Below are 221794 nucleotides of genomic sequence, written 5' to 3'. Positions count from 1 at the left end.
CTGGGTTCGTCGGTCTCCCACCGCTCGTACAGGGTGCCTTCGACCTCGTCGACCTGCGCCTCGGCGCCGAGGATGACCACGAGGTCCGCCTGCTGCTGGTCTTCGACGGTGATCTGGCGGGGCACTTTCTGACTGATGTCGACCCCGACCTCTGCCACGACCTCGGCAGACAGGGCATTGACGGAGGATCCGGGCTTCGACCCGGCAGAGGCGGTGGTCACGGAGTCTCCTGCGACCTTGTCCATCAGACCGGCGGCCATCTGGGACTTCCCCCCGTTCTTCACACACACGAACAGGACAGAGGGCTTATCAGCCTTGAAACTCACAGGAATACTCACTTCTGGTCGGTAAGGAGGAAAGCAGGGGCCAAGCAGGATTCGGGAGGCTGGGGTGTTACTCGGGTTCGGTGAGGACGCCGGCGAGGGCGTCCAGAGCGCCGGGCACGATCGAGAAATACGCCCACACGCCGCGCTTCTCGCGGTGCAGGATCCCGGCGTCGACGAGGATCTTCAGATGATGCGACACCGTCGGCTGCCCAAGGTCCAGCGGCTCGGTGAGATCACACACGCACGCCTCGTTCTCTGCGCTGGAGTAAATCAGGGAGACCAGACGCAACCGATTCGGATCGGCGATCGCCTTGAACTGCCTGGACAATGCTTCAGCCCGCTCCACGCTCATCGCGGGCGCCCCGGACGGTACGCAGCACGGGCCCGCATCAACCATCTCGATGGTCGCGAAGTCCTTGGTCGAAGCAATGGTTCGGGGCTCGGAAATCGCCGTCATGCCAGCCAGCATACCCGTACATCGACAACCGTCGATATGGCGCAGGCCAGGATCATGGGCATGTCGGGCGGGGGCCGGTGATCGACAGTACGGGCGATGGCGCATCACGTGGCATCGAGGCGCAAAAAGGACGAGCAGTCCGGCGAGGAGCAAAGTGTGCACTACGGTGGAATAGGTAAGTAGGCTGATGATCGGCCGGGGCTCTTATCGATGTGATCGGGCCACTGCCTCGGATTCAGCATGTGGGACTCGGTAGTGGGGACGGTCGGGCTCGGAGGTCCAATGAACGGCCAGATACAGATCAGGCTGACGACGCTCGCCCTGGCGAGATCGCATTGCACGGTGAGTGAGCTGTGGGTGAAGTACTACGCCCTGGGCGGCAGCGTCTCCCAGTTCGAGGTCCAGGCCTACCTCGGCGGACTGCTCGTCCTGCATGGAAGTGAGCGGAACATTCTCGCCGATGCCATGAACGAGCTCCTCGAACACACGCCGGTGGACATCCGTGTTCCCCGCAGCGAGGAGGACGAACCTGCCGAAACATCCGAGGACTTCAAGCGGTCCCTGGGTGCCCTGGGTGCGTTCCTGTTCACGGCGGAGGAAGCCGAGCAGGAACGCCTCGACGCCGTCACCCGGACGAACCTGTTGGACTCACCAGGGGAGGCACGCTTCGACCGGTACACGCAGCAGGTCAGGGATTATTTCCAGGTCAGCTCCTCCATCGTGGCCCTGATCGATGATCACAGGATGTTCCTGAAGTCTGTCCTCGGACCCATCGAGCAGAACCTGCCGAGGGAGATCACGTTCTGCAATGCGACCATCCGTAATGCGGGACCGCTGATCGTCCCGGACGCGCTCGAGGACGGCCGATTCAGCGCGAATCCCCTGGTGGTCGGGGAGCCGTTCATCCGCTTCTACGCCGGCTACCCGCTGCGCGGTCCGGGCGGATGGACCGTCGGGACCCTGTGCGTCATCGATCAGCACCCCCGTAGCTTCTCGGCGCAGGACGGGCGGTTCCTGCGCAGGATCGCCCGCCTCGTCGAAGACGAGATCAACGCCTGACCACCACGCAGCACGGATCTCACATCTTCCATACCCCTGCCGCCTTGCCTCTGGGCCCTTCCGTGGCAGGTGTGTCGGGCATCTGTCGAGCGGCCCGCCGGGAGGTGCAGGCCAGGATCAGGACTCGAAGTGCGTGGTGACGGGTTCGTGCTGTCCGAGCGAGGCGAGGATGTCGACGGACAGGTCGCGGAGCTTCACGTTCCGGTTCGAGGAAGCGCGGCGCAGGATCGCGGTCGCTTCTTTCTGTCCGCACCGGTTCTGAGCCATGATCGCCCCGATCGCCATGTCGATACTGGTCCGGGACTCCATGGCCACCCGCATGTTCGCTGCCGCGTCCGTGAGCTTCGCGACCCGCACCGCCAGACGCAGGGACTGGGACACATCCCGGGCGAAACCCTCGGCGACACGAATGCCCTTGTCATCGAAGGTTCCGGGTTCCGTGGAGTAGAAGTCCAGGCCGGCGCTCGCACCCTCATCCAGACGTATCGGTATCCCGAGTGCTGATCGCAGCCCGTGCGCTGCGATCGCTTCGCGGTACTCCGGGAACCGAGTCTCGGTGAGAAAATCCGGAATGTGGACCGTCACGCCCTCACGGGCTGCACGCAGACACGGTCCGTCGTCGAATCCGTACTGCACCTCATCAACCTGCTGGGCCCTGGCACTGCTGCTGGCCACGGTGGTCATGGATCGGGGCTGCAAAAGCGTGATCCCGCAGAAAATGTCCCCGTAGCGCCCTGTGAAAGCCTCCGCAGCGACACTGACGAGCCCGGTCAGGAACTCCTGGACGTCATCGCTCTCGAGCACCATGTTCTGCAGCTGAGCGGTGATGGTGTCCCGCTCGGCCTCACGGGCCAGTTCGTTCTCGTCCGGCATCAATTCCTCATCCACGTATCGGTCGGTAGAAAAGGCTCGCTGCTGAACCAGTGGCCACCTCAAGCGCTCATCGAATGCTACGGCAATCGCACCGAAGCCCATCTCCACGATGCCTCAAGCGCCCTCAGCGACGGCCGCAGAACCCGCCGTCCGCGTCCTTGTCATTGCCGGCTGCGCGACAGTGCGCCCTGGTATGTCGACCCTGGCCGTCTCCGCGACGAACGCCAGACGTGCCGCGCCGATCATGACAGCTGAGGTGAAGCCGTGAGGGAGGGTGCGTGCAAGGGGAGGCCTTCAGGAGTGCTGTGGAGTGCTTCAGTCAGTAGCTGCGGCAGCAACTGGACGCCCTGATGACGGATGAACAAGGGGGCCATGAGCCACACGCAGATGCAGGCGCCCAACCCACGGCGGCCTCGACCCGCCGCTCGAGCTCGTCGATGAGCATCTGGTACCGGTCATGTGCTCCATACGGCGGGTGATCAGCGTCCATCAGTGCGTACGCCTGGTTCAGCAGGATCCGCAACCGTCGTGTGGACAGCGCTGCGATGTCGGCTGGAGTCAGTTGCTCATCGGTGGGAGCGTCGTCGCGATCCTGCTCGGCTGCAACCCACGCAGTCAGCTGGTCCGTATCAACGGCCCCGGACTGTCCAGGGCGCGCGGATCCCCTGGAGGTTCTGGTGTTCGTGAGAAGGGTGAACTTCGATGCCGAGGTGGTGGTTCCTGATGCGGGAGTGTTCAGAAAGTCGGTCATGGCCGTCTCCGGGTGCGATGCACATCCGTGGCCCGTGTCTGGACCTATGTGTGTTGTGAACACTAGACCTGATTCTCGTGGAAGCCACCAGCAGAAGCTGAACATCCGGTGACAGATCCCGATCACAGCTGAACAGAAGAAGTCGAACCTCCAAGGAGGTGTGGCGGATGGGCGACCTCCCAGTGGCGGATCGCTCACCCGCATGATGCGGAGACGCCGCCAACGGGCCGCCCTACCGCAGCGGGCGGAACGTCGCCCGGATGTCGTCGACGAGGAGCTCCGGCTGCTCGAGCAGCGCGAAGTGGCCGCCGTCCGAAACCTCGCTGAAGTGCACCAGGTTCGTGTAGCGTCGTTCGGCCCAGCGGCGTGAACGGCGGGCGTACTCGCCGGGCATGATGCTGAGCCCCACGGGAAGCGTGAGCGGCTCCTCGATCGTTCCCGGGTTGGCCCAGCCGTTCCTGCCCGCCTCCCAGTACATGCGGGCCGCCGACGCCGCCGTGTTGGGCAGCCAGTACAGCATGATGTCGTCGATCATCTCGTCGAGGGTGAAGATCGCCTCGGCATCCCCGTGCCGGTCGTGCGAACCTCCGACGTCCTGGAACATCGCGTAGATCCACGCCGCGAGACCGACCGGCGAGTCCGAGAGCGGGTAGCCGATCGTCTGGGGCCGGGTGGACATCTGCTGCGAGTAGGCGGAGAGCGTCTGCCAGTAGTACCAGCCCTCCCGCAGCATCACCTGCTCCTCGTCGGAGGCCGAATGCATCTCCTCGTCGGAGGGCATGAAGAGGGCCATGTTGAGGTGGATGCCGGCGAGCCCGATGTCCTGCGACTGCTGCAGTGCCGCGAGTTCGGCGGTGACGGAGGCGCCGAGGTCACCGCCCTGGGCGAACCAGCGCGTGTACCCGAGACGTTCCATGAGCGCGGCCCAGGCCCCGGCCGTTTGCTGCGTGTCCCAGCCGGTCCCGGTGGGCTTCCCGGAGAACCCGAATCCCGGCAGGCTCGGGATGACGACGTCGAACGCGTCCGAGGCATTGCCGCCATGCGCTTCCGGGTCGGTCAGCGGCCCGACGACGTGCCGGAACTCCAGGACCGATCCTGGCCAGCCATGCGTGAGCAGCAACGCAGGAGCCCCGGGCACCGAGGACCGGACATGCACGAAGTGGATGTCGAGCCCGTCGATCGTGGTGGTGAACTGGCCCCACGCGTTGAGCAGCGCCTCGGTGCGGCGCCAGTCGTACGCGGAGGCCCAGCGGTGGGCCAGCGCCTGGAGCTTCTCCAGCCGCGGTCCCTGGGATGTGTCCGCCACGGTCTCGCGGTCCGGCCATCGGGTGGACCGGATACGCCGGTGGAGGTCATCGAGATCGGCGTCCGGGACGTACAGGTTGAAGGGGCGGACGTCCGTCGGATCGCTGGAATGTTCCACGGACGGGAGGTCCGATACGGAGGAGTGTGCGTGGGGCATGGCGACCTTCGGGCAGGGGGCGGACGAGCCGACCGGTGGATGTTCGATCATCTTACCCACAGATCGTCTATAAGTGAGATCATCTTTCCTTGCTACTATTGCCTCATGCCCGCTGCTCCTGTCCCCGACCCTCTCGATCCCTCAGGCGTCGACTGGGAGGCCGGAGGCATCCGGACGGAACTCGGCTGGTCCCTCCAGGCGATGTCGCAGGGTTTCTCGCGCATCGCGACGGGCGCCGTCGCCGACGTGCCCGGCGGCCCGCGCGGCTACCAGGTCCTCGTGGCGATCACCACAGAGGATCCGACCTCGCAGCTCGTCCTGGCACAGCGGCTCGGTATCGACAAGACCGCGATGACCTACGTCGTCGATGCCCTCGAACGCGAGTCCCTCGTCGAACGCCGACCGGATCCGCAGGACCGCCGGATCCGCCAGGTCCTGCCCACCGCCCACGGCCGTGCCCTCCTCGCCTCGGCCCGGGCAGCCCTCCGCGAGGTCGAGGGCGTACTCCTGCGCGGACTCACCGCGGACGAGCAGTCGCAGCTCCGCCGGCTCATGGCACGCGTCGCGCTCGACGCCGGTGACGCCGAATCGTGCATCGGGTCGCCGGCGGGAGCCGAGCAGCCGGTGGTCGCGCCTGACTCCCCACCCCCTCGACGTCGGACCGACGTCCGTGACAGCGCCCCCACAGAGAAGAGCACCCCGTCATGACCACCCTCCTCGTCGCCGGCGCCACCGGTGACCTCGGTCGCCGGATCGTCCGCGAACTGCTCGCCGCGCATCCCGAAGCCCTCGTGCGCGTCCTCACCCGTCCGGGCAGCGGGACCGCCCAGGCCCTGTTCGGGGAGCAGGACCGCGTGGAGGTCCGGGAGGCCGCCTACACGGATCACGCGGGCCTCGTCGCCGCCCTCTCCGGTACCGACGTCGTCGTGTCCGCTGTCAGCGGCGCGCGGACGGTGGTCCTCGATGCCCAGCGGGCGCTGCTCGCCGCGGCCGTCGAGGCGGGCGTGGCACGGTTCGTCCCCTCCGACTACTCGGCGGACTACCGCCGCGTCAGCCCGGGCAGCAACCGCAACTTCGAGCTGCGCAGGGACTTCGCCGCGTACCTCGATGCGGCTCCGATCCGCGCCACGTCCGTCCTGAACGGCGCCTTCGCGGACATGCTGACCGGGCAGGCTCCGATGATCCTCTTCGCCCGTCGCAGGGTGCTCTACTGGTCCTCGCCGGACCAGGTGCTGGACTTCACCAGCAAGGACGACGTCGCCCGGACCGTCGCGCACGTCGCGCTGGACGACGCCGCGCCCCGTGTCGTCGAGGTGGCGGGGGACCGCGTCACGGCACGGGACATCGCGCGGATCATGACAGGACTCACCGGTACCCCGTTCACCACGCAGTGGGCCGGTACCACGGGGATCCTGTCCGGCATGGCCAGGATCGGCCGTCGCGTGTCGAGGGACGAGGAGGCGACCTTCCCGGCATGGCAGGGCATGCAGTACTTCGCCAGCATGTTTAGCGGTGAGGCCGAGCTGCGGCACGTGGACAACGATCGCTACGGACCGCAGGCCTGGACGGGCGTCCGCGACGTCCTCGAGGCGCACGTCGAGGGCACCGGCACCAGAGGCTGACCGCGGCGCCGGCGAACGGGGTAGGGCCGCCCGTGTTCGTACAGGTGCCGGGAAGCGTGGAGTGCGGGCAGTTCCTCAGGGGCGCCTGGTGGGAGCGATCACCCGGATCACCGCCGAGTCGTCCTCTGCGGCGAGGCCCTGCGCCTGTCCCAGCAGGTAGAGCTGCTCCGCGGCCGAGGCGACCGGAGAAGCGAGGCCCGCGGCACGGGTGGCCTTGCCGACGATACCCATGTCCTTGACGAAGATGTCGAGGCGGCTGAGTACCTCCGCTCCCTCCTCCGAGTAGGCCTCCAGCATCCGCGGTCCGCGGTTCGAGAGCATGAAGGATCCGGCCGCCCCGGCCTGGAGGGCGGCGAGGGTCTTGGCGGGGTCCAGGCCCAGGGCGTCGGCGAGGGCCATCGCTTCGGCCGCGGCCGCGATGTGCACGCCGCACAGCAGCTGGTTGACGGTCTTGAGCGCCTGCCCGTCCCCGGGGTTGTCCCCGACCACGGTCAGGGTGGACGCCAGGAGGTCCAGGACCGGACGGGCTTTCTCGAGGGCAACGGGTTCGGCCCCCACCACGATCAGGAGGTCCCCCTCGCCGGCGCGCTTCGGCCCCCCGGAGAGGGGTGCGTCGACCAGGGCGACGCCGTGGTCCGCGAGGCGTGCGACGGTGGCCGGGATCGCGTCGGTCCCGACGGTGCTGGTGAGGACGACGACGGCGCCCTCCCTCAGCACGGGAGCCACCCCCTGGTCGCCGAACAGGACATCGTCGAGCTGTTCGCCGTTGCGGACCGCGAGGAGCAGCGCGTCCGTGCCCGTCGCCGCCTCCTGTGCCGAGGCGAAGGTGCGGATCCCGGCCTCGCGTGCCAGCACGAGCCTCGGCTCCGCGATATCGAAGCCGTGGACCGTGAGGCCCGTGGCGAGGCGGATGGCCATCGGCAGGCCCATGGCGCCGAGGCCGAGGACTGTGACGGAGTAGCTGTCGTTCATGGGGATCGCCGTCCAATGCTGGGTAGGAGCTGCGGGGAGGTGTCAGAAGGTGGAGCTGAGTTTCCTCGTGACGTCGGCGAGGGAGGAATCGTCCCCCACGTTGCCGGCGAAGACGACGAACGGGATGCCCTTCGCGGGCCCGTCCACCGGCTCCCACAGGCTCACGATGCCCGGGAGCATCGGGCCCCGGACCATGGCGTGCCTGATCTGCAGGCCGTGCGCGGCGACGTCCGAGGAGGTGATCCCTCCCTTGGCGATCACGAAGCGGGGCGGGAACAGTCCGAGGGTGCGGTTCACGACGGTGACGACGGCGGCCGAGACCGTCCGGGCAATCCGGAGGCTGGCGGCGGCGTCACTGGTCCGTACCAGCAGTCTGCTCGTGTGGAGGATGACGTCACCGTGCGCGAGCCGGTCGACGACGTCCTCGATGATCCCGTCGAGGTGGGAGGCCGCGCGCTCGTCGAGGAGCTGCTCGACGTCGATCTCGATGGTGTGCGCGTGCTGGTGCTGCTCGGTGAGGATGCCGAGTTGCCGGGTGGTGACCCCCACATGCGAGCCGACCACGATCAGCCCGCCGGCGGTCGATGGCTCGTTGCCGGCATAGGCCTCGGAGCCGGTGAGTTCGGCGCGGATCTCCTGGCCGATCCGCGCCCGCATGAAGGGCGGCCCGACACGGTACAGGAGCTTCTTCCCGCGGCGTTCGGCTTCCTCCAGACCGAGCGCGAGGGCACGGAGGTCGTTCTCGGTCACGACGTCGGCGACGATCGGTGTCGCTCCGGTCGCATCGGCGACGGCATCCGCGATGGCACGGGCCGACGCGGGAGCGCCGCCACCCGTGCTGCCCGCGCGGATGATGCCGAGGTCCAGGACGATCACGGACGCCGCCGGGACACGTCCGCCGGTCTTCTCCTCGACGTACTGCGCAAGGGAGGCGTTCCGGTAGCCGAAGGTGGCGTCACGGGCGAACTCCGTGTCGGACACGGGGACGAGCTGGTCCTCGCCGAGTTCCGGCGCACGAACGTAGTGCACGCCGCCGATCGTGATCCGTCCGGCGTCCGGGAAAGCCGGGACGATCACGACGCCGTCGGTGGACTCGCCCGTGGCGTCGAGGACGGTCGCGGCGATCGTGTCGGGTTCGAGGGGGAAGTGTCCGCGGAGCGTGGAGTCGCCGCGGCTCACGAAGCCGAGTCGCAGGGCGGAGGCTTCCGCCGCCGCTGCGGCGAGGGCGTTCCGGACGATCTCCTCGTTCCGGGCCGCCGCCTCCGGTGCGTCGAGGCTGCGGGTGTTCGTGAGCACGTACACGGCCGGCTTCCCCTGATGGAAGGCCCAGGAGAAGTCCTCGGTCTCCCACCGGGTCAGGACGGGGAGGTCCGCGACGGACTGCGTCCCGGTCGGGTCGTCGTCGAGGACGACGAAGATCCGCGGCGGGCGCCCGGCGGACCGGACGGCTGCCGCCACCTCTCCCGCGGAGATGGGCGCGCCCGGCGGGTAGTCGGACAGCAGGTGCGTTTCAGTGGGCATGCAGCGCTCCGTGATGCGGTGGGTGGACGCCTGGGCGCCTGGACGCCTGGACGCCTGGACGGCGGTCGGGGGGACGTGCCGGTGGCGGTGCGGAGGATCGTCGTACCGCCACCGGTGATCGCCCCGTCAGTGGCCGGGTGCTGCCGCCGTCTTCTCCTCGGCTGCCAGCAGGGCATCCGAGCGGGACCGCATGTTGCGGGTCAGGATGAACATCACCGCGGCCAGGAAGGCGAAGACGCCTACCGAGATGGTGCCGTAGAGCCCCGTCTCGGTCGTGAAGCGTTCATCGATCGCGGTGCGCATGATCGGGGCCACGAACCCACCGAGGTTGCCCAGCGAGTTGATCAGCCCGATGCCCGCTGCCGCTGCCGTTCCGGTGAGGAACGCCGTCGGATAGGACCAGGTGATGGGGCCGCAGGCCAGGAAGCTGGAGACCGAGACCACGAGGAAGGCGATCGCCAGGACGGGCATCCCGTTCTCGCCGGCGAAGGCGGCACCGATGGTGGCCAGGCCGGTCGAGGTGTAGAACATGGTGCCCCACGTGCGGCGACGCCGGATGGTGTTGGCGTTCTTGCCCACGATGTAGCAGACGAACAGGCCGACGAACCAGGGGATGGCCGAGATGAGGCCGATCTGCCAGAACTCGGCGTCCGGGCTGATGATGCGCCGGACCTGCTGCGGGAGGTAGAACGTGGTGCCGTAGACCGCGACCTGGAGGCAGAAGTAGATGACGGTGAAGTACCAGACCTTCCAGTTGCCCATGGCCCGCATGATGCCGGAGGGCCCGTCCGTACTGCGGACCTCGTCCTCCGCTTCCATGACCCTGAGCAGTGCGCGCTTCTCGTCCTTGTCCAGCCACTTCGCCTTCTGCGGACTGTCGATCAGGAAGAAGATGGCGGCGATGCCGGCGATGACGGCCATCATGCCCTCGGTGAAGAACATGACCTGCCAGCCGCGCCACGGGGTGTAGGTGTCCCCGAAGGAGATCAGCGCCCCCGAGATGGGATTGCCGAGCATCTGCGAGAAGGGCTGGGCAAGGTAGAACAGTGCGAACATCTGGACGCGGACCTTGTTGGGGAACCACTCCGAGAGGAACATGATGACGCCCGGGAAGAGCCCGGCCTCGGTCACGCCGAGCAGGAATCGCAGGATGATGAACATGGTGTCGCCGGACGTGAAGGCGAAGGCCGCGGCGACGATGCCCCAGGTCACCGCGATCCGGGCCAGCCACCAGCGTGCCCCGAACTTCTTGAGCAGCAGGTTGGACGGGATCTCGAAGATCGCGTAGCCGATGAAGAAGATGCCGGCACCGAGGGCGAACGCTCCGGCGCTGATGCCGCGGTCCATCTCGAGGGCATCCTCGGCGTAGCCCACGTTCGTGCGGTCCAGGAACGCGACGAAGTACAGGATGATGAGCATCGGCATCAGGTGCCGTGCAGCTTTCTTGACGGCGGAGGCAAGCGCGGGGCTGTCCAGGTCGTCTTTGACCGCGTCCGTAGCGGACATGGGACTCTCCTTAGTGCGGTTGTTGTGGTGGTGGTGTGCGGCTCAGCCCACGAGTGACGGGAAGATGAGCCAGGCCCCGATACCGACGAGGATGATGCCGACGGCGAGGAACAGGATGCGGGATTTCGACCAGTCGCCCATGTCAGTGCATGTAGAGTCCGCCGTCGACGTTCAGGGTCTGGCCCGTCACGAATCCGGCGTCCTCGCTGATGAGGTAGGCGATGGCTGCTGCGATGTCCCGGGGGGTGCCGATGCGCGGAAGAACGCCGTCGGCCGCCATGGCGGCCTTCCGTTCCTCCGTGAGCGTGCCACCCATGATGTCCGTGTCGATGGGACCGGGCGAGATGGCGTTGACGGTGATGCCCGCCCCGCCCAGTTCACGTGCCACGGAGCGCGTGAAACCGATGACGCCGGCCTTCGCCGCGGAGTAGACGGTCTTGGAGAACGTCCCGCCACCGCGCTGCGCGGACACCGAGGACAGGTTGACCACGCGCCCGACGCCGTGCCCGACCATGGACTCGACGGCTCGCCGGGTGGCGTAGTGGACGCCGTTCATGTTGATGCCCATGACGCGGTTCCACTCCTCGGGAGTGACTTCGAGGTACGGCACGGGGCTGGAGACGCCGGCGAGGTTCACCAGTGCGACGACCTGCGGGAGGGCGGCCTCGAGGCTGTCGAAGGCTGCCCGCACCTCGGATTCGTCCGCCACATTCGCTCCGGCACCGGCGGCCGTGACGCCGTGCTCCTCGGCGATCTCGCGGGCGACCGCCGTGGCCGCCCCGTCGTCGAGGTCGATGATGCCGATGTTCCAGCCGAGGCCGGCGAGGTGGTGCGCGGACGCGCGACCGATACCGCGCGGTGAGGCGGCGCCGGTGAGGATGACCGACCTGGAGTCGGGAAAAGCTGATGCCACGGGAGGATCTCCTTGCGATCAGTGGATGGGTGCAGGACCGAGTTCGTCCATGAGTTTCTTGATGGCCACGTACGCCCTGTTGCGGTAGGCGATCAGCTCGGGGGTGCGTTCGGCCGGGACGTCGAGGTAGCCCGCGCCGGTCTTGGTGCCGAACTTGCCGGCGTCGACGAGTTCCTTCAGGGAATCCGGTGTCGCGAAGCGCTCGGGCCAGCGCGTCTGGAGCGACGCGTAGCAGAACGAGTACACGTCGAGTCCGGCCATGTCCGCGATGGCGAAGGGGCCGAAGACGGGGAGCCGGAAGCCGAAGGTCGTGCGGACGATCGTGTCGATGTCATCCGGGGTCGCGATGCCCTCCTCGACGATCTGCGTGGCCTCGTGGAACAGCGCGTATTGGAGCCTGTTCAGCACGAAGCCGGTGGCATCCTTCACCCGCGCCGTCTCCTTGCCGGTGGAGGCGACGATCTCCTCGACCACGGGGATGACGGCGTCGTCCGTGTCCGGGTGCGGGATGAGTTCGACGCCGGGGATGAAGGGTGCGGGGTTCGAGAAGTGGACGCCCAGGAACCGCTCCGGATGCTCCACCGCCTCCGCGAGGGCCGCGATCAGGATGGTGGAGGTGTTCGAGCCGATGATGGCATCGGGTCGGGCCGCCGCGGAGATCCGCCGGAGTGTCTCGTGCTTGATCTCGATGCGCTCCGGCACGGCCTCCTCGATGAATTCGGCGTCGGACACCGCGTCCTCGATCGAGTCGGCGGCCGAGACGTTCGCCTCGATGCGTTCGCGGGCATCCACGGGGAAGAGGCCGTCGGCGGCGAACTGCTCCGCCTCGGTCAACAGGCGCTTGAGGTTGGATTCCGCGATCTCGGCGCTCACGTCCGCGATGCGGACGGTGTGCCCGGCCAGGGCGAGGACCTGGGCGATGCCGCCGCCCATGTAGCCCGATCCGACGACGGCGATTCTCTTCGGTGTCATGCGTCCTTCTTCCCAGGCAGGAGTGAGCGGATGTAGGTCTGGTTGGTGGCGCAGTTGCCGAGGCTGTCCCCGCCGTAGTGTTCACACAGGAAGATGCCGTCGAAGCCGAGCTCGATGGCGTCGCGGATCACCTGGCGGTAGTTGATCAGCCCGGCCTCCATCGAGCTGGGGACGCTCGTCGCCCATGAGCCGTCGGCTGCCTCGTCCCGCGTGTAGTTCTTCACGTGCCAGTAGTTGGCATAGGGGAGGAGCTTCGCGTGGAGTTCGCGCCAGTCCTCCACGGGGCGGTGCAGGCGGATGAGGTTGGCGATGTCGGGATTGATCCCCACGTTGTCGAGGCCGATCTCCTCGACGAGCCGCACGGCGCTGTCACCGGTGCCGAGGTACGTGTCCTCGTACAGCTCCAGGGACATCTTCAGTCCGACGTCGGCCGCATGCCGGCCGAGTTCCCGCAGCCGGGTGACCGCCGCCTGCCATACCTCCGGATCATCCGGGTCCTTCGGCCCCTGCGCCGTCCAGAACCACAGCGCGCGCCGCTGCGCCTCGCTGAAGGGCTGGTGGAGTCCGGTGGAGAAGACCTCCATGCCCCACTCGGCCGCCGCGTCGATCGTCCGGTGGGCGTAGGCGAGATTGCGCTCCTCGTGGCCCGGCATGATCACGCTCTGCCGCTGCAGGTGGACCGACGGGATCCGGACGCCGTGCGAGGCGGCGATGGACAGGAACTCGTCGCGCCGGGACGGTTCGAGGTCGGCCGGCCGGACGTGGCTGTCGGCGAGCTCGGCCAGCGAGAATCCGACGTGCTCCACCTGGCTGAACATGTCGTCCCAGGCCTCGGGGGCGGCGTCGTGGAGTGCGACTCCCTCCTTGCTCACCGTGGGAATGCCGTGCAGGCAGGTGGCGATCGGCCAGTCCTGCGCCGAGAAGGCGGGGTGCAGAGACATCTTCTTGCTCCATTGCAATCGGGGATACCGGGGAAGAGGAAAGATCCTATAGGAAATATAGACGCAGGTTCCCGGCTCTGCAAGGCTTTTCGGAACAGGCGCTTCAGCTCGGGGGCGAGTCGCTCAGGGAGCGGGCACGGACGCCCTCGATGTGGGCCCGCAGGGCCCGGACGGGTGCTTCGGCGTCTTCAGAAGCGAAGGCGTCCAGGATTGCGGCGTGCTCCGCGGCCGCTTCGGAGACATCGCTCGTCCCCCTGATGACGGCCTGCCGCATCCGGTGGGTCAGCGCTCCCAGGTTGGCGTACATGTCCTGGACGTAGCGGTTGCCCGCGGCGTCGAGGACGACCAGGTGGAAGGCGTTGTCGGCGTCGAAATAGTCGTGGATGGTCCGGATCGGGACGTCACCCCTCAGCATCGCGGCGGTGACCCGCTCACCCATCTCGTGGTGGTGCTCGTGTGCCTGGCGCAGGGCGGGCAGGAAGGAGGCAGCACGTGGTGCTGCGAGCCGGGCGGCCTCGACCTCGAGCATGATCCGCGCCTCGAACAGCTCGTCGAGCTGCTCGGGGCCGAGGGGAGGAGCGACGCGGTACCCCTTGAGCGCCTCCCGGGTCACGAGTCCGGTGCGTTCGAGCTGGACCATGGCCTCCCGGACGGGCGTCGGCGAGACCTTGAGCTGCTTGGCGACGGTGTCGATCGACAGTCTCGCCCCTGGTTCCATCTCGCTCGACAGGAGGATGTCCAGGATCCGGTCGTACACGCGGTCCCGCAGGCCGCGCCGGTCGATGTCCGGAGCCGGTTGGTCAGAGTGCGCTGCTGTCATCACCGACCCCAATCTCCCATGCCTCGTCCAGGATATCCGCGAACGCGGCCGGATCATGGGCGAATCGGCCGAGGAACATGCCGTCGACATCGGGAGCGATGCGCCCCAGCAGCCCGGGGCCGGCACTGCCGCCGTAGATCACCCGTGGCTCCTGCACCAGTCCGTCGTCGCGCAGGTGTGCACGGAGGGCGCCGGTGACGGCCCGTATGTGGGTGTCGGGTGCCGGATCGGCCTTGCCGATCGCCCAGACGGGCTCGTAGGCCACGATCACCTGCCCGCCGGTCCCGTCGCGGCGCGCGGCCGCGAGGCACGCCTCGAGCTGTTGCACGCATGCCCGGATCGCCGAGGAGTGCTCGCCCTGTTCCTCCTCGCCGATGCAGAGGACCGGCACGAGGCCATGGCGGAGGCTCGCCAGGACCTTCCGGGCAGCGGTGGAGTCCGTCTCGCCGAACATCGACCGCCGCTCCGCGTGGTTGATCTCCACCAGCCGGACGCCGATCTCCGCCAGTTCGGCCGCCGACACCTCGCCTGTGTAGGCGCCGGCATCCTCCCAGTGCACGTCCTGCGCTCCCACGAGCAGCCCCCCGGGCACGGCGAGGTCCCGCACGGCGGGGATGGACGGGAACGTCGGGATGACGAAGGGCTCCACCACGCCCTGCTGGACCGCCGGATGGGTCGAGGCGATCTCGGCCACCTGGCGCGTCCACTCGAGCTGGCGCCGATGGCCGAAGTACATCTTGAGGCTCGAGCCGATGGTGAACCTCGGCATGGGTGCGCTACACGCCCTCGTAGGCGCAGATGTCGTCCACCTTCGCCTGGGACGCACTCGAGGTGTCGAACGTGTAGGTCAGCCATTCCCGGACGAGCCGGCGGGCGAGTTCGCTGCCGATGACGCGCTGGCCCATGCAGAGCACCTGGCAGTCGTTGGACAGGACGGACCGCTCCACGGACAGGGGATCGTGGGCCGTGGCGGCGCGGATGCCCTGCACCTTGTTCGCGGCGATGGCGACGCCGAGGCCGGTTCCGCAGATGAGCAGCGCCCGGTCCGCCTCGCCCCGCGCGACGCGCTCGGCGGCCTCGATCGCGATCTTCGGATAGGACGTGTGCCCGTCCTCGCCCACGCCGACGTCGACCACCGACTCGACGAGGTCGTTCTGTTCGAGATCCCGCTTGAGGATCTCCTTGTACTGGTATCCCGCGTCGTCGCAGCCGACGATCAGCCTGAGTGCCATGTTTCCTCCTAGTGGTCGTCCGGGCGGGCGCCCGGTGCGTTACGGATGACGTCCGAGACGGTGGTGCAGATCAGCGCGAAGGACACCGCGCCGGGGTCCGGCGTCCCGACGGACTTCTCGCCGTGGGACCGCGCGCGCCCCAGGGTGGCGCGCATCGACGCCGTGGCCTCCGCCGCTGCCGTGGCCGCGGCGGCTGCTCCCGCCCACGCCTCGGCGAGCCCGGATCCGTCGCCCACCCGTGTCGAGAGTTCATCGGAGAAGGGGACGACGGCGTCGACCATGGTCTTGTCGCCGACCTTCGCCTTTCCGAAGGCCATCACGGCGTCCCTGGCCGCGGAGATCCCGCGTGCGAGGTCCTTCGGGGTGGGGCGCGCGTCGTCGCCGACCACGGTTCCGAGCGCCTTGAGCATCGTCGCCCAGATGGCGCCCGAGGTGCCACCGGCGCGGTCGCTCCAGGCGTTGGCCGCGTGACGCAGGGCCGTCTCGGCGCCGGCACCCTGCTCGACGGCGGCTCGAGCCGCGTCCCGGCCGGCATGGGCGCCGCGCTGCATGCCGATCCCGTGGTCGCCGTCGCCCGCCACCTGGTCGAGGCGGCCGAGTTCGTCGGCGTGCTCGTCCACCGTGCGTGCGAGCGCCTCGAGGGCCGTGACGATGGTCGCCGCGCAGGCGCGGGACTCGGCCGTGGAGCTTCCGATGACCTCCTCGGCGTCGTCCTTCACCACCGCGTCGAAGCGCTGCTGGTCGCCCACCTGTCCGCGCCGGAAGCCGGGGGTGTCCGCCGGCGCCGTCCAGAGACGTTCGAGCTCCTCGTCGAGCCACAGCAGGGTGAGGGAGCAGCCGGCCATGTCGAAGCTGGTGCACAGCTCGCCGACCTCGGGATCGACGATGCTGATACCCCGCTCAGCGAGGAGTGCGTGCACGGTGCGGTAGACGACGAAGAGTTCCTCGTACTTGACGCTCCCGAGGCCGTTCAGCAGGGGCACGACGCGCGCGCCCGCCAGGTCGACGCCGTCCGGCACCTCCTCGAGGAGACTGCTGACGAACAGTTCGGCGAGGCCCGCCGCCGTCGGGATGTCGACCTCGTCGATGCCGGGCTCCCCGTGGATGCCCAGACCGACGGCCATGCGTCCTGCAGGGACTTCGAAGAGCGGCGCATCGGCGCCGGGGAGGGTGCAGCCGCCGAAGGCGACGCCGAGGGAGCGCGTCCTGTCATTGGCGCGCCGTGCGACACGCTCGACGCCGTCGAGGTCGTAGCCCTCCTCGCAGGCTGCACCCGCGACCTTGAACACCGTGAGGTCGCCGGCGATCCCGCGGCGCTTGTGTTCCTCGCCCCGGGGCGCGCTGATGATGTCGTCGGTCACGGTCACCGTCCGGACGTCCATCCCCGCCTCGCGCAGTTCGGCCTGTGCCTCGTCGAAGTGCAGGACGTCGCCCGCGTAGTTCCCGTAGGACAGGAGGACCCCGCGCCCCTGGTCGGCCGTCCGGGCGACGGTGCGTACCTGGTGGGCCGACGGTGAGGCGAAGAGGTTGCCCATCACCGCCCCGTGCGCCAGGCCCGGGCCCACGAGGCCGCCGAAGGCGGGGTAGTGTCCGCTGCCTCCCCCGATGACGAGGGAGACCGTCGGTTCCGCCGGTCGTCCGACACGCACCACGCCCCCCGGGATCTGCTGGACCCAGCGCGAGGCGGCGGCGGCGAAGCCGTCCATCATCTCGTCGACGAAGTTCTCCGGTTCGTTGAACAGACGCGTCATTGCGATCCCTTCTGAGTTTCGTAGATTCTATAGGATAACCGGAGAATCGGCACCCGTTCCAGACCGCTTCCGTGGCCGGTGCGGCGGCGGTCGGCGAGGCGTCAGGGCCGGAGCGGTGCCGTCGAGGATCGCACGATCAGGTGTGTGGCCAGTTCCATGCGGGTGGCATCGGGCGCCTCCCCGCCCATCTCCCGGAGGAGCGCACGTACCGCGGCGCGGCCCATGTCCCGTAGCGGCTGCGCGACGGTGGTGAGCTGCGGTGAGGACTGCTCGCTGATGTAGGTCCCGTCGAAGCCGACCACGCTCAGTTCGTCGGGGACCGTCATGCCCAGCGAGTGCGCCTCGGCCAGAACTCCCAGCGCGATACTGTCGGAGGCCGCGAAGATGGCGGAGGGCGGGTTGTCCAGGGCGAGGAACCGGGCCAGGGCCTGGCGCCCCGTCTCCGGATCGAAGGCGCCCGCCAGGACGTACTCCTCCGAGATCGGGATACCCCGCTCGAGGAGGGCGGCCACGTACCCGTGCTCGCGGTCCTGGCTGCATTCCGCGCTCGAGTGCCCGCCGATGAACCCGATGCGCGTGTGTCCAAGGCCGAGCAGGTGTTCCGTGGCAGCTTTCCCCCCGGACCAGTTGGTGGCGCCAACGCTCGCCACGCCGGGCCCGGGTGGATTGATGGGGTCGATCACCACCACGGCGATGCCGCGCTTCCTCACGTCCTTGATCTCACGCGGAGACCAGCGCGAGGTGACGAGGAGGAGGCCGCGGCGGCCCGACGCCTGCATCTTCTCGGCCCGCTCGCCGGCCGTGAGGTGCGTGAGCCCCGTCTTCGAGAGGACGATCTCCGCTCCCTGCGCCTCCGCGCACTCGAGGATCCCGTCCATCACCTCCGCGTAGTACGCCGTCGTCACGCTGTCCACGGCGACGTCGATCAGGGTGGAGGCCGGGGGTGCGAGGGCGAGCCGCTGCCCGGGTGGCTGGTACTCGGACGACCGCAGTGCCGCCAGCACGCGCTTCCGGGTGGCCGGAGCGACGTCCTCCCGCCCGTTGATCACCTTGGACACCGTCGGAGTCGAGACTCCGGCGAGGGCGGCGACGGACGCCAGGGTGGCCCTGGTGCGAACTCCACTTTCCGACAAAGTTTCGAAATCCTTCCCGGAGCACACTCGACCCCCTCCTGCACGAGTCTGACGGGTTCCGTCTCGCAGGGCAAGATCCCTAGCAGAAGAGGGAAGAAGCAGGGGTATTGACCGCCCGCTGTGATGCAGGTAACTTTCCCCTTGTTAGTTTGTTGTTATCGAAAACATTTCGAAATCTCTTCCGCAGCGTGGCGGTCAGCGACCGCATACCCGCGGAGTTGACCTGCCCATCTCAGCCGGCCCCCTGCCTCGAGCTGAGTCGACTACGGAAGAACTGATGAAAATGCGAACAACCACCTCCCTCATCTCGGCAGCCTCCGCCATCACCCTCGCCCTCGGCCTGGCCGCCTGCGGATCCAGCGGACCCGCCGACCCCGCCGCCGATTCCGATTCCCCCACCATGTGGGCGCTGACCGGCAGCAGCGAGAACATCTTCCGCTCCTCCGTCGAGGACTGGAACAAGGCCAACGCGGACGACAAGATCAACCAGGAATTCTTCGCGAACGACGCCTACAAGACCAAGGTGCGCACCGCGGTGGGCGCGGGCGAGGGACCCACCTTCATCTACGGGTGGGGCGGTGGCGTACTGAAGTCCTATGTCGATGCCGGCCATGTCGGCGACCTGGACCAGTTCCTCGCCGACAACCCCGAGGTGAAGGAGCGCTACATCCCCTCCGTCCTCGAGAACGGCGTGATCGACGGCAAGACCTATGCCCTCCCGAACAACAACATGCAGCCGGTCGTCCTCTACTACAACAAGCAGGTCTTCGAGGACATGGGCGTCGAGCCCCCCGAGACCTGGGACGACCTGATGGCGCTGGTACCGGAGTTCAACGACGCGGGGATCGCGCCCTTCGCCCTGGCGGGCCAGTCGAAGTGGCCGAACCTGATGTGGCTGTCCTACCTCGTCGACCGCATCGGCGGACCCGAGGTCTTCCAGGCGATCCTGGACGGGGAGGAGGACGCCTGGTCCGATCCCGCGGTGATCGAGGCCCTCACGAAGATCCAGGAGCTGGTCGACGCGGGCGGGTTCATCAACGGCTTCTCCTCGATCGCGGCCGACGCGGGAGCCGACAGCGCCCTCCTGTACACCGATAAGGCGGCGATGATGCTCCACGGCGGGTGGGTCTACCAGAACCTGAAGAACGACGCCCCGGAGTTCGTCGAGTCGGGAGAGGTCGGATTCGTGCCGTTCCCCGAGGTCGAGGGCGGTGCGGGCGACCCCGCGAACGTGGTCGGCAACCCCGCGAACATGTGGTCCGTCTCCTCCACGGCCTCCGAGCAGCAGAAGGAATCCGCACTGAACTACCTCAAGGACGGACTGTTCAGCGAGGAGTACACGCAGGCCATGATCGACTCGGGCGCGGTTCCCGCCGTCAACGGCATCGAGGACCAGCTCGCAGCCTCCGAGGACAAGGACTTCGTGGAGTTCGTCTACGGACTGGCGCAGGACGCACCGAGCTTCCAGCTCTCCTGGGACCAGGCGCTGAGCCCCGCCCAGGGCGACGCCATGCTCGCGAACCTCGACCAGATCTTCATCGGCGAGATCACCCCCGAGGAGTTCGCCGAGAACATGAACGCCACCCTGGGCAAATGAGCACGCTGCTGAAGCCCAAGCCCGCCATGAGAGTGCGGGGCGCCCGGGCGGAAGGCCCCTCGGCGTGGATGGTCGTCCCGGCGCTGGCCTTCTTCCTGGTCTTCGCCGTCCTGCCCCTGCTCGGCGTGGTGTTCCTCAGCTTCACCAACTGGAACGGGCTGGGCGCGATCACCTGGGCCGGACTGGAGAGCTGGCGAACCGCACTCACCGACTCGGTGACCCTGAACGCGCTGATCGTCACGCTGAAGATCATGGTCTACTCGCTCCTGGTGCAGGTCCCGATCAGCCTCCTCCTGGGCGTGTTCACGGCGGGCAACCAGCGCTACCGGGCGGTGCTGGCCGTCCTGTACTTCGTCCCGCTGCTGCTCTCGTCGGCTGCGGTGGCGATCGCGTTCAAGGCCCTGCTGGACCCCAACTTCGGCATGGGTCCGGGCCTGGGCCTGCCGATCCTCGCCCAAAACTGGCTCGGCAGTGCCGACCTGGTGCTGTTCGTGGTCATCTTCGTCATCGCCTGGCAGTTCGTCCCCTTCCACACTCTCATCTACCAGGGTGGCGTCCGCCAGATCCCGGCGTCCTTCTACGAGGCGGCCCAGATCGACGGGGCCGGCCGGATCCAGCAGTTCTTCCACATCACCCTGCCCCAGCTGAAGTACACGATCATCACCTCGTCCACCCTCATGGTCCTGGGATCCCTGGCGTACTTCGACCTGATCTTCGTCCTCACGGCAGGCGGGCCGGGGTACGCGACCCGTCTCCTCCCGCTGCACATGTACCTCACCGGCTTCCGGGCCAACGACATGGGAGCAGCGAGTGCCCTCGGCGTGATCCTCGTGGTGATCGGGCTGGGTCTCGCCCTCGTATTGCAGCGGCTCGGCGGCAACAGCCGCAGTGCAAGCCAATTGGAAGGAGCGTAGCCATGGCACTGGCAACCGAGACGGCGCAGGGCGCCGATGAGCAGGCGGGCGAGCGCTCCCAGCGGAAGCGGGTGGGCAGGAGCAGTCCGAACGTCCTCGGGGGGCTCGGCGGCTGGGTGTGGCTCGCCCTGATCATCCTGCCCGTCTACTACGTGATCATCACGAGCCTGAAGAACCAGGCGGGCTTCTTCGGCTCGAACCCGCTGGCGCCACCCACGGACCCGACCCTGGCGAACTACCGGACGGTCCTCGAGGCGGACTTCGTCCGGTACTTCGTGAACAGCGTCATCGTGACGCTGGGAAGTGTCATCCCGGCCGTGATCGTCTCGTTCATGGCGGCGTACGCGGTGGTGCGGGGAAGCGGGCGCATCATCACGTCCGCCCATACGCTGTTCCTGATGGGCCTCGCCATCCCGCTGCAGGCGACCATCATCCCCATCTACTTCATGATCACCAAGGCGCACCTCTATGACACACTGCTGGCGCTGATCCTGCCGTCGATCGCCTTCGCCATCCCCATCTCCGTGCTGATCCTGTCGAACTTCCTCCGGGACGTCCCACGGGAACTCTTCGAATCCATGAGGCTGGACGGCTGCTCGGAATTCACCATGATGTGGCGCCTCGCCCTGCCGCTGGTCCGCCCGGCGGTGGTCACGATCGCCATCTACAACGCACTGCACGTCTGGAACGGGTTCCTCTTCCCGCTGATCCTCACGCAGAGTCCCGACAAACGGGTCCTGCCGCTCTCGCTCTGGGCGTTCCAGGACGAGTTCAGCGTGAACATACCGGCGGTCCTCGCCGCCGTCGTGCTCTCCACCCTCCCGCTGGTGGTCCTCTACGTGCTGGCCCGCCGCCAGCTCGTCAGCGGACTGACCGCCGGGTTCAACAAATAGACCGAAAGGAATCGCCAGCCTGATGACTTCTCCACAGCAATCGGCCCTGCGGGTCGGGATGGTCGGCTACGCCTTCATGGGAGCGATGCACTCCCATGCCTGGCGCACCGCCCCGCGCTTCTTCGACCTCCCGCTCCAGCCCGAACTCGCCGTCCTCGCCGGCCGCGACCCGGCCGCCGTGAAGGCGGCGGCCGGCAGGTTCGGCTGGCGGGAGACCGAGACCGACTGGCGAGCCCTGGTGGAGCGTGACGATGTCGACCTCATCGACATCTGCACCCCCGGGGACACCCACGCCGAGATCGCCATCGCAGCACTCGAAGCGGGCAAGCACGTGCTCTGCGAGAAGCCGCTCGCGAACTCGGTGAAGGAAGCCGAACGTATGGCGGCGGCGGCCCGGCCCGCCGAGGCGAAGGGGGTCTTCGCGATGTGCGGGTTCTCCTACCGCCGCACGCCCGCCCTGACCCTGGCCCGGCGGCTCGTCGACCAGGGGAGGCTCGGGACGATCCGGCACGTCCGGGCGCAGTACCTCCAGGACTGGCTGACGGACGAGACCGCACCGATGACCTGGCGCCTGGACAAGAGCAGGTCGGGGTCGGGTTCCCTCGGGGACATCGGAGCGCACAGCATCGATGCCGCGCAGTACGTGACCGGGTTGCCCATCACGGGAGTCTCCGGCCTCCTCACCACCTTCGTCCACGAACGTCCCCTCGGCGGGACCCTGGTGGGTCTCGGCGGCCAGGGTTCCAGCGACGGGGCGACCGGCACGGTGACGGTGGACGACGCCGCGATCTTCAGTGCACGCTTCGAGTCAGGAGCGATCGGCGTCTTCGAAGCCACCCGCTTCGCGACCGGCAGGAAGAACAACATGCGCCTGGAGGTCAACGGGAGCCTCGGCTCGCTCGCCTTCGACTTCGAGAACATGAACTCGCTGGAGTTCTACGACGCGACGCAGCCTCCCGAGACCGCGGGGTTCAGCACGATCAACGTCACCGATTCCGTGCACCCCTACACGGGTAACTGGTGGCCGGCCGGGCACGGCCTCGGCTACGAGCACGGCTTCACGCACCAGGTCGTGGATCTCGTGGAGGCCATCGCCGACGGCACCACACCGTCGCCGTCCTTCGACGAGGCACTGCGCGTCCAGAAGGTCCTGCACGCCATCGAGAAGTCCGCCGCGAGCGACTCGGGGTGGCAGCATGTCTGAGGCCTTCGCGGCCGGAGCTGCCACCCCGCGCCCGGTGACCCTGTTCACCGGCCAATGGGCCGACCTGCCGTTCGAGGACGTGGCGAGGATGGCCGGCGAGTGGGGCTTCGACGGCCTCGAGATCGCCTGCTGGGGAGACCACCTGGACCCGGTGCGGGCCGCGCAGGACGACGACTACGTCCAGGACCGCCTCCGGATCCTCGAGGAGAACAACCTCGCCGTCCACGCGATCGCCATCCACCTGACCGGGCAGGCCGTCGGCGACGACCCGATCGACGAGCGCCACCAGGACATCCTCACCCCCGAGGTCTGGGGGGACGGCGATCCCGAGGGAGTCCGCCGGCGGGCCGCCGAGGTCGTCAAGGACAGCGCCCGGGCCGCAGCCCGGCTCGGGGCGTCGGTGGTCACCGGGTTCACCGGATCCTCCATCTGGAAGTACGTCGCGATGTTCCCTCCCGCCTCCGAACGGATGATCGAGCGTGGCTACGAGGACTTCGCGGCTCGCTGGAACCCGATCATGGACGTGTTCGACGCCGAGGGGATCCGCTTCGCGCTCGAGGTGCATCCGTCCGAGATCGCCTACGACTACTGGACGACCCGGCGCACGCTGGAGGTCATGAGGAACCGGCCCGGCTTCGGGCTCAACTTCGACCCCTCGCACTTCGTCTGGCAGGACCTCGACCCCGTGATGTTCCTGCAGGACTTCGCGCCGCACATCTTCCACGTCCACGTGAAGGAATCCGTCCGGCAGCTGAACGGACGCAACGGACGCCTCGGCTCACACCTGCCGTGGGGGGACCCGCGGCGGGGCTGGGACTTCGTCACCGCCGGGCACGGGGACGTGCCCTGGAAACCGATCTTCCGCATGCTCAACGCGATCGGCTACCAGGGACCCACCAGTATCGAATGGGAGGACGCCGGAATGGATCGCCTCATCGGCGCGCCGGAGGCCCTCGCCCTCGTGCGGCAGCTGGCCACCATAGCCCCCTCGGGGGCCTCGTTCGATGCAGCCTTCTCCGCCCGCGGGCGCGACAGCCGATCCACGACCACGAAAGAGGCATCATGACCAGCAAGGAAGCACTCGTCGTCCGCGGCGGCTGGGACGGGCACCAGCCCGTCGAAGCCACGGACCGCTTTCTCCCGTTCCTCCGCGAGCACGGCTACACCGTCCGCATCGAGGAGTCACCGAAGATCTACGCCGATGCCGACTACATGTCGACCGTCAGCCTGATCCTGCAGTGCAACACGATGAACACCATCGAGAAGGACGAGTTCGCCGGGCTCCGGGCGGCCGTCGAGGCCGGGACCGGACTCGCGGGCTGGCACGGCGGGATCGCGGACTCGTACCGCAACGAATCCGACTACCTCCACCTCATCGGCGGTCAGTTCGCCTGCCATCCCGGCAAGCACCCGGACGAGAGGACCGGCGAGCAGTCCGACAACTACGTGCCGTACCGGGTGACCATGCTCCCGGCCGCCGCGGATCATCCGATCACCCGCGGCATCGGGGACTTCGACCTCGTGACCGAGCAGTACTGGGTGCTGGCGGACGACTACATCGACGTGCTTGCGACGACGACCCAGGCCGTCCGCGCATGGGACCCCTGGAACCGTCCCGTCACGTCCCCCGCCATCTGGACCCGCCAGTGGGGCGAGGGCCGTATCTTCGTCGCCACCCCCGGACACCGCGTGGAGATCCTCGACGATCCCAACGTCCGGACCATCATCGAAAGGGGTTTGCTGTGGGCGAGCCGTTGAACGTCGGAATCATCGGCTGCGGAGCGATCGTGGCCCAGTACCTGAAGACCCTGCCGTCGCTGGGATCGGTGAACCTGAAGGCCGTGGCGGACCTGGACCCGGGCCGGGCGCAGGCCGTGGCGGACTCGCAGGAGGGAGTGCGGGCCCTGACCGTGGACGAGCTCCTGGCCGACCCCGGGATCGACACCGTCCTGAACCTCACGATCCCTGCCGCCCACGCGGAGGTGGCGGCTCGGGCGATCGCGGCCGGCAAGAACGTCTACGGCGAGAAACCGCTGGCGGCGAACACGACCGAGGCCCGGGAGGTGCTCGCCCTCGCGGAGGCCGCGGGGGTCCGGGTGGGGTGCGCTCCCGACACGGTGCTCGGGACGGGCATCCAGACCGCTCGCCATGCGATCGACGACGGCCTGATCGGCCGGCCCATCTCGGCCACCGCGACCATGGTCACGCCCGGCCATGAACGCTGGCACCCCAACCCGGACTTCTACTACGTGCCCGGTGGCGGGCCGCTGCTGGACATGGGCCCGTACTACGTCACGGCGCTGGTCACCCTGCTGGGGCCGGTCACGTCCGTCATCGGAGCGGCCAGCCACACGCGGGAACAACGGACCATCGGCGGCGGACCACGGGCGGGCCAGACGGTGCCGGTGACCATCGACACGCACGTCACCGGTGTGCTCGTGCACGAGTCGGGCGCCCTCTCCACCCTGGTCATGAGTTTCGACGCCGTGCAGACGCGATCCTCCAACATCGAGATCCACGGCGAACGGGCCAGCATGACGGTCCCCGACCCCAACTACTTCGACGGGGAGGTGTCCGTCTGCGCCCTGGAGAACAGGGGCAACGACAGGGAGATCGGGTGGGAGGTCCTCCCCGCCAGTGCAGGCTATATCGGAGCCGGCCGCGGGTACGGCCTCGCGGACATGGCCCTCACCACGCCGGGTGAGCAGCACCGGGCCAACGGGGAACTGGCCTACCACGTCCTCGACGTCATGGAATCCCTCCTGCAGTCGGCTGCGGACGGGATCGCCGTCCCCGTCCGCAGCACCGTGGAACGGCCCAGGGAGGTCCCCCTGACATCACTGTCCGATCTGGCATCGGCCACATCCCGCTGACGGACCGACGGCGGAAAAGACCGGAGCGGTGCCGACACCCGGTCGGCAGGAGCCGATCGGGTGCCGGCACCGCTCCGGCGGGATCACCGCCCGAAGCTGCGCAGCCTCAGTGAATTGGCGACCACGAGGACGGAACTCGCCGCCATCGCCGCCCCCGCGAGCATCGGGTTGAGCAGGCCCAGTGCAGCGACGGGGATGCCCACGGCGTTGTAGAAGAAGGCCCAGAACAGGTTGCCCTTGATGGTGCCCAGCGTCCGGCGCGAGAGCTCGATCGCCTGGGCCACCTGCTCCAGACTGTTGCCCATCACGGTGAGGTCCGCCGCCTCGATGGCGACGTCGGTACCCGATCCCATCGCGATGCCGAGGTCCGCCTGGGCGAGCGCTGCGGCATCGTTGACGCCGTCGCCGGCCATGGCCACGGTCGCCCCTGCCGCCTGCAGTTCGCGCACGGCGTCGACCTTGCCCGCCGGAGTCACCCCGGCGCGGACGTCCGCGGCGTCGATCCCCACCGCGGCAGCCACCTGCAGGGCCACGGCGCGGTTGTCGCCCGTGAGCAGGACGGGCCGCAGCCCGAGCCGGCGCAGGTGTCCGATCGCGGCCGCGGAACCCTCCTTGACGGTGTCGGACAGGGTGATGATGCCTGCGACGTCGCCGTCGACGGCCACCCACACCGCCGTCGCTCCCGCGTCCTCGGCGGTGCCGAAGGCCGCGGTCTGCTCACCGGTGGGGCGGATCCCGTTCTCCTCCAGCCAGGCTGCCCGGCCGGCCGTGACGGTCACGCCGTCGACCTCGCCGCGCACGCCGCCGCCGGGAGCGCTGGAGAAGCCCGTCGTCTCCGGGAGCCTGCTCCGCGCGGCGGCGTGCCGGGCGATCGCCTGGGCGATGGGGTGCTCGCTCGCGGCCTCGACGGCGCCCGCGAGGCGCAGCAGGCCGGGGGCGTCCATGTCGGACAGCACGACGACGTCGTCCACGGCCATGGCGCCCGTGGTGACCGTGCCGGTCTTGTCCAGCACGATCGTGTCCACGGTCCGGGTGTCCTCGAGGACCTGGGGTCCGCGGATGAGGATCCCGAGCTGCGCGCCGCGGCCCGTGCCGGTGAGCAGAGCTGTGGGCGTCGCGAGGCCCAGGGCGCAGGGGCAGGCGATCACCAGGACCGTGACGGCCGCGGTGAAGGCCGCGTCGAGGTCGCCCGTGAGGACGAGCCAGAGCACGAAGGTGAGGATCGCGAGGACGAGCACCACGGGGACGAAGACGGCGCTGATGCGGTCCGCGAGCCGGGCGATCCGGGCCTTCCCGCTCTGCGCCTGGCTGACGAGGCGGCCCATGTGCGAGAGCACGGTGTCGGAACCGACGCGCGTCGCGCGGACCACGAGCCTGCCCGAGGTGTTGATCGTGGCGCCCGTGACGGCGTCGCCCGCGGTGACCTCGACCGGGATGCTCTCTCCCGTGAGCAGTGCGGTGTCGACGGCGCCGGCGCCCTCGGTGACCACGCCATCGGTGGCGATCTTCTCGCCCGGACGGACCACGAACTCGTCGCCCGGGATCAGCGTGTCGGCGGGCAGGGTGACCTCGATGCGCTCGCCGTCGACGGTGCGGAGCACATGCGCTTCCTTGGCGCCAAGGCTCAGGAGCGACTTCAGGGCGTTCCCGGCCCGCTGCTTGACCGACGCCTCGAGGAAGCGGCCGAGCAGCAGGAACGTCACGACGACGGCGGCCACCTCGAAGTAGAGGGCATGCGCGTCCATGCCGGCCATGCCGGGGTGCTGCGTCAGGGTGGGATCGGCGGCGAGCTGCCAGGCCGAGAAGAGGAAGGCCGCAGTGACGCCGATGGACACGAGGGTGTCCATGGTGGAGGACAGGTGCCGTGCGTTGACGGCGGCGGCCCGGTGGAACGGCCACGCGGACCAGGTGACCACGGGGACGGACAACGCGAAGACCACCCACCCCCAGTTCGCGAACTGGAGTGCGGGCACCATGGAGATCAACAGGACCGGCACGGACAGGAGTGCGGCGAGCACCAGCCGGGCCCCGAGCAGGGACGGCGTGTGCTCGTGGTCGTGCGCGTCCCCGCCCGGTCGGTCGGGATGCACCACGTGGGCTCCGTATCCGGTGGCTGTGACGGTGTCGATCAGGTCCTGGTCGCTGATGGAGGCGGGGACCCTGACCACGGCGCTCTCCAGTGGCAGGTTGACGCTCGCCTCGACGCCGTCGAGCCTGCCGAGCTTCCGCTCGACACGGCCCACGCAGGACGCGCACGTCATGCCCTGGATGGACAGTTCGACGACGCGTTGCTCCTGGTCGGCACCCTGCGCCGGGATCTGCTGCGTGGCCATGTCAGGACCCGGCGGGCACCACGGTGTAACCGGCTTCGGCGACGGCTTCGTCGATCGAGGCGGCATCCAGTGGCGCGGAGGACGAGATGGTGGCGGTCGACGTCCCGCCGTTGACGAGGTCGACGTCGACGGTCTCGACGCCGGGGAGCCCGGACAGCTCGCTCTCGACGGCACTGACGCAGTGGCCGCAGGTCATGCCGGTGATGTTGATCGTGGTGGTGGTCATGGTGTTCTCCTCGGATCGGGGTGGATGGTGGCGGATCAGCGCAGGAGCCGGCCGATCGCGGCCGTCGCTTCCTGGACCTTCTCCTGGACGGCGTCGTCGTTGCCGGAGACCTGGGACTCCTGGGCTGCCCCGACGACGCAGTGTGAGATGTGTTCTTCGAGCAGTCCCATGGAGACCGCGTGGAGTGCCTTGTTGACGGCTGCGACCTGGGTCAGGATGTCGATGCAGTACTTGTCCTCGTCGACCATCCGCGCGATGCCGCGCACCTGGCCCTCGATACGGCGGAGCCGTTTGAGGTAGGCGTCCTTGTCGGCGGTGTAGCCGTGCGGTGCCGAGGTCCCGTCCGTTGTGGTCTCGGTGGTCATCGATTCGCTCCTCGCATGTCGTCTACGATACCCTCAGGGGGTATAAGCCGCCACTTCGACCGGATATTCCCGTGTCAAGGAAACGCCCAGCCGGACACCGTAGGGTGGCTGACCGGCACACCTCCGAATCCAAGGACGTCCATGACCCTCTCGCTGTCCGGCTGGCAGAAACGAGTGCTCCTGATCCTCGCCGCGATCGCGGTACTCGCCCTCTTCGCGCTGGCCTTCACCGCAGGACGCATCTCGGCAGGGCCCTCGTATCCGGGCACGGACAGCGCGGATGCGGGATTCGCCCGGGACATGCAGGTGCATCACAACCAGGCCGTCGAAATGTCGATGATCGTGCGTGACAGCGCCACCGACGAGACGCTCCGCGCGATCGCCTACGACATCGCACTCACCCAGCAGCAGCAGGCGGGGCAGATGTACGCCTGGCTCGAGGAGTGGGGGCTGGGCATGAGCAGCCCGCAACCCCGCATGGAGTGGATGGCCGCGGGATCCGGTGACCACGGCGGCATGGACATGGGCTCGGGGGACGGCGCGTCCATGCTCACCGCCGACGGCCTCATGCCCGGGATGGCGACCGAGGCCCAGCTCGAGGAACTGCGCGCCGCCGACGGCGAGGACGCCGAGAGGCTCTACCTCACGCTGATGATCAACCATCACACGGCCGGCGTCGAGATGGCCGAGGCGGGTGCCGAACTCGCGGAGACGAGCCAGGTCCGGTCACTGGCCACCAAGATCCAGTCCGGCCAGCAGGCCGAGATCACGCTCATGCAGGGCATGCTCGACGCCCTCTAGGCCGCCCGTCCGGGCCGCGACCCGCTGGGTCGGGTTCGAGGACTGGCGCGACCCGCCGGTACATTTGTTTCCGGCGCAATCCGATCCGCGGTGTACGCCGCAGCCACTCCAGCACCGAAGGACACCTCGTTGAACAAGAAACGTTCCCAGGAGAACCAGGACCGCCAGGCGCGCCTGGCCGCCATCCAGGCCCAGCAGCGGGCCGGTGAACGCAAGCGCAACGCCCTGATCTTCGGTGGTATCGGAGCCGTGATCCTCGCGGTCATCATCGCCGTGACCCTCGTCATCGTGAACCAGGTGCAGGTGAACCGGGACCGTGAGGCTGCCGCCTCGCAGCCCATCGAGGGGATCCAGGAATATCCCGACGTGACGTTCAACCACGTCGACGGCCCGGTCGAGTACGAGCAGTCGCCCCCCGTCGGCGGGGACCACAGCCCCGTCTGGACCAACTGCGGCGTCTACACGGAGCCCGTGCCCAATGAGAACTCCGTGCACTCCATGGAGCACGGAGCCGTCTGGATCACCTACGACCCGGAGATCGGGCAGGAGGAGATCGACAAGCTGACCGAACTCGTGGGGACGCGTTCCTACGTGCTGCTCAGCCCCTACCCGGACCTCGGCACCCCGGTCGCCGCCAGTGCCTGGGGCCTGCAGCTCGAGGTCGACTCCGCGGACGATGCGCGTCTGGCCACCTTCCTCGACAAGTACATCCAGGGCGAGCAGACGCGCGAGCCCGGCGCTGCCTGCTCCGGCGGGATCACCCCGGCCGGTCGCGCCTCCTAGTTCCTCCGATCCGCGTCCGACGGCGGCGCGGCGGGCCGGAAGCGGCTCGTCGCGCCGCCGTCGTCGGTCCTGGGTCCGCCCGGTCCGACTCCGCCCCACCCTGATCCCGGCCCGCCTGACGACCGGATGCGGAAGGTCGACGATTGTTTCCCGTGGGCCTGCCATGCGGGTAGCGTGGCGGACGATGGGCCGTGTACCGGCGGCCCGATGTGAGCAGAAGGTGGATCCCGGTGGCTGACGACCAGATACTCGGCGAAGTGTCCCTGCCGGGGATGCTGCAGGACATGGTGCTGGAGAGTTCCGACGTGAACGAGTTCCTCGACGGGCTGGCGAAGCTCGCTGCGGATGCGCTGTCCTCGGAGGGCAGCGAGGTGTTCTGCGGGGTCACCCTCCTCCGGCCGCGCGCCAAGGGAAACGTGGCGAGCAGCAGCGAGCAGGCGCGGTTGATGGACGAGGTCCAGTACCAGTTCGACGACGGCCCGTGCATCCGGGCCGCACGCGAGGGCCAGGTCTACGTGGTGCCGGACTTCCGCAGCGAGTCCCGCTTCGGGGAGTACACGAGGGCCATCGCCGACCATGGTGTCCGCTCGGCGATCGGCGTGCCGATCCCGCTCGACGGACTCGCCGCAGCCGGCCTGGACCTGTACTCGACCCGGGAGAACGCCTTCGACAAGGCCGCCATCGCCGCCGCCGTCGACCTCGCCCGGGAGGCCTCGAAATCCCTCCGCATGGCTGTCCGCGTCGCGCACCTCTCCGACACCGGTGACCAGCTCCGGGCCGCGATGAGTTCGCGCACCACGATCGACGTCGCGGCGGGCATCATCATGGGGCAGAACCGGTGCAGCCACGACACCGCGATGACCATCCTCAAGGCTGCGTCCAGCGGTCGGAACAAGAAACTCGCCGACGTCGCAGCAGCGGTGGTCACCTCGATCGGGCAGGAACTCCCAGAGACACACTTCGACTCGTGAACGGCAGGATCCCGCCGGCCACCGGCAGTGTCGCAACGCCCGCCGTCGTCGTCGATCTCGACGTCCTGGAACGGAACATCGCCGCCATGGCGACCTCCGCGCGGGAGCGGGGGATCGCGCTGCGCCCGCACGCCAAGACCCACAAGATCGCCGAGATCGCGCACCTGCAGGTCGCCGCGGGTGCCGTCGGCCTGACCGTCGCGACCATCGGCGAGGCCGAGGCCTTCGTCGCCCGCGGCATCGAGGACGTCTTCATCGCCTACCCCCTGTGGGTCGACGAGCGGGACGCCGGGCGCCTGCTCGCGCTGGCCGACCGCGCCCGCGTCCAGGTCGGCGTCGACTCGGCGGAGGGCGCCCTGCAGCTGGCCCGCAGCCTCGGGCCCGGTGCCGCCCGCATCGGCGTCCGCATCGAGCTGGACAGCGGACACCACCGCAGCGGAGTCCTGCCGGGGGAGGCCGTCGGGGTCGCCAGGGCCGCCGCATCCGCCGGACTGGAGGTCCGCGGCGTCTTCACCTTCCCGGGCCACAGCTACGGCCCCGGAGCAGCGGGTCCCGCGGTCGCCGACGAGCAGGCCGCCCTGTCCGCCGCCGCGGCGGCCCTTCTCGACGCAGGCTTCAGCGATCCCGCCGTCAGCGGCGGGTCCACGCCGTCGGCGCCCCTGTCCTCGGGCGACACCCTGACGGAACTGCGCCCCGGTGTGTACGTCTTCGGGGACGCGCAGCAGTGGGAGCTCGGCAACTGCCGGCCGACGGACATCGCGCTGAGCATCGAGAGTACGGTGGTGAGCCACCGGCGGGGCGCGGACGGAGGACCGGACCGCTTCATCCTGGATGCCGGCAGCAAGGTACTGGGCAGCGACCGCGCCGCCTGGGCCACCGGGCACGGCAGGCTGCTCGACCACCACGACGCGCGCATCGTGGCGTTGTCCGAGCACCACGCCACCGTCGAGTGGCCCACCGGCCGGGAGCTTCCACCGCTGGGCTCGCGGCTGCGGGTGGTCCCGAACCATGTCTGCATGACGATCAACCTCGTGGACGAGGTGCAGGTGGTGCGCGACGGCGCCGCACAGGGACGCTGGGCGGTCACGGCGCGGGGACGGAACAGCTAGGCGCTGCCCGGGCCCACTGTCCTTCCGGCCGGATCTCCGCCCGGCGCTTCGTGGAGCAGACGACGATCACGTACCACCTCGCCGGGCTGCTGCAGAAGACCGGCTCGCGCGACCGGCTGCACGCCGTGCTCCCGGGTATCCGGAACGGGTTGCTCTCCATGGGGTCGCGCTGACGGCAGGCCGGTCCATAATGGAGACATCGAAGGGCCACACCGTGGGGGAGTGCTGATGATTCCGGGAAGACGACGGCGGGCCGGCGCGGTGACCGCGGTGCTGGTGCTTCTGGTGACGGGGTGCGGTGGTAGCCGGCCGGCCGATGTCCCCGAACGCCCGGTCCAGGGCAACGTGCTGGACGCCGCCGAGATCCTCACGCCGGGCGAGGAGAAGGACCTCGACGCCCTCATCGATCGCCGGAACAGCACCACCGGTGCCGCGCGGGTCGCCGTCCTGACGGTCGACGGCGCCGGAGGGTCCATCGAGGACTACGCGCGCGCGGTGGCCACCGCCTGGCAGGTGGGCGACGAGGGCGCCGACAACGGCGTGCTCCTGGTCGCGGACACGGGTGAGCGGGAACTGCGCATCGAGACGGCCGACGGCGTGCGGGAGGCCTTCTCGGACGACGACGCCGAGGACGTCGTCGAGGACGTCCTCGAACCGGCCTTCGCCGATGAGGACTACGCCCGGGGGCTCACGGAGGCCGTGGACCAGGTGTACCTGTACGCGGAGGGTTCGGAACCGGAGGAGGAGCCCTTCGACTGGGTGCTGTTCGCCTGGGTGGGCGGGGGCATCGCCCTCCTGCTGTCAGCGGTCATCGGGTGGATCGTCGCGGACTCCCGCCGCCGTCGTCGACGCGCCGACGAGGAACTCCGGGCCGCCGAGGAATCGGACCCCGATCTCCGGCTCACCGAGGAGCAGCGCGACGCCTACCGGAAGTACCGGTACAGCACCCGTGGCAGTGACGCCGTGAGCAACCCGGCCCTCTGGCTGCCCCTCTACGTGGCGAACCCCGCGCTCTACTCCTGCGGCACCGCCGGCCACTCGTCGGGTTCCTCGATGAACGGCGGCGGCGGTTTCAGCGGCGGCGGAGCGTCCGGGAGCTACTGACCGACGCTCTACTGGTCGACGGCGGCACCGATGGGCTCGAGGACGACGTCGGGGAAGTCCTTCCTGAAGTGCCCCACCTTCCACTTGTCACCGAAGACGGCCACGATCTCGCCGTCGGACCGGAACATGATCTCACCGCCGCGGAAGGTCTGCGGCACGCCCTGGCTCTCGGGCGCCACGCGCATCGCGAGCGTGTAGGACAGGTGGTCCAGCGACGTCGGCGCATTGAACTCGGTGCCGAGCCGCTCGGCGGCGACCTCGAACTGCAGGGCACCGACGGCGGCCAGGACGGGCGCCTGATCGCCTCGGAGGTCCGAGCGCAGCACCTGCACCACACCCTCGTGCTCGAGCTGCTCGATGCCGCGGCGGAACTGCTTGTAGCGTCCCGGATCCTTGGCCCGGGCGACGGCGAAAAGTTCGGGGGAGAAGCGGGGGATGTCGGGGAACTGCACGGGCTGCTCGGCGAAGAGGCTGTCGCCCACGCGGAGGCTCGTGGCATTCACGAGGCCCACGACGTCGCCCGGCCACGCGGTGTCCACCACCTCGCGGCTGCGGCCGAGGACGCGGTGCGCGTACTTCGTGGCGAAGGGCTTGCCGGTCCGCTGGTTGGTGATGACCATGCCGCGCTCGAACGTGCCGGAACAGATGCGCAGGTAGGCGATGTGGTCGCGGTGCGCGCTGTCCTGGCCGGCCTGCACCTTGAAGACGAAACCGGACATGGGCGCGTCGATGGGCCGGGGCTCGTCCTCCTTGGAGGGACGCGGCGAGGGCGAGGGTGCTACATCCACGAGGATGTCGAGGAGCTGGGAGACGCCGAAGTTCTTGGCGGCCGCCGCGAACAGGACGGGCGTCTGCCGCGCGGCTTCGAACTCCTCGCGGTCGAAGGAGCCGTTCGAGGACTCGACCAGGCCGGACTCCTCGCGCGCGTCGACCCACGGACCCGCATCACGCGGGTCGAGGGTGTCGATGTCGACGTCGGTCTCCTCGGCAGCCTGGGCGCCCGCCTCGACGGCCTCGAGGGCGATGGCCCGCTGTGCCCGGAGGTCCAGCAGCCCCTGGAAATCGCCGGCGATCCCGGCCGGCCAGGTCAGCGGGACAGGCGTCATGCCGGTGCGCTCGCCGACGTCGTCGATCAGCCCGAGCGCGTCCAGGCCCGGCCGGTCCCACTTGTTGATGACGGTGATGATCGGGATGTTGCGGGCCTTGCAGACGGCCAGCAGCTTCACGGTCTGCGGCTCGAAGCCCTTCGCGGCGTCGATCAGCATCACGGCGGAGTCGACGGCGGCGAGCACGCGGTAGGTGTCCTCGGAGAAGTCGGCGTGGCCGGGGGTGTCCACGACGTTCAGGATGGTGTCGCGGTAGGTCAGCTGCAGCGCGGCCGAGCTGATCGAGATGCCGCGCTCCTGCTCGATGCCCATCCAGTCGGACACGGTCGCGTGGCGGCTCGACTTGCCGTGCGTGACACCGGCGTCCTGGATGGCCCGGGCGAGGAGTGCGAGGGCCTCCGTGAGGGTCGACTTGCCGGCGTCGGGGTGGGAGATGACGGCGAAGGTGCGACGGCGTCCGGCCTCGCGGCGGACGGCGTCGGCGTCGAGGACGGGGGATTCGGTTAACAGGGCCACATCCTTATTGTCCCCGATCCTGGTGAGCAGCCGGCCGGGGAGGCCGCGTGTTCGCTGTGCGCGTGGACGCCGGGGACTACCCTAGGAGGCAGATCATCGCGCGCTGCTACTGGGAGGACGTTCGCGACATGACCGATCAGGCATCCCTGCAGAAGGCTGACCGAGGCTCCGGGCACGCCGACCTGCTCTCGCGGTACGGGCTGGGCGTGGCCCTGGGCGAGGTGGCGCCCGCCGGTTCCCTGCCGCAGCCGGCCGCTGCCTCGAACGCCCCGGCCGCCCTGCAGAATCTCGTGGCGCTCGCCGTCCAGCTCTGCAACGCCCGGTACGGGGCCATCAACGTGATCACCGAGGACGAGTTCCACCAGATCGCCGCGCTGGGACTCGAGCCGCTCATGTGCGCGCGGGACGACTCGCTGTGCGGGCAGGTGCTCAAGTACGGTTCCACCGTCGTGGTGGAGGACTGCAGCGAGGACGTACGGTTCCGGGCGAACCCCTTCGTGGACGGTCGCTTCGGGGCCGTCCGGTTCTACGCCACCACGCCTCTCCTGACGACGGACGGCGTACCCCTCGGCACCCTCTGCATCTTCGACGAGGAGCCGGGCAACCTCACCGGACAGCAGGCGGCGGGACTCGAGACCCTGGCCGCCCAGGTGGTCGACGTCCTCGACCTCCAGCTGCGGACACGCCAGCTCGACGCGACGATCTCCGAGCTGCAGCGCAGCAACGAACTGCTCGGCGAATTCGCGGGCCGGATCAGTCACGACCTGCGTGGACCCCTGACCAACGTCGTCGGACTCGCGGAGCTCGCCGAGGACGAGCCCGACCTGCAGGAGGGCCCTGCGGGCACGTACTTCAAGCGGATCGGTGCGAGCGCCCTCCGCATGTCCTCCATGGTGGAGAACCTCCTCGGCTATTCGCGGGTCGGCGGGGCCGCGCATCCGGAGACCGTCTCCCTCGCGGCCGTGGTCCAGGCCGCCGTCGACGACCTGGGGCACCACGTGGACGGCGTGCGCATCCACACCGAGGACTTCTCGGCCAGCGCCGATCGGGAGCAGCTGCGCGTCCTCATCCAGAATCTGGTGGCCAACGCCGTCGCCTACGCGCGTCCCGGCATCCCACCGGAGGTACGCATCAGCGGTACCGCCACGCCCGGATCCTGGCGCCTGGAGGTGGCCGACAACGGGAAGGGCATCCCGCAGAAGGACTACGACCGCGTCCTCGAGCCGCTGGTGCGCCTCGACCGTGACGGGGATCCGTCCGGCACCGGGATCGGCCTCGCGACCTGCAGGCGGATAGCGCAGGCCCACGGCGGACGCCTCGCCTTCGCCCGGACCCCCGGCGGCGGCCTCACCGTACAGGTGGAGTTCGGCCCCGGTCCCGTCGGATAGGACCCCGCCGGGCTTCAAGCGGAAAGCCGACCCGCCAAAGTACTGGACCCACGCCCCGCAGGAGCCTATTTTCGACGTAAGGGACGTCGTCCGCGTCCCGTAGGTGGTAGGGCATGCTGGTCTTCAAGGTGGATGTCGAGGCAGCTGAGGACGGGTTCACGGTGACCTGCCCTGATGTCCCGGCGCTCCACCACCGCATCGCGTCGCTCTGGGAGGCCTGCGGCGTACGTCCCGTCCTCGCCGAACTGAACGGTGTCCCGGACGACCTCGTGTGGCTGCAGATCAGGGCACGGGCAGGAGCGGTGACCGTCGTCTCGGACGTGCATCCACTCCACTGGGTCGCGTTCCACTCGGTCGCCCGGCCGGCGCACCCGTCCTTCGACCGCGGGAGCATCGTGTTCGACCACGCCCTGACCGCCCTGCGGCACGAGGCCGATCAGGCCGAGCGGGAGTGCCGTGAGCATGCCAGGGTCAAGGTCATCGTCTCCTTCCTCGACGGCACCAAGGTCCAGGTCCCCCGGACCGGGGGCTACCCCCTGGCCGACGTCATCGACGGCACGCGGGCGACGGGCGACCTCAGCGGCTGGCTCAGGGAGCGACTGACCGGACAGGTGTCCCCCGTCTCGGACTGGCATGCCCCCGTCATCGGGTTGCAGGTCGGCGTCTTCGCGCCCGAGGCCGCGGACGCCCGCCGCTATCGGTGAAGCTTCTCCGGGTATCTCCGGCTTGTGCACCCTCGACCACGTCCTCTAGAGTTGCCGCAATAATGAACGCCATTCATTTTGTGGCGCAGGTCATTCGTCCGCACCCCGAAAGGAAGATCCCGTGGGCTCCTCCCCCTCCTCGACCGTCCCCCAGGAAGCCGGGACCCTTCCAGCGCCGGGTGCCACGATGCCCGCCGAATGGGAGCCCCACGCCCGGACGTGGATGGCGTTCCCGCCCGCCAACGACACCTTCGGGGAGCAGGGGAGCGCGAGCCTGGACCGGGCACGCAGGGCCTGGGTCCGCGTGGCGCAGACCATCGCCCGGTACGAGCCGGTCACCGTCCTTGCCGATCCGGCAGACCTGGACCGGGCGCGCGGCATGCTGGGAGAGGACATCACCGTCGAGGCGGTGCCCCTCGACGATGCGTGGCTGCGCGACTCCGGCCCCACCTTCGTCCGGGAGCCGGGCGGAGGAGTGGCGGCGGTCGACTGGGTGTTCAACGGGTGGGGAGCGCAGCACTGGGCCGCCTGGACCGAGGATGCGAAGGTCGCGGCGGCCGTCGCACGGCTCGCCGGGGTGGGCGCGACGACGAGTGACCTCGTCAACGAGGGCGGAGGATTCCACGTCGACGGGCGAGGCACCGTCCTGCTGACCGACACCGTCCAGCTCGACCCGGGCCGGAATCCGAGCGCGACCAAGGAGTCGGTGGAAGCCGAGTTCCACGCCCGCCTGGGCACCCGGCACGCCGTCTGGCTGCCCTGCGGGCTGACGCGGGACTACGACGAGTTCGGCACGCGGGGCCACGTGGACATCGTCGCCGCGTTCACGGCCGCCGGGACGCTGCTCCTCCACCGGCAGGACGACCCGCAGCACCCGGACCATGAGGTGACGCGCAGGCTGCGATCCGTCCTCGCCGCAGCCGTCGACGCCGACGGCGCCCCCCTGCGGATCGTCGACGTGCCCGCACCCACCGCGATCCGGGACGACGGGGAGTTCGTCGACTGGTCCTACATCAACCACTACGTCGCGAACGGCGTCGTCGTCCTCTGCGCCTTCGATGATCCCCGGGACGAGGTGGCGGCAGGCATCCTCGCCGAGGCCTACCCCGGGCGGACGATCGAACTGGTGGACGCCCGCGACATCTTCGCCTTCGGCGGCGGCATCCACTGCATCACGCAGCAGCAGCCGCGAGCACGAGGGGGCGAGCAGTGATGCCGATCGATGTCGTCGAAGCCACCATCCGGGACCTGCGCGAGGCCCTGGCCGCCGGCCGGACGACCAGCGAGGAGCTCGTCACCGAGTACCTGCGCCGGATCGAGGCCTACGACCGGGGCGGGATACGCCTCAATGCGCTCGTCGTCCTGAATCCGCACGCCCTCGAGGAGGCCCGGGCCTCGGACGAGCGGCGGGCACGCGGAACGGTGCGGGGGCCGCTGGACGGTGTCCCGTACACCGCGAAGGACAGCTACAAGGTGAAGGGCCTGACCGTCGCCGCCGGCTCTCCCGCCTTCGGCGACCTGGTCGCGCAGCAGGACGCCTTCACCATCGGCCGGTTGCGCGACGCCGGAGCCGTCCTCGTCGGCCTCACGAACATGCCGCCCATGGCCAACGGCGGCATGCAGCGCGGTCTCTACGGGCGGGCGGAGAGCCCCTACAGCGCCGGCTACCTCACTGCCGCGTTCGCCTCGGGGTCGTCCAACGGCTCCGGAACGGCGACCGCCGCGAGCTTCGCGGCCTTCGGGCTGGCGGAGGAGACCTGGTCCTCCGGACGGTCACCGGCCTCGAACAACGGCCTCTGCGCCTACACACCCTCCCGCGGCGTGATCTCCGTCCGGGGGAACTGGCCGCTCGTGCCGACCATGGACGTCGTCGTGCCGCACTCCCGCACCATGGCCGACCTCCTGGAGATCCTGGACGTCGTCGTCGCCGACGACGACGATGCACGCGGGGACTTCTGGCGCACCCAGCCGTGGATCGACATCCCCGCCGCGTCGGCCCTCCGGCCCGACTCGTACGTCTCCCTCGCTCCGCGCGACGCCGACGAGGCACGCGGGCACCTCGCCGGGAAGCGTTTCGGCGTGCCGCGCATGTACATCAACGGGGACCCCGAAGCCGGTACCGGCCCGTCCGCCGACATCGGAGGGCCCACGGGCCGGGCCATCCGCACCCGGGCCTCCGTCCTCGACCTGTGGGCGGCCGCCCGGGCGGACCTGGAGCGGGCCGGGGCGGACGTGGTCGAGGTGGACTTCCCCGTCGTCTCCAACTACGAGGGCGACCGTCCCGGTGCTCCCACGATCACGACTCGGGGGCTGGTGAGTTCCGAGTTCCTGCAGAGCGAGATCCTCGACCTGTCCGCGTGGGCCTGGCACGACTTCCTGCAGGCGAACGGCGACCCGGCCCTGGACTCCCTCGCCGACGTCGACGGTGCAACGATCTTCCCGCCGGACGGCGGGGCACTTCCGGACCGGTACAGCGGTTTCGACGACGACATCGCGGCATATCCCGAGTTCATCCGGCGGCACGGTGCGGTGAAGCTCGTGGACATCCCGCACCTCGAGGAGGGTCTCCGGGGCCTCGAGGAGACACGCCGCGTGGACCTCGACGAGTGGATGGCCGGTCTCGGGCTGGACGCCGTCGTCTTCCCGGCGGCAGCGGACGTCGGACCATCCGACAGCGATACGCATCCGGCATCGGCGGACATCGCCTGGCGGAACGGCGTCTGGGTGTCGAACGGCAACCTCGTGCCCCGGCACCTCGGCATACCGACGGTCACCGTGCCGATGGGGGTGGCGCAGGACCTCGGGATGCCCGTGGGGCTGACCTTCGCCGGCCCCGCCTACAGCGACACGGAACTGCTGCGCCTCGCGGCCGCCTTCGAGGCCACGGGGTCGCGACGCTCGGCCCCGCCGCGGACCCCGCCGCTGTAGGGGCGGGGTGGCTCGCGGCGGCGCCGGAAGCACCAGCGCCGCCGCCGTCGTCCTACGGGCGGGGCTCGACCGCCGCGGCCCTGGCCTCGCCGCGCAGGCTCCACGCCGCGAGGACCGATGCCCCGACCATGAGCAGGGCAGCGATCCCGGAGGTCACCGTGACGCCGCTGTCGAAAGCGGAGAAGGCCGAGTCCCGGAGCAGGGACGCGCTAGTGGGGCCGAGCTGCGTCGCCACCTCGACGGCGCCGCCGAGGGTCTCGGTGGACGTGTTCGCCTGCGCCGAGCTGAGGCCCGCAGGGAGCCGCAGGTTCTGCTGGTAGGACGCGAGCAGGATGCTGCCGAGCACGGCCGTGCCGAGGACCGAGCCCACCTCGTAGGCGGTCTCCGAGACGGCGGACGCCGCACCCGCCTTCGCGGCGGGCACCGAGGACAGGATGAGGTCGTTCGAGACCGTCTCCGACGCGCCCACGCCGATGCCGAGGATGACGAAGGCGATCATCAGGAACCCTGCCGATCCGCCCTCACCCAGCAGGGCGATCATCGCGTAGGCGGCCGCCGAGAAGAGCAGTGCCACCGGGACGACGGCGTGCGGGGGCAGCCTGCGGGCGAGCGGCACGACGGCGAGGCCGGCGATGATCGTCACCACGAGGCCCGGCAGCAGGACGAGCCCGGCATCGAGGGGGCTGTACCCGAGGACCAGCTGCAGGTGCTGCGAGACGAAGAACAGGAAGCCGACGAGCGAGAAGATCGCGAGCAGGTTGACCAGGACGGCCCCGGTGAAGGCGCGGACCCTGAACAGGCGGACGTCGAGCATGGGATCGCGACCCCGCAGCTGGCGCACCACGAACGCCGTGCCGGCAGCGAGGCCGATGAACGCCGCCGTCACCGAGACGAGCAGCGGTCCGCCCTTCGCGAGGTTCTTGATGGCGTAGACGACCGGCAGCATGGTCGCGATGGACAGGACGATGCCGGCGTAGTCCACGCGGCCCGGGGTGGCGTCCCTGGATTCGGGCACCACGGCCGGGGTCAGCGCGAGCATGAGCACGAGCACGGGCACGGCGAGGAGGAACACGGAGCCCCACCAGAAGTGCTCGAGCAGGGCGCCGCCGAGCAGCGGGCCGAGGGCCGCGCCGGCCGAGAAGCCGGCGGCCCAGACGGCGATGGCGACGCGCCGCTGGTTGCGATCCGCGAAGATGTTGCGGATCAGCGAGAGCGTCGAGGGCATGAGCATGGCACCGAAGACGCCGAGGCCCACGCGTGCCGCGACGAGGAATCCGGCGGTCGGTGCGAAGGCGGCCACGACGGAGAACAGGGCGAAGCCGGCCGCTCCGATCATGAGCAGGCGGCGCCGGCCGAAGCGGTCGCCGAAGCTGCCCATCGCCACGAGCAGTCCCGCCAGGACGAGGGGGTAGCTGTCGACGATCCAGAGGAGCGTCGTGCCGCTCGTCGCGAAGTGGCGGGAGATCTCGGGCAGCGCGAAGCTCAGCACGGTGTTGTCGACCGAGACCAGCAGCACCGGCAGCATCAGCACGGCAAGGGCGAACCATTCGCGGCGGCCGGCAAGGGATACGGGGGAGGAAGGAACGGCACGCGGGTTCACCTCGGACACACGTGCGGAGGGGGAGGGTGTTGTCATCCCTCTAAGCTATACCGTCCAGCCGGTACAGTTCAACAAAAGTGACCGGTATCATCGTGGGGTGTCAACTTCCCGCGAGCGCATCCTCGACAGCTTCGAGAACGCGCTGATCCGTGACGGCGAACGAGCCGCCACCATGGAGGCGGTCGCCGCCGCCGCCGACGTCTCCAAGGGCGGCCTCCTGTACCACTTCCCCTCCAAGGAAGCCTTGGTGGAGGGCCTTGCCGACCGGCTCCGCGGCCTCGCCGACCGGGACCGGGAGTCCATGGCCTCGGCCCCGGACGGAGCGGCACGCTACTACGTCAGGACCTCCGTCTTCGAGGACAGCGCCCTGGACCGCGCCCTCGTCTCGATGGCCCGCCTCGCGCAGCAGGGCCATCCGACGGCGAAGGCCTCGCTCGCCGAGATCCAGGAGCGATGGCTGGACGCCCTCGAGGCGCAGCTCGGTGACCGCACGACGGCGCGCGCCGTCAAACTGCTCGGCGACGGGCTCTACTACGATGCCGCATTCTTCGCCTCGGCGGGCTCCGGGCGGACGAGTCCCGAGGAGATCGCCGAACTGCTCGACGTCGTCGACCTGATCGTCTCGGGACGCGGAGCCGGCGCCTCCCAGGAGTAGGCATGATGCCGGGTGGTCCCGGACGCCTTACTAGAGTGGGCCGCACAGCCACATCCGACAGAACCACCGACCAGAGGGACGATCACGTGATCAAGGGTTTCAGGGACTTCATCCTGCGCGGGAACGTCATCGAACTGGCGATCGCGGTGGTGATCGGCAGTGCCTTCACCGCGCTCGTCGGCGCGTTCACGGCGAACATCATCCAGCCGGTCATCGCGTCCGCGGGCGGGGTCGACGTCGGCCTCGGCTTCCGGATCCGCCCGGGGAACGACGCCACCTTCGTCGACATCGGAGCCGTCATCACGGCCGCGGTCACCTTCCTCATCACCGCAGCCGTGGTCTACTTCCTCTTCGTGATGCCGATGAACCGGGCGACCGCCCGCCTGCGCGCGCTCGCAGCACCCGAGGAACCCGCGGAGGAGCCCCTGCCCGTCGACACGGCGCTGCTCACAGAGATGCGCGACCTCCTCAAGGAGTTGGCCGCCCGGGACGTCCGGCACTGACGGCGCAGGTAGACGGCGACGCAGCGCGGCGACGGACCTGTGCGCCGTTGCCGGCGCCGCCCGGGGCTGATGCGACCGGGCGTGCCGGAAGTGAGGCTTCCCGGGACTTCGCGGCAGGACTGGTCCCTAGCGCCGGGTGTCCGCGAGGTCCGACGTCGACGGTCCTTCGAGCAGCTTCCCGTCGGCCGTGAAGCGGGACCCGTGCAGTGGGCAGTCCCAGGACCGTTCCGCGTCGTTCCAGTTGAGGATCCCGCGCAGGTGCGGGCACACGGCCGAGACGCGGTGCTGCACGCCGTCGACCGTGCAGATGCCGATGGGGCGCGCGCCCTCCCGGACGACGCGGCCCTCGCCCTCGCCAGGAGCCGTCTCCCCGGTCTTAGCGAGACCGGACAGCCAGCCCGTCACCATGTCCATGCCGACCACGGCATTCGCCTGCACGGTCTGGAGCGCGTCGGACGGGCTGACCTTCGTCCGGTACAGGGTCTCGGCCCAGGGCATGTTGCCGCCCAGGATCTCGCCGGACAGGGCCATGGATGCCGCGACGGCGTTGGTCATGCCCCACTTGTTGTAGCCCGTCGCCGCGTAGATGTGCCCGCCGCCGGCGGGCACCTTGCCGACGTACGGGACGGCGGCGGCAGGGGTGTAGTCCTGGGCGGACCAGGCGTAGGCGGGCCGTGCCGTCGGGAAGTACTCCTGAGCCCAGCGCGTGAGGTCGTCCACCTTGGCCTGCGTGTTCGAGCTGTGGCCCACCTTGTGGCCGTTGCCGCCGACGATCAGGTACTTCGTGCCGTCCACGGTGGCGGTCCGCAGGGAGCGGGTGGGCGAATCGGCGCTGAGGAACATGTCCTCCGGGACGTCGTCGTCCACTGTCAGCGCCACGCAGTAGGAACGCATCGGCTGCAGGACGGCGAAGTAGCCGCCGCGGTCGAGGATGGGGATGCCGGTGGCGAGGACCACGTTCGACGCCGTCACGGCGCCCGCGCTGGTCTTCAGTTCGACACCATCGGCGCCCGTCTTCGCGACTCCTTCGACACGGACGCCCTCGATCAGCGCACCACCGTGCCGCCGGAACTCCGACGCCAGCCCCGCCAGGACCTCCAGTGGGTGGAACTGCGCCTGGTCCTTCAGCCGCAGCGTCCTCCGCACGGGGAAGGGGAGGGTGGCCGCGGTGCCCAGCTCGGTAGCGAGCCCTGACTCGGTGCACGCCTCGTGCTCGGAGGCCAGCTTCCGTGCTCCGGTATCGGTGGTCGCGTAGTTCACGGCGTCCCGCGTCTCGTAGTCGATGCCGTGATCATCGCAGAACCGCAGCAGCCAGCTCTGGCCCTCACGGTTCCCGACGACATAGGCGCGTGCCAGCTCGGCGTCGTGGTGCTTCAGGATCGTCGACAGACTGGTGCCCTGCAGGAGCGAGAGCTTCGCCGTGGTGTTCCCCGTGGTCACTGCCCCTGCCGTCCTGGACTCGAGGATCGCCACCCGGTGACCCGCACGCGCCAGGAGGAGCGCCGTCGTCATGCCCGTCAATCCGGCTCCCACCACCACCGAGTCGAAGGAGGCGCCGTCCGGCAGGGTGTCGGAGGGGATGTGCGGCGCGGTGTCGAGCCAGAGTGATCTCATGGTGGTCCCTTCGAATCGATGTCCCCCACGCAACCACTAAGCATACTTACAGTCAAGCATCGCAAGGCCTGTCGGCGGCGCGCGCTAGGGTTGCGCCCGTCGACCGTCTCCTCCCAGGAAGGCACTCTCCGTGCACGTCCGGCTCGTCCTGCCCCACCAGCTGTTCGAGGAGCACCTCGAGGCGTCCCCGGACACGCATTTCGTGTTCCTCGAGGACGACCTCCTCTTCCGCAGCCTCCGGTTCCACCAGCAGAAACTCGTCCTGCACCGTGCTGCCATGACGCTCCTCGCCCGCCGGGTCGAGGGCGCGGGCTATGCGGTGCACTACGTGGAGACGTCCGCGGACGCCACCAGTCAGGAGCGGCTGTACGCGCTGCTCCTCGAATGCGGTGCCACGGTGGTGAGCTACTACGACGTCGTCGACGACTGGCTCGAGGGGCGGCTCAGCCGCACGCTGGCCGATGCCGGCGTCGAGGGGCGCGTGCTCGGGACTCCGCAGTTCCTCACCCCGCGGGACACGATCGCCGGCTATTTCTCCTCCGCGAACTGGCGCATGCAGACCTTCTACGAATGGCAGCGCAAGCGGCTGGGCATCCTCGTGGAGCGCGACGGCTCGCCGACGGGCGGGAAGTGGAGCTTCGACGCCGAGAACCGCAAGAAGCTCCCCAGGAGGATCATCGTGCCGGACCTCCCGCAGTTCGAACGGCTGCCGGAGGTGGAGGACGCCGTCGCCTGGGTGCGGACCGCCTTCCCGGACAATCCCGGCAACGCCGAGTCCTTCAACTGGCCCGTCACCCACCGGCAGGCGTTCGACGCCCTCGAAGCCTTCCTCACGGAGCGCTTCGAGCTCTTCGGACCGTACGAGGACGCGATCGCCGAGGGCCGGACGTACCTCTTCCACTCGGCCCTGAGCTCGAGCATGAACACCGGCCTGCTCAGCCCTGCCGAGGTGGTGGAGCTCGCCCTCGACTTCGCGGAACGGCACGGGACGCCCATCGCCAGCGTCGAGGGCTTTCTCCGCCAGATCATCGGGTGGCGCGAATACATCCGGGCGTCGTACGTCCTGCGCGGCCGCGAGATGCGGACCGGCAACACCCTGCGGCTCACCGCGGACCTCGGCGAGGGCTGGTGGACCGGGGACACGGGACTGGCACCGGTGGACTCCGTCATCACGCGCATCCTCGAGACGGCCTACGCACACCACATCGAGCGCCTCATGGTGCTCGGCAACGCGGCCCTGCTGATGCGCGCCAGGCCGGACGCCGTCTACGAGTGGTTCATGGAGATGTTCATCGACGCCTACGACTGGGTGATGGTGCCCAACGTCTACGCCATGAGCCAGTACGCGGCCGGCAGCATGATCACCACCAAGCCCTACGTGAGCGGCAGCAACTACATCAGGAAGATGAGCGACTTCAGGGACGGCCCCTGGCGGTTCAGCTGGGACGCGCTGTACTGGGAGTTCATCAGGGACTACCGGGACCTGTTCGCCCGCAACCCGCGGTCGAACATGGTCGTGGCACTCCTCGACCGCATGGACAGCGAGCGGCAGAGGGACCTGCGGCACGAGGCTGCCCGCTGGATCCCCGGCAAGGGGTCGACGGCGGTGGACGAGGACCGCCCCGCCCGCACGGCGGAGCGCACGCGGACGCAGGCGCGCGCTCCGCTGGAGGAACGCCGGACACCGGAGGAGCACCCGACGCCGGTAGTTCCGGCGGCGGCGCCGACGCTCCCCGGCCTATAGTCGGAACCATGGAACAACGAACCCTTGGAAGAACCGGCCGTCCCGTCTCCGTCGTCGGCCTCGGCACCTGGCAGCTCGGCGCCGACTGGGGCGAGGTGGAGGACAAGGACGCCGTGGCCGTCCTCGATGCGGCCGTCGAAGCCGGCGTCACCTTCTTCGACACCGCCGACGTGTACGGCGACGGGCGGAGCGAGACGACGATCGGCTCCTACCTCGCCGACAACCCGGACCTCGACATCCTCGTGGGCACCAAGATGGGCCGCCGCGTCGACCAGACCCCCGAGAACTACTCCCTGTCCAATTTCCGCCAGTGGATCGACCGCTCGCGCACCAACCTCGGCGTCGACGCCCTCGATCTGGTGCAGCTGCACTGCCCGCCCACCGCCGTGTACAGCTCCGACGAGGTCTACGACGCCCTCGACACCCTCGTCGACGACGGCGTCATCAGGAACTACGGCGTCAGCGTCGAGCGCACCGACGAGGCGCTCGCGGCGATCGCACGCGGCACCACCGCCAGCGTGCAGATCATCCTGAACGCCTTCCGCCTCAAGCCGCTCGACGAGGTGCTGCCCGCGGCGAAGTCCGCCGGCGTCGGCATCATCGCACGCGTGCCCCTGGCCTCGGGCCTGCTGTCCGGGAAGTACACGAAGGACACCGCGTTCGCCGAGAACGACCACCGGAACTACAACCGCAACGGCGCCGCCTTCGACGTCGGCGAGACCTTCTCCGGCGTCGACTACGAGACCGGGCTGCAGGCCGCCCGTGAATTCGCGGAGCTCGTCCCCGAGGGCGTCACGACCGCCCAGGCCGCACTGGCATGGATCATCGCGCAGGACGGCGTCAGCACGGTCATCCCTGGAGCCCGCACCCCGGACCAGGCCAGGGCGAATGCGGCGGCCGCCGGCCACGCGGACCTCGGTCGGGAGATCGGCGTCGCCGTCGCCGCCATCTACGACCGCCACTTCCGGGCCACCGTGCACCCGAAGTGGTGACCGCCGACCGGAACCCGTCCGCCGCGGACGGGTTCCGGTAGCCGCGGGCCTCGGCTAAGGTGGCCAGTACCTAAGTCAGACGGGTTAGAGGACGTCTGTCATTGTTGAATCACCCACGAAGGAATCGACATGACTGAGAACACCTCGACCGCCGGCGAATCCCACACCATCCGCGACTGGACCGACCTCGCGGAGGAGATGTGGTCCTACCTGACCGGCAGGGGCGCTGCGATCAACTACACGCTGCAGAACATGACCATCGAGGTCCCGCGCGACATCGGCCCGGATGCTCCCCGCGCCACCTGGAAGTTCAACGGCACCCTGCGCATCACCACGAGTGACAACGCCGCCGGCGGATCAGATCCCTACGCGGGCTGACGCGTCACCAGCGACATGGCCACACTCAGGCTCGACATCGACATTGATTTCTCGCTCGGGGAACCGGCCGCGGACGGCAAACCGGAAACAGGGCTGAGCGGCACCGTGAAGGCCGCAGGGACCGCGGTGGAGATCTTCCTCGACGATCCGGCGTCCTTCCGGGGCACCAACCTCCCCAGCGTCGGGCAGGTCCGTGCTGCCGCGAAGCAGCTGGCGGCCCGCGGCCTCTCGGTGTCCGTCAGCAGCCCGAAGGGCCTCCTGGTCAGCATCGGCGCGGTGCGGACCTCCATGGCCCAGCGGCTCGTGACGCGCTCGCCGCACATCCGGCTCGGTTCCCCGGGGACCCTTGCGCCCCTGCTCGGCGTCGGCCGCCGCGCACTCGACAAGAGCGATGCGCCGTCGCTCCTTCCGCCGTCCACTCCGTTCCCGCTCGTCCCGACCGTGAACCGCCGCATCCGCCGGACCATCACGACGACGCACTACGAGCACGGCGGCGGCCGGCCACGACTGATCTTCGTGCAGAACTCCGACGCGTGGGACGGACAGGTGCCGCGGGAGTTCGCCCTCGTCGAGGAGCGCACCACCATCGGCAGCGGAGCCGGGGCGATGCTCAATCTGAGCGGCCTCGACGACCTGCATGCCGAGATCCGCCACACGGACGACGACGAGTACGTGCTGGTGCCGCACGGCGCCATCACGGGGAGCGTCAACGGGAGGGAGGAGTCCGTCCTCCGGACGGGTGCCCGCATCCGGCTCGGCGACTGGGCGCTGGCGTTCTTCCGGGAGGAGTACGCGGACCACGGCCGGCCCTTCGGCGGACGGAACGGCGGGGAGCTCGCCTACCAGCGGCCGCAGCGCAACCCGCGCACGGGCGCCACCGAAGTGGACGGCTCCGAGGGCGTCGGCGACTTCCGGCGACCGCCGCGCTGACCGCGGTGCCCTTCCGGGATCCGCAGCCGGTCCCGGCAGGGGGGAGCGACCGGCATGGCCGATAGCGTCGAACTCCTGCTGGACCCGGCGTCGGACCTCTTCCTGCTCGAGGACTGGGCGGCACTGGAGGCAGGGGACCTGCCCAACCAGTCCCGCCACCCGTCGTCGAGCAACAGCCCGCACATCACGCTCGCGGCCGCCGCGCGAATCGACGGCCGGTACGACGACGACCTCGCCGCCGTCGCGGAAGGGGACGCGCTCGGACTCACGACGGCGGGACTCCTGGTCTTCCCCACCCGGCGGAAGTACGTGCTCGCCCGGCACGTCGTCGCGGACGATGCCCTGGCCGCCCTGCACCGGCGCGTGTGGTCCGTGCTCGACGGCGTCGCCGATGCCGTGCCCACGACGGTGCCGGGCGCATGGACGCCGCACATCACGCTGGCGCACGGGCTCACCGCCGAGCAACTGGCCGCTGCCCTCGGCATCCTGCGGAACCGTCCGCCGGCACGTCTCTCCACCGGGCCCGTACGTCGCTGGGATGCCCAGGAGAAGCGGCTCCTCCTGCTCGGCGGAGGGGGAGTCGAGTGGCGCCCGGCCTCAGGAGACCTCGGCGCGCAGTGAGGCCGGGTGGACCAGGACGCCCTGCGGCTCGCGGATCCACCACAGACCCGTGGCGCGCTTCTCGGCCCGCGTGGAGAAGCGGTAGAGGAAGATCCGTGCCCGCACGTAGCGGGGTCGCGCGCCGTCGAACGGGTCCTTGCGCAGCAGCTTCAGGATCAGCGGGTCCGCCTGCAGGAGCTTGACGAGGAACGGGGTGAACCAGCCGCGCTCCGAGCCGAGGGCGAGGAACCACATCATCCAGTCCAGGCGCAGGTGGTAGGGCGCGAACTGCCGTGGCATGCGTGACGGGTCCCCGGGCTTGCCCTTGAACTCGTACTCGAGCCACCGTGCCCCCGGTCCCACCTCGTCGAGCGTCCCCTCCACGATCACCTCGTAGCGCACCTTCGTGACGCTCCCGAACGCCCCGTACGCGTTGCCGAGGTGCCACCTGTTGAAGCTGGCGTTCATGAGCTGGTGCCGGGCGAACAGGTTCGCGAGGGCCTGCCGGCTCAGATAGGCGAGCAGGAGCATGGCGAGCACGACGACGATCGTGAACCAGAGCGGGGTCGGCTGGTAGGAGCCGGCGGGATCGACGGTGGGGATCACCGCCGCGTAGAAGGAATCGGGCACGGCCGCGAACGCCAGGATGATGGTCAGGGTGTTGAGCCAGGCGAAGTTGCCCGAGACCACGAGCCAGCCCTGCGTGAGGATCATGACGAGTGCGGCGAATCCCGCGACGGGCTGCGGGGCGAAGAGGAGGAACGGTACCGCGAGCTGGGTGACGTGGTTCCCCGCCACCTCGATGCGGTGCAGCGGCTTCGGCAGGAGGTGGAAGAACCGGCTGGCCGGGTTCGGCATGGGCTGGGTCTCGTGGTGGTAGTACAGCGCCGTGAGGTCGCGCCACGAACGGTCGCCGCGCATCTTGATCATGCCCGCGCCGAACTCGAGGCGGAACACGAGGTAGCGGATCATCAGCAGCACGAGGAAGGGCGGAGCCACCTCGTCCGATCCGAGGAACGCGACGAGGAAACCTGCCTCGAGCAGGAGGCTCTCCCACCCGAAGCCGTAGAACGTCTGGCCCACGTTCACGATCGAGGTGTAGAGCCACCAGATCACGAGGAACGCCACCAGGGGCACCCACGGCGGACCGGCCTGCGGGAGTCCGACTACGAGCAGGGCCGAGACGGCGGCGCCGGCCCAGGCGACGGCGAGCAGCAGGCGGTCGGAGTAGCGCCGGTGGAAGAGCGAGGGGCCGGCCCGTCCGCCGGCGCGTTCGAGGAACGCCGGCACGGGCAGGAGGCCCTTCTCGCCGAGGAGCGCGGGGAACTGCGCCACCGCGGACAGGAACGCCACGAGGTACACCGCCGCGACCCCGCGCTGCACGATCTGCCGGCCCACCTCGTAGTCCTCGGCGGTCAGGACGTCGGTCCACCACTCCATCCCATCAGCGTCCTGTTCCCGGGGAGGAGGCGTCAAGGACACGACGGGCCGCCGTGGGAGGTGCCGGCGTGCTAGGGGATCGCGGCGGTGGAGGAGACGGTCGGCGTCCGGCGGCGGGGTATGTCCACGAGGGCCTGAACGGGCAGATGGTCGCTGGGGAACGTGCCGTCCAGCGTCGACGTGTTGACGGCGGCCTGGCGCACCAGCACGTCGGGCGTCGTCAGGATCCAGTCGACGCGGCGGCCGCCCTCCACCGGGTGCCCGTAGCGCGGGACCGTCCCGTACGCGGGGGTGAGGTGCTCGTCCGCCAGGACCCAGGCGTCGCCCAGGACACCGGACTGGAGGAAGCTCCGGTACGCGGGGGACGAGCCGGCGTTGGAATTGAAGTCCCCCATCACGATGGTGGGCAGCCGTGGGCGGAAGAAGGTCACGAGGTCCAGCACGGCGGCGGCGCTGCGCACCCGCGCGGAGTCGGACTCGTGGTCGAAGTGCGTGTTGACCAGGAGGACCTCGCGGTCCGCCACGGCATCATGGAACCGCCCCCAGGTGACGATGCGCGTGACACCGTTTCCCCACGTGCACGAGCCGATCAGCCGCGGGGTGTCGGAGAGCCAGAACTGGTCCCACTCGATGAGCTGCAGCCGCGCGGCGTCGTAGAAGATCGCCGAGTACTCCCCGCGGCTACCGCCCTCGCGGCCCACGCCGATCCGGCGGTAGTGCGGAGGCAGGGCGGCCTCGATGACCACCAGCTGGTGGTGGAGGGCTTCCTGCACCCCGAGGACCGCCGGGACCTCCCGGCGCAGCAGGTCCTGCAGCGGAGCGATCCTGTCCGGCCAGTAGTCCACCTCGCCCGGCTCGGACGCGGGGCGGTCGTACCGGATGTTGAAGCTCATGACATGGAGCAGTGTCCGGTCGGCCCGGATCAGTGGTGCTGGTGTGCTTGGCATGGAGCCTTCCCGGTGGGGCGCATGGATCGGAACTGCTGCCCGGCTCCTGCGCCGGCGTCGGTCAGCCCAGATGGTCCACGAGGTCGGAGGCGATGCCGGTGTAGAGGGCGGGGGAGAGCTCCAGGAGCCGCTGCTCGGCGTCCTCGCTCAGTCCGAGGCCGCTGACGAATTCCCGCATGCGCCCGGCGTCCACCCGGTGCCCGCGGGTGAGCTCCTTGAGCCGCTCGTACGGATCGTCGAGCCCCTGGACACCCGCGATCGCCTCTGCCCGCATGACCATCTGCACGGCCTCGCCGAGGACTTCCCAGTTCCCGTCGAGGTCCGCCGCGAGGACGTCCTCGGCCACATCGAGGCGGGCGAGGCCCTTGGCGACGTTCGAGATGGCGAGCAGGGAGTGTCCGAGCGCCACGCCGATGTTGCGCTGGCTCGAGGAATCCGTGAGGTCCCGCTGCCACCGCGAGGTCACGAGGGTCGACGCCAGGACGTCGAGCAGGGCCGAGGAGATCTCCAGGTTGGCTTCGGCGTTCTCGAAGCGGATCGGGTTGACCTTGTGGGGCATGGTCGAGGAGCCCGTCGCTCCGGCCACCGGGACCTGGGCGAAGTAGCCGATGGAGATGTAGCTCCAGACGTCGGTGCAGAAGTTGTGCAGGATCCGGTTGAAGCGCGCGACGTCCGAGTAGAGCTCCGCCTGCCAGTCGTGGGACTCGATCTGCGTGGTCAGGGGGTTCCAGTCGAGTCCGAGTCCCTCCACGAATGACCGGGAGACGTCCTGCCAGTCCGCCTGGGGGACGGAGGCGTAGTGCGCCGCGTAGGTGCCGGTGGCACCGTTGATCTTGCCGAGGAACTCCGTCGCGGCGATGCGGTCGAGCTGGCGGGTCAACCGGTGCGCGACGACGGCCATCTCCTTGCCCAGGGTGGTGGGCGTGGCGGGCTGGCCGTGCGTCCGGGAGAGCATCGGGGTGTCCCTCGAGGTCCGCGCCAGGTCCGCGATGGACGCGACGAGGCTCCGTGCGGCGGGAAGCCAGATGTCGAGGACCGCGCCCTTGATGCCGAGGGCGTACGAGAGGTTGTTGATGTCCTCGGAGGTGCAGCCGAAGTGGACGAGGGGCTTCAGGTGCCCGATGCCGATCCCTTCGAGCCGCCGCCCGATGAAGTACTCCACGGCCTTGACGTCGTGGACGGTGACGGCCTCGATCTCACCGAGTTCGGCGACCGAGTCGGCGTCGAAGGACGTGACGATGGCCCGGAGCCGGGCCTCCTGCTCCTCGCCCAGCGGCTCGGTCCCGGGCAGCACGGACCGGCGGGTCAGGTGGATCAGCCATTCGACCTCGACGTGGACCCGGTCGCGGTTGAGTGCCGCCTCCGAGAGGAAGTCGATCAGGGGAGCGACCGCCTCGCGGTACCGGCCGTCGAGTGGGCCGAGGGTCAGGGACGTCCCCTCCCCTCGGGAAAGTGCAGCGAATTCAACCCGGGAGAGCGCGGAGTCAGCCATTGCGCCATTCTTTCACGGAGCGGGCAGCGGTCCTCACCCCGCTGTCCACATACCGGAACGGCGCTCCGATGCCGCCACGGCGCGCTCCTAGCGTTGGGCGTACCGCAGGGGCACGGTGACGGGAGGGGACTCCGATGGACGGTCGGCCGGAGGCGGGCACGCGAGACGGACCGGTGACGGCCGGCTCGGACATTCCCGCGATGGAGGGCGCCCTGCGGCGGCACGCGGCAGACCTGGGAGAGATCCGTCGGCATGCGCTGGCCGTCAGCCTGCTGTCCTGGGAATCCCCGGCGGGGAGGAACTTCAGGTCCTACCTGTCCGAGCGCTGCCTCGAGCTGTCCCGCACGATCGACCTGCTCGAGTCTGCAGCCGCTGACCTCCGTGAGTGCGGGCGGCTGGTCCGCGACGCAGAGATGCTCCGCCATCAGGCGGGGCAGTGACCGGAGCGCTCCGTCCCGTCGAGGGGAACGACGGCCCGCTGACCGTCCGGGGCGGTGTCGGCGGGATCCGGTTCCAGTGGGAGGAGCTCGAGGAGGCTGCGCGGATCCTGTCGCTGCTCGCCACGGATACAGGGGACGTGGCCATGGCTCTCGGCTACCTCCGGTGGGATGTCAGCGAGCTCCCCCGGTCGGTCCTGCACCTCCAGCCCCTCGGAAGCCTGGCGGGCCACCACTACGGGAACGCGCTCGCCTCCCTCGACGCGGCGTGGACCGCCGCGACGGACAACGGCCGCGCCCTGGCCTCGACCGAGGAACGGCTCCGGGCGAGCCTGACCGCCTATGCCGTCGCGGACCGAGCTGCCGTCGCGGCCCTCGAAGCCGTCCGGGTCGGGAGCGGGGCAGCGGCACGGGCTGCGGCACGCTCGGCCATCGACGCGGACCTGCTGGAGGTCGGCCCCATCTCGCTGCGCGCCGGGGCGGTCGGCGACACCGTCCCCTTCGACGGGACCGTGGAAGGAATCATCGACCGGATGGCAGCCGTCGAGGCCGAGGAACCCGGGACGTTCGAGGTGCTCCGTGCCGGCACGGAGGACCGGCCGGTGTACGTCGTCGTCCTGCCGGGAACACAGGTGGGAACGGCCGAAGGTGCCGCCGGCAGCAATCCCTTCGATGAAGGAGGCATCGCGGAAGCCCTGGCAGAGGACAGCCGCTTCACCGAGGCGGCCGTCCTGGAAGCGCTCGACCGGGCGGGCGCGGCGTCGGGCGATGCCCTGATCATCGCGGGCTACAGCCAGGGCGGGCTCCACGCCGTGAACCTGGCCGGGCCGGGGGCGGTGGACCGACGCTACGACGTCCAGCTCGTCCTGACGGCGGGCTCTCCCACGGGATGGCATGCATCCGGCGACAGCGAGTACCTCCACCTCGAGCACCGCGCGGATGCCGTGCCCGAGCTCGACATGACGGCGAACGAGGAGGGCCGCCACCGCACCACCGTGACGCTCGGCAATCCGGTGCCGGCCCTGACCCGTCGGGACGACGGCTCCTCCGAACCCTGGGGCCTCGGCCCGGCGCACAAACTGGAGAACTACGCGGCGGGGGCGCGGTTCGTGGATTCGAGTGACGCACCGTCCCTGGTCCCCGCCGCGGCCCTGCTCGCCACCGCCGGCGCCGCAGGGACGGCCGGCCGGTCGTCCTTCACGGCGGCCCGGCGTCCCGGACCGGCGAAGCCTCCCAGGTCCCGCGCGGGGCGCAGGCACCCGGTCTAGGCTGTCTCCATGACGTCGATCGATGACTTGCCGGCAACGCCCTCCGATGACCTGTCCGCTGCGGACCGCGCGCCGGCCGCCGTCCATCCCCGAAGCGTCCTCGGACGGCTTCCCCGCTACGCGGCCGGGAAACCCCCCGTCGTCGTCGAGGGGATGGAGAGCTTCAAGCTCTCGTCGAACGAGAACCCGCTGCCGCCCCTGCCCGCCGTGCTCGAGGCGATCGCCTCCGAGACCGCGATCAACCGCTACCCGGATCCGCTGACCACGGCCCTCCGGACCGAGCTGGCCGGCTATCTGGGCGTTCCCGCCACCGACATCGTGACCGGGGCGGGCAGTCTGGGCGCCCTCAACCAGATCCTCGCGACCTTCGCCGGCCAGAACGACTTCGACGCCCCCGACGAGGTGGTGTACGCCTGGCGTTCCTTCGAGGCCTATCCCATCAGCGTGGGGCTCGCCGGAGCAGCCGGCGTCCAGGTGCCGGTCCGGGCGGACGGCACGCACGACCTCGACGCGATGGCTGCCGCCGTCACGGACCGCACCCGCGTCATCCTGCTGTGCACGCCGAACAACCCCACCGGGCCCATCCTGACGCGCCAGGACGTGGTCGATTTCCTGGGGAAGGTCCCCGCGCACATCGTGGTCGTCATCGACGAGGCGTACCAGGAGTTCGTGCGGCGCCCGGACGCGGTCGACGGGATCGCCCTCTACCGGGACCACCCGAACGTCATCGTGCTCCGGACGTTCTCCAAGGCCCACGGCCTGGCGGGCCTGCGGGTCGGCTACTCCGTCTCGCAGCAGGCGCTCACCGAGCACCTGAGGGTCAGCGCCGTCCCGTTCGCCGTCTCCCAGATCGCCGAGCACGCCGCCGTCACCTCGCTGCGCCACATCGACGAGGTCGAGGCGCGCGTGCAGTCCATCGTGGACGAACGCGTCCGCGTGGTCGACGGGCTCCGCGGGCTGGGGTGGAGCATCCCCGAGGCCGAGGGCAATTTCGTGTGGCTGGCGCTCGGCGAGCACGCGCAGGATTTCGCCGCGAAAGCCGGCGAGCAGGCATTGTCGGTGCGTGCGTTCGGCTCGGAGGGAGTGCGGGTGTCCATCGGCGAGGAGGCCGCGAACACGCGGTTCCTGGAACTGTGCAGAGGCTACACGCATCGACCCGCTGCCGGTTGAGGTCGTCTTAAATAGGCCCGAGGGCACGTGCTGACTAGTCTTGGTCAGTATGTCATCGGAAGATATGTTCTCCGATGTATGACTTGCTACATACATTCTCATTGAGGAATGTACAGCGTCGGGTAAGGAGCAGTATGAACGGCAACCGATTGCCGACAGCGGAGTTCGAGGTCGAGGAAGTCGTGCGGGCTGCACATCCCGCGGAGGCGGACGGCCGGCGGGAGCCGGGCATCGACATGCTCCAGGTCCTCGCGGCCGACGGCACCATGGCGGCAGGACTGAGCGCAGAGGTCGCCGGCCGTCCGGTCGACTTCTCCCCCTACCTCTCGACATCCGACCCCGACCACCTGCGGTCCCTGTACCGCGACATGTTCCTGATCCGGCGCTTCGACCAGGAGTCGACGGCGCTGCAGCGCCAGGGCCAATTGGCCCTCTGGGTGCCGCTCACGGGCCAGGAAGCCGCACAGATCGGCTCCGGCCGTGCCCTCGAGCCGCAGGACTACGCCTTTCCCACCTACCGGGAGCACGGCGTCGCCCTCACCCGCGGCGTCGAACTCGCCGAGATCCTCCGCCTGTTCCGGGGCGTGACCAACGGCGGCTGGGACCCCCGGGAGCGGAACTTCCACCTCTACACGCTGGTGCTGGCGGCGCAGTCCCTGCACGCCGTCGGCTACGCAATGGGGATGCAGCGCGACCAGCTGGCCGACCCCTCCCTCCCGCCCGCGGCCTCGATCGCCTATTTCGGTGACGGCGCGAGTTCCGAGGGTGATATCCACGAATCCATGGTGTTCGCCGCGTCCTTCGACGCGCCCGTGGTGTTCTTCTGCCAGAACAACCAGTGGGCCATCTCCGTCCCCTCGACGGTCCAGACCCGGGTGCCCCTCGCGCAGCGGGCTGAGGGCTACGGGTTCCCGGGCATCCGGGTCGACGGCAACGATGTCGTCGCCGTCGAAGCGGTCACGCGGTGGGCGCTCGAGCATGCGCGGTCCGGCAAGGGGCCGGTGCTGATCGAGGCGTATACCTACCGCATGAGCGCGCACACCACGGCGGACGACCCCACAAAGTACCGGTTGTCGCACGACGAGCAGGAATGGCAGCCCCGGGACCCCCTGGTCCGTCTCGAGACCCACCTCCGCTCGACCGGCATGGCCGACGACGCGTTCTTCGAGGACCTCGGCGCCGAGGCCCGCACCATGGCCGCCGGACTGCGCGAGGCGGTGCTGTCCATGACGGCTCCGGATCTCGCCGACCGCTTCGCCGCGGTGTACGCGGAACCGCATCCGCTGATCCAGGAGGAGCTGCGCTTCTTCGAGCAGTACGAAGCCGGATTCGCCGATGAAGGGAAGCACGCCTGATGGCGACGATGACCATCGCGAAGGCGATCAACGAGGGCCTGCGCGCGTCGCTCGCGAACGACCCGAAGACCCTGCTCATGGGCGAGGACATCGGGGAGCTCGGCGGGGTATACCGCGTCACCGACGGCCTCAAGAAGGACTTCGGGGCCCTGCGCGTCGTCGACTCGCCGCTGGCGGAATCGGGCATCATCGGGACCGCGATCGGGCTGGCCCTGCGGGGCTACCGCCCCATCTGCGAGATCCAGTTCGACGGATTCGTCTTCCCCGGCTTCAACCAGATCACCACGCAGCTCGCGAAGCTCCGCACCCGCAGTGACGGCATGCTCAGCGCGCCCGTGGTCATCCGGATCCCCTACGGAGGGGGCATCGGCAGCGTCGAGCACCACTCCGAGTCGCCCGAGGCGCTCTTCGCCCACACCGCCGGGCTGCGGATCATCACGCCGTCCAACGCACAGGACGCCTACTGGATGATCCAGCAGGCCGTCACCTGCGAGGACCCCGTGATCGTCTTCGAGCCGAAGCGGCGCTACTGGCTCAAGGGCGAGGTGGATACCGCGGCTCCCACCGCGGACCCGTTCTCCGCCCAGGTCCTGCGCCGCGGAACGGACGCGACCGTCGTCGCCTACGGTCCGCTGGTGCCCGTGGCCCTCGCGGCGGCCGCCGCTGCCGAGGAGGACGGCCGGAGCATCGAGGTCATCGACCTCCGCTCCATCTCGCCGATCGACTTCGACACCGTCACGGAGTCGGTGACGCGGACGGGCCGGCTGGTCGTCGCGCACGAGGCCCCCACGTTCGGCGGCATCGGCGGGGAGATCGCCGCACGGATCTCCGAGCGGGCGTTCCTCTCCCTCGAAGCACCCGTCATCCGCGTGGGCGGCTTCCACATGCCCTATCCCGTGGCCCGCGTGGAGGAGCAGTACCTGCCGGACATCGACCGCATCCTCGAGGCACTCGACCGTGCCTTCGCATACTGAAGGACCATCATGACGCTCAATACGTTCAACCTGCCCGACGTCGGTGAGGGCCTCACCGAGGCAGAGATCGTGCAGTGGAAGGTGGCCCCCGGCGCCATGGTGTCCGTCAACGACATCATCTGCGAGATCGAGACCGCGAAGTCCCTCGTCGAACTCTCCTCGCCCTACGCGGGAACGGTGTCGGAGCTGCTCGTGGCCGAGGGCGAGACCATCGAGGTGGGGACGCCGATCATCTCGGTCGAGGACGCGGCCTCCGGCCCGGGCGTCGGGAGCGACGGCGGAGAGCGCACCGGTGCGCCCCAGCGCGACGGTGCCGGCGCGGGTACGGACGCGGCAGGGCGCGACGGCGACCAGCAATCGGCAGCCGGGGACGACGTGCCGGTACCCGGCATGCCGGGGGAGCTCGGAGGGCTCGAACAGGGCCACCCGTCGCGCCCGGGCGCCGACGCGGACCGACCGGGAGCCGCGGCACCGGAGGCGGCACCGGGTCCCCTCGTGGGCACCGGCCCGAAGGCCGACGCGGTGAAGCGCAGGCCGCGGAAAGCACAGGCGCCCGCTGCGGGCCTTCCGGTGCCGCCCAGCCCCGCACAGGCCCCCGCACGACCGGGACCCGTCCCGCAGGCGCCGCCGGAGCCTCCGTCCGGCAGCCAGGATCGGCCGGAGGCCGAGCCGGCCGCTCGGACGAATCCGCTCAACCAGCTGATCAACCGCGTGCTGGCGAAGCCTCCGGTCCGCAAGGCCGCGCGTGACCTCGGCATCAACCTCGCCGACGTCCCGGCGACGGGTTCGGCCGGCGAGGTCACCAAGCAGGACCTCATGAGCTACCAGTCCCAGCGCGACGCCGAACAGGACGGCGCCCCGTCCTTCTGGGCCGACCGCACGCTCCTGGGCGGAGGGCGCATCGAGCGCATCCCGGTGAAGGGCGTCCGCAGGGCCACGGCGAGGGCGATGGTGCAGAGCGCCTTCACGGCTCCGCACGTGAGTATCTTCGTGGACGTCGATGCATCCCGCACCATGGAGTTCGTCAAGCGGCTGAAGGCGTCGCGCGACTTCGAGGGCATCAAGGTCTCGCCGCTGCTGATCCTCGCGAAGGCCGTCATCTGGGCTGCGGCCCGCAATCCCTCCGTCAACGCGACCTGGACCGATGACGAGATCCTCGTCAAGCACTTCATGAACCTCGGGATCGCGGCCGCCACGCCCCGTGGCCTCATAGTGCCGAACATCAAGGACGCGCAGGACCTCTCGCTCAAGGAGCTGGCGCTGGCGCTGAACGACCTGGCGACGACGGCGCGCGCCGGCAGGACACAGCCGGCCCAGATGCAGGGCGGCACGCTGACGATCACCAACATCGGTGCCCTCGGCATCGACACGGGAACGCCGATCATCAACCCGGGGGAGGTGGCGATCGTCGCGTTCGGCACCATCAAGCAGAAGCCCTGGGTCCTCGACGGCGAGGTCATCCCCCGCTGGATCACCACGCTCGGAGGGTCCTTCGACCACCGCGTGGTCGACGGCGACCTGAGCGCACGGTTCATGGCCGACGTCGCCTCCATCCTCGAGGAGCCGGCACTGCTGCTCGACTAGGGTGGGCTCATGAACCAGCAGCTACCCGGTGAGGGGCCTGGCCGCCGGCCCCGCGCGCGCTATCCGCTGAGCCGGCTCCTGCTCGTCGTCGCACTCGGGTTCCTCGCGTCGACCGTCCTGCAGCTGGCCTTCCCGGGTCTCGGCACCGTGGCGCGGCTGTCCATCCTCGTGATCGGAGCCGCCCTCATCTCGATCGCGGTGACGCTGCGCCAGCAGAAGCGCCCGCCCCGCTGACGGTCCCGCTTCGGGAGGGCCGGGCGCGTGCGTACCGGCGGCGGTCGAAGGACCGGACGCCGGCGCTACCGCATCAGCGTCGGTTGTCCTCGATCGCCTCGCGCAGGATCGGCGCGAGGCGCCGTACGCCCTCGACGATGTCCTCCGGCGCCACGGCGCTGAAGGCGAGGCGGAGCTTGTTGGAGGGATCGTCCGACGGCGTGAATGCGGCTCCGGGGATGAACACGACGCCGGCGTCGATCGCCTTGTACAGCAGGGGATAGGTGTCGATGCCCTCCGGCAGGGTGACCCAGACGAAGAACCCGCCGTCGGGGTTGGTCCAGTGGACCCCTTCCGGGAGTTCCTCGGCGAGCGCGCCCAGCATGGCGTCGCACCGCTCGCGGTAGAGGCTGCGCATGGTGCGCAGGTGTCCCTGCCAGTCGTACTCGGTGAGGTAGGCGGTCACGAGCATCTGCGTGAGCGGGGACGGGCACAGCACCACGGCTTCACAGGCGAGGTAGAACCGGCGGTAGAGGTGCTTCGGCACCAGGGCCCAGCCGAGCCGCACCCCGGGCGCGAAGATCTTCGAGAAGGAGCCGAGGTAGATCACGTCGTCGGGGTTGTCGGCGCGCATGGGCTTCAGAGGTTCGCCGTCGAACCGGAGCATGCCGTAGGGGTTGTCCTCGAGCACGAGGATGGTGTGGGCGCGGCAGATGTCGACGACGCGCTGGCGACGCTCGGCAGCCAGTGTGATGCCGCTCGGGTTGTTGAAGCTGGGGATGGTGTAGAGCAGTTTGATGGCGCGGCCCTGCGCCTCGAGCTCGGTGATGACGCGCTCGAGCTCGTCCAGGATCAGGCCGGCGTCGTCCATGGGGATGGTGACGACGTCGACCTCGTAGGCCTCGAACGTGTTCAGGGCGCCCACGTAGGTGGGGTCCTCGCACAGGATCACGTCGCCGGGATTGCAGAAGACCTTCGCGGCGACGTCCTGCGCCGACTGCGAGCCCGTGGTGATCACGACGTCCTCGGGGTGGGCGCCTTCGATGCCCTCCGCGGCCATGACGTCGCAGACCAGTTCGCGCAGCTCGGTCATCCCCTGCCCGCCGCCGTACTGCAGGGCTTCGAGGCCGTGCTCGGCGATGATCTTCTGGGCGGTGCGCCCGAGGTCCTCGAGCGGCAGGGACTTCAGGTACGGACTCCCTCCCGCGAGGGAGACGAGGCCCGGGCGGATCGAGATGTCGAAGACATCGCGCACCGCGGACTGCTTGATGTTGGCCGCCCGCAGCGAGAAGAGCTGATCGTGGCGGTTGGCGGAATCGACTGCTCGTTCGAGGGCGGCTTCGGTCTCGGCGGGCAGGAGGTCGGCGGAGGCTTCGCTGGAGGACGTCACGCCCAGAGTCTAGGCCCGGGTTCACCGTCAGGCAACAGCTGTTGACCGATGGTGCGTTCCCCGCCGATGCCGCCGATGCCGGTGCTGATCAGACCCAGCCGGCCTCACGCGCCTTGAGCGCAGCCTGGAACCGGCTGTCGGCCCGGAGGGTCTCGAGCATCCACGCGATGTGACGTCGGCAGGTCCTCACGTTGATGTCCAGGCGGCGGGCGATCGATTCGTCGGACAGGCCGTTGGCCAGGCCCTGGATGATCGAGCGCTGCATGCTGCTGAGCGGTGACTCGACCTGCTGGGGAGCGAGGAAGGACTCGCTGATCTCCCAGGCGATGTCGAACAGGTGCGTGAAGATGTTGATGAGGCTGTGGTCCCGGATGACCAGGGCGGCCTTGTCGTCGCGGGTCAGCTGGCGGCCCACGAGGGCGAGCTTGTCGTCGAAGATCAGCATGCGCAGGGGGATGAAGGGCAGGACGCCGAATTCGCCGCCGCCGGCCGCGATGGCCGCGACGGCCTTGCGGGTGGGCACGTGGTCACGCGTGCTCGTGTCGTAGAGCGTCCGCCGCCGCACCCCGTTCTCCAGCAGCTCCAGGTCCTTGCGCACGCTCTCCTCGTGGACGTCCGCCGTCGAACCCTGCCCTGGCTGGGCGATGTAGACCTTCTCCGTGACATCACGACCGTAGTCGATGAGGACCCGATGGATGAGGTGGGGGTCCTCGAGAGTCTCGACGGAGGTGCTGGCGAGGACACTCTTCCGTGCTTCGAGGAACGTGGGGAGGAGGCTCGAGAGTTCACGGCGCCGGCCGCTGATCCGGGCCCTCAGGTCCTGCAGGGCGCGCTCGTCGGCGTCGACGAGATCGGCCAGGGCGACGTCGGGCGACACGGCCACGAATCCCTCCCCGTTGCCCGCCTGCGGGCTGAGGAGCCGCCGCCCGGACAGTTCACCGATGGCCGTGTCGATGCGGCGCAGGGTCAAGCCCAGCGCTTCGGACGCATCGGCGCGCGTCCAGCCGGGATGCCCGACGGCGTACCGGTAGACCTCGAGCGACGTCGCATCCAGCATGAGCAGTCCTCGTCCCCGGCCACCGGGCGGCCGGCAGCATCACGATGTCGTGAAAAACATGACATGTCCAGTTAATGACAGTTCGGTGCGGCTGGCAATTCCGCCGTGCCGTAGGAGGACAATTCCACCGTCTTTCCGCGAAATCCCGGCGCGAAACCGCACCGGTCGACCGCCCGGTCCGGGCGCCCGAGTCCGCTTCGCGTCATGTCCACAAACGGCCACCCGTACTGCTGGACACCACCTGCCGCCGGCGGACATTCTGGTTGAGCCGGTTCAGAGGGAAGCCCGAGGGCTCCCCGAAGGAAACGGGTACTGCGGAGTCGCAGTGCCGGACAGCTCGACCTCCCGGACAGCGGGCAAGGAAGGATCGCCATGAAAAAGGTACTCGGCGCAACGGCAGGCCTGTTGATCCTGGTGGGGGCTGTTGTGCCGGCAGGCCAGTCCGTCAGCGCAGCCAGCTGGGATTGGCCGAAGAGCCAGCCGACGGCGAGCAGCTGGGACTGGCCCAAGTAACAGGGAGCCCCGGACTAGAGCCCGGCGGCCCCACCCGGAACCCGCCCCAGCGGGGGTGACCACAGACCCTGAAGGAGAGAGCCATGAGTCAGGTGACAGCCGTTCGAACCGCCTCACGAACGACAGTCAGCACTCAATGGTGGCATCTCTCCCTCTCGACGGGTGGCTTCGATGTAGCGGACGGCATCATCGAAGAGCTGGTCACCCCGCTGGTGGCGCAGGCACAGGCACTCGGCGCGAAGCGCTGGTACTTCACCCGGTGCGAGGATGCATCCACCGGCGTCGTCAGCCAGGTCAGGCTCAGCATCCATGCCCATCCCCGGGTCCTCGAGCGGCTCCGCGCCTTCCAGCGCGCGCTCCAGGTCCGCAGTGCACGGACCCTCCCGCTGCTGGCGGTCCGGCAGCAGTTCACGCCCCCTGCGGGCAACACCTACTATTCCGGCGGCCAGGAGATGGCGGATCCGCAACTGGAGGCGAATCTCGTCAAGTACGGCGGCGTGGAGGGCCTCGACCTGGCGGAGGAGGTCTTCGAGCTCAGCTCCGAACTCGCCGTCTGGGCCAACCAGCGCTTCCCGCGCATCCACGGCCGCTCGGCGCTCGGCGCGCTCGTCCTGTTCGATGCCGCCCAGAGCATGATGCGCGGTCCCCGTTCGGCGGGCTGGCCCGACCGGCGGCGGCTCTCGTGGGACTTCTACTGGGACAGCCACCTGCGCACCTGCACCGCCGACGTGGGCCCCCGTGCCGCCGGCGTTCGTGAGGCGATGACCGCCCAGGTCGCCTCCAAGGCATCGGGATTCCACGCTCTGATGGCCGCGACCGCCGCCGAATCAGCGGTGCTCAACTGGCGGCGACGCTGGTACCGGGCGCTCGATACCTACCTCTACCGCGCCGATAAGGTGCGGGTGAGCCGCAGTGCCCAGCACCTCACGGTCTACCAGGCGCACATGGCCCTCAATCGTCTCGGTTTCGTGGCCCGCGAAGAGGCCGCACTGGGACTGTACGCACGGACCTGGAAGCCGCAGGTCGTCATGATGAACGGGACGCGCAACCCCCAGTAGGGTCCGTCCCGCCACGACCCATCGAGCGAAGGACTGCACCATGAATGCAAGGAACACCATCGTGCTAGCCGTTGACGATGCCGATCTCTCGGAGGCCCTCGGGTGCTCCTTCGAGGCGGTCGAGTCGATGCAGAACGACGGCGTCCTCGAGTCGCAGGGCGAGCTCTGGGAGATCGGTCCGGCCCGGGACTACCTCCGTGATGCCGCGTGGGCGGACAACCTCTGGCACTGACGGGACGGATCAGCGGCAGGAACGACGAAAGACGCCGGCGCAGTGCGCCGGCGTCTTTCGCGTCGTACGGGAATCAGGCCGCCACAGGCGTGGTGGCACCGGCCAGAGCGGCGAGGATCTCGCTCACCTGACCGGCTACTTCGCTGTCGTCCTTCGGGTGCAGCTCGGCGAAACGGGTGATCGAGCCGCCGATGGACAACTTGGCGTCGTCGACCACGGAGGCTCCGGCCACCCCGAGGGCGCGGCGGGCCTCATCGTGGGCCCAGACTCCGCCGTACTGGCCGAAGGCGGATCCGATGACGGCGGCGGGCTTGCTCGAGATGGCACCGGCACCGTAGGGACGGGACAGCCAGTCGATCGCGTTCTTGAGCACGGCGGGCATGGTGCCGTTGTACTCGGGGGAGACGAGCAGCAGGGCGTCGGCGTCCGCGGCGGCGGCGCGGAGGTCGTCCGCGGCCTTCGGGCGGTCGATGTCGTTGTCGATGTCCTCGTTGTAGAAGGGGACCTCGCTCAGGGCGTCGAAGGTGACGACTTCGACGGAATCGGGAGCGTGCTCCACGGCGGCTTCGGCGAGCTGGCGGTTGATGGAGCCTTCGCGAAGGCTGCCGACCAGGGTCAGGATCGTGGTGGACATCGGTTCTCCCAGGGGTGTGAGGTCGAGACGAAAGGGGAGCGCGAACTGCGTCTGTCCTGTTCAAGCGGACCGTGGTCCGTTTTATTCCGTCGCTATAGTTGCGGGATGCAGGGCGAGGGATTGCTCCGGGTTCCGGGAGACGACGGAGAACGGACCGATGCCGCGCGCAACCGGAGGCTCCTCCTCGATGCCGCGGCCGAGATCGTGGCGTCCTGCGGTCCGGACAAGCTGACCACGGACGCCGTGGCGCGGCGGGCGGGCGTGGGCAAGGGGACGGTCTTCCGCCGGTTCGGGAACAGGGCGGGCCTGATGCACGCCCTCGCCGACCATGCGGGCCGTTCGTTCCAGCAGGCCTTCATGGCGGGGCCGCCACCGCTGGGCCCGGGGGCCCTCCCCCTCGATCGCCTGGTGGCCTTCGGGGAGGCGAGCATCGAGAGGATGCGCTACGACGGACAGATCCTGCGGGCCGCCGAGCAGCAGGGCGGTGCGGACCTGGAGCATCCGACGCAGCAGCTCGTCCGGCTGCACCTGTCCATGCTGCTGCGCCAGATCGGAGCGCCGGATCCGGAGCTCGGCTCCTACCAGCTGGCCGCGTTCCTCAATGCTGGGCTCCTGCTCCATCTGCAGGAGTCCAGGGGCATGTCCACGGCCCGGCTCCAGGCCTCCTGGCGGGTGCTGGTCACGTCGCTGGCGTCAGGACCGCACGGGCAGCCCCCGGCCGGAGCCCACGTACACTGAACATCGCCGGCCACGAGTCCGGTGGCGAGATGAGGACGGTGGTCGCGTGGTGCAGGGACCTCGCGGAGCGATCAGCACCGTGCTGGTCGGGTTCGGCCACGGCGGCAGGGTCTTCCACGCCCCGCTGATCGCCCACGATCCACGCTTCGAGCTCGCCGCCGTCGTGGTCCGCAGCGCGGACCGCAGGCGGGCCGCCCGCACCGCCTACCCCGACGCCGCCGTCGTCGGCAGCCTCGACGAGGCACTCGCGGCGGTGCCGGACCTGGACCTGGCCGTGATCAGCACGCCCAACGCGACCCACGCCGCCCTGGCCGCCGCGGCCCTCGGCAGGGGGCTGCACGTGGTGCTCGACAAGCCCTTCGTGGTGCACGCGGACGACGGCGAGCGCCTGATCGAGGCGGCGCAGGCGGCCGGGCGCCTGCTCGTAACCTTCTCCAACCGTCGGTGGGACGGCGATTACCTCACCGTGCGGTCCGTGGTGGAGTCGGGGGCGCTGGGCCGGATCCGGACCTTCGAGTCCGCGATGGAGTCCTGGAAGCCGTCCATCACCAAGCCGTGGAAGCGGGATGCCGGGCCCGGTGCCGGCGGGGGAGTCCTCTACGACCTCGGCCCGCATCTCATCGACCAGGCGCTCAGCCTGTTCGGCCCCGCCGTCCCGGCGTTCGCGGACCTGCGGATCGACCGGGCGGGAGGAACGGCGGACGACACGGTCTTCCTCGTGCTCCAGCACCTCGGTGGTGTGACGAGTACCCTGCACGCCGGGACGCTCGCGCCGCAGGTCCGCTCCCGCTTCCGCGTGACCGGGGACGACGCGGGCCTCACCGTCCTCGGCACGGATCCGCAGGAGGGCCTGCTCGCGGCGGGGATGCCCCCTGGCACCGTGACCGGTGCGCAGGCCGGCGCGCACGGGCTGCTCGGACGCGACGGGCACCTCGAACCGGTCCCGATCGAACCCGGCGCCTATCCGTCCTTCTACGAGGGCGTCGCAGCGGCGATCGAGGGCGGGCCGGTACCGGTTGCGGCCGAGGACGCGCTCGCCGTCGTGCGGATCATCGAGCAGGTCCACGCGTCGTTCCCCGCCCGGCCCCGGTAGCTCCCGCCGGTCGTGCGGGACCCGCCGGGGCAGTGCTCCCGCCGGTTTCCGGGTGTCCCCGGACGAGCCGGGTGGACCGGCGCTGCGGAACCCTGTCGTGGAGACTAGACCAGCCGGGTCCAGTCCTCGGCCAGCTCCAGGCCGTGTGCCTGGGACACCGAGTGGTGGGCCACCCTGCCGGCGGCGACGTTCAGCCCGCGGGCGAGTGCGGCGTCGGTCTCGAAGGCTCCCCGCACCCCCCTGTCCGCGAGCGCGACGGCGTAGCGGAGGGTCACGTTGGTCAGGGCGTAGGTCGAGGTGTTCGGCACGGCGCCCGGCATGTTGCCGACGCAGTAGAAGAGCGAGCCGTGGACGGTGAACGTGGGGTCCTCGTGCGTGGTGACCCGGGAGTCCTCGAAGCACCCGCCCTGGTCCACGGCGATGTCGACGAGGACGCTGCCCGGCTTCATGCGGGCCACGAGCGCATTGGTCACGAGCTTCGGCGCCCGGGCTCCCGGGATGAGGACGGAGCCGATGACGAGGTCGGCCTCGAGGACCGACTTCTCGATCTCGAGGGAGTTCGATGCCACGGTCCGGACGCGTCCGGCGTACAGGGCGTCGAGCTCGCGCAGACGTGCGATGTCGATGTCGAGGATGGTGACATCCGCCCCTGTGCCCACGGCCATCGCCGTCGCGTTGGTCCCGGCGACTCCGGCTCCGAGGACCACCACCTTGGCGGCGCGAACGCCCGCGACGCCGCCGAGCAGCAGACCGGGACCCCCGGCGGGGGCTGTCATCACCTGGGCTCCCACCTGCACGGACAGGCGTCCGGCCACCTCGGACATCGGTGCGAGCAGGGGGAGGGCCCGACCGTCCTGGACGGTCTCGTAGGCGATGGCCGTCACGCCTGCGTCGAGGAGCGCCCGGGTCAGTTCCGGTTCCGCCGCGAGGTGGAGGTAGGTGAAGAGGATGAGCCCCTTCCGGAAGCGGTGGTACTCGGCGGCGACGGGTTCCTTGACCTTCATCACCATGTCGGCACGTGCCCAGACGTCGTCGGCCGCCTCCACGAGTTCCGCGCCGGCGGCCTCGTACTCCGCGTCGGTGATGCTCGAGCCGATCCCGGCGCCGCGTTCCACGAGCACGACGTGCCCGCGGGCCCGGAACTCGTGCACGCCGGATGCGGTGATGGCTACACGGAACTCGTTGTTCTTCACTTCTTTGGGGACGCCGATGATCATTTGGGTTCTCCACGGGTGCGATCGGGCGGACGGGGGTAGGTCCAGAATAGGGACCGTGCCGGGGCCCGTGGGCGGGTTTCGGGGTCCCCGGCCGACGGCTCGGAGCGGAGGTGTCAGGACGGAACCGGCGTCGAGCCCGGGATCCCGGGCAGTGACGCATTGTGAGCTGGGCCACTAGCAGACGGAGGCGGGAGAATGCCATCGACAGATGTCGAGTCCCAGGGCGGCAGATGTCGCTTCGGGTGACGCTTCCGCCTAGTGTTGGCCTGTGCAGAACCAGGCCATCGAGGATGTCGTCGAGTCCATCGCTCAGAAGCTCGGTCGCGGCCTCTCCCTCGAGGATCCCGACGGCGTGCTCCTCGCCTACAGCAGCCACCAGACCTCGGCGGACCGGGTCCGCGTGAACTTCCTGCTGAGCAAGAAGGTCCCCGCCGACGTCAGCGAGTGGCAGCTCCGCCACGGCATCGCGCAGGCCGTGCGTGCCGTCGCCGTCCCCGCCAACGACGATCTCGGCATGCTGGGACGCGTCTGCGTCCCGTTGCTCGTGCGGGGCTTCCGGGTGGGCTACCTCTGGGTGCAGCAGCAGTCCACCGACGATCCCGCCGCCGAGATCCTCGCCGTCCTCCCCTCGGTCCGGCCGACCATCGACCGGCTCGCGGAGCTGCTCCTCGAGACCGATACGGCATCCTCGGCGCGGCGTACGCAGCGGGAGGCAACCTTCCTCGCGGCGTGCCGGGGCGTCGCGGGTGCCGTCGACGAGCTGCGGGGGTGGCGCGAACTCGGCGGGCACGGTCCCTGGCGCCTCGCGGTGGTGCACGAGCTGTCCGACGGCGTCGGCGACGACCCCCACGAGGCAGCCCTCCTCCACCGCACGCTCGCACTCCAGGCGACCGTCGGCGTCGCGCCCGTCCTCTTCAGTGCAGGAGCGGCCGCCTTCTCCGTCCTGCTCTGCGCGCCGGAGGTCGGGCGCAGCGTGCTGGAGCACGTCCTGGACGGCTACCGGGCAGAGGTGGCCAAGCGGGCGGGCCGGCCGGCGGGCCGGATGGTGCTCGGTCTGAGCGAACCGGCCGCCGATCCACGCAGCCTCGAAGGGGCTTTCCAGCAGGCGCAGCATGCCGTGCAGGCGGGCGCGGTGGATCCCAACCTCGCCAGGGTCTGCCCGTACTCCGACATCGGCGTCTACCAGTTCCTCGGCGCCGTGGGCTGGCAGGCCCCCGCCCTCGGCAGCGTGCATTTCGCCGAGTTGAGCGAGGCCGACCGCCTGGACGAGCTCCTGCCGGTGCTCGAGCTGCTCTACGACAAGAACGGCTCGGTGCAGGACGTGGCCGCCCAGCTGCACCTGCATCGCAGCAGCGTCTACAACCGGCTGAGCAGGATCCGTTCGGTCATCGGCGTCGACCCGCTCGCCGGGATGGTGCGGCTGGAGCTGCACCTGGCGCTGAAGGCGCGGAGGTGGAGGTCCCGCCCCCGGTTCGAGCAGTCCTGACCGGCCGGAGACGGATCCGGCCGGCGTCCCGTCAGGCGGGCAGGTCCTCGGGCTCGGCCACAAATTCTCCTGCGGCATCCCCTGCTGCCGGTGGAGCGGTCGACGCGGCGGAGGCTTCCCTGCGGCGCAACTGGCTGCGGAGCCAGTCCTCGACGTCGGACCTGCGGATGCGGCGGTGGGACCCGCGGTACTCCACCGCGAGGGTTCCCGCGTCGGTGAGTTTGCGGAGGTAGCTGTGCGAGATGCCGGCGAGTTCTGCGGCCTGCGAGGTGGTCAGCAGCTCGGCGACCGACGTCACCTGGACCGCGTCGCCGTCCGACAGGCGCGCGAGCAGGTCGACGACGGCTGCCTGGGCCTCGTCCGGCAACCGGTGGGCCGTACCGTCGACGAAGACGGTGACGTCCCCGCTCGCTGCGAGGGCGCGCCGCAGGGGGGCCGCCTGCTCGGGGGACAATGCCGCTGCGGAGCGCGGGGACCTGGCCGTCATAGGGCCATTGTGCCAGCCGATGGGCCTCCACGAGCTCCTCGCCGGCACGTATTCCGTGCTTCCGGAACGCGTTGCCGGCGTCTATATTTTAGCTATAAGTACCCTTACTACTTGCACCCAGCGCCGGTTGCAAGACCGAAACGGTGAATCCTATGACAACAATCGATCACGGGCGGAGCCTGCGCACGAGCAGTTCGCCCTTCTCACCCCTCGAGATGGGCGAAGCACCCTCCTGCCCCCGATGCCGCACCGACGACTACCTGATCTTCGAGGAGTTCGTCCCCGCGCGCCAGGCGGAACACTCCACCGACCTCATCTCCGCGAGCACCAGCTACACCTGCTCCGAGTGCGGCACGTTCAACGCCCATGCGGTGCCGGCGTCATGGCGCCCGCCGCAGTGGTTCTGGTACAGCTGATCCGCGCAGCGGGACAGGGATAGCGGGAGCCCGACCCCGGGAGGTGGGCCGGCCGTCCGCGCGTGGGCACACGAACTGTCCGGGCCGCCCTTGACCTTGACGCAGCGTCAACTCCTACCGTTGTTCCCACGGGCGCCCGATGCGCCCGGGGGAGGACGGGAACAGGTGGACTATCCGATCACGACCGTCGCGCGCCTGGCGGGGACGACGAGCAGGACCCTGCGCCACTACGGCGACGTCGGGCTGCTCGAACCGTCCCGTGTGGGGGCCAACGGCTACCGGTACTACGACGCGGACACCCTCGTGCGGCTCCAGCGCATCCTGCTGCTGCGGTCCCTGGGGCTGCCGCTGCCGGTCATCCGCGACGTGCTCGACGACGGATCCGCGGACGCACCGGCAGTCGCCCTGCGCCGCCACCTCGACCACCTCCGCGGCGAGCAGCAACGGCTCGACCGGCAGATCACTGCGGTCCTCACCACGGTGGAGGCCCTTGAACAGGGAGAAGAACCGATGCCGGAGAAGATGTTCAACGGATTCGACCACACGCAGTACAGGGACGAGGTCGAACAGCGATGGGGGCGCGACGCGTACGAGCAGGGTGACTCCTGGTGGCGCGGCAAGAGCGACGACGAGAAGGCCGCGTTCGGTGACGTCGTCGCGGCGCTCAACGCGGGATGGACCGATGCCGCCGCGCGCGGTGTCTCCCCGGCGGGGGATGAGGCACAGGCTCTCGCCCGGCGCCACGTCGCCTGGCTCTCCAGCGTGCCCGGCCTGCCGACCGGGGACGACGGGTCCCTGTCGGCGGAGTACATCCGTGGGCTGGGGGAGATGTACGTGTCCGATCCGCGCTTCGCCGCCAACTACGGCGGCACTCGCGGGGCGGAACTCGTGCGGGCAGCGCTCGGTGAGTGGCTCTCCCGGCAGTCCTGAAGCGACTACCAGGGGCCCTCGGCGCGGTTCCGGCCGGCCCGCTTGGCACGGTAGAGGTGGCGGTCCGCCTCGCGCAGGAGGGCTGCCACCGGCCCCTGCTCGCACCCCGCGAAGCCGATGCTCGCCGTGAGGCGCAGTTCGGGATCGACGTGCGGCCAGCGCAGGGCGCGGACGGCGGACAGGACGTCCCGGGCCACCTGCTCCTGGTCGGCGTGCTGCTGCAGGACCAGCAGGAACTCCTCGCCGCCGATGCGCGCGACATCACGGACGCCCCGGCACTCCTGCAGACACCCCGCGACGGCGACCAGGACGTCGTCGCCCGCGTGGTGCCCGAAACGGTCGTTGACCTGCTTGAAGTGGTCCAGGTCCAGGATGGCCAGGGACCCCGTCCAGGGGCCGCCGGTCTGCCAGGCACGGACGACGTCGGGCAGGGAGTCCTCGACCCACCGCCGGTTCCGTACCTTGGTGAGCGGGTCGATGGCGACCGCGGCCTCTGCCTGCTCGGCCCGCTCCAGCGCCGCGATGACGTTCTGCTCCGCGAAGAGGTGGTCCACCTGCGAGCGCCGCGTCTCGATCCAGCGGGTCCGTGCGGCCTGGTGGAACCTGCGGTGGAGTTCGTAGGCGAGCTGGTGGTCCCCGCTGGACGCGGCAACGGAGGCGCGCTCCTCGAGGACCATGGACGCGACCTCCTCGAGTGCATGGTGCACGGTGATCCGGTCGGCCTCGTCCAGCGCGTCGATCGCTGCGGGAAGGTTCCCCAGTCCGTGGTGGGCCTGCGCGAGCAGGAGCATCCGGCCTGCCCGGGTCTCGGGCTGGGCATCGGCCGGACCGATGTCACCGGACCGCTCCAGGACGGCGAGGGCCTCCACCGGGCGGCCGGCGGCGAGGTGCCCGCGCGCGAGGACGTCGCTCAGTTCCGCCTCCAGGTCCGGCGATGCGGCGATGACTCCCTCGAGCCGCTGCAGCCAGAAGCGGGCCTCGTCCGGCATGAGCTCGTCGAGCGCCGAATGGAAGGCATTGGAGGCGAGCCGGGAGAGCAGCTCCTGGTCGTCCAGCTGTTCGGCCAGGGCGAGGGCCCGCCGGGAGACGTCGAAACCCTGCTCCAGCAGTCCCGCGGCGAGGAGTCCGAGGGCCTGGCGGGTCAGCATCTTCGCCAGCAGGCGCGGCTGCTCGGTGCCGTCGAGGAGAGTGACCGCGATGGTGGCGTGTTCGGCCCCCGCACCCGAGTAGCCGGCGATCAGGTTCATCATCGCGAGGAGCGCATGGCACCGGCTGGCCAGGCGGGCATCGCCCTGCAGCGTCGCCCAGTCGAGGATGATCTTGCCCCGGCTCATCGCGTCGGGAGAACCCTTCGAGCGGGCCAGCGCGTCGAGTGCCGTGACTTCGGCCCAGAAGGCGACGTCGGACCTCCCCAGCGACTCCGCGACGGCCTTGACCTGGGTGGCTTCCGCGATCGCGCCGGCGAGGTCGATGCTGATCTCGACCTCCTCGAGGACGGTGATCAGGTCACGCTCCTGCGCGAGGCGCAGCGAGCCGCCCTCTGTCACGACGTCGTCGTTCAACATGCTTGCTCCAAGTCGTCGAGGCAGCGCTGTCGACTGACCGAGGAGTTGTTGAGAGACCATCGTGCGCGCTGTCGTGCCGGGTGGGACTGGCTTGTCCAGTGTGCCGCCTCGGGGGCCCCGCCTCAAGGGCGCCGCGCCCGTACATCCCGCCGGGTCACGGCCGAGGCGCGCCGGGTACCGCCGATCGCCCGCCCGGTCCGTTCTCCTATGCTTGGAGCAACCATCACGGCTGTCCTCCCGCAGGGCGGCATGGCAGCGCGAGCACGGAAGGACGGAGCTGTGACGACGGACCGTCGCGCCGAGGGGCGGGGACGCACCGCCCGGGCGGCCGACGCGGTCGAGCAGGTGTCCGACACGCGTGCGCTCGACGTCGCGGCACGACTCGGCTTCGCGGCACTCGCCGTGGTGCACATCCTGATCGGCGTCATCGCACTGCGCCTCGCCTTCGGCGGCAACGGCGAGGCCGAGCCGACCGGCGCGCTCGAGGAGGTCGCCGAGGGACCACTCGGTACGCCGATCATGTGGATCTGCGCGGTCGGTTGCGCCGGCCTCGCGCTGTGGCAGCTCAGCGAGGCCACCCTGCGCGCGCGGCACCTGCCGACGGGCGAGCGGATCGGGAAGCACATCTCGTCGGGTGCCCTCGTGGTCATCTACGGATCCATGGCGGGGACCTTCGCGCGGTTCGGACTCGGCGACGGCCCGGACTCCTCCGAGTCGACGGTCGACTTCACGCGGTCCCTCCTGTCCTCGGGGCCCGGTGTGGTGCTCGTGTTCGTGGCCGCAGCGGTCGTCCTGGGCATCGGCGCGCACTTCGTCGTCAAGGGGATCCGACGCGGCTTCCGGCCGGAGCTGCGCACTTTCGAGGACACCACCCGCGGACGGCTGATCGACCTCCTCGGCGTCGTGGGGCACGTGGCCAAGGGACTCGCTCTGCTCCTCGTCGGAGGGCTCTTCGTCATTGCGGGGCTGACCCGCGATCCGCAGGAATCGACCGGACTGGATGGCAGCCTGAAGGCGCTCCAGTACCATCCGTTCGGTGTCCACGTCCTGACGGTGATCGCGATCGGACTCGTCTGCTACGGCGTGTTCGCCATCATCCGTTCCGTCTTCGGCCGGATGTGAGGTTCCCGCCGCCGTCCGGCTACCCCGCCGGGGACAGCGCCGCGAGGTCCGCGGGCTCGTAGCGCACCGTGTGGGCCGCGGCGCGCGCCGCCTCCCTGATCCCGGTGAGTCCCGGGCCGGCAGCGACCAGACCGGCTGCCCGCGCCTGGACGAGGACATTGCCGAGCGCCGTCGCCTCCACGGGACCTGCGAGGACCGGCAGCCCGGTCCGGTCCGCAGTCAGTTGGCACAGCAGGGCGTTCTGCGACCCACCACCCACCACGTGGATGACGTCGATGGCATGTCCGGACAGCCGGACGGCGTCCCGGAGCGTGCGGGCGTAGGCCTCCGCGAGACTGTCCAGGATGCACCGCACCACGGCCGCCCGGGACGACGGCGCAGCATGGCCGGCGGCCTCCGCGGCCCGCCGGATGCGCGCCGGCATCCGGTCCGGCGCGAGGAAGTCGTTGCTGTCGGCGTCGATCACGGGCCCCCCCGCGGGCAGCTCCCCTGCGGCGGCGAGCAGTCCGAGGAGGTCCGGCTCCGGCCCCTCGACGCCCCACTCGCGCAGGCACTCCTGCAGGAGCCAGAGGCCGCCGGTGTTGCGCAGGTACCGGATGGTGCCGTCCACACCACGCTCGTTGGTGAAGTTCGCCGCGCGGCTCCCGTCACCGAGGATGGGCGTGTCGAGCTCGACGCCGACGAGCGACCAGGTCCCGGAGGAGATGTAGGCGAAACGGGTCGACCCGGCCGGCACCGCGGCCACCGCCGACGCGGTGTCGTGGGACCCGACGGCGACGACGGCGGTGGTCTCCGGCAGCCCTGTTCCCGCAGCGATCGCGGGCAGCAGGTGCCCGACCACGCTCCCGGGCTCCACGAGCGGCGGGAAGAGGTCGGCCGGCAGTCCGAGCGCTTCGAGGAGGTCCTGGGCCCACGTGCCCGTCGCGGCGTCGAGCAGGCCGGTGGTGGAGGCGTTCGTGGCCTCGGTGCGGCGCTCGCCGGTGAGCCGGTAGGCCAGCAGGTCCGGGATCAGCAGGGCCTGGACCCCGGACAGGGACCGCTCCGCAGCCAGCTGGTAGAGGGTGTTGAACGGCAGGAACTGCAGTCCTGTGCGGGCGTAGAGCCGCTCCGGCGGCAGCGCCGCGTGCACGACGCCGATGGTCGCCTCGGTGCGTCCGTCGCGGTAGCTGAACGGCAGGTGCCGGAGCGCTCCGGTGCCGTCCACGAGCCCGTAGTCCACGGCCCAGGTGTCGATCCCGATGCTGGTCACCGTGGTCCCGGCCGCTGCCGCGGCAGCCGCCGCGGCAGTGAGGCCGGTCAGGACCTCGGCGAACAGTGCCTCGACGTCCCAGCGCAGCGCGCCCCCGAGGAACTGCACCCCGTTGGGGAAGCGGTGCACCGTGACGAGTTCGGGTCCCGCGTCCGTCATGGTGCCGAGGATCACGCGCCCGGAGGACGCCCCGATGTCGACGGCGGCGAACGCCTGCGCCGAGGTCCCGCTCCGACTCCCGGCCATGTCAGCGCAGGAACGCGGCGGCGACGCCCGCGTCCACGGGGATGTGCAGGCCCGTGGTGTGCGAGAGTTCGGCCGAGGTCAGGACGGCGACCGCGTTGGCGACGTTCTCCGGCAGCACCTCGCGCTTGAGCAGGGTGCGCTGGGCGTAGTACTCGCCCAGCTTGTCCTCCTCGACGCCGTAGACCGCGGCGCGCTTGGCACCCCAGCCGCCGGCGAAGATCCCGGAGCCGCGGACCACGCCGTCGGGGTTGATGCCGTTGACGCGGACGCCGTATTCGCCGAGTTCGGCGGCGAGGAGGCGAACCTGGTGCGCCTGGTCCGCCTTCGTGGCGCTGTAGGCGATGTTGTTGGGGCCGGCGAACACGGAGTTCTTGGAGGAGATGTAGATGATGTCCCCGCCCATGTCCTGCTCGATCAGCACCTTCGCGGCGGCCTGCGACATGAGGAAGGAGCCCTTCGCCATGACGTTGTGCTGCAGGTCCCAGTCCTTCTCGGTGGTCTCGAGCAGCGGCTTGGAGATGGACAGCCCGGCGTTGTTGACCACGAGGTCCAGTCCGCCGAAGGCCAGCACGGCGGCCTGCACGGCCTGGAGCACCTGGGCGGGGTCGGTGACGTCGGCCTGGACGCCGATGGCGACGTCGGGGCCGCCGAGTTCCTCGGCCACCGCGCCCGCGCTGTCGATGTTCAGGTCCGCGATGACAACGCACGCGCCCTCGGCGGCCAGGCGCGTGGCGATGGCCTTGCCGATGCCCGACGCCGCTCCCGTCACCAGGGCGATGCGTCCCGCGTGGGACTTGGGCCTGGGCATCCGCGCGAGCTTGGCCTCCTCGAGGGCCCAGTACTCGATGCGGAACTTCTCGCTCTCCTCGATGGGGGAGTAGGCGGAGATGGCTTCGGCGCCGCGCATCACGTTGATGGCGTTGAGGTAGAACTCCCCGGCGACGCGGGCGGTCTGCTTGTTGGCGCCGAACGAGAACATGCCCACGCCGGGCACCAGCACGATCGCGGGGTCCGCGCCGCGCATCGCGGGGGATTCCGGTGTCGCGTGCCGGTCGTAGTACGCGGCGTAGTCCGCCCGGTACTCGGTGTGCAGTTCGCGCAGGCGCAGCAGGCAGCTCTCCACGTCGGCGCCGGCCGGGAGGTCGAGCACGAGCGGCTTGACCTTGGTGCGCAGGAAGTGGTCCGGGCAGCTCGTGCCGAGTGCGCCGAGGCGCGGGTGCCCGCTGGAGGCGAGGAATTCCAGCACACGGGGGTCGTCGGTGAAGTGTCCCACCTGAGCCCTGTCGGTGGAGGCGAGTCCGCGGATGGTCGGAGCGAGGGCGGCGGCCTTGGCCCGGCGCTCCTCGGCCGGCAGCGGGGCGTAGCCCTCGAGGGCGGGCCCGAAGGGCTCGGCCTCGCCGTGCTCGGCGATGTAGCGCTCGGCGGTCTCGATGATCCAGAGCGAGTTCGCCTCCGCCTCGGCCGAGGTCTCGCCCCAGGCCGTGATGCCGTGCCCACCGAGGATCGTGCCGATGGCCTCGGGGTTGGCGTCCTTGATGGCGGCGATGTCGAGTCCGAGCTGGAAACCGGGCCGGCGCCAGGGCACCCAGACGACCTTCGGCCCGAAGATCGTGGTGGTCAGTGCCTCGCCGTCGGCCGCGGTGGCGATGGCGATGCCCGAGTCCGGGTGCAGATGGTCCACGTGCGCGGCGTCGACGAGGCCGTGCATCGCGGTGTCGATCGACGGTGCGGCACCGCCCTTGCCGTGCAGCGTGAAGTCGAAGGCCGCGACCATCTCGTCCTCACGCTCCACGCCGGGGTAGACGCTGCGCAGCGCCCGCATGCGGTCCAGGCGCAGGACGGCGAGACCGGATTCCTTCAGGGTGCCCAGGTCGCCGCCGGACCCCTTGACCCAGAGCAGTTCCACGTCCTCGCCGGTGGCGGGGTCGAAGCCCAGTCCCTTCGCGGAGGTGTTGCCGCCGGCGTAGTTCGTGGTGCGCTTGTCCGAGCCCAGGCGGTTGGAGCGCTCGATGAGGTCCTGCACGGTCTGATTGACCGTCGGGTTCGTGGTGGCGCCGGTCGCGGGCCCTGTCGTCGTCGTCACTGTCATGCTCCCCATCCGGCCTGCTGGCCGCCCTGTCGCTCGCTGTTGATCCGGTCCTGGTAGCCGCTGGCGCGGTAGGCGTCCATCGGGTCGGCCGGGAGGCCGTTCGATTCACGCCAGGAGGCCAGGCCCGGGCGGACGTCGGTGTAGAAGGCGTCCATCAGGATCGCGTTGGCGGCCAGCACGTCGCCGGATTCCTGCGCGGCGGTCAGCGCGGCACGGTCGACGAGCAGGGCCCGCGCCGTCATCTCCTGCACGTTGAGCACGGAGCGGATCTGGCCGGGGATCTTCTCCTCCAGGTTGTGGCACTGGTCGAGCATGAGGGCGATCCCGCTCTCGGGCGAGAGGCCGCCACCGCGGACCACCTCGGCCATGATGCGGAACAGCTGGAACGGATCCGCGGCTCCCACGATCAGGTCGTCGTCCGCGTAGAAGCGCGAGTTGAAGTCGAAGGACCCGAGCTTCCCGAGGCGGATCAACTGGGCGACGATGAATTCGATGTTGGTCCCGGGAGCGTGGTGGCCGGTGTCGAGGCAGACGAGGGCCTTCTCGCCGAGCTGCAGGCAGTGTGCGTAGGAGGTGCCCCAGTCGGGGACGTCCGTGTGGTAGAACGCCGGCTCGAAGAACTTGTACTCCAGCACCAGGCGCTGGTCCTCGCCGAGGCGGTCGTAGACCTTCCGCAGCGAGTCCTGCAGCCAGTCCTGGCGGGAGCGCATGTCGGCCTGGCCGGGGTAGTTGGAGCCGTCCGCGAGCCAGATCTTCAGGTCTCGGGAACCGGTGACGTCCATGACCTCGATGCACTCGTACATGTGGTCGATCGCCTTGTTCCGTACCGTCGCGTCGCTGTGCGTGAGGCTGCCGAACTTGTAGTCGTCGTCCTGGAACGTGTTGCTGTTGATGGTTCCCAGCTTCACGCCGTGCTCCGCAGCGTGCTCGGCGAGGATCCCGTAGTCATCCACCGTGTCCCACGGGATGTGCAGGGCCACGCTCGGGGCCAGGCCCGTCAGCTTGTTGACCATGCCCGCGTCCGCGATCTTCTCCTGCACCGTACGCGGCGTGCCCGGGGTGGCGAACACCTTGAACCGGGTTCCGGAGTTGCCGTAGGCCCAGGAGGGCACCTCGATGGCGAGCTGCTCCAGCTCCGCCGAAATGTCGTCGATGACAGTCATGTACTCTCTCCAGCGTGATGGCGACCGGGTGCTCCATCACACCTCGGGCGGCGATTTCTTCGGGATATTCCTCCACCCCGGACGGGTCGGGAGAGGTAACCAGAATTGCCGTGCCTTTGAATCGTTTCATTAGCACGTTTCAAAGTTATCCTTGCCCTAGACCGAGTGTCAACAGTCCTGCCGGCACCGCAGTCCGGACCGGACCCGAGCTTCGAGGATTCCATGGACAGCCGACCAGTCAGCATCAAGGACGTTGCCGACCGGGCGGGTGTGGCGATCGGCACGGTCTCCAACGTGCTGAACCACCCCGCACGAGTCTCCGCTGCCACGCGCGAGCGCGTCCAGGGGGCGATCGACGACCTCGGGTTCGTGCGCAACGACGCCGCCCGGCAGTTGAGGGCGGGCCAGAGCCGCACCATCGGCCTGATCGTGCTCGACGTCGGCAACCCCTTCTTCTCGTCCCTGGCGCGTGCCGCCGAGGACTGCGCCGCCGAGAACGGCAGCACGGTGGTGCTGGGGGACAGCGGCCAGGACGCCGGACGTGAGGCGAGGTACATCGACGTCTTCGAGCAGCAGCGCGTGCAGGGGATGCTCATCTCCCCGGTCGGCGACGTGGGTCCCCGCGTCGAGGCGCTGCGCAAGCGCGGCATGCCCGTGGTGCTCGTGGACCGCGTCGATCCGCAGCGCCGCTGCAGTTCGGTGTCGGTGGACGACGTCGCCGGCGGGTACATGGCGGTGCGGCACCTGCTGGCGGCAGGGCGGCGGCGGATCGTCTTCGTGGGTACCAGGGCGGACTACCGCCAGGTGGCCGACCGGTTGACGGGGGCACGCCAGGCCGTGGAGGAGCACGACGGGGCGGTGCTGGAGGTCGTCGAGGCGGATGCCATGACGGTCCTCGCGGGCCGCGACGTCGGGGAGGCGATCGCGCAGCGCCGGGCGGGGGAGCTGCCCGACGGGATCTTCTGCGCCAACGATCTCCTCGCCATCGGCGTCATGCAGGCGGTCCTGCTGATCCGCGGCCTCCGGATCCCCGAGGACCTGGCGCTCATCGGGTACGACGACATCGACTTCTCCGCCTCCGCCGTCGTCCCCCTCACGAGCGTCCGCAAGCCCACGGAACTCATGGGGCGCACGGCCGTGGAGCTCCTGCTCGAGGAGATCGAGCGGCCGGCCTCGCGGCGGCGGCAGGTGATCTTCGACCCCGAGCTCGTGGAACGCGGGAGCACCACCGCGCTCGCTCCGGCCGCAGGATCGCCGGCACCGGCCGCAGGATGAGATCGCCGTTCGATCCGGGCTGTTGACGGTGATCTGGGGCACGCCTACTATTCGGTATGAACCGTTGCTCTGAAACGATTCATTTTTCCCGAGGAGATTGCAGTGACGCATTCTGATGGCCACGGCGGGGACACCCCTGACCCCGCCGCACCGGCACGCACGCCCGTGCTGACGCTCCGAGGGGCACTGAAGACGTTCGGTCCGGTCGTCGCCCTGGCGGACGGGACCATCGATCTCGCCGCCGGCGAGATCCACGCACTGGTGGGTGAGAACGGCGCCGGGAAGTCGACGCTCGTGAAGATCCTCGCCGGCGTCCACCAGCCCGATGCCGGGGAGTTCCTCGTCGGGGGACAGCCCGTGAGTTTCCGCAACGTCGCGGACAGCAAGGCGGCCGGCATCTCCGTCATCTACCAGGAGCCCACGCTCTTCCCCGACCTCACCGTCGCCGAGAACATCTTCATCGGCCGTCAGCCGAAGGGGCGCCTGGGCCTCATCAGCCGCACGGAGATGCGCCGCCGCGCGAAGGACCTCTTCGACCAGCTCGGCGTCCCGATCGATCCGGACCGCGTGGCGGAGGGACTCTCGATCGCGGACCAGCAGATCATCGAGATCGCGAAGGCCATCTCCCTCGATGCGCGCATCCTGGTCATGGACGAGCCGACCGCCGCACTGAGCGGGGTCGAGGTGGACCGCCTCTTCGCCGTCGCCCGCCGCCTGCGCGATGCAGGCAGCGGCATCCTCTTCATCTCGCACCGCTTCGAGGAGGTCTTCGGGCTGTGCGACCGCATCACCGTCATGCGGGACGGCACCTACATCGCCACCCACGCGACGGAGGCGACGTCGGTCCAGGCGATCGTCCGCGAGATGGTCGGCCGCGACATCGACGCGCTGTTCCCCAAGACCGAGACCGAGACCGGCGACGTCGTCCTGCGCGTGAGCGGGCTGACACGGCCCGGTGTCTTCCACGACATCGACTTCGAGGTGCGGGCCGGCGAGATCGTCGCCCTGTCCGGGCTGGTGGGGGCGGGGCGCACGGAGGTGGCACGGGCCGTGTTCGGCATCGACCGGTACGAGTCGGGCACCGTCGAGATGTCCGGTCGCCCGCTGCGCCGCAAGGACCCCCGGGCCGCGATCGACGCCGGGATCGGCTTCGTCCCCGAGGACCGCAGGAAGCAGGGCCTGGTCATGGAGCTGTCCGTCGAGCGGAATGCGGCCCTCACGCTCCGCCACTCGCTCGCCAGGTTCGGCATCATCAGTGGCCGGGCTGAGCGCGAGGCCGCCCAGACCTGGGGCAAACGGCTCCAGGTCAAGGCCGGCTCGCCCGAGCACGCCGTCTCCACCCTGTCCGGCGGCAACCAGCAGAAGGTCGTGCTCGCCAAGTGGCTCGCCACGGATCCCAAGCTCCTCATCATCGACGAGCCCACGCGGGGGATCGACGTCGGGACCAAGAGCGAGGTGCACCGCCTCATCTCCGAGCTCGCGGGCCGGGGGATCGCGATCCTCATGATCTCGTCGGAACTCCCCGAGGTGCTCGGCATGGCCGACCGCGTCCTGGTGATGCGGGAAGGCCGGATCACCGGCCGCCTCGACCGCGCCGAAGCCACCGCCGAGACCGTCATGCACGCCGCCACCGCATCCCTGGAGGCCTCACGATGAGCGTCGACGGCGCGGTAGGCGCGGCTCCCGCGCACTCCACCCCGGGGCACGGGCAACCCTCGGCGTTCGCATCCTTCCTCCGGCTCCGCGAGCTCCCGGTGATCCTCGCCCTCGTGGTGCTCGTCGCAGTGACCGCGGCCATCAATCCGCTCTTCCTCAGCGAGCAGGGCATCAAGGACCTGCTCCTGAACGCCACCATCCTGATGATCCTCGCCGTCGGACAGACACTCGTGATCATCACCCGGAACATCGACCTGTCCGTCGGGTCCATCCTCGGGCTCGTGGCGTTCGGGACGGGGAGCATCTTCGTTGCAGCACCGGACCTGCCGATCATCGCGGTGTTCGTCCTCGGCATGCTCTTCGGCGCGGTGCTCGGTGCGCTCAACGGCCTGCTGATCACCATCGCGAAGGTCCCGGCACTCGTCATCACGCTCGGGACGCTCTACATCTTCCGCGGAATCAACAACGCCTGGGCCGGCGGTACACAGTACTTCGCGGGCGACCGTCCCGAGGCCTTCGGCAACCTCTCGGTGGACACGGTCCTCGGGTTCCCCGTGATCACCCTGATCGCGGTGGTCGTCGTCGCGATCGTGGCCGTCTACATGCTCGGCACCAGGCCGGGCCGCGACCTCTACGCCATCGGGTCCGAGCCCGACGCCGCACGGCTCTTCGGCATCCCCGTGACGCGCCGGGTGCTGCTCGCCTTCGTCGTCAACGGCCTGCTCGCGGGCCTGGCCGGCGTGCTGTACGCGAGCCGCTTCAACTCGGTGGGTGCGACGACGGGGTCGGGCCTCGAGCTCGACGTCGTCGCCGCCGCGGTGGTGGGCGGTGTCGCGATCTTCGGTGGCAGCGGCACCGTCGTGGGGGCCGCCATCGGCGCCCTGCTGCTGACCACCATCACGAGCGCCCTGACCGCGCTGCGCGTGGACAAGTTCTGGCAGCAGGCCATCGTGGGCGTCCTGATCCTCGCCGCCGTCGTCATCGACCGGATCGCCGGCGTGCGGTCGGCGCGCAAGCTCCGGATCGCGGAGGCCCGCAATGTCTGATCCCTCAGGTGCACCGACCGCCGTCCAGCCCGAAGCGCACGAGCCGGAGACCGGCTCTCCAACGAAAGGCAGGCGCATGGCCGCAACACCCGGAAGCACCAGGCCGCGGGCGGAGAAGCGCCAGAAGCCGGGGCGGGCCGCAGCCGACACCTCCACGGTGCTGGCGGTCCCCAAGGGGCGCACCGGTGCCGCCCGGATCCTGCTCGGACGGGACGCCGTCATGATCTACGTGCTGCTCGTCGTCGTGATCTACGCGAGCCTCGTGATCCCGCGGTTCGCCTCACCGGTCACCGTGGGCTTCCTGCTCCTCGATGTCATCCCGACCCTGCTCATCGCCCTGCCGATGACGCTCGTCATCATCTCGGGGGAGATCGACCTCTCGGTCGCGAGCATCGCCGGCCTCACCAGCGCCCTCATGGGAGTCCTCTGGCAGGGCGGCATGCCGATCGCGCTCGTCCTGGTGATCTGCGTGCTGGCCGGCCTCGTCGCGGGCGCCTTCAACGGGGTGCTCATCGCGTATCTCGGCCTACCGTCCCTCGCCGTCACCATCGGCACGCTCGCCCTGTTCCGGGGCCTGGCGCTCGTGGTGATCGGCGACAACGCCGTGGCGAACTTCCCTCCCGGCCTCACCGCCTTCTTCACCTCGAAGATCGGCGGGACGGGCATCCCCACCGTCATGGTCGGCGTCGTCCTGCTCATCATCGCCTTCGCCGTCGTCCTGCACTTCACGCCCTTCGGCCGCGGGCTCTTCGCCCTCGGCTACAGCAAGGAAGCGGCGACGTTCGTCGGGATCGACGTCGCGCGCTCCAAGTTCCTGCTGTACCTGGCCACCGGCACCGTGTCGGCGCTCGCGGGCATCTACTGGACCCTGCGGTACTCCAGCGCCCGCAGCGACAACGCGAGCGGCCTCGAACTCGCCGTCATCGCGGCGGTACTGCTCGGCGGCGTGTCGATCTTCGGCGGCAAGGGCTCCATCCCGGGTGTGCTCGCCGGTGTGCTGCTGATCGGCACCATCAACTACGCCCTGAAGCTGGACCGCGTCTCCGAGGTGGTCCTCATCATCGTGACGGGCTCCTTGCTCATCATCTCGGTGGTGGCGCCGAACATCGCGTCCGCCATCAAGGGGGCCCGCCATGCCAGGCGTGTCCGCACTGCTCCACTTCCCTAGGCCGTCCCCCTGGGGTTGCACCCGGCGTCTGGTTCCCAGCGCCCATCGAAAGGAAGAAACAATGAGGTTCATCCATTCCGGATCCACCGGACGCCGGGCGGCTCTCGCGGCCCTGGCAACGAGCGCCGCGCTGGTCCTCAGCGCCTGCGGCGGCGGCGCTGCCTCCGAGGGCGGCGGCAGCGAGGGTGGCAGCGGGTCGGACGGCGAGCAGACGATCACGTTCATCCCCAAGCAGCTCAACAACCCCTACACCGACGTGGTCCTGGGCGGCGGCGAGGACGGCGCGACGGAGGCTGGGTTCGCCTCCTCAGAGGTGGTCGGTCCGCTGGACGCCAGTGCGTCGAGCCAGGTGTCCTTCATCAACGCCGAGACCCAGCGCGGCACCAACGTGATCGTGATCGCCGCGAACGATCCCGATGCCGTCGGACCGGCCCTCGAGGAAGCCCGCACCGCGGGTTCGAAGATCGTCGCGTTCGACTCCGACACCAATCCCGACTACCGGGACCTCTTCGTCAGCCAGGTCGACGCGAAGGACGTGGCCCTGATCCAGCTCGAACTGATCTCCGAGCAGATCGGCGGGGAAGGCGAGATCGCCATCCTGTCGGCCACGGCCAATGCCACCAACCAGAACGAGTGGATCAAGTTCATGGAGGAGGAGCTGGCGTCCAACCCCGACTACGCGAACATCGAACTGGTCGCCAAGGTCTACGGCGACGACGATGACACCAAGTCCTTCCAGGAGGCGCAGGGCCTCCTGCAGGCGTACCCGGACCTGAAGGGCATCATCTCGCCCACCACGGTCGGCATCGCGGCGACCGCCCGGTACCTCTCCACCTCGGAGTACAAGGGCAAGGTCGCGCTCACCGGCCTCGGCCTGCCGAACGAGATGCGCCCGTTCGTCAAGGACGGGACCGTCACCGAGTTCGCCCTCTGGGATCCGGCACAGCTCGGCTACGTGGCGGCCTTCGCGGGCAAGGCGCTGGCCGACGGCGACATCACCGGGAAGGCCGGTGACACCTTCGAGGCCGGCGAGCTCGGCGAGCGTGAGATCGGCGAGGGCGGAGTGGTCCTCGTCGGACCGCCCACGCAGTTCAACGCGGAAAACATCGACGACTACGACTTCTAGTCGTCCGTCGGGCGGGGTGCCTTCGCGGGCGCCCCGCCCATTCCCGTCCTCTCCACGTCCCGTCGTCGCACCCGCCGACCTTCCAGTTGTCCCACTCGTCCCCACCCGTCGTCCCAGGAGCACCATGACCACCGATCCCGCGGTCGGGCCCACCGCCCCACTGGCCCTCTCGGGGCTGCTCGAGCCGGTCCGTCGTCGTCCGACCCGCCTCGGTCTCGTCTCGGGTGGCCTCGGCGCGTACTGGCCGCAGTTCCCCGACCTGCTGCCGCAGCTGCAGGAGTCGGCGCGCTACGTCACCGCCCGGTTCGGCGAGCTCGACGCCGAGGTGACCGACGTCGGCTTCGTCTCCGATGCACGCGAGGCGGCGCTCGCCGCGGAGCAGCTGCGACGCGCGGACTGCGATCTGATCGTCATCTTCCTGACCACGTACCTGACATCCTCGATGGTGCTTCCGATCGCCCAACGGTCGGGGACGCCGGTCCTCGTGATCGACCTGCAGCCCACCGAGGCCATGGACCATGCGAACTTCGACACCGGGAAGTGGCTCGCCTACTGCGGCCAGTGCCCCGTGCCCGAGGTCGCCAACGTCTTCCGGCGGGCCGGCATCCCCTTCCGCTCCGTCTCCGGACACCTGAAGCAGGAATCGGCGTGGCAGCGCATCGACCAGTGGGTCCACGCGGCCGGGGTCCGTGGCCGGCTGCGGCACGCCCGCCACGGGCTCATGGGCCATGTCTACCCGGGGATGCTCGACGTCTCCACCGACCTCACCACGGTGTCGACGACGTTCGGCTCGCACGTCGAGGTCGTCGAGTTCGACGACCTCCGCGAGTTCGTCGGCGAGGTGACCGATGAGCAGGTGCGCGAGCGCGTAGCCCTGGCCCGGAGCCTGTTCACCGTGGACGGGTCCGTCCTCGACGAGGACTTCGCCTGGGGCGCGAAGGTCTCCGTGGGCCTCGACCGACTCGTCACCGAGTTCGACCTCGACTCCCTGGCGTACTACCACCGCGGCCTCGCCGGCGAGCAGCACGAGCGCCTCGGCGCGGGGATGATCCTCGGCGCCTCCATCCTCACCGCCCGCGGTGTCCCGATGGCGGGCGAGTACGAGCTGAGGACGTCGATCGCCATGCTCGCGGCGCAGGCCATGGGGGCCGGTGGGTCCTTCACCGAGATCCAGGCGCTGAACTTCTCCGACAACGTGGTGGAGATGGGCCACGACGGGCCGGCCCATCTCGCCGTCAGCGCCGCCGAGCCACTGCTGCGCGGGCTCGGGGTCTACCACGGCAAGCGCGGGTGGGGCGTCTCGGTGGAGTTCGACGTGCGGCACGGGCCGGTCACGACCTTCGGCATCGGACAGGATCCCGACGGCTCGTACGTCTTCATCACCTCGGAAGGTACCGTGGTGCCCGGCCCGCTGCTGGCCATCGGCAACACGACGTCGCGCGTGGACTTCGGGGGAGACCCCGGGCTCTGGGTCGACGAGTGGAGCCAGACCGGCATCGGCCACCACTGGGCTTTGTGCGTGGGCCACCGGGCCGCCGACGTGAAGGCCGCGGCGTCCCTCCTCGGCGTCGAACACCGCCACGTCTCTCTCTGAACCACATCCACCACCAAAGGAACAGATATCGATGGAACGCGTGTGCTTCCAGTTGCAGGTCCGGCCCGAGCGCATCCCCGAGTACCGGCAGCGCCACGCGGCGATCTGGCCCGACATGGCGCGGGCGCTCAAGGACACCGGATGGAACAACTACTCCCTGTTCCTGCGCCCGGACGGGCTCCTGATCGGGTACGTGGAGTGCGAGGACTTCGCGGCTTCCCAGGCGGCGATGGCCGACACCGAGGTCAATGCGCGGTGGCAGCAGGAGATGGGCCCGTTCTTCGTGGCGCTCGAGGGGCGTCCCGACGAGGGATTCCTCCGACTCGATGAGGTCTTCCACCTGGAGGACCAGCTCTGATCAGGAGGGCACCGTGCGGGCCGTCGCGTGCGCTCCTCGCGCAGGACGCCTCAGTCGTCGAAGACGGACCAGCAGATGCTGGTGCGGCGGACCTGGTCCTCGAGGACAAGGGCACGGAGGTGCTCGGGGATCTGCCGGCGCTGCCAGTCGCGCTCGGCCCGCGCTGCTTCCCGTTCCTGGCCTCGGGGCGCTGCAGCTCCCACGGCCTTGATGGCGTAGGCGGCGGCACCGAGATCATGCTCGGGGACGTGGGCGACGCACGCCGCCTGGCCGGCTGAATACGCCGCGAAGCGTGCCGTGCCACGCAGGGGACGCGCCGCGCCCATCGCATGCCCTCCGATCGCGCGCGTCAGCATCATGGGTGCTTCACCACGCGCCCAGGCCCGTGCAGCTTCGATCGCGTCCCGAGGCCGGCTGTCCCCGCGGTTCGATTCCTCGAACAGGGCCAGGACATGCTCAGCGCAGGTAGCCGCCCACAGTGCCAGGAGCTGGTGATCGATCTCGGTGAGGGTTCCTCTGCGCCGGACGGACACGAGGCGAACATCGCGAACAGCCGGAAGGATCATGGGACCGGTTCCTGCTCCTCGGGATCCTTCCGTCCGCCGCTGCGGGTCATGGACGGAGCAACCGGTGCCGGCCAGACGACGATCAGCGCCGTCGCGATCGGTCCCACCAGCAGTGAGATGAGGAACCACGCCCACCGGGAGCGATTCTTCTGCTCGGCGAGACCGGCGTTGATGAGGGCGACGGTGAACCAGAAGAAGCCTGAACCTACGTAGTCATCCACCCGTCCACCCAATCACAGCCAGGAGCGCCGAACTGCCTCGTGGCGGGCCGTTCCCGGATCAGTGCGTCGACCGGCTCCCGTCAGCCCCGACAGTGTCCGTCCACCCGGCGTCCGGGGACAACGCGGTACTCGGGGCCTTCCTCACCGACCGCCGACCAGCAGCCCGATGCCACACCGGCGCACATCGAGTACGCCCGCCGCTGGCGTGAGATGCCGAAAGTGGTGTTCTCCTCGACGATCAGCACGGTCGACCGGAACACCGGCCTGGTCGCCGGCGACGCGGTCACCGAGATCACCCGGCTCGCTCGGGGACCGCTCGATCCGGCTCATCCTCGGGACGGCCGGCGTACCACTCGTGGAACTCGGAGCACCGTCCAGAGCTGTCGAACCGCAGGAACCAGATGTTGTCGTACGCCGTGACGACGCGATCACTCTCCGGCTCGTAGAACACCGTCCGGCCATGGGCTACGACCCGGTCACCCTCGATGGCGACCGGATGGTACCGGGCGTCGAAGGACTCGCCGATGAATGCCTCGCGCTCGCTCATCCACTCTGCGACGATCTCCCGACGTCCGGACGCCCGCAGCTGGAAGGGGTAGTGCCACACGGCAGCTTCGGACCAAAGATCCGCGATCGCCTGCTCGTCGTACGTCTTCCAGGCCGTCACGTACGCATCGAGCCACTCCTGCGCCGATGCCCTCGTGATCCGCTCCGACGGCACCGGGGTGTTGTGCCACTCGGGCTGGTCCAGGAAGCTCGTCATTCCCAGATCGTAGCCAGGACCGGACGGCGGTGGGAGCCCGGGTGGCATCGAGCCAGGTGCCGGGCGTCCAGGTGCCGGGGTGGATGCGCCGGGCCGGAAGGCCGACCCTGTCCCCGGATCCACGGAACGGGCCTCGGTGCGTCATGAGCGAGAATGGCGACATGACCCTGGGTGATGAGCTCGACCTGATCTTCGAGCGTCGAGACCGCGGCACCATGCAGCCGACCATCGATGCCCTGCTGCCCTACTACGCTGCCCATCCGGAGAACGCGCGGGTGCTCTACGAGATCGGCGGGGCCTACGACACGGCGGGACAGGAAGACATCGCGCGAGGGTTCTACGAGAAGGCTCTTGCTGCAGGCCTCGAAGGTGATCTACTGCGCCGGTGCTATGTCCAGTACGGGTCGACGCTCAGGAACCTCGGCGAGTACGAGGCATCGCTGGAGGTCTTCAGGGCAGCTCGCGCTGTGTTTCCCGGCTCCCCGGCGCTAGGGGCCTTCGAGGCCATCACCCTCCATGCGGCGGGCCGATCGGATGAATCTGTCGCCTCGTTGCTCGATCTGGTGGTGACCTTCGTTCACGCTCCCGACATCGAGCGGTACAAGGAAGCCATCAGCGGCAACGCGGCCCACATCCGTGCGCTCGACGACGAGAACTCCTAGTGGACCGTACCGATCGTCGACCGGTCCGCCTGCGATGATCAGCCGTGAAGGCTCCCGAGCGAAGGAGGCACACCAGTGACGGACTTCTCTCCGTCCGCTTTCGCGCGACAGGCAGGATGAGCCGCAGCCGTTAGGATCACACCGTGAAGCTTCTTCTCACCTCGGCCGGGGTCACCAATCCGACGATCCTCGGCGCTCTCGAAGCGCTTCTCGGGAAGCCGATCACCGCGTCCACCGCGCTGTGCATCCCCACCGCCCAGTACGGTCACCCCTGGCTCGGCCCCGGCATCGAGGCGTGGAGATTCATCAGTGGCAGATCCGAGAACCCCATGGTGGACCTGGGATGGAAATCCGTCGGGGTGCTGGAGCTGACCGCGCTGCCGAGCATCGATGAGGAGCGGTGGAAGCCGCTCGTGCGCGAGACCGACGTGTTGCTGGCGGCAGGCGGTGACGCCCTCTACCTCGACCATTGGATACGGCAGTCGGGACTGGCCGACATGTTCCCGTCGCTGGCACGCACCGTGTGGGTCGGGATGAGCGCGGGCAGCATGGTGATGACTCCGCAGATCGGTCGGGAGTTCGTCGGCTGGAACTCGCCGACGGGCGATGACAGCGCACTGGGAATGGTCCACTTCTCGATCTGCCCGCACCTCGCGCCCGACGGTGCACCCGGTAACTCGCTGGCTGCAGCAGAGAGATGGGCCGCCGGTATACCTCACCCGTCCTACGCCATCGACGACCAGACGGCCATCAGCGTGACCGATGATGCGGTGGACGTCATCACGGAGGGCCTCTGGCGGTACTTCCCTGGACAGGCAGCCGCCGACGTCACGGCAGGGAAGCCCTGACAGCCCGGGCGACCTGAACGGATCCGTACGATCCACCCCGGCGACCAGGCGTTTGTGACCTCGAGGGGTAATCAGTAGTCTGTGGATGTGGTCCAGAAGCAGGCCTCTTCTTCTCAGCAAGAAAACTGGAGTGCGGGCTCATGCTCACATCACCCACGGCCAGAATGGGCATTCTCACGGGCGACATGGCGAACCTTCCCACAAGGGCGCTGCACCGGATGATCGATCGCCTCTACGAGGACCTCGACACCGACGAACCCGTCGAGGGAGTCGCTTGCCGGTACGCGGAGCTCCGCGACGAACTCGACCACCGGGGCGCCGGCAGAAGGATCCCCCTCGCGGGCAGAACCGGTCCGTCGCGCCGCGGAGCGGTCCGCACTGCGCTCATCCGGAAGCGCCTGGCCTCACGCCCCTACGTCTAGCCCTGCCGGCGCGGCACGCGCGCGTGCTGCCCTGCACAGTATGGCGATCAGCCGAAGACCGCCCCGGGCCACTGGGGACGCTCTTCTTCACCCCGCCGGCCCGACGGCTGTTCGCCGATCGATCGCTGACACCGGTTTCCGACAATGATGGAAGAGCATGCTGCCTGCACTCGATGAAGCCGTCTTTGCAACCTTTGCCCAGGACCTCAGGTCCTACCCCGAAGCACTTCAATTCCTTGCGGACTTCGACGCGATGCTGACCCGCCGGATATCCAGGATCGGTGATGCCCTGGAATGCGGGGAGGGTGAGGAAACGACGACGGCCTTGCTCAGCCTTCACGCCAGCGCGGCCATGGCTGGTGCGTGCGCACTGCAGCACAGCACCGCCAAAGCTCTGACGACCATTCGTTGCTCGGGTGTATCTCGGGGTTTCGCGGACGAACTCGTCCTGCAGCTCACAGACCAGGCACAACACTTCACACGGTCGTACCGTGCGTTCCGTCGCGGAGCCCTGTAGGGTCCCGGGCCCCTCACCGGCGCCTGCGCGGCCGCGAGTACCGGCTGACAAGATCATTGAGCGCCAGAGTGGTGACGATGATGGAAACGGCCCCCGCTGCGAGACCGACGTAGAGGCCGCCGAGCATCGCCAGGGGGGAGTCGGCGTCGGTCAGGTAGGCGTGGGCGGTGGCAGCACCGACCACCCAGGAGGCGGCGACGACGACCAGCGCGAGGATGGACGGCAAGGCGCCGAGATGGTTCTTGATCCATCGGGCCGGCCGTGCTGTTTCGATCCCCAGGAGTGCCATGCTCCAAGTCTCCGGCGGTAAGGTCACGGTGCAGTCGACGGTACGTCTCGACTTGGCCACAGTTCGCGCCAGGACGGCCTTCCGGGTATTTCCTCTCCTCGGTCAGCCGATAACGTCCGAGGTGGGGGATGAAGCAGTGCAGGTTCTTGCCAGGCGATCCCTCGTCGTCCAATCAACCTCTGCATCAGGAGCGCCACGCCATGGTCAAGCCGCCCTCTGTCCTCGCCCTCGTGGCCGCCGCTGCACTCCTCGCAGGTTGCGCAGGCTCGCCCGCCGACCAGCCCGCGGCCCAGCCCGCCTCGACCGCCTCGGCCACGGCCTCCCCGACGCCGTCTCCGGTTGCGTCTGTCACCGCATCGAGCGAGGCAGGGCCGGCGCCGACGCAGGAGGACGCCGCGCCAGTAGAGACACCGCCCGCGGTCATCGAGACGCCGGTCGAACCACCGGCCCCCGAGCCCGTCGTCGAAGCACCAGCCCCCGCGCCGATCGTCGTCGGGACTGCTACCACCTGGGAAGCCGCGCCCCGGATCACCGTCACCCAGGGCTCGACGTTCGTCCTCACGGGGACCGGTTACCAGCCCGGCCAGAACATCTCCATGTTCATGGGGATCTACCAGACCGACATGACGGAGATCGATGAGCAATCCATGATCGCCGACGCCTCGGGTAGCTTCAGTTTCACGATCACGCTCGCTCCGGACGTCACGCCGACGACCTACGGGGTCTCCACCCTGGTCCGGGACGGCATGCGGCCCGAGGACATCGAGGCAAGCAAGCAGCACGCACTCGTCGACGTCGTCCCCGCCTAGGCGAGAGGGCGCGGCTCCCGATCGGCGACACGATGATCCATCCCATCCTCTCGCGCCGGCTTCTTGCCAGTCCCTACCGCGACCCTGTTCACGACGGTGCGGCCGACCCGGTCCTCGTGTCCGATCCAGTGACAGGGGGCTGGTCCATGTTCTACACGCAGCGCCGTGCGGCGGAGATCGGGCTCGACGGCGTGGCCTGGGTGCACGAGTCCGAGATCGGTGTCGCCCGGTCGAACGACGGAGGGTCGACGTGGACGTACCAGGGCGTCGTCGAGGGACTCGACGCACCGGGCTTGGCGCAGCCCGTCACCAGGTGGGCGCCCGACGTCGTCCGGATCGGTGACCGATGGGTCATGTTCCTGACAGTGCTCGGAGGTAAGAGGACGGATTGGACCGGTCCGGCGAGGATCGCCCAGTACATCAGCGCCGATCTCCACGTGTGGGACTTCCAGGGCTATCTCGACCTCGATTCCGAACGGGTCATCGACGCTGCCGTGGCCCAGTGCGGTGATGGGCTGTACCGCCTCTGGTACAAGGACGAGGCGCGGGGATCACGCACCTATGCCGCGGTGACAGCCACCCCACTCCTGGCGTCCACCTGGCGTGTCGAAGGTCTGGTGATCGGAGGCAGGCCGCACGAGGGTCCCAAGGTCTTCGCGCTCGGCCGGTGGTACTGGATGGTCACCGACGAGTGGCGGGGCCTGGCCGTCCACCGGTCGAGGAATGGTGCAGACGGATGGGAACGGCAGAAGCGCGATGACGGGCTGATCCTCACCGCACCGGAGACCTTCGAGGGTCTCCCTGTCGCGGCCCGGCATGCCGACGTGGTCATCCAGGCGAACCGCGCTGCCATCGTGTATTTCACCCATCCGCAGTGGCCCGGTACGGACCTGGGAGACATGGAAGGGGAGGGTGCCGGCACGGCACATCGCAGGAGTCATGTCCGGGCCGCCTGGTTCGAGGTCGACCTCGCGGGCGACCTCGTACCCAGCAGCGCGGGGCGCTGATCACCGACCCTCCAGACGACGGAGTGTCACATCGTGGAGCCGGTCCCGTTGGCGGCTCGACCGCCGCGTGACGCCACCTGCAGCGCTACCACAACCGCTCGTCCTTCGTTGATGCGCTCCTGGAGGCGGACCACCTTCTTCACCGGCAGCACGTAGCCGCCGTCGCGGGGGAGCAGTGAGGTCTCCCATCCGGTTCCTCCGATGCGCACCGATACCGGAATCACTCCCCAGCCGTAGGTCGCCCGGCCGGCCTCGATGCGAACGTACTCGCACACTTCCTCGGGCACCGTGACCCAGTAGAACGGGGCCGGGCCACGCCACTCGAACAATTCCGCGATGAAGGTCTGCTCCATACGGGCCAGAGTCCCGGGCCCGCGCCGAGGCGTCAACCCTTGTTCCTACCCGATTCTGCAGCCAGCTCCTGGCCCTCCCACGCGGGATGAGAACTTGCGGCGCGCCCACGGCGTATGTGGTTATGGTGGAAGTAATCGGTGAGGGGGAATCAGGCATGGCCTGCGATGGGTGCACGACATCTTCGAAGCTCGACTTCGATTTCAGCATGGCCTTCCAGCCCATCTATGACGCGATCGACGACCGCGTCTGGGGCTACGAAGCGCTGGTCAGGGGACTATCGGGCGAGGGCGCCCATGAGGTCCTGTCGAAGATCTCTCCGGAGCAGATGTACCGGTTCGACCAGGACTGCCGCGTCAAAGCCATCGAGTTGGCCTCGCGCCTCTTTCCTGCCGGCGAGGACCTGAAGCTGTCGATCAACTTCATGCCCAACGCGGTCTACGAGCCGGCCGCATGCCTCCGAGCGACGCTCCGGGCTGCCCGGCAGTTCGATTTCCCGACGTCGGCCATCATGTTCGAATTCACGGAGAACGAGGAAGTCTCGGACACCGCCCATCTCACGAACATCATCACCGAATATCGCAAGCACGACTTCACCACCGCCATCGATGACTTCGGTGCCGGTCATGCGGGTCTGGGGCTCCTCGTCGAGTTCCAGCCGGACCTCGTCAAGATCGATATGAAGCTCATCCGGGGAATCGACACCAGCCCGGCTCGCCGGGCCGTCGTCGCCGGCATCGTGAGCATCAGCGAGGCTCTCGGCATCACGCTCCTCGCGGAAGGTATCGAGACCGAGGCGGAGTTCCTGGTCCTGAAAGCGGCCGGCATCCGCCTGTTCCAGGGGTATTGGTTCGCGAGGCCGGCCTTCGAGGAACTCCCGCCGATCCATCGCTGGTCCGCTCCTGGCGTTCCCGCTGTCGCGTAACTCCATGGAACGGGTGCAAGGCATCGGAGGCCTTTTCTTCCGCGCTGAGGATCCAGGGGCGCTGTCCCGCTGGTACGCCGAGCATCTGGGCATCGATCCACCGCCGGCGTCCTATGACATCTCGTCATGGCGGCAGAACGGGGGAGCGACGGTTTTCTCCGGTCTGTCGGCGGACTCCGGGCACATCCCGGCCGGGAAATCGTGGGCTGTCACGTTCCGCGTTGCCGACCTCGCCGCCATGGTCCGGCAGCTCGAAGCAGCGGGAATCCCCGTGGATCGTGACGACGAGGCCTACCCCAACGGACTGTTCGCTTCGCTCCTGGACCCCGAAGGGAACAGTATCCAGCTGTGGCAACCAGCAGGAGCAGACTCCTGAGCCCACCCGGCCCGCCGGAACCCGCCGGGCGTGCCGGCATCAGGGCAGGGTGATGGTGCCACGGACATCCTCAACCCGGCACTCATCGAGCACACACAAGGTTGCGGCACGCCTCCTCGTGTTCCCGGCAGGGCCCGTCGTCGTGTTCTCCGGGGTCGGGGCTCAGCCGGCCTTCGACGCAGGATAGACGAAGACGTCCACCGAGTCTCCGCGGTGGTGGAACCGGATGATACTTCCGTCCGGGAGGCTTGCACCGGGGTCTTCCCGCGACAGGTGCAGTGTGCCGATGTCCGCGAAGAGACCGACCCCGGGCGGGACGCAGTTGGCGCCGTCGACCATGGGACCCGAGCGGTCGATGATCATGAAGCACTGCAGACCTTGCCTGTCCACGGCGAACCACGGTTCGACTCCTCGATACGGTTCATAGCCGCGGATGCTCGAACGGTCGACGTCGGCTCCCAGAAAGTCCAGCATCGAGAACACCACCTCGTCTCCTCCGCCGGCGCTTTGATGCAGGACGGCATCGGGGCGGGGCCCGAGGAACCACCCCACGGTGTACGCGAGGGCGAAGAGGACCGCCAGGGTGCCGGCTACGAACCAACTGCGGCGGGCCCGTGTGGCGGTGGCTCGATGCCAGCGATGCTGCCATCGCGACCGTGGCGGGCATTCGGCGGGCTCCACCCCGGGCGACCTGCCGGCGGCTTCGTCCGGCTCCTCGGCTTCGGGGGCGGCCGGGGGCGGGTCGGCCACCGGCGCACCATCGGTGGTGGCGCCGGATGCGGGGGCCGGAGTGCAGTCCCTGCCGGACCGGCTCGCGGTGCGTGCCGCTTCGAGTTCCGTCAGCCGTGCCAGTGCAGCGGGATCGGCCTGGATATCGGGATTCGGACCATAGGCCCTCCTGCGCAGCGCGTCCAGTTCGGCCGCAGGATCCGACACGGGCGAGGATCCGTCCATCAGCCGGCCTCCGGCATGAGGTGGACGTAGGCATCCACTGCGTCGCCGTGAAGAATGAACCGGATGATTCCGACGCCGGGAAGCCCTTCGAATCCTTCGAACCCGTCGCCGGACGACGAGACGTCCATGACGAGGTCTGCCGGAGACGGAGCGCAGCGCGCTTCCGACATGCTGCCACTGGCTTCGTGCATGGCCACGAGACAGGGCGAGTCGTACGCGTTCACGCCGGACCAGATCGTGAGACCGCGGAAGGAACCGTGCGCGCGGAGGGTCGTGGTGTCGATCGCGAACATGGGTCCCTCCATCGCCACCAGCGTGCGGACCCGGTCGCCGGCTGCGGCTCCGGTGGGGAGCAGGGTGGCATCGGGGCGCGGCGCTGGTCCGAGGAGTGTTGTCGCGACGGCTCCGCCCGCCACGACCAGCGCGCCGGCCGTCCACGCGAGGCGACTGCGCCGCGTTGCCATCATGCGCTGCACGAACGACCGCGGCAGGTCGTCCCTCCCTGCCGGCCGGGACGACGCGACCCCTTCCGGACCGTTCGACTGCCGAGCCACCTGTCGTCCCGCTGAGGCAGTGGAGGCGGGAGCAGCCGTCGGCTCACCAGCCGCGCCGGTCACGTTTCCCGTCGTGGTGGCGACGCGTCGACGCTCGAGGTCAGCGCGGTGCGCAGCCTCGAGTTCATGCAACCTCGCGAGGGCCGGCGGGTCGATCCCGATGTCGGGGTCCGGCCCGTACGCCCTCGTACGCAGTTCATCGAACTCGCGGTCGGCGTCCGAAGGATGCGCGAAGCCTTCCACAGCTGAAAGGTACACCTGGAGGTCGAGGCGAGTCCACGGGTGCTTCCACGTGGGTCGACGTCATGGCCGGTCCGCGTGCGGGGGGGGTCCGGGCGATGCGCAGGAGCGCGACGGTAAGGGCTCCCGCAACAGGGGTCCAGAGCAGCCGCTCGATCACGGACCGCGAGGCGAGATTCATCAGGGTGCCGACCCCCATCAGGCACGCAGCGCCCGTGAGGATCCGGCGCTTCGTCGTCGTGCCGGGTCCTCGGTCCGTCGTGACCAGGGCGAGCCCGAGATAGGCCAGGGACGAGACCGCGCTGGCCACCCGGAACCTGGCAGGCAAGGTGCCCGGGGTGTGACCGCCGTAGGCGGCCGCGCCCCATGGCGCTCCGGCGGCGAGGGCGGCCTGGAATGCCGCGACGACGGCGAGGAGGGCGGTCGCGAGCCCGACGGGCCCGTGGTGCGCAGCCGACGGGGGAGGCGTTCGGAGGCTCATGCTCGGAGCCTAGCGCGGATTGCAGGGCTCCACCCGGGATGGGGTGGGGTACATCGCGGGCCGACCGCGCCGGGGGAGGCGCCTGCCGGGATGATCACCACTGCTGGCCGGAAGATCCTGCTACTCCCTCTTGCTATGTACTGGTAGTCAGTGTTACTTTGTACCGGTATCAAGTAACACTGAGTAGCGAGAGGAGAGTCATGGGCAGGCAGGCGACAGAGATGCTCAAGGGCACCCTCGAGGGCATCGTCCTCGCACTTCTCGCCGGAAGGGCTGCGTACGGGTACGAGATCACGACGTGGCTGCGTGAGCAGGGCTTCTCGGACATCGCGGAGGGCACCATCTACGCGCTTCTCGTGCGGGTGGAGCAACGGGGGCTCGTGGACGTGGAGAAGGTCCCGTCCGAGAAGGGCCCCCCGCGCAAGGTGTACTCGCTCAACGCGCAGGGGCAGGAATACCTCAACGAGTTCTGGAGGACATGGAGCTTCCTCTCGGAACGGCTCGAACAGCTCCGACAAGGAGGGGTGTGACCATGTGGATCGAGAAGATCGTCGGGGATCTCGGCGACAAGAAGAGGTACAGGGAGTACAAGGAGCGCATCCGGCAGTTGCCGGAGGGCTACCGCCAGGCCGCTGCGGCGCTCGAGCGGTACCTCATGAACCTCGGCCCGAGTGACGACGGCAAGAGCCTCATCGCCATGCTCAACGATCTCGCCGACCTGCTCGAGCAGAGCGTCGCCGCAGGAACGCCCATCCGGGACGTCGTCGGTGCGGACCCTGCCGAGTTCGCCGAGGAGTTCATGCAGAACTATGGCGGTGGAAGCTGGATCCGCAAGGAGCGCAACCGCCTCGCCTCCGCGATCGACGACGCCGAAAGGGACGAGCGGCGATGAGCGCCGTGGCGTCCCCCATCCGGGTGTCGGGACTGGAGAAGTCCTACAAGGATCTCCACGTGCTCCGCGGCATCGACTTCGACGTCGCCGGCGGCAGCATCTTCGCGTTGCTGGGGTCCAACGGCGCCGGCAAGACGACTGTCGTGAAGATCCTCTCGACCCTGCTCTCCGCGGATGCCGGCACGGCGTCGATCAGCGGGTTCGACGTCGCTGCGCAGCCGGCGCAGGTGCGTGGATCGATCAGCCTCACGGGTCAGTTCGCGGCTGTCGACGAGGTGCTCAGTGGACGCGAGAACCTCGTGCTCATCGCACGGCTGCGGCACCTCAGCGACCCGGGCGGCATCGCCGATGACCTGCTGCGCCGCTTCTTGCTGACGGACGCGGGAGGGCGGAAGGTCTCGACCTACTCAGGTGGGATGCGCCGTCGCCTCGACATCGCGATGAGCCTGATCGGGCACCCGCCCGTCATCTTCCTCGACGAGCCGACCACAGGGCTCGACCCCGAGGCGCGCATCGAGGTGTGGCAGGCGGTGAAGGAACTCGCTATGCAGGGCACCACGATCCTGCTCACCACCCAGTACCTCGAGGAGGCCGAGCACCTCGCCGACCGCATCGCCGTCCTCCATCAGGGCCATATCATCGCGAACGGCACCCTGGCGGAACTCAAGCAGCTCCTTCCACCCGCCCAGGTCGAGTACGTCGAGAAGCAACCGACCCTCGAGGACGTCTTCCTCGCGATCATCGGCGTCGACACCGCGACGGACACCCCGTCCGGACCCACCCGGAAGGACTCCCGGTGACCACCCACCTCCTCGGCGACATCGCCGTGCTGACAGGGCGATCCCTGCGCCACATCACGCGCAGTGTGGACACGATCGTCACGACGGCGGTCATGCCCGTCGCCATCATGCTTCTCTTCGTCTTCGTGCTCGGTGGTGCGATCGATACCGGCTCGTCCTCCTACGTGAACTACCTGCTGCCCGGCGTCCTGCTCATCACGGTCGCCTCGGGCGTCGCGTACACCTCCTACCGGCTCTTCCTCGACCTGCAGAGCGGTATCTTCGAGCGCTTCCAGTCCATGCCCGTCGCCCGGTCCAGCATGCTCTGGGCGCATGTCCTGACATCACTGGTCGCCAATCTGGTCTCCCTCGTGATCGTCGTCCTCGCCGCCGTCGCCATGGGTTTCCGCTCGGGCGCAGGGGTTGCGGCCTGGCTCGCCGTCGCCGGCATGCTGGTGCTGTTCACACTCGCCCTGACCTGGATCGCGGTGATCGCCGGACTCTCGGCGAAGTCGGTGGACGGCGCCGCAGCGTTCTCCTATCCGCTGATCTTCCTGCCGTTCATCAGCTCCGCCTTCGCGCCCACCGAGTCCATGCCGGGTCCGGTGCGCTGGTTCGCGGAACACCAGCCCGTCACCTCCATCGTCGAGACGATCCGGAACCTGTTCGCGCAGCAGCCGGTCGGCAGCGACATCTGGACAGCGCTCGCCTGGTGCGTCGGGGGCCTGGTGGCTGCCTACGCCGTCGCCATCATGACCTATCGGCGCAGGACCGGCTAGGCAGGGCCGTGAGCGCATGGTCCGGCAGGAGGGAAGCCTTCGCGGATGGGGCCTTCGTCAGACCCACATCTCGATCTGTACCTGCCCGGCCAGCCGCCTGAGTACCTGCACATCGTCATCAGTGAAGATCCGCGGCTGGTCATCCATCAGGCACAGGGTGCCGATACGCCAGCCGTCCACGGTGCAGACGGGGTGACCGGCGTAGAAGCGGACTCCGGGCGCGCCGGTGACGAGGGGATGATCGCGCCACTCCGGATGCACGCGTGCATCCGCGATGACCAGCGTGCGGTCCTGTTCGATGGTCGTCGCACAGAGCGAGAGGTCCCGCGGAAGATCCTGGCCCAACGGTCCGACGACGGATTTGATGATCTGCGAATCGCCGGTGATCAGGGCGATGGAGGCCGAGCTGACACCGAAATGGTCCCGCGCCTGCCGGGTGATCCGATCGAAGCGGTCCTCCGCACCACCCTCCAGCAAGCCGGACTCGTGCAAGGCCTGCAGGCGTCGGAACTCGGTCTCGTCGGCATCGGATCCACCTCCGATGCCACCTGCAGCAGCCACTGCATCGAACGAGGAACCGCTGCCGAAGGTAGCGCTGGTGCTGTGATCCCCGGCGGGTGGGGCGTTGAAGTCGTACCCGTCGGGGGAGAGGTCGAGGGGGCGGAGGTAGTCGCCGTAGCCGGAGAAGGAGGCGGCCTCCTCGTTGCTGTAGTGCGCACCATCGGCCGTGGATCCCTCGCTGTCCAGGCATTCGTTGACGGCCTGGGCGAGCACGTCGCGCTGCTCCACCTCGAGCATCACCAGACCGGAGAGGTAGCCCCGGACCTCGAGCTGGTCGGAGTCCCCGGCCAGGTCGACATACGTCCGGAAGACGTCAGGGAGGTTCAGGCCGGCGGCCCGCACCGTCTGAATGGCGCTCCACTGCTGAAGGTACCCATCCAGCATGCCCGTCCTCCGTCCACTGATCCGTTCGACCATCGCAGGTCGACCCCGGACGGATCGACCTCGCCCACCAAGACTATGCTCATCGGCGTCGCCCGCGCCTGTACTCGACAGCCGATGGCAGAGTGCCGCCGACCAGGACTAGGGTGCAAGCCTGACATCCTCGCCCCGGAGGCTCGCGCGGAAGCCGTCGGTCTGGACGGTGACCCCCTCCAGCACGAGGCCGGCGGGCAGGCCGTCGATATCGTGCTCGATGGTCACGAACCGCCTGACGACGGCGGCGGTGGCATCGGAGAGGAAATCCGGGCCACCGATGTCGATCGAGCGCGGCTCCAGCACGAGCCTGCCGGCCTGGACGTCGACGGTGCCGGTCGCCGTGACGCGCACCTCGCGCCCCAGGGCGTCCACGGTGCGGACCACCGTGGCCTGGCCGCCTCCGGCAGCGCGGACCACGGAGTCGTCGCCGAGCTCGTCGGCCACGACTTCGAACGGCACGGTCGCGTCCACGACCAGCCGCGCGGCCACCGACCGGTCCGGCCCCACGACCACGTCCTGCCCGACCGCCCGGACATCGCGGAGCGTCGAGTCCGGGGTCACGACCGTCCCGGCCTCCAGCACGAGGTCGGCGAACCACGTCTCGTCCTCGAGCAGGGTGGCGGGGGGTGCTGCCGTCGTCGATGGGTCCTCAGCTCCCGCCGACGCCGTCTGCGCAGGTCCCGGCCCGCCTGCGTCCGCCGGGTCGCTCAGCCCCCACCAGAGGATCACGAGCGCTACCCCCAGGACGAGTGCCATTCCCGTAGCGCCGATCAGCCAATCCCTTGCACGCGTCCAGTCCATAGGGACAGTCTGATGGCTGGTGGGCCCGGAAGGGGGGCGATCCTGTCACCCTGCATCCTGCGGCGGACCCAGCACTGGAGAAGGGAAGGGCAAATTCCGCGAGGAACACGAGCGGTGGTGATTAGATGAACAGTGTCGAGGGGCCAGGATCCCGGGCGGGAGGAGGAACAGCCGTGGAACGAAGCGTCGTCGTCGCCAATCCGCGCGGCGTACATGCCATGCTCGCAGTCCGTATCGCCGCCATCGCCGACAGCTTCAGCGGGAGGGTGTTCCTCCGTCTCGCGTCCGACCCGGACTACTCGGTCGATGCATCGCAGGTCACGTCGGTCCTCAGCCTCGGTGCCGGTACCGAGGAAGTCGTGACCATCAGCTGCGAGGGGCCGGGTGCCGAGAAGACAGTGGCCGCCCTGGCCGCCGTACTCACGGATGTCGACTGACGGCATCGGGACGGAGTGCCCGAGAGGACCGGCCAGGGTGTGCAGGTGGGTGGTTCTCCGGTCGTCGTGAGTTCGAGCGCGACGTCGCGGGCGAGGTCGGTGCGGTGACGGTGCCGTGCAGGCACAATGGGGGATACAACCGGACACCCGGGGCGACGGCGGATCGAGAGATCGGATCCGACGGCACGGCCGTGTCCACCGACCGAGGTTCAAGAAGGACTGTGTACAGATGTCAGCAGAGGATCGTCATCAACTCGCCGTCGCAGCGGCGGACAAGGAAGCAGCGGCGTTCGAACTGGACCATGCTGAGCTGAACCTCAAGGAGGCCATCGTCGTCGCCCTCGAGCACGGCGAGGACCCGGAAGTCATCGCGGAGGTGGTGGACCTCGATCCCGAGGAGATTCTCGAGCTGAAGGAATCCGTCGACCAGCCGCCCCTGCTCAGCCTCGACGACATCACGCCGGCGGTTCCGCCGGCAAGCGTCCCGAGCGCCGGCTGACAGCTCCCGGTCCAGCAGGTCCTGATGCGACATCCCGGCAGGACCTGCTGGACCTGTCGTGCAGCGCCAGGAGGGGGGTCAGGGGTTCGGGGCGGTGTTCCCGGTGTGCGGGACCACCGGGGCCGGGTTCGACGCCCGTTCGAGGATGAGCTGGGCCAGGGTGTGGACCTTGACGTTCTGATTGTTCGAGGAGCTCCGCAGGATCCGGAATGCCTCCTCCTGGCTGCAGCGGTTCTGGGCCATGATGATTCCCACAGCGACATCGATGGCAGAACGGGTCTCCGTGGCCGCGACCATGTGCGCGGTCTGGTCCCTGGCGTCGTCGACCTTCACGATCAGGCTCAATGCGGCACCGGCCGAGGTCGCGAAGGCTTCGGCGGCCCGCTGCCGCTCGGGCGTGAACACCGCGCGTTCGGCGCCGTAGAAGTTGATGCTCGCCGCACCCTCACTCCTGCCGTCGTCCGTGCCGTCGTTCCTGGCACGCAGGGGAAGAGGCATCCCCATCATCGAGAGATAGCCGTGATCGGCGACCGCTCGCAGGTATCCGCGCCACCGCTGGTCGGCATCGGTGTCATCCACGACCGTGGTGGTTCCGGTGTTCAGGGCGGTGAGGCAGGGCCCGTCGCCGGCGTCGTACTGCAGTTCGTCCAGGACGCCGACCTCGGGGATGCTGCTCACCAGCGTCACCATGCGCCGGCGGTTCCGGTAGGTGATGCCCGAGACCACGTCGGCAGGAGCCATGATCGTGGCCGAGAGCCGGACCACGGCGTCGAGGAACTCCTGCACACTCTGGTGCGCGAGCATCAGGTCGTAGATGTCGCTGGTGTAGTCCTGAGGGTCGGTGGTCCCGGCCATGCGTGTCGAACTCCTGTGAGAACAGTGCCGGCCCTGCGGTAGGGCGCGGCATTACCGATGGGTCGATGTCCGCCGAGGCAGGCATCCTGACCGAGGAGGAGAATGCTACCTCCGCACGAGCATCCCTGTATCCACGGCATGGAGACGGACGTCTCCGGGTCTTCCTGCTGCGTTCCTCCAGTCTCATGGACCACCCTCGCCACAACCCGGAACGAATCCTCAGTTTTGGATCAAGTCGGGGTCCGCACGCTCGTCCGCGGTGAGGGCTCCAGTGCTAGGAGCGCCCGGCAGTACGGGGCAGCAGTGCGGCATAGGAAGGATTGTCCCGGACGAACGCGCACGACCTGGCTGCCGGGAGGAGAAGGAGGGGAGCGGAGCCCGGGGCCGATCAGGGGGGTGTGCTGCGGGTGCCGGGCAGGACGGGGTTTCGGGTGGTCGAGATGATGTCCTCGGCGATCCGGCCCGCGGGGACCTGACGTGCGCACGCCGCGCTGAGCAGCAGGGCATGGGCCTGGTGCACGGTGCAGTGCTGGTTGCCCATGATGATGCCCGTCGCGATCTGCACGGGTCGGGGAAGGGGGAGAGCCTGCTCGGGGCACAGGGTGGCGCGGATCAGCCCGGCCCAGTCATCGACCAGATGCCTCGCGCGTGCTGCAGGTGCGTCGTCGGATCCGGAATCCGGAGCGATGCGGTGGGGGATCTGGTGCGGTTCTACGTCGTCGTTCATGCTGCACTGCCCCTATCGGGGATCGTGCTCTGCCATGGATGCGGTTGCTACGGCACCGTCAAGAAGAAACCAGGAGTACGGCCTATGTCTGGACCGCGTACCCCTCACACTACGCTCAGCCGTCAAGACGGCCGTGGCGCCGACAGGTCCGGAGGCGCTCAATAGCTGGACGGGGAGTCGTCCTCCGGCGCCGGAAGATAGGCGGTGGCGAGGGCTTCGGAGCCGCGGGCGAGGAGGGAGACGTCGGCACCGACGAGGACGAAGGATGCCCCGGATTCCAGGTAGTGCCGGGCGGTGGTCGGGGTGAACGCGTTGACGCCGGCCGGTTTCCCGGCCAGCGCTGCAGCGTGCAGGCAGTTCCCGACGGCGGTGCGGACCTGCGCGTGTTCCTGCTGGCCGAGCAGTCCCATGGACGCGGCGAGATCGGAGGGCCCGAGGAAGATGGCGTCGACGCCGTCGACGGCGAGGATGTCCTCCACCGCCTCGACGGCGGCCGTGGATTCGATCTGGACCGTGACGCTGACGGTTCCGCCGGCCGTGGCCAGGTAGTCGGGGATCCTGTTCCAGCGGGCGGCGCGGGCCAGTGCGGAGCCGACGCCGCGGACGCCCTCGGGCGGGTAGCGGGTGGCGGCGACGGCGGCCCGCGCGTCTGCCACGGTGTTCACCATGGGGATCAGCAGATTCTGCACGCCGAGGTCGAGGTACTGCTTGATGAGCACGGTGTCGTTGACCGGAGGACGGACGAGTACCTGCACCGGGTACCCGTGGACGGCCTGCAGCTGGGCGAGGATCGATTCGAGGCCGTTCGGGCTGTGCTCGGCGTCGACGAGCAGCCAGTCGAGCCCGGACCCGGCACAGATCTCGGCGACCAAGGGGCTGCCCGAACACACCCACATCCCGGCCAGCGGGCGCTCTGCAGCAACCAGTGCCTCGGCGAAGGTGGGTCCTAGACGAAGCGGCATGTCACGGCTCCCAGTGCTCCGTAGTCGGCGTGGACGGTGTCCCCCCGGTCCACCCACATGGGTCGGGTGAAGGATCCGGCGAGGATGATGTCGCCGGCCTTCAGGCCGTCCCCGTGGGCGGCGATCTTGTTGGCGAGCCAGTGCACGCCGGCGGCCGGATGGTCCAGGACCCCTGCGGCGACCCCGGTCTCCTCGACGACCTGGTTCTTGTAGAGGATGGCGGATACCCAGCGCAGGTCGACGGCGTCGGGCCGCACCGGCCGTCCGCCGACGACCATGGCGCCCATCGCCGCGTTGTCGGAGATGGTGTCCACGATGGTCCGGCCCTCCATCTCGATCCTCGAGTCGAGGATCTCCAGCGCAGGCACCACATGGTCGGTCGCATTCAGGACGTCGAAGATGGTGCAGCCCGGTCCGCTGAGGTCGTCCTTGAGCACGAAGGCCAGCTCGACCTCGACCCGGGGGTGTGTGTACCGGTCCCACTCCACGGAGCACCCCGTCTCGAGGACCATGTCGTCGAAGATCGCCCCGTAGTCGGGCTCGGTGATGCCCGTCGCGGCCTGCATGGCCCTGCTCGTGAGCCCGATCTTCCGGCCCACGAGCGTACGTCCGGCGTCCTCGTTGCGCTGCCGCCACAACCGCTGCACGGCGTAGGAGTCCTCCACCGTCATCCCCGGGTAGCGGGCGGTCAGCAGCGGGACGGGAACCCGGCTCCGGCCGGCCTCCAGCAGCTCATCGGCGATGGCCTCGATCGTCGCGTCGTCCAGCATGGCTACAGCTGGGCGCCGAGTTTGAAGCCCTCGGCCTCGGCGCCGTCCTTGCGGGTGTAGGAGAAGCCGTCGGCGCCGACGGTGACCGCCATCTCGCTGCGTTCGTCGCGCTCGGTGACGGGCTGCGGGTTTCCGTCGAGGTCCAGGACGAGGGACGCCTCCGAGTACCAGGACGGTACGACGGCGTTGCCCCACCAGTCGCGGCGCTGGTTGTCGTGCACGTCCCAGGTGATCGTCGGATTGTCCGGGTCCCCGGTGTAGTAGTCCTGGCAGTAGATCTCGATGCGGTGATCGTCCGGGTCGAGAATGTAGAGGTAGAAGGCGTTGGAGACGCCGTGCCGTCCGGGGCCGCGCTCGATGCGGTCGCTGATCCGCAGGGCGCCCATCTTGTCGCAGATCTGGATGATGTTGTGCTTCTCGTGGGTGGCGAACGCGACGTGGTGCATGCGCGGGCCGTTGCCGCCGGTCAGCGCGGTGTCGTGCACCGTCTGCTTGCGGTGCATCCACACCGCGTAGGTCACGCCGTCGGAGTCCTGGATGTCTTCCGAGACGCGGAAGCCGAGGTCCTCGAGGTACGCCCGGCCGCGTGGCACGTCGGGGGTGACCTGGTTGAAGTGGTCCAAACGGACCAGTTCGCCCGCCGAGTAGAGGTCGTAGCGCTGGGTGAGGCGCTCGACGTGCTCGACGTCGTAGAAGAACTCGTAGGGGAAGCCCAGCGGGTCCTCGACCCGGACGGAGTCCCCGACGCCCTTGGTGAAGCCGTCCGCACGGCGTTCGGTGCGGCAGCCCAGTTCCCTGTAGTAGGCCTCGGCGGCGTCGACCTCGGCCGGTGACTTCACGCGGTAGGCGAACGCGGCGACGGCGGCGACCGGTCCCTTCCTCAGGACGAGGTTGTGGTGGATGAACTCCTCGAGGGACCGCAGGTAGATGGCCTCGTCGTCCTCATCGGTGACGTGCAGGCCGAGGACGTCGACATAGAACGCGCGGGAGCGTGCGAGGTCGGTGACCACGATCTCCATGTAGGCGCAGCGCACGATGTCCGGAGCGGGAACCGAGGGCGTGGGTACGGGATTCGTCATGGGATTCTCTCTTCGTCGAGCGAACGGGGTGGGGGCTCAGCCTTCGTCGGCGGCGGCGGCGTCGATGCTGCCGAACCTGGGGGTGTGGACGGTACCGAGGGTGATATGGACGGCCTGCTGGTCGGTGTAGAAGTCGATGGAGCGGTAGCCGCCCTCGTGCCCGAGACCCGAGGCCTTGACGCCGCCGAACGGGGTGCGGAGGTCGCGGACGTTGTGGCTGTTGAGCCACACCATGCCCGCCTCGACGTTCGAGGAGAAGGTGTGGGCGCGGGTGAGGTCCTTCGTCCAGATGTAGGCGGCGAGCCCGTACCGGGTGTTGTTCGCGAGTGCCAGGGCCTCGTCGTCGGTGTCGAAGGGGGTGATGGCCACCACGGGACCGAAGATCTCCTCCTGGAAGATCCGCGCGTCGGGGGCCACGTCCGCGAACACGGTGGGGGCGATGTAGTTGCCCTCCGGGAGGTGCTCGGGGCGTCCGCCGCCGGCGAGCAGCCGGCCCTCGGTCTTCCCGATCTCCACGTAGGAGGCCACCTTGCCGAAGTGCACGGGATGCACGAGGGCCCCGACCTCGGTCTTCGGGTCGTGGGGATCCCCGACGACGATCGCCTTCGCCCGCGCTGCGTACTTCTCGCAGAACGCGTCGTAGACCGGGCGTTCGACGAGGATCCGGGAGCCTGCGGTGCACCGTTCGCCGTTGAGGGAGAAGACCCCGAACAGGGCCGAGTCGATGGCGGCGTCGAGGTCCGCGTCGGCGAAGACGACGCAGGGTGACTTCCCGCCGAGCTCCATCGACAGGCCCTTGAGGTTCGCCGCGGCGTTCCGGAAGATCGTCTGGCCGGTGGTGGTCTCGCCGGTGAAGGAGATCAAAGGGACGTCCGGGTGCTTGACGAGGGCGTCGCCGGCTTCCTCGCCGAGCCCGTTGACGAGGTTGAACACGCCGTCGGGCAGGCCGGCGTCCCGAAAGATCTCCGCCCACAGGGAGGCGGAGAGGGGCGTGAACTCGGCGGGCTTGAGGACCACCGTGTTTCCCGTGGCGAGGGCGGGAGCGAGCTTCCAGGACTCCAGCATGAAGGGTGTGTTCCACGGGGTGATGAGCCCGGCGACGCCGATGGGCTTGCGGTTCACGTAGTTGATCTGGGAGCCGGGGACCTTCATGGCGTCGTCGAACTGGGCCACGATCAGGTCCGCGAAGAAGCGGAAGTTCTCCGCGGCGCGCAGCGCCTGGCCCTTGGCCTGGGTGATGGGCAGGCCCGTGTCGAAGGTCTCGAGTTCGGCGAGCCGGGACTCCTGGGCCTCGACGGCGTCGGCGATCCGGTTGAGGACCCGGGCACGTTCGCGGGGCTTCATGCGGGGCCATGGCCCGTTGGTGAAGGCCTCCCGTGCGGCCGCCACCGCGAGGTCGATGTCCTCCTTCTGCCCCGCCGCGGCCGTGGCGTAGGTGGTGTTGGACACCGGGTCGAGGACCTCGAAGGTCGCGCCGCCCACCGAATCGACGAAGCGTCCGTCGATGTAGTGCTGGATGGAGGTCGGCAGGTCCTCCGGCACGTAGTGTGTCGTGGCCGCGTCGATGGGGCTGGTCATGGCATTTCCTCACTGGTGTGTGCGCCGGTCTGCGCGAGATAGGCGTCGAGGGTGGCGCTGCGATGGAGTCTCGCCGCGCGTTCGATGGCGTCGGCCTCCGCTCCGCCCTCGATGAGCCGGAGGAGGGCGTCGTGTTCCTCGACCGACTCGTGGGCCCGGCCGGGGACGAACCGGAACGTGGAGGAGCGCAGCGACGCGAGGCGGTTCCAGCCGCGGTGGACGAGGTCCAGGATGTGCGGATTGGGACAGTTCTCGAACAGGACGGAGTGGAAGTCCTGGTTGAGCCGGGTGAAGCGCACGGGGTCGAAATGGTCGAGGCAGGCGCGCATCTCCTCGTTGACGGCGCGGGCCCGTGCGATGTCCGCCGGCCCGATGAGCGGCGAGGAGAGCGCGGTCGCGGCTCCCTCGACGATGCTCAGGGTCTGCATCGTGTAGAGGTACTCGGTGGGATCGATGCCCGCGACGGTCGCACCGACATTGCGCTCGAAGGTCACCAGTCCCTCGGCCTCGAGCCGCCGGATGGCCTCGCGCACCGGGACCACGCTCACCCCGAGGTCGTCGGCGATCTTCGCGAGCACCAGGCGGAAACCGGGGGAGTAGGTGCCGTCGACGATGCGGGCCTTGACCGCGGAGTACGCCTGTTCGGATTTGCTGCCGGAGGCCGTGCCCGTCCTGCTCATGCCCGCTTCCCCGCGTCCTGTTCCTCGAAGCGCGCCCGCCACTGCGCGTTCATCGGATAGAGGCCGTCCACGCCGTGACCCTGCCGGACCATCTCCGCGATGAAAGCCTCCTCGCGCTCCTGCTGCAGGGAGTCGTCCGCCAGGTCCTCGGCGAGCGCGGGAGGGATCACGAGGATGCCGTCCGCATCGGCGACGATGATGTCGCCGGGCTGCACGGTCGTGCCGCCGCAGGCGATGGTGATGTCGGTGTCCCACGGGATGTGCCGGCGCCCGAGGACGGCGGGGTGCGGATTGGCGTAGTACGTCGGGATGTCCATGCCGGCGACGGTGGAGAAGTCGCGGACACCGCCGTCGGTGATGATGGCTGCGGCTCCACGGACCTGTGCCCGCAGGGCGAGGATGTCGCCGATGGTCCCCGTGCCGGTCTCGCCGCGTGCCTCCATGACGAGGATCTCGCCCTCGTTGACGGAGTCGATGGCACGCTTCTGGGCGTTGAACCCACCGCCGTGCGCCGCGAAGAGATCCTCGCGGTTCGGGACGTAGCGCAGCGTGCGGGCGAGACCGACGACGCGGCGGTCCGGCCGGGTCGACTGCAGGCCGTCGATGCTCACGTTGTTCAGCCCGCGCTTGCGCAGCTGCGAGGACAGGGTGGCGGTGGCCACGCTCCCGAGTTTGGCGCGGAGTCCGGCGCTCAGGACCGACGCCGGTTCCGGGAGGCCGGCGGCCTCCCGGGAGCCGTAGGCCTCCTCCCGCTGGACGTCATCGGCCCTGGGGCCGGCGCCGAAGCCTGCGAGCGGCGTCGTGCCCTCCTCCACGCGGGTGGCCAGCCGGCCGGTCGAGAGGGTGCCGCCGGACGCCGAGACCTCGACCTCGAGCGTGTCGCCCGGCTGTGCGACCGAGGCGCCGGCCGGTGTGCCGGTGAGGATGATGTCCCCGGTCTCGAGGGTCAGGAGCTGCGACAGGTCGGCGACGAGGCGCGCGAAGGGGAAGAGGAGGTCCGCGGTGGTGTCGTCCTGCACGAGCTCCCCGTTGTGCCAGGTGCGGATGCGCAGGGCGGCAGGGTCGAGATCGCCGGCCGGGATCAGGCCCGGGCCCACGGGTGTGAAGCCGTCACCGCCCTTGGACCGGAGGTTCGAGCCCTTGTCCGCGTAGCGGAGGTCGTAGACCCCGAGGTCGTTGCTCGCCGTCACCCAGGCCACATGGTCCCAGGCCTGCTCGAGGGATACGCGACGGGCGGGACGGCCGATGACCAGGGCGATCTCGCCCTCGAAACCGAGGAGTTCGCACCCGGCGGGGCGTTCCACCGCTGCACCGGACAGCGAGAGCGAGGAGGACGGCTTGAGGAAGTACGACGGCTGGTCGGGTGTACGACCGCGCTGCGCCGCCCTGCTGGGGTAGTTGATGTGCACGGCGATGACCTTGCGGGCTGCGGCCAGGACGCCGTCGTCTACCAGTTCCACCCGTGGCTCCTCATCGAGTACGAAATCGTATACGAAGATTAGGCAGGACGTGGCGGAAGCGTCAAGGGGAGTTGTTGGGCCCGCCATCGGGGGCTAGCATCGCTTCACGAAAGAAGAACCGCCCGTTCGATTATCGAACCGGCCCGCTTGGCAACCATCACGACGAAGTGAGGACAGCCCGTGCAATTCCACCACCACGGTTACGTGTCGGGTGATCCCCGCGTCCAGCCTGCCGCCGGCACCGGGCTCGACCGGCCGGAGGAACTCCCCGACGAGGTCGACGTCCTCATCATCGGCACCGGCCCGGCAGGCATGATCACCGCCGCCCAGCTCTCCCAGTTTTCCGGCATCTCCACGCGGATCGTGGAGCGCCGGCCGGAGCGGTTGGCGATCGGGCAGGCCGACGGCATCCAGGCCCGCAGCGTCGAGACGTTCCAGGCCTTCGGGTTCGCCCAGCGCATCACGGAGGAGGCCTACCGGATCGTGGAGATGGCCTTCTGGAAGCCGGACCCCGAGGACGCCTCGCGCATCGTCCGTACGGCACGCCCCGAGGACGATCCTGCCGGGATCAGCGAATTCCCCCACCTCATCGTCAACCAGGCCCGCGTCCTCGACTACTTCGCCGAGGTCATGAAGAACGCGCCCACGCGCATGGTGCCCGACTACGGCTACGAGTTCGCGAACCTCGAGGTCGACGACGACGCCGAGTACCCCGTCCGGGTCACGCTCGTGCACACCGCGGGTGAGCAGGAGGGCGCTGTGCGCACCGTCCGGGCCAGGTACGTCGTGGGGGCCGACGGCGCCCGCAGCAGGGTCCGCCAGGCGATCGGCTGCACCCTCGCAGGGGACCAGGCCAACCATGCATGGGGCGTCATGGACGCCCTTGCCGTCAGCGACTTCCCCGACATCCGCCGCAAGTGCGCCATCCAGTCCGGGGCGGGCGGCAGCATCCTCCTGATCCCGCGCGAGGGTGGACATCTGTTCCGGATGTACGTGGACCTCGGGGAGGTGGACCCGGCGGACAAGGGCGCGGTCCGCGCCACGACGGTGGAGCAGATCATCGCGAAGGCCAACCAGATCCTCAGCCCCTACACACTGGACGTGCGCGACGTCGCCTGGAACAGCGTCTACGAGGTGGGCCACCGCCTCACCGACCGGTTCGACGACGTGCTGCCGGAGGAGCTGGGAACCCGCACACCGCGTGTCTTCATCACCGGGGATGCGTGCCACACGCACAGCGCCAAGGCGGGCCAGGGCATGAACGTCTCCATGCAGGACGGCTTCAACCTCGGGTGGAAGCTCGGCCACGTGCTCGAAGGCCGCAGCCCCGAGGACCTGCTGGCGACGTACTCCGCGGAGCGGCAGGTCGTCGCGCAGGAGCTCATCGCGTTCGACAGGCAGTGGTCCACCCTCATGGCGAGGAAGCCGGAGGAGTTCGCCGACCCCTCCGAGCTGGAGGACTTCTACGTGCGGACCGCGGAGTTCCCCGCCGGCTTCATGACCCAGTACGCGCCGTCCATCCTCGTCGCGGAGCCCGCACACCAGGACCTCGCTGCCGGCTTCCCGATCGGCAAGCGCTTCAAATCGGCCCCGGTCGTCCGGGTCTGCGACGGCGTCCCCATGCACCTGGGCCACCACGCCACGGCGGACGGCCGCTGGCGCATCTACGTCTTCGCCGACGGCGCGGAAGCGGGCGCCGATTCCCTGGTGTCGGGATTCGCCGACTGGATCCGCACGGCTCCGGACTCGCCGCTCGCGGCCACCCCGCCGGGCGCGGATCCGGATGCGTGGTTCGACGTGAAGGTCGTCTACCAGCAGGACCACACCCGCGTGGACATCGGGCGCGTACCGTCGGGATTCAAGCCCGCCGTGGGACCCTTCGGACTCACCGACTACGAACGGGTGTACGCCGCCGACCCGCACGCGGACATCTTCGACCTGCGGGGGCTCGACCGCTCCGGCGTCGTCGTCGTGGTCCGACCCGACCAGTACGTCGCGCACGTGCTGCCGCTGGCCGGCACCGCCGGCCTCGCGGAGTTCTTCGCCCCGCTGCTGGTGGCCCGCTCGGACCGGCGCGCAGGACGGGCGTTCGCCTGACATGCGCACGGCGGACGCGGAGCACGGAACCACGACGGCGGCCCCGCCGGCATCCCAGACGCTGTCACGGGGGATCCGGGCACTCGAGCTCCTGGCCGACGCACCGGACGGACGGACGACGGCGGAAGTCGCCGGGGCACTCGGCGTCCACCGCTCCATCGCCTACCGGATCCTGAGGACGCTCGAGGAACACTCCCTGGTGGTCAGGGACGCGGGTGGACGGTTCAAGGCCGGCCCGGGACTCGCGAACCTGGCCCGGGGAGTCGCGCCCCGGCTGCAGACGGCCGCACTGCCGGAGCTCACGGCCGTCGCGGGCGAGCTGCAGATGACCGCGTTCATCGCCGTGTGGGACCGGCGCCACTGCGTCACCCTCGTGGCCGTGGAGCCGCCGCACGGCGAAGGCACCCTCGTCCAGCGCCCCGGCTCACGCCACCCCTTCGACGCGGGGGCACCCGGCATCGCCATCCAGTCGGCGCTCACCGAGGCCTCCTGGGAGCGCCTGGCGCCGGGCGAACCGTACCGGGCGGAGTCGAGGACCGCCGCCACCGTCGGGTACGCCACGAGCCGGGACGAGGTCATCCCGGGTGTCAGCAGCGTCGCGGCCCCCATCCGGGTCCGCGGCCAGCTCCCCGCGGCGCTCGCCGTCGTCTTCCTGGCCGGCGACCGACCCCTCGAGGACATCGGTTCCCGCGTCGCCGCGGCGGCGAACGCCGTCGAGTCCGTCCTCTGATGCCCGCCCCCCTGACCTGATCTGCGAAGGAGCAGCCATGACCACCCTCCCACTCCGCGCGAGCGAAGCGGATCCTGCCACCCTCGACGTCGAGGAGACGTGGTCGCGCGACCACCTGGAGACCGTCCAGCTTCACCGGCTGAAGTCCACCCTCGCCCACGCGTACGCGAACGTGCCCCTGTACCGGCGGAAGTTCGACGACGCCGGCGTGCACCCGGACGACCTCCGCGAGTTGGCGGACCTCGCGGCCTTTCCCTTCACCACCAAGGAGGACCTGCGCAGCACGTACCCGTTCGGCATGTTCGCCGTGCCGCAGGAGCGCATCGCGCGCGTCCACGCGTCGTCGGGCACGACCGGCCGGCCGACGGTCGTCGGGTACACCGCCGGGGACCTGGACCGCTGGGCCTCGCTGGTGGCCCGCTCGCTGCGCGCCTCCGGTGTGAAGGCAGGCTGGAAGGTCCACAACGCCTACGGCTACGGGCTGTTCACCGGCGGGCTGGGCGCCCACGCAGGAGCCGAGCGGCTCGGCTGCACCGTCATCCCCATCTCCGGCGGGCAGACCGAGCGGCAGGTGCAACTCATCCGGGACTTCGAACCGGACGCGATCCTCGCCACGCCCACCTACCTCCTGACGATCCTCGACACGATGGCCGCCGCGGGGATCGACCCGCGCACGACGTCGCTGAAGACCGCGGTGCTCGGGGCCGAGCCGTGGACGGAGGGCATGCGCCAGGAACTCGAGGGACGCATGGGCTTCGACGCCTGTGACATCTACGGCCTGTCCGAGGTCATGGGCCCCGGCGTCGCCGGTGAATGCGTGGAGTCCAAGGACGGCTCGCACGTGTGGGAGGACCACTTCCGCCCCGAGATCATCGATCCGTTCACGGAGAAGGTGCTCGACGACGGTTCGGCGGGCGAGCTCGTCTTCACCTCCCTGACGAAGGAGGCGCTGCCGATCATCCGCTACCGCACCCACGACCTCACCCGCCTGCTGCCCGGCACCGCACGACCGGGGATGCGCCGGATGGAGCGCATCACGGGTCGGAGCGACGACATGGTGATCGTGCGTGGCGTGAACCTCTTCCCCACGCAGGTCGAAGAACTGGCCCTGGCCATCCCGGCCCTGAGCCCGCACTTCCAGCTCGAGCTCACGCGTCCCGAGGGCCAGCGGATGGACCAGCTGACCGTCAAGGTGGAACCACGTGAGGGCGTCAGTGCTGCCGACGCCACCGCGGCGGCGGAGGAGCTGCGGCACCGGATCAAGACGCACATCGGCTCCACGTGCGCCGTCGCCGTCGTCGAGCAGGGGTCCCTCGTGCGGTCCAGCGGGAAGCTCAGGCGGATCTACGATCTCCGGCCCCGCTGATCCCACCGGTTCCATGCGGACCCCGACCGATGGTTTCCGGGGCCCCGGTACGTCTACAGGTGACGACGCCGGTCCGGGGCGTCCCGGCCGATGGGAGTGGACACCATGACGACGTTCGTACTGATCCATGGAGGAGGCTCGACCGCCTGGGACTGGCACCTCGTGAGCGCGGTGCTGCAGGAGTCCGGTCACGACGTGGTGGCAGTGGACCTGCCGAGCGAGGACGCCGGCGACCCTCGGGGACTACACCACCACTGTCGGCTCCGCTGCCGGTTCCGCTGTCGGCTCCGCTGCCGGCGGGAGCCGCGACGCCGTCGTCGTCGGGCATTCCCTGGGCGGATTCACCGCACCGTTGGTGTGTGACGCACTGGGCGCCGCCGGCCTCGTGTACCTCGCCGCGATGATCCCGCTGCCGGGTGAGTCGTTCGCCGACTGGTGGACGAAGACCGGGCACGATTCCGAGGAGATCGCCGACGACCCCGAGGTGCTGTACTACAACGGAGTGCCGGACGAGCTCGCCCGCGAGGCACGGGCCCGGGAGCGTGACCAGCAGGGCGCCTGGCTGTCGCTGCCGTGGCCGGGCCGGCACCCCGAGATCCCCACGATGGCGATCCTGTGCCAGGACGACCATCTCTTCCCCGCCCCCTTCATGCGACGGCAGGTGCGCGAGCGCCTCGGGATCGAACCGGTGGAGATCCCCGGCGGGCACTACGCGGCCCTCGGCAATCCCCGGGCTGTCGCATCGGCGCTCGACGGCTTCGCCCGCCGGATCGCCCCGGCGCCCACCGGATGAGCTGCACCGCCGGTGGGCCTCAGCGGCTCCCGGTGGCGACGGCGACGATCTCCTGCATGTACGGCGCCACGACCTGCTGCGAGATCTTGCAGTCGAGCAGGAGGACGCCGTCGTCGTCGGAGGCGAGCCAGTCCTCGACGGCGGTGAGGTCGCCGAGGGAGGCGATGGTGGCGGACCGGGCCCCGAAGGCGGCGGCGACGGCGGCGAAGTCCACCTCCTCGATCATCATGGGCCGCGAGTCGATGCCGCGGACGGCATACTGGTGGATCTCGGCTCCGTAGGCGGCGTCGTTGAAGACCACGATGACCGCGCGTCGAGCGGTGCGGATGAACGAGTCGAGGTCCGCGAGCGCCATGAGGGCGCCGCCGTCGCCCGTGCACAGGACGATCGTGGAGTCCGGCAGGGCCCGGGCCGCCCCGACCGCGCTGGGGAAGCCGAGCCCGATGGTCTGGTACGCGGTGCCCACCATGATCAGGCGGTTCGGCGCGGGAACGTGCAGGTAGCCCGGCGCCCAGCCGATGAAGTGGCCGCCGTCCTGCACGATCGTGCGGTCGGCCGGCAGCATCCGGTCCAGCACGCGGCACAGGCTCCGGGGGTCGAGGCGGCCGTCGGGGGCCGTCGGCGCACCGTCGTCGCGCGCGTCGTGGGCGCGCAGTGCGGCATCGGCTGCGATGGTGCTCCAGCGGTGGGCTCCGTCCCGGCGTTCGACGGCGGCGAGGAGCGCCTCGGCGGTGAGCCTCGCGTCACCCCGGACGAAATCGGTGACGGCCGGTGAGGTGGGGCCCGCGGCGACATCCACCTGGACGACCCGGGCGGTCGGGCCGAAGGAATGCCCGAAGCGCGTCGTGAACTGGTTGAGGTGCGCGCCGAGCACCAGCACGACGTCGGCCTGTTCGATGAGGTGCGCGGTGCGCTCCGACGCCCAGCCACCGGCGATACCCAGCGCACCCGCGTCGTCGCCGAACAACCCGGCGCCGAGACCGGAGGTCGCGGTCAGTGCACCGAGGCTCGAGGCGAGGGCACGTACCGCCTCTCCGGCTCCGCTCACCCACGCACCCCGGCCGGCCAGGACGAGGGGGCGCTCGGCCGACGCGAGGATCGCCGCGACGCGTTCGACATCCTCCCCGGTCGGCGGGTCGAGGGGCGCGGCGGCAGGTGCGGGAGCGGCGTCCTCCTCCAGGGCCTCGACGGCCGCGAGATCGTAGGGGATCGCGAGGACCACGGCCTCCCGGTGACGCAGGGCATGGTCGACGGCGGCCGCCGCGACGGCCCGGGGACGACCTGCCGAGACGGTGAATGTGGTGGCGCCGAGGCCCTTGGCCACCTGGGACTGGTCGACGTCCCACGGGCGCATCCCTGCCGTGGGCGCATCCCCGACCACGAGCACCAGCGGGATGCCGGCCTGGACCGCCTCGGCGAGAGGGGTCAGGGCGTTGGTGAATCCGGCACCGTAGGTGGTGGTCGCGACGGCGAGCCGCCCACTGGCACGGAAGTAGGCATCGGCTGCGGCGACGGCGCCGGCCTCGTGCCGGACGGCGGTGTAGTGCAGGGCCGGTGCGGCCAGGACGGCGTCGAGGAAGTGGGCGTTGCCATTGCCCATGACGCCGAAGACCTCGGAGGTGACGGGCAGGAGGGCGGAGACGATGCTCGCGGAGACGGTGGCCATCGGGAATCCTTCAGGGCGAAGTCCCCGAGCGGCGATGGTGCAGGCACACGGTCAACCCGGAGGACTTGGTGGGTGAGTTCCGTATGTGCCTCGGGCGACGGCGCCCTTATTGCCTCTTTTTCAGGCACGGCGCCCGTGGCGCCCGACGCTCGCCACTATAGCGGAAGGACGGGTGGCACCCACCCGTCCTTCCGCGTACCCGTGGATCGGCTACGGGGTGACGCGGGCGTCCGCATCCTCCGTCTCCGCCTCGAGCGGTGCACCCTTCGTCTCCCTCACCATGCTCGCCCCGATGAACGAGATCACGCAGAGCACCATGATGTAGATGCCGATCGACCCGGACCAGCCCGTGCTCCCGAGCAGTGCCTGGGCGATGAGTGGCGCGAAGGCCCCGCCGAGGATGGCGCCGAGTGCGTAGCCGATGCCGATACCGGAGTAGCGGACGTTCGCGGGGAACATCTCGGCGTACATCGCGGACATGGGGCCGTAGGACAGCCCGAGCCCGATGGTCAGGATGAAGATGGCGATGCCGTAGGCCCAGATGTTGCGGGTGTCGATCATCATGAACATCGGGATCATCCAGACGAAGATGAGTGCATACCCGATCTGGAACGTGCGGACGCGTCCGATCCGGTCCGAGAGGATGCCGCCGTAGAGGGTGAAGATGAGCCAGCCGAAGGAGGCGAGCAGCGTCGCCAGGAGCACGGGCGCGGCCGGCATCCCGAGGCTCTTCTGGGCGTACGAGGAGAGGAAGGCGATGACGAGGTAGCCGGCGGCGTTGTTGCCGATGAAGATGACCGCGGCGAGGACGACCTGCTTCTTGTTGGTCCTCAGCAGGCTCCGCAGGGGAGTGGCGGTGTCACGCTTGCGCTCGATCATCCGCTTGAACACGGGAGACTCGGCGACGGCGGCGCGGATGAAGTAGCCGACGACGATCAGGACGACGGAGAGCAGGAACGGGATGCGCCAGCCCCATTCGAGGAACGCCTCGGGGGACAGGGAGCTGCGCAGCAGGAACAGGACCAGGGTGGCCAGGATCATGCCGACCGGGACGCCGATCTGCGGGTAGGCCCCCCAGAAGCCGCGCTTGGCCACGGGTGCGTGCTCGACGGCCATGAGGGCCGCGCCGCCCCACTCCCCGCCGGCGGAGAAGCCCTGCAGGATGCGCAGCAGCATGAGGAGGATCGGCGCCCAGACGCCGATCTGCGCGTAGGTGGGCAGCAGCCCGATCAGGGCCGTGGATGCGCCCATCATGATGAGCGTGAAGACGAGCATCGCCTTGCGGCCCATCCTGTCGCCCAGTCGGCCCGCGATGACCGCGCCCAGGGGACGGAAGAAGAAACTGATACCGATCGTGGCCCACGCGACGAGCTGTGCGAGCCCGGGGCTCTCCGTCTCCAGGGGGCCGAAATAGACGGTCGCGAAGACGAGTCCCGCCGCCTGGGCGAAGATGAAGAAGTCGTACCACTCGATGGTGGTGCCGACCATCGTCCCCGCCAGGACCTTGCGGTCGGCAGCGCTCATGCCCCGCCGTCCGGTGGGCTCTGCCCGTTCTGAAGCCAATGCCATGAAAAACCCCTTTGTCTTTCGGTGCGTGCTGCTGATCCTCCCGGGCGGTCGACGTCCGGAGGAGGCGCTGGGGCGCCATCGAGTACGAAATCGTATACGAATGGTAGGCTCCGTGCAGGGAGCGGTCAAGGGTCCCTCCCCGCGCTCGCCGGGACGCCGGGAACCCGGACGCCGCTCCGGAGAGCCCTTTTGGTCGTAGTGTTCACGGACCGCACCCTGTCTCCGGTGGATAATGCCCCACAGTCCTCAGTACTGTTTGAGCATGGCCACCTCCCTCAGAAACAGCCGCGCAGCCGCGCTTCCCGCGAAGCTCTCCCGATCCTGGCTGCTGGCGTCCGCTGCTTCCGAGGACACGTTCATCCCGGCCCTCACGTCCGAGGCCGATTCCGTGGTGTTCGACATGGAGGACGCCGTTCCCGCGGCGGGCAAGGCCGAGGCCCGCGAGCGCGTGGTCGAGGCGCTGTCCACCGGCATGACGGCCTGGGTGCGCGTCAACGGCATCGAGACCGAGTACTGGGCCGAGGACCTCGCGGCCCTCTCGAATGCACCGGGTCTCCGCGGCGTCATGCTGGCCATGACGGAGAAGCCCGAGCAGGTGACCCACACGGCCATGCGCCTCCAGGCGGGTACGCCCGTCCTCGCCCTGATCGAGTCCGCGCTCGGCATCGAGAACGCGACGGCGATCGCCAGCGCGCCCGGTACCTTCCGCCTGGCCTTCGGCGTCGGCGACTTCCGTCGCGACACCGGTGCGTCCGATGATCCGATGGCGCTCGCCTATGCGCGTTCCAAGCTCGTGGTCGCCTCGCGCGTCGGGCAGTTGCCCGGCCCGATCGACGGCCCGACGGTCGGCGCCCTGGGAGAGGAGCTGCTCGAGGCCTGCAAGGTCACGGCTTCCATGGGCATGACCGGCAAGCTGTGCCTGCTCACGGACGCGACCGACACCATCAACCGGGGACTGTCGCCCAGCGAATCAGAGATCAACTGGGCTGCTGAACTGCTGCGTGAGCACGCCGCGGGTGCCGTGGTGGGCGACGGCTCCTACCTCCCCCGCCTCGCACGGGCGCAGAAGATCTCCTCGCTCGCCGACTCCTACGGTCTCTGGAACGCCTGAGCCGGAAAGATTCCTCGTCCTCCTGCATCCAAACGGCTGCGCCTCCGGGTATTACCGGATGTCAGTGGAAACAGCCCCCGAAGGGGCCGGATCGAGGAGATGTCATGCAAAGAAGCCTGTACGCCGTAGGAGCCGCCGCAGTCGTGGGAGCAGCGTCCATCGCTGCTCCGGCAACGGCCGCAGAAACACCAGCCGTCGCATCGCTGTCGGTGCTTCACGGCGTTCCTGATCTCACCGTCGATGTGTACGTCAACGGTGCCCTCACGCTGGACGACTTCGCTCCCGGCGAGCTGGCCGGTCCGCTGGAGTTGCCGGCGGGGGCCTACCAGCTGGCCGTCACGGCGGCGGATGCAGCCGACGCGAGCGCGCCGCTCATCGGTCCTGTCGACGTCGACCTGGCGGCGGGCGGGAACTACACCGCGACGGCCAATCTCGATGCCGAGGGGAACCCCACCGCGAATTTCTACACCAACGACCTCTCCGCCGTCGAGGCCGGCAAGACGAGGGTCACGGTCCGCCATGTCGCAGCCGCCCCCGCCGTCGACGTCCTCGCAGGGGGAGCGCCGATCCTCCAGAACCTCAGCAATCCGGGTGAGGCATCCCTGACCACGGACGCCGGCACGGTGTCGGCATCGGTGGCTGCCACGGGCACCACCGCTCCGGTGATCGGCCCTGCGGACCTCACCCTCCCCGAAGGCACATCGACGATCGTCTACGCCTGGGGAAGCCTCGAGGCGGGGAACCTCGCGCTGGCCACACAGGTCATCGAGGGCCTCCACTCCGCTCCCGGTGCCGTCCCCGGCGGTCAGTCCGGCCTCGCGGCAGAGGACGACAACGGAGCCGCCGTGGGCATCGGTGCCTTCCTGCTGGTGCTGCTCGGCGGTGCGGCAGCGGTCTCCCGCCGGCGGGCCGTCCGGGTCTCCAGCTAGCCGCGCGGGTGGGGAGGCGGCGTCGCCTCCCCACCCCGCGGAACCGTTCTCGAAAGGAGTATCCGAGACAGTGCAGTCCAGTCAGCGAGGAATCACCGCAGCCCTGCTCGCCGCCGTCGTCCTCGCCGGGTGCGCGCCGGGTGACACCTCGGCACCCCCGGAGCCGGCGCCGTCCATCTCGTCACCCTCGGCGGTTGCACCCGTTGCGCCCGCGGCCGACCCGGCGGCCCCGGCGACGGGCGCCACCGGCGTTCCCGTCCAGCCTGCAGATGCGGCGCTCAGGCCGGCGGATGCGGCTCCCGTGGCACTCGACATCGCGGGCACCGACATCTCGGTGAGGGTCGTCGACGTCGGGATCGATGCGAACGACGCAATGGAGATACCCGACAGTTTCTGGGAGGCCGGCTGGTACCGGTACGGACCCGCCCCCGGGGCCGAAGCCGGCAACGCTGTACTGGCAGCCCACGTGGACAGCCTCACGGAGGTCATGCCCTTCGCCCGGTTGAAGGATGTGCCCATCGGCACCATCGTCACCATCACCCTCGACGACGGGCGGTCCCTCGGGTACCGGGTCTCCGACGTGCGGAACATCCCGAAGGCGACGCTGGACGGATCGGAGATCTTCGCCCGCGACGGCGACCACCAGCTCAGGATCATCACGTGCGGAGGGGAATGGCTGCCGGACGAAGGCGACTACGAGGACAATGTCGTGCTCACTGCCCTGCCCCTCTGACTTGCCGCGGTGAGGGCGTAGGATCGCAGGACGCCGCGCCGGTGCGGCCCCCGCGCTTGAGGAGTGGACCGTGGCACCTCCGGGCCCTGAGTGGACGAGGGAGCTCGACCTCGAGTTCTCTGCAGGAGACGAGGGTGCCATGGCGGCTGCCTACCGGAGTTTCTCGCCCCTCGTCCACACGATCGCGCTCAGGTCGACGGGTGACCGGGCGGCGGCTGCGGACATCACGCAGGACGTGTTCGTCAGGGCCTGGCGCTTCAGGAGCAGCTTCGACCCGGAGTCCGGCACGGTACCGGGATGGATCCTGGGGATCTGCAGGAACGTCGTCCTCGACTCCCTGTCGGCGAAGGGCAGGCAGCAGCGATTGGTGATGCACTCGGCGGCAACCCCCGAAACCGGCGTCACCCGGGATCACGGGGTTGATACGATCACTGACCGGGTGGTCCTGGGGTCCGAACTCGAACTGCTCGGCGAGCCGCAGAGTTCGATCCTCAAGCTCGCCTTCTACGAAGACCTGACGCACCAGCAGATCTCGGCCCGCCTGAATCTCCCCCTGGGGACCGTCAAGAGCCACATACGGAGAAGCCTCGTGCACCTGCGGCAACGATTGGGGGAATGGAATGCAGCATCTTGACCCCGACCTCGTCGGTCTCGCTGCGCTCGACGAGCCCCTCGATCCATGGTCACGGGAGCACCTCGGCCTGTGCCATGCCTGCTCCACCGACGTGGAGGAGTTGCGGAGCGTCGTCATGGTCGCGAAGGCCGACGGGTCGACGACCGTGCTCGAGCCGCCGGGACCGGCGGTCTGGGAGGCCATCAGGACCGAACTCGGCCTGTCCGTGGACCTGGATGCCGACACGTCGGGTCCGCCCGTCCGCCGGCAGGAGGCGTCATCGGTCGTCGTGCCGATCCCGGACCGGCCCGCACGTGCCGGGCGTCGGTTCTCGGCGCGCTGGCTCGCCGTGGCGGCAGGAGTCGGGATCGTGGTGGGCGGAGGCGCCCTGTGGGGGATCCAGTCCCTGGGAACGGATCGGGAAACCGCCGTGCAGGCGCAGGCCGCGTTGGAGCCACTGCCCGGTTATTCAGGATCCGGCGAGGCCACCGTCTCGCGGGCGAGCGACGGCACCCGAACCCTCGACATCGACCTGACCGGCCCGGCGCCTGAGGGGTACCGGCAGGTGTGGCTGATCGCCCCCGACCTCGGGCAGATGTACAGCATCGGCCTGATGGACGGGGATCGCGGCAGCTTCGCCGTGCCCGCCGACATCGATCTGGCGCAGTTCCCCATCGTCGACGTCTCCGACGAACCCTTCGACGGGGACCCCTCCCACTCCAGCGTCAGCATGGTTCGGGGCACCATCGGGGGCATCAGCAGCTAGTGGGCCAGGGCGCGCTGTTCCGAGCCGCTGATCCTGGACGTCCCACCGCAGTTCGTGCAGACCTGCAGCCGCGTCCTCTTCAGGGTGATGAGCGGGATGAAGAACACCGAGAGCTTGGTCCTGCGCTCGAGGACCTGCTGCGGGGCATGCCGGCCGCAGTAGCGGCAGGTCGCCGAGCGGGTGAACCGGAGGTGCTCACGCGTGGTGAGGCCGAAGAGGAAGAACATGCTCCACCGTAACCGGACGGTCCGGTGGAGCGTTCTTCCCCTGCATGCCGCGCCGATCGCTTGCGGTGTCCGACGGGATGTGGGGCGGTACGTGGGGTGGCTGTCCTCAGTCGTCGATACCCGCCGTCGTGGTGCCCCGATGACGGCCCCGCACCGAGGGGGCAGCGAGCGCTGCCAGCAACGCCAGGACACCCACGCCCGCGGAGACCCAGAACCCGGCGGTGAAGGCGTGATCGGCGGGTGCGCCCAGGGCCGTGGTGTTCGACGTGATGAGGGCGGCGATGACGGCCGTCCCGATGCTGCTGCCGATGGTGCGCAGGACGGTGTTCGCGCTGATCGCCTCTCCGGTCTGGGTCGCAGGCACGCTCTCGACGATGGCGTTGGAGGTCGCCGCGAGGGCCATCCCGATGCCGATCCCGGTGAGGACTCCCGAGAGGAGGATCTGCCACTCCTCCGCATGGCCGAGGGCAGGGAGGGCGAAGGCGACGACGACGGCGACGGAGCCGACGATCATCGGCACCTTCGGGCCGATCCTGCGGATCAGGACCCCGGCGACCACGCCGGAGACGACCATCGCCGCGACCGTGGGGAGCAGGTACACGCCGGCCTCGCTCACCGACTTCCCGAAGCCGTAGCCGAGGACCGTCGGCAGCTGCAGGAGTGTCGGGACGAGGATGAAGGTCCCGAACATCGCGAAGCCGAAGGCCAGGGCGACGACGTGTGCGGTCCACACGCCGCGGTGGCGGAAGAGCCGCAGGTCGATCAGCGGCTCCGCGACACGCAGTTCCACGAGCACGAAGACGACGAGCAGCACGGTTCCTCCGCCGAGCAGGCCGATCGTCCTGCCGTCGGCCCACCCCCACGTCTGCCCCTCGCTGATGGCCAGCAGGAGCGCCACGAGGCCGAGGGACAGGATCCCCGCTCCGAGGGTGTCGAGGCGGCCGGGTGTGCGGACGGGTGATTCGGGCATACCGAAGATGGCACCGAGCAACGCGATCAGCACGAGGCCGGCGGGGATCCAGAAGAGCCAGTGCCAGGACAGCGACTCGACGATCGGGCCGGCAGCGACGATCCCGACGCCGGCGCCGATGCCGAAGATGGCCGACAGGAGGCCGATCGTGACGCTCACGCGTTCCTTCGGCAGCTCGTCGCGGACGATGCCGATCGAGAGCGGCATGACGGCGCCGGCGGCTCCCTGCAGGATGCGCGCGATGATCAGCACCGTCAGGTTGGTCGCGAGGGCGGCGAGGACCGCGCCGACCAGGAGCAGTGCGAGGACGACGATGAGGACCTTGCGCTTGCCGACCATGTCGCCCAGGCGACCGAGGATCGGGGTCAGCACCGCGGCGGACAGCAGGTATGCCGTCAGTACCCAGCTCGCCGAAGCGGTCGAGACGCCCAGGTCCTGTCCGATCGTTCCGAGCGCCGGAGCGACCAGTGACTGCAGGACGGCGAACGACAGTCCGCCGAGGGACAGGTAGGCGATGATCGCCGTGCCGCGGGGGCGCCCGGCGGAATCCTTCGGGGTCGGTCCCGTAGTGGGGCGCTGGGTGACGGTGGACATGGAGCTCCTCGGAGAAGTAAACGCGTGATTACTTTTCAGCATAATCACTGGTCCCCGCAAATCAACAATCGTTTACATGCGGTGTCCGCGGTCTACAGTGGGTGCGGAGGTACATCATGGCCAACGGGATGCAGGCGCCTTCGGAATCGCCTGGAACAGGGGAACAGCAGGCCGACGAGGTGCGGTCCGGACGGGACGCTACGGTCACGCGCCGCGCGCTCGTGCGGGCAGCCCGCAGGCGCTTCGCCACGGATGGCTACCGCGCGACGACCGTGCGGCAGATCGCGTCCGACGTCGGGGTCAACGTCGCGCTCATCAACCGGTATTTCGGGTCGAAGGAGGGGCTCTTCGAGGCGTGCATGAACCGGACCGTCGACGAGCTCGACACAGCGAACAGGGCTCCCGCGGTGGGCGTCGACGACGTGATCGGCCGGCTGATCACCCACGTGGTGGAATCGCCGAACGCCGACGATCCCCTGCAACTCCTCCTCCTGCTGCGCTCGTCCGGGGACGAGAACGCGGACCGCATCCGCCGACGGACCCTGGAGTCCTTCACCCGGAGGCTCGCCGGGGCGGCGGGATGGAGCACAGGGGATCCCGGTACCGAGCACCTGCTGGTGCGGGCGCAGATCGCCATGGCCACCATGCTCGGGTTGGTGATGCTCCGCACCTCCACCGGTGTGCAGCCCGCGGCATCGGCGACCTCCGACGATCTCACAGGCCCGCTCGGTGAGGTCTTCAGGGTGCTCCTGGCGGATCCCGGATCGGCGTCCCGGGCGTAGACCCGCCTCCCGCCACGGTATGAGGGGACCGGAAGCCGGTCAGCCTCCAGCCCGACGCGCGGGCGGGCCGGCAGCGGAAGCATGGAAACATGACCTTCCCACTTCCCGGCAGACCCCTGTCCATCTCACCCATCACGACACCCGCCACGACACCCGCTGCGCTGGATGCGGCCACCCCGTATCCCGTCAGCTCGACGCCGGCCGCCCGGGCCGCCGTGCTCAGCGCACGCGGCCTGATGAAGGCCTACCACGCGACGCGCGCTCTCTCCGACCTCAGCCTCGACATCCGGGCCGGTGAGTCCGTCGCCGTCATGGGTCCCTCCGGCGGTGGGAAGACGACACTCCTGCACTGCCTCGCCGGCATCATCACCCCGGACACCGGGCAGGTCCTGCTCCGGCACGACGACGGCGGCACCACCGACGTCGCGCGGCTCTCCGACCGGGACCGGTCCGCGCTGCGCCGCTCCACCTTCGGCTTCGTGTTCCAGCAGGGCCTGCTGATCCCCGAACCAACGGCACTCGAGAACGTGGCCGTCGCGCTGATGCTGCTCGGCGTCGACCGCTCGAGTGCCGAGCACTCGGCGGCGGGGTGGCTCGCCGCACTCGGCCTGGCGGGACTGGAGGACCGCCGCGTCGGTCAGCTGTCCGGCGGCCAGGCCCAGCGTGTCGCCATCGCGCGGGCACAGGTGTCCGGAGCGAGCGTGATCTTCGCCGACGAGCCCACCGGGGCGCTCGACTCCGGCACGTCGGCCGACGTCATGGATCTGCTCCTCCAGTCCACCACCGGCACGGGGAAGACGCTCGTCGTCGTCACGCACGACGACGACATCGCCCGCCGGTGTGCGCGCACCGTCCGGCTGCGTGACGGGCGCATCGTCAGCGACTCGCTGCATGCGGAGTCGGCAGCATGAGCGCCACCGGCGCTCTCGCCGTCCCGCCCGCCGTGGCACCGACCACGCCGCGCATCCCCGTCAAGGTGCCGCTCCGCCTCGCCTGGCTGCTCGCGCGTCCCTCGGCGGGCGGGCTCTCTGCCGCAGCCCTCCCGGTGACGGCCTTCGGGCTCGTGACCGCGCTCCTGCTGACCGTCGTCGCCGGCGGGCTCTCCTTCTTCCAGTGGCAGGACGAGACCGGCCAGCTCTACCTGGCGCTCGCCGCGATCGCCACGGCGCTCCTCGTGGTCCCGCTCGTGTCCCTCGGCGGATCGGCCGCACGGCTCTCCGCCCGCCGCCGCGATGAGCGGCTCGCGACCCTGCGCCTCCTCGGCGCCCCCGCCTCGACCGTCGCCGTCATGACCGTCGCGGAATCGGCCCTGCTGGCCGCCGTCGGCGCCCTCGCCGGGATCATCGGCCACCTGCTGCTGATCCCCGTGGTCCAGCTGATCCCCTTCCGGGGCCAGGCCCTGGGGGGATCGGTGTGGATGGGGCCCGGTCCCATCGCACTGGTGGCCCTGGGCGTGGTGCTGCTGGCGGCGGTGAGCGCGGTGCTGGGCCTGCGGACGATCGTGGTCTCCCCGCTCGGCGTGCGCACCCGCCGGCACGCACCGCGGATCCACTGGCTGCGTGCCGTCATCGGCATCGCCGTGATCGCCGTCGTGGTGACGGTTCTGAGCACTATCGGCGGAGTCGAGGACTTCGCCACCGTGGTGGTGGTCCTGGGGGTGGGGTTCGCCGGGGCGCTCGGTGTCCTCGACCTGGTGGGCCCGTGGATCATCGGGGTCCTGGCCCGCCGTCAGGTGCGCTCGGCGCGGACTCCTGAACGGCTCCTCGCCGCCCGCCAGATCCTCGACTCCCCGAAGGGCGCCTGGCGGCAGGTCAGCGGCGTCGCCATGACGTGCTTCGTGGCCGTCTTCGGAGGAACGGGAGCGGCGCTGATGAACTCGGCCGGGCCCCTCGAAGGCAGCGAACGCTTCCTGGGGGACGACGTGCGCACGGGCGTGCTCATCACCATCGTCGCGTCGTTCCTCATGGTGGCGTGCTCCGTGGGCGTCAACCAGTCGTCACTGCTGCTCGACCGGCGGGACCTCTACGTGAGCCTGGACCGGCTCGGCATGCCGGTTCCGACGATGAACGCCGCCCGCACGCGGGCGGTCCTGTTCCCGCTGATGGTCGTATCGGTGGGCAGCGCACTGACGGCGGTCGTCGTCGTGCTCCCGCTCGCCGGGCTTGCACTGATCTTCGCGCCGCTGTCCGTTGCCGTGATCATCGCCTGCCTCGCGGGAGGTGTCGGACTGGTGGCACTCGGCCTGCGGGCCACGCGTCCGGTCCTGACGCATGTCCTGCGTACTCCGGCCGCCGCGCTGTGACGCAGGCGGCCGGACGCTAGGGCCTGCGGAAGCGGTTGACCATGGGGCAGTCGAACGGATCCCGGGCGGCGAGTCCCACGCGGTTCAGGTAGGACACGACGGCCCCGTAGGACGCGGCCACGCCGACCTCGGTGTACGGCACGCGCAGCCGCTCGCAATGCTCCTTCACGATCACGGCGGCGCGGCGCAGGTGCGGGCGCGGCATGTCCGGGAAGAGGTGGTGCTCTATCTGGAAGTTGAGGCCGCCGAAGGCGTTGTTGACGAAAGAGCCACCGCGGATGTTGCGTGAGGTGAGGACCTGCTTCTGGAAGAAGTCCAGCTTGCTGTCCTTCGGTACCACGGGCATGCCCTTGTGGTTGGGGGCGAAGCTCGCCCCCATGTAGATGCCGAACACGGCGAGCTGGACGCCGAGGAATGCGAAGGCCATGCCGACCGGCAGGAACCAGAACAGGACGCCCAGGTACGCCCCGAAGCGGGCGCCGAGGAGTGCGAGCTCGACCCAGCGGCCCTTGATGGCACGGCGGGCGAACAGGGTGCTGATCGAGCGGGCGTGGAGGTTGATGCCCTCCATGGTGAGCAGCGGGAAGAACAGGTAGCCCTGGCGGCGCGTGATCCAGGCCTGGATGCCACGGGCCTTGGCGGCGTCCTCCTCGAGGAACGAGATGGTGTCCACCTCGATGTCCGGGTCCTTGCCGCGGGTGTTCGGATCGTTGTGGTGGCGGGTGTGCTTGTCCATCCACCACGCGTAGCTGATGCCGACGACGCCGGCGGCCAGGATGCGGCCGGACCAGTCGTTCGCGCCGCGGGTCTTGAAGATCTGGCGGTGCGAGGCTTCGTGCGCCAGGAACGCGACCTGCGTGAGGACGACTCCGAGCACGGCTGCCACGAGGAGCTGGAACCAGGTGTCACCCAGGAGCGCGAACCCCGTCCACGCCGCGCCCATGGCGAGGGCGAGGACCGCGAACACCGAGACGTAGAAACGCCGTCGGCGGTTCAGGAGGCCTTCCTTGCGGACCTGCTTGAGCAGGACGGAGTAGGAGGCGACGACGTCGTTCGGCCTGGAGATGCGGACGGTGCGCGGGGCGGCGGTAACGCTCATGTGGGTCCCTGGGGCTGACGGATGGCTTCCCAGCCCGGGAGTGGGGTGCTAAACCCGCAGATGTCCCCACTGTATGTCAGCACCCTGGGCGGCGCCTGCAGATGGGGTCGATCCAGGTCACGGAGTTGCGGTGTCGGCGTCATAGTGCCCGGGCCAATCCGCGACGGGGATCCGTGGGATCGAGCGGATCCTGCCGGCCGTGCCCCACTCGTCCCTGCCGAGACGCGAGAGCGGACGCAGCGCATCGATCGCGGGAAGGGCGCCGTCGAGGACATCCTCGGAGACCACCGCGTGCACCACTTCGCCGAAGACGAGCGTGCAGTCCCCCATGTCCTGGAGAAGGTGCAGCCGGCACTCGAGGGCGGCGGGGGATTCGAGGACGCGGGGCGGCCTGACCCTCGCACTGGGCTCGCGGGTGAGCCCGGTGGCATCGAATTCGCTGACGTCGGGCGGGAAGTCCGTGCCGGTCGCGTTGACGGCCTCGAAGAGGTGCTCGGGGGTGAGGCTGACCACGAACTCACCCGTGGCCTCGATGTTGCGCACGGAGTCCTTGCGGCCCACGGACGTGAACTGGACGATCGGCGGGTTCACCGAGGCGATGGTGAAGAACGAATGCGGGGCGAGGTTGTCCACGCCGTCCACCGAGGTCGAGGAGACCCACGCGATGGGGCGTGGGACCACCACCGAGGTCAGGAACCGGTAGAAGGCACGGCCGGCCTGCGGGTCGGGCACGATATCCCGGCGCACGGCCCTAGCCCCTCGCCGCGAGGAGCTCGCGCAGGCCGAGGGGGCGGCGCCCGGTGAGGCGCTCGACGTCGGGCGAGACCTCCGCCAGCTCGCCGCGGGCGATCGCGGTGTACGTGCTGACCCAAGCTTCGACCTGCCACCGTGGTGCCCCGTGGTGGGCGCGGGACGCCATCGCCTCGTCGTGGGTCTGGTCCTCGAAGCGGACGGTCGCGGGCGTGCACTCCGTGATGGTCGCCGCGGCGTCCGCCAGGGTGAAGGCCTCGGGCCCCGTCAGGTGGTACGTCCTCCCCGCGTGGTCGCCGGGCGCACACAGGACCGCGGCGGCGGAGCGTGCGACGTCGGCCTGCGCGACGGCGGCGAGCAGGCCGTCGCCGGCCGGACCGCGGATGACGCCGTCCTCCGCGAGCGAGGGGACGAAGTCGAGGTAGAGGCTGTCGCGGAGGAAGGTCCAGGACATGCCCGAACTGCGGATGTGCTCCTCCGTGTACCAGTGGTCGCGTCCGAGGAGGAACACGGCATCCGGGGCGGCACCGAGGAACGAGGTGTAGACGAGGTGCTGCACCCCCGCCTCCTTCGCCGCATCGACGAAGGTGCGGTGGGTCCCCACCCGGTCCGGTTCCTCGGCGGCGGACACCATGAAGAGGACATCGACCCCGGCGAGGGCCTCGACCGACGCGTCGAAGTCCGCATAGGTCGTTCGTCGGACGGTGGACTCGGGCAGGTGCTGTGCCCGGTCCGGGGACCGGACGGGCAGGACGAGCGGCACCTGTTCGGCGGCGAGCATCCGGGCGACGCCGCCGCCCACGGTGCCGGTCGAGCCTGTGACTGCGATGCGATGCTCCATGCTCCTCTCAGCCACGATCGCCCGTCGATTATTTCCGGCCTGCCGCGTGGGGGTTTCACCGGACGTTCGCCCCGTCGTCGCTCCCGGGTCGCCCGGCACCGCTAGGCTCCCTCGAATGGCGGGACGGTTCGTGGCGATCGGTGATTCCTTCACGGAGGGCGTGGGCGACTGGAACGCGACCTTCCCCAACGGTGTCCGGGGGTGGGCCGACCGCGTCGCCAAGCAGCTGGGACGCCAGGACCCGGAGTGGGAGTACGCGAACCTCGCGATCCGGAGCAAGCGCCTGCACCACGTCCGCGACGAGCAGGTGGACCGGGCCCTCGCGCTCAAGCCCACGCTCGTCAGTCTCTACGCCGGTGGCAACGACATCCTCGAACTCCGCATCGACATGGCTGCCCTCATGCGGTCGTACGAGTCGATGGTGGCGCGCATCGCCGGAGCCGGGGCACGCCCGCTCCTCTTCACCGGGTTCGACATCCCGCTGAGCCCCGTCTTCGAGCCGATGAAGCGGCGCAACTGGCTGTACAACGACCACGTGCGGCGCATCGCGCGCGCCTACGACGCCGTGCTGGTGGACTACTGGTGCTTCGAGGAGTACTCGGACCCGGGCCTGTGGGACGCGGACCGCCTGCACATGTCCCCGGCCGGTCACCGGAACCTCGCCGCCCATGTCCTGCGGTCCCTCGGCATCGACCATTCGCTGACCCCGCGCCTCCCCGACCGGAAGGAGTACGCGGGGCTCGTGGCCGGACTGCGCCGTGAGACGGCCTGGCTGGGGGAGTGGGTGGTGCCGATGTTCGGTCGCCGCCTGCGGAAGGTGACCCTGGGTGACGACCTGCAGCCGCGGTGGCCGGACCCCGTGCGGCCCGCGGACGGCCTGAAGCGCCTGGCCCGTGCCCGGTCGCCGGGCCGCGTGTAGCGGGAGCCGTTCGAGGCGCCGGCGCTCCGGGCATGGTAGCAATGGGAGGAATGAAACAGTCGCCGGCCCCGCGTCCTGCCCCATGAGGGGCCGGTTCCCCGCCGGGATTCCCAGAAGCTACATCCTGCTCGCCTGCATCGGCCTGGTGGCACTCAACCTGCGGGGCCCCATCGTGGCGGTCGCTCCGGTGGTGGATCGGATCCAGGCGGATCTTGGCTTCTCGCCCGCCCTGCTGGGGCTGCTCACCAGCATCCCGGTCCTGTGCTTCTCCCTCGCGGCACCACTCGCGTCCCTGGCCGCCAGAAGATGGGGTGCCGAGTTCGCGGTGACGCTGACCATCCTCGGCGTGCTGGCGGGCGTCCTGGTGCGTTCCGCCGGCGGCCCCGTGCTGGTGGTGTGCGGCACCGTGGTGATCGGCCTTGCGATCACGGTGGGCAACATCGCGGTCCCGCTGATCGTCCGGCGGGACTTCCCGCCGTCCCGGCAGGGGACGGCGATGGGGATCTACACCGCCGCGTTGAACATCGGATCCTTCCTCACCTCGGTGGTGACAGCGCCGCTCGCCGGGCTGGCCGGATGGCGGGTCGCGCTCGCCGCGGTCGCGGTCCTCGCCGTCGCGGCGGTGGCGGTCTGGACCCTGGCGGTGGGGCCGAGGACCGCCTTCTCGGTCTCGGCCGAGGACGGCGGCGACACGACGCTGCCGCCCGTACGTGGCTCCGGGTGGATCACTGCCGGGTTGACGGCAGGTTTCGCCATGCAGGCCTTCTCCTACTACGGACTGACGGCCTGGCTGCCGAGCTACCTGCATGACGAACTCGGCATGTCCGTCTCCGAAGCAGGTGCCGGATCGTCGATCTTCCAGATCCTCGCCATCGTGGGCGGCCTCGGAGTGCCGTTCGCCGCCCGGTTCCTGAGTACGACGGCAGTGGCCGTCACCGTCGGAGTGCTGTGGACGTCCGTCCCGGCCGGACTGCTCCTGGCGCCGCAGCTGTGGTGGTTCTGGTCCATCTGTGGCGGCATCGCCCAGGGCGGGGGCATCACGGTGATCTTCATCGCCATCATCCGGCTGGCCCGCGACCAGGCATCTGCCGGTCGCATGTCGGCGATCGTGCAGGGATCGGGCTACTGCCTGGCGGCAGCGTCGCCTCCGCTGCTGGGTTTCGTGCACGACACCACGGGATCCTGGACACCTGCGCTCCTGGTTCTGCTGGCGTCCGTGCTGATCTTCCTCTTCAGCACCACGGGCTCGGTCCGGCGGGTGCCGAAGAACCGCTGAGGCACGGTCGGACAGGAGGCTCGTCCCTGCCGGCGGTGCGGTGCCCGGGCGGGGCCGATCCGGGTCCCGCGGCCCGACCGCGGGACCTCAGGTGGACTGACCCGTGACGTCGTTCCCGGCGAACCCTTCGAGTGCCGGCCCTCCCAGGGGCTCCGGGTGCCACGAGGCGAGGTGCCACCGACCCGGGCCGCCGCTCAGGACGCTCATACCCGTGTTGTCGATGGTCAGGGTCCGCGCGCGGGCGGGGCTCAGGCCGGTGGCCACGGCGGTGTAGACCCTGATCGCGGCGCCGTGCGAGAAGACGGCGACCGACTGCTCCTGGGTGCTGTCCTGCACGATCCGCCGGATGGCGCGGTCGTACCGCTCGATGAACGCATGCCCGGTCGTGCCGCCGGGCATGCGTCGGTCGAGATCGCCCTCCATCCATCCGAGCAGGCACGTCGCATACGCCTCCGCGGAGACGGGATCACTCAGCATCTCCAGGCTGCCGGCACTGATCTCCTCCAGCCCGGGGACCACGCGGGTGTCGAGATCGAGCGTCGAGGCCAGCGGTTCGGCGGTCTGCTGCGTCCGGACGAGCGGCGAGGCGTAGATGCCCGAGAGGGCGATGCCCGCAAGGGCGGCAGGCACGGCGCGGGCCTGGTGCTCGCCGAGCGCGGTCAGTCCGGCACCCGGGAAAGCCGTATTCAGGGATCCGGCGACATTGTTCGGTGTCTGGCCATGACGGATCAGCAACAGCTCCATGGCACCGACTCTACGACCGCCGGTCGCTCCCGATGCGCGCCCCCTAGACTGGACGCACTATGGATCACATGCGCAGGCTCCGCACCCCGATCGTCTGGCTGGTCGTCGCCGCCCTCGTGCTCAGTATCGGCGCCGGCTTCTTCTCGGTCGTCTTCTGACCGTTCTCCCGTGCGACGGCACCGCGCGCCGTCGTAGCCGCCGGTGGCACGTCATGCCAGCGATCCGCGTGGCGTCCGGCGGGCTTGTCCGGGCTTTCCCCCGCGCCTAGGGTGATAAGTAGGCTTAGCTTCAGGGCCGAGCTGTCAACCAGCCAGGCGTCGACATGACGCGGCACACGCATTCTGTACAGGGAGAACACCTATGACCTCCGAGAGCACCTCAGGATCGACCGACCAGTACACCTTCCAGAACCCCGTCACCCGTTTCGAGAGCATCACCCCGCAGGCCAAGCAGACGGCCGAGCCGGGGCTCGAGTCCGACCTGGAGATCAAGGCGGACCGGGGGGAGACCTCCTACCGCGGGACGGGCCGGCTGCAGGGCCGGAAGGCCCTCATCACGGGGTCCGACTCCGGGATCGGCGCGGCGGTCGCCATCGCGTACGCGCGTGAGGGAGCCGACGTCGCCCTGTCCTACCTTCCCGAGGAGGAAGAGGACGCGCAGGTCGTCAAGGGCATCATCGAGGCGGAGGGCCGCACGGCCGTCTGCATCCCGGGTGACCTCAAGGACCCCGCGTACTGCACCGCCCTGGTGCAGCAGGCGGTGGACGGGCTCGGTGGGCTGGACATCCTCGTCAACAATGCCGGCAAGCAGGTGGCGGTCGAGTCCCTCGAGGAGCTGAGCGACGAGCAGCTGGACCACACCTACAAGACGAACATCTACTCGTTCTTCCGTGTGACCAGGGAGGCGCTCAAGCACCTCCAGCCCGGGTCGGCGATCATCAACAGCACGTCCATCCAGGCCTACGAGCCGTCACCGACACTCGTCGACTACGCGAGCACCAAGGCCGCGATCAACAACTTCACCAAGGGACTCGCGCAGCAGCTCGCGCCCAAGGGCATCCGCGTCAACGCCGTGGCACCCGGTCCCATCTGGACGCCGCTGCAGCCCTCGGGCGGACAGCCCGCGGAGGCGCTGCCCGAATTCGGGAAGGACACCCCGCTCGGCCGCGCCGGACAGCCGACCGAACTCGCCCCCGCCTACGTCTTCCTGGCCTCGTCCGAGGCGAGCTACGTGCTCGGTGAGACCCTCAACGTCAACGGCGGGATGCCCTCGCCCTGAGGCTTCCCGCAGGACGACGACAGCCCCGGACTCCTTCGAGTCCGGGGCTGTCGTCATCCTGGCTGCCGACCGTCCGGTCGCCGGCACCTCTCCGGTGCCTGTGCCGTATCTACTCCGTGGTCTCCAGGGCATCGAAGTCCGCGCGGTCGATCTTCCGGTGGTACCGCATGCCGGCGAGGCCACCCAGGATCGCCCCGACGAGCGCGACGGCGGCCACCACGAGCAGACTGATGAGTCCGGGGCCGGTGAGGTCGGCGGCGGACGGGACACCGAGGCCCTGGAACCGCTCGGTGACGTTGGCCTGGTTGCCGATGATGAACCCGATGACGGCGAGTACGACGGCGACGATGACGGCCCACAGCCAGACCGCGACCCCCTGCTTGACCCCGCTGAACCGGGCCATGCGGCCGGCCACGTAGCCACCGGCGAAGTAGGAGAGCAGCAGGACGACGCCCAGCACGACGGCGGCCGTGATGCCCGTGGTCTGCGCCTCGCCCGAACCGCTCGTCAGGTCCGCGGTGGAGAGGTTCGAACCGATGCCGAAGACCGCGGCAAGGGCCCCGACGAGGGCCGAGAGCAGCACGAACATGCCGGTGGCGGTGAGCCAGCCGAAGAAGGCCGAGCCGAACTTCATGCCGCCGAAGTGCTCCTTCTCGCGCTGGTGGAGCAGCTTGCGCTCCTCCAGGCCCGGAACACGCGATCCCGGAACGGCGCTCCGCGGGGCGGGCCGCTCACGGCTCCGATCGTCGCTGCGCGCGTCGGTCTCCTGCCGGGCCGCCACCACCGGGGCGACCTGCGTGTGCATCTTCGTGTCCTCGTCGCGCGGGACAGCCCTCGACGCGGAGATGGGCGCCTGGGTGTGCTCGCGGGTCGGGGTGCTGTCCGGTGCGTCCGAGTACATGCCGGGGACGTACTCGCCGCTGGAGTCGTCGTCGGCCGAGTATGCGCCGGGCACGTAGTCGCTCCCGCCGTCGTCCGTTCCCGTGCGGCCCGTGCCCGCTGCGCCGGCGCTGCTCGCGCCCGCGCCGGACCGTCCTGTGTCCAGCAGTTCCGTGGGGTTGTCGGAGTCGTCGGCGTGCCGGGAGCGGTCGCCCTCGTTGTTTCCTGTTGCCGGTGTGCTCATTGATCCTCCTGATCTCAGGGCCCGCAGGCTCGCTAAGGCGGCTTAGTATTCCCTCCAGTATTCCATGACCGGGGCCACGGGGCCCGTCCCTGGCCGCGCGTCACGCCCGTCGATGCAAGACTTGGGCCATGGATCTACAGGTGTTCATGACGGTGGTCTGCGGTGCGCTCATCGCCGTCGGTATCGCGGGAGTGGTGGTCCCGGTCCTGCCGGGCAGCATCCTGATCATCGTGTCACTGCTCATGTGGGCGCTGACCGTGGCCAGTACCGAGGGCTGGGTGGTCTTCGCGATCGGCACGGTCCTGGCCGGTGCCGGTCTCGGTGCCGGTGTGGTGCTCACGGGACGGACCCTCAGGCAGCGGCAGATACCGGGCCGGTCGGTGACCCTCGGGGTGCTGGCAGGGATCGCCGGCATGTTCGTGATCCCCGTGGTCGGCCTGTTCGTCGGTTTCGCCCTCGGCCTGTTCGCCAGTGAGTTCGCCCGCCAGCGCAATGCACGTGCGGCACTGGCCTCGAGCCTCCACGCCCTGAAGGCGACCGGGCTGGGCATCCTCGCGGAGCTGGGACTCGCCTGCCTCGCCGGCACCACCTGGGTGATCGGCGTCTGGGTCTACTTCGTCACGTCCTGACGGCTCAGGACTTGCCGGAGATGGACAGGGCGGCGACGATCAGGGCCAGATGGCTGAGCCCCTGCGGGAGATTCCCCATGAAGGAGTTGTCGGCAGGGTCGATCATCTCGGACATGAGGCCCACGTCGTTCCCCAGCGGCAGGAGCTCCTCCATCAGGTCCACGGCCTCGTCGCGGCGGCCCACGGCGACGAGCGCCGATACCAGCCAGTAGGCGCACGCCACGAAGGTCGCCTCCTCCTCCTGCATCCCGCTGTAGCGGTAGAGCAGTGGTCCTGCGCCGAGTTCCTCGCGCAGGGCGTCGATGGTGGCCGACATCCGCGGGCCCGTGTCGAAGCCGCTCATGGCGTGCAGGAGGATCGAGGCGTCAAGCTCCGTGGATCCGGGATACCAGATGTAGCTCTGCCGCTCCTCGGACCAGCCGTGCTCGTGGACCCAGTCGCGGATGCGGTCGCGCTCGGCGCTCCACCGCTCCAAGGGGCCCTGGAGCTGGCCTCGTTCGGCGAGCAGCACGGCGCACCGCAGCGCGTTCCAGCAGCCGAGCTTCGAGGTGACGTAGTGGCGTTCCTCTGGCAGTTCCCACATCCCGGCGTCGCGTCGCTGCCAGACATCGCAGGTCAGGTCGGCGAGGTCGGCGAGCTGTCGCATGGTCGCAGGATCGAGGACGTGGCCCGCCTGGACGTACTGCCAGACGATGTCGAACACGTCGCCGAAGACGCCCAGCTGCAGTTGCCCTGCCGCCGGGTTGCCGTCGACCACCGGGCCGTTGCCGCGCCAGCCGGTGAGGTCGGGGCGTCGCGTGCCGTCGGGGGTGTCGCCGTTCAGGCGCGTGAACACCTCGAGGTCCGAGCCCTGGGACCGCAGATTCTTGAGCATCCAGGACACGGCTCCGTGGACCTCCTCGCGAAGACCCGCGCGGGTGAGTGCGTGCAGCGTATAGGCGGTGTCCCGGACCCAGGCGTAGCGGTAGTCCCAGTTCTTGCCGCCGGACGCACTCTCGGGGAGCGACGTCGTTGCCGCAGCGGCGATGGCTCCGGACGGACTGTGCAGCAGCAGCTTCAGGGCCAGGGCGCTGCGCAGCACGGCGTGCCGGTAGTCGCCGTCATACCCGAAGTTGTCGGACCACGTCTGCCAGTTGCGGATGGTCCGGTCCACGCCGTCGTCGATGCTCTGGGGGTCCGGGAGCGGCAGCGGCTCCCCGTGCGTCGAGACGACGGCCACGAGATGGCGGGATCCCGCGGAGGTGGTGAAGGCTCCCTCGACGGATCGGCCCTGGGGGGTCTTCAGTCCGTGGTCGATCCCGAGGACTCCGAGCCCGACCGCGTCGATGCGCAGCACCGGGTGCTCCGGTCCTTCGTCGAGCCAGGGCGACGCCGTGCCGAAACAGGTGCCCGGCGCGACGGACCACGCCATGTGCACGGATCCGTCCAGCCCGTCGATGCGGCGGGCGAGCTCGCCCCAGGGCAACCTGCCCGCGACCCCGGTGTTCAGGGAATCGGTGACGCGGACAGTGCCCGTGGCCGTGGTGTACGTGGTCTCGAGGACGTTGGAGCCGTCCGCGTAGCGGCGCTCCACCGAGAACTCCGCCGTGGGGGCGAGGGAGATGAAACCCTCGTCGGCGTCCAGCAGGCGGGCGAACGTCGGCGTGGAGTCGAGGTCGGGCGTGGGGTACCAGTCGATCGAGCCGTCGAGCGCCACCAGCGCCACCGTCCGCCCGTCACCGATGGCGGCGTACGAACGGATGTCGGCGAAGCCGGCCTCGTCACGGAGTGCGATCGTCGGTCCTCCCGCCCGCGGCGCGCTGCTACCTGCCGTACTTGCCGTTGTACCGCGTCTTGTTGGCCCGGGGCTGCCCACCGCGGCGGTTGTTCAGTACGCGGGAGGCGATGATGGGCACCAGGGCCCAGAGGATCCTTTTCAGCATGGTCGAGTCCTTAAGGTAGGGGCCGTCGCGGCTGTCGCCGCGACCGTCTTCATCATCCTACTTACTATTCCCGGCCGGTCCGCTCCTGCGTGACGAAGGCCCGGAGGGCGCGCAGTTGCGTGTCGCGTGCTACCGGGTTGAGGTACATCATGTGACCGGCCTCGTGGTAGTGGTGGGTGAACCGGGCACGGGTGGCGTCGTCGAGGTTCATGTGCGCCCACACGTACTCGGCGGCGAAGTGGGGCGTCGCGCCGTCATGGTAGCCGTAGTCCACGTGGACGCGCAGGGCGGGGTTGTGGACGAGGAGGCGTTCGAGGACACCCGAGACGTCCACGGGGGCGCCCTCGAACGTCCGGTAGCTCCAGGGCTGTACACGGGCCGTCAGGATCTCGTAGGGAAGGTCGTTCTCGTAGCCGAGCTCGGCGCGGACGTAGTGGTTCATGGCTGCGGAGTACGGCCCCGTGATGGCCCGGATGCTCGGGTCGTCGAACGAGTCCGACGACTGCAAGTTCGCGGGCTTCGCGGCGAAGCGACCGTCGATGCGGCCGACGGCCAGGCCCTCGGAGCGGAGGATCTCGGCGGCGAACTCGTGGTAGGCCCAGCGGAGGTTCGTGCGGCGGATGAAGCCCTCGTCGAGGGTGGTGATGGTGTGGAGCCGGTGCACCACCTCGTCGAGTTCCTCCGGGGTCAACCGGCTGCCCTGCGTCAGGGCGTAGCCGAAGTCCCTGGCCGCGTACTCCTCGGCCTCACGGACCACGTCGGCGAGTTCACGGTCGCCGTGCCGGCCGTGGTAGTGCGCGATGGCGGCGTAGGTCGGCAGGTGCAGGGCGTACGGCAGGTCGCTGCCGGGGAAGAACCGCAGCGTGGACATGTTGAGCACCGTGGAGATGAGACCGAGCCCGTTGACCGCCATGCCGTAGGCGTCGAAGAGCCGTCCGGCCACCGCGACGGCGCGGAGGGTGCCGTACGACTCGCCGACGAGGTACTTGGGGGAGAGCCAGCGGTTGTTGCGGGTGGTCCACAGCCGGATGACCTCCGCGACGAGGTCGCGGTCCTGCACGAAGGCGTGGAACTCGTCGGCCTTCTCGCCTGCCACCACCCGCGAGAATCCGGTGTTGACCGGGTCGATCATCACGAGGTCGCTGGATTCGAGCAGGCTGTCGGGGTTGTCGACGAGTCCGAAGGGGGCGGGCGTCATGGTCCCGACGTCGCCGGATTCCACGAGGCGCGGACCCAGCAGGCCCAGGTGCAGCCAGACGGAGGCCGAGCCCGGTCCGCCGTTGAAGGCGAAGGTCACGGGCCGGTCCGGTTCGGCGTCCTGCTTCGTGTACGCGACGAGGAAGATCTCGGCCTTCGGCTTGAAGCCGTCCGCCTTGCCGTCCTTCGTCTCCTCGCGCCGCAGTACGAGGCGTCCCGTCGTCGTCGTGTACTTCAGACCCGACGGCGAGGTGTGCTCCCGGACGGCGAAGTCGTCCGACACCTCCTTCGCCGCGGCGGTGTCCGTGTCCTTCGCTGTGTCCTGCGTCTCATCAGCCATGGCAGAAGACTACCGGTAGTTCCCCGAGGCAACAGCTCAGGAGTCGGCCGGTGTCGCTTCCCGAGGCCGGTCCGCCGCGGACGGGCTCCCACCCGCGGCCCCGGCATCGCCCTCCCAGACCCGGTTCTGCTGCGGCCTCGCGAAGAACAGGGCCGCCGCGAAGCCGAGGATGATGACGATCGCCGGCAGGTAGAGCGACTGCCCCATGGACAGCGCATAGCCGGCCTTGGCCTCGTCGGGGAGGGCCGTCCCCGGAGTGGTGCTGATACCGCCTCCACCGAGGTTGGCCAGGAGGTGCGACTGCATGACGGCCGCGATCGCGGCGCTGCCGAGGACGGCGCCCATCTGCCGCGTGGTGTTGTAGACCCCGGAGCCGGCGCCCGCGAGCGACGGAGCGAGATTGCGCGTGGCCGTCAGCGACACCGGCGCCCAGATGCCGGCACTGGAGAGGCCGAGCAGCGAGATGGGCAGCAGCAGCTGCCAGAGCGGGACGTCCACCGTGAGGATGGAGCCCAGCCAGAACAACGCGGCGGACATCCCGGCGAAGCCCGCGATGGCGATGTACTTGGGGTTGCTGCGCTGCACGTACTTGCCGACGAACGGGGCGAGGACGCCGGAGATGACGGCCATCGGGGTCAGCAGCAGGGCCGCCTGCGTGGGCGAGAGGCCGCGGACCGTCTGGGCGTAGAGCATGAGGGGCAGCGTCATGGTGGTGATCGAGAAGCCCATGGCCGTGATGGAGGTGTTCGCGAGGGAGAAGTTGCGGTCGCGGAACAGCTTGAGGGGGACCAGGGGTTCGCCGCGGTTGAAGCGCTGCCAGGCCACGAAGGCGACGAGCAGCACGAGGCCCGTGATGATGAGGGACCAGACGGAGAGAGGGCCGGCGATGGTGCCCCAGTCGTAGGTCTCGCCCTCCTGGATCCCGAAGACCAGGCAGAACAGGCCGGCCGCGCTGAGGAACACGCCGAGCATGTCGAACCGGTGGGACGTCGTCGGCAGGACCGGGACGAGGCGGGCGGCGAGGATGAAGCCGACGACGCCCACCGGGACGTTGATGAAAAAGATCCACTCCCAGCCGGCGGAGTCGACGAGCAGGCCGCCCAGCACGGGCCCGACGAGCGTGGCGATGCCGGCGACGGATCCCCAGAGCCCCATGGCGGCACCGCGGCGCTCCGGCGGGAAGATCCGCGTGATCACGGACATGGTCTGCGGGGTCATCAGGGCGGCGCCGAGGCCCTGCAGGACGCGCGCGATGATGAGCGCCTCGACCGTGCCGGAGAAACCGCACCAGGCACTCGAGAGGGTGAAGACCACGAGGCCCACGAGGTAGATGCGTTTCGGCCCGAACCGGTCGCCGAGCCTGCCGGTCACGAGCAGCGGGACGGCGTAGGCCAGCAGGTAGGCGCTCGTGACCCAGATGACGCTGTCGATGCCGGCTCCCAGTCCCTCCATGATGGCGGGGGTGGCGACGGAGACGATCGTCGAATCGACCAGGATCATGAAGAAGCCGATGACGAGCGACCACAGGGCCGGCCAGGGCCTGACGTCGTCGTTCTGGAGCGGGGCACGAGCCTCCGCCGGAGGGTTGCTGGACATGGGAAGAAGACTACGCCCGCGTGCCGACACTCCGGAGCGGAGGCCGTCCCGGCGTGACTTTGGGCCTCGGCCCTTCTCTTGGGTAGAGTGTTGGTGTTCGGAAGTGGTGTCCGGGGCTTTAGCTCAGTTGGTAGAGCGTTTCGTTCGCAATGAAAAGGTCAGGGGTTCGATTCCCCTAAGCTCCACGGTCCGGAACACGAAGCGGGGGTCCTGTCACCGGGAGCCCCGCTTCTCTCGTCGTGGCGGAGATGGCCGGCTCGGGTGACCTACTCCTCGGGTGCCTTCCGCGCCCACGGTCGTGCCGCCAGGATCCGGGCGAGCGGTCCCAGCCACGACATCACCACGAGCAGCGTGAAGGTGCTGCTCAGCGAGGATCCGATGCTCGTGGACGGCAGCAGTTGCTGGACGCCCACGAGGATCGCGGCGACGAGCAGCAGCTTCTTCACGCCGTTGAGGACGTGCGCCGGGACCGGTCGCGGCCACGGGGTGAAGTCGGTCGTGTCGATGTCCCTCGGCGCGTCCTCCGGACCCATGCGACCTCCTCCGCAGCGGATGTGTCGTCCCATTATCCACTCGTGGCAGGCCTGGCCGCCCTCCGCGGACCGGCGGTCCCGTCCCGAGGGCCGGGTCAGCCGAGGACGGCCCAGGCGCGGGGCGGCAGGAGGATCCGCTGCGTGCCGGACTCGACCGTCGCCCGTCCGGCGAGGACGGCGACGGCGCCGCCGGTCTCTGCCGACCGGGTGTCCGACGCGAGGTTGAGCGCGACCACGAGTGGCGCGTCGCCGTCGGCCGCGACGCGGTAGACCAGCAGTTCGTTGGACAGCTGCAGCACCTGCGTCGTCGCACGGTGGAGCCACGGATGCCGGCGGCGGATGCCGATGAGCTCCTGGTGGACCTCGTAGGTGGGCCTGCCGACGGGGGAGAGGTCACCCGGGGAGGGTGGGAAGAGCGGCCGGATGTCGTCGTCGCCCCCTGCTCTGTCCTCCTTGATCCCGCGATAGCCCTGCTCGTCCCCGTAGTAGATGGACGGGGTGCCGCCGACCGTGAGGAGGACGACGACGGCGTGGGGGAGCAGGGCGGGGTCGATGAGCTTGCTGGCGATCCGCGTGACGTCGTGGTTCCCGATGAAGGTGAGCGGGGCGAAACTCCCGAGCAGCGCGTTGTGGCGCTCCAGTGCCGCGGCGAGTTCGAAGAGGTTCGCGTCGTTGAGCGAGCTCCAGACGGCTTTCCACAGCTCGTACTGCGTGGCGGAGTCGAGCCCGCCGGCCCGGATCTCCGACCCGTAGTCGCCGTGGATGTATTCACCGACGAACCATGCCTCGGGGTGGGACGACCGGACGCGTCTGGTGACCTCGGCCCAGAACCGGGCCGGGACGGCGTAGGCGGCATCGAGCCGCCAACCGTCCGCCCCGCGACCGAGCCAGTACTCCATGACCCCGGCGACGAAGACCACCACGGCCGGTTCGTCGTGGTTCAGCGCCACGAGGTGGTGGTGGCCCTCGAAGTCGCGGTACCCCGGCTCGGTGCCGGCCCCGGCAGCGTCGGGCCAGTCGAGGAGGAACCATGGGGCGGTCGCTGCTCCCGGGCCGTCGGCGAGGACGTCCTGGAACGGGGCGAAGGAGCGCCCGGTGTGGTTGAAGACTCCGTCGAGCAGGATCCGCAGACCGCGGCGGTGCGCTTCGGCGACGAGGGTGTCGAAGTCCTCCGACGTGCCGAGCCGCGGATCGATCCGGAAGTAGTCGGTGGTGTCGTAGCCGTGCGTCTCCGAGGCGAACACGGGCCCGAGCGCCAGCCCGGACGCGCCGAGCTCCAGTGCGTAGTCGAGCCAGGGCACCAGGTCCAGCAGGCGATGGGCGGCTGCCGGATCGGTGGTCGCGGTCTTCTCCGCACCGACGAAACCGAGCGGGTACACGTGCCACCAGATCACGTGCCGGACCCAGTCGGGTTCCTTCATGCGGTCCTGCCCTTCGGTACGGCGATCGGGTGGAGCAGGGCGGCTGGCGGCCCGGAGGAGGCCGGCTAGCTCGCGTCCACGAGGAGGTGGCCGCCCGAGGCGAGCTGCTGCACCTCGCCCGGCTCGAGGTGCGCGGCGTCGGCGATGTCGACAATGGCTGCGCCCGCGTCGGCGGCCTGCAGTACGGCGGACTCGAGTTCCCCCGCGAGCTGGTCGAGCTGCCACTGCATCGACTCGAGGTCGGCGGCGGCCGCCGCGACACGGCGCAGGGCGGGAGGCAGCGGGTGCGCGAGCTCGGCCGGCTCCTCGTAGGAGAGCTGGAAACCGCACGAGCAGGCCCACACGAGTTCGACGTCGAACCCGGCCGGAGCCTGCGGGATCATGCCGTAGGAGGAGCCGGTGTAGGAGGTCTCGCGCAGGGTCATGGGCTCCCCGCAGTGGAGGGGTGCCCCGACGGCGGTGTCTCCTGCGCCCAGGGTGTCACTGATTGTCTGCGTCATGCTCGCCCTTTCATCAAGAATACGAACCCTACTGTCAACTAGTTCGACAAACTAGTTATATGCGGACTGACATAGCCCTGTCCACTTCGGGTTGCTCCACACCACCGTCAGGTATCCGTCTCGGAGGTGTGCTGCTGCGGTCCCTGCGCAGGCCGAGTCCCGGACCGGGCGAGGCTACCCAGCGGCGGCGAGCGTCTCGTCGATCAGGTCCTGGAGCTCGTCCTGCGTCCCCTGGGGTAGGGCGTCCCGGGCGGTGCGCACAGCTGTCACGGCCAGGCTCCCCCGCGTCCCGATGACGGTCATCGTCTCCTGCCGGGCGCCGTCCGGCGAGGACTGCAGCGTCAGGTTCCCGAAGCTCCGGTCGGCGTCCGTCGCCGCGTCGACGTCCTGGACCGTCTGGTCGATCACGACGCCCTGTGCCTCGACGGTGAAGGACGAGCATGCCTGCAGTGCGGCGGACGATGCGTCGATGCGACCGGGGAAGAACGCGGCATCCGCGGACGACGACGCCGAGACGATGGTCTGGACGGCGTCACCACCGGCGCCGGAGACACCCGTGGCGTAGCCGGCGTCCTCGGGCACCTCGAGGGTGTTGGACGCGAACACCGCGCACTCCTCCGGCGTGATCACGACCGACTCGAGGAACCGGCGCGCCTGGTCCATGCCCTGGTCGATCTGGTCCGTAGGTAGGACCTGCAGGGCGGCGCCGTCCGCCTCGGTGACGGTGCCCAGGATCGCCGCGAGTTCCTCCGAGGAGTACGTGCGGGATCCGTCGTGCGCCGTTGTCGTCCCGTCCGCCTCCGCGGACGGTGATGGCGACGGTGACGATGACGGTGACGGTGAGGGTGACGAACAGCCGGCCACCGCGAGCAGGGCGGCCAGGGACAGTCCCGCGAGGGGTGGAAAGCGTTGCATGGTCATCCTTCGGTGGGCGCCGGGCTACCCGCCCGCTCCGGCAAGGCTACACAGGATGCCGGGGAAGCCGTGCGCCGGTCCAGGCGCCGTCCGCCGGCCCGGTAGACCTGTGCGCAGAAGACCACGAGGAGGAGCGCGTGGACGGCATCGCCGCCGTAGTACATGAGCTGGGCCGCCTGCTCCACATCCGGCGGGCCGGCTTCGCCGCCGACGGCGTACAGGTGCTTCGCCACCATGCCGTGGACCGCGATCGCCGTGACGATCGCCGCGCCGCGCTGCCACGCCGGCGCCCGGTGCGGGTTCGGGTCCGTTCCGACGACGGCGTAGGTGAAGATGCACCCGGCAACCACGAAATGGACATGCAGCAGCGGCCCGAGCACCGGGTGGTGGAGCAGGTCGAGGGCGCCCCCGTCCCGATACAGGAGTGCCATCGGGACGGTGGCGAGGAGAGTGGCGACCGCCGGATGGGTGCCCAGCCGCACGGGAACCCAGGCGGCGAGACGGCTGAAGCGCCGCCCGACGGACACGGGGACGGCGCGGAGGAACAGGCTCACCGGAGCGCCGAGGACGAGCAGCAGGGGGACGAGCATGCCGAGGGCCAGATGGACCGCCGTGTGCGCCGTGAAGCTGCGGCCGGCGGCCTGCGCCAGCGGGCCCACCGTGACGGCCAGCCCCAGCACCGTGCCGGCCACCCAGGCCACGGACCGGCGGGGAGGCCATCCGGTCCGTCCGCGCAGGACGGCGGCGCGGCCGGCGAGCAGGTACGCCGCGGCCGCCCCGAGCCATACGAGCACGACGGCGGTGCCGAGGACCAGCCCGACGAGCCCTCCCGGAAGGTGCCCGGACACGGCCTCGCCGAGGTGGTGCGGATCGTCACCCATGGCGGGGAACGGCGTCCGGGCCCGTCCGGCGACGGGTTCCGAGGAGCACCAGGATCCCGGCGGCCAAAAAGGCGAGGGCCACACCGTTCCACAGGAGGTCGTAGGGGAGCAGGTCGACGCCGTACCGCACCTCGTGCAGATCGAGCAGCTTGTGCTGCACCAGGCCGTCGAACAGCTGGAACGCGCCGATGCCCACGAGGACACCGCCCACCCATCGCCGGGCCCGCAGGGCTCCGCGGCGCCTGAGATCGGCGAAGAGGAACAGGGAGGCCACGGTCGCGAACCAGCTGAACGCGTGGAACACGCCGTCGGAGACGAGGCCGGCCGCCGGCGTGGACCGGTCGTAGAAGTGGTGCCAGTGCAGGAGCTGATGGAAGACGGCCTCGTCGACGAAGGCGATGAGGCCGCAGCCGAACAGGACGCCCACCAGGACGTTCCGGCGCTGGAGGCCCTCGGCGTCCCGTGCGGCGGGGACGGGCGGGATGGCGGACGAAGCGATGGCGGCACCCGTCGTCGGGGGAAGCGGACAGCTCCCAGCGTGCCAGCGCCGCCCCGGACCCGTCCAGCACTTTCGCGTCCCCGTGGCGGGCGGCGCGGGCGGTCAGTACCCCTCCGGCACGAGGCGGGACCAGGGGCGACGGCATGATCCCGACGCTATGACAAGCATCACGGCGAGGAGGCCCGGAACCGGCAGTACGCCCGATATTTCCCACTAGACTCGATTGCTGCACGCGCCCCGCGGCACAACGAACCCCACGAAGAACGGCATCGGCATGGCAACGGACTACGACGCACCCCGCAACAACGACGAGGACAAGGAAGCGGAGTCGCTCGAGGCGCTCCAGGCGAATCGGGGGAGCAACACCCAGTCGTCGTCGGTCGACATCGAGGACGGCGACACCGCCGAGGGCATCGACCTGCCGGGCGCCGACCTCTCCGGTGAGGAACTCCTCATCCAGGTGATCCCGCCGCAGGAGGACGAGTTCACCTGCGCGTCCTGCTTCCTCGTCCGGCACCGCAGCCAGATCGCCCTCGAGAAGGACGGCCGGCAGTACTGCAGCGACTGCGAGGGCTGACCCGCGGCCCCGGGACGACGGCGGCGTTTCCCGCGGGAGGCGCCGTCATGCGGAACGGAGTCGGGGGATGCTCAGGAAGCCTTCTCGTCGTACCACCAGTGCGTGGCTTCGAGCGGTCGGCGCGACCGCGACGCGACAGGGAGCTCGACGACGACGGCGTCCCGGCGGGGACGCGTCAGGACCATCCGGATGACCGCGAGCAGTGCGGCGGGAATCGACACCAGGATGACGACGGCGAGACCGTACATCGCGAGGGCCGCATGCACGGGCGAACCGTAGAGCACCTCCAGCGATGCAGCGCTGCCGAACCAGAGCCACAGCCAGAACAGGCCGATCGCGTAGAGCAGTGACCGCGCGCGCCTGTAACGCAACGGATAGTGCATCCGCCCACGCTTCATATTCGTCTCCCCAGACTTATGTTTTCCGGACCCGCCCCAGGCAGGACCACAGGATGAATAATAGACCGCGACCGAGGCTTTCCCCGCCTCCGACAACAGAATGAGGCGTGGCGATTTCACGAGGAACGGAGCAGGGCCCGGACATCACGGTCCGGAGAATCCAGGGGAGCGGCGTGTGGGCCCGTGTCAGCTCCGTCGGTGAGGCCGGTGAGCGCGCCTTCGTGCTGGTCTCCGGCCTCGGTGTGTCGTCGCACTACTTCGAGCAGCTCGCGCCGCACCTGATGCAGTTCGGGCCTGTCTTCGCCCTCGATCTGCCCGGTTTCGGCGGCGTCCCGCATGCACGCAGGGCCCTGTCGATCGGACAGTTCGCGGAGCTCGTCGGCAAGGCCATCGACGATCTCGGGCTGGAGGATCCCGTCGTCATCGGCCACTCCATGGGCACCCAGATCTGCACCCATCTCGCCGCGTCCCGGCCCCAGCTCTCGACCCTCGTCCTCATCAGCCCCGTCGTGGACGATGCGGCGCGCTCCACGGCCGTCCAGGCCTTCCGGTTCCTGCGGGCGAGCCTCCATGAGCCGGCCCGCGTGAAACTGCTTGCCGTCGTCGCCTACCTGACGTGCGGGTTCGGCTGGTTCTTCAAGATCCTCCCGCGCATGATGTCGTACCCGATCGAGACCACGGCCACCCGGGTCCGCTCGTCGACGCTCATCATCCGCGGCCAGCACGACGCCGTGTGCCCGCCGGCCTGGGTGACGAGGCTGGGCCGGGCCTTCGGCGGGGCTCCGGTCGTGGAGATCGAAGGCGCGGCGCACTCCGTCATGCACGCGCATGCGAGGGAGGTCGCGGATCTCTGCGTGCGCCACGCGAGCGGCACCCTCGAGGCGGAGCGGCCACTCGCTGGATCAGCACACGCGCCAGGGACCGACGGCGGGAGTGTTCGCGGCGCGGGCATCGCCGTTCTGCCGGAGTTGCCGGAGGTGCACTCCTCCCTGGCTCCGGTGGACGCCGTCCGCGCCATCGCCGAGGAGGTCGAGGGTGTCGCGATCGAGTTGAAGGGCAACCGGACGGACGACGACCGCCTCGTGGAACTCGGCCGGGAACAGCAGGCGGAGGCCCGCGGAAGGGGCACCCGGTGACGGACCCGTCCGGCCGTCAGAGGGTCATGGCGGCGTCGGGCAGCTTCACGTCGGCCGTCGCATCGCCGAGCAGCCGGACGTGGTCGGGGGTCAGGTCCTCGATGCGGTTGACGCCGAGGAGCTGCATGGTGCGGGCGGTCTGTGTACCGAGGATCTCGATGGTGCGGTCCACGCCCTTGCGCCCGCCCGCCATGAGCCCGTAGAGGTAGGCCCGCCCGATCAGGGTGAAGTCGGCGCCGAGGGCCAGCGCCGCGACGATGTCACCGCCGCTCATGATGCCGGTGTCGAGGATGATCTCCGTCTTGCCCTTGAGCTCGGCGGCGACGCGCGGCAGGAGGTGCAGGGGGACCGGCGCGCGGTCGAGCTGCCGGCCGCCGTGGTTGGACAGGATGATGCCGTCCGCTCCGTGGTCGACGGCCTTTCTGGCGTCATCGAGGGTCTGGATCCCCTTGACCACGAGGTTGCCCTTCCAGACGCTGCGCAGCCAGTCGAGGTCCTCGAACGTGAGGGTGGGGTCGAACATCGAGTTGATGAGGTCGGCGACGGTGCCGGAATAGCGGGAGAGCGAGGCGAACGAGAGCGGCTCGTGCGTCAGGAAGTTGAACCACCAGGCGGGGCGGTACGACGCGTCGACGACGGTCTTCAGCGTCAGTGCCGGCGGGATGGTCATGCCGTTGCGGACGTCGCGGAGCCGGGCGCCGGCGACGGCGGTGTCCACCGTGACCATCAGGGTGTCGTTCCCGGCGGCGGCCGCACGTGCGATGAGTTCCATGGAGCGGTCGCGGTCCGTCCACAGGTAGAGCTGGAACCAGTTGCGCCCGTTCGGGGCTGCCTGTGCGACGTCCTCGATGGACGCCGTTCCCATGGTGGAGAGCGTGTACGGGATGCCTGCGGCTTCTGCGGACTGCGATCCGGCGTACTCGCCCTCCGACTGCATCATGCGCGTGAAGCCCGTGGGGGCGATACCGAACGGCAGGGCCGAGTCCTTGCCGAGGATCGGCGTCACGGTGCTGACGGTCCGGACGTCACGGAGGATGCCGGGACGGAATTCCAGGTCGAGGAACGCCTCGCGGGCCCTGCCGAGGGAGATCTCGGCTTCGGCGGCACCGTCCGTGTAGTCGAAGGGAGCCGTCGGCGTGCGGCGCTTGGCCATGTCGCGGAGGTCCCAGACGGTGTTGGCCCGCTGGAGTCGGGCCGCGGCGCCGAACTCCGGCTTCTTGAACTGCATCAGTGGGGCGAGATCCGCGACTCTGGGGATCCGGCGCCTGAGCGCGGGAGGGACGGATGCGCGGGAAGGGGTCTGCATGGTGTGCCTCTGCTCGTCGTCGGGCCGGACGGTCTGATCGCAGATCCTACGGGCTGTGGTCAGACCACACAAGCTATGCTGGCGCCATGCGCACGCACCAGGTGGTCTCGGCATGGCTCGAGCAGGAACTCGCGGCCGGCCGCCTGGCCATCGGCTCGCGGCTGCCCGGCGAGCGCACCATGGCGGAGCGGCTGGGGATCTCCCGTGCGTCCGTCCGAGAGGGGACGCGCGTCCTCGAGGCGCTCGGCGTCGTCCGCGCCGGAGTGGGGTCCGGGCCGCAGGCCGGCACGGTGATCACGGGCAACCCGTCGCTCGCCCTCGATTCCGCCCTCCGGCTCCATGTGGCGAGCGCCCACCTGCCGGTCAAGGACATCGTGGAGACGCGGCTCCTGCTGGAGACCTGGGCGGCGGCCCATGCGTCGCCGGGATCACCGTCCCTCGAACGCGCGGCACGGCTGCTCGACGAGATGGACCGCTACGACGACGGTCCCGCCGGCTTCCTGCAGCGGGACGCGCTCTTCCACGTGGCGCTCGCGGAGGCCGCCGGCAACGTCCTGGTGGGCGCGATGATGGGATCCCTCCGGGGATCGATCGAGGACTACACGCAGCGGCTGACCGCGCGCCTGCCCGAGTGGGGCGCGACGTCCCAGCGGTTGCGCCGGGAGCACCGGGCGATCCTCGACGCGGTGCTCGAGGGGCGTGGGGAGCACGCCGCGGAGCTGGTGCAGGATCATATCGAAGGCTTCTACCGGGAGTCGGGTATCCACAGCGAGAGGTAGGGCCATTGACAGTCTGCTGTGCTTTGCAATAGGGCGCAGGTCACCTAGACTTCTGGAACTGGTCGAGCAGGAGGCCGTGGACCCACCGGACGTGGAGCTGACGATGGAACACCTTCCGCACGTACTCGAGCATCCCACCGCACGACAGGACGGGAAGACGCCGTCCTGGGGCCTCCGGCGAGCGCATCTCACCGCTGTTCCGCAGGACGCGGACGCGGACTTCCCGCAGGACCTCGCCGAGGTGTCGACGCGCCAGCTGCGCATGCTGTGCAACCGCACGTACCAGGCCCTGGACACCGACCACCCGTCCCTTCCGATGCGGGAACGCTACGACCTCCTCGTCGAGGAGCTGGAGCGGCGTGAACGCCAGGCCGAGCGGCACGGGGCAGCGGACGATTCCCGGGAGAAGTTCCGTGACAACGCGCTGTTCTCCCGGTTCGAGCTGTACCGCAACGGCGTTCTCGCCGGCTACGTGCAGTACGAGATGCGGGGTGGGGACGTCCTGCTGCTGCACTCCGTGGTGGACCCCAGGTTCCGCCGCACAGGCCTCGAGCCGGTGCTGATGCAGGCCGTGCTGCTCAACGCGCATCGTCGCCGCCTGGCCGTCATGCCCTATTGCCCGGAGGCGCAGGAGTTCCTGGCCTCCCACCCGCAGTTCCTCTCCCTCATCCCGGCCAGGCAGCGTCGACGGTTCAGGCTGCTGCTGGCATCGCGGGCCGCCGTGGCCGGGCAGGAGCGTTCGTGACGCCGGTCGAGGTCCTCTCGGAGGCTTTCGGGCGCTTGCCCGACCTGGTGCGCGGCGCTGTGGAGGGCCTCGACGCCGAGCAGCTGTCCCTCCGCCCGGGCGGCTCGGCCAATTCGATCGCCTGGCTGGTCTGGCACCTCACGCGCGTCGAGGACAGTCACTTCGCCGAGGCCTTCGGGCACGAGCAGGTGTGGCTGTCCGACGGCTACGCCGATCGGTGGGCACTGCATCTCGATCGCGAGGACACCGGCTACGGTCACTCCACCGATCAGGTCGACGCCGTGCGGGTCGGGTCGGCGCAACAGCTGCTGGACTACTTCGATGCCGTCCACGAGCGCTCCCGGCGCCTCGTCGCGGGCCTCACCGACGAGGACCTGCACAGGATCGTCGACGAGCAGTGGGACCCACCGGTCACGCTGCTCGTGCGGCTCGTGAGTGTGGTGGACGATGCCGTGCAGCACGCAGGGCAGGCGGCCTATGCGCGGGGCATCATCCTCTCCGGGAGCTAGCCGAGCCCGGTCTGCCGCAGCGTGATGTTGAGCCGGCCCTCGAACCCGATGCCGGCAGGGGCGCTCCCGGGCAGCGTCTTGAGGACCCCGTGGTAGGCGAACCGTGACGGGCCACCGAACACGAAGAGATCCCCGGACGCCAGGTGCACGTCCTGCCACGGACGGTTCCGGTTCTCCGTGTTCCCGAAGCGGAAGACGCACGTGGTGCCCAGACTGAGGGACACCACGGGCGCGTTCACGCGCTCCTCGCGGTCCTGGTGCATGCCCATCTTCGCGGCGTCGTCGTAGTAGTTGACCAGCGCGGCATCCGGTTCGTAGGACGCGCCTGACCCGTCGCCGTACGCGGCGTCCACGGCGTCCCGTCCCAGCGTGCGCAGCACCTCGGGAAACGGCGCGACGGCCCCGCCACCGGCGTCGTCCGCGGTGCGGCTGTAGCGGTACGGCAGCCAGTGCCAGCCCAGGCTCACGCTCCGCACGGACATGACCCCGCCGGTGGGCATCGTCACCCTCCGCATCGGGACCGGTCCATTGGCCCATGTGCGGCAGAGCCCGACGAGTTCCCGCTGGCGATCGAGGTCGAGCCAGCCGGGGACGTGCACAGCCCCGGGAGCGGGCTCCTGCCGGGGCCGGGGGATCAGGGCGTCCATCGGATCGGTCACACCACCATTGTGCGGCGGAACCGCCGCCCTGCCGACTTCCGCGCTCACCCGGAAGGACGGCGGATGACGAAGTGCCGGAAGGTCACCGGCGGACGACGCGGAGGCCTCCCTGAAGTGCCGGTCGCGAGCCGATCGTCTGCACCACCCTGGAACCCGGAACAGCAGCCCACTCCTTGAGCAGGAATGGGCTGCTGAGTTCCGACGACTGTCGGCGTCCTCCATCGAGGATGGTGGGCCGGCGACCTGCCTGCTGGACGGTGCCGGTGGTCTCCTGGACTGCGCGGCGGGTCGTGGTCAGGCGAAGGTGGCGGCGTCGATGACGAAGCGGTAGCGGACGTCCGAGGCGAGCACACGCTCGTAGGCGTCGTTGATCTTCTCGGCGGGGATGACCTCGATCTCGGCGCCGATCCCGTTCCGGGCGCAGAAGTCGAGCATCTCCTGTGTTTCGGCGATGCCGCCGATCATGGAGCCGGCGAACGAACGGCGACCTCCGATGAGCGCCATCGCGTTCACCGGCAGCGGCTCGGCGGGCGCGCCGACGTTGACCAGAGCGCCGTCGACCGTCAGGAGTCCCAGGAAGGCGCTGATGTCGATGCTGGCGCTGACGGTGTTGATGATGAGATCGAACGAGCCGGCCAGATCGGTGAACGTGGTCTCGTCACTGGTGGCGTAGTAGTGGTCGGCGCCCAGGCGGAGGCCGTCTTCCTGCTTCTTGAGTGATTGTGAGAGGACGGTGACTTCGGCGCCCATGGCGTGCGCGATCTTGACGGCCATGTGACCGAGGCCGCCGAGGCCGATCACGGCGACGTTCTTCCCCGGGCCGGCGCCCCAGCGGTGCAGGGGTGAGTAGGTGGTGATGCCGGCGCAGAGCAGGGGGGCGGCGGCGTCGAGCTCGATGCCCTCGGGGATCCTGAGCACGAAGTCCTCGGTGACGACGACGTGGGTGGAGTAGCCACCCTGGGTGACGGTCCCGTCGCGGTCGGTGGCACCGTAGGTGCCGACCATCCCGTTGACGCAGTACTGCTCGTCGCCCGCCGTGCAGTTCTTGCACTCCCCGCAGGAGTTGACCATGCAGCCGACGCCGACGCGATCGCCGACGGCGTGCCGGGTCACCTCGGAGCCGACCTCGGCGACGATGCCCGCGATCTCGTGCCCGGGTACCAGAGGGTAGGGCTGGGGACCCCAGTCGCCCTGCACGGTGTGGATGTCGGAGTGGCAGATGCCGGCGTACTTGATCTCGATCAGGACATCGTGGGGACCGACGTCGCGGCGTTCGATGGTGGTGGGGGCGAGGTCGCCGTCAGCGGAGGGCGAGGCGTAGGCGTGAACTGTGGTGGGCATGGGTTTCTCCTTGTGGGGTGTTCGGTTGCTGGTTGCGGCCGGCCGTGTTCGTCCGCTTGCATAAGGGCGTTCTGGGCCGTGAAGCCCTTCGGCGGTGGCGCCGTGCCTACTGCTTCCTGGTCTTCTTGAGATCGTCGGCCAGGGAGCGGGCTTCGTCCGACAGGTGCGCGGCCCTGGAATCGTCCCCGTCCTGGACGGCCTGCCAGTAGTCGATCTTCAGTGCGACGTAGCGTTCGCGCAGGGCGATGGATCTCGCTTCGACGGCCAGGTGTTCCTGCTGGGCCTTCAACAACTCGATCTGCTCCGGGGCAGCAGCAGCCCCGAGTGCTCCGTTCCCGATGTAGCGGCGCATGTCGCTGACGGACATCCCCGTTGCGCTCAGGCAGGAGACCCAGGTCAGCAGATCGAGGTCCTCCGGCGTGTAGATCCGGTGCTTGCTGCTCGCGCCGCGGGAGATCGGAGTGATCACGCCGATGGACTCGTAATAGCGCAGCGTGCTCGCCGGCAGCCCCGTCAGGGCCGCCGTCTCCTTGATCGTGTACGTCTTTCGGACCGTCGGTGCGCTCACTCCATCAACGATAGGAACTTCAAGTACTTGAAGACAAGCTGCCCTCGGCAGTGACGAGGTTCGCACGAGGCCACGGACCGCGGCCGTACGACCGACGGCTCCGAAGGACTCCCTGTCCGGGATGCCGGCAGGTCGAGGTCGAGGTCCCGGTCCAGGTCCGGTAGTCCAGGTCGAGCGCTCAGTGTTCGCCGGCTTGATCCGGCTCGTATCGCATGAGGAGGCGCGGAAACCCGTTGATGACCGAGCTCGTGACGGCGGACTCGGTGAAGCCGGCTCGTTCGAACAGTGCGCGGGTTCCTACGTAGGCCATCGTGAGGTCTACTTTCCGGCCCTGGTTGTCGACCGGGTATCCCTCGATCGCTGGGGCTCCGTGATCGAGGGCGAACTGTACGGCGCCGCTGAGCAGGTGGTGCGAGATGCCTTGTCCGCGGTGTCCCGGGCGGACCCTGATGCACCAGATCGACCACACATCACTGTCGTCCACGCGAGGGATCCTGCGGTTCCGGGCGAAGCTCGTGGCGGCACGGGGATGCACGGCTGCCCATCCCACGACGTCGTCACCGTCGTATGCGAGCACTCCCGGTGCAGGGTCCTGTGCTGCGAGTTCCCTGACGAGAGCTCCGCGTTCGGGGCCGCGGAGTGCGAGATTCAGCGTCGACGGGATCCGGTAGCTCAGGCACCAGCACACGGTGGCGTCGGGCCGCTTGGGACCGACCATCGTGGAGATGTCCTCGAACGCCGTCGCCGGCCGGATCTCGATCACCATGCCGCCACCTTACAGATGCCGGTCCGCACGTGCGGTGTGCGGGCCCCTGGCTCCCGGACGGTCCTCTACGCCGTGCCGGCGCCGGCGGCGTCCTGCTCCTCAGGAGAGCGGGTTCTTCTCCCCCGCCTCGATGGCCGCCTCCAGCCTGTTGGCATCGACGGGCATGGGGCAGGTGCCGTAGGGCGTGAAGGCACTGGGATAGTTGATCGCCCTGTTGAAATCGACGATCACCGTGCCGTCCGGGCGCGGGCGGCGCGTGGCGACCTTCCGCCAGTCGGCCGTCGCCGATCCGTTGGTGCTGTCGTGGAACGTGATGGAGAGGCCCCCGGCCTCCTCCTGGGAGGCGCCGAGCCGGAACTCCCGGGCGTCACCCGGCAGCGAGAACACGACGTCGCCCACGAGCGTGGTGGCGCCGGGGACCTCGTCATGCGCGGTCCTGATGTGTTCCTCGCGCGGCTCGTCGTACGGCTCGAAGCGGGCCTCCACCACCAGGTCCGGGCGGTAGCCGAATACCGGGACCTCCTCGAAGCCGGTCGCCGTCGGTGATTCCGCATCCCTGGTCCGGATGGCGTAGCGGCCGGCACGGCGGGCGAGTTCCACCACGATCCGGCGTCCCGTGGACCCGCCGTGCGAGACCCACAGGAGTGACTCCTCGTCGTCGAGGACAGCGGTGATCGTGCCGTCCACCCGGTGCCCGCCCGGCAGCCCGGTCAGCCCCTCGGCGGCGGAGGCCGTGAGGCTTGCTCCGTCATCCGTCGCGGACCACAGCCCCGGGACCTGCTCCACTTCCGCGGGTTCGGGGCCGAGCCACTGGAAGGACGTCAGCGAGAGCCAGCCGTGCTCCTCAGCGAGCGCCGCGTTGCGCGCCTCCCGGAAACGCGCCCAGCGTTCCTCGGCCGTCCGGGTGGTGGTGCTCATCCTGTCCTCCTGCTCGGGTGTTCCTGCACTGCTCTGTCCGCACCGCCTAGAACCCGGGCGGTGCCCGCGGCATTCCCGGTCCGCGGCGTCCCCGCCCCACGCTATCCATGTCCCACGGTGTCCACGTCCAGCGCCTTCCCGCTCCGCGGGCGAGCCGCATACCGGCAGGCCGTCGATCCGTCCACCGGGCCTCCGGTCCTGCCTCCTTTCGTCCCGTCCCCAGGTCCGTCTGCGACGATGGACCGTCGACGGGCAGGAGAGAAGAGAATGACCGATGGACCAGGAACGGCGACCGGGGCTGCGAACGAGCCCGAGGACGAACACACGGACGAACCCACGGACGAACTGACCGACGAGCCGACCGATGCTCCCGCCGACCGCGCTGCGGTCTCCGCCGGGAGCGAGGGCGCCGACGAGCCGCCGCCCGTCCCCGTGCCGACTCCCGGCGGGAACGGCGACGGTGACGACCACGTGCTCCTGCCGCATCCGGACCTGCCCACCTGGCGCGAGGACTACCCGTACGACACCCGGATGACGGAGCGCGAGTACCAGAAGACCAAGCGGGCGCTGCAGATCGAACTGCTCAAGATGCAGGGGTGGGTCAGGGCGAACCGGGCCAAGGTCGCGATCCTGTTCGAAGGGCGCGACGCCGCCGGCAAGGGCGGCACGATCAAACGGTTCACGGAGAACCTCAATCCCCGCGGGGCGCGCGTGGTGGCGCTGGACAAGCCCAGCGAGAAGGAACAGACGCAGTGGTACTTCCAGCGCTATGTCTCCGTGCTGCCCTCGGGCGGCGAGATCGTCCTGTTCGACAGGTCCTGGTACAACCGCGCCGGTGTGGAGCGGGTCATGGGGTTCTGCACGCCGACCGAGTACCTCGAGTTCATGCGGCAGGCCCCGGAGGTGGAACGCATGCTCGTGCGCAGCGACACGTTCCTCATCAAGTTCTGGTTCTCCGTGTCCCGAGAGGAACAGCGGCGGCGTTTCGCCCAGCGCCACTCGGACCCGGTGCGCCGCTGGAAGCTGAGCCCCATGGACCTGCAGTCGCTCGACAAGTGGGACGACTACACCGAGGCGAAGGAGGCGATGTTCTTCTACACGAACACCGCGGACGCGCCGTGGACCGTCATCAAGAGCAACGACAAGAAGCGGGCGAGGATCGAGGCACTCCGCTACGTCCTGTCGGTCCTCGACTACGACGAGAAGGATGCCGACGTCGTCGGCACACCGGATCCCCTGATCGTGGGGACCGGGCCGAACTCGCACCTGGTCGAGGCCGGCGAGCAGTCCACCCGCCGCTTCCCGACGCTCTAGCGGCTCAGGTGCTGTAGCTGGAGGTGGCCGCGAATCCGGCGAACATGAGGACCACCAGGAGGATCCCGAACAGGATGGCGAGGCCGTAGAGCACGACGTTGATCCAGCCGAGCACCTTCCCCGCCGTCGCGGGCACGCCGAGGCGCTCGGCCTTCCTCGCCTGCCAGATGGCCAGCGGCCCCAGGACGATCCCGGCCACGAACAGGCCCACGATGCCGAGGATCAGGGAGAGCTGCGCCGCCTTCTCGCCCTCGATCGACTGGTAGGAGGACTGGTACGGTCCCGGCTGGTAGCCCCCCTGGTACGGCTGGGTGGGCGGGTAGGGAGCGCCGCCCTGGCTGCCGTACGCACCGCCGTCGTACGGGCTCGAATGGCGGCCTGAGTAGGGGAGCTCGCTGGGGTAGGGGTCCTGGGACATGGCGGGTTCCTCTGCTCTGCTGGTGCGCGGGTGCCCCGGAGCTGTTGCTGCCGGGGCACCATCATCTCGCGTCCGGCCCGCCGGCGCATACCCCGCACCGCCGGGTTCCCGGGATCGGGCCCGGGCCCGGACCCCTGCTGCTAGGCGTCCACGCGCTGCACCGACCGCAGGCGGGAGTGGCGGTTGCCGTAGGCGAAGTAGATGACGAAGCCGACCACGAGCCAGCCGGCGAAGAACAGCCAGGTGATGGTGGCCAGGTTGAACATGAGGTACAGGCACAGGGCGGCCGAGGCGATCGGGATGACCTTGCCGAACGGGACCCGGAACGCGGGCCGGAGGTCGGGGCGCTTCCGGCGCAGCACGATGATCCCCAGGCTGACCGTGATGAAGGCGGACAGCGTGCCGATGTTGATCATCTCCGCCAGCACCTCCACCTGCGTGAACCCGGCGAGCAGGGCGACGACGACGCCGCACAGGATCTGAGTGCGTGCCGGCGTCGCGTGCTTGTCGGAGGTGCGGCTGAGCCCGCGCGGCAGGAGGCCGTCGCGGCTGAGCGCGAAGATCACGCGGGCGAGTCCCATGAGCAGCACCATGATCACGGTGGTCAGGCCGATCAGGCTGCCGAGCGAGATGATGCCCGCGGCCCAGTCGGCGCCCACGAGCTGGAAGGCGGTGGCGAGCGACGGCGCACCCGAGGCGCCGAGCTCCTTGTAGGAGACCATGCCGGTGACCACGAGGGTCACCAGGATGTAGAGGACGCTGACCACCGCGAGGCCCGCGAAGATGCCGCGCGGCAGCGTGCGGCTGGGGTTCTTCACTTCCTCCGCCGATGTGGCGACGACGTCGAACCCGATGAAGGCGAAGAAGACGAGGGCGGCACCCGAGATGATCCCCGTGAAGCCGAAGGCCGCCGGGGAGGCGCCGCTCAGGAAGGAGAGGAAGGGCTGGTTCGCCCAGTCGGCACCGGTCTCGGCGGCAGGTTCGGAGGCGGGCACGAACGGCGCGTAGTTCTCGGGGCTGACGTAGAAGAAGCCGACGACGATCACGAACAGCACGATGCCGATCTTGATGACGGTGAACACGCTGTTGACCCGGGCGGAGAGCTTGGTCCCATAGATGAGCACGGCCGTGAAGATCGCCACGATCAGCAGCGGTCCCCAGGTGAGGTCGAGCCCCAGGACGCTGATCTCCGCGGGGATGTCGAGGTCGAGGACGCTGAAGAGATCCGAGAGGTAGACCCCCCAGAACTTGGCGATCACGGCCGCTGCCATGAGCAGTTCGAGGATCAGGTTCCAGCCGATGATCCAGGCCAGCAGCTCGCCCATCGTCGCGTAAGTGAAGACGTAGGCGCTGCCCGCGACGGGCAGCGCCGTCGCGAACTCGGCGTAGCACATGATCGCGAGGGCGCACGTGATCGCCGCCAGCACGAAGGAGATGGTCACGGCCGGACCGGCGTTGAACGCCGCCGCCTGCGCACCCACCGAGAAGATGCCGGCGCCGACGGCGACCGCGACGCCCATGATCATGAGGTCCCAGGTGTTGAGGGACCGCTTGAGGCCGTGTCCCTTTTCGTCGGAGTCCCTGATCGACTGCTCGATGGACTTGGTCCGGAAGAGGTCCATGGGTGTGCTGATCCTTCATCTGTTCGGGGTGGAGGCCGGCCGCGGGAACGCGACAGGCCCTTGTCGAGGATAGGAAACGAACGGGCCCGCCGCATCTTCGTGACGATGCGGCGGGCCCGTTCCCTCCGGTGCCGGAAGAGGCTATGCGTCGCGCTTGAGGAGGGCGTGGCGGGGACTGTCCGGGTTCATGAGCGAATGCTTCCTGCCGTAGAGGAAGTAGAGGGCCAGCCCGATCAGGAGCCACACGCCGAAGCGCAGCCAGGTCTCCCAGTGGAGCTGCAGGATCAGGAACAGCGACGCGAGGACGCCGAAGGCGGGCACGATCGGCATCAGCGGCAACCGGAAGGTGCGGGGTACCTCGGGGCGCGTGCGGCGCAGCACGATCACGGCGATGCACACCACGATGAACGCGGCGAGGATGCCGATGTTGGTGAGGTCGGCGACGGCGCGGATGGGGAAGACCCCGGCGAGGAGCGCCGCGGCGATGCCGGCGATCCAGGTGACGCGCTGCGGCGTGCCGTTCCGGTCCGTCGTCGAGAACCAGGCGGGGAGGAGGCCGTCGCGGCTCATCGAGAACCACACGCGGGTGACGCCGAGCAGGAACGTGAGCATGACGGTGAGGATGGAGATCACGGCGAAGGCCGAGATGATCGTCGCGACGACCGGCAGGCCCACGGACTGGAAGGCGGAGGCGAAGCCCGCCGTCGGGCTGATGTCCGTGTAGTTCTGCATGCCGGTGAGGACGAGGGTCGCGAGGACGTACAGCACCATCGCGATCAGGAGCGACAGCAGGATGGCCTTCGGCATGTGCTTCTTGCCGTCGGTGGCCTCCTCCGCCGCGGTGCTCATGGCGTCGTACCCGAAGACCGCGAAGAAGACGGTGGCGGCCCCGGTGAAGACGGCGCCGAAGCCGGAGGGAAGGAACGGAGAGTAGTTGTCGGCGTTCACGTAGAAGAAGCCGAGGCCCACGATGCCGAGGATGAGCAGGATCTTGAGCCCGACGGCGATGAGCTCGAACCGGCCGAACGTCTTGGTGCCGCGGCTCAGGATGAAGGTGATGAGCAGGCACACCACGATCGCGGGCACGTTGACCACGCCACCCTCGATGGTGTCCGGCGTCCCCTGCATCCAGGTGGGCACGGTGACCCCGATCCCGGACATGAACTCGGTGAAGTAGCCGGAGATGCCGATGGCGACCACGGCCACGATCGCGATGTACTCGAGCAGGAGATCCCACCCGATGAACCAGCCGATGATCTCACCGAGGGCGACGTACCCGTAGGTGTAGGCGGAACCGGCCCTGGGGATCATGCCGGCGAATTCGGCGTAGGACAGCGCGGCCGCCGCACTGGCCAGCCCTGCGACCAGGAAGGAGATCAGGACGGCCGGCCCCACCGGCGCGCCGTCCTCGCCACCGTTGGCGACGAGCCCTGCCAGCGTGAAGATGCCCACACCGATGATGCCGCCGACGCCGATGGCCGTCAGCTGCCACAGGCCGAGGCTCTTGAAGAGGCCGGTGCGGCCCGTCTCGTCCTCGACGTTGTCGATGGGTTTACGCCGCAGGATCGACTGCGTGCCCTGTACGCCTGAGCTGTTCGACATCATCGTCCGTTCCTAGGAGGGGTGGCATTTCCGCACCAGCCAAGTATGGGGCGGGCGACCCATCAGCGGAAGTGGGCGTACCTGAACGGAAAGGTTCATTCCTCCTTACGTGTTCTTTCCGGCGGCGGGTGGAGTCCGTCGAGGACGAGGTCGAGGTACCGCTCGACGCCGCTAGCTGCTGCGGGCCGGCCTGCCGCCTCGGGGGTGAGGGAGGCGAGCATGCGGATCAGGACCAGCAGGTCCTGTCCCGTGACGTCCTGTCGGGCGCCGCCGTCGTCCCGGAGCCGTCGGGCCAGCTCCGCCGCGACGGGTGCGATGCGCTCGCGGAGCATCGCGAGGCCGGCGGACACGAAGACGGAGTCCTGCAGCAGTTCCCGCAGGCCCCGGTCCTCGAGCTGCATGCGTGCGGTGGATCCGATGAACAGCCGTGCTGCGGCCCAGGGCTCGGCCGTGGCGAGGGCATCCGCGCCGACCGAGGCGACGTCGGCCACACGCTGTTCGAGGATCGCCTCGATGAGCGTCCGGCGGTCCGGGAAGCGGCGGTAGACCGTGCCCACTCCCACTCCGGCCTCCCGGGCGATGTCCTCGAATGCGCATTCGGTCCCGTGCTCGGCGAACATCCGTCGCGCCGCCGCGAGGACCACTTCGCGGTTGCGTTGCGCGTCCCGCCGAAGGGGCCGGACGACGGCGGAAACCGCCTCGGGTGGTTCAGGCGGGTGTGCCACGCGCCGCCGCCCGGTGTAGCCGGAACGTGAGGAGGAGCCGGTGCGCGGTGATGACGACGGCGAGCCAGGCGATGCCGAGGGTCCATGCCACGAGGACGTCGGTGAGCCAGTGATGGCCGAGGAATACGCGGCTGAGTCCCATGGTCGCGGCGAACACGACGGCGAGGCTGATGGTCAGTGCCCTGGTGCGCTTGCGGTGCTGCCGCAGGACGAGCAGGTAGGCCACGATGCCCGCGATGACCAGGGCGTTCAGCGAGTGGCCACTGGGGAACGACGGCGAGGTCTCGTAGGGTGGGACGGCGAGTTCGATCGGCGGGCGCAGGCGTCCGATCGCGTCCTTGCCGGCGACGGTCATCAGCAGCGAGCCGAAGGCCGCGGCCGGTAGCAGGATCACCGGCGTCCAGGACCTGCGGCGCACGGCGAGCAGCACCAGGATCGCGACCGCCAGAAGGGGCATGCCGATGGGGCCGCCGATGTGCGTGTAGCCCGTGATGACGGCGTTGAGCCAGTCCTGCCGCAGCGACACGGCGAGGTCGAGGGCGGGTTGGTCGAGAGCTGCGACGCCGTCGGCCTCCACCACCGACTCGTACACCTCGGCCGATGCCGCGGTGAGGGCCGCGGCGACACCGCCCCCGATCGCGATGATGAGCAGCAGGGCCGCATGCGGTCCCAGCCACCGGGCGAGGGGCCGGACGCACCGCACGAGCAGGCGGCCGACCGGGGTCGTCCATCGCGTGAGATCGCGGGGTCCTACGTACTGGTCCTGGTGGGAGGGCATCCCCCGACTCTATGCCGGTCGTGCCGTGCCCGGCATTCCCCGTGGCTTCCGCCGTCGGCACTGGCGGTCCTGCCCCCGGCCTGCTGTGTTCCTGCGCTTGCGGGCGCCGTGCAACTAGGCTGGCGCCATGACCGACCCCGGAAGGATCCGCGACGTAGTCCGCGGCGTACCCGTGTTCCCCGACGTGATGCCGCCCTTCGACCCCTCGGCGGCGCCCCCCTCGCCCGTGGACCTCTTCGTGGAGTGGCTGGAGCGCGCGGTGCAGGACGGCATCGCCGCGCCGCACGCGGTCACCCTGTCGACGGTGGGCGAGGACGGCACCCCGGATGCCCGCGTCGTGATCGTGAAGGACGTGACGGCTGCCGGCTGGCAGGTCGCATCCAGCAGCGACAGCCCCAAGGGTCGGCAGCTGGCGGCGCATCCCGCTGCGGCGCTGACCTTCTTCTGGCCGGCCGCCGGGCGGCAGGTGAGGATCCGCGGTTCCGTCTCCGTCGGCAGCACGGACGAGAACGACGCCGACTTCCAGCGCCGCCACCCGGTGGCGCGTGCGCTCGTCCTGGCGGGGAGCCAGAGCGCGGTGATGGGCGGCCGCGAGGACCTGGACGCGGCGGTGGAGGACCAGGTGCGGAAGATCGACGCCGCCGGCGGCCTGGCCTCGACCACCTGGACCGTCTACACGGTCGCCCCCGACGCCGTCGAGTTCTGGCAGGCCGACCAGGAGCGCAGGCATACGCGGCTGCTCTACACCCGCTTCGGGGAGGGCTGGCGCAGGACCATGCTCTGGCCGTAGTCCGTCTCCGGACGACGGCCGCCCCCGGCACGACTGCGTCTATGCGGGGACCGTCCCCGATCCGACCGGGGTCCCTCCGACCCGCACGCGGAGCTTGTGCACGAAGTCGAGCTTGTCGACGACGGAGGGCGGTAGGACGAACGGGTACAGGTCATTGGCGCCCATGCTGCGGTTGACCTGGTTGAGGGCCACGGCGAGCGGGATCCAGGTCTCACGGACCACCGTCCCGAAGTCCTCGGTCGTGTCCGGGCCCGAGGCGAGCCCATGGTTGCGGGCCGTGTCCACCGTGTCGCAGATGTGCAGGTAGTGGGCGAACGTCTCGGCGAAGTCCTCGTACGGGTGCATGGTCGCGTACATGGAGATGTGGTCGTTCTCCCAGCCCTCGGGTGCGCCTTCGTCGTAGTGGCGCTTGATGGCGTCCTGGTAGCTCGCGCGGTCGTCACCGAACAGGTCGCGCGCCCTCCCCGTCAGCTCGGCATCCGAGAAGACGAGCGTGCCCTCGAAGTAGTGTCCGGTCTCGTGCCGGAAGTGCCCGAGCATGGTGCGGTAGGGCTCCTCGAGCCTGGCCCGCATCTTCTCGCGGTGGGAGTCGACGGTCTCCGCGAGGTCGATGGTGATCAGGCCGTTCTGGTGTCCGATGACCACCTTCTCCTCGACGCTCGAGAGCAGGTCGAAGGCGAGGCCGCGGTCCGGGTCCTCGGTCCGGTCCCGGATCGGCAGGCCGAGCCCGTCGAGCTCGTAGATGAGGTGGCGCTTGGACCGCTCGGCGTCGAGGAACTGCGCCAGTCCGGTGGTGTCGTGGTCGTCGGGGCGCGTCCGCGTGAGGTTGCAGCTGAAGCATTCGTCGCCCTCCTCCCGCACCAGCCAGGTGCACCCCGACAGCTTCAGGTTGACGCAGCGACGGAGTACCTGGCCCTCGAGGTCGCGGTAGGCGCCGTCGTCGTCGAGCGGTGCGATGACCCGCTCGCCGCGGTGGAAGCCGAGCTGCGTGCCGCAGGCGAGGCAGCGGGAGTTCTCGAAGAAGAGGGGCGCCGAGCAGACGGCACAGGCGAAACGTTGCATGGAGGGTCCTGGGATTCGTGGGCGGTGGCGTGTCAGCCGAAGAAGACGATGCGGATCAGGGCGGCGGTCCCGAGAACGAGGATGGTCGCCCGCAGCGCGAGCGGGGAGAGCCTGCGGCCCACGCGGGCGCCGAGGAAGCCGCCGAGGGTGGCGCCGACGGCGATGAGGAGCACCAGCGACCAGTTGATCGACTCCCAGGCGAAGGCCATGAACGTCACGGCGGCCACGCTGTTGACGGCGGTGGTCAGGACGTTCTTGATGGCGTTGATGCGCTGCAGGCTCTCAATGGTCACCATGCTCATCAGGCCGACGATCAGGATGCCCTGCGCCGCACCGAAATAGCCCCCGTACAGGCCGAGGACACCGATCCCCGCGAGGAGGAGCAGGGAACGACGGCGGGACGGCGCCGCGTCCGGCGCACTCTCGGCGGCCTTGGCCGCGGCGGCGCGCTGCACCCGGGGGGCCAGCGCCACCATGACCAGTCCGATGATGATGAGGGCGGGCACGATCGCCTGGAAGGCCTGTGCCGGCAGGACGAGCAGCAGGAGCGCCCCGCCGAGCCCGCCGAGGACGGAGAGGGGCAGGAGTCGCAGGAGCAGGCGCTTGTTCGCGGCGATCTCGCGGCGGTAGCCCCACGATCCGGACAGGCCGCCGCCCACCAGGCCGATGTTGTTGGAGATGTTCGCGACGATCGGAGGGTAGCCGAAGAGCAGGAGGGTGGGAAAGGTGACCAGGGTGCCGGAGCCGACGACGACGTTGATCATGCCGGCCCAGAAGCCGGCGGCCAGGATCACGGCGATCTCGAGCAAGCGGGGTCCTCTCGGTGGTGGGAGGTGTCCGCCGATTCAGGGCATCGAAATGCGCGGCGGGAAGGGCACCAGGCCAAGGATATGCCTGGTCACCCTTCCCTGCGGACCGGCCCGGCCCGGATGGTGCGTCAGGCGTCCTCGCGGTCGGGACTCTCGAGGATGAAGAAGTTCGACTGCTTCCCGTCCTTGCGCTGCTCCTGGTAGATGAAGTTCAGCCGGCGCTCGTCGAATGTCCGGAACCACTCCTCCCAGCTCACGTGGCGCAGCTTGTCGGTGTCCTCGTTGAAATCGAAGCGGAGGACGCCGAGGTGGTCACCGTGTTCCGTCCCGTCGACGGTCGCCGGACGGGCGTCCCGCGCCTCGGCCCACTGCTTGATGACCTCGTGGTGTGTCGTCGCCAGGCTGCGGCCCTCCCGCTCGGGGTCCTCGTCGGGCGAGGTGATCTCCTGCGAGTACTTCAGCGATTTCGAGGTCTCGGATCCCGTGCGGATCCGGCCGCCGTCCGGGCCGGCACCCACCTCCGCGGAGGTGTCCTCCTCCTCGGAACGGGACCGGTCGCCGCCGGCTCCGGACGGGCCGTCCGTGGAATCCTGCCGGGCCGAGGCCACCGCATCGACGAGTTCGTCCTTCCGCATCCAGGAGGTGCCCGGCAGTCCCTCCTCCTTGGCCTCCTTGCGGAGCTCGTCCACCGTCATCCCGCGTAGTTCGGTCTCACTGACCTCGGGGGTGTTCGGGGTCTGATTTCCGGGTTGGTCCGCCATGCTGATCTTCCTTCCGGTCGATGCTCCCGCGCAGATCGGCAGGTCCGGTCGGCACGAAGAACTAAGCGTGCTTATTACTTTCCCGGCGACCGGGGCCGGTGTCAAGGAGAACGGGCGACCCCGGCTCAGTGGCCGAAGGTGTCCGAATCGACGATTTCGGCCTCGCCGGTGTCGAGCCTGTAGATGCGGGCCAATTCCTCTCCCGACAGTTCGAAGTCGAAGACGGCGAGATTCTGCGCGAGCCGTTCCGGGTTGGACGATTTCGGGATGGCGACCATGCCCTGCTGGACGTGCCAGCGCAGCACCACCTGTGCGGGGGTCCTGCCGTGCGCCTCCGCGATCGCGACGACGCCGGCGTCGTCCAGCAGTCCGCTGCCCGGGCCGAGCGGGCTCCAGGACTCGGTCACGATGCCGTGCTCGTTGTGGAACGCGCGTTCCTCGATGCGGGGCCGCTGGGGGTCGAGCTGGATCTGGTTCACGTCGGGCACGATCCCGGCGTCGAGAACCTGCTGCAGGTGTGCCGGCTTGTAGTTGGACGTCCCGACGGCCCGTACGAGTCCCTGCTCCATCAGCGCCGCGATGCCCTGCACTGCCTCGACATGGCGACCCTGGTCGGGGTTCGGCCAGTGGACGAGCAGCAGGTCCACGTAGTCGAGGCCCAGCAGTGCGGTGCTCGCCTCGAACGCCCGTCGGACGCCGTCCTTGCTGTGGTGCTCGCGGTTGAACTTGGTGGTGATGAACAGCTCGTCGCGGGCGACGCCCGAGCGGCGGATGCCCTCACCCACGCCCTTCTCGTTGCGGTAGTTCTCCGCCGTGTCGATGAGCCGGTATCCGGTGTCGATCGCGAGGCTGACGGTCTCCGCCGCCTCGTCGTCGTTGAGCGGCCAGGTGCCGAGTCCGAGGAGGGGGAGGTGCGCGCCGCCGCGCAGCTGGACGGTGGGGGCGAGTGCCATGGTGGAGCTCCTGCTCGAGGGGTGGTGTCGGTCCCAGCCTCCACCGACGGCCTCGGCGTCGTCAACACGCGGTCCCCGACCTCGGAGGGCAGGGGAATGATTTCGTTTCGGTCTCGAACGGATCAAGGTAGGCCGGAGGAATCCTCAAGATCGGTTCAAGGCCGGCCGTGCGGCGGCGACCTGTTCCGGGGAGAAGTAGTAAGGGTACTTAATTTCACATCCCGAAAGAATGGGCCTATAGTCTCTGGCAGGGCCTAGCAGCGGGCCATCGAACCACCATCGTGGAGCTGATCATGGAAACTTCCCTTTTTGTCGATCCCCATCCGCAGTCCGTCCAGGCTGCCGAGCCGGAGCAGTCCGCGTGGGGTGCGTTCCCGAGGATTTCCCCCAGTCCGACTCCCCGGGTCGAGGAGTCGGAGTTTCCCGACGATCTCACGGTCGTGTCCACCCGGCAGCTGCGGGTCCTGTGCAACCAGGCCTACCGCCTGCTCGACCGCGATTTCCCGCCCATGGAAGCCCTGCACCGGTACGAGCTGCTGGTCGAGGAGATCGAGCGGCGGGAGGTGCAGGCCGAGGCCCGCACCGCCCCGGTCAGGGCGCGCAGCGGCTTCCGTGACAACGCGCTGTTCTCGCGGTTCGAGCTCTTCAGCGACGGGACCATGGTGGGCCACGTGAAGTACGAGATGAAGGGCTCACACGCGGTGCTGATCCAGGCCGTCGTCGACCCGCGTTTCGACGCCGTCGACGTGGAGCCGGCACTCGTCCGGGAGGTCCTGCTGAACGCGCACAAGCGGCGCATCGCCGTCGTCCCCTACTGCCCGCGGGTCCGCGCGTTCCTCACCGAGTTCCCCCAGTACCGGGCGCTGCTGCCCGCGGACCAGCGCCGCAGGCTCGAAGCGAGCCTGCGGGACGGCGGCACCGCCTAGCCCGCACGCTGCCGGCTCGACCGGCGGGAAGCGGCCGTGGGCTGCGACGGGTACCGCGCGGATGGGCGGAGCAGGACGCGCTCCACCATCGCGCCGACCGAGCCGGCAGTCACCTGGTCCGTCCCATCGTCGTCGCCGTCCCGCCGTCCGAGCGCTGCGAGGCCCGTGCTGTCAGACGCGGACGAGCATCTTGCCGGTGTTGGCGCCGTTCATCATGTCGAGAAAAGCCCGCACGGAGTTCCCGATGCCGTCCACCACGGTCTCGTCGAAGACCACGCTGCCGTCCGACAGCCATCCGGTCATCTGCTGGACGAACTCGGCCTGCAGGTCCTGGTGCCGGCCGACGATGAAGCCCTCGAGCTTGAGGGACCGCGTGACGAGGTTCGCCATGTTGTCCGGTCCCGGCGTCCGCTGCGTGGCGTTGTACTGCGAGATCGCGCCGCACAGCGCGGCGCGCCCACCGGTGTTCAGGCGGTCAAGCGCCGCCTCGAGGTGGTCGCCGCCGACGTTGTCGAAGTACACGTCGATGCCGTCGGGTGTGACCTGGCGCAGCTGCTGCCGCACCGGCGCGTCCTTGTAGTTGAATGCCTCGTCATATCCGTACCGGCTCTTGAGCAGGGCCACTTTCTCGGCGGACCCCGCCGAGCCGATGACGCGCGATGCGCCGAGCTTCCGTGCCACCTGCCCTGCGATCGAGCCGACGGCGCCGGCCGCTCCGGAGATGAAGACGACGTCGCCCTCCCCGAGCCCTGCGACGCGCTTGAGTCCGGCGTAGGCGGTGAGACCCGTCATGCCGGCCGCACCGAGGAAGACCGATAGGGGCAGGTCCGTCTCCGGCAGGGGCGAGAAGTGCGCCGCGGGGCCCTGTGCGAGGTCGCGCCAGCCGTAGCTGTGGAGCACGGCGGTGCCCACGGGCATCGCGTCGGAGGCGGATTCGACCACCCTGCCCACCGCGCCACCGGTCATCGTCTCGCCGAGTCCGAAGGGCGGGACATAGGACCGGGAGTCGTTCATGCGCCCGCGCATGTAGGGATCGACGGACACGTAGTCGTTGCGGACCCGTACCTCACCCGCACCGAGTGCGGGCAGTTCCGCCGTCACGGTGGCGAAGTCCTCCTCGGTGGGACTGCCGACCGGGCGCCGGACGAGCTGGATCTGTGTGCTGATGGCCATGGTGCTCCTTGTGCTGGTTGCTTCCTGCAGGCGACAAGCAATTATCCGGAGGAATTATTCCGGTTACAGGGCGGCGGCCAGTCGGGCCCGCAGTTCGGCCGCGGGTCCCTCGATGGCTGCGGGTCCTGGCCCGGGTGCACGTCCCCACAGCCAGAGGAGGAGCGGTTCCGCCGTACTCCGGAGGGTCGCCTGGCCGTCCGCGGCGATGTCACGCTCGACGACGGCCCGCCGCCGGTCGAGTCGGATGTCCCAGGAGTGGCCCCCCGCCTCGAGTCGTACCACCGCCCCCGAGGCCGACGGATCGGGGTGTCCGCGCCCCAGCATCACCGTCAGGACCTCGTCGATGCCGTCCAGTACCAGCTTGGCGTCCAGGGGCGTGGTGCCGCCCGCGACCGTGTCCTCGAGGTCGAAGCGGTGGATCGCGGTCTCATGGGTGAGGCGCCGGATCCAGAATCCGACCGTCTGGTCCTCCGGGACCCAGGTCTCGACGCGGTCGCCGGGCTCATGCGCATCGAACTGCTCGATCAGGCTGGCGTAGCAGTGGGCGAGGAGTGCCTGCGGAGGGAAGCTCCCCACACTGACGGGTGGCCAGCCGTGGCTCGGCCTCACGCCCGTCCGGATCGTCTCCGCCTTCTGCAGGAAGACGATCGCGGTGTGGCGTACCAGATCCTCACCGGTCCAGCCCGGGCAGGCCGGCACCGGGCGGTCGAGCGCGGGCCCGACGAGGTTCGAGAGGGTGCGGTACTCCTGGTCCAGCAGTTCCCTGTACCGGCCGAACGGAAGGGCGTGCGGTGAGGGCTGCTCCATCCACCGAGTCTAGGGGGGAGCGACTGGAGGTCGCCCATGTTACTGGTGAGTAATATTGCTGCCATGCACCTGATCTTCCGCACGATGCTGCAACTGCTCCTGTCGCGCAGGCGGCCTGCCCTCGGCATCTGGGATTCCAGCAGCGTGACCCTGCGCGTCCTTCCGACGGACATCGACATCGCGATGCACATGAACAACGGCATGTACTTCTCCGTCTTCGACCTCGGGCGCTTCGATCTCATGGTGCGCAGCGGCGTGTGGGCGCAGATGCGCCGCAGGAGGTGGAGTCCGGTTGCCGCCGGCGAGACCATCAGCTTCCGTAAGTCCCTCCAGCTCGGCCAGCTCTACGCGATCGAGACGCGCATCATCGGACTCGATGAGCGAGCCATCTACTTCGAGCAGCGGGCAGTGGCCGACGGCGAGATCTACGCCCGGGCCTTCATCGCCACACGCCTGGTCTCCGGGTCCGGGCCGGTGAGCAACGAGGAGATCGTCACCGCATTCGGTGCGCCGCCCGAGGGCCTGGTGCTGCCCGAGTGGATCCACGAATGGCGGCTCAACAACGCGCTCCCGAGCACCCGCAGGCCTGCGCCGCATTCCTGGTAGCGCCCGGCGCTGCAGATCGGAGAGCTCTTGCGGTGACCTCCCTGCGTCAACTAATGTTGACGCATGGAGGTGGAGCGGATGAAGACACTCGTTGGCTCGATGGATGGGAAAGGGCCGGTAGAATCCCTGCAGGCGATCGCCGAACTGCACCGCGAGGTGGGCCGGGCCGAGGCCGGGCTCGTGCGTGGTGCACGTCAGGCCGGCTTGTCCTGGGAGGCGATCGCGCAGTGCCTCGGGGTGAGCAAGCAGGCCGTGCACCGGAAGTACGGGAAGCAGTAGCGGCGCACGTGCCTCGCCCTTCCTGGCTGCCGTGTCAGCCGGTGGGTTGTGCGAGCTGCAGCAGGTTGCCGACGGTGTCGTCGAGGACTGCCACGATAACAGGGCCCATCATGGTCGGCGGCTGCGTGAAGGTGACACCGAGGGCCGTCAGCCTGTCGTACTCGGCGTGCACGTCCGCGACCCCGAGGACGCAGAACGGGATGCCGTCGGCGGCCAGCGCGTCGGCGAAAGGCCCTGCGGCAGGGTGGCCTTTGGGCTCGAGGGAGATCTGCGTGCCGTCGGGGCGATCGGGATCGATCACGGTGAGCCAGCGGTGCTCGCCCATGGGGATGTCCGCGGACACGGCGAAGCCGAGGTGCTGGGTGTAGAAGTCGAGGGCCCGCTGCTGGTCGTCGACGAAGATGCTGACTGCTTCGAGTTTCATGATTCTGCCTTCCGGGGCGGCCAGCGGTCGAGGATCCCGGCCAGTGGCGAGGTGTCGATGGCGTGGAACCGGTAACGACCACTGCGTTCGGAGTGCACGAGCCCGGCCGCCTCCAGGATGTCGAGGTGTTGTGCCACCGCCTGGCGTGACGGGGTGATGCCGTGGTTCATGGCGAGCTTCGAACACAGCTCGAAGAGGGTCTGCTTCTCCCGGCCCAGGAGTTCATCCAGGAGCGCCCGCCGCGTCTCGTCGGCCAGCGCCCGGTAGATATCCGTCACGCGATCATAATAGGTAAGTTCGCGGTTACCTGTAAAGGGGCTCGTCGTCGGGACAGGTGCGGGCTGTGCGCGGGCGGCCGGCCACCTGCCGGGGTGAGGAGGGGAATCGGTTTCCTCCGCCTCGTCGCACTCACGGACGTCACGATCGGAATATTTTCCGGTTCAGGACCGATTGTCATTGCGCTCCCGCTTCAGGCAGGGTTTCGTTGACGGATGACATTCGACGCAGCGTTCCCCAGTTCCGCGGCCTGAAGGTCGGCTACGAAGTGGTTCGCGGACGCTACTCCTCCAAGGACGATCCGGGCGAGGTCCCGCACTTCCAGGCGCTCACCTCGGCACTCTCCGGAACCGTCGGCCTCGGCAATATCGCAGGTGTCGGCGCAGCGATGGCCCTCGGCGGCCCGGGAGCCACGTTCTGGATGATCTGCGCGGGGCTGATCGGCATGGCTACGAAGTTCGCCGAGTGCACGCTCGGCGTGAAGTACCGGGAGGTCCACGAGGACGGCAGCGTCAGCGGTGGTCCCTTCAAGTACCTGCCCATCGCGTTCCGGAAGCTGGGCCGCATCCCGGCGAAGATCCTGACCGGCGTCTTCGCCGTCGCCATCCTCATCTTCGGTCTGGCAGGCGGCAACATGTTCCAGGCCAACCAGACCTTCGCCCAGGTGCAGAACGTCACCGGTGGCGAGGACGGGTTCCTCGGGAGCGCCGGTGCCGCCCTCATCTTCGGTGTCGTGCTCGCGTTCTTCGTGGCGATCGTCATCCTCGGCGGCATCAAGTCGATCGGCGCCACGACGTCCCGGCTCGTCCCGGCCATGGGTGGCATCTACGTCCTGGCCTGCCTCTTCGTCATCATCGTGAACATCGAGCAGGTGCCCGCTGCGTTCGGTGCCATCATCGGCGGCGCATTCAACCCGCAGGGCATCGCGGGCGGCATCCTCGGCGTCCTGATCGTCGGCTTCCAGCGTGCGTCCTTCTCCAACGAGGCCGGCGTCGGCTCGGCAGCCATCGCCCACTCCGCGGTCAAGACCCGCCGTCCGGTCAGCGAGGGCTTCGTGGCCCTCTACGAGCCGCTCGTGGACACCGTGCTGATCTGCACCATGACCGCCCTCGCGATCGTGATCGCCGGTGCCCCGAGCCTGCAGGCGGGCATCGATCAGGTCCAGGGTGGCGGGGACACGCCCGATGGCGTCATCCTCACGTCGGACGCATTCGCGACGGTCCTGCCATGGTTCCCCATCGTCCTGGCCGTCGCCGTCGTCCTGTTCGCCTACTCGACTCTCATCACGTGGTCTACTACGGACTCAAGGCCTGGGAGTACCTCTTCGGTCGTGGCAAGGTGGCGGAGCTGACCTACAAGGTCATCTTCCTGTTCTTCACGGTGGCCGGGTGCGTGCTGACCTTCAGCCAGGTCATCAGCTTCGCCGACGCCGCGCTGTTCGTCTGCGCCTTCGTGAACCTGCTCGGCGTGTACTTCCTGCTCCCCGTCATCAAGCGGGAGATGCGCGACTACCTGGCCGATCGCCGAAGCGGGAAGCTACTCCTCCTCGGCATCGAGAAGGACGAACTGCGGGCCGAGAAGTAGCTGGTCTCCACCCGCCCGGTCCTGGGGCGGATGGACCACCTGCTCGGTGCTGGCGATGGCTGATCGGCTACACGGATGTGCCGATGGGTCGTCCTCCGGCAGGGGTGGAGGGAGCTCCCGCCGGTGCCTTCCTCGAGTGTGATCAAGACTGCTCGTGCCGCGACGGTGCGGGGACGAACCAACCGGATCATCGGGGGAGTGCCCGCGTTCGTCCTCGTGTGCTGAACCCGGCGGCCAGGAGGGTGAGCGCTGCCGCCAGGACGAGCGGTGCCCAGCCGGCGGAACCTGTGATCGTACCGGCGGCGGCCGTGCCGGCGGATCCTGCCGCGATCTTGAGGGCGCCGACCCAGACAAAAACCTGCCCGCGTGCCGCGCGGGGCGCATATTCGCTGCGCGCGGCGAGTGTCGCCGCGAAGAACAGCGCGTTGGCGATCCCGGCCAGACCGAAAGCGAGAAGTGACGTCGGGAGGTCCTGCCCGAGAGCGACGAGTACCAAGGTGACGGCGACGAGGACGGACAGCAGGGTCATCAGCCGGTCGGCGTCCCCGCGCAGCGGTCGGAGCATCAGGCCTATTGATCCGAGCAGGTTTCCCACGCCGTATCCGGCGACCAGTGCACCGGCCGTGGATGCGCCGCCCATCCCCGGGGCGATCGCGACAGCGTGGATCGGAAGTGCTGCGACCGAGAAAGCGACGGTGGCGGTCAGGCCCAGGGTGCGCCGGAGCGGACCGTATCGCACGATACCCGCCAGGGTCCGTAGAGGTGAGGGGACATCGACCGCCGGGTCCGGCGGGGTCTGCCGGGGAAGCGCCAACACTGCTCCTGCGCCGAGGACGGCTGCTGCGGCGAGGACCAGGGTTGCCGTCAGGGGGTGCGATGCCGCCGCGATCCACGCCACTGCGGCCGGTCCGAGTGTGCCGCTGAAACCATAGGTCGCCACATCCCAGCTTTGCGCCCTGCGCTGGGCGTGCTGGTCAGCCCCGGCGATGGACGGCAGGCGGCTACTGATGCCACCGGTGAGCATCGGCCCGAACATCCCGGAGACGAGGAGCAGGACAGCGGGCCAGAGTGCCCAGGTGACCGGCATGAGCAGCGCAGCGGCGCCCAGCAGTACGCCGTGGAGGACCGCGGACACCGCGATCACCGCACGCCCGTCACGGGCGGCGTCCAGGCGGCGGGCAATGAAAGGTCCGAGGAGGTGAGGCGCGGTGATCGAAGCCCCGAGGAGCCCCGCGATCCAGCCGGGCATCCCGAGATCATGCGCCAGGAGCACGATGGCGACGACGGCGCCGCCGTCGGCGCTGCGCACCAGCGTCGCGGCGACCACGTACCGAATCAGCGCACGGTGTCGTCGGCCTGTCCCGCGCGGTACCCGGCGTGGCACTTCTGGGTGTCTACTCGTCGAGGCCGAGCTCATCGATGACCTCGGTGACCCGGTGACGCTGCTCCTTGGTCAGGCCCTGAAGAGGCAACGGCAGGCTTGCGGCGGGCGCTAGCCCGAGCTGCTCAGCGATAGCGGCGACGACCCTGATGCTTCCCCCGCACTCGGCGAACAGATCCCACAAGGGCGTGAGCCGCCGGGATTCGGTGGCGGCATCGGACATCCGGCCCTCCTGGGCTGCCCGGGTGATCGTCCGGGCGATGACCGGCAGGGTCCCGCCGATGACCGAGTACCAGGCGTCGCATCCGGCGGCCAGGCCGGCAGCTGCGCCGGCGTCTCCGGACACGCCGATGCTCACGTGATCGGGGATGACGGCTCTGATGCTCCTGACCCGTTCCCGTGCATGCTCGGGGTCCGCGGGTACCGCGGGGATCTTGATCGATGCGATGCCAGGCAGTGCGGCGATCCTCCCGTAGAGCTCCGGGGTGAACGTGAAATGAGTGGTTCCCGGGTTGTCGTACACGATCACGGGCAGTGACGAGTGTGTGGTGACGGCCCGGAAGAGCTCGAACACGTCATCGGGGGTGAGCGGCTGGTAGGTCATCGGCGCCAGCAGCAGGCCGGCTGCGCCGGCGTTCTCCGCGTTGGTTGCGTTGGCCAGGACATGGGAGGTCCGCAGGGCTCCGATACCGACGAAGACCGGGGTGCCAGCAGCGTGCGCGACGGCGAGTTGGGCGACACGGCGCCGTTCATCGGTATCGAGGTACGCGTACGAGCCGGTTGATCCCAGTGCCGTGATCGAGTCGACCCGAGCTGCCGCAAGGCGTTCGACCAGGCGGATGAAGGATTCTTCGTGCACGGCGTCGTGGTGAATGGGTGTGAGGGGGAAGGCGCTGAGCCCGGTGAACATGGGTGGACTCCCAGGGGGTGGGGGGTGGGGGGTGGGGAAGTGAGGGACAGCGTGATGATGTACCGGACGCAGGGCAGGTCCTGTGCCGGAGGTGCCTAGCGCGTGGGGCCGAGCTCGGGCGTGCTGCGTGCTGGTTCGGCGTCCGGGGTTCGGCGGCCGCCGCGTTGGGCTGCGGCACCGGCAAGGACCACCAGGAGGATCCCGGCGAGCTGGATGGGGGAGGGTTGCTGGTGAAGGACGATCAGGCCGAGGAGGAGTCCCATCGCGGGTTCCAGCGACATGAGCGTTCCGAAGGCGGTGGCTGTCATGCGTCGGAGGGCCAGCATCTCCAGCGCGAAGGGCAGTACCGGCAGCAGGACGGCCAGGCCCGCAGCTGCTGCGAGGACGCCGAAGTCCAGGTGACCGACTGCCTGTGGGACCCCGATGACCGCAGCTGTCAGGGCGGCGACGGGGATGGTCAGGGACAGGGCGGATATGCCCGTGAACCGGTCGCCGATCCGCTGGGTGAGGATGATGTAGATACCCCATCCGATCGCGGCCAGTGCCGCGTACAGGACACCGATCAGGTTCACCTCGCCGTGCCAGGGCTCGGTGAGGAGGGCGACGCCGCACAGGGCGAGTCCTGGCCAGACCAGAGCGCGGGCCGAGTGGGTCCGCAGGGCGGCGACGGTGAGTGGACCGAGGAACTCGATCGCGACTGCGGTGCCCAGCGGAATGTATTCGAGTGCGGACAGGAACCCGACGGTCACCAGCCCGGTCGTCACCCCGAGCCCGAGGAGCACGGGCACGTCGGGGCGGCGCACCCTGGACAGGGGCGGTCGCGCGATGATCAGGAAGATCACCGCGCCCATGCTCAGCCGGAGCCAGGCCGTACCTGCCGCGCCGACCTGTCCGATGAGATCCACGGACAGCGCGGACCCGAGCTGCACCGACACCATCGCGGTGACCGCCAGCCCCCACGGCGGGACGGACACTCCTGCCCGTGAACCGATCATGATCGACCGTTCTCGCTGGGCAGGCCGTGTGCGCTGCTAGTGCCGGGTGCGCCGGACGTGTCGGCGGTGATCAGGCGGCGGACGATCGAGATCTCGGGTCCAAGCCGCTTCAGGTGATCGGACAGGTCATCCGCAGCAGTGATCAGGGCCTCATCGGTCAGAGGCGCCAGCGCATCCAGGATGAACAGGGCCGATGTTGTGGAGTCCGTGAGCTGGGTTCGCCGTCCCTGCCGCCAGTTCCAGCGGCGGCACGTCACGCCGGCGTCATCGCTCCACACAACCTCTCCGGGCTCGGGATGCTCGATGACCGTCTCGCCGTTGCTGGCGGTGTCGAAGATCTCGTTCCCGGTCGCGCGGATGAGGGCGGCGGAACCCTGGTACCGGGTGAGGTCCTCGCCGCCGAGGGGGATCCGGTGCAGCACCGAGACCGCGTTGTAGATGTCCGTCAGGCGGTTCACGCGCGGCAGGCCCGAAGGCGTGCGCCGCAGGAGCGCCTCGAGGCTGTTTCGGGTGCGGTTCGGCTTGGCGCCGAAGCCCTGGTATGCCTCCCGCCATGATGCGACCTGAGGGAGGTCCGTGACCTGTCGCTCCGCCAGCCAGGTGCCTGCAACCGCTTCTGCACGGCGCAGCAACGCCTCGCTCCCGGCGTCACCGGGGCCGGGAACCAGCCCGTCGACGGCGATCAGCAGTGCCCGATAGTCGGGGCGCAGCGCGGACACCGCCGTATCGACGCGGGCCGCGTCGAGGAATTCCTGAAGCCGCCGTCGCTCAGTCATGGGTGCCGTCCTTCTGGGTCAACCCGACACCGGGCTCGAAGACGGCCAGCGTGAAGCGTGTCGGGGTCCCGCCGTGGTTCACATAGCTGTGGTCCACATCGCCGGCGAAGGTCAATGCGTCACCCTCGCCCAGGGCGACGGGCTCGCCGGCCACGGTGACCGTGAGCGATCCCTGCTGGACCTGCAGGACTTCCATCGTTCCTGCCGCGTGGGCCTCGCTGGTGTGCTGTTCCTGCGCTTCGAGCGTCCAGTCCCACAGCTCGAGGACATCCGGTGAGCGGGTGCCCGCAACCAGGACCCCGGAGCCACCGAGGTCACCCGTCCATAAAGCAGCCCCTTCGCCGCTCCGGGTGACCAGCACAGGAGCGCTGTTGGGAGGTGCCACCAACTCCGGCAGCCCCACACCCAGGGCATCGCTGATCTTCAGCAGTGTCCCCACACTCGCATTGGTCGCACCCTGTTCGATGTTGACGATCATTCGGCGGCTCACGCCCGTCGCTTCCGCCAGTTGATCAAGGGTCAGCCGTCGGTTCAGGCGCTCATCCTTCACGCGCTCGCCAATCGCCTTCGCAAGCAGTGCAGTATCGATCGTCATGAGTGCATCATACTGCACTTGAAGTGCACTCTTCTAGGGGGGAAGCATTGAGAGACTGTCACCAAGATTCGACCATCGCACAGGGACTGTCACAGGGAGAGCCGGTAGTCCTGCAGTGAGGACCACCGGCTCTCGACTCGTGGCTACTTCTTCGGCTTCTGCACGACGACGGTCTGCTTGGTCGTCTCGGTTGCTCCCTTGCTGTTCTCGAGCACCCCGGTGTACACGTACTTGCCCGGGGCTCTGTTGGTGATGTCCGCTGCCGCGCTCTGGGCTTGCGGGGTGTTCCAGGCGAGTTTCCGGGTGTGGATCTGCTCACCGTTCTCGTACAGGGTGAAGTTGCTGCCGTTCTCCCCGGCTTCGAGGTTCATGTTCACGGTGTAGTTGCCGTCGTGGGGTCCTTTGTCCTTACCGTGGTCGACGGAGAGCTTAGCCATGCCCGGTGCCGTCGTGGCTTTGTCCTCAGGCTTCGGCGGTACAGCTCCATGCCACATGGCGGGTGTGAGCGGTGTGACGGTCAGGCTCTCCAGTGTTGCGAATCCTCCTTGGGAGAACAGGCCGATCTGGTTGGCGCCGGCGTTCGGGAAGACCTGGTCGGTGACGGTTGTCAGTCCGTCGTCGGCGAAGACTTCGACGGATGCGCGGTCGACGTAGATGCGCATGGCGACCCGCCCGTCCTTCAATGGCACGGGGGCGTCCTCGATGGAGGAGAACGCGGGGTGGAAGCCCTCATTTCCGGAGTTGGTCCGGTCGACGAAGAGCCTGCTGGTCTCGGCGTTGTAGCCGATTTTCGTGGCTTCGGTGCCGTCCCCGAGGACGCTGAGTCCGAAGGACTCGGCGTCGCCCGGGCTGAAGACGGCGTCGACCTGGACGACGTCGCCTGTCACGGGAAGTGTTTCTGTCCCCTCCGCGATCTTTCGGGGGCCCGTGGTGTAGGCGGCGTCGTCTTCGCGGAGGATGTCGATCTGGTCGACGACTTTCTGCACGAGGCGGGGGCCGTCTGCGGTTTCGGTCAGGCTCACTTCGCGGGGGAGTGCCATGGAGCTCCGCCAGGTGCTGGTGGGGATGTCGTTGGCGTAGTCCCAGTTGCTCATCCAGCCGAGCATGATCCTCTTGTTGTCGGGGACGTTGCTGAAGGAGACGGCTGCGTAGTAGTCCTTGCCCCAGTCGAGCCAGTCGTAGTTCTCAAGGCGGCTCGTGGCCGGTTCGTCGGAGAACATGAACTCGTCGGCGAGGATGTGGCCCCAGCCTCCGCGGTTGTTGTCGACGACCTTGATGCTGGCTTCCCGTCCCTCGAACTCGCTGACGTTCCAGCTCGTCCAGTCGAGGGTTTCGCTGTTGTTGCCGGTCGCGGTGCGGACGACTTCTCCGTCCACGACGAGGTTGACGGAGGTCTCGTCACTGCGGATTTGGGCGGGTTCGTCGCCGAGTACGACGTGGTCGAAGGTGAGGTGGCCCCATCCTCCGGAGGCGTTGTCCACGATCCTCAGGGTGGCCTGCTTGCCCAGGTAGGCGCTGACATCCCAGTTCTCCCAGTTGAGTGATCCGGAGTTCTTTCCGGTGGCGGTGTGGACGACTTGCCCATCGATGACCAGTTCGGCCTGCAGGGTTCCGTCGGTGCGTCGTCCGCCGCCGACGAGGAAGCTCAGGTTCGAGTTGTCGATGGTGAACTCGGGCGACGTGAGTGTCCCGACGTTGTTGTCGCCGTTGGGGCCGGCTTCGAAGGTGTTGATGCGGCCGGTGCCGATGGAGTTCTCGCCGCCGGCCGTGGATGGGTTGCGGGCTGCTTCGAAGTCGCCGTCGATGGACCATCCCTGGTCGGTCAGGGTGCCTTGGGCGTATTCGAAGCCGTTGAAGAGAAGGGTGCCGGGTGCTGGATCGTTCTCGAGCTGGCCGCCGGGTACGTGGGGGTGGTTGCCGCCGCCGACGAGGAAGTTGATGTGGTCCTGGCTGCCGACGGTGAAGGTGGGGGACTCGATGGTCCCGACGGGCCAGTCGCCGTCGTTGAATCCGTTGATCAGCCCTGCCCCGCTGTATCCGGAGACGGTCAGCTGTCCTGGGAGTGCCCCCGGGGCCGGGGTGTCGGACCAGGGGCCGTTCTTCCAGTTGCCGGGTTCGTTGTCGGCGGTCCAGCCGTTGTACGTTCCGTCGTCGAAGCCGGCGAAGGTCGTCCCGTCGGGGATGGAGTCCACCGGTTCGGTGGTGTCGGAGGTGAAGGTGGTGCCGTCGAAGTCGCCCACGAAGTACTGTCCGCCGCTTCCTCCTGCGACAGCTCCCGGGTTGAGATTGACGACCATCACCCATTTGATGTTGTCGGGGTCGCCATCCACCGCAATGGGGAAGAGGTCGGGGCATTCCCAGATACCTGCTGTGGAGTTCGCGGGTCCGAAATCGCTGAGGTGGGTCCAGTCCTTGAGGTTGTCGCTCTTGTAGAGGACGACCTTGTGGTCGGCGGCCTCGACCGTCGTCATCACCCAGTACGACCCGGCGGGACCGTCGTAGCGGAACACCTTGGGATCCCGGAAGTTCGCGGAGTTCCGATCCAGGACCGGATTTCCCTCGTACTTCGTCCAGGTCTGGCCCTCATCAGTGCTGTAGGCGAGGGACTGGGCCTGGCGACCGGCCAGGGTCGGGTGCGCACCCGTGTAGGCACTGGTGTAGACGGCAACGAGTGGCGGATCCTCTGCCGTGCCGAACCCGGATGAATTGGTCTCGTCGACCACGATCGAGCCCGAGAAGATGTCTTCGATCGCGACGCCCTCGGTGTTGACGGTCTGGGGGATGGCCAGGGGCTGCTCTTCCCACTGCAGGAGATCCGTGGAGGTGGCGTGTCCCCAGCTCATGTTTCCCCAGGTCGTACCGAAGGGATTGTGCTGGAAGAACAGGTGGTATTCGCCCTTGTAGTACACCATCCCGTTGGGATCGTTCATCCAGTTCTTCTCGGGACTGAAGTGGATGAACGGGCGGTACTGCTGGGTTGCGGGATCGACAGGTGCTTCTTCGGCCAGGGCTGGGGCACTGGCGGCAAGGAGCGAGGCCGCCAGAGCGGCAATCACTCCAGCAGTAAGGGTCTGGCTGCGGGTTCCGGACTTCATGGTCTAGGTACGCCCTTCATTGCGCGTGTCAGCTGGACTGACAACGTTGTCAATTTGTGATCGTGATGCTACGCACTGTCCGGCGGACAATTCAAGAGCGTTTGTCTTCCGCTTCAGCTGCCCGCAGTTGCAGGGGTCGCAGGCACCGGAGCACCGCGGCTTCCGTATGCCTCCGGGCGTTGCAGCAGGGCGCCGTCTGTGCGGCAGGTGGCGGCCGCGATGAGCATTGCTTCAGCCAGCGCGGTGTCCATTGCTGCGGATGTCTCGGGCATCCCGTGTCGGGCGAGAGTCGAAAGGACCGAGGACAGGGTTGCGTCACCGGCGCCCATGGTGTCGACGATGCGTCCAGGAAGATCTGCCACGGGTTGATGGACCTCAGGATGCAGGGCGTGCAGGATCGACGCTCCCTCGGGCCCCGCGGTGGCGAGGACGGTCGGCGCTCCGGCATCGAGGAGGCGCCGGCTGAAAGTATGGAGGTCCTCGTCGGCGAGAAGCCTGGCGTCGTCGTCGCCGACTTTGCTGAGAAGGCTCCGTGTCGCTACAGCTGTGAAGTTGGCCAGGAACAGGTCCCTGTCGGCCAGCATCCCTGATCGGGGATTGGGGTCGACCACGAGGCGGCGCTCCGGCTGCTCGATCAGTGCGGTGAGGGCGTCGACCTCTCTCTGGTTGTCGAAGGGGAAGCAGCTGACGGCGACGAGTGTCGCCCGTTCCACTGCTGCCCTGTGAACGCCCTGATACACGAGGGTTCGATGCTGGGCGGCCTGGTTGAAGACGTACCGGGGTTCGCCGTTCGTGCGGTGGGATACGGCGCGCGCGGTGCCATGGGGTGCGGGTGTTGCCAGAAGCTCCACGTCGTGATGGTCGAGGAAGTCCTTGATGCGTCGGCCGTCGGCGTCGTCACCGACCATGGCGACGAGGGTCGCGGGGACGCCGAGCAGGGTCAGTCCGACAGCTACGTTCAGTGCTGCCCCGCCGGGAAAGGATTGGGATCCGGATGGTTCGCGCAGTTCGTCGATGAGGGCGTCGCCGATCACGACGACGCTGCGGGTGGTCTGGGCTGTCATTGTGGTTCTTTCTGTCGTGCTCAGCGCTGAGCGGGGGAGATTTCACCACTGCCACGGACGATGAGGGTGGTCGGGATGATGCAGGTGCGCGGCGGTGCCACTTCTCCGTCGAGCCGGCCGATGAGGCGCTGAGCAGCGGTACGGCCGATGTCCTCCGGGTTCTGGGCCACGACGGTGACTCCTGGATCGAGCAGGTCCGAGAGTTGAAAGTCGTCGAAGCCCACAAGGGCTGTGCTTCGGTGTGCCTGGCGGGACCTCAGTGCCCGAATCGCACCGATGGTCACCAGGTTCTGGCTGCTGAAGACCGCCGTGGGTGGCGTGGGGGAGTCCAGCAGGGCGAGCATTGCCTGCGCTGCCGAATGCTCATCATGCAGATTCTCGATGACCGGGATGTCACCGGTCGGCACCCCTGCCCGCCCGAGAGCATCGAAGAAACCGCTGCGCCGCTGCGCCGCCGTGTAGATGTCACTGCGGTCTCCCAGGTAGGCGATGCGTCGATGGCCATGGTCGAGCAAGTGATTGGTAGCCGTCATCGCACCTTCACGGTTGTCACTCACGACGCAGTCCCCGGTGATGCCCGCCGGTTCGCGGTCGACGAAGACGATGGGGGTCCCGTGCCGCATCTCGGAGGCCAGGTACGACTGGTCGCGTGAAATGGTGGTGAGGATGAGGCCATCCACCCGCCGCCGGAGGAAGGCGGCCACCGACGCCTGTTCACGCTCAGGGTCATCGTCCAGGCTGGAGGCGAAAACGGCGATGCCACGCTCCAGCGCCAGATCCTCGATGGCGCGATGCATGGCTCCGGCAAAGGGGTTGTCGACGCTGCTCACCAGCAGGCCCAGGGTGCGCGTGCGTCCGTCTGCCCGCCGCAGGTTCCCGGCCTGTTCGTCGGGGTGGTAGTCCAGTGACCGCGCAGCATCCATCACCTTCGCGATCGTCGCGGCCGAGACGTTCGGTTCCTGGTTGATGACGCGGGAAACCGTCTTGATCCCCACGCCGGCCAGCGCGGCAACGTGGCGCATGGTGGGCCGTGATCGCGGAGACTGGTGGGAACCTGTGCCTGACATCGATGTCACGTTCTAATCTCCATCGTTCCTGAAAGGTTGACTGTGAGCCAGATCATAGTCTATACCTGACATGACATCGTTGTCAGGGAGGAGACCTCCCGCCACTAAAGGAGATTCAAGGATGAATCGCATGACGTCCCATCCATCCCCCTCGTTCCGCCGGCGTATGACGACAGCGGGCTCGATCGTGACACTTTCGCTTCTGGCCCTCACCGCATGCGGTGGGGGAGATTCGTCCTCTTCGTCCGGCGATGGTGCAGCGTCGGGATCGGCTGACGGGCCGATCGGCGTCTCGCTGATCGTCAAGACCACGACCAACCCGTTCTTCGTCGCCATGCAGGAAGGCGCTGAGGCCGCGGCTGACGCCGAGGGCGTGGAGCTCACCGTCGCCGCCGGTGAGGAGGACGGTGACGAGGACACCCAGATCCAGGCCATCGAGAACGCGATCTCCAAGGGCGACGCCGGGATCCTCATCACGCCCAACGGCCCGGCAGTCGAGGACGCGTTGGCCAAGGCCCGGGACGCCGGCCTGTTCGTGATCGCCCTGGACACCCCGCCCTCAGAACCCGAGGCCGCAGACATCACCTTCGCGACCGACAACTTCGTCGCAGGCCAGGAGATCGGCAAGTGGACTGCAGCGAAGCTGGCGGGCGAAAAGGCCACCATCGCCATGATCGATCTGTTCGACGACAAGATCGTCTCCGTCGACTACAACCGTGACCAGGGCTTCCTGGATGGGATGGGTATCGACACTGCCGACGCCGAGAAGAACGGGGACGAGGAGAAGACCGGTTCCTACAGCGGTGGCGAGTACGAGATCGTCGGTAACGAAGCCTCCCAGGGAGCCGAGGACGGCGGCCGCACGGCAGCAGAGACACTGCTGAGCGCCAACCCCGACATCAACGTCGTCTACACCATCAACGAACCAGCCGCCTACGGCGCATACGAAGCCTTCAAGGCAGCCGGCAAGGAAGACGTCATCGTCGTCTCCGTCGACGGCGGGTGCGCAGGAGTCGGCCAGGTCGACGAGGGCATCATCGACGCCACCAGCCAGCAGTACCCCGTCAAGATGGCCGAACTCGGTGTACAGGCAATCGCCGAACTGGTCGAAACCGGCGAAGCACCCAAGCCGACCGACGGCAAGGAATTCTTCGACACGGGCGTCGCCCTGGTCACCAACGAGGCGCAGGACGGCCTCGAATCCATCGACGCCGCTGCAGCCAGCGACATCTGCTGGGGATAAAGCACCCCTCGACATAGCCGGTTCGCGGGTGGACACGCTCCCCGCGGACCGGCTATCAGCAACGACCAACGGAGTTCTTCCATGAACCAGTCAGTAAGAACGGCGCCCTCGTCGGGCAGTCACGACCTCGCCAGCGAGTTCCTCGACCGCACCACACCGCTCACACGCGTCCGCAACACCCTGCACCGCTACCCGGCGCTCAGCCCTGCCATCGTGCTGGTCATCGCCGTCATCGTCTTCGGCCTGCTCAACGAACGCTTCCTCGCCCCGGCCAACCTGTCCCTGATCACCCAGCAGGTCGCCGTCGTCGGCACCCTCGCCATCGCGCAGACCCTCATCATCCTGACCGCCGGCATCGATCTCTCCGTCGGCGCGGTCATGGTCCTGACCTCCATGGTCATAGCGCAGACCACCTCGCAGAACGGGGTCCCCGGCTTCATCGGGCTGCTGCTCGGACTGGTCGTCGGTCTCGCCGCAGGCGCCTTCAACGCCTTCCTCGTCACCAAGTTCCGGCTCCCACCCTTCATCGTGACCCTTGGCACCCTGAACATCTTCATCGCCCTCACCCTGCTGTACTCGGCCGGAGCCACCGTCCGTGGATCCGAGATGCCCGGCGTGCTCACCGCCACCGGAACAACCTTCAGCCTCGCGGGCGTGAACATCACCAACGGCGTCGTCCTCATGCTCCTGCTCTACATCGCCGTCGCCCTCATCCTCGGGAAGACAGCGTGGGGCCGCCACGTCTACGCGGTCGGTGACGACAAGGAAGCGGCACGGCTCGCCGGTATCCGCGTCAACCGGGTCCTTGTCAGCGTCTACCTCGCGGCCGGTGCCATCCTCGCCGTGGGTGCCTGGATCCAGATCGGCCGCAGCAACGCAGCATCGCCCAATGCCGGCGCCGACCTGAACCTCGACTCCATCACCGCCGTCGTCATCGGCGGGACGAGCCTCTTCGGCGGACGCGGCACCGTCTGGGGAACTCTTCTCGGAGCCCTGATCGTCGGCGTGTTCCGCAACGGGCTCTCCCTCGCCGGCCTCGACGTCCTCTGGCAGACCTTCGCCGTAGGCGTCCTCATCATCATCGCTGTCTCCGTGGACCAGTGGATCCGAAAGGTACGCAAATGACCGACGCCGTAAGCGCGACCCTCCCATCACCGAGCGGCGACTCCAGCCGGCAGCCCATCCTCGAGGCCCGCAACCTCGTGAAGACCTTCGGCAAGGTCGTCGGCCTCGACGGCGTCTCCCTGGCGCTCTACCCGGGTGAGGTGCTGGCCATCATCGGGGACAACGGGGCCGGAAAGTCGACCCTCATCAAATGCCTGACCGGCGCGGAGGTCCCGGACCAGGGCGAACTCCTCCTCGAAGGCCGACCGGTCAGCTTCAAGCGCCCGCAGGACGCCCGCCAGGCCGGTATCGAGACGGTCTACCAGAACCTCGCCGTGTCGCCCGCACTCGATGTAGCCGCGAACCTGTTCCTCGGACGGGAAGAGCGCCGCAAGGGCATCCTCGGTTCCGTCTTCCGGGTCGTGGACACCAAGGGCATGCGGCAGAAAGCGCGAGCCGAACTCGCCGAACTCGGCATCAGTACCCTGCAGGACGTCACCGTGCCCGTGGAGAACCTGTCGGGCGGTCAGCGCCAGGCCGTTGCGGTGGCCCGCGCTGCAGCTTTCGGATCGAAGGTCGTCGTGCTCGACGAACCGACTGCGGCGCTCGGCGTCCGGGAATCGAAGCAGGTCCTCGAACTGGTGAAGAACCTCCGAACCCGGGGCATCCCGGTCATCCTGATCAGCCACAACATGCCGCACGTCTTCGAGGTCGCGGACCGTATCCACATCCAGCGCCTCGGGAAGTGCGCCACGACCATCACGCCGCAGAGCCACACCATGACCGAAGCGGTCGCCATCATGACCGGAGCACAGACCGCATGACCTCACAGACGCAACCGACCATCGCCCTCTACGCCGAGTTCACCGCGCAGGACGGCAAAGCAGACGAAGTCCAGGCACTCCTGCTCGATCTCACCGCGAAGGTCCGGAACGAACCGGGGAACATCACCTTCGATCCCCACCGCCGGCAGGAGTCACCCAACGACTTCTTCGTCTACGAGATCTACCGCGACCAGCAAGCATTCGACGCACACATCAGCGCCGACTACGGCACGGTGTTCAACGCAGCACTCGCCAACCTGATCGTGGGGGCCGGGTCCGCCCTGACCTTCCTCACACCCCTGTAACAACCGACAGGAAGCCCCGAGGTCCGTGGAACCGGACCTCGGGGCTTCTGTCCTGCCTGAGGAAGGCCTGCAGTAGATACAGAGCTCACCGTCGTCGGGAGTGCGCGACAATTCCTCCGACGATGGATCTGCGGTCCGATCGCTCGGTAGGGCACGGTGCAGGCGTGGCGTGAGCCGAACATCCCGGCTTCCGAGCAGGCGATGTCGTCATCACCCCGATCTCATGCGTGGGAGACCGCCTCGTGCTGTTCGCCTTCGCATTCACCATCGAGGACGACGCCATCACCCATCTGGCGATCGGGCCGGCCTGATCGACAGGAGCCGGGCGTGTGATCCTGCCGGCCGGAAGAGGAGAACCCCCAGGCACTACGGGACCCGATCAGCCGGACATCCGGATAAGGGCCGTCTTCGCTCATGACGCCATGAAGCAGCGGTGTGACTCGGGACATCACTGCCGGGACGCGCCGCCGACTCGCGGCGGTGACGCCGCTCCATCGACAAGCCCACGGCGCGGACTTCGAGGGCGTTGCTTCAAGCCTGTCCCGTACGAGGCGGATGGCGGGAACGCGAAGGAGCTGCCCGTCTTCCGCGGGCAGCTCCTTGCGGCCACAACCTATTTCCTGAAGGCGTCCTTGACGTCCTCGCCGGCGCTCTTCAGGTCGGCCTTGGCCTGGTCGGACTGGCCCTCGGCCTGGAGCCGCTCATTGTCGGTGGCCTTACCGAAGCCCTCCTTGGCCTTGCCGGCGGCCTTCTCGGCTGCATTTCTGATCTTGTCGTCCAGTCCCATGACGTTCTCCTTCGTGTGGTCGTACTTCTCGATGACCGGCCGGCGGGTGCCGACCGGGGCTTGTCAGGCGCTGAGCGCGTCGGCACTGAAGGTGACCGAGGTGTCCTTCTTCGGGTCGGTCCTGATGTCCACCTCGATGGCCAGGGCCGCCGGCTGTTGACCGAGCGCATCACGTACGTCGCTCGTGACGCGCTGTTCGACGTCAGCGAGAACACTCGGGATGTCCGCGTGGGCGGAAGCCGTGACGCGAACCGTGATGTCCGGTGTCCGCGATGACCCACAGACGACGGTCCGTGCTCCGGTCACGTCGTGGAGCTCGGCGACGCGGTCACTGATGGCCCCTTCGAGGAGGGTGGGTTTCAGGACGGTCAGCCCCCTGCTGTCCGGGTCCTCGATCTTCAGGGTGGATGCGCCATGCTTGCGCGGAATCTGTGCCAGGAGCCAGAGGACGGCGAAGATCCCGACAACGACTCCGGCCCCGATGAGCGCGACCGGGAGTAGCTGGGTTCGAGCGGTCAGCACGAGCACTGGCTGGTCGCTCGCCGGTGCTCGTAGCCCGCCGACGGCGACCCCTTCGAGCAGGCCGAGCCCGATGGAGGTGGCCAGGCCCCCTCCGACGAGGAGGATGATGCCGATGATGGTGAGCCAGACGCGATTGAGGCGCCCTGGGGTGTGTCGCATGATGGGTCCTAGTCCTTGTGAGCGCGGACACTCACCGATGCGCGGGGTGCGTGAGTGAGCTCCAGAGCGTCGATCCGGCGTTGCAGGGTGCGGGTGACGGTTGTCCTCAGATCGCGACGCTCCGATACGTAGGTCGCGACACGGATGTCCGCTTTCCGGTTGGTGACGGTGGCCGTGGCGGCATCGACGCCGTCGATCGACGTCGCGGTGTCGGCCAGGAGGGTCTCGAGCGCCTTGTTCCTGAGCACGGCCTGAGCCCGACCACCATGCTGGATGACATGGGCGTTGTACGGGCCCGGTGTCAGGGCGATGACGATCAGGAGCAGTCCGGCCACCGCGGTGAGGATTGCGACGATCAACGTTGCCTGCCCGGACCAGGGCGCTTCTGCTGCCGCCATGGCTGCGTCGACGATGCGGGTGTCCCCGGAGACGGCTGTGGTTCCTGCCCACACGGCTGCCACCGAAACACCCAGGAGCAGGGCCGCGCAGATCATCGAGGGCGCGCTTCGCGTCGGGCGCCTGCGGATCGTGGTGCTGCTCATTCCAGCCTCCTGCGTGCTCGGTCGGTCCCTGTGACGAGGGCTTTGACGGTGATATCGACGCGACGCACGTGCAGGCCGGTCATCCGGGCAAGGGCGTCGGTGACGTGCCGGCGGATCTCCGTCGAGCGTGCGGCGATGTTCGCCGGGAACTCGAGTGCGACGTCGAGGACCACGGAGACGGTCGGGCCACTGAGATCGACGGACGCGTGCGGGCGATGCCGGCTGCCGACGCGCTGCCCTACTCCCAGTACCCCGCCGCCGAACCCTGTGACGAAGGGGAGCTCTGATGCGCTCTGCGCGGCGAGTTTCTCCACGACCTTCTCGGTGAGGGTGAGCGTCCCCCGGGTGGGTGCGGCCGGCGAGGGCCGGTGGGGTTCACGGCTCGTGGCAGCCCCTGGGTCGGGGCGAGACCCCACCCTCTCGGGTGTGATGATGGACATGGGTCAGTTGCCCCGGCTGCGGGAGCCCGAGAGGTCCTGGAGCGTCAGTGTGCCGTCCAGGAAACGCCCGACGACCAGGCCGGCCGCCGCGAAGAGGATGACGGCGAGGAATTCCAGGAATCCCCCGAAGATCGACGCGAAGCCGAGAAGGAGTCCCACGAAGAGACCGATGGTGCTGCGTGACATGACTGTGTCCTAAAAGATGGCGGGATCAGGGCGGGCGCCGGTCCGAAGCTGACGGGGAAGGCTCGGGACCGGCGGTGGGACGAAGGCGTCTACTCGAGTTCCTTGCCCGTGGAGGACGTCTTCGCACCGTTCGAGGAGTCATCCGCGTCGTCGTCCGTGGGCAGGTGCACATCGGACACGGTCACGTTGACCTCGATGACTTCCAGTCCCGTAGCGCGCTCGACGGCACTGATGATGTTCCTGCGGATGTTGTTGCTGACGTCGACGATCGATGCGCCGTACTCGACGACGACCGTGACGTCGATCGCGGTCTGCTTCTCGCCCTTCTCGATGCTGACTCCGCCCGAGGCATTGGTCTGCGATCCAGGGATCCGCTCGGCGATCTGGTCGAAGGCGCGGCGGGCGGCGTTCCCCATCGCATGGACGCCCGGGACCTCACGGGCCGAGATGCCGGCGATCTTCTGCACCACGGTATCGGCGATCGACGTGTTGCCCTGGTCGGTCTGCAGGGGGCTTGCAGACCCGGAGTCACGGGTTCCGCGTGCCAGGCCCGCGTGGTGATCCTGGTCCTCGTGGGTGGCGGGGACTACTGCTACCCGGCGTGCTGCTGCGTTCTGGTCATCTGCCATATCGGTCGGACTCCTACATGTGGGGGATGGTGCCGTACACAGGTAAAGACGACGCCCTCGCCGATTCGTCACGCCGTCGACACGACTTTCTTTTTCCGACCTGTCCCGCCTGGACACGGCCCGGTAGCTCCAGCGGTGCCGGGGGAAGGGTCCCGCGGGTCGTCCTGCGCTGCGGTACGTGGAGTGCTCCTGCGTCGATGGGAGGAAGGCGTGCCCGGTCGCCTATGCTGTCGATGTCGATGGCGGCGCCACTCGGCGACGACCCCACGAATGGCGTGTCGACTGCATACGGTCCCAGCGGAAGGAGGCATGCCGATGGACTCCACCCATGACTCCGACGAGGCAGGTCCGCCCGTCGAGGCCCTGGACGACCTCGATGAATCGACGATCGTCTCCCGGGCGCAGGACGGTGACCTCGAAGCCTTCGAATGGCTCGTCTCCGCCCACCAGGGGGGAGTGTTCCGGCTGGCCTTCAGGATGCTGAACGATCACGCGGAAGCCGAGGATGTGGTGCAGGAGACCTTCATCGCCGCGTGGCGCAGCCTGCCTGGGCTCTCCTCGCCACAGGCCTTCATCCCCTGGCTGTACCGCTCCGCGACGAACAAGTGCTTCGACCTGCTGCGCAGCCGCCAGCGGCGGCCCAGTGACTCGACCGCCTTCGACGGCGAGCAAGGTGCGGCAGGAGCGCCGATCCCGGAGCAGGGCTGGAAGGGTGGGCCCGGGGGGCGGGTGGGGACGGCCGTCGGGTCGCGCACCGCCCAGGACCCGGCACTTCACCACGAGACCGAAGCGCAGATGCGCGCTTTGGCGGACCTGCTGCAAACCGTCCCTGAAGGGCCGCGAGCCTGCTGGTTGCTGCGGGATGTCCACGAGTTCTCCTACGCTGAGATAGCGGCAATCGTGCAGATACCCGAAAGTACTGTCCGTGGACGTATTGCGCGGGCCAGACGGTTCCTCGCAGAAGGGATGCAACCATGGCGTTGAATGAGGATCAGCCACGCCTGGGGTGCGGGCGGATCATCGACGACGTGTGGGCATCCATCGACCAGCCGCCGACGGTGCACGAGCAGACGTGTCCCGACTGTCAGAGCGCGCGCCTCGCACTCCACCAGCTGGAGACAGTCGCCGGGTCGCTCCGCGAGCGGGACCGGGACGATCCGGCCCTGCAACCAGGGCTGAGGGTCAAGGAGGCGATCATGATGGTTGCCCGGGCCGAGGTCCGGCGCAGCCGACGGGCGCCGTTGGCCACCACTGCGCTGGGCGTCATCGATATCAGCGAACAGGCTCTCAGCGGACTCATCCGCTTCGCGGCCTCGACCCTGCCCGGTGTTCGCGCCCGCCGTTGCACGATCTCCAGCACACCAGGCACTCCCCAGCCGGCGCCCGCGGCGGTCGATGCCGGGAACGTGCACATCACACTCACCGTGGCGATCGCCTCGGGGGTCAGGATCCCCGCCACCATGGACCTGCTCCGCGAGCGCATCAACGCCGTCGTGCAGGCCCAGACGTCCATCACCATGCAACAGATCGACATCATCGTGGAGGACCTCTATGACTTCTGATCAGTCCCTCCGTGCGTCGGCCGTGGACCTCGAGGCGCTCGCCGACACCTTGAGCGACGCACTCGCCGCGCACCCCGGCGTCGTGCGCCTCGAACCCACGGTGCGTAGCGTCATCGATCGCTGGACACCGGCAGCCATCGACCAGATGCACAGGAGCCTCCGACCCGCTGCCCGACCTCCGGTCGTGGCCCGTGACGGACTGGTGCTCTCGATGACCGACCTCGTCCTGACGCTGCAGATCGATCTCGCGACGGACATCAGGAGGTCGGCCCTCGAGTTGGCTCAGGAAGCGCAGGACCTCGCCGGCCGCCTGGTGCAGGACGCAGGCCTCACCATCGGCAGCATCGACGTCACCATCCTGGCCATCGAAGGAGCTCGCACGCCGTAACCGCGCGGCACCTCCCGAGGGACAGCAGGACGAATGCCGCTGCCCTCTACGGATGATCGAGGATTCGGGCGTTCGTCTGCTGCTGCCATCCCTTGTCGGACCACAAGGGGTGGTGCGGTGCCGCGTTGGACCCGAGCACCATGCCCCATACGCCGTGATCGAGGGCGGTCGTGATGCCGTGGACCGCCAGTTCCCGACCGATGACTCCTTCCTCGAAGGTGCCGAGGAGGGGTGTGTAGCCGATCCAGCCCTCACCGATGACCGCTGGTACCTGCTGCCATCGGGCCCACCCTGCGACGGCGATCACCCGTGATTCGATCTCGCGGCGCATCACCTCGCGGTAGGTGCCGTATTCGTTGTACAGCCAGGCGTCCCAGGCATCGGCGTCGATCCAGTCGTACCCGTACACCATCTGATCGGTCACCACGGTCGCGGCGTATTTCCACTCCGCTGCCCGACCGTAGTCGGCCGGGGTCGGGGCATCCGGACGCAGCAGGCTTCTGAGTTCGGGGTTGGGGAAGTCGGCGGTGTTCTCGGACCGGATGTCGATCCGTTTCTGCAGGGCGTCGAGCACCCCGTAGCTGTAGATGTGGAACTGTGCCGCACCCAGGCCGCTGGGGAGCTCGTGCATCGTGAGGTGCGGGGGCTTCCCGTAGCTCGCGGTGACGAGCAGGTCGGGGTGGAGCCCACGGAGCTGCAGGACCGCGTCGCCGCCGCCGTCCTGCAGCGCGGGCAGGATGGAGAAATCGACCTCGTTGTGCAGCTCGACCAGAGCGATCCGCTGTCGATGACCCGCAGTGGTGAGGGCCGTGATGAGCCTGTCCCAGGCCGCTGCGAGGAGTGCGTAGCGGTCGCCGAGTGCTACCTCGTCGATGGCGCGGAACCACTCCTGGGATCGCGCGAACGACGGGGATTGCTGGTACTCCCAGCTGGCGAGGATGACGACGAGCCCGTGCCTGGCGGCGGCGTCGAACAGTTCCATCAGGCGCTCGTGCAGGTTGATGGTGTAGCCGCCGGGGGCGTCGTACCACCGGGTGCGTTGCCCGAAGAAGCCTCCGTCCGGCCGTGCGCCGAGGCCCTCGATATCGAGCGCCCCGGCCAGGTGGTCGAGGCCGAGGTTCCCGAAGAGGAGCAACGGTGCTGCGCAGATCCGGATGGTGTTGTAGCCCAGCGCGGCCGCCTCGGCGCACGCGGCATCGAGGTCTGCGTAGGGTCCGCCCGGTTCCGCCCTGGTGTACCAGGAGAAGTCCCACAGACTGATGGTGAGCCGGCGGGGGAGGTGTTCCGGGATCGGGCCGGTCAGCCCGGAGGCGGTGGAATCGACGGTGCCCGAGCCCAGGTATCGGTTCTTCACAGAGTGCTCACTTCCTTCAGGTGGAGGGCCCGGCCCTGATCGGCGAGACTCCTGAGCCGGGCTGCCAGCAGCGCCTGCTCGGTCCCGGGATGCTGGGTGAAGAGCAGCAGTTCGGGGAGCGAGGTGGCGAAGTAGTCCACCGTCGAGCCGGCCCGTTCGAGCTCGTCCGCCCGCGATTCGAGGCTCGCCCAGACAGTCGTGGCGTTCGCGTCATCGCCGAGCTTGAGGCAGGCGACGCCGCGCCAATAGTCCTCCTGACCCACAGCGCGCCCGACCGCCAGTGCGTCGGGGCCGGCGCACCCGCGGGCGAAGGCCTTCAGCGCCCCGTCGCTGTCGCCCAGCAGCTCGAGTGCCTCGCCGAGCAGGACGTAGCGCTCGGCCAGGCTGCCCGCGGGGTGCCGTCCCTCCGAGAGGTTGGCCGGGGCGCCGATCCCTGCTGCGAGCAGCTCCACCGCGGACGAAGGGTCGGAGTCGAGAAGACGACGGGCGACGGCGAGGGACGCCCGGTCGTACGCCGCGAGGGCCTTGCCCTCCCCACCCTCGAAGGGCTGGAAGGTGCGTCGCTGCATGATGGCGAGGGCGTCGTCGGTTCTTCCCGTATCGACGAGCAGGTTGACGTAGTGCAGGGTCAGGTCGTCGCGGACGAGTACTGCCGTGCCCCAGCGCTCGATGCGGTGGAGGCGGTCCTCGGGAGGCTCCTCGGCCAGTGCGGCCAGGAGAGCGCGTTCGAAGACGAGACGGGGATCGCCGGGCCGGAGCTCGAGTGCCCGCTCGAAGTAGCGTGCGCCGTCCGTGGCGGGTCCGCCGCTGTTGACCGTCGCGACCGCCGCGTTCCGCCATGCGACAGGATCGATCGACCCGAGATCCGTTGCCTGCTGCAGTGCTTCGCGTGCTTCGGCCGTCCGGCCGGCGTCGAGCAGCCAGGCTCCCAGGAGGGCGTGGGCGACATGGTCCGTCGGATCCGATGTCCTGGCAGCGATCAGTGCGTCGTACTCGTCCAGGCCTGAGGGAAAGGCGTACTTCGTCGTCGACCCGCGGGCTTCCGCCCGCTCGGCCGATGCGCCGGCTGTATCGCCCAGGGCATCGAACCACAGGGCCCTCAGGTAGTGCCGCAGTGGTTCCTGGTTGCCGAAGGTACTCAGGGATGCTGCGGGCGGATGTGCGGTGAGTCCGAGTGCCGTGCCGGCGTCGCCGAGACGCCACAGGTCCAGGGCGACGGTCAGGGTTGTCCTCGGATCGATCGGTTCCAGCCTGTTCGCGAGGGCCAGCGCGACCGGGTCGAGCGGATCTCCGGTGAGGCATCGCTCGAGCACCTGCTCGGCATGGGCAGCGTCTCCCGTTCGACGCAGCGCCACGATCATCGCGTGCTGTGCGGCGGGGCTCAACAGGTCGTGCTGTCGGGCGGCGCGGGCGTGGTCGAGCGCCTCGCGCGGCCGCCCGGTGCGCAGCGCGACACGGGCCGCGCCGAGGTGCGACGGATGCGCCCACGCCTTGTCCCAGGCAGCCTTCCCGAAGTAGGTCGCCGCCTCGTCGAGGTGTCCGGTCCGTTCGGCAAGGAGTGCCAGGCGGTAGTGGGCTTCACCGGTCGGCGGATTGAGGTTCCGCGACGTCAGCCGTGCAAGCGCACGCTGATACAGCTCCCGGGCTTCTCCGTATTCACCACGCCGCTGGTGCAGGCTACCAAGAGCCAGGCAGGACCGGGAGTCGTGCGGGTCCCGGTCGAGCGCTTCCCGGAAGTAGCGTTCGGGGGACCGCGTCGGGTGCCGGTACTGCTGGAGGTGCGTCCCCGTGACGTACAGTTCGTCGGCTGACGCCACGGCGGTCGGTGCTGGGGGCTCCGTCGCCACCCACGGCTCGACGGCGTCGATGCCACCCGAGTGCAGGGTCCGGGCGACCAGCTCTGCGCCGTCGTGCAGGACCTGCAGCGTGAGGCGGTCGGAAGTGGCGGGGAGCTGCAACGGCACGGTCGCCGTGAAGGGCGTGGCCGGCGCGACGGCGGTACTGGTCTCCCACAGGATCGTGCCGTCCCAGGACAGGACGACGCGGACGTCGTCGAGCACCCTGGCGCTTGCTACTCCGACCTCGATGATCGAGGCATCCTCGTCGCAGTGGAGTGAGACGGCGAGCTCCCGGGTGGCCTGATGTGCAGGGCCGATGGCCCGGATGGGGTACCAGAACTGGCTGAAGGTGCGCGTCTCACCGGGCGCGAGGTAGCTGAAGTCCGGCTGGTTGTCGGTGAAGACGCCGGCCATGAGTTCGACATAGGGCCCGTCCGAGTCGGTGAGGAGGCGGTCCCAGGCATGACCGACCGGACCGTTGCCCCAGGTCCACTGCTTCTTGCCGGGCGCGATCGACCGGTCCGCCCAATGGACGAAGCCCGCATCCGCCCGATGGTCGTACCCGCCGAAGAAGGAGTCCTCGGTGTCGGTGATCATGTAGGAGGTGGGAACAGGGATGTTGCCGTAGTAGTCGATGCGGTCGGCGTCCGGACGTGACGCGCTGACGCAGGCCGGGTAGTCGACGCCGTAGTACGGTCTGTCCGCCCGGGGAAAGGCCGTGACGGCTCTCCGGGCGTGGTCGGCCACGTAGTGGACATCCGGAGGGAAGAACGCCTGGTAGTCCTCATGGACCCGGACTGCGACATTCGCCCACCAGAGGAACGTCTGCGGCTCGTCCGTCCGGTTGTACAGGCGTACGGCCACTTCGATGACGGAGCTGTCCGGGCGGATCCGGATGCCGTGCGTTCCCCGCATCCGCTGCAGCGGGTCCAGATCACCCTGCCAGACCGTCACGGAACCGTCCTCGGAGCGTTCGACGGAGGTCTCGACCGGTAGGTAGGTGCCCGGGCGGTGGTGCTGCGGCCAGTTGAACTCGACCCCGCCGGAGATCCACGGTCCTGCGAGTCCCACCAGGGCCGGCTTGATGACGTTGTTGCGGTAGAAGAAGTCGTACCCGTTGGTCTTGTCGTAGCCGATATGGATCCGCCCGCCGAGTTCGGGCAGGATCATCAGCCGGATCCACTGGTTCTCGAGATGCACGGCCTGCCACAGTCGGGGCCGTTTCGTGGTGGAGATGCGGTCCGTGAAGGGGATGGGATAGACCCGTCCGCTCGAGCCCTGATAGACGCGGCGGTCCAGGAACATCGGGTACTCGTCCGGTTCGTCGGGCGCGTACGTATCGATCGACACCGCTTCGCTCCAGCAGGCGACGCCGCCCTCATCGAGCAGCGCCTGCTGGCCGGCGGGGGCCGGAGGAAGCGTGATGGAACTCGGGGCGTCATCGGCATGGCTCACAGAACCAACACTAGGAACGGACGACTCCGTCCGCCATGGCACATAATGAGGCATGCATGGACGATCCGACACCCATGAACCTGTGGGCGAGCGAGCGACGGGATTCGATGACCAGCGCCTGGTGGTGGTTCCCCGGCCGCTCGTCAGGGAAGCACTCGGCCGCCCGGTGACACGCCGGATGGTGGTCACCGATGCGGGTTTCTTCCCGCGAGCCGACGGGCATGGGCGCCGGAGGGACAAGGGTGCGCCGGAGACGATCATCATGCTGTGCGTGGCGGGCAGTGGCTGGATCGAGGTCGGTGGGGACCGGGCGCGGGTCGGGAAAGCAACGGCGGTCGTGCTCCCCGGGAACACGGGCATACCCCACGCCTACGGGGCCGCACTCGAGGATCCATGGACGATCTGGTGGTGCCATGTCCGGGGCACGGATGTGCCGGAGCTCATCGGCGAGGCCGGGATCAGCAACGACCGGCCGCTCATCGGGCTGGTCGCCGTCGACCGGCTGACCGCCGTCCTGGACGAGATCATCACCGCACTCGAACGGGACCAGTCGCCCGCCCGCCTCGTGGCGACAGCGGGCATGGCATGGCGCCTCCTGACCTCCCTGGCTGTCGACCGCCGGTCGCCGGAGCAGGGAGCGCCACTGGAGCAGGCGATGCGGTTCCTCGAGGAACGCATCGACGGGACGATCCGGGTACCGCATCTGGCGGCGCTCGTCGGTGTGTCATCGTCCCAGCTGAGCAAGCTGTTCCGCGAGGCGACCGGGGGAGGGGTCCTCGCCCACCATGTGGCGTTGAAGATGGCCCGGGCGCGGCGCCTGCTGGACACGACGACACTCTCGGTAGCCCAGGTGGGGCAGGAGATCGGGATGGATGACCAGTTCTACTTCTCCCGGCAGTTCCGCCGGCTGCACGGACTCAGCCCGAGTGCCTACCGGGCCGAGCGGAAGGGCTGACCGGCCGTTCCCGCATGCGCTCAGCCTTTGGTGGCTCCCGCAGTCAGGTCGGCCTTCCAGAAGCGCTGCAATCCGATCATGAGCGCCACCAGCAGGACGGCGGAGAGCGCGGATCCGGTGACGACGAGCTGGTAGAACATCGGGTCCCGCTGGGTCTGCGAGTTCCACAGGGTCAGCCCGAGGGTGAGCGGAAAGGTCTTCGTCTCATTGAGCATGACCAGGGGGAGCAGGTAGTTGTTCCAGATGGTGACGAACTGGAACAGGAAGATGGTCACGAGGGCCGGCGTCATCATGCGGGCCGCGATGGCGCCGAAGATGCGCAGGTCTCCGGCACCGTCGATGCGCGCCGCCTCGATGATCTCGTCCGGCACAGCGGCGTTCGCATGGATCCGTGCGAGATACACGCCGAACGGACTGACCATGCTCGGTAGGAGGACGGACCAGTAGGTGCCGGTGAGGTCGACGGCGTTCAGGAGGAAGTACAGCGGCAGGGCGATGACCGTCGCGGGCACGAGGGCCCCTCCCAGGACGATCGAGAACAGCAGTTCCCGACCCCTGAAGGGGAATTTGGCGATCGCATAGCCACACGCCGCGGACAGGATCGTGGCGGCGAAGGCTCCGACGGCGGAGTACAGGATGCTGTTGAGGATCCAGGAGGTGAAGATCCCACCGTCCTGGGTGAAGACGTTGGTGAGATTCAGCCAGGCCTGCGGTGAGTCGGTGAACCACAGGCCGAAGCTGCTGAACAGCTCTCCTGGGCTCTTGGTCGCGGCGACGAGGACCCAGAGGATGGGGAGCAGGAAGTACAGGGCGGCGACGACGAGGACGCCGTTGACCACGACGGTGCTGGTCAGGGGTTGGCGGATGGGCTGGTTCCGGGTCACCATGCGCGGTCTCCCTTGCGGTTCACGAGTCGGAGGAATCCGAAGGAGAAGGCGAAGCCGAGCAGGGCGACGATGACAGCCATCGCTGCGGCCAGATTCGGGTTGCCCTGCGAGAAGGACTGGTTGTACGCAGCCAGGTTCGGCGTGTAGTCGGAGCTGATCGCCGTGGTCAGTGGTCTCAGGACCAGCGGTTCGACGAAGAGCTGCAGGGTGCCGATGATCGTGAAGACGGTCACGAGGACGACGGAGGGACGCACGAGCGGAAGTTTGATGCGCCAGGTGATCGACCACTCGGACGCCCCGTCGATCTTCGCAGCTTCGAAGAGTTCGGACGGGATGGCGTTCAGGGCCGCGATGAGAATGAGCATGTTGTAGCCGGCGAAGCCCCACAGTGCGATGTTCGCGATCGCGAACAGGATGCTGTCGGTGCTCAGGGGGTTCAGATCGATGCCGATCGAGGACAACCCCTGCAGGATGGGGCTCGTCGCCGGGATGTAGAGGAAGCCCCAGAGCAGGGCCGCGATCACGCCGGGCACCCCGTAGGGGATGAAGAAGACGACCCGGAAGATCCGCGGGAAGCGTGCGGCCGCCGAATCGATCAGGAGTGCCAGTCCCACGGCCGTCACCACCATGAGGGGCACTTCGATGGCCGCGAACGCCAGGAGCCGGCCGAGGCTCTCGATGAAGGACGGGTTCCCGAGGGCTGCACCGTAGTTGTCGAAGAGGACGAAGACCTTCTCGGGGGCACCGAACCCGAGCCCCGATGCTTTCGTGGAGAACAGGCTGTCATTGATCGCGTACACGATGGGTGCGATGAAGAACGCAGCGAACATGACCGCGAAGGGCACCACCATCACCAGGAGGGCGATTCTCGAGTGCCGGCGGGGCGTCCCCGTCGATGCCGGAGGACTCGCGGTGCGGGGTGTCCGGGGTGCTGGGGCAGGGGGGGGGGGGGGGGGGAGCCCCCCCCCCCGCCCCGCCGCTCGGGTCTGGCTCAATTGACCGCGATTCCCTTGTCCTTGAGCGCCGTGCTCACGTCATCCTGCGTCTTGTCGTACGCATCGGTCAGCGGCGTCCCGCTCTCGACTGCTGTCTTGACGTTGTCGCTGAGTGAGGCGAAGAGCGTCGAGGACAGGGGCGGCCACTTCCAGGGTGTTGTCGACGTTCTTGTCCGACTCGGAGAAGACGTCCCAGATGTCCTGGCCGCCGTAGAAGGCGAAGACCTCGGGGTCGTCCTGCAGGGAGGCGATGGAACCGGTGTCGGCGATGGCAGGCCACCCGGCGCCCACGCTGGTCAGGATGCTGACGCTCTCCGGGTCGGAGTTCAGCCAGGCCGCGAACTCGGCGGCCTCCTTCGGATGGTCGGAGCCCTTGAGCACGGCGCTGGCTGAACCGCCGGCCCACGTCGCGGAGACATCCCCGCCGTCTTCCCACTGGGGCATCGCCCCGACGGCCCATTGGCCCGCGGTGTCCGGCGCGGTGCCACGGAGGATGGCGTCGGCCCAGGAACCGGAGATCCAGGAGGTGACGTTGCCGTTCTGGATATCGGCGTTCCATTCGCTCGAGAAGTCCGCCTCGATCTTCACGAGGTCCTCGTCGATCATCTTCTGCCAGAACTCGGCGACCTTCAGCGTCTCGTCGTCGTTGATGGTGACGGTCCAGGCGTCGTTCTCGGCGGCGAACCACTTGCCGCCGCCCTGCTGGGACAGCCCGATCAGCCAGGGTGCCTGATTGAAGGCGAAGGCGGTGATGTAGCGGTTGGGGTCGGAGGCCCGGATCTTCTTCGCGGCCTCGTAGTACTCGTCCCACGTCTTCGGGTACGTGATCCCGAGGGAGTCGAAGATGTCCTTGCGGTAGAACTGGCCGAGGGGCCCACTGGCCTGGGGGACGGCGTAGACGCTGTCGTTGAAGACACCTGTCTCCCACTGCCAGGGGACGAACTTGTCCTCCTGGTCGCCGACGTACTCGGTGATGTCCTCCAACGCATCATTGACGAGGAAGTCCGGGATGGCGTCGTACCCGAGCTGCGCGACATCTGCCGGGTTGCCTGCCTGCACGGCCGAGAGCATCTTGGCGTATCCGCCATCAGGGCCGGCCGTGATGGTCTCCAGCGTGACATTCACGTCGTCCTGTGAGGCGTTGTACGCGTCGACGGCCTGGTCGATGTTGGGGACCCAGGACTGGAAGGTGATGTCCACCGGTCCCTCCTGCGCCGCCGGTGCGGTGTCCCCGCCGGAACCGCTGCACGCGGTGAGCCCACCGGCCAGGACGATGATCACCGAAGCGGCCAACGCCGACCGTCGGCCCGAGAAGTGGTTGCCGAACATGACATGCTCCTTTGCACTGCGGGACGGGTGGACCCTTCCGGGTCCGGTGCGCCAAATCTAGGCGCGGGATTCACCGGGCGACATAGCGGTATACGCCGTCAATATGGAGGATCATGTATCCGTCTCCACGTATTTCGGGTAGCGCCGCTGTTTTGCTTAGATGGCATTGATGCCATACACGTGGCGGATCCTCCTCGGAAATTCCCCTCGGGGACCCGCTTCCGAAGGTGTGACCAGGAAAGCCGGCCGGAAGGCCGGCGGGAAGCCGGTACCGATGACCTCCGATGTGCAACGTCCGCCACTGGTGATCGATGGACGATCCACGCGGGAGCTCGGGAAGCCCCACCCTCCTGTGGACGGTGAGCCATCCCGATATCGGCTGACGCCATGGTCCGTGACACGTGATGGCGTCCCGGTCGTCCCGGTGTCCGGCGAGATCCATTACAGCCGCGTCCCCCGGGATCAGTGGCGGGACCGCCTGAACCTCCTGAAGGCCGGTGGCATCACGGTCGTGTCGACCTATGTGTTCTGGATCCACCACGAGCCCCAGCGTGGTGTCGTGTCGTTCGACGGCAGGCTCGACATCGCGGCCTTCATCGACCTGTGCGCGGAACTCGGGTTGGCTGTCGTCGTGCGGATCGGGCCCTGGTGTCACGGCGAGGTCCGCAACGGCGGTTTCCCCGACTGGGTGCAGCAGGCACCCGTTCGGCACCGCACGGACGATCCCGGCTACCTCGCGTTGATCGAACCGTGGCTCTGTCGACTCGGTCAGGAGATCGCACCCTTCTGCCGGCCCGACGGTCCCGTCCTCGGCGTCCAGCTCGAGAACGAACTCTATGATCAGCCCCGTCACATCGGTACCCTCAAGCGCCTGGCCACCGACTGCGGCATCACCGCCCCCTTCTGGACGGCAACAGCGTGGGGCGGAGCCGACCTGCCACTCGACGAGGTCATTCCGCTGTTCGGCGGCTACGGCGACGGATTCTGGGTCGACGCCGACCGGCCATGGGACGAGAGCTTCCGCGCGCACTTCTTCTTCTCGCATGAGTGGGACGATCCCGGTATCGGCGCCGACATCCGTTCCGACCCCCGTGCACAGTCCCCGGTGCAGAATCCCTACCCGCCCGCAACGTGTGAGCTCGGTGGAGGCATGGCTACCGCCTACCACCGGCGGCCACGTCCGAGCGGGTTCGACATCGCCGCCGTCGCGCACAATAAGATCGGCAGCGGCTCCGCCTGGCAGGGCTATTACATGTATGCCGGAGGAGTGAACCCGTCCGATCGGGACCACTCCTACCGGACGGGGTTGCAGGAGTCCCACGACACCGGGTATCCGAACGACCTGCCCCGGTACGACTACGACTTCCACGCCCCGATCGGATCCTCGGGGCGGCTGGGGCCGAGCCACAACCTGCTACGTCGCCAGCACGCTTTCCTGGCCGCCTTCGGCCCGTCCCTCGGCTCCATGGAATCGAAGCTCCCGGCCGTGGAACCAGCCGGTGTCGATGACGCGAGGACTCTCCGGTGGGCCGTACGCAGCGACGGGCGAAGTGCCTTCCTCTTCATCACGTGGCATCAGCCCCACGTTCCGCTGCGGACGTATGAGCAGGCCCGGTTCGCGGTGGCCATGGACGACGGGCCCAGGCAGTTTCCGACCGATCCCGTGGACATACCGGCCGGAACCCTCGCACACTGGCCCCTCGGCCTGATGATCGACGGTGTCGAGCTCGAATGGGCGACCGCTTCGCCGCTGACCACGCTGCAGGACGGCGCCATCACGGTGCTCGTCCTCACGGCCGAGCACGGCATCCCGCTGGCATGGAGATGGGCCGACGACGTTGCCGTGACCCGGTACGAGGACGACGACGACGACGCCTCGAGCGGGCCAGGGCTGGTCACCCGGGTCTGCAGGTACCGATGCTCCACGCCTACAGCACACATCGACGTCGTCGTGCTCCCGGCGTCGGAGGCAGACCGGGCCTGGGTGCTCGGCGACGGCGCGGAGCGGCAATTGGTGCTGTCGGACGATCCGGTCTGGCTCGAGGCGGACGGTGCGCTCGGCGGGCGGACGGCGGCGCCCGAGCCGGAGGTCCGCCGGTACGACACGTCGACGCGCGCCGTCGTGCCTGTGCCGATCGAGGCCTTGCGAGACGCTGCCGCCGGCCGTCGGCGCCTCCCGGTCATCCTCCGACGAGCGGCGCAGGCGGTGCCGACAGGCTATGGCGAATCGGCCGGACGAGCGAGCGCCCCGACCCAGGACGACATCTCCCGGTTGGCGGCCTCCTACCGGATAGAGGGTGCCGACGGGCCGCGAGGCATGGAGCGACGACGACGTGAACTGGAGATCAGCTGGACGGGTGATGTCGCCCAGCTGATGGTCGGCAGCACCGTGGTGGCGGACCGTTTCTGGGACGGCTCGCCCTGGGTCGTCGACCTCGACGGCCTGGACGTCGGTGCCGAGGACGCCCTGGTCCTGACGGTGCTGCCTCTGAGTCCGGACCACCGCGTCCATCTACCGGCGGAAGCGCGCACCGTCCTGTCCCGGCGGGACCAGCGGGACGACGGCCCGTCCGTGGAGCTGGTGGAGTGGCAGCAGTGGGTGGAGTCATCCGGCCCAGCGCCGGACGTCCCATCGCCGTGCGCCACCGAAGGACGGACCCGGACCGGTCCTGGCGTCGGGTCTGCTGCTCACTAGGGCTGTCGTCGGTGCCCGCGGAAGACGGGTTCGCCTCCTACGGCGCCGGTGCATGGGGGCCGGAGCGCCGTGCACGCCTGCTGTCGGGGTTCCGGGGACCTGTAGAAGCTTCTGCTCCTTCTTGGTAGGGTGGGCCCGATACTTTGAATCGTTTCAAGCCACGACCACCGCGACTGCAGGGCACGAGACCGCCCGCCCTCGGTGTTCCTGCAGGTGAAAGGACCCTCCAATGACGAAGCGTCAACTTCCCGTTCCGGCGGAGATGCTCGAGCTGATGCAGTTCAAGAAGATCGAGCTCAACGGCAAGAAGCGGCGGCTTGATGCCGCGCTGACCATCGGGGACCTGCGGACCATCGCCAAGCGCCGCACCCCGAAGGCCGCCTTCGACTACACCGACGGCGGGGCCGAGGGAGAGCTGTCCCTGAGCCGTGCCCGCCAGGCGTTCGAGGACATCGAGTTCCACCCCTCGATCCTCCGCCCCGCCGAGCACGTCGACACGTCGGTGGAGATCCTCGGCGGTCCCAGCGCGCTTCCCTTCGGCATCGCGCCGACCGGATTCACCCGGCTCATGCAGACCGAAGGGGAGACCGCCGGCGCAGGTGCGGCCGCTGCCGCAGGTATCCCCTTCACCCTCTCCACGCTCGGGACGACCTCGATCGAGGGCGTGAAGGCGGCCAACCCGAACGGGCGCAACTGGTTCCAGCTGTACGTGATGCGGCAGCGGGAGATCTCCTACGACCTCGTCAAACGTGCCGCCGAGGTCGGTTTCGACACGCTCATGTTCACCGTCGACACCCCGGTTGCCGGTGCCCGGTTGCGCGACAAGCGCAACGGCTTCTCCATCCCGCCGCAGCTGTCGATCGGGACGATCCTCAATGCCGTCCCACGGCCCTGGTGGTGGGTCGACTTCCTCACCACCCCGAAGCTGGAGTTCGCGTCCCTGAGCGACACCGGCGGCACGGTGGGGGACCTGCTGAACGCGGCGATGGACCCGACCATCAGCTACGACGACCTCGCCGTCATCCGGGACCTGTGGCCTGGCAAGATCCTCATCAAGGGCGTCCAGAACGTCGAGGACTCGGTGCGCCTCGTGGAGATGGGCGTCGACGGCATCATCCTGTCCAACCACGGCGGCCGACAGCTCGACCGCGCACCCATCCCGTTCCACCTGCTGCCGCAGGTCGTCCGGGAAGTCGGCAGCGATGCCACGATCATGGTCGACACGGGCATCATGAACGGGGCCGACATCGTGGCGTCCATGGCTCTGGGGGCGAAGTTCACCCTCATCGGCCGCGCCTACCTCTACGGGCTGATGGCCGGCGGACGCGAGGGCGTCGACAGGACCATCGCGATCCTCCGCGACGAGATCGAGCGCACCATGCGCCTGCTCGGGGTCTCACACATCGGCGAACTCGAACCCAGGCACGTCACCCAGCTCACCCGCCTGGTCCCGGTCACCAGGACGACCAGCGAGGCCGCCAGGCTGGTCTGAGGACCACCGGCATCAACCACACCCGAACCACGTCAGGCAGGGAGCCCCCGATGGATTCACGGACCGATACCGCGGACAGGTCAGGGGACAAGATCCGGTTCGGCATCGTCGGAAGCGGCTGGAGGAGCGAGTTCTTCCTTCGGGTCGCGCGGGAACTCCCCGACCGCTTCGAGGTGACGGGTCTCGTCACCCGGGACGAGGTGACCGGCCGCCGTATCGAGGGGACGTGGCAGGTGCGGGCCTTCGCCTCCATCGACGACCTCGTGGCGAAGACAACGCCCTCGTTCGTCGTCGTGTCCGTCCCACGGGAGGTGGCACCGGAGGCGATCCGCCACCTCGCCGAACTGAAGGTCCCGGTCCTCACGGAGACCCCGCCCGGCCCCGACCTCGCGGCACTGACCAGCCTGTATCCGCTGGTCGAGCGTGGGGCCGTCATCCAGGTGGCGGAGCAGTACCACCTGTCCCCACTCCTGCGTGCACAACTGGGCGTCGCCGCGTCGGGGCGCCTGGGGCAGATCAGCCAGGTGCTGGTCGCCCAGTGCCACGACTACCACGGCGTGAGCATCATGCGCCGCGCACTCGGCATCGGGTTCGACGATGTCTCGATCACGGCGTCGATCTTCCGGTCGCCGCTCGTGAAGGGGCCCGACCGGTACGGGGATCCCCGCGAGGAGGTCACCGTCACCGCGGAGCAGCTGTCCGCCCGTTTCGACGTCGGGGACCGGCTGGGGCTCTACGACTTCGCCGAGCAGCAGTACTTCTCGTGGATCCGGGCCAACCGGCTGCTGGTCAGGGGTGACCGGGGGGAGATCAACAACGCCGATGTGCACTACCTCGGGGATGTGCGCACGCCGGTCTCGACGACGTTCCGCCGTGTCGCGGCAGGGGAGGGCGGCAACCTCGAAGGGCTCTTCCTGCGCGGCATCATGGCCGGCACCGAGTGGGTGTTCGAGAACCGCTTCCTGCCCGCCCGGCTGAGCGACGACGAGATCGCGATCGCCGAGTGCCTCGTGCGGATGAGTGGATGCGTCGAGGGCGGCCCCGACCTGTACAGTCTCGCCGAAGCGAGCCAGGACCACTACCTGTCGCTGCTCATGAAGGAAGCGGCGGCCTCGGGCGAGACGGTCCGCTCCCGGCGCCAGGTCTGGTCCCGGTCGGAGCGGTAGGCGCACCCGTACCCACCGGCGCCTCAGGCCTTGGTCGCCGCCCGGCCCCGTACGAGCCGCTGGATCCCGTACAGCGCCAGGCCCAGTGCGAGCAGGATGCCGCCGCGCAGCCAGATCTCCCCGGTCTGCTGCGTGAGCAGGAGGATGCACGACGCGATCGCGAGGTACGGGAAGACCACGGGGATGCGGAAGTGCCCGTGGTCTACCGTGTCCTTCCGCAGGACGATCACGGCGATGTTGGTGCTCAGGAAGACGAAGAGCAGCAGCAGGACCACGGTCTGCGAGAGCGACTCGAGCCCGCCCGTGAGGGTCAGTGCCATGGCGACGAGCGTGGTCGCGACGATCGCGATCCAGGGCGTGCGGCGGTTGGGCAGGACGCGGCCGAAGACGGACGGCAGCAGTCCCTGTTCCGCCATCCCGTAGGTGAGCCGGCTCGACATGATCATGGTGAGCAGCGCGCCGTTGGCGACGGCGATGAGGGCAACGAGGCTGAAGAGCCAGTTCGGGATGCCCGCTCCGGTGGCCGCGGCGACGTCGAGCAGGGGTGAACTGGAGCCGGCCAGGTCCTCCGGGGCGAGCGCCGCGGAGGAGGCGAGCCCGATCAGGAGGTAGACGACGCCGGCCGTGAGCAGGGCGCCGAAGATGGCCTTCGGGTACACCCGGCTGACGTCCCGGACCTCTTCGGCGACGTTCGCGGAGACCTCGAAGCCGACGAAGGAGTAGTACGCGATGAGCGCCGCGGAGAGGACGGCGGTGCCCGCACTCACGCCGGGTGGGAACTCGGTGACGCGGGAGATGTCGCCGTTGCCGCCGGCGAGGAAGATGCCGACGACGACGATGACCAGGACGAGCCCGGAGACCTCGACCACGGTCATGACCACGTTGCTGCGCACCGATTCCTTGATGCCGCGCATGTTGAGCAGGGCGAGCAGGACGAGGAACACCAGGGCCGCGGGAACGGCGGGCACATCGATGAAGGTGGTGAGGTAGCCGCCCGCGAACGCCTGGGCGAGGCCTGCGGCACTCGTCACGCCGGCCGCGAGCATGCAGAAGCCCACGAGGAAGGAGATGAACGATTTCCCGAAGGCCCGTTCGGCGAACACCGCCGCGCCACCGGCCTTCGGGTACTTGGTGACGAGCTCTGCGTACGATCCCGCCGTCAGGAGGGCCAGGGCCAGGGCCACCATGAGGGGCACCCAGATGGCGCCCCCGACCTCCGCCGAGATCACGCCGACCAGCGCGTACACGCCTGCGCCGAGGACATCGCCGAGGATGAAGAGGTACAGCAGCGGACCCGAGATGCCGCGCTTCAATCGGGTGTCGGGGGCCTGTTCCATGGTGGGCATAGGCGCCAGTTTAGGCGAAAATGCTAAGCCTGCTTGTGAAATACCACGCGGGCCGCCATTCGTCGCGCGGGGAGTACCGCCGATCGAGAAATACCCCACATCCATGTGATGCACACCATACTTGCCTTGGACAGGATCTTGGCCGGGGGGCGGCCGCCCACGCTGACAGAAAGGCTCTCGATGAGCTGGCTCGACCGCGACCACACCATCGCACCACCGGGATTCAACCGGTGGCTCATCCCACCCGCGGCGCTCGCCGTCCACCTGTGCATCGGCCAGGCCTATGCGACCAGCGTGTACAAGACGGCACTCACGGCGCACTTCGACGCGACCCTGACGCAGGTCGGCATCATCTTCTCGATCGCCATCGTGATGCTGGGCCTGTCCGCCGCGGTGCTCGGCACCTGGGTGGACCGCAACGGCCCCCGCAAGGCCATGTTCACCTCGGCGCTGTTCTGGACCTCCGGCTTCCTGGTCGGGGCGCTCGGCATCTTCACGAACCAGCTGTGGCTCGTCTACCTGGGCTACGGGGTCATCGGCGGCATCGGCCTGGGGATCGGCTACATCTCCCCGGTATCCACCCTGATCAAGTGGTTCCCCGACCGCCCGGGCCTGGCCACGGGCATGGCCATCATGGGCTTCGGCGGCGGCGCCCTGATCGCCAGCCCGCTCTCCACCCAACTGCTGCGCATGTACGACCCGAACTCGGGGGCCGAGGGCTGGGTGGCCAGCGGCGACGCCGTGGGCAAGCTGTTCCTGACCCTCGCCGTCGTCTACCTCGTCTACATGATGTTCGGCGCCTTCACCATCAAGGTGCCGGCGGAGGGCTGGAAGCCCGCGGGGTTCGACCCCTCGCAGCTGAAGTCCAAGCCCCTCGTTACCACCGACAACGTCTCGGCCGCCAATGCGATCAGGACCCGCCAGTTCTGGCTCGTCTGGATCGTCCTGTTCTGCAACGTCACGGCCGGTATCGGCATCCTCGAGCAGGCGGCCCCGATGATCCAGGACTTCTTCCGCGGCGCGGACGGCACGACGGCGGTGTCCGTCGCCGTCGCCGGTGGCTTCGTGGGCCTGCTCTCGATCGGCAACATGGGTGGACGGTTCGCCTGGTCCACGACGTCGGACCTCATCGGCCGCAAGCGCATTTACATGGTCTACCTCGGCGTGGGAGCCCTGCTCTACCTGGTGCTCGCCCTCGCGGGGTCCTCCACCACCCTGCTGTTCGTCGCCCTGGCCTTCGTGATCATCTCCTTCTACGGCGGCGGATTCGCCACCGTACCGGCCTACCTGCGTGACCTCTTCGGCACCTATCAGGTCGGTGCGATCCATGGCCGCCTGCTGACCGCGTGGTCGGCCGCCGGTATCGCCGGGCCGCTGATCGTCAACGCCTTCCTCGACTCGCAGGGAACGCCCGGGGAGCTGAACGCCGGGGCCTACCAGCCGGCTCTCCTCACCATGGTGGGGCTGCTGGTCGTGGGCTTCATCGCCAACCTGCTCGTCCGGCCCGTGGACCCGCGCTTCCACGAACCGACGGCGGACGCATCCCGAGAATTCGCGAAGGAGGCCTGACATGGCCGGAGCACGTATCGCCGTCGTCTGGGCACTCGTGGGAGTGCCTCTCGCCTACGGCGTCTTCCAGACCCTCACCCGGGTCGCGGCCCTCTTCGGCGGCTGACCGGCGCCGTCGGTCACGCCGTCACCCGGTCTGCCGTGCCGGTGCCCAGGCCATGGTGTCCTGGTGCCGTTGCCATGCCTGCCGCGGCTCCACCGACTCGCGTGCGACGTCGGTCAGCCACACCGTGGTGTCCGGGTTCCAGCCGGCGATCACCGATGCCGTGTCCGCCTCGACCCGCAGCGCCCGGGTGGCGCACCGGAGGTAGCCGAGGGCGGAGAGATGCACGGCGTCCCAGTCCGCCGCGACGCGCTCCCAGTCCGGGATCACCCAGCCGCCGGCACGGCCGGTGGTCCGGTACCAGTCGTGGCGGCGGGACGCGGTGACGTCGAGGGGGTACTCGCGGCACAGGGCCGCCCAGTCCTCCTCGACGGCCACCTCGAAGGTGCGGCCGCCACCGCGGACCGGGACGGCCGTGGCGAACTCCTCGCCCGCGGCGTCCTCCACGAGATCCAGTGCGGCCGGGATGTTCCCGACCGTCTGCAGGAGCCCCTCGGGGAGCGACCACCAGGTGCCGGAGTAGGGGGCACGGGGGTCGCTCGGACGATCGTGCCGGGCCCGTTCCTCCTCGGCACGCGCGCCGCGGGCCCAGGCTGCCAGGGCCTCCCGCGGGCTCCCTGGCAGGTGCACGGGGTCCTCGGGGACGCGCCAGTCGAGGTGCCACTGCACGGTTCGCCGGGCCGATGCCAGCCACGGTCCGGTAGTGGACGCCAGGACCCGCCCCGCGACGGGGAGGAGCGACTCGCGGATGACCGGGAGCGCGGCGAGGACGTCCTCCCCGTCGGGTTCCTGCCAGCCGCGGGCAGCGCCGACCGACTGCCCGAACGCGTCGAGGATCCTGCTGTCGCTGATGTCCCCCGGGTTGATCGAGGCGATCCGGGCCGCCACCCCGGCCGGCGTCGTCGCGTCCGGTCGTCCAGGGTGCATGGCCGGCCCGTCGTCGTCCGATGCGGCGAGGACGAGGGTGACACGCGAGGTGCCCGACGCCGGGTCGAGGGCGCCGGCCAGGCGCATGACCGGGCTCCGGAGGTCCGGCGCCAGCAGCAGCGCGAGCTCGAGGCAGAGCCGGCGGCCGCGTGGACCCCCGAGCAGGACATCGGCCGGCACCGTCATCCGGCCATCCTCGCACGGTGCGGGCCGGGCGGCGTGCGGATACCGGCGGCAGGCCGTCGCGGGCACCCCCGCGCACTGCTTGAATGGGACCAGACACTCCGGAAGGACCCATGGACAGCACGAGCAGGCAGCAGACCGACGCCCTGGAGCGCGGCGAACTTCCCCCGCTGGAGCAGGTGCGTGACGACGTGTGGGCGCTCGCCCAGCCCATGCCCGGCGGACATCTCGCGTACTCCTTCACCTATCTGCTGCGGGACGCGGACGGGGGCATCCACGTCGTCGATCCCGGCTGGGACTCCGACGACAACTGGGCGCGGCTGATCTCTGCGCTCGCGGAGATCGCTCCGGGACGAGGCGGCGCCGACGCCGTCACGGGCATCACCGGCACGCACCTGCACCCGGACCACGTGGGGATGGCAGCCCGGCTGAGGGACGCATCGGGCGCGGAACTCGCGATGCACGGCAGGGAGCGCCAGGCCCTCGAACGGCACCGCGACCGGCTACTCGACCTCGACGAGGCCGCCGGACGGCTGGAGGAATGGGGCGTTCCCGCCGACCGGAGAAGCGAACTGGCCCAGTTCGTGGACCGCTCTCCTGCCGGGCTGGTGCTCGCCGTGGACTCCGTGCTGTCCGACGGCGACGTCCTGGACGTCCCGGGGTTCCGGATGGAGGTGATGGCGACGCCGGGACACACTCCCGGGCACATCTGCCTGCGCGACGACGACCGCGGGCTCCTCCTCACGGGCGACCACGTGCTGCCGACGGTGTTCTCCGGTCTCGGCCTGGGCGGCGGAACGCCGTCGAACCCGCTCGCCGACTTCCTCGAGTCCGTGGAGCGCGTGCGCCGCTACGGGGAGTACGAGGCGCTCCCGGGACACGGCTACCGGTTCGCAGGGCTGGGAGGTCGGGCGGACGAGTGTGCGGAGCACCAGCTACGGCGGGCACGTGAGGTGGCCGAGGTGCTCGCGGCGTCGGACGGGGCTTCCGGGGAACCGGCCGTCTGGGCGATCGCCGCACGACTGACGTGGACGGCCGGGTGGGACGGGCTGCACGGCTTCCAGCTGCTGTCCGCGCTCACCCAGACACAGATGCACCGGGACTTCGTGCGCGTACACGGTGTGCCTGCGGCCTGACATCTTCGGACTTCTCCCCATGAATTCGGGCGAATTCCGGTGAATAGGGCCCACTGTGCCCCGGGCATCTATACGCTTCCCCCATGGAAACAGCGGAGGGGCGCGACGGCGGAGAGTTCGATCAGGCCATCGAGGTGCTGGAAGAGCAGACGAGCGTGCTGTGGCGGCGGGAACGGACGACGTCGCACGCCCTCGCGAAGAACGTGCATCCGGAGATGGAGCCGGCCGCGTACGGGATCCTCACGCTCCTGCAGCGGGAAGGATCGCTGCGGGCGACCGACATCGCCGCCAGCATCGGTGTGGGGAAGCCCTCCGTGAGCAGGCAGCTCGCCGGGCTCGAACGGCTGGGACTCGTCAGCCGCCAGCTCGATCCCTACGATGCCCGCTCGCAACGCGTCCTCCTGACGGCGCTGGGCGAACAGCAGCTCGCCGCTGCGCAGACCGGGCGTCGCACGGCGTTCACCGCGCTGATGCGCAGCTGGGCGCCGGAGGACGTGGAGAAACTCGGGGTCCTGATCGCCCGGCTCAACAGCACCTACACGAAGGACACCTGGTAGCGGATCAGCCCTCGCTCCATCCCGAGCCCTCGCGGAACGCTCCCACCCGCCGGCCGGAGCCGGCCTCGAGGGAGTCGTCGGCGTCCTCGTAGAGTTCGCCGGCGTCGGCCTTGCTGTGCCGGAGGAGTTGCTCCGCCTCGGCGTGCGCGTCCTCGAGCCCGTCGGCCACGATGCGGCTGCGGGCGGGAAGGGCGTCCAGGTGGACCACTCGTTCCGCGGTTTCGCCGAGGGGGACGGTGAACTCGTCATTGGTGTCGTCGAGGGGAACCTCCGCTCCTCCGCTCTCCGCCGGGACCACGTACTCGAGGAAATAGGCCATGCTCCAGCCAACCACCGCTCCGGGGCGCATCGCCAGCGGTCGCCGTGCGGCCGCAGGAGCTTGTCCATCCCATCGCGGACTGGTACCCGTCCGCCGGGACGAGGCCCTCGAGGGAGCGTCAAATCGACGCCGGGAGGCCGGACCGGGTGCGGCGGTCGGTACTCCATGCCTAGATTGGAGGCATGGCCGACACAACCGAGAACGAAGCAACAGCCCCGGCGGCTCCCACACCGCTCGAACAGCTCGCCGAAGCGCACCGCGTGGGGACCACCTTCAAGGGATGGGATGGTGAACCCGCCCGCGTGGCCCCGGAGACCCTCGTCACGGTCCTCGCGGCGCTCGGAGTCGACGCCTCCTCCGAGACCGCGATCGCCCGCGCGCTGGACGACGTCGTCGCCGGGCCCTGGCAGAGGGTGCTGCCCGCCGTCGTCGTGGTGCGCCGGAGCGACGTCGACCCGGTGCTGCTGCACGTGCCCGCCGGGGCCGACGTGGAGTTCTGGGCCGTCGACGAGGACGGGGTCCACTACACCGGCACGGTGACGGACGCGACCGAGGTCCGCACGATCGACGGGAAGGACATCGAGCGGCGGGAGGGCGTGCTGCCGCACGCGCTGCCGCTCGGCTGGCACACCCTCCATGCGACGGTCGACGGGCAGGAGACGACCTGCACCTTCGTGGTGACGCCCGACCGCCTGAGTACGACGGCGGCACTCATGGACCACCGCAGCTGGGGGCTCATGGCGCAGCTCTACTCGGTGCGGTCCTCGGAATCGTGGGGCATCGGCGACCTCGCGGACCTCGGCCGATTGGCCCAGGCCGCCGCCGCGCACGGTGGCGACTTCGTGCTGGTGAACCCCCTGCACGCCGCCGAACCCGTCCCGCCCGTGGAGCCCTCGCCCTACCTGCCGACCACGCGGCGCTATTTCCACCCCCTCTACCTGCGGATCGAGGACATCCCCGAGTACGCCCGGCTGGACGCCGGGGCACGGGCACGGATCGGAGAGCTGGCCGCCGGCCTCGCGGACGCCAACACCTCCACCGACCTGCTCGACCGGGATTCGTCCTACGCCGCGAAACTCGAGGCACTCGAACTCGTGTTCGCGGTGCCGCTCCCGGAACAGCGCCAGCACGACTTCGACGCCTACCGCTCCCACCAGGGCCAGGGGCTCGCCGATTTCGCGCTGTGGTCGGCCCTCGCCGAGACGGTCCCGCCGGGCGCGCAGGAGTGGGACGACGTCGGACGCCCCGGATCGCCCGGTGCCCGGGAGTTCGCCGAACGGCATGCAGCGCGCATCGAGTTCCACGAGTGGCTGCAGTGGCTCGTGGACGAGCAGTTGCAGGAGGCGCAACTCGACGCGACGGGCGCCGGGATGTCGATCGGCGTGGTGCACGATCTCGCGGTCGGCGTCCATCCCAGCGGTGCCGACGCCTGGGCCCTCCAGGACGTGCTGGCGACGGGCATCAGTGTCGGGGCACCGCCGGACATGTTCAACCAGCACGGCCAGGACTGGAGCCAGCCGCCATGGCACCCCGAGCGGCTCGCGGAATCCGGCTACGCCGCATTCCGGGACATGCTCCGCAACATCCTGCGCCACGCCGGCGGCATCCGCGTGGACCACATCCTCGGGCTGTTCCGGCTCTGGTGGATACCCCAGGGTGAGGCACCGGGTGCCGGTGCCTACGTCTACTACGACCACCGGGCGCTGATCGGCATCCTCGCGCTCGAGGCGGAACGGGCAGGCGCGATCGTGGTCGGCGAGGACCTCGGCGTCTTCGAGCCCGGCGTGCAGGAGTACCTCGGCGAGCGCGGGATCCTCGGCACCTCGATCCTCTGGTTCGAGCAGGACGAGGACGGGCCGCTGCCTCCCGAGGCCTACCGCCGGGGCTGCCTGACCACGGTCACCGTGCACGACCTGCCGCCCAGTGCGGGCTACCTGGCAGGCGAGCACGTGGTGCTCCGTGAGAAGCTCGGCCTGCTCAGCCGCCCCGTGGAGGAGGAGCAGGCGGAGGATCGCGCCAGCCAGGAGAAGTTCCTCGCGCTCCTGCGGCAGCGGAACCTGCTCCCTCAGGAGTCCCCGGGCGTCCAGCAGACCGTCGAGGCGCTGCACGGCTTCATCGCGCAGACGCCGTCGGTGCTGCTCGGGGTCGCGCTCGCCGACGCGGTCGGCGAGCGGCGTACCCAGAACCAGCCCGGCACCAACGACGAATACCCGAACTGGCGGATCCCCCTCGCGGACGCCGCGGGGAACGCCGTCCTCATCGAGGATCTCGCCGGCATTGAGCGCTTCGCGTCGCTGGTCGCCTCGCTGGGCCTTCCGGCGGACGATGCGGGCGGCACGGGGCCGATCGGCTGACCGCAAGCACAATGTCGGGAGGCGACACGGCCCCGGCGCGTGGTCGGATGGAGGGATGAACAGGAACGACACCCGGACGTACGACGTCGTCATCGTCGGCGGGGGCATCGCGGGGCTGGGGACCGCGCTCGTCCTCGGGCGGGCCCGGCGGAGCGTCGTGGTGATCGACGCCGGTACGCCGCGCAATGCTCCGGCCGACGCCGCCTACGGCTTCCCCACGCGGGACGGGACGCCGCCGGAACATCTCGTGGCGCTGGCGCGGGAGGACCTGGAACCCTACGGCGTGGACTTCCTCGACGATCGCGCCGAGCATGCCGTGGACACGGCGCGGGGGTGGTCGATCGGCACTGCCGGCGGCCGGACCGTCGAAGGGCGCCAGCTCGTCATCGCCTCCGGGCTCCGCGACATCCTGCCGGACATCCCCGGCGCCCGGGAGGCATGGGGGCGGGGACTGCTCCAGTGCCCCTACTGCCACGGCTGGGAGGTCCGCGACCAGGCCCTCGGAGTGCTCGGTTCCGCCCCGACCTCCATCCACCAGGCGATCCTCCTCCGGCAGTGGTCCGACGACGTGACCTTCTTCCCCCACACCCTCGGCGCCCTGTCCGAGGACGACCGACACCGCCTGCGGAGACGCGGAGTGCGGATCGCGGAGGGCCGGGTGGAGGCATTCCTGCCGGGCCGGGCCGACGACGGCGCGCCACGCCCACTCCTGGGCGTCCGGCTCCAGGACGGCGCCGCGGTGCCCTGCGTGGCGGTGTTCTGCGAACCGGGCGCGGACGCGGGTACGCCGCTCCTCGCGGGCCTGGGCTGCGAGATGCGCGACGACGGCTGCGTCAGCACCGACGACATCGGACGGACCTCGGTGGAACGGGTCTGGGCCGTCGGCAACGCGACCGATCCCGCCGCCCAGCTGGTGCCGGCGGCAGGGGATGCCTATCGGATCGCCGTCGCAGTCAACGCGATCCTGGTGGAGGAGGACTGCGAGGTCTGCCTGGAGGCGGAGGAAGCGGTGAGCGAGGGCGTCTGAAGCCCGGGGCAGGGTCCCCCCGCCCCCGTACGCCCGAAGGCCCCGGCAGTACCGGGGCCTTCGGGCGTGCTGTCGCCCCTACTTGCCGAGGTCGGGGCGGGTGGCGTCGTCCTGTGACAGGAACGGCGTATCCTCGACGTGCGCGGGATCGCCGCCGCTCGGACCGGTGGGGCCGGTGCTGCCCGTGTCCATGGCGGTGACGACCGGTGGGACATCGAGGGGGAGATCCCCGCTCGCGCCGACGGCCACGCCCGGCTCGGACGGCTTCTTGGCGCCGTCGTCGGATCCCGAGCCGCCCTTCTTCAGCGCACCCTTCAGGGAGTCCTGCACCGCGGGCGCCTTGCTCTTGATGGTTCCGGTGGTCGACGCGACGGTGTCCTGCACCTTCGGATTGTTCCACAGCTGCTGGGCCTTCGTCTTGATCTGCTCGTAGCTCCCACGGCCGGCGCGGGTGCCGAGGACGTAACCGGCCGCCATGCCTGCTCCGAAAACAATCTTGTTCTTCATGCCGTTCTCCCTTCGGTGGACTGCGTGCTTCCGAATCTAGACCACCACGCGAGGGGGAGCGAGGGAAGTTTTCCGTCGGACGCCCTGGCCGGCCCTACGGCGATTGCATGGCAGGTCCTGGCCTCGCGGCCGGGGATGGGCGAGGATGGCAGGGAAAGCGCTATCCACAGAACAGGCAATTCTCTTGGGCTCCACCCCGCACCTCCTCGCACGCTCGGGGAAGGACGTCCGCCGGGACGCTCCACACCCGAGGGTCCTCCTCCTCGTCGCGGCGCTCGCGATGCTGCAGGTGATCTGGCCGCTCACCATGGACCTGTACCTGCCCGCGTTCCCTGCGATCCGCCGCGAGTTCGGCGCCGACGAGTCCGCCGTCCAGCTGACCCTGACAGCGGCCTTCATCGGTATGGGCATCGGTCAGCTGGCATCCGGACCGGTGTCGGACGCCGTCGGACGGGCGCGCCCCCTGGCGGTGATGATCGTGGTCTACTGCATCGCGACGGCTGCGTGCGCCCTTGCTCCCACCATGGCCTGGCTCATCGCGAGCAGGGCACTCCAGGGCATGGGGTCGGCCGCCTGTGCGGTCATCGCCCTGGCCATCGTCCGTCACCTGTACACGGGCAGGCGCCTGCTGGTCTTCCTCGCCCGACTGTCCATCGTCTCCGGCGTGTTCGTGGTGGCGTCCCCCGCCCTCGGCGCCCAGCTCCTCCAGGTGGTCGGCTGGCGGGGACTGTTCTGGACACTCCTCGGCTACGGCGTCGTCCTGTTCTGTGTCGCGGGCAGGATCCTTCTTCGGAACGAGACGCACACGCGGGACCGCCGGCTGCTCCGGAAGGGCGTCCGCCTCCGGGACGACTACCGCAGCCTCGCCTCGGACGCCCGGTTCCGGTCCGTCGCCGTGGCCGGCGGGCTGCTCTTCGCCGCGATGATGTCCTTCATGGCCGGCAGCGCCTTCCTGCTGCAGGAGGTCTTCGGGCTCAGCCCGTCCGCCTACGCCCTGCTGTTCGGCGCCCAGGGCGCCCTCATGGTCGTCGGGGCGCAGGTGGGAGGCCTGGTGGCGCGCCGGGCCTCGCCGGTCCTCGCCGTGCGCGTCGGTGCGGTGGCCCTGGTGGTGGCCGCCGCCGTCCTGCTCCTGAGCGTCGGGTTCGCCCCGCACCTCGGCCTGTGGGGACTGATGGCGCCGGTCATGGGCTTCACGGCATCGTTCGGCCTGGTCAATCCGGCCCTGCAGGCCACGGCGCTCGAGCACCACGGCCTCCGTGCCGGCACCGCCGCCTCCCTGTTGGGCGCGTCCAACATGGCAGGTGCCGCCGTGATCGCCCCCCTCACCGGAGCGTTCGGGCTGTCCTCGCCCGTGCCCACCGCCGTGGTCATGCTGGCGTGCGCGGTGGTGGCCGCCCTCCTCCTCCTGCTCGGAGTGCGGCGGACGCCTATGCCGTCGTCAGTACCGTCTTGAGCCAGCCCTCCTCGCGCCGATCGAAGGTCAGGTAGGCGTCGACGACGTCGGTGAGCGGCTCGTGCTGGGTGATGAACCTCGTCGGATCGAAGACCCCCGACGCGACGAGGTCGAGCAGCGGCGGCGTGACCGAGCGGTGATCGCAGTTGCCCATGCGTATCGTGAGGTTCTTGTTCATCGCCTGGCCGATGGGATAGGTCATCATCTGCGGGCTGTAGACCCCGATGATCCCGATGCGGCCGTACTTCCGGACGGTCTCCACGCTCCACCGGGACACCTGGGAGGGTGCGTTCCCCGGCACCCAGTTCCCGCCCTGCGCATTCGTGGTGGGGGCGACCTCCGCGACCTCCCGGGCGAACTGCTCCGCCTGCTGCTCGCCGTCCGCCGCCGCCGGGCCGGAGGACGGGCGCTGGGCGTCCACGCCCACGGCGTCGATGACGGCATCGACGCCGATGCCCAGCGTGGCGTCCATCAGGGCCTGCACCGGATCCTCGCGGTTGAAGTCGACGACCTCGGCGTTCTGGCCGAGCGCCTGGACGAGGCGGGTCTCGACGCCGTCGATCGCGAACACGCGTGAGGCGCCCTGGCGGAAGGCGGAGGCGATGGCGAACTGCCCGACGACGCCCGCGCCGTACACGGCGACGGTGTCGCCGCGTCGCACTCCTGCCAGCTCGGCACCGAACCACGCGGTGGGGAAGATGTCCGAGAGCAGGATGGCCTGCTCGTCGCTGACGGTGTCCGGCAGCGCGGTGAGCGTGTTCGAGGCCCACGGGATGCGGGCGTACTCGGCCTGCAGCCCGTTCACGGGCCCCGTGGTCTGCGGCCCGCCGAAGAAGCAGGTGCCGGCCTGCGGGCCGTTCGGATTGGCGGTGTCGCACTGGGCGGTGTGGCCGGCCCGGCACTGCCAGCACACGCCGCAGGACATCGTCGAGGAGACGACCACCCGGTCGCCGGGGGCGAACCGGCGGACCGCTGCGCCGACGGCGGTGACCTCTCCCACGGCTTCATGGCCGAGGATCGTCCCTTCCTTCATGCCCGACATGGTGCCGCGGATGAAGTGCAGGTCGGTACCGCAGATGGCGCTCCGGGTGATCCGTACGATGGCGTCATTGGGATCGAGGATCGAGGGATCATCGACGGTGTCGAGGCGGATGTCACCTTCACCGTGCCAGACGAGTGCTTTCATGGGACGCTCCTGATGCGGCGGGGCCGCGGGTAGGGTGCTGGTCGGCAAGCAATCCCAACGCTAGGAGTTCCCCTCCGGGGCTACAACGCCACGTGGCACCCGGCGGCCGGTTGCCACGATTCGTGGGCGGGTGTAGGTGCCGGCGGTCAGGAGGAGCGGAGGACGGGTTCGACGACGTCGGGCCGGACCGGGGAGGAGCCGGGCTGCTGGTCCCTGCGATCGAGCTCCTCGGTGAGTTCCTCGTGCCGGATCTCGGTCTCCATGGCCGCTTCGCCGTCGGTGGCGTATTCGTGGTCGAGCTCGCGGTGGATCTTGCTGTTGAGGACCTCGACCTCGGGCAGCTCGAGTGCTGTGAGGTCTTCCGGGAAGTCGTCGGAGGGCGTGAGTCTGGTTCTCAAGGGGGTGCCTGTTCGGTGGTGGGACGGGACACTGCGATCGGGCCCGCTTCTAGACCACGCATGCCGGGCGAACCCGGCAGGGCAAGCCAAAAGAGTACCGGTTCGACCGCCCGGAACGGAAGCCGCCCGGCGCTACGTCGACGTGTTCTTCGCCTGCCGGTCCGTGAGGTCGCGATCGGCCAGGAGCACGCCGCCCATCAGGAGCCGGAAAGCGCCGGCCCTGCCTCCCGGGCGAGGAGTCCGGGAGGGCAGAGCCACGGAGCGACCGGTGGGCGCAGGCGGTCGACACGAGCGGGTCGTGCGCCCGGTCTTCCCGGACCGGGTGTCGGTGGCGGGGGCTAGCCTGCCCTGATGGATGCCGGAGCGAGCAGGAGGTGCGATGCCCGAGGGTGACAGCGTGTTCCGGCTGGCAGCACGGCTGAGGCGGTCCCTCGACGGGCGACTCCTCCGCCGTGGCGATCTGCGTGTCCCCGCCCATGCCACGAGTGCACTGGACGGACTGCGGGTGGTGGAGCACGTGACGCATGGCAAGCACCTGCTGACGCGGCTGGACGGCGGACTCACCCTCCACACGCATCTGCTCATGCAGGGCTCGTGGACGGTCACCGCCGCGGGCAGGAAGCTGCCGCGCGCACTGCTGCCCGACGCACGGGTGATCCTCGAGGTCGAGGACGGCCCCACCGCCTACGGACTGAACCTGCCCGTCGTCGACCTGCTGCCCACGCGGGCGGAGGTCGACGTCGTCGGGCACCTCGGACCCGATCCGCTGCGCGACGACTGGTCCGCGGAGGAGGCGGCCGCCAGGCTGTGCCGGGATCCCGCCGAACGGGTCGCCGCGGCCCTGCTCGACCAGCGCAACGTCGCAGGCTTCGGCAACCTCTGGGTCAACGAGCTGTGCTTCCTGCGCGGCATCCACCCGGACACCCCCGTGGCCGACACCGACATCCCCGCGCTCGTGGCGCTCGGCGCACGATGCCTGCGGTTCTCCGCCGTCCAGCCCGGTGCCCACCAGGTCACCACGGGCACTACGCGTAAGGGCGAGCAGCACTGGGTGGCCGGCCGGGCCGGGAAGCCGTGCCTGCGCTGCGGCACCACCGTGTGCGTCCGTGCCGAGGTGCCCGGTGATCCGGGCCGCCGCCGGACCTGGTGGTGCCCGCGCTGCCAGCCGTTGCGGCAGTCAGCGCCGGGTGGCGAGCGCCGCCGCGAAGGCGTCGGCTGACGCTGCCGTGCTGTTGATGCGCCAGTCGGCCTCCTTCGCGATGTGGAACCAGACGAGGGCGACGACGTCCGGCTGGGCGGAGAGGTAGCCGAACAGGTTCGTGATCCACTGAGGCTTCGATCCGCCGACCTCCGAGGACGCGGTCTCGGCGATCAGGACGGGTTTTCCCGGAGCGAGCCGGCGGAGCTGCGCGATCCCCTCGCCGAAGACCGCCTCCGGTTCCTGCCAGCTGCCCCCCGACGGGGAGGTGCCCCAGTTGTAGCCGTCGAGTGCCACGGCGTCGACGTACCCGCTGCCCGGGTAGAGACCGTCGAGGGGGACGGAGCCCCAGTAGGGCACGTTCGGGTTCCAGACCCAGCTGATGTTGGTCGCGCCGGTCGACGCGACGACGTCGTGCACGTGCTGGTAGGCCGCGACGTAGTCGCCCGTCCCGTTGCCGTTGACGCCTTCCGCCCAGGGGTACCAGTTCCCGTTCATCTCGTGGGCGAAGCGGAGGTACACCGGCTGGCCCCACCGGCCCAGGGCCGTGCCCCATTCGCGCAGGTAGGCGTCGAAGTGGCCGGCTGCGATGCGGTCCAGCGAGTAGGCGGGCTGCGCGGTGCCGCCGCCCCAGGTCCAGGGCTCCCAGGTCAGGAGGGTCTCGGCCCCCCTCGCTCGGACGGCGTCGAGTTCGGCGATGGGCGCGGGCTGGTTGAAGTCCTTGTAGGACAGGACGATCGAGGGCGCCTCGCCGGCGAGGGCCGTCACCTCGTCCAGTTCCGCACCGGCAGCCGGCCCGCCATTGGTGCCCACGCCGAACCGGATCGCCTTGGCGGTGCCGCTCGGCACGGGGGCGGGCTCGACGACGGTGAAGCGGGCGGTCGCAACCGCGTTCCCGGCCGTCGCGGTGACGGTCACGGTGCCCGCAGCGGTGGGCATGACGATCGACGCCTGGAAGGCGCCGCCGGCGGTCGTGGTCACGGCCACCCTGGCGGTTCCGGCGACGACGGTACCCTTGGTCCGTTTCGGGAACCCCGCACCCGAGACGGACACGGAGGCACCGGGTGCACCGGAGACGCTGCCCAGCGTGATCGTCGCAGCGGCCTGCGCCGGGGGAGGGGTCAGCCCGAGGAGCAGGACCGAGATCACGGCGAAGAGGAGGGGGAGCCGGTGGGCGGTGGTCCGTGCCGAAGCGGCAGCGGGAGGGGGAGCGGCGGGGGGAGTCGCGGGGGGAGTCGCGGGTGGAGTCATGGTCGGCACCTAGCTGGTTCGGTAGCCCGGCTGACCGCAGGGGTCCCGTGGCTTTGCGTCCCCGGCTCGCGCCGGGTTTGCCGTTGTCGCCGGGCGGTCGCCCGGGCGCCGGAGGTCCCTGCCGCGGCGGGGCTCCTCCACCATTGTCCCGGAGGTCGTCGTCGGACGGCGGCGGGGCGCCTGAAGGATGCCAGAGGATTCCTGCAGGTCTTCCGCAGCATGCCCGGATCGCCCGCCGGCACCGCTGGAACCGGCCTCCTGGGACGGGTGGAATCCGTTTCTGTCCTCGGTGCGCCGCGATGGCGGGCGGTGCGGACTATGACGCGGACGGACCGGCGCGCTGGGAATTCGCGGTGACGTGCACCACAATGGGTCCTGCTGCGGGATCGAGGCACCCGCGGTGTTGTTGAGGGGGACAGATGAAGCAGAGACCGGCGTTCACGAACACCATCGCATTCCAGATCGACGAGTACAGGCCGACGTTCGAGGCGCAGGTCGGCCCTGCCCTCGCAGCGGTCTTCGCCCGTGAGCAGGAGGATCTCCGCCGCGCCGGGATCCCCCCGGGGACGGCGCACGCGGGCGACCTGCTCCCCGATGCCGTCCTGCACGACGAGCACGGCCGCCAGGTGCGTCTGGGCGAGGTGCTCGGGGCCGCGGCGGCCATCCTGGTGTTCTACCGCGGTTCGTGGTGCCCGTACTGCAGTATCGCGCTGAAGACGTACCAGCGCGAGCTGCGCCCCGTCGTCGAGGCGTTCGGGACTCGGCTCATCGCGATCAGCCCCCAGGCCCCCGAGACCGCTGTCGCGGCCGCACGCGCCGCAGGACTGCGCTTCGAGCTGTACTCGGACGAGGGCAACGCCCTCGCCTCGCGCCTCGGGATCGTGACGGTGCCCAGCGCGGAATCCGAGGCGGCACGCGCAGCCCTGGGCATCGACGTCGCAGGCACCAACATGGACCGCACCGCAGCCATCCCGTTCCCCACGGTGGTCGTCGCCGACGCCACGGGCACCATCCGCCTCATCGACGT

The 221794-nt window shown here is 69.2% G+C and carries 224 protein-coding genes, 1 tRNA gene, 3 pseudogenes and 1 riboswitch (2 of these 229 running past the window's edge); of the genes and pseudogenes, 113 read left to right on the top strand and 115 right to left on the bottom strand.

From position 1 onward, the window contains the following. Positions 1-290, bottom strand: partial view of an arsenate-mycothiol transferase ArsC gene (locus ACX80L_RS04420; RefSeq protein ID WP_459288093.1) — the 5' portion only. The gene continues 97 nt to the left of window position 1, outside the view; the window shows 290 of its 387 coding nt (coding positions 1-290); its start codon is at positions 288-290; its stop codon lies beyond the left edge, outside the window. A 103-nt stretch (positions 291-393) separates the two neighbouring features. Next, on the bottom strand, positions 394-783 hold the full coding sequence (locus tag ACX80L_RS04415; RefSeq protein WP_459269440.1) for an ArsR/SmtB family transcription factor: 390 nt from the start codon (positions 781-783) through the stop codon (positions 394-396). Between the two features lie 282 nt (positions 784-1065). On the opposite strand from ACX80L_RS04415, the gene ACX80L_RS04410 reads away from it, so the two are divergent. Next, complete coding sequence (locus ACX80L_RS04410) at positions 1066-1842, top strand: GAF domain-containing protein (RefSeq protein WP_459287919.1); 777 nt, start codon at positions 1066-1068, stop codon at positions 1840-1842. Between the two features lie 117 nt (positions 1843-1959). Here ACX80L_RS04410 and ACX80L_RS04405 read toward each other — a convergent pair whose 3' ends face one another. Next, positions 1960-2817 (bottom strand): GAF and ANTAR domain-containing protein, encoded by an 858-nt coding sequence (locus tag ACX80L_RS04405; protein WP_459288091.1) that lies wholly within the window; start codon positions 2815-2817, stop codon positions 1960-1962. Positions 2818-3698: 881 nt separating this feature from the next. After that, positions 3699-4979 (bottom strand): epoxide hydrolase family protein, encoded by a 1281-nt coding sequence (locus ACX80L_RS04400; RefSeq protein WP_459287917.1) that lies wholly within the window; start codon positions 4977-4979, stop codon positions 3699-3701. Between the two features lie 54 nt (positions 4980-5033). Here ACX80L_RS04400 and ACX80L_RS04395 point away from each other — a divergent pair, with 54 nt between their 5' ends. Both ACX80L_RS04395 and ACX80L_RS04390 read left to right on the top strand, forming a co-directional pair. Further along, complete coding sequence (locus tag ACX80L_RS04395; protein ID WP_459287915.1) at positions 5034-5636, top strand: MarR family winged helix-turn-helix transcriptional regulator; 603 nt, start codon at positions 5034-5036, stop codon at positions 5634-5636. Then, positions 5633-6550, top strand: coding sequence for an NmrA family NAD(P)-binding protein (locus ACX80L_RS04390; protein WP_459287913.1), 918 nt, complete (start codon positions 5633-5635; stop codon positions 6548-6550). The genes ACX80L_RS04395 and ACX80L_RS04390 overlap by 4 nt, the downstream gene beginning before the upstream one ends. A 75-nt stretch (positions 6551-6625) precedes the next feature. Here the strand turns inward: ACX80L_RS04390 and ACX80L_RS04385 are convergent, their stop codons facing one another. The 11 genes from ACX80L_RS04385 to ACX80L_RS04335 all read right to left on the bottom strand — a co-directional run bounded on the left by ACX80L_RS04385 (position 6626) and on the right by ACX80L_RS04335 (position 18311). After that, on the bottom strand, positions 6626-7522 hold the full coding sequence (locus ACX80L_RS04385) for an NAD(P)-dependent oxidoreductase (protein WP_459287911.1): 897 nt from the start codon (positions 7520-7522) through the stop codon (positions 6626-6628). A gap of 42 nt (positions 7523-7564) precedes the next feature. Next, positions 7565-9043 carry a four-carbon acid sugar kinase family protein gene (locus tag ACX80L_RS04380; RefSeq protein WP_459287909.1) on the bottom strand — a complete coding sequence of 493 codons (1479 nt, stop codon included), beginning with the start codon at positions 9041-9043 and terminating at the stop codon, positions 7565-7567. 126 nt (positions 9044-9169) lie between these two features. Then, positions 9170-10549 (bottom strand): MFS transporter, encoded by a 1380-nt coding sequence (locus tag ACX80L_RS04375; RefSeq protein ID WP_133079894.1) that lies wholly within the window; start codon positions 10547-10549, stop codon positions 9170-9172. 142 nt (positions 10550-10691) lie between these two features. After that, the gene (locus ACX80L_RS04370; protein WP_133079893.1) at positions 10692-11462 is read right to left on the bottom strand and encodes an SDR family NAD(P)-dependent oxidoreductase; all 771 of its coding nucleotides are present in this window, start codon (positions 11460-11462) and stop codon (positions 10692-10694) included. A gap of 18 nt (positions 11463-11480) precedes the next feature. Continuing rightward, positions 11481-12434: a 3-hydroxyacyl-CoA dehydrogenase family protein gene (locus ACX80L_RS04365; protein ID WP_459287907.1), complete on the bottom strand. Its 954-nt coding sequence runs from the start codon at positions 12432-12434 to the stop codon at positions 11481-11483. Then, positions 12431-13375, bottom strand: a complete 945-nt coding sequence (locus tag ACX80L_RS04360; protein ID WP_133079891.1) for a TIM barrel protein — start codon at positions 13373-13375, stop codon at positions 12431-12433. The genes ACX80L_RS04365 and ACX80L_RS04360 overlap by 4 nt, the downstream gene beginning before the upstream one ends. A 103-nt stretch (positions 13376-13478) precedes the next feature. After that, a complete protein-coding gene (locus ACX80L_RS04355; RefSeq protein WP_133079890.1) occupies positions 13479-14195 on the bottom strand; it encodes an FCD domain-containing protein in 717 nt (238 codons plus the stop codon). Then, positions 14176-14964 carry a triose-phosphate isomerase family protein gene (locus ACX80L_RS04350; protein ID WP_459287905.1) on the bottom strand — a complete coding sequence of 263 codons (789 nt, stop codon included), beginning with the start codon at positions 14962-14964 and terminating at the stop codon, positions 14176-14178. Before ACX80L_RS04350 ends, ACX80L_RS04355 begins: the two co-directional genes overlap by 20 nt. A 7-nt stretch (positions 14965-14971) precedes the next feature. Further along, a complete protein-coding gene (locus ACX80L_RS04345; RefSeq protein WP_133079887.1) occupies positions 14972-15427 on the bottom strand; it encodes a ribose-5-phosphate isomerase in 456 nt (151 codons plus the stop codon). Positions 15428-15435: 8 nt separating this feature from the next. Next, positions 15436-17178 carry a dihydroxyacetone kinase family protein gene (locus ACX80L_RS04340; protein WP_459287903.1) on the bottom strand — a complete coding sequence of 581 codons (1743 nt, stop codon included), beginning with the start codon at positions 17176-17178 and terminating at the stop codon, positions 15436-15438. Between the two features lie 101 nt (positions 17179-17279). Beyond that, a complete protein-coding gene (locus tag ACX80L_RS04335; RefSeq protein ID WP_459287901.1) occupies positions 17280-18311 on the bottom strand; it encodes a LacI family DNA-binding transcriptional regulator in 1032 nt (343 codons plus the stop codon). Between the two features lie 277 nt (positions 18312-18588). Between ACX80L_RS04335 and ACX80L_RS04330 the strand changes: the two genes are divergently transcribed. From ACX80L_RS04330 to ACX80L_RS04300, 7 genes are read left to right on the top strand one after another with little or no spacing between them, the layout of a single operon-like run. Further along, positions 18589-19908: an extracellular solute-binding protein gene (locus ACX80L_RS04330; RefSeq protein WP_133079884.1), complete on the top strand. Its 1320-nt coding sequence runs from the start codon at positions 18589-18591 to the stop codon at positions 19906-19908. After that, entirely contained in the window at positions 19905-20822 is a 918-nt protein-coding gene (locus ACX80L_RS04325) for an ABC transporter permease subunit (protein WP_133079883.1), read from the top strand. Before ACX80L_RS04330 ends, ACX80L_RS04325 begins: the two co-directional genes overlap by 4 nt. A 2-nt stretch (positions 20823-20824) precedes the next feature. Further along, on the top strand, positions 20825-21715 hold the full coding sequence (locus ACX80L_RS04320) for a carbohydrate ABC transporter permease (RefSeq protein WP_208739840.1): 891 nt from the start codon (positions 20825-20827) through the stop codon (positions 21713-21715). Positions 21716-21737: 22 nt separating this feature from the next. After that, positions 21738-22919, top strand: coding sequence for a Gfo/Idh/MocA family protein (locus ACX80L_RS04315; RefSeq protein ID WP_459287899.1), 1182 nt, complete (start codon positions 21738-21740; stop codon positions 22917-22919). Continuing rightward, positions 22912-23985, top strand: coding sequence for a sugar phosphate isomerase/epimerase family protein (locus ACX80L_RS04310; RefSeq protein WP_459287897.1), 1074 nt, complete (start codon positions 22912-22914; stop codon positions 23983-23985). The genes ACX80L_RS04315 and ACX80L_RS04310 overlap by 8 nt, the downstream gene beginning before the upstream one ends. Continuing rightward, on the top strand, positions 23982-24677 hold the full coding sequence (locus ACX80L_RS04305; protein ID WP_459269455.1) for a ThuA domain-containing protein: 696 nt from the start codon (positions 23982-23984) through the stop codon (positions 24675-24677). The genes ACX80L_RS04310 and ACX80L_RS04305 overlap by 4 nt, the downstream gene beginning before the upstream one ends. Continuing rightward, on the top strand, positions 24662-25792 hold the full coding sequence (locus ACX80L_RS04300; RefSeq protein WP_459287895.1) for a Gfo/Idh/MocA family protein: 1131 nt from the start codon (positions 24662-24664) through the stop codon (positions 25790-25792). Before ACX80L_RS04305 ends, ACX80L_RS04300 begins: the two co-directional genes overlap by 16 nt. 83 nt (positions 25793-25875) lie before the next feature. Here ACX80L_RS04300 and ACX80L_RS04295 read toward each other — a convergent pair whose 3' ends face one another. The 3 genes from ACX80L_RS04295 to ACX80L_RS04285 are packed head-to-tail and all read right to left on the bottom strand — an operon-like array spanning position 25876 to position 28716. Then, positions 25876-28125, bottom strand: coding sequence for a heavy metal translocating P-type ATPase (locus tag ACX80L_RS04295; RefSeq protein ID WP_459287893.1), 2250 nt, complete (start codon positions 28123-28125; stop codon positions 25876-25878). A gap of 1 nt (position 28126) precedes the next feature. Further along, complete coding sequence (locus ACX80L_RS04290) at positions 28127-28351, bottom strand: heavy-metal-associated domain-containing protein (RefSeq protein ID WP_208740289.1); 225 nt, start codon at positions 28349-28351, stop codon at positions 28127-28129. A 35-nt stretch (positions 28352-28386) separates the two neighbouring features. Next, entirely contained in the window at positions 28387-28716 is a 330-nt protein-coding gene (locus ACX80L_RS04285) for a metal-sensitive transcriptional regulator (RefSeq protein WP_459287891.1), read from the bottom strand. Between the two features lie 141 nt (positions 28717-28857). On the opposite strand from ACX80L_RS04285, the gene ACX80L_RS04280 reads away from it, so the two are divergent. The 6 genes from ACX80L_RS04280 to ACX80L_RS04255 all read left to right on the top strand — a co-directional run bounded on the left by ACX80L_RS04280 (position 28858) and on the right by ACX80L_RS04255 (position 33484). Next, positions 28858-29517 carry a DUF305 domain-containing protein gene (locus ACX80L_RS04280; RefSeq protein WP_459287889.1) on the top strand — a complete coding sequence of 220 codons (660 nt, stop codon included), beginning with the start codon at positions 28858-28860 and terminating at the stop codon, positions 29515-29517. 129 nt (positions 29518-29646) lie between these two features. Next, a complete protein-coding gene (locus ACX80L_RS04275; protein ID WP_459287887.1) occupies positions 29647-30300 on the top strand; it encodes a DUF3105 domain-containing protein in 654 nt (217 codons plus the stop codon). A gap of 230 nt (positions 30301-30530) precedes the next feature. Then, entirely contained in the window at positions 30531-31271 is a 741-nt protein-coding gene (locus ACX80L_RS04270) for an ANTAR domain-containing protein (RefSeq protein ID WP_459287885.1), read from the top strand. After that, positions 31268-32380, top strand: a complete 1113-nt coding sequence (locus ACX80L_RS04265) for an alanine racemase (RefSeq protein WP_459287883.1) — start codon at positions 31268-31270, stop codon at positions 32378-32380. The genes ACX80L_RS04270 and ACX80L_RS04265 overlap by 4 nt, the downstream gene beginning before the upstream one ends. Positions 32381-32430: 50 nt before the next feature. Further along, positions 32431-32553, top strand: coding sequence for a hypothetical protein (locus tag ACX80L_RS04260; RefSeq protein WP_459287881.1), 123 nt, complete (start codon positions 32431-32433; stop codon positions 32551-32553). Positions 32554-32608: 55 nt separating this feature from the next. Then, positions 32609-33484 (top strand): TPM domain-containing protein, encoded by an 876-nt coding sequence (locus ACX80L_RS04255; protein WP_459287879.1) that lies wholly within the window; start codon positions 32609-32611, stop codon positions 33482-33484. Between the two features lie 8 nt (positions 33485-33492). On the opposite strand, the gene ACX80L_RS04250 is transcribed toward ACX80L_RS04255, so the two are convergent. Next, the gene (locus tag ACX80L_RS04250) at positions 33493-35106 is read right to left on the bottom strand and encodes a peptide chain release factor 3 (RefSeq protein ID WP_244186106.1); all 1614 of its coding nucleotides are present in this window, start codon (positions 35104-35106) and stop codon (positions 33493-33495) included. A gap of 128 nt (positions 35107-35234) precedes the next feature. On the opposite strand from ACX80L_RS04250, the gene ACX80L_RS04245 reads away from it, so the two are divergent. The 4 genes from ACX80L_RS04245 (at position 35235) to ACX80L_RS04230 (ending at position 40126) form a co-directional block, all read left to right on the top strand. After that, on the top strand, positions 35235-36494 hold the full coding sequence (locus tag ACX80L_RS04245) for a GAF domain-containing sensor histidine kinase (RefSeq protein WP_459287877.1): 1260 nt from the start codon (positions 35235-35237) through the stop codon (positions 36492-36494). A gap of 113 nt (positions 36495-36607) precedes the next feature. Continuing rightward, the gene (locus ACX80L_RS04240; protein WP_459287875.1) at positions 36608-37198 is read left to right on the top strand and encodes a hypothetical protein; all 591 of its coding nucleotides are present in this window, start codon (positions 36608-36610) and stop codon (positions 37196-37198) included. A gap of 187 nt (positions 37199-37385) precedes the next feature. Further along, on the top strand, positions 37386-38411 hold the full coding sequence (locus ACX80L_RS04235; RefSeq protein ID WP_459288089.1) for an agmatine deiminase family protein: 1026 nt from the start codon (positions 37386-37388) through the stop codon (positions 38409-38411). Continuing rightward, positions 38411-40126: an amidase gene (locus ACX80L_RS04230; protein WP_459288087.1), complete on the top strand. Its 1716-nt coding sequence runs from the start codon at positions 38411-38413 to the stop codon at positions 40124-40126. The genes ACX80L_RS04235 and ACX80L_RS04230 overlap by 1 nt, the downstream gene beginning before the upstream one ends. Before the next feature lie 52 nt (positions 40127-40178). Here ACX80L_RS04230 and ACX80L_RS04225 read toward each other — a convergent pair whose 3' ends face one another. Beyond that, a complete protein-coding gene (locus ACX80L_RS04225) occupies positions 40179-41762 on the bottom strand; it encodes an MFS transporter (protein ID WP_459287873.1) in 1584 nt (527 codons plus the stop codon). 61 nt (positions 41763-41823) lie between these two features. Between ACX80L_RS04225 and ACX80L_RS04220 the strand changes: the two genes are divergently transcribed. Continuing rightward, a complete protein-coding gene (locus ACX80L_RS04220; protein WP_133081554.1) occupies positions 41824-42381 on the top strand; it encodes a TetR family transcriptional regulator in 558 nt (185 codons plus the stop codon). Between the two features lie 86 nt (positions 42382-42467). After that, the gene (gene mscL, locus ACX80L_RS04215; protein ID WP_133081553.1) at positions 42468-42884 is read left to right on the top strand and encodes a large conductance mechanosensitive channel protein MscL; all 417 of its coding nucleotides are present in this window, start codon (positions 42468-42470) and stop codon (positions 42882-42884) included. 126 nt (positions 42885-43010) lie between these two features. Here the strand turns inward: mscL and ACX80L_RS04210 are convergent, their stop codons facing one another. Further along, complete coding sequence (locus tag ACX80L_RS04210) at positions 43011-44498, bottom strand: FAD-dependent oxidoreductase (protein WP_459287871.1); 1488 nt, start codon at positions 44496-44498, stop codon at positions 43011-43013. Between the two features lie 130 nt (positions 44499-44628). Here ACX80L_RS04210 and ACX80L_RS04205 point away from each other — a divergent pair, with 130 nt between their 5' ends. From ACX80L_RS04205 to ACX80L_RS04185, 5 genes are all read left to right on the top strand, one after another. Beyond that, on the top strand, positions 44629-46242 hold the full coding sequence (locus ACX80L_RS04205) for a cryptochrome/photolyase family protein (protein WP_459287869.1): 1614 nt from the start codon (positions 44629-44631) through the stop codon (positions 46240-46242). Between the two features lie 8 nt (positions 46243-46250). Continuing rightward, a complete protein-coding gene (locus ACX80L_RS04200) occupies positions 46251-47234 on the top strand; it encodes an aldo/keto reductase (RefSeq protein WP_459287867.1) in 984 nt (327 codons plus the stop codon). A gap of 129 nt (positions 47235-47363) precedes the next feature. Then, positions 47364-47612, top strand: a complete 249-nt coding sequence (locus tag ACX80L_RS04195; protein ID WP_459287865.1) for a hypothetical protein — start codon at positions 47364-47366, stop codon at positions 47610-47612. A 15-nt stretch (positions 47613-47627) separates the two neighbouring features. After that, the gene (locus ACX80L_RS04190; protein ID WP_133081542.1) at positions 47628-48542 is read left to right on the top strand and encodes an FHA domain-containing protein; all 915 of its coding nucleotides are present in this window, start codon (positions 47628-47630) and stop codon (positions 48540-48542) included. A 54-nt stretch (positions 48543-48596) separates the two neighbouring features. Continuing rightward, entirely contained in the window at positions 48597-49163 is a 567-nt protein-coding gene (locus tag ACX80L_RS04185; RefSeq protein WP_208739382.1) for a 2'-5' RNA ligase family protein, read from the top strand. Here the strand turns inward: ACX80L_RS04185 and ACX80L_RS04180 are convergent. The 3 genes from ACX80L_RS04180 to purB form a co-directional block, all read right to left on the bottom strand. Then, the gene (locus ACX80L_RS04180) at positions 49140-50582 is read right to left on the bottom strand and encodes a lipase maturation factor family protein (RefSeq protein WP_459287862.1); all 1443 of its coding nucleotides are present in this window, start codon (positions 50580-50582) and stop codon (positions 49140-49142) included. The genes ACX80L_RS04185 and ACX80L_RS04180 overlap by 24 nt on opposite strands. A gap of 71 nt (positions 50583-50653) precedes the next feature. Beyond that, complete coding sequence (locus ACX80L_RS04175; protein WP_459287860.1) at positions 50654-51529, bottom strand: endonuclease/exonuclease/phosphatase family protein; 876 nt, start codon at positions 51527-51529, stop codon at positions 50654-50656. Between the two features lie 61 nt (positions 51530-51590). Further along, entirely contained in the window at positions 51591-53021 is a 1431-nt protein-coding gene (purB, locus tag ACX80L_RS04170; protein ID WP_459287858.1) for an adenylosuccinate lyase, read from the bottom strand. 134 nt (positions 53022-53155) lie between these two features. Here purB and ACX80L_RS04165 point away from each other — a divergent pair, with 134 nt between their 5' ends. The 7 genes from ACX80L_RS04165 to ACX80L_RS04135 all read left to right on the top strand — a co-directional run bounded on the left by ACX80L_RS04165 (position 53156) and on the right by ACX80L_RS04135 (position 60043). Continuing rightward, complete coding sequence (locus ACX80L_RS04165) at positions 53156-53461, top strand: hypothetical protein (protein WP_459287856.1); 306 nt, start codon at positions 53156-53158, stop codon at positions 53459-53461. Continuing rightward, positions 53458-54726, top strand: a complete 1269-nt coding sequence (locus tag ACX80L_RS04160; protein WP_459287854.1) for a hypothetical protein — start codon at positions 53458-53460, stop codon at positions 54724-54726. Before ACX80L_RS04165 ends, ACX80L_RS04160 begins: the two co-directional genes overlap by 4 nt. Positions 54727-54735: 9 nt before the next feature. After that, on the top strand, positions 54736-55896 hold the full coding sequence (locus ACX80L_RS04155; protein ID WP_459287852.1) for a histidinol-phosphate transaminase: 1161 nt from the start codon (positions 54736-54738) through the stop codon (positions 55894-55896). A 134-nt stretch (positions 55897-56030) separates the two neighbouring features. Further along, positions 56031-57251, top strand: a complete 1221-nt coding sequence (gene pdhA, locus ACX80L_RS04150) for a pyruvate dehydrogenase (acetyl-transferring) E1 component subunit alpha (protein WP_459287850.1) — start codon at positions 56031-56033, stop codon at positions 57249-57251. Beyond that, a complete protein-coding gene (locus ACX80L_RS04145) occupies positions 57251-58225 on the top strand; it encodes a transketolase C-terminal domain-containing protein (protein ID WP_133081534.1) in 975 nt (324 codons plus the stop codon). Before pdhA ends, ACX80L_RS04145 begins: the two co-directional genes overlap by 1 nt. A 9-nt stretch (positions 58226-58234) precedes the next feature. Next, positions 58235-59809: a dihydrolipoamide acetyltransferase family protein gene (locus ACX80L_RS04140; protein WP_459287848.1), complete on the top strand. Its 1575-nt coding sequence runs from the start codon at positions 58235-58237 to the stop codon at positions 59807-59809. Between the two features lie 9 nt (positions 59810-59818). Next, positions 59819-60043, top strand: a complete 225-nt coding sequence (locus tag ACX80L_RS04135; protein WP_133081532.1) for a hypothetical protein — start codon at positions 59819-59821, stop codon at positions 60041-60043. A gap of 73 nt (positions 60044-60116) precedes the next feature. Here ACX80L_RS04135 and ACX80L_RS04130 read toward each other — a convergent pair whose 3' ends face one another. Both ACX80L_RS04130 and ACX80L_RS04125 read right to left on the bottom strand, forming a co-directional pair. Continuing rightward, the gene (locus ACX80L_RS04130) at positions 60117-61412 is read right to left on the bottom strand and encodes an aminotransferase-like domain-containing protein (RefSeq protein WP_459287846.1); all 1296 of its coding nucleotides are present in this window, start codon (positions 61410-61412) and stop codon (positions 60117-60119) included. 88 nt (positions 61413-61500) lie between these two features. Then, a complete protein-coding gene (locus ACX80L_RS04125) occupies positions 61501-62469 on the bottom strand; it encodes a LuxR C-terminal-related transcriptional regulator (protein WP_459287844.1) in 969 nt (322 codons plus the stop codon). A gap of 596 nt (positions 62470-63065) precedes the next feature. On the opposite strand from ACX80L_RS04125, the gene ACX80L_RS04120 reads away from it, so the two are divergent. Further along, positions 63066-64040 carry a lantibiotic dehydratase C-terminal domain-containing protein gene (locus tag ACX80L_RS04120; RefSeq protein WP_459287842.1) on the top strand — a complete coding sequence of 325 codons (975 nt, stop codon included), beginning with the start codon at positions 63066-63068 and terminating at the stop codon, positions 64038-64040. 61 nt (positions 64041-64101) lie between these two features. Continuing rightward, on the top strand, positions 64102-64272 hold the full coding sequence (locus ACX80L_RS04115) for a hypothetical protein (protein ID WP_459287840.1): 171 nt from the start codon (positions 64102-64104) through the stop codon (positions 64270-64272). Between the two features lie 73 nt (positions 64273-64345). Here ACX80L_RS04115 and ACX80L_RS04110 read toward each other — a convergent pair whose 3' ends face one another. Beyond that, positions 64346-64906 carry an NAD(P)H-dependent oxidoreductase gene (locus ACX80L_RS04110; protein ID WP_459287838.1) on the bottom strand — a complete coding sequence of 187 codons (561 nt, stop codon included), beginning with the start codon at positions 64904-64906 and terminating at the stop codon, positions 64346-64348. 105 nt (positions 64907-65011) lie between these two features. On the opposite strand from ACX80L_RS04110, the gene ACX80L_RS04105 reads away from it, so the two are divergent. Both ACX80L_RS04105 and ACX80L_RS04100 read left to right on the top strand, forming a co-directional pair. Beyond that, positions 65012-65644: a TetR/AcrR family transcriptional regulator gene (locus ACX80L_RS04105; protein WP_459287836.1), complete on the top strand. Its 633-nt coding sequence runs from the start codon at positions 65012-65014 to the stop codon at positions 65642-65644. 46 nt (positions 65645-65690) lie between these two features. Then, the gene (locus tag ACX80L_RS04100; RefSeq protein ID WP_459287834.1) at positions 65691-66737 is read left to right on the top strand and encodes a Gfo/Idh/MocA family protein; all 1047 of its coding nucleotides are present in this window, start codon (positions 65691-65693) and stop codon (positions 66735-66737) included. 104 nt (positions 66738-66841) lie between these two features. On the opposite strand, the gene ald is transcribed toward ACX80L_RS04100, so the two are convergent. Beyond that, complete coding sequence (gene ald, locus ACX80L_RS04095; protein ID WP_459269024.1) at positions 66842-67954, bottom strand: alanine dehydrogenase; 1113 nt, start codon at positions 67952-67954, stop codon at positions 66842-66844. Between the two features lie 268 nt (positions 67955-68222). Between ald and ACX80L_RS04090 the strand changes: the two genes are divergently transcribed. Then, complete coding sequence (locus ACX80L_RS04090; RefSeq protein ID WP_459287832.1) at positions 68223-69440, top strand: PucR family transcriptional regulator; 1218 nt, start codon at positions 68223-68225, stop codon at positions 69438-69440. Between the two features lie 31 nt (positions 69441-69471). Here the strand turns inward: ACX80L_RS04090 and ACX80L_RS04085 are convergent, their stop codons facing one another. Beyond that, on the bottom strand, positions 69472-69927 hold the full coding sequence (locus ACX80L_RS04085; RefSeq protein WP_459287830.1) for a helix-turn-helix domain-containing protein: 456 nt from the start codon (positions 69925-69927) through the stop codon (positions 69472-69474). A 152-nt stretch (positions 69928-70079) separates the two neighbouring features. Between ACX80L_RS04085 and ACX80L_RS04080 the strand changes: the two genes are divergently transcribed. After that, positions 70080-70343, top strand: a complete 264-nt coding sequence (locus tag ACX80L_RS04080; protein WP_459287828.1) for a hypothetical protein — start codon at positions 70080-70082, stop codon at positions 70341-70343. Between the two features lie 165 nt (positions 70344-70508). Further along, entirely contained in the window at positions 70509-71273 is a 765-nt protein-coding gene (locus ACX80L_RS04075; protein ID WP_459287826.1) for a MerR family transcriptional regulator, read from the top strand. 5 nt (positions 71274-71278) lie between these two features. Here ACX80L_RS04075 and ACX80L_RS04070 read toward each other — a convergent pair whose 3' ends face one another. After that, positions 71279-72838, bottom strand: a complete 1560-nt coding sequence (locus tag ACX80L_RS04070; RefSeq protein WP_459287824.1) for a GGDEF domain-containing protein — start codon at positions 72836-72838, stop codon at positions 71279-71281. Between the two features lie 279 nt (positions 72839-73117). Here ACX80L_RS04070 and ACX80L_RS04065 point away from each other — a divergent pair, with 279 nt between their 5' ends. After that, positions 73118-73960 carry a DUF1206 domain-containing protein gene (locus tag ACX80L_RS04065; RefSeq protein ID WP_459287822.1) on the top strand — a complete coding sequence of 281 codons (843 nt, stop codon included), beginning with the start codon at positions 73118-73120 and terminating at the stop codon, positions 73958-73960. 19 nt (positions 73961-73979) lie between these two features. Here ACX80L_RS04065 and ACX80L_RS04060 read toward each other — a convergent pair whose 3' ends face one another. From ACX80L_RS04060 to rhaI, 3 genes are read right to left on the bottom strand one after another with little or no spacing between them, the layout of a single operon-like run. Continuing rightward, the gene (locus ACX80L_RS04060) at positions 73980-75455 is read right to left on the bottom strand and encodes a rhamnulokinase (RefSeq protein ID WP_459287815.1); all 1476 of its coding nucleotides are present in this window, start codon (positions 75453-75455) and stop codon (positions 73980-73982) included. A 1-nt stretch (position 75456) separates the two neighbouring features. Further along, entirely contained in the window at positions 75457-77544 is a 2088-nt protein-coding gene (locus ACX80L_RS04055) for a bifunctional aldolase/short-chain dehydrogenase (protein WP_459287814.1), read from the bottom strand. Continuing rightward, positions 77541-78707: an L-rhamnose isomerase gene (gene rhaI, locus ACX80L_RS04050; RefSeq protein WP_208739169.1), complete on the bottom strand. Its 1167-nt coding sequence runs from the start codon at positions 78705-78707 to the stop codon at positions 77541-77543. The genes ACX80L_RS04055 and rhaI overlap by 4 nt, the downstream gene beginning before the upstream one ends. A 222-nt stretch (positions 78708-78929) precedes the next feature. Between rhaI and ACX80L_RS04045 the strand changes: the two genes are divergently transcribed. The 7 genes from ACX80L_RS04045 (at position 78930) to ACX80L_RS04015 (ending at position 86930) form a co-directional block, all read left to right on the top strand. Further along, positions 78930-79982 carry a substrate-binding domain-containing protein gene (locus ACX80L_RS04045; RefSeq protein WP_133081515.1) on the top strand — a complete coding sequence of 351 codons (1053 nt, stop codon included), beginning with the start codon at positions 78930-78932 and terminating at the stop codon, positions 79980-79982. A gap of 102 nt (positions 79983-80084) precedes the next feature. Further along, complete coding sequence (locus tag ACX80L_RS04040) at positions 80085-81638, top strand: sugar ABC transporter ATP-binding protein (protein ID WP_459287812.1); 1554 nt, start codon at positions 80085-80087, stop codon at positions 81636-81638. Beyond that, positions 81635-82684, top strand: a complete 1050-nt coding sequence (locus tag ACX80L_RS04035; RefSeq protein ID WP_459287810.1) for an ABC transporter permease — start codon at positions 81635-81637, stop codon at positions 82682-82684. The genes ACX80L_RS04040 and ACX80L_RS04035 overlap by 4 nt, the downstream gene beginning before the upstream one ends. A gap of 76 nt (positions 82685-82760) precedes the next feature. Further along, positions 82761-83852 (top strand): ABC transporter permease, encoded by a 1092-nt coding sequence (locus ACX80L_RS04030; RefSeq protein ID WP_208739812.1) that lies wholly within the window; start codon positions 82761-82763, stop codon positions 83850-83852. 61 nt (positions 83853-83913) lie between these two features. Beyond that, positions 83914-84978 carry a rhamnose ABC transporter substrate-binding protein gene (gene rhaS / locus ACX80L_RS04025; protein ID WP_459287807.1) on the top strand — a complete coding sequence of 355 codons (1065 nt, stop codon included), beginning with the start codon at positions 83914-83916 and terminating at the stop codon, positions 84976-84978. A 124-nt stretch (positions 84979-85102) separates the two neighbouring features. Continuing rightward, positions 85103-86572: an arabinose isomerase gene (locus ACX80L_RS04020; RefSeq protein ID WP_459287805.1), complete on the top strand. Its 1470-nt coding sequence runs from the start codon at positions 85103-85105 to the stop codon at positions 86570-86572. 31 nt (positions 86573-86603) lie between these two features. Beyond that, complete coding sequence (locus ACX80L_RS04015; protein WP_208739808.1) at positions 86604-86930, top strand: L-rhamnose mutarotase; 327 nt, start codon at positions 86604-86606, stop codon at positions 86928-86930. 50 nt (positions 86931-86980) lie between these two features. Here the strand turns inward: ACX80L_RS04015 and ACX80L_RS04010 are convergent, their stop codons facing one another. Together ACX80L_RS04010 and ACX80L_RS04005 are read right to left on the bottom strand one after the other, a co-directional pair. Next, the gene (locus ACX80L_RS04010) at positions 86981-87496 is read right to left on the bottom strand and encodes a putative immunity protein (RefSeq protein ID WP_459287803.1); all 516 of its coding nucleotides are present in this window, start codon (positions 87494-87496) and stop codon (positions 86981-86983) included. Then, positions 87493-87717 carry a hypothetical protein gene (locus ACX80L_RS04005; RefSeq protein WP_459269036.1) on the bottom strand — a complete coding sequence of 75 codons (225 nt, stop codon included), beginning with the start codon at positions 87715-87717 and terminating at the stop codon, positions 87493-87495. Before ACX80L_RS04005 ends, ACX80L_RS04010 begins: the two co-directional genes overlap by 4 nt. Positions 87718-87861: 144 nt before the next feature. On the opposite strand from ACX80L_RS04005, the pseudogene ACX80L_RS04000 reads away from it, so the two are divergent. Continuing rightward, positions 87862-88041 (top strand): annotated as a pseudogene (locus ACX80L_RS04000) (dihydrofolate reductase family protein); the annotation flags it as partial. Here ACX80L_RS04000 and ACX80L_RS03995 read toward each other — a convergent pair. Next, entirely contained in the window at positions 88010-88480 is a 471-nt protein-coding gene (locus tag ACX80L_RS03995) for a nuclear transport factor 2 family protein (RefSeq protein ID WP_208740011.1), read from the bottom strand. The pseudogene ACX80L_RS04000 and the gene ACX80L_RS03995 sit on opposite strands and share 32 nt — an antisense overlap. 161 nt (positions 88481-88641) lie before the next feature. Between ACX80L_RS03995 and ACX80L_RS03990 the strand changes: the two genes are divergently transcribed. From ACX80L_RS03990 to ACX80L_RS03975, 4 genes are all read left to right on the top strand, one after another. Further along, positions 88642-89142 carry a tetratricopeptide repeat protein gene (locus ACX80L_RS03990; protein ID WP_459269037.1) on the top strand — a complete coding sequence of 167 codons (501 nt, stop codon included), beginning with the start codon at positions 88642-88644 and terminating at the stop codon, positions 89140-89142. Positions 89143-89285: 143 nt separating this feature from the next. Beyond that, entirely contained in the window at positions 89286-89990 is a 705-nt protein-coding gene (locus tag ACX80L_RS03985; protein ID WP_459269038.1) for a Type 1 glutamine amidotransferase-like domain-containing protein, read from the top strand. 164 nt (positions 89991-90154) lie between these two features. Beyond that, positions 90155-90412, top strand: a complete 258-nt coding sequence (locus ACX80L_RS03980) for a hypothetical protein (RefSeq protein ID WP_208740008.1) — start codon at positions 90155-90157, stop codon at positions 90410-90412. 157 nt (positions 90413-90569) lie between these two features. Continuing rightward, positions 90570-90929, top strand: coding sequence for a hypothetical protein (locus tag ACX80L_RS03975; RefSeq protein ID WP_208740007.1), 360 nt, complete (start codon positions 90570-90572; stop codon positions 90927-90929). A gap of 13 nt (positions 90930-90942) precedes the next feature. Here the strand turns inward: ACX80L_RS03975 and ACX80L_RS03970 are convergent, their stop codons facing one another. Continuing rightward, the gene (locus ACX80L_RS03970; protein ID WP_208740006.1) at positions 90943-91218 is read right to left on the bottom strand and encodes a hypothetical protein; all 276 of its coding nucleotides are present in this window, start codon (positions 91216-91218) and stop codon (positions 90943-90945) included. 200 nt (positions 91219-91418) lie between these two features. Between ACX80L_RS03970 and ACX80L_RS03965 the strand changes: the two genes are divergently transcribed. Continuing rightward, positions 91419-92027: a hypothetical protein gene (locus ACX80L_RS03965; RefSeq protein ID WP_208740005.1), complete on the top strand. Its 609-nt coding sequence runs from the start codon at positions 91419-91421 to the stop codon at positions 92025-92027. Positions 92028-92059: 32 nt separating this feature from the next. Next, the gene (locus tag ACX80L_RS03960; protein WP_459287799.1) at positions 92060-93034 is read left to right on the top strand and encodes a glycoside hydrolase family protein; all 975 of its coding nucleotides are present in this window, start codon (positions 92060-92062) and stop codon (positions 93032-93034) included. 26 nt (positions 93035-93060) lie between these two features. Here the strand turns inward: ACX80L_RS03960 and ACX80L_RS03955 are convergent, their stop codons facing one another. Next, complete coding sequence (locus ACX80L_RS03955; RefSeq protein WP_459287797.1) at positions 93061-93387, bottom strand: DUF1905 domain-containing protein; 327 nt, start codon at positions 93385-93387, stop codon at positions 93061-93063. A gap of 206 nt (positions 93388-93593) precedes the next feature. Here ACX80L_RS03955 and ACX80L_RS03950 point away from each other — a divergent pair, with 206 nt between their 5' ends. Further along, positions 93594-94310 carry an EAL domain-containing protein gene (locus ACX80L_RS03950; RefSeq protein ID WP_459287795.1) on the top strand — a complete coding sequence of 239 codons (717 nt, stop codon included), beginning with the start codon at positions 93594-93596 and terminating at the stop codon, positions 94308-94310. 4 nt (positions 94311-94314) lie between these two features. Then, positions 94315-94686, top strand: coding sequence for a VOC family protein (locus ACX80L_RS03945; RefSeq protein WP_459287793.1), 372 nt, complete (start codon positions 94315-94317; stop codon positions 94684-94686). A 162-nt stretch (positions 94687-94848) separates the two neighbouring features. Here ACX80L_RS03945 and ACX80L_RS03940 read toward each other — a convergent pair whose 3' ends face one another. From ACX80L_RS03940 to ACX80L_RS03930, 3 genes are read right to left on the bottom strand one after another with little or no spacing between them, the layout of a single operon-like run. Beyond that, positions 94849-95640: a hypothetical protein gene (locus ACX80L_RS03940; RefSeq protein WP_459287791.1), complete on the bottom strand. Its 792-nt coding sequence runs from the start codon at positions 95638-95640 to the stop codon at positions 94849-94851. Further along, positions 95640-96437: a hypothetical protein gene (locus tag ACX80L_RS03935; protein WP_459287789.1), complete on the bottom strand. Its 798-nt coding sequence runs from the start codon at positions 96435-96437 to the stop codon at positions 95640-95642. The genes ACX80L_RS03940 and ACX80L_RS03935 overlap by 1 nt, the downstream gene beginning before the upstream one ends. Next, a complete protein-coding gene (locus ACX80L_RS03930; RefSeq protein ID WP_459287787.1) occupies positions 96391-96915 on the bottom strand; it encodes a hypothetical protein in 525 nt (174 codons plus the stop codon). The genes ACX80L_RS03935 and ACX80L_RS03930 overlap by 47 nt, the downstream gene beginning before the upstream one ends. A 200-nt stretch (positions 96916-97115) precedes the next feature. Here ACX80L_RS03930 and ACX80L_RS03925 point away from each other — a divergent pair, with 200 nt between their 5' ends. Genes ACX80L_RS03925 through ACX80L_RS03910 form a run of 4 tightly spaced genes read left to right on the top strand, consistent with a single transcriptional unit; the run spans position 97116 to position 99365 of the window. Next, positions 97116-97445, top strand: a complete 330-nt coding sequence (locus ACX80L_RS03925) for a PadR family transcriptional regulator (protein WP_208739312.1) — start codon at positions 97116-97118, stop codon at positions 97443-97445. Between the two features lie 2 nt (positions 97446-97447). Further along, the gene (locus ACX80L_RS03920) at positions 97448-97807 is read left to right on the top strand and encodes a DUF1048 domain-containing protein (protein WP_208741789.1); all 360 of its coding nucleotides are present in this window, start codon (positions 97448-97450) and stop codon (positions 97805-97807) included. Continuing rightward, positions 97804-98607 carry an ABC transporter ATP-binding protein gene (locus ACX80L_RS03915; protein WP_459287785.1) on the top strand — a complete coding sequence of 268 codons (804 nt, stop codon included), beginning with the start codon at positions 97804-97806 and terminating at the stop codon, positions 98605-98607. Before ACX80L_RS03920 ends, ACX80L_RS03915 begins: the two co-directional genes overlap by 4 nt. Then, positions 98604-99365, top strand: a complete 762-nt coding sequence (locus ACX80L_RS03910; protein WP_459287783.1) for an ABC transporter permease — start codon at positions 98604-98606, stop codon at positions 99363-99365. Before ACX80L_RS03915 ends, ACX80L_RS03910 begins: the two co-directional genes overlap by 4 nt. Positions 99366-99422: 57 nt before the next feature. On the opposite strand, the gene ACX80L_RS03905 is transcribed toward ACX80L_RS03910, so the two are convergent. Next, positions 99423-100310: a GAF domain-containing protein gene (locus ACX80L_RS03905; protein ID WP_459287781.1), complete on the bottom strand. Its 888-nt coding sequence runs from the start codon at positions 100308-100310 to the stop codon at positions 99423-99425. A 138-nt stretch (positions 100311-100448) separates the two neighbouring features. After that, the gene (locus ACX80L_RS03900) at positions 100449-101144 is read right to left on the bottom strand and encodes an LmeA family phospholipid-binding protein (RefSeq protein ID WP_459287779.1); all 696 of its coding nucleotides are present in this window, start codon (positions 101142-101144) and stop codon (positions 100449-100451) included. 173 nt (positions 101145-101317) lie between these two features. Between ACX80L_RS03900 and ACX80L_RS03895 the strand changes: the two genes are divergently transcribed. Continuing rightward, positions 101318-101581, top strand: a complete 264-nt coding sequence (locus tag ACX80L_RS03895) for an HPr family phosphocarrier protein (RefSeq protein WP_459287777.1) — start codon at positions 101318-101320, stop codon at positions 101579-101581. Positions 101582-101810: 229 nt separating this feature from the next. Next, complete coding sequence (locus ACX80L_RS03890; protein WP_208739306.1) at positions 101811-102080, top strand: hypothetical protein; 270 nt, start codon at positions 101811-101813, stop codon at positions 102078-102080. Positions 102081-102158: 78 nt separating this feature from the next. Here ACX80L_RS03890 and ACX80L_RS03885 read toward each other — a convergent pair whose 3' ends face one another. The 8 genes from ACX80L_RS03885 to ACX80L_RS03850 form a co-directional block, all read right to left on the bottom strand. Next, positions 102159-102935 (bottom strand): ANTAR domain-containing protein, encoded by a 777-nt coding sequence (locus tag ACX80L_RS03885; RefSeq protein ID WP_459269056.1) that lies wholly within the window; start codon positions 102933-102935, stop codon positions 102159-102161. A gap of 388 nt (positions 102936-103323) precedes the next feature. Then, positions 103324-103662 (bottom strand): ANTAR domain-containing protein, encoded by a 339-nt coding sequence (locus ACX80L_RS03880; protein WP_459287774.1) that lies wholly within the window; start codon positions 103660-103662, stop codon positions 103324-103326. A gap of 158 nt (positions 103663-103820) precedes the next feature. Then, positions 103821-104624, bottom strand: a complete 804-nt coding sequence (locus ACX80L_RS03875) for an HpcH/HpaI aldolase family protein (protein WP_208739303.1) — start codon at positions 104622-104624, stop codon at positions 103821-103823. After that, entirely contained in the window at positions 104609-105394 is a 786-nt protein-coding gene (gene hpaH / locus ACX80L_RS03870; protein WP_133081485.1) for a 2-oxo-hept-4-ene-1,7-dioate hydratase, read from the bottom strand. Before hpaH ends, ACX80L_RS03875 begins: the two co-directional genes overlap by 16 nt. A 2-nt stretch (positions 105395-105396) precedes the next feature. Then, positions 105397-106473 (bottom strand): 3,4-dihydroxyphenylacetate 2,3-dioxygenase, encoded by a 1077-nt coding sequence (gene hpaD / locus ACX80L_RS03865; RefSeq protein ID WP_459287772.1) that lies wholly within the window; start codon positions 106471-106473, stop codon positions 105397-105399. A 36-nt stretch (positions 106474-106509) separates the two neighbouring features. Further along, entirely contained in the window at positions 106510-108051 is a 1542-nt protein-coding gene (gene hpaE / locus ACX80L_RS03860; protein WP_459287770.1) for a 5-carboxymethyl-2-hydroxymuconate semialdehyde dehydrogenase, read from the bottom strand. Next, positions 108048-108731, bottom strand: coding sequence for an FCD domain-containing protein (locus ACX80L_RS03855; RefSeq protein WP_133081482.1), 684 nt, complete (start codon positions 108729-108731; stop codon positions 108048-108050). The genes hpaE and ACX80L_RS03855 overlap by 4 nt, the downstream gene beginning before the upstream one ends. Next, a complete protein-coding gene (locus tag ACX80L_RS03850; protein ID WP_459287768.1) occupies positions 108728-110191 on the bottom strand; it encodes a fumarylacetoacetate hydrolase family protein in 1464 nt (487 codons plus the stop codon). The genes ACX80L_RS03855 and ACX80L_RS03850 overlap by 4 nt, the downstream gene beginning before the upstream one ends. A gap of 180 nt (positions 110192-110371) precedes the next feature. Between ACX80L_RS03850 and ACX80L_RS03845 the strand changes: the two genes are divergently transcribed. The 5 genes and pseudogenes from ACX80L_RS03845 to ACX80L_RS03825 all read left to right on the top strand — a co-directional run. Then, on the top strand, positions 110372-112288 hold the full coding sequence (locus ACX80L_RS03845) for an FAD-binding monooxygenase (protein WP_459287766.1): 1917 nt from the start codon (positions 110372-110374) through the stop codon (positions 112286-112288). A 1-nt stretch (position 112289) separates the two neighbouring features. Further along, positions 112290-113018, top strand: coding sequence for an IclR family transcriptional regulator (locus ACX80L_RS03840; protein ID WP_459287764.1), 729 nt, complete (start codon positions 112290-112292; stop codon positions 113016-113018). Between the two features lie 37 nt (positions 113019-113055). Beyond that, a complete protein-coding gene (paaK, locus tag ACX80L_RS03835; protein WP_459287762.1) occupies positions 113056-114384 on the top strand; it encodes a phenylacetate--CoA ligase PaaK in 1329 nt (442 codons plus the stop codon). Positions 114385-114474: 90 nt separating this feature from the next. After that, positions 114475-114747: an alpha/beta fold hydrolase gene (locus ACX80L_RS03830; RefSeq protein ID WP_459287760.1), complete on the top strand. Its 273-nt coding sequence runs from the start codon at positions 114475-114477 to the stop codon at positions 114745-114747. After that, positions 114707-115177: pseudogene (locus tag ACX80L_RS03825) on the top strand (alpha/beta fold hydrolase); the annotation flags it as partial. The gene ACX80L_RS03830 and the pseudogene ACX80L_RS03825, both read left to right, overlap by 41 nt. Positions 115178-115196: 19 nt before the next feature. Here the strand turns inward: ACX80L_RS03825 and ACX80L_RS03820 are convergent. Further along, positions 115197-116843 (bottom strand): thiamine pyrophosphate-binding protein, encoded by a 1647-nt coding sequence (locus ACX80L_RS03820; protein WP_459287758.1) that lies wholly within the window; start codon positions 116841-116843, stop codon positions 115197-115199. A 210-nt stretch (positions 116844-117053) separates the two neighbouring features. Next, complete coding sequence (locus ACX80L_RS03815) at positions 117054-118412, bottom strand: MFS transporter (RefSeq protein ID WP_459269065.1); 1359 nt, start codon at positions 118410-118412, stop codon at positions 117054-117056. Positions 118413-118674: 262 nt separating this feature from the next. On the opposite strand from ACX80L_RS03815, the gene ACX80L_RS03810 reads away from it, so the two are divergent. From ACX80L_RS03810 to ACX80L_RS03790, 5 genes are all read left to right on the top strand, one after another. Continuing rightward, positions 118675-119523: an HpcH/HpaI aldolase/citrate lyase family protein gene (locus tag ACX80L_RS03810; RefSeq protein ID WP_459287756.1), complete on the top strand. Its 849-nt coding sequence runs from the start codon at positions 118675-118677 to the stop codon at positions 119521-119523. 104 nt (positions 119524-119627) lie between these two features. Further along, positions 119628-120452 (top strand): DUF4397 domain-containing protein, encoded by an 825-nt coding sequence (locus tag ACX80L_RS03805; protein ID WP_459287754.1) that lies wholly within the window; start codon positions 119628-119630, stop codon positions 120450-120452. Between the two features lie 70 nt (positions 120453-120522). Next, a complete protein-coding gene (locus ACX80L_RS03800; protein WP_459287752.1) occupies positions 120523-121185 on the top strand; it encodes a class F sortase in 663 nt (220 codons plus the stop codon). A 70-nt stretch (positions 121186-121255) separates the two neighbouring features. Beyond that, on the top strand, positions 121256-121819 hold the full coding sequence (locus ACX80L_RS03795; protein WP_244186255.1) for an RNA polymerase sigma factor: 564 nt from the start codon (positions 121256-121258) through the stop codon (positions 121817-121819). After that, the gene (locus ACX80L_RS03790) at positions 121806-122564 is read left to right on the top strand and encodes an anti-sigma factor domain-containing protein (protein ID WP_459287750.1); all 759 of its coding nucleotides are present in this window, start codon (positions 121806-121808) and stop codon (positions 122562-122564) included. The genes ACX80L_RS03795 and ACX80L_RS03790 overlap by 14 nt, the downstream gene beginning before the upstream one ends. Here the strand turns inward: ACX80L_RS03790 and ACX80L_RS03785 are convergent. Beyond that, complete coding sequence (locus ACX80L_RS03785; RefSeq protein ID WP_459267892.1) at positions 122561-122791, bottom strand: zinc-ribbon domain-containing protein; 231 nt, start codon at positions 122789-122791, stop codon at positions 122561-122563. The genes ACX80L_RS03790 and ACX80L_RS03785 overlap by 4 nt on opposite strands. 106 nt (positions 122792-122897) lie before the next feature. Continuing rightward, positions 122898-124355 carry an MFS transporter gene (locus ACX80L_RS03780; RefSeq protein ID WP_459287748.1) on the bottom strand — a complete coding sequence of 486 codons (1458 nt, stop codon included), beginning with the start codon at positions 124353-124355 and terminating at the stop codon, positions 122898-122900. 116 nt (positions 124356-124471) lie between these two features. On the opposite strand from ACX80L_RS03780, the gene ACX80L_RS03775 reads away from it, so the two are divergent. The 3 genes from ACX80L_RS03775 (at position 124472) to ACX80L_RS03765 (ending at position 127439) form a co-directional block, all read left to right on the top strand. Then, entirely contained in the window at positions 124472-125137 is a 666-nt protein-coding gene (locus ACX80L_RS03775; RefSeq protein ID WP_459287746.1) for a TetR/AcrR family transcriptional regulator, read from the top strand. Positions 125138-125373: 236 nt separating this feature from the next. Further along, positions 125374-126048, top strand: coding sequence for an ABC transporter ATP-binding protein (locus tag ACX80L_RS03770; protein WP_459288085.1), 675 nt, complete (start codon positions 125374-125376; stop codon positions 126046-126048). Further along, positions 126045-127439 (top strand): FtsX-like permease family protein, encoded by a 1395-nt coding sequence (locus tag ACX80L_RS03765; RefSeq protein ID WP_459287744.1) that lies wholly within the window; start codon positions 126045-126047, stop codon positions 127437-127439. Before ACX80L_RS03770 ends, ACX80L_RS03765 begins: the two co-directional genes overlap by 4 nt. 16 nt (positions 127440-127455) lie before the next feature. Here ACX80L_RS03765 and ACX80L_RS03760 read toward each other — a convergent pair whose 3' ends face one another. The 3 genes from ACX80L_RS03760 to ACX80L_RS03750 all read right to left on the bottom strand — a co-directional run bounded on the left by ACX80L_RS03760 (position 127456) and on the right by ACX80L_RS03750 (position 130129). Beyond that, positions 127456-128538 carry a fatty acid desaturase gene (locus ACX80L_RS03760; RefSeq protein ID WP_133081469.1) on the bottom strand — a complete coding sequence of 361 codons (1083 nt, stop codon included), beginning with the start codon at positions 128536-128538 and terminating at the stop codon, positions 127456-127458. 117 nt (positions 128539-128655) lie between these two features. Then, positions 128656-129285, bottom strand: coding sequence for a flavin reductase family protein (locus ACX80L_RS03755; RefSeq protein ID WP_459287741.1), 630 nt, complete (start codon positions 129283-129285; stop codon positions 128656-128658). Positions 129286-129289: 4 nt separating this feature from the next. Further along, complete coding sequence (locus ACX80L_RS03750) at positions 129290-130129, bottom strand: SDR family oxidoreductase (protein ID WP_459287739.1); 840 nt, start codon at positions 130127-130129, stop codon at positions 129290-129292. A 115-nt stretch (positions 130130-130244) separates the two neighbouring features. On the opposite strand from ACX80L_RS03750, the gene ACX80L_RS03745 reads away from it, so the two are divergent. Both ACX80L_RS03745 and ACX80L_RS03740 read left to right on the top strand, forming a co-directional pair. Further along, positions 130245-131048, top strand: a complete 804-nt coding sequence (locus ACX80L_RS03745; RefSeq protein ID WP_459287737.1) for an SGNH/GDSL hydrolase family protein — start codon at positions 130245-130247, stop codon at positions 131046-131048. A gap of 82 nt (positions 131049-131130) precedes the next feature. Beyond that, on the top strand, positions 131131-132324 hold the full coding sequence (locus ACX80L_RS03740) for an MFS transporter (RefSeq protein ID WP_133081465.1): 1194 nt from the start codon (positions 131131-131133) through the stop codon (positions 132322-132324). An 87-nt stretch (positions 132325-132411) separates the two neighbouring features. Here ACX80L_RS03740 and ACX80L_RS03735 read toward each other — a convergent pair whose 3' ends face one another. Continuing rightward, positions 132412-133068: a histidine phosphatase family protein gene (locus tag ACX80L_RS03735; RefSeq protein WP_459287735.1), complete on the bottom strand. Its 657-nt coding sequence runs from the start codon at positions 133066-133068 to the stop codon at positions 132412-132414. A gap of 360 nt (positions 133069-133428) precedes the next feature. On the opposite strand from ACX80L_RS03735, the gene ACX80L_RS03730 reads away from it, so the two are divergent. Continuing rightward, entirely contained in the window at positions 133429-134346 is a 918-nt protein-coding gene (locus ACX80L_RS03730; protein ID WP_459287733.1) for an SDR family oxidoreductase, read from the top strand. A gap of 109 nt (positions 134347-134455) precedes the next feature. On the opposite strand, the gene ACX80L_RS03725 is transcribed toward ACX80L_RS03730, so the two are convergent. Beyond that, positions 134456-135469, bottom strand: coding sequence for a hypothetical protein (locus ACX80L_RS03725; protein ID WP_459287731.1), 1014 nt, complete (start codon positions 135467-135469; stop codon positions 134456-134458). Between the two features lie 128 nt (positions 135470-135597). Here ACX80L_RS03725 and ACX80L_RS03720 point away from each other — a divergent pair, with 128 nt between their 5' ends. Then, on the top strand, positions 135598-136098 hold the full coding sequence (locus ACX80L_RS03720; protein ID WP_459287729.1) for a DUF456 domain-containing protein: 501 nt from the start codon (positions 135598-135600) through the stop codon (positions 136096-136098). Positions 136099-136102: 4 nt separating this feature from the next. On the opposite strand, the gene ACX80L_RS03715 is transcribed toward ACX80L_RS03720, so the two are convergent. The 3 genes from ACX80L_RS03715 to ACX80L_RS03705 all read right to left on the bottom strand — a co-directional run bounded on the left by ACX80L_RS03715 (position 136103) and on the right by ACX80L_RS03705 (position 141153). Next, the gene (locus ACX80L_RS03715) at positions 136103-137872 is read right to left on the bottom strand and encodes a glycoside hydrolase family 15 protein (protein WP_459288083.1); all 1770 of its coding nucleotides are present in this window, start codon (positions 137870-137872) and stop codon (positions 136103-136105) included. 212 nt (positions 137873-138084) lie between these two features. Then, positions 138085-139557 carry a S10 family peptidase gene (locus ACX80L_RS03710; protein ID WP_459287728.1) on the bottom strand — a complete coding sequence of 491 codons (1473 nt, stop codon included), beginning with the start codon at positions 139555-139557 and terminating at the stop codon, positions 138085-138087. Positions 139558-139593: 36 nt separating this feature from the next. Then, positions 139594-141153 carry a DHA2 family efflux MFS transporter permease subunit gene (locus ACX80L_RS03705; protein ID WP_208739036.1) on the bottom strand — a complete coding sequence of 520 codons (1560 nt, stop codon included), beginning with the start codon at positions 141151-141153 and terminating at the stop codon, positions 139594-139596. 112 nt (positions 141154-141265) lie between these two features. Between ACX80L_RS03705 and ACX80L_RS03700 the strand changes: the two genes are divergently transcribed. Continuing rightward, positions 141266-141338 (top strand) — tRNA-Ala (locus ACX80L_RS03700). A gap of 81 nt (positions 141339-141419) precedes the next feature. Here the strand turns inward: ACX80L_RS03700 and ACX80L_RS03695 are convergent. From ACX80L_RS03695 to ACX80L_RS03670, 6 genes are all read right to left on the bottom strand, one after another. Beyond that, positions 141420-141686 (bottom strand): hypothetical protein, encoded by a 267-nt coding sequence (locus ACX80L_RS03695; protein WP_208739037.1) that lies wholly within the window; start codon positions 141684-141686, stop codon positions 141420-141422. Positions 141687-141781: 95 nt separating this feature from the next. Next, the gene (locus ACX80L_RS03690) at positions 141782-143107 is read right to left on the bottom strand and encodes an alpha-amylase family glycosyl hydrolase (protein ID WP_459287726.1); all 1326 of its coding nucleotides are present in this window, start codon (positions 143105-143107) and stop codon (positions 141782-141784) included. 65 nt (positions 143108-143172) lie between these two features. Continuing rightward, entirely contained in the window at positions 143173-143607 is a 435-nt protein-coding gene (locus ACX80L_RS03685; RefSeq protein ID WP_459287724.1) for a hypothetical protein, read from the bottom strand. Positions 143608-143781: 174 nt separating this feature from the next. Further along, the gene (locus tag ACX80L_RS03680; RefSeq protein WP_459287722.1) at positions 143782-144522 is read right to left on the bottom strand and encodes a hypothetical protein; all 741 of its coding nucleotides are present in this window, start codon (positions 144520-144522) and stop codon (positions 143782-143784) included. Positions 144523-144524: 2 nt separating this feature from the next. Further along, positions 144525-145403, bottom strand: a complete 879-nt coding sequence (locus ACX80L_RS03675) for a cytochrome c oxidase assembly protein (RefSeq protein WP_459287720.1) — start codon at positions 145401-145403, stop codon at positions 144525-144527. Beyond that, positions 145396-145830, bottom strand: coding sequence for a DUF2243 domain-containing protein (locus ACX80L_RS03670; RefSeq protein ID WP_459287718.1), 435 nt, complete (start codon positions 145828-145830; stop codon positions 145396-145398). The genes ACX80L_RS03675 and ACX80L_RS03670 overlap by 8 nt, the downstream gene beginning before the upstream one ends. A 346-nt stretch (positions 145831-146176) precedes the next feature. Here ACX80L_RS03670 and ACX80L_RS03665 point away from each other — a divergent pair, with 346 nt between their 5' ends. Further along, positions 146177-146479: a DUF4193 domain-containing protein gene (locus tag ACX80L_RS03665; RefSeq protein WP_133081453.1), complete on the top strand. Its 303-nt coding sequence runs from the start codon at positions 146177-146179 to the stop codon at positions 146477-146479. A gap of 71 nt (positions 146480-146550) precedes the next feature. On the opposite strand, the gene ACX80L_RS03660 is transcribed toward ACX80L_RS03665, so the two are convergent. Next, on the bottom strand, positions 146551-146862 hold the full coding sequence (locus ACX80L_RS03660; RefSeq protein ID WP_208739042.1) for a hypothetical protein: 312 nt from the start codon (positions 146860-146862) through the stop codon (positions 146551-146553). Positions 146863-146984: 122 nt separating this feature from the next. Between ACX80L_RS03660 and ACX80L_RS03655 the strand changes: the two genes are divergently transcribed. Next, entirely contained in the window at positions 146985-148013 is a 1029-nt protein-coding gene (locus tag ACX80L_RS03655) for an alpha/beta fold hydrolase (protein WP_459287716.1), read from the top strand. A 16-nt stretch (positions 148014-148029) separates the two neighbouring features. Here the strand turns inward: ACX80L_RS03655 and ACX80L_RS03650 are convergent, their stop codons facing one another. After that, on the bottom strand, positions 148030-149319 hold the full coding sequence (locus tag ACX80L_RS03650; protein WP_459267914.1) for an alpha-hydroxy acid oxidase: 1290 nt from the start codon (positions 149317-149319) through the stop codon (positions 148030-148032). 86 nt (positions 149320-149405) lie between these two features. Between ACX80L_RS03650 and ACX80L_RS03645 the strand changes: the two genes are divergently transcribed. The 3 genes from ACX80L_RS03645 (at position 149406) to ACX80L_RS03635 (ending at position 151352) form a co-directional block, all read left to right on the top strand. Beyond that, positions 149406-150098 (top strand): FadR/GntR family transcriptional regulator, encoded by a 693-nt coding sequence (locus ACX80L_RS03645; protein ID WP_459267915.1) that lies wholly within the window; start codon positions 149406-149408, stop codon positions 150096-150098. A 76-nt stretch (positions 150099-150174) separates the two neighbouring features. Further along, the gene (locus ACX80L_RS03640; RefSeq protein WP_459287714.1) at positions 150175-150843 is read left to right on the top strand and encodes a GNAT family N-acetyltransferase; all 669 of its coding nucleotides are present in this window, start codon (positions 150175-150177) and stop codon (positions 150841-150843) included. Further along, complete coding sequence (locus tag ACX80L_RS03635; RefSeq protein WP_208739230.1) at positions 150840-151352, top strand: mycothiol transferase; 513 nt, start codon at positions 150840-150842, stop codon at positions 151350-151352. Before ACX80L_RS03640 ends, ACX80L_RS03635 begins: the two co-directional genes overlap by 4 nt. Here the strand turns inward: ACX80L_RS03635 and ACX80L_RS03630 are convergent. The 5 genes from ACX80L_RS03630 to ACX80L_RS03610 form a co-directional block, all read right to left on the bottom strand. Then, complete coding sequence (locus ACX80L_RS03630) at positions 151349-151999, bottom strand: alpha-ketoglutarate-dependent dioxygenase AlkB family protein (protein ID WP_208741787.1); 651 nt, start codon at positions 151997-151999, stop codon at positions 151349-151351. The two genes, ACX80L_RS03635 and ACX80L_RS03630, sit on opposite strands and share 4 nt — an antisense overlap. 306 nt (positions 152000-152305) lie before the next feature. Further along, positions 152306-153352 (bottom strand): NAD(P)-dependent alcohol dehydrogenase, encoded by a 1047-nt coding sequence (locus ACX80L_RS03625; RefSeq protein ID WP_208739231.1) that lies wholly within the window; start codon positions 153350-153352, stop codon positions 152306-152308. Positions 153353-153458: 106 nt separating this feature from the next. Next, positions 153459-153920, bottom strand: coding sequence for a MerR family transcriptional regulator (locus ACX80L_RS03620; RefSeq protein WP_133081445.1), 462 nt, complete (start codon positions 153918-153920; stop codon positions 153459-153461). A gap of 178 nt (positions 153921-154098) precedes the next feature. Next, positions 154099-154686: a GNAT family N-acetyltransferase gene (locus ACX80L_RS03615; protein ID WP_459287711.1), complete on the bottom strand. Its 588-nt coding sequence runs from the start codon at positions 154684-154686 to the stop codon at positions 154099-154101. 99 nt (positions 154687-154785) lie between these two features. Beyond that, positions 154786-155604 (bottom strand): DUF1684 domain-containing protein, encoded by an 819-nt coding sequence (locus ACX80L_RS03610; RefSeq protein WP_459287709.1) that lies wholly within the window; start codon positions 155602-155604, stop codon positions 154786-154788. Positions 155605-155871: 267 nt separating this feature from the next. Here ACX80L_RS03610 and ppk2 point away from each other — a divergent pair, with 267 nt between their 5' ends. Further along, positions 155872-156918: a polyphosphate kinase 2 gene (gene ppk2 / locus ACX80L_RS03605; protein WP_459287707.1), complete on the top strand. Its 1047-nt coding sequence runs from the start codon at positions 155872-155874 to the stop codon at positions 156916-156918. Positions 156919-156922: 4 nt separating this feature from the next. Here the strand turns inward: ppk2 and ACX80L_RS03600 are convergent, their stop codons facing one another. The 5 genes from ACX80L_RS03600 to ACX80L_RS03580 form a co-directional block, all read right to left on the bottom strand. Then, on the bottom strand, positions 156923-157336 hold the full coding sequence (locus ACX80L_RS03600; protein ID WP_459267921.1) for a DUF4190 domain-containing protein: 414 nt from the start codon (positions 157334-157336) through the stop codon (positions 156923-156925). 140 nt (positions 157337-157476) lie between these two features. After that, positions 157477-158958, bottom strand: a complete 1482-nt coding sequence (locus ACX80L_RS03595; protein WP_459287705.1) for an APC family permease — start codon at positions 158956-158958, stop codon at positions 157477-157479. A gap of 141 nt (positions 158959-159099) precedes the next feature. Next, entirely contained in the window at positions 159100-160560 is a 1461-nt protein-coding gene (locus ACX80L_RS03590; RefSeq protein ID WP_133081439.1) for an amino acid permease, read from the bottom strand. A gap of 95 nt (positions 160561-160655) precedes the next feature. Then, positions 160656-161285, bottom strand: a complete 630-nt coding sequence (locus ACX80L_RS03585; protein WP_133081438.1) for a TetR family transcriptional regulator — start codon at positions 161283-161285, stop codon at positions 160656-160658. Beyond that, complete coding sequence (locus ACX80L_RS03580; protein ID WP_133081437.1) at positions 161269-162063, bottom strand: phosphatase PAP2 family protein; 795 nt, start codon at positions 162061-162063, stop codon at positions 161269-161271. Before ACX80L_RS03580 ends, ACX80L_RS03585 begins: the two co-directional genes overlap by 17 nt. A 127-nt stretch (positions 162064-162190) precedes the next feature. Between ACX80L_RS03580 and ACX80L_RS03575 the strand changes: the two genes are divergently transcribed. Next, on the top strand, positions 162191-162853 hold the full coding sequence (locus ACX80L_RS03575) for a pyridoxal 5'-phosphate synthase (protein WP_133081436.1): 663 nt from the start codon (positions 162191-162193) through the stop codon (positions 162851-162853). Positions 162854-162892: 39 nt separating this feature from the next. Here ACX80L_RS03575 and ACX80L_RS03570 read toward each other — a convergent pair whose 3' ends face one another. From ACX80L_RS03570 to ACX80L_RS03555, 4 genes are all read right to left on the bottom strand, one after another. After that, positions 162893-163915: a zinc-binding metallopeptidase family protein gene (locus ACX80L_RS03570; protein ID WP_459287702.1), complete on the bottom strand. Its 1023-nt coding sequence runs from the start codon at positions 163913-163915 to the stop codon at positions 162893-162895. A gap of 32 nt (positions 163916-163947) precedes the next feature. Continuing rightward, a complete protein-coding gene (locus ACX80L_RS03565) occupies positions 163948-164724 on the bottom strand; it encodes a sulfite exporter TauE/SafE family protein (protein ID WP_459287700.1) in 777 nt (258 codons plus the stop codon). A gap of 128 nt (positions 164725-164852) precedes the next feature. Next, positions 164853-165485, bottom strand: coding sequence for a Rho termination factor N-terminal domain-containing protein (locus ACX80L_RS03560; protein ID WP_459287698.1), 633 nt, complete (start codon positions 165483-165485; stop codon positions 164853-164855). 125 nt (positions 165486-165610) lie between these two features. Then, complete coding sequence (locus ACX80L_RS03555; protein ID WP_459287696.1) at positions 165611-166438, bottom strand: aldo/keto reductase; 828 nt, start codon at positions 166436-166438, stop codon at positions 165611-165613. A 293-nt stretch (positions 166439-166731) separates the two neighbouring features. Between ACX80L_RS03555 and ACX80L_RS03550 the strand changes: the two genes are divergently transcribed. Then, the gene (locus tag ACX80L_RS03550) at positions 166732-167364 is read left to right on the top strand and encodes a GNAT family N-acetyltransferase (RefSeq protein ID WP_459267929.1); all 633 of its coding nucleotides are present in this window, start codon (positions 166732-166734) and stop codon (positions 167362-167364) included. Between the two features lie 171 nt (positions 167365-167535). Here ACX80L_RS03550 and ACX80L_RS03545 read toward each other — a convergent pair whose 3' ends face one another. Continuing rightward, on the bottom strand, positions 167536-168537 hold the full coding sequence (locus tag ACX80L_RS03545) for an NADP-dependent oxidoreductase (protein ID WP_459287694.1): 1002 nt from the start codon (positions 168535-168537) through the stop codon (positions 167536-167538). Between the two features lie 63 nt (positions 168538-168600). Beyond that, complete coding sequence (locus ACX80L_RS03540; protein WP_208739079.1) at positions 168601-169344, bottom strand: maleylpyruvate isomerase family mycothiol-dependent enzyme; 744 nt, start codon at positions 169342-169344, stop codon at positions 168601-168603. Between the two features lie 63 nt (positions 169345-169407). Between ACX80L_RS03540 and ACX80L_RS03535 the strand changes: the two genes are divergently transcribed. Both ACX80L_RS03535 and ACX80L_RS03530 read left to right on the top strand, forming a co-directional pair. Next, the gene (locus tag ACX80L_RS03535) at positions 169408-169950 is read left to right on the top strand and encodes an acyl-CoA thioesterase (protein WP_459287692.1); all 543 of its coding nucleotides are present in this window, start codon (positions 169408-169410) and stop codon (positions 169948-169950) included. A 63-nt stretch (positions 169951-170013) separates the two neighbouring features. Beyond that, the gene (locus tag ACX80L_RS03530; RefSeq protein WP_459287690.1) at positions 170014-170229 is read left to right on the top strand and encodes an AsnC family protein; all 216 of its coding nucleotides are present in this window, start codon (positions 170014-170016) and stop codon (positions 170227-170229) included. A 34-nt stretch (positions 170230-170263) separates the two neighbouring features. Here the strand turns inward: ACX80L_RS03530 and ACX80L_RS03525 are convergent, their stop codons facing one another. Together ACX80L_RS03525 and ACX80L_RS03520 are read right to left on the bottom strand one after the other, a co-directional pair. Next, the gene (locus ACX80L_RS03525) at positions 170264-170653 is read right to left on the bottom strand and encodes a VOC family protein (protein WP_459287688.1); all 390 of its coding nucleotides are present in this window, start codon (positions 170651-170653) and stop codon (positions 170264-170266) included. Continuing rightward, entirely contained in the window at positions 170650-170931 is a 282-nt protein-coding gene (locus tag ACX80L_RS03520) for an ArsR/SmtB family transcription factor (RefSeq protein WP_459287686.1), read from the bottom strand. Before ACX80L_RS03520 ends, ACX80L_RS03525 begins: the two co-directional genes overlap by 4 nt. A 236-nt stretch (positions 170932-171167) precedes the next feature. On the opposite strand from ACX80L_RS03520, the pseudogene ACX80L_RS03515 reads away from it, so the two are divergent. Continuing rightward, a pseudogene (locus tag ACX80L_RS03515) lies at positions 171168-172513 on the top strand (alanine/glycine:cation symporter family protein); the annotation flags it as partial. Positions 172514-172700: 187 nt separating this feature from the next. Here ACX80L_RS03515 and ACX80L_RS03510 read toward each other — a convergent pair. From ACX80L_RS03510 to ACX80L_RS03475, 8 genes are all read right to left on the bottom strand, one after another. Further along, positions 172701-173840, bottom strand: a complete 1140-nt coding sequence (locus tag ACX80L_RS03510; RefSeq protein WP_459287684.1) for an MFS transporter — start codon at positions 173838-173840, stop codon at positions 172701-172703. Positions 173841-173907: 67 nt separating this feature from the next. Next, on the bottom strand, positions 173908-174804 hold the full coding sequence (locus ACX80L_RS03505) for a dihydrodipicolinate synthase family protein (RefSeq protein WP_459267935.1): 897 nt from the start codon (positions 174802-174804) through the stop codon (positions 173908-173910). A 95-nt stretch (positions 174805-174899) separates the two neighbouring features. After that, a complete protein-coding gene (locus ACX80L_RS03500) occupies positions 174900-175799 on the bottom strand; it encodes an EamA family transporter (protein ID WP_459287682.1) in 900 nt (299 codons plus the stop codon). Then, positions 175796-176575, bottom strand: a complete 780-nt coding sequence (locus tag ACX80L_RS03495) for a phenylalanine--tRNA ligase beta subunit-related protein (RefSeq protein ID WP_133081423.1) — start codon at positions 176573-176575, stop codon at positions 175796-175798. The genes ACX80L_RS03500 and ACX80L_RS03495 overlap by 4 nt, the downstream gene beginning before the upstream one ends. After that, on the bottom strand, positions 176568-177170 hold the full coding sequence (locus tag ACX80L_RS03490; protein WP_133081422.1) for a helix-turn-helix domain-containing protein: 603 nt from the start codon (positions 177168-177170) through the stop codon (positions 176568-176570). Before ACX80L_RS03490 ends, ACX80L_RS03495 begins: the two co-directional genes overlap by 8 nt. Before the next feature lie 143 nt (positions 177171-177313). Then, positions 177314-180265: a GH32 C-terminal domain-containing protein gene (locus tag ACX80L_RS03485; RefSeq protein WP_459287679.1), complete on the bottom strand. Its 2952-nt coding sequence runs from the start codon at positions 180263-180265 to the stop codon at positions 177314-177316. A gap of 113 nt (positions 180266-180378) precedes the next feature. Further along, positions 180379-181329, bottom strand: a complete 951-nt coding sequence (locus tag ACX80L_RS03480; RefSeq protein ID WP_133081420.1) for a PfkB family carbohydrate kinase — start codon at positions 181327-181329, stop codon at positions 180379-180381. 20 nt (positions 181330-181349) lie between these two features. After that, the gene (locus ACX80L_RS03475; RefSeq protein WP_133081419.1) at positions 181350-182351 is read right to left on the bottom strand and encodes a substrate-binding domain-containing protein; all 1002 of its coding nucleotides are present in this window, start codon (positions 182349-182351) and stop codon (positions 181350-181352) included. A 175-nt stretch (positions 182352-182526) separates the two neighbouring features. On the opposite strand from ACX80L_RS03475, the gene ACX80L_RS03470 reads away from it, so the two are divergent. The 4 genes from ACX80L_RS03470 to ACX80L_RS03455 all read left to right on the top strand — a co-directional run bounded on the left by ACX80L_RS03470 (position 182527) and on the right by ACX80L_RS03455 (position 185872). Further along, positions 182527-183639, top strand: a complete 1113-nt coding sequence (locus ACX80L_RS03470; RefSeq protein ID WP_459287677.1) for a substrate-binding domain-containing protein — start codon at positions 182527-182529, stop codon at positions 183637-183639. A gap of 81 nt (positions 183640-183720) precedes the next feature. Beyond that, positions 183721-184764, top strand: a complete 1044-nt coding sequence (locus ACX80L_RS03465) for an ABC transporter permease (RefSeq protein ID WP_133081417.1) — start codon at positions 183721-183723, stop codon at positions 184762-184764. Further along, positions 184761-185567, top strand: a complete 807-nt coding sequence (locus ACX80L_RS03460) for an ATP-binding cassette domain-containing protein (RefSeq protein ID WP_133081416.1) — start codon at positions 184761-184763, stop codon at positions 185565-185567. The genes ACX80L_RS03465 and ACX80L_RS03460 overlap by 4 nt, the downstream gene beginning before the upstream one ends. Next, entirely contained in the window at positions 185564-185872 is a 309-nt protein-coding gene (locus ACX80L_RS03455; protein ID WP_459287675.1) for a putative quinol monooxygenase, read from the top strand. Before ACX80L_RS03460 ends, ACX80L_RS03455 begins: the two co-directional genes overlap by 4 nt. Positions 185873-186485: 613 nt before the next feature. Here ACX80L_RS03455 and ACX80L_RS03450 read toward each other — a convergent pair. From ACX80L_RS03450 to ACX80L_RS03425, 6 genes are all read right to left on the bottom strand, one after another. Then, positions 186486-186659, bottom strand: coding sequence for a CsbD family protein (locus tag ACX80L_RS03450; protein WP_133081414.1), 174 nt, complete (start codon positions 186657-186659; stop codon positions 186486-186488). A gap of 63 nt (positions 186660-186722) precedes the next feature. Then, the gene (gene amaP / locus ACX80L_RS03445) at positions 186723-187340 is read right to left on the bottom strand and encodes an alkaline shock response membrane anchor protein AmaP (protein ID WP_459287673.1); all 618 of its coding nucleotides are present in this window, start codon (positions 187338-187340) and stop codon (positions 186723-186725) included. A gap of 8 nt (positions 187341-187348) precedes the next feature. Beyond that, complete coding sequence (locus ACX80L_RS03440; RefSeq protein ID WP_459287671.1) at positions 187349-187882, bottom strand: DUF6286 domain-containing protein; 534 nt, start codon at positions 187880-187882, stop codon at positions 187349-187351. Continuing rightward, a complete protein-coding gene (locus tag ACX80L_RS03435; RefSeq protein ID WP_459287669.1) occupies positions 187879-188322 on the bottom strand; it encodes an Asp23/Gls24 family envelope stress response protein in 444 nt (147 codons plus the stop codon). Before ACX80L_RS03435 ends, ACX80L_RS03440 begins: the two co-directional genes overlap by 4 nt. Before the next feature lie 3 nt (positions 188323-188325). Beyond that, the gene (locus ACX80L_RS03430; protein WP_133081410.1) at positions 188326-188508 is read right to left on the bottom strand and encodes a DUF2273 domain-containing protein; all 183 of its coding nucleotides are present in this window, start codon (positions 188506-188508) and stop codon (positions 188326-188328) included. A gap of 89 nt (positions 188509-188597) precedes the next feature. Further along, positions 188598-189137: an Asp23/Gls24 family envelope stress response protein gene (locus tag ACX80L_RS03425; RefSeq protein WP_459287667.1), complete on the bottom strand. Its 540-nt coding sequence runs from the start codon at positions 189135-189137 to the stop codon at positions 188598-188600. Positions 189138-189452: 315 nt separating this feature from the next. Here ACX80L_RS03425 and ACX80L_RS03420 point away from each other — a divergent pair, with 315 nt between their 5' ends. From ACX80L_RS03420 to ACX80L_RS03410, 3 genes are read left to right on the top strand one after another with little or no spacing between them, the layout of a single operon-like run. Further along, positions 189453-190121 carry a sigma-70 family RNA polymerase sigma factor gene (locus ACX80L_RS03420; RefSeq protein ID WP_133081408.1) on the top strand — a complete coding sequence of 223 codons (669 nt, stop codon included), beginning with the start codon at positions 189453-189455 and terminating at the stop codon, positions 190119-190121. Next, positions 190112-190699 carry an Asp23/Gls24 family envelope stress response protein gene (locus ACX80L_RS03415; RefSeq protein ID WP_459287665.1) on the top strand — a complete coding sequence of 196 codons (588 nt, stop codon included), beginning with the start codon at positions 190112-190114 and terminating at the stop codon, positions 190697-190699. The genes ACX80L_RS03420 and ACX80L_RS03415 overlap by 10 nt, the downstream gene beginning before the upstream one ends. Then, on the top strand, positions 190689-191087 hold the full coding sequence (locus ACX80L_RS03410; RefSeq protein WP_133081406.1) for a hypothetical protein: 399 nt from the start codon (positions 190689-190691) through the stop codon (positions 191085-191087). The genes ACX80L_RS03415 and ACX80L_RS03410 overlap by 11 nt, the downstream gene beginning before the upstream one ends. A 46-nt stretch (positions 191088-191133) precedes the next feature. Here the strand turns inward: ACX80L_RS03410 and ACX80L_RS03405 are convergent, their stop codons facing one another. Beyond that, a complete protein-coding gene (locus ACX80L_RS03405) occupies positions 191134-192441 on the bottom strand; it encodes a cellulase-like family protein (RefSeq protein WP_459287663.1) in 1308 nt (435 codons plus the stop codon). Continuing rightward, on the bottom strand, positions 192438-195734 hold the full coding sequence (locus ACX80L_RS03400; RefSeq protein ID WP_459287661.1) for a DUF5107 domain-containing protein: 3297 nt from the start codon (positions 195732-195734) through the stop codon (positions 192438-192440). Before ACX80L_RS03400 ends, ACX80L_RS03405 begins: the two co-directional genes overlap by 4 nt. Positions 195735-195816: 82 nt before the next feature. Between ACX80L_RS03400 and ACX80L_RS03395 the strand changes: the two genes are divergently transcribed. After that, positions 195817-196689, top strand: a complete 873-nt coding sequence (locus ACX80L_RS03395) for a helix-turn-helix domain-containing protein (RefSeq protein WP_459287659.1) — start codon at positions 195817-195819, stop codon at positions 196687-196689. A gap of 20 nt (positions 196690-196709) precedes the next feature. Here ACX80L_RS03395 and ACX80L_RS03390 read toward each other — a convergent pair whose 3' ends face one another. The 3 genes from ACX80L_RS03390 to ACX80L_RS03380 form a co-directional block, all read right to left on the bottom strand. Continuing rightward, positions 196710-197576, bottom strand: a complete 867-nt coding sequence (locus ACX80L_RS03390; RefSeq protein ID WP_459287657.1) for a carbohydrate ABC transporter permease — start codon at positions 197574-197576, stop codon at positions 196710-196712. Then, the gene (locus ACX80L_RS03385; protein ID WP_133081599.1) at positions 197570-198427 is read right to left on the bottom strand and encodes a carbohydrate ABC transporter permease; all 858 of its coding nucleotides are present in this window, start codon (positions 198425-198427) and stop codon (positions 197570-197572) included. The genes ACX80L_RS03390 and ACX80L_RS03385 overlap by 7 nt, the downstream gene beginning before the upstream one ends. A 183-nt stretch (positions 198428-198610) precedes the next feature. Further along, positions 198611-199900: an ABC transporter substrate-binding protein gene (locus tag ACX80L_RS03380; RefSeq protein ID WP_459287656.1), complete on the bottom strand. Its 1290-nt coding sequence runs from the start codon at positions 199898-199900 to the stop codon at positions 198611-198613. Between the two features lie 394 nt (positions 199901-200294). Between ACX80L_RS03380 and ACX80L_RS03375 the strand changes: the two genes are divergently transcribed. The 3 genes from ACX80L_RS03375 (at position 200295) to ACX80L_RS03365 (ending at position 205253) form a co-directional block, all read left to right on the top strand. Next, positions 200295-202595: a beta-galactosidase gene (locus ACX80L_RS03375; protein ID WP_459287654.1), complete on the top strand. Its 2301-nt coding sequence runs from the start codon at positions 200295-200297 to the stop codon at positions 202593-202595. Between the two features lie 229 nt (positions 202596-202824). Further along, entirely contained in the window at positions 202825-204087 is a 1263-nt protein-coding gene (locus ACX80L_RS03370) for an alpha-hydroxy acid oxidase (RefSeq protein WP_459287652.1), read from the top strand. A gap of 50 nt (positions 204088-204137) precedes the next feature. Further along, complete coding sequence (locus tag ACX80L_RS03365) at positions 204138-205253, top strand: Gfo/Idh/MocA family protein (RefSeq protein WP_459287650.1); 1116 nt, start codon at positions 204138-204140, stop codon at positions 205251-205253. A gap of 23 nt (positions 205254-205276) precedes the next feature. On the opposite strand, the gene ACX80L_RS03360 is transcribed toward ACX80L_RS03365, so the two are convergent. Then, positions 205277-206599, bottom strand: coding sequence for an APC family permease (locus tag ACX80L_RS03360; protein ID WP_459287648.1), 1323 nt, complete (start codon positions 206597-206599; stop codon positions 205277-205279). A 180-nt stretch (positions 206600-206779) separates the two neighbouring features. Between ACX80L_RS03360 and ACX80L_RS03355 the strand changes: the two genes are divergently transcribed. Continuing rightward, entirely contained in the window at positions 206780-208168 is a 1389-nt protein-coding gene (locus ACX80L_RS03355; protein ID WP_133081396.1) for an OFA family MFS transporter, read from the top strand. A gap of 1 nt (position 208169) precedes the next feature. Continuing rightward, entirely contained in the window at positions 208170-208274 is a 105-nt protein-coding gene (locus ACX80L_RS03350; protein ID WP_420808225.1) for an MFS transporter small subunit, read from the top strand. Between the two features lie 21 nt (positions 208275-208295). Here ACX80L_RS03350 and ACX80L_RS03345 read toward each other — a convergent pair whose 3' ends face one another. Beyond that, a complete protein-coding gene (locus ACX80L_RS03345) occupies positions 208296-209384 on the bottom strand; it encodes a hypothetical protein (RefSeq protein ID WP_459287646.1) in 1089 nt (362 codons plus the stop codon). Positions 209385-209494: 110 nt separating this feature from the next. On the opposite strand from ACX80L_RS03345, the gene ACX80L_RS03340 reads away from it, so the two are divergent. Then, positions 209495-210517: an MBL fold metallo-hydrolase gene (locus ACX80L_RS03340; RefSeq protein WP_459267958.1), complete on the top strand. Its 1023-nt coding sequence runs from the start codon at positions 209495-209497 to the stop codon at positions 210515-210517. 83 nt (positions 210518-210600) lie between these two features. Next, positions 210601-211074, top strand: coding sequence for a MarR family winged helix-turn-helix transcriptional regulator (locus ACX80L_RS03335; RefSeq protein ID WP_133081394.1), 474 nt, complete (start codon positions 210601-210603; stop codon positions 211072-211074). 4 nt (positions 211075-211078) lie between these two features. Here the strand turns inward: ACX80L_RS03335 and ACX80L_RS03330 are convergent, their stop codons facing one another. After that, positions 211079-211393, bottom strand: coding sequence for a hypothetical protein (locus tag ACX80L_RS03330; protein WP_459287644.1), 315 nt, complete (start codon positions 211391-211393; stop codon positions 211079-211081). Between the two features lie 182 nt (positions 211394-211575). Between ACX80L_RS03330 and malQ the strand changes: the two genes are divergently transcribed. Beyond that, positions 211576-213747 (top strand): 4-alpha-glucanotransferase, encoded by a 2172-nt coding sequence (gene malQ, locus ACX80L_RS03325; protein WP_459287642.1) that lies wholly within the window; start codon positions 211576-211578, stop codon positions 213745-213747. Between the two features lie 55 nt (positions 213748-213802). Further along, entirely contained in the window at positions 213803-214774 is a 972-nt protein-coding gene (locus ACX80L_RS03320; RefSeq protein ID WP_459287640.1) for an NAD(P)/FAD-dependent oxidoreductase, read from the top strand. 78 nt (positions 214775-214852) lie between these two features. Here the strand turns inward: ACX80L_RS03320 and ACX80L_RS03315 are convergent, their stop codons facing one another. Next, a complete protein-coding gene (locus ACX80L_RS03315) occupies positions 214853-215281 on the bottom strand; it encodes a YtxH domain-containing protein (RefSeq protein ID WP_133081390.1) in 429 nt (142 codons plus the stop codon). Positions 215282-215465: 184 nt separating this feature from the next. On the opposite strand from ACX80L_RS03315, the gene ACX80L_RS03310 reads away from it, so the two are divergent. Further along, positions 215466-216734: a multidrug effflux MFS transporter gene (locus ACX80L_RS03310; RefSeq protein WP_459287638.1), complete on the top strand. Its 1269-nt coding sequence runs from the start codon at positions 215466-215468 to the stop codon at positions 216732-216734. Here the strand turns inward: ACX80L_RS03310 and ACX80L_RS03305 are convergent. Both ACX80L_RS03305 and ACX80L_RS03300 read right to left on the bottom strand, forming a co-directional pair. After that, the gene (locus ACX80L_RS03305) at positions 216709-217920 is read right to left on the bottom strand and encodes an alcohol dehydrogenase catalytic domain-containing protein (protein ID WP_133081388.1); all 1212 of its coding nucleotides are present in this window, start codon (positions 217918-217920) and stop codon (positions 216709-216711) included. The two genes, ACX80L_RS03310 and ACX80L_RS03305, sit on opposite strands and share 26 nt — an antisense overlap. A 146-nt stretch (positions 217921-218066) precedes the next feature. Further along, complete coding sequence (locus ACX80L_RS03300) at positions 218067-218318, bottom strand: hypothetical protein (RefSeq protein WP_208740206.1); 252 nt, start codon at positions 218316-218318, stop codon at positions 218067-218069. Between the two features lie 379 nt (positions 218319-218697). On the opposite strand from ACX80L_RS03300, the gene ACX80L_RS03295 reads away from it, so the two are divergent. Further along, a complete protein-coding gene (locus ACX80L_RS03295; protein ID WP_459287636.1) occupies positions 218698-219537 on the top strand; it encodes a DNA-formamidopyrimidine glycosylase family protein in 840 nt (279 codons plus the stop codon). Here ACX80L_RS03295 and ACX80L_RS03290 read toward each other — a convergent pair. Beyond that, entirely contained in the window at positions 219496-220767 is a 1272-nt protein-coding gene (locus ACX80L_RS03290; protein WP_459287634.1) for a glycoside hydrolase family 26 protein, read from the bottom strand. The genes ACX80L_RS03295 and ACX80L_RS03290 overlap by 42 nt on opposite strands. A gap of 17 nt (positions 220768-220784) precedes the next feature. Next, a riboswitch (cyclic di-GMP riboswitch) is annotated at positions 220785-220859 on the bottom strand. Between the two features lie 327 nt (positions 220860-221186). Here ACX80L_RS03290 and ACX80L_RS03285 point away from each other — a divergent pair. Then, positions 221187-221794: the 5' portion of a peroxiredoxin-like family protein gene (locus ACX80L_RS03285; RefSeq protein ID WP_208740246.1), read on the top strand. Its footprint extends 64 nt past the window's final position; 608 of the gene's 672 nt are visible here — the first part of the coding sequence; it begins with the start codon at positions 221187-221189; the stop codon falls past the right edge of the window.

The sequence above is a fragment of the Arthrobacter sp. MDT1-48-3 genome (assembly GCF_054511015.1).
This window is presented reverse-complemented; position numbering and strand designations above follow the sequence as displayed.

Coding starts and splice junctions, on each gene's coding strand:
- ACX80L_RS04415 (WP_459269440.1), bottom strand. CDS start 783: ATGACGGCGATTTCCGAGCCCCGAACCATTGCTTCGACCAAGGACTTC.
- ACX80L_RS04410 (WP_459287919.1), top strand. CDS start 1,066: ATGAACGGCCAGATACAGATCAGGCTGACGACGCTCGCCCTGGCGAGA.
- ACX80L_RS04405 (WP_459288091.1), bottom strand. CDS start 2,817: ATGGGCTTCGGTGCGATTGCCGTAGCATTCGATGAGCGCTTGAGGTGG.
- ACX80L_RS04400 (WP_459287917.1), bottom strand. CDS start 4,979: ATGATCGAACATCCACCGGTCGGCTCGTCCGCCCCCTGCCCGAAGGTC.
- ACX80L_RS04395 (WP_459287915.1), top strand. CDS start 5,034: ATGCCCGCTGCTCCTGTCCCCGACCCTCTCGATCCCTCAGGCGTCGAC.
- ACX80L_RS04390 (WP_459287913.1), top strand. CDS start 5,633: ATGACCACCCTCCTCGTCGCCGGCGCCACCGGTGACCTCGGTCGCCGG.
- ACX80L_RS04385 (WP_459287911.1), bottom strand. CDS start 7,522: ATGAACGACAGCTACTCCGTCACAGTCCTCGGCCTCGGCGCCATGGGC.
- ACX80L_RS04380 (WP_459287909.1), bottom strand. CDS start 9,043: ATGCCCACTGAAACGCACCTGCTGTCCGACTACCCGCCGGGCGCGCCC.
- ACX80L_RS04375 (WP_133079894.1), bottom strand. CDS start 10,549: ATGTCCGCTACGGACGCGGTCAAAGACGACCTGGACAGCCCCGCGCTT.
- ACX80L_RS04365 (WP_459287907.1), bottom strand. CDS start 12,434: ATGACACCGAAGAGAATCGCCGTCGTCGGATCGGGCTACATGGGCGGC.
- ACX80L_RS04360 (WP_133079891.1), bottom strand. CDS start 13,375: ATGTCTCTGCACCCCGCCTTCTCGGCGCAGGACTGGCCGATCGCCACC.
- ACX80L_RS04355 (WP_133079890.1), bottom strand. CDS start 14,195: ATGACAGCAGCGCACTCTGACCAACCGGCTCCGGACATCGACCGGCGC.
- ACX80L_RS04350 (WP_459287905.1), bottom strand. CDS start 14,964: ATGCCGAGGTTCACCATCGGCTCGAGCCTCAAGATGTACTTCGGCCAT.
- ACX80L_RS04345 (WP_133079887.1), bottom strand. CDS start 15,427: ATGGCACTCAGGCTGATCGTCGGCTGCGACGACGCGGGATACCAGTAC.
- ACX80L_RS04340 (WP_459287903.1), bottom strand. CDS start 17,178: ATGACGCGTCTGTTCAACGAACCGGAGAACTTCGTCGACGAGATGATG.
- ACX80L_RS04330 (WP_133079884.1), top strand. CDS start 18,589: ATGAAAATGCGAACAACCACCTCCCTCATCTCGGCAGCCTCCGCCATC.
- ACX80L_RS04325 (WP_133079883.1), top strand. CDS start 19,905: ATGAGCACGCTGCTGAAGCCCAAGCCCGCCATGAGAGTGCGGGGCGCC.
- ACX80L_RS04320 (WP_208739840.1), top strand. CDS start 20,825: ATGGCACTGGCAACCGAGACGGCGCAGGGCGCCGATGAGCAGGCGGGC.
- ACX80L_RS04315 (WP_459287899.1), top strand. CDS start 21,738: ATGACTTCTCCACAGCAATCGGCCCTGCGGGTCGGGATGGTCGGCTAC.
- ACX80L_RS04310 (WP_459287897.1), top strand. CDS start 22,912: ATGTCTGAGGCCTTCGCGGCCGGAGCTGCCACCCCGCGCCCGGTGACC.
- ACX80L_RS04305 (WP_459269455.1), top strand. CDS start 23,982: ATGACCAGCAAGGAAGCACTCGTCGTCCGCGGCGGCTGGGACGGGCAC.
- ACX80L_RS04295 (WP_459287893.1), bottom strand. CDS start 28,125: ATGGCCACGCAGCAGATCCCGGCGCAGGGTGCCGACCAGGAGCAACGC.
- ACX80L_RS04290 (WP_208740289.1), bottom strand. CDS start 28,351: ATGACCACCACCACGATCAACATCACCGGCATGACCTGCGGCCACTGC.
- ACX80L_RS04285 (WP_459287891.1), bottom strand. CDS start 28,716: ATGACCACCGAGACCACAACGGACGGGACCTCGGCACCGCACGGCTAC.
- ACX80L_RS04280 (WP_459287889.1), top strand. CDS start 28,858: ATGACCCTCTCGCTGTCCGGCTGGCAGAAACGAGTGCTCCTGATCCTC.
- ACX80L_RS04255 (WP_459287879.1), top strand. CDS start 32,609: ATGATTCCGGGAAGACGACGGCGGGCCGGCGCGGTGACCGCGGTGCTG.
- ACX80L_RS04245 (WP_459287877.1), top strand. CDS start 35,235: ATGACCGATCAGGCATCCCTGCAGAAGGCTGACCGAGGCTCCGGGCAC.
- ACX80L_RS04240 (WP_459287875.1), top strand. CDS start 36,608: ATGCTGGTCTTCAAGGTGGATGTCGAGGCAGCTGAGGACGGGTTCACG.
- ACX80L_RS04235 (WP_459288089.1), top strand. CDS start 37,386: ATGCCCGCCGAATGGGAGCCCCACGCCCGGACGTGGATGGCGTTCCCG.
- ACX80L_RS04230 (WP_459288087.1), top strand. CDS start 38,411: ATGCCGATCGATGTCGTCGAAGCCACCATCCGGGACCTGCGCGAGGCC.
- ACX80L_RS04225 (WP_459287873.1), bottom strand. CDS start 41,762: ATGACAACACCCTCCCCCTCCGCACGTGTGTCCGAGGTGAACCCGCGT.
- ACX80L_RS04210 (WP_459287871.1), bottom strand. CDS start 44,498: ATGAGATCACTCTGGCTCGACACCGCGCCGCACATCCCCTCCGACACC.
- ACX80L_RS04200 (WP_459287867.1), top strand. CDS start 46,251: ATGGAACAACGAACCCTTGGAAGAACCGGCCGTCCCGTCTCCGTCGTC.
- ACX80L_RS04195 (WP_459287865.1), top strand. CDS start 47,364: ATGACTGAGAACACCTCGACCGCCGGCGAATCCCACACCATCCGCGAC.
- ACX80L_RS04190 (WP_133081542.1), top strand. CDS start 47,628: ATGGCCACACTCAGGCTCGACATCGACATTGATTTCTCGCTCGGGGAA.
- ACX80L_RS04185 (WP_208739382.1), top strand. CDS start 48,597: ATGGCCGATAGCGTCGAACTCCTGCTGGACCCGGCGTCGGACCTCTTC.
- ACX80L_RS04180 (WP_459287862.1), bottom strand. CDS start 50,582: ATGGAGTGGTGGACCGACGTCCTGACCGCCGAGGACTACGAGGTGGGC.
- ACX80L_RS04175 (WP_459287860.1), bottom strand. CDS start 51,529: ATGCCAAGCACACCAGCACCACTGATCCGGGCCGACCGGACACTGCTC.
- purB (WP_459287858.1), bottom strand. CDS start 53,021: ATGGCTGACTCCGCGCTCTCCCGGGTTGAATTCGCTGCACTTTCCCGA.
- ACX80L_RS04165 (WP_459287856.1), top strand. CDS start 53,156: ATGGACGGTCGGCCGGAGGCGGGCACGCGAGACGGACCGGTGACGGCC.
- ACX80L_RS04155 (WP_459287852.1), top strand. CDS start 54,736: ATGACGTCGATCGATGACTTGCCGGCAACGCCCTCCGATGACCTGTCC.
- pdhA (WP_459287850.1), top strand. CDS start 56,031: ATGAACGGCAACCGATTGCCGACAGCGGAGTTCGAGGTCGAGGAAGTC.
- ACX80L_RS04145 (WP_133081534.1), top strand. CDS start 57,251: ATGGCGACGATGACCATCGCGAAGGCGATCAACGAGGGCCTGCGCGCG.
- ACX80L_RS04140 (WP_459287848.1), top strand. CDS start 58,235: ATGACGCTCAATACGTTCAACCTGCCCGACGTCGGTGAGGGCCTCACC.
- ACX80L_RS04135 (WP_133081532.1), top strand. CDS start 59,819: ATGAACCAGCAGCTACCCGGTGAGGGGCCTGGCCGCCGGCCCCGCGCG.
- ACX80L_RS04125 (WP_459287844.1), bottom strand. CDS start 62,469: ATGCTGGATGCGACGTCGCTCGAGGTCTACCGGTACGCCGTCGGGCAT.
- ACX80L_RS04120 (WP_459287842.1), top strand. CDS start 63,066: ATGAGTCAGGTGACAGCCGTTCGAACCGCCTCACGAACGACAGTCAGC.
- ACX80L_RS04110 (WP_459287838.1), bottom strand. CDS start 64,906: ATGTCCACCACGATCCTGACCCTGGTCGGCAGCCTTCGCGAAGGCTCC.
- ACX80L_RS04105 (WP_459287836.1), top strand. CDS start 65,012: ATGCAGGGCGAGGGATTGCTCCGGGTTCCGGGAGACGACGGAGAACGG.
- ald (WP_459269024.1), bottom strand. CDS start 67,954: ATGATCATCGGCGTCCCCAAAGAAGTGAAGAACAACGAGTTCCGTGTA.
- ACX80L_RS04085 (WP_459287830.1), bottom strand. CDS start 69,927: ATGACGGCCAGGTCCCCGCGCTCCGCAGCGGCATTGTCCCCCGAGCAG.
- ACX80L_RS04080 (WP_459287828.1), top strand. CDS start 70,080: ATGACAACAATCGATCACGGGCGGAGCCTGCGCACGAGCAGTTCGCCC.
- ACX80L_RS04070 (WP_459287824.1), bottom strand. CDS start 72,838: ATGTTGAACGACGACGTCGTGACAGAGGGCGGCTCGCTGCGCCTCGCG.
- ACX80L_RS04060 (WP_459287815.1), bottom strand. CDS start 75,455: ATGGCCGGGAGTCGGAGCGGGACCTCGGCGCAGGCGTTCGCCGCCGTC.
- ACX80L_RS04055 (WP_459287814.1), bottom strand. CDS start 77,544: ATGACAGTGACGACGACGACAGGGCCCGCGACCGGCGCCACCACGAAC.
- rhaI (WP_208739169.1), bottom strand. CDS start 78,707: ATGACTGTCATCGACGACATTTCGGCGGAGCTGGAGCAGCTCGCCATC.
- ACX80L_RS04045 (WP_133081515.1), top strand. CDS start 78,930: ATGGACAGCCGACCAGTCAGCATCAAGGACGTTGCCGACCGGGCGGGT.
- ACX80L_RS04035 (WP_459287810.1), top strand. CDS start 81,635: ATGAGCGTCGACGGCGCGGTAGGCGCGGCTCCCGCGCACTCCACCCCG.
- ACX80L_RS04030 (WP_208739812.1), top strand. CDS start 82,761: ATGGCCGCAACACCCGGAAGCACCAGGCCGCGGGCGGAGAAGCGCCAG.
- rhaS (WP_459287807.1), top strand. CDS start 83,914: ATGAGGTTCATCCATTCCGGATCCACCGGACGCCGGGCGGCTCTCGCG.
- ACX80L_RS04020 (WP_459287805.1), top strand. CDS start 85,103: ATGACCACCGATCCCGCGGTCGGGCCCACCGCCCCACTGGCCCTCTCG.
- ACX80L_RS04015 (WP_208739808.1), top strand. CDS start 86,604: ATGGAACGCGTGTGCTTCCAGTTGCAGGTCCGGCCCGAGCGCATCCCC.
- ACX80L_RS04010 (WP_459287803.1), bottom strand. CDS start 87,496: ATGATCCTTCCGGCTGTTCGCGATGTTCGCCTCGTGTCCGTCCGGCGC.
- ACX80L_RS03995 (WP_208740011.1), bottom strand. CDS start 88,480: ATGACGAGCTTCCTGGACCAGCCCGAGTGGCACAACACCCCGGTGCCG.
- ACX80L_RS03990 (WP_459269037.1), top strand. CDS start 88,642: ATGACCCTGGGTGATGAGCTCGACCTGATCTTCGAGCGTCGAGACCGC.
- ACX80L_RS03980 (WP_208740008.1), top strand. CDS start 90,155: ATGGGCATTCTCACGGGCGACATGGCGAACCTTCCCACAAGGGCGCTG.
- ACX80L_RS03975 (WP_208740007.1), top strand. CDS start 90,570: ATGCTGCCTGCACTCGATGAAGCCGTCTTTGCAACCTTTGCCCAGGAC.
- ACX80L_RS03970 (WP_208740006.1), bottom strand. CDS start 91,218: ATGGCACTCCTGGGGATCGAAACAGCACGGCCGGCCCGATGGATCAAG.
- ACX80L_RS03965 (WP_208740005.1), top strand. CDS start 91,419: ATGGTCAAGCCGCCCTCTGTCCTCGCCCTCGTGGCCGCCGCTGCACTC.
- ACX80L_RS03960 (WP_459287799.1), top strand. CDS start 92,060: ATGATCCATCCCATCCTCTCGCGCCGGCTTCTTGCCAGTCCCTACCGC.
- ACX80L_RS03955 (WP_459287797.1), bottom strand. CDS start 93,387: ATGGAGCAGACCTTCATCGCGGAATTGTTCGAGTGGCGTGGCCCGGCC.
- ACX80L_RS03950 (WP_459287795.1), top strand. CDS start 93,594: ATGGCCTTCCAGCCCATCTATGACGCGATCGACGACCGCGTCTGGGGC.
- ACX80L_RS03945 (WP_459287793.1), top strand. CDS start 94,315: ATGGAACGGGTGCAAGGCATCGGAGGCCTTTTCTTCCGCGCTGAGGAT.
- ACX80L_RS03940 (WP_459287791.1), bottom strand. CDS start 95,640: ATGGACGGATCCTCGCCCGTGTCGGATCCTGCGGCCGAACTGGACGCG.
- ACX80L_RS03930 (WP_459287787.1), bottom strand. CDS start 96,915: ATGAGCCTCCGAACGCCTCCCCCGTCGGCTGCGCACCACGGGCCCGTC.
- ACX80L_RS03925 (WP_208739312.1), top strand. CDS start 97,116: ATGGGCAGGCAGGCGACAGAGATGCTCAAGGGCACCCTCGAGGGCATC.
- ACX80L_RS03920 (WP_208741789.1), top strand. CDS start 97,448: ATGTGGATCGAGAAGATCGTCGGGGATCTCGGCGACAAGAAGAGGTAC.
- ACX80L_RS03915 (WP_459287785.1), top strand. CDS start 97,804: ATGAGCGCCGTGGCGTCCCCCATCCGGGTGTCGGGACTGGAGAAGTCC.
- ACX80L_RS03905 (WP_459287781.1), bottom strand. CDS start 100,310: ATGCTGGATGGGTACCTTCAGCAGTGGAGCGCCATTCAGACGGTGCGG.
- ACX80L_RS03900 (WP_459287779.1), bottom strand. CDS start 101,144: ATGGACTGGACGCGTGCAAGGGATTGGCTGATCGGCGCTACGGGAATG.
- ACX80L_RS03890 (WP_208739306.1), top strand. CDS start 101,811: ATGTCAGCAGAGGATCGTCATCAACTCGCCGTCGCAGCGGCGGACAAG.
- ACX80L_RS03885 (WP_459269056.1), bottom strand. CDS start 102,935: ATGGCCGGGACCACCGACCCTCAGGACTACACCAGCGACATCTACGAC.
- ACX80L_RS03880 (WP_459287774.1), bottom strand. CDS start 103,662: ATGAACGACGACGTAGAACCGCACCAGATCCCCCACCGCATCGCTCCG.
- ACX80L_RS03875 (WP_208739303.1), bottom strand. CDS start 104,624: ATGCCGCTTCGTCTAGGACCCACCTTCGCCGAGGCACTGGTTGCTGCA.
- hpaH (WP_133081485.1), bottom strand. CDS start 105,394: ATGCTGGACGACGCGACGATCGAGGCCATCGCCGATGAGCTGCTGGAG.
- hpaD (WP_459287772.1), bottom strand. CDS start 106,473: ATGACGAATCCCGTACCCACGCCCTCGGTTCCCGCTCCGGACATCGTG.
- hpaE (WP_459287770.1), bottom strand. CDS start 108,051: ATGACCAGCCCCATCGACGCGGCCACGACACACTACGTGCCGGAGGAC.
- ACX80L_RS03855 (WP_133081482.1), bottom strand. CDS start 108,731: ATGAGCAGGACGGGCACGGCCTCCGGCAGCAAATCCGAACAGGCGTAC.
- ACX80L_RS03840 (WP_459287764.1), top strand. CDS start 112,290: ATGCGCACGGCGGACGCGGAGCACGGAACCACGACGGCGGCCCCGCCG.
- paaK (WP_459287762.1), top strand. CDS start 113,056: ATGACCACCCTCCCACTCCGCGCGAGCGAAGCGGATCCTGCCACCCTC.
- ACX80L_RS03830 (WP_459287760.1), top strand. CDS start 114,475: ATGGGAGTGGACACCATGACGACGTTCGTACTGATCCATGGAGGAGGC.
- ACX80L_RS03820 (WP_459287758.1), bottom strand. CDS start 116,843: ATGGCCACCGTCTCCGCGAGCATCGTCTCCGCCCTCCTGCCCGTCACC.
- ACX80L_RS03815 (WP_459269065.1), bottom strand. CDS start 118,412: ATGGCATTGGCTTCAGAACGGGCAGAGCCCACCGGACGGCGGGGCATG.
- ACX80L_RS03810 (WP_459287756.1), top strand. CDS start 118,675: ATGGCCACCTCCCTCAGAAACAGCCGCGCAGCCGCGCTTCCCGCGAAG.
- ACX80L_RS03805 (WP_459287754.1), top strand. CDS start 119,628: ATGCAAAGAAGCCTGTACGCCGTAGGAGCCGCCGCAGTCGTGGGAGCA.
- ACX80L_RS03790 (WP_459287750.1), top strand. CDS start 121,806: ATGCAGCATCTTGACCCCGACCTCGTCGGTCTCGCTGCGCTCGACGAG.
- ACX80L_RS03785 (WP_459267892.1), bottom strand. CDS start 122,791: ATGTTCTTCCTCTTCGGCCTCACCACGCGTGAGCACCTCCGGTTCACC.
- ACX80L_RS03780 (WP_459287748.1), bottom strand. CDS start 124,355: ATGTCCACCGTCACCCAGCGCCCCACTACGGGACCGACCCCGAAGGAT.
- ACX80L_RS03775 (WP_459287746.1), top strand. CDS start 124,472: ATGGCCAACGGGATGCAGGCGCCTTCGGAATCGCCTGGAACAGGGGAA.
- ACX80L_RS03770 (WP_459288085.1), top strand. CDS start 125,374: ATGAAGGCCTACCACGCGACGCGCGCTCTCTCCGACCTCAGCCTCGAC.
- ACX80L_RS03765 (WP_459287744.1), top strand. CDS start 126,045: ATGAGCGCCACCGGCGCTCTCGCCGTCCCGCCCGCCGTGGCACCGACC.
- ACX80L_RS03760 (WP_133081469.1), bottom strand. CDS start 128,538: ATGAGCGTTACCGCCGCCCCGCGCACCGTCCGCATCTCCAGGCCGAAC.
- ACX80L_RS03750 (WP_459287739.1), bottom strand. CDS start 130,129: ATGGAGCATCGCATCGCAGTCACAGGCTCGACCGGCACCGTGGGCGGC.
- ACX80L_RS03745 (WP_459287737.1), top strand. CDS start 130,245: ATGGCGGGACGGTTCGTGGCGATCGGTGATTCCTTCACGGAGGGCGTG.
- ACX80L_RS03740 (WP_133081465.1), top strand. CDS start 131,131: ATGAGGGGCCGGTTCCCCGCCGGGATTCCCAGAAGCTACATCCTGCTC.
- ACX80L_RS03735 (WP_459287735.1), bottom strand. CDS start 133,068: ATGGAGCTGTTGCTGATCCGTCATGGCCAGACACCGAACAATGTCGCC.
- ACX80L_RS03730 (WP_459287733.1), top strand. CDS start 133,429: ATGACCTCCGAGAGCACCTCAGGATCGACCGACCAGTACACCTTCCAG.
- ACX80L_RS03725 (WP_459287731.1), bottom strand. CDS start 135,469: ATGAGCACACCGGCAACAGGAAACAACGAGGGCGACCGCTCCCGGCAC.
- ACX80L_RS03720 (WP_459287729.1), top strand. CDS start 135,598: ATGGATCTACAGGTGTTCATGACGGTGGTCTGCGGTGCGCTCATCGCC.
- ACX80L_RS03710 (WP_459287728.1), bottom strand. CDS start 139,557: ATGGCTGATGAGACGCAGGACACAGCGAAGGACACGGACACCGCCGCG.
- ACX80L_RS03705 (WP_208739036.1), bottom strand. CDS start 141,153: ATGTCCAGCAACCCTCCGGCGGAGGCTCGTGCCCCGCTCCAGAACGAC.
- ACX80L_RS03695 (WP_208739037.1), bottom strand. CDS start 141,686: ATGGGTCCGGAGGACGCGCCGAGGGACATCGACACGACCGACTTCACC.
- ACX80L_RS03690 (WP_459287726.1), bottom strand. CDS start 143,107: ATGAAGGAACCCGACTGGGTCCGGCACGTGATCTGGTGGCACGTGTAC.
- ACX80L_RS03685 (WP_459287724.1), bottom strand. CDS start 143,607: ATGACGCAGACAATCAGTGACACCCTGGGCGCAGGAGACACCGCCGTC.
- ACX80L_RS03680 (WP_459287722.1), bottom strand. CDS start 144,522: ATGCAACGCTTTCCACCCCTCGCGGGACTGTCCCTGGCCGCCCTGCTC.
- ACX80L_RS03675 (WP_459287720.1), bottom strand. CDS start 145,403: ATGGGTGACGATCCGCACCACCTCGGCGAGGCCGTGTCCGGGCACCTT.
- ACX80L_RS03665 (WP_133081453.1), top strand. CDS start 146,177: ATGGCAACGGACTACGACGCACCCCGCAACAACGACGAGGACAAGGAA.
- ACX80L_RS03660 (WP_208739042.1), bottom strand. CDS start 146,862: ATGCACTATCCGTTGCGTTACAGGCGCGCGCGGTCACTGCTCTACGCG.
- ACX80L_RS03650 (WP_459267914.1), bottom strand. CDS start 149,319: ATGCAGACCCCTTCCCGCGCATCCGTCCCTCCCGCGCTCAGGCGCCGG.
- ACX80L_RS03645 (WP_459267915.1), top strand. CDS start 149,406: ATGCGCACGCACCAGGTGGTCTCGGCATGGCTCGAGCAGGAACTCGCG.
- ACX80L_RS03630 (WP_208741787.1), bottom strand. CDS start 151,999: ATGGACGCCCTGATCCCCCGGCCCCGGCAGGAGCCCGCTCCCGGGGCT.
- ACX80L_RS03625 (WP_208739231.1), bottom strand. CDS start 153,352: ATGCCCACCACAGTTCACGCCTACGCCTCGCCCTCCGCTGACGGCGAC.
- ACX80L_RS03615 (WP_459287711.1), bottom strand. CDS start 154,686: ATGGTGATCGAGATCCGGCCGGCGACGGCGTTCGAGGACATCTCCACG.
- ACX80L_RS03610 (WP_459287709.1), bottom strand. CDS start 155,604: ATGAGCACCACCACCCGGACGGCCGAGGAACGCTGGGCGCGTTTCCGG.
- ppk2 (WP_459287707.1), top strand. CDS start 155,872: ATGACCGATGGACCAGGAACGGCGACCGGGGCTGCGAACGAGCCCGAG.
- ACX80L_RS03600 (WP_459267921.1), bottom strand. CDS start 157,336: ATGTCCCAGGACCCCTACCCCAGCGAGCTCCCCTACTCAGGCCGCCAT.
- ACX80L_RS03595 (WP_459287705.1), bottom strand. CDS start 158,958: ATGGACCTCTTCCGGACCAAGTCCATCGAGCAGTCGATCAGGGACTCC.
- ACX80L_RS03590 (WP_133081439.1), bottom strand. CDS start 160,560: ATGTCGAACAGCTCAGGCGTACAGGGCACGCAGTCGATCCTGCGGCGT.
- ACX80L_RS03580 (WP_133081437.1), bottom strand. CDS start 162,063: ATGCCCTCCCACCAGGACCAGTACGTAGGACCCCGCGATCTCACGCGA.
- ACX80L_RS03575 (WP_133081436.1), top strand. CDS start 162,191: ATGACCGACCCCGGAAGGATCCGCGACGTAGTCCGCGGCGTACCCGTG.
- ACX80L_RS03570 (WP_459287702.1), bottom strand. CDS start 163,915: ATGCAACGTTTCGCCTGTGCCGTCTGCTCGGCGCCCCTCTTCTTCGAG.
- ACX80L_RS03560 (WP_459287698.1), bottom strand. CDS start 165,485: ATGGCGGACCAACCCGGAAATCAGACCCCGAACACCCCCGAGGTCAGT.
- ACX80L_RS03555 (WP_459287696.1), bottom strand. CDS start 166,438: ATGGCACTCGCCCCCACCGTCCAGCTGCGCGGCGGCGCGCACCTCCCC.
- ACX80L_RS03550 (WP_459267929.1), top strand. CDS start 166,732: ATGGAAACTTCCCTTTTTGTCGATCCCCATCCGCAGTCCGTCCAGGCT.
- ACX80L_RS03545 (WP_459287694.1), bottom strand. CDS start 168,537: ATGGCCATCAGCACACAGATCCAGCTCGTCCGGCGCCCGGTCGGCAGT.
- ACX80L_RS03540 (WP_208739079.1), bottom strand. CDS start 169,344: ATGGAGCAGCCCTCACCGCACGCCCTTCCGTTCGGCCGGTACAGGGAA.
- ACX80L_RS03535 (WP_459287692.1), top strand. CDS start 169,408: ATGCACCTGATCTTCCGCACGATGCTGCAACTGCTCCTGTCGCGCAGG.
- ACX80L_RS03530 (WP_459287690.1), top strand. CDS start 170,014: ATGGAGGTGGAGCGGATGAAGACACTCGTTGGCTCGATGGATGGGAAA.
- ACX80L_RS03525 (WP_459287688.1), bottom strand. CDS start 170,653: ATGAAACTCGAAGCAGTCAGCATCTTCGTCGACGACCAGCAGCGGGCC.
- ACX80L_RS03505 (WP_459267935.1), bottom strand. CDS start 174,804: ATGTTCACCGGGCTCAGCGCCTTCCCCCTCACACCCATTCACCACGAC.
- ACX80L_RS03500 (WP_459287682.1), bottom strand. CDS start 175,799: ATGATCGGTTCACGGGCAGGAGTGTCCGTCCCGCCGTGGGGGCTGGCG.
- ACX80L_RS03495 (WP_133081423.1), bottom strand. CDS start 176,575: ATGACTGAGCGACGGCGGCTTCAGGAATTCCTCGACGCGGCCCGCGTC.
- ACX80L_RS03490 (WP_133081422.1), bottom strand. CDS start 177,170: ATGACGATCGATACTGCACTGCTTGCGAAGGCGATTGGCGAGCGCGTG.
- ACX80L_RS03485 (WP_459287679.1), bottom strand. CDS start 180,265: ATGAAGTCCGGAACCCGCAGCCAGACCCTTACTGCTGGAGTGATTGCC.
- ACX80L_RS03480 (WP_133081420.1), bottom strand. CDS start 181,329: ATGACAGCCCAGACCACCCGCAGCGTCGTCGTGATCGGCGACGCCCTC.
- ACX80L_RS03475 (WP_133081419.1), bottom strand. CDS start 182,351: ATGCGCCACGTTGCCGCGCTGGCCGGCGTGGGGATCAAGACGGTTTCC.
- ACX80L_RS03470 (WP_459287677.1), top strand. CDS start 182,527: ATGACGTCCCATCCATCCCCCTCGTTCCGCCGGCGTATGACGACAGCG.
- ACX80L_RS03465 (WP_133081417.1), top strand. CDS start 183,721: ATGAACCAGTCAGTAAGAACGGCGCCCTCGTCGGGCAGTCACGACCTC.
- ACX80L_RS03460 (WP_133081416.1), top strand. CDS start 184,761: ATGACCGACGCCGTAAGCGCGACCCTCCCATCACCGAGCGGCGACTCC.
- ACX80L_RS03455 (WP_459287675.1), top strand. CDS start 185,564: ATGACCTCACAGACGCAACCGACCATCGCCCTCTACGCCGAGTTCACC.
- ACX80L_RS03450 (WP_133081414.1), bottom strand. CDS start 186,659: ATGGGACTGGACGACAAGATCAGAAATGCAGCCGAGAAGGCCGCCGGC.
- amaP (WP_459287673.1), bottom strand. CDS start 187,340: ATGCGACACACCCCAGGGCGCCTCAATCGCGTCTGGCTCACCATCATC.
- ACX80L_RS03440 (WP_459287671.1), bottom strand. CDS start 187,882: ATGAGCAGCACCACGATCCGCAGGCGCCCGACGCGAAGCGCGCCCTCG.
- ACX80L_RS03435 (WP_459287669.1), bottom strand. CDS start 188,322: ATGTCCATCATCACACCCGAGAGGGTGGGGTCTCGCCCCGACCCAGGG.
- ACX80L_RS03430 (WP_133081410.1), bottom strand. CDS start 188,508: ATGTCACGCAGCACCATCGGTCTCTTCGTGGGACTCCTTCTCGGCTTC.
- ACX80L_RS03425 (WP_459287667.1), bottom strand. CDS start 189,137: ATGGCAGATGACCAGAACGCAGCAGCACGCCGGGTAGCAGTAGTCCCC.
- ACX80L_RS03420 (WP_133081408.1), top strand. CDS start 189,453: ATGGACTCCACCCATGACTCCGACGAGGCAGGTCCGCCCGTCGAGGCC.
- ACX80L_RS03415 (WP_459287665.1), top strand. CDS start 190,112: ATGGCGTTGAATGAGGATCAGCCACGCCTGGGGTGCGGGCGGATCATC.
- ACX80L_RS03410 (WP_133081406.1), top strand. CDS start 190,689: ATGACTTCTGATCAGTCCCTCCGTGCGTCGGCCGTGGACCTCGAGGCG.
- ACX80L_RS03390 (WP_459287657.1), bottom strand. CDS start 197,576: ATGGTGACCCGGAACCAGCCCATCCGCCAACCCCTGACCAGCACCGTC.
- ACX80L_RS03385 (WP_133081599.1), bottom strand. CDS start 198,427: ATGGTGGTGCCCTTCGCGGTCATGTTCGCTGCGTTCTTCATCGCACCC.
- ACX80L_RS03380 (WP_459287656.1), bottom strand. CDS start 199,900: ATGTTCGGCAACCACTTCTCGGGCCGACGGTCGGCGTTGGCCGCTTCG.
- ACX80L_RS03370 (WP_459287652.1), top strand. CDS start 202,825: ATGACGAAGCGTCAACTTCCCGTTCCGGCGGAGATGCTCGAGCTGATG.
- ACX80L_RS03365 (WP_459287650.1), top strand. CDS start 204,138: ATGGATTCACGGACCGATACCGCGGACAGGTCAGGGGACAAGATCCGG.
- ACX80L_RS03360 (WP_459287648.1), bottom strand. CDS start 206,599: ATGCCCACCATGGAACAGGCCCCCGACACCCGATTGAAGCGCGGCATC.
- ACX80L_RS03355 (WP_133081396.1), top strand. CDS start 206,780: ATGAGCTGGCTCGACCGCGACCACACCATCGCACCACCGGGATTCAAC.
- ACX80L_RS03350 (WP_420808225.1), top strand. CDS start 208,170: ATGGCCGGAGCACGTATCGCCGTCGTCTGGGCACTCGTGGGAGTGCCT.
- ACX80L_RS03345 (WP_459287646.1), bottom strand. CDS start 209,384: ATGACGGTGCCGGCCGATGTCCTGCTCGGGGGTCCACGCGGCCGCCGG.
- ACX80L_RS03340 (WP_459267958.1), top strand. CDS start 209,495: ATGGACAGCACGAGCAGGCAGCAGACCGACGCCCTGGAGCGCGGCGAA.
- ACX80L_RS03335 (WP_133081394.1), top strand. CDS start 210,601: ATGGAAACAGCGGAGGGGCGCGACGGCGGAGAGTTCGATCAGGCCATC.
- ACX80L_RS03330 (WP_459287644.1), bottom strand. CDS start 211,393: ATGGCCTATTTCCTCGAGTACGTGGTCCCGGCGGAGAGCGGAGGAGCG.
- malQ (WP_459287642.1), top strand. CDS start 211,576: ATGGCCGACACAACCGAGAACGAAGCAACAGCCCCGGCGGCTCCCACA.
- ACX80L_RS03320 (WP_459287640.1), top strand. CDS start 213,803: ATGAACAGGAACGACACCCGGACGTACGACGTCGTCATCGTCGGCGGG.
- ACX80L_RS03315 (WP_133081390.1), bottom strand. CDS start 215,281: ATGAAGAACAAGATTGTTTTCGGAGCAGGCATGGCGGCCGGTTACGTC.
- ACX80L_RS03305 (WP_133081388.1), bottom strand. CDS start 217,920: ATGAAAGCACTCGTCTGGCACGGTGAAGGTGACATCCGCCTCGACACC.
- ACX80L_RS03295 (WP_459287636.1), top strand. CDS start 218,698: ATGCCCGAGGGTGACAGCGTGTTCCGGCTGGCAGCACGGCTGAGGCGG.
- ACX80L_RS03290 (WP_459287634.1), bottom strand. CDS start 220,767: ATGACTCCACCCGCGACTCCCCCCGCGACTCCCCCCGCCGCTCCCCCT.